The 221,325-nt window shown below is 67.4% G+C and carries 213 protein-coding genes, 1 tRNA gene and 1 pseudogene (2 of these 215 running past the window's edge); 129 read left to right on the forward strand and 86 right to left on the reverse strand.

Annotation, left to right across the window (positions count from 1 at the left end; all coding sequences use genetic code 11):
• Positions 1–1,148: the 3' portion of a TRAP transporter large permease gene (locus tag NHL60_RS02665; protein ID WP_253448699.1), read on the forward strand. The gene continues 139 nt to the left of window position 1, outside the view; 1,148 of the gene's 1,287 nt are visible here — the last part of the coding sequence; the start codon falls outside the window, past its left edge; its stop codon occupies positions 1,146–1,148.
• Between the two features lie 76 nt (positions 1,149–1,224).
• Here NHL60_RS02665 and NHL60_RS02670 read toward each other — a convergent pair whose 3' ends face one another.
• Positions 1,225–2,148 carry a helix-turn-helix domain-containing protein gene (locus NHL60_RS02670; RefSeq protein WP_253448701.1) on the reverse strand — a complete coding sequence of 308 codons (924 nt, stop codon included), beginning with the start codon at positions 2,146–2,148 and terminating at the stop codon, positions 1,225–1,227.
• A gap of 159 nt (positions 2,149–2,307) precedes the next feature.
• Between NHL60_RS02670 and pobA the strand changes: the two genes are divergently transcribed.
• Positions 2,308–3,492, forward strand: coding sequence for a 4-hydroxybenzoate 3-monooxygenase (gene pobA / locus NHL60_RS02675; protein ID WP_253448703.1), 1,185 nt, complete (start codon positions 2,308–2,310; stop codon positions 3,490–3,492).
• A 111-nt stretch (positions 3,493–3,603) separates the two neighbouring features.
• Here the strand turns inward: pobA and NHL60_RS02680 are convergent, their stop codons facing one another.
• The gene (locus NHL60_RS02680) at positions 3,604–4,506 is read right to left on the reverse strand and encodes a LysR family transcriptional regulator (RefSeq protein WP_253448705.1); all 903 of its coding nucleotides are present in this window, start codon (positions 4,504–4,506) and stop codon (positions 3,604–3,606) included.
• Positions 4,507–4,610: 104 nt separating this feature from the next.
• On the opposite strand from NHL60_RS02680, the gene NHL60_RS02685 reads away from it, so the two are divergent.
• The 11 genes from NHL60_RS02685 (at position 4,611) to NHL60_RS02735 (ending at position 15,302) form a co-directional block, all read left to right on the forward strand.
• Positions 4,611–5,729, forward strand: coding sequence for a muconate/chloromuconate family cycloisomerase (locus NHL60_RS02685; RefSeq protein WP_253448707.1), 1,119 nt, complete (start codon positions 4,611–4,613; stop codon positions 5,727–5,729).
• Between the two features lie 30 nt (positions 5,730–5,759).
• A complete protein-coding gene (catC, locus tag NHL60_RS02690; protein WP_119023067.1) occupies positions 5,760–6,050 on the forward strand; it encodes a muconolactone Delta-isomerase in 291 nt (96 codons plus the stop codon).
• Positions 6,051–6,113: 63 nt separating this feature from the next.
• A complete protein-coding gene (gene catA, locus NHL60_RS02695; protein WP_253448709.1) occupies positions 6,114–7,088 on the forward strand; it encodes a catechol 1,2-dioxygenase in 975 nt (324 codons plus the stop codon).
• Between the two features lie 99 nt (positions 7,089–7,187).
• Entirely contained in the window at positions 7,188–8,555 is a 1,368-nt protein-coding gene (locus NHL60_RS02700; RefSeq protein WP_253448712.1) for a Rieske 2Fe-2S domain-containing protein, read from the forward strand.
• Between the two features lie 14 nt (positions 8,556–8,569).
• Complete coding sequence (gene benB / locus NHL60_RS02705) at positions 8,570–9,058, forward strand: benzoate 1,2-dioxygenase small subunit (RefSeq protein WP_253448715.1); 489 nt, start codon at positions 8,570–8,572, stop codon at positions 9,056–9,058.
• A 23-nt stretch (positions 9,059–9,081) separates the two neighbouring features.
• A complete protein-coding gene (gene benC / locus NHL60_RS02710; RefSeq protein ID WP_301271087.1) occupies positions 9,082–10,107 on the forward strand; it encodes a benzoate 1,2-dioxygenase electron transfer component BenC in 1,026 nt (341 codons plus the stop codon).
• Complete coding sequence (benD, locus tag NHL60_RS02715; RefSeq protein WP_253448717.1) at positions 10,104–10,886, forward strand: benzoate diol dehydrogenase BenD; 783 nt, start codon at positions 10,104–10,106, stop codon at positions 10,884–10,886. The genes benC and benD overlap by 4 nt, the downstream gene beginning before the upstream one ends.
• 95 nt (positions 10,887–10,981) lie before the next feature.
• The gene (locus tag NHL60_RS02720; protein WP_253448719.1) at positions 10,982–12,232 is read left to right on the forward strand and encodes a benzoate/H(+) symporter BenE family transporter; all 1,251 of its coding nucleotides are present in this window, start codon (positions 10,982–10,984) and stop codon (positions 12,230–12,232) included.
• Positions 12,233–12,781: 549 nt separating this feature from the next.
• Positions 12,782–14,158: a group II intron reverse transcriptase/maturase gene (ltrA, locus tag NHL60_RS02725; RefSeq protein WP_253444207.1), complete on the forward strand. Its 1,377-nt coding sequence runs from the start codon at positions 12,782–12,784 to the stop codon at positions 14,156–14,158.
• Between the two features lie 254 nt (positions 14,159–14,412).
• Positions 14,413–14,862, forward strand: coding sequence for an Hsp20/alpha crystallin family protein (locus NHL60_RS02730; RefSeq protein WP_253448721.1), 450 nt, complete (start codon positions 14,413–14,415; stop codon positions 14,860–14,862).
• A 47-nt stretch (positions 14,863–14,909) separates the two neighbouring features.
• Complete coding sequence (locus NHL60_RS02735) at positions 14,910–15,302, forward strand: Hsp20/alpha crystallin family protein (RefSeq protein ID WP_253448723.1); 393 nt, start codon at positions 14,910–14,912, stop codon at positions 15,300–15,302.
• Positions 15,303–15,369: 67 nt separating this feature from the next.
• On the opposite strand, the gene NHL60_RS02740 is transcribed toward NHL60_RS02735, so the two are convergent.
• The 7 genes from NHL60_RS02740 to NHL60_RS02770 form a co-directional block, all read right to left on the reverse strand.
• The gene (locus tag NHL60_RS02740; protein ID WP_253451957.1) at positions 15,370–16,560 is read right to left on the reverse strand and encodes an ABC transporter substrate-binding protein; all 1,191 of its coding nucleotides are present in this window, start codon (positions 16,558–16,560) and stop codon (positions 15,370–15,372) included.
• A 130-nt stretch (positions 16,561–16,690) separates the two neighbouring features.
• Positions 16,691–17,188: a MarR family winged helix-turn-helix transcriptional regulator gene (locus NHL60_RS02745; protein WP_253448725.1), complete on the reverse strand. Its 498-nt coding sequence runs from the start codon at positions 17,186–17,188 to the stop codon at positions 16,691–16,693.
• A 71-nt stretch (positions 17,189–17,259) separates the two neighbouring features.
• A complete protein-coding gene (gene aliB, locus NHL60_RS02750) occupies positions 17,260–18,399 on the reverse strand; it encodes a cyclohexanecarboxyl-CoA dehydrogenase (protein ID WP_253448727.1) in 1,140 nt (379 codons plus the stop codon).
• Between the two features lie 132 nt (positions 18,400–18,531).
• A complete protein-coding gene (locus NHL60_RS02755; RefSeq protein WP_253448729.1) occupies positions 18,532–19,734 on the reverse strand; it encodes an ISL3 family transposase in 1,203 nt (400 codons plus the stop codon).
• 101 nt (positions 19,735–19,835) lie between these two features.
• A complete protein-coding gene (locus tag NHL60_RS02760) occupies positions 19,836–20,639 on the reverse strand; it encodes an enoyl-CoA hydratase-related protein (protein ID WP_253448730.1) in 804 nt (267 codons plus the stop codon).
• A gap of 45 nt (positions 20,640–20,684) precedes the next feature.
• Positions 20,685–21,452: an SDR family NAD(P)-dependent oxidoreductase gene (locus NHL60_RS02765; protein ID WP_253448732.1), complete on the reverse strand. Its 768-nt coding sequence runs from the start codon at positions 21,450–21,452 to the stop codon at positions 20,685–20,687.
• A 42-nt stretch (positions 21,453–21,494) separates the two neighbouring features.
• Complete coding sequence (locus tag NHL60_RS02770; RefSeq protein ID WP_253448735.1) at positions 21,495–23,138, reverse strand: AMP-binding protein; 1,644 nt, start codon at positions 23,136–23,138, stop codon at positions 21,495–21,497.
• Between the two features lie 240 nt (positions 23,139–23,378).
• On the opposite strand from NHL60_RS02770, the gene NHL60_RS02775 reads away from it, so the two are divergent.
• The 26 genes from NHL60_RS02775 to NHL60_RS02900 all read left to right on the forward strand — a co-directional run bounded on the left by NHL60_RS02775 (position 23,379) and on the right by NHL60_RS02900 (position 50,200).
• Positions 23,379–24,152 carry an enoyl-CoA hydratase gene (locus NHL60_RS02775; RefSeq protein ID WP_253448737.1) on the forward strand — a complete coding sequence of 258 codons (774 nt, stop codon included), beginning with the start codon at positions 23,379–23,381 and terminating at the stop codon, positions 24,150–24,152.
• Positions 24,153–24,196: 44 nt separating this feature from the next.
• Positions 24,197–25,087 (forward strand): enoyl-CoA hydratase/isomerase family protein, encoded by an 891-nt coding sequence (locus NHL60_RS02780; protein WP_253448739.1) that lies wholly within the window; start codon positions 24,197–24,199, stop codon positions 25,085–25,087.
• Positions 25,084–26,280, forward strand: a complete 1,197-nt coding sequence (locus NHL60_RS02785) for an acyl-CoA dehydrogenase family protein (protein ID WP_253448741.1) — start codon at positions 25,084–25,086, stop codon at positions 26,278–26,280. The genes NHL60_RS02780 and NHL60_RS02785 overlap by 4 nt, the downstream gene beginning before the upstream one ends.
• A 9-nt stretch (positions 26,281–26,289) precedes the next feature.
• Positions 26,290–27,432 carry an acyl-CoA dehydrogenase family protein gene (locus NHL60_RS02790; protein WP_253448743.1) on the forward strand — a complete coding sequence of 381 codons (1,143 nt, stop codon included), beginning with the start codon at positions 26,290–26,292 and terminating at the stop codon, positions 27,430–27,432.
• Positions 27,433–27,474: 42 nt separating this feature from the next.
• On the forward strand, positions 27,475–28,656 hold the full coding sequence (locus NHL60_RS02795) for an acyl-CoA dehydrogenase (RefSeq protein ID WP_253448745.1): 1,182 nt from the start codon (positions 27,475–27,477) through the stop codon (positions 28,654–28,656).
• 44 nt (positions 28,657–28,700) lie between these two features.
• On the forward strand, positions 28,701–29,450 hold the full coding sequence (locus NHL60_RS02800) for an electron transfer flavoprotein subunit beta/FixA family protein (RefSeq protein ID WP_253448746.1): 750 nt from the start codon (positions 28,701–28,703) through the stop codon (positions 29,448–29,450).
• 14 nt (positions 29,451–29,464) lie between these two features.
• A complete protein-coding gene (locus NHL60_RS02805; protein WP_253448748.1) occupies positions 29,465–30,427 on the forward strand; it encodes an electron transfer flavoprotein subunit alpha/FixB family protein in 963 nt (320 codons plus the stop codon).
• An 11-nt stretch (positions 30,428–30,438) separates the two neighbouring features.
• Positions 30,439–31,956, forward strand: coding sequence for a 3-hydroxyacyl-CoA dehydrogenase (locus tag NHL60_RS02810; protein WP_301271088.1), 1,518 nt, complete (start codon positions 30,439–30,441; stop codon positions 31,954–31,956).
• Positions 31,957–32,023: 67 nt separating this feature from the next.
• Complete coding sequence (locus NHL60_RS02815) at positions 32,024–32,797, forward strand: ABC transporter ATP-binding protein (protein ID WP_253448750.1); 774 nt, start codon at positions 32,024–32,026, stop codon at positions 32,795–32,797.
• 62 nt (positions 32,798–32,859) lie between these two features.
• A complete protein-coding gene (locus tag NHL60_RS02820) occupies positions 32,860–33,552 on the forward strand; it encodes an ABC transporter ATP-binding protein (RefSeq protein ID WP_253451963.1) in 693 nt (230 codons plus the stop codon).
• Positions 33,553–33,641: 89 nt separating this feature from the next.
• The gene (locus NHL60_RS02825) at positions 33,642–34,862 is read left to right on the forward strand and encodes an ABC transporter substrate-binding protein (RefSeq protein WP_253448752.1); all 1,221 of its coding nucleotides are present in this window, start codon (positions 33,642–33,644) and stop codon (positions 34,860–34,862) included.
• 57 nt (positions 34,863–34,919) lie between these two features.
• A complete protein-coding gene (locus NHL60_RS02830) occupies positions 34,920–35,807 on the forward strand; it encodes a branched-chain amino acid ABC transporter permease (RefSeq protein WP_253448753.1) in 888 nt (295 codons plus the stop codon).
• 2 nt (positions 35,808–35,809) lie between these two features.
• Positions 35,810–36,799, forward strand: a complete 990-nt coding sequence (locus NHL60_RS02835; RefSeq protein ID WP_253448755.1) for a branched-chain amino acid ABC transporter permease — start codon at positions 35,810–35,812, stop codon at positions 36,797–36,799.
• 27 nt (positions 36,800–36,826) lie between these two features.
• On the forward strand, positions 36,827–38,029 hold the full coding sequence (gene pcaF, locus NHL60_RS02840) for a 3-oxoadipyl-CoA thiolase (RefSeq protein ID WP_253448758.1): 1,203 nt from the start codon (positions 36,827–36,829) through the stop codon (positions 38,027–38,029).
• A gap of 2 nt (positions 38,030–38,031) precedes the next feature.
• Positions 38,032–39,084 carry a zinc-binding dehydrogenase gene (locus NHL60_RS02845; protein ID WP_253448761.1) on the forward strand — a complete coding sequence of 351 codons (1,053 nt, stop codon included), beginning with the start codon at positions 38,032–38,034 and terminating at the stop codon, positions 39,082–39,084.
• A gap of 534 nt (positions 39,085–39,618) precedes the next feature.
• A complete protein-coding gene (gene catA, locus NHL60_RS02850) occupies positions 39,619–40,593 on the forward strand; it encodes a catechol 1,2-dioxygenase (protein WP_253448764.1) in 975 nt (324 codons plus the stop codon).
• A gap of 99 nt (positions 40,594–40,692) precedes the next feature.
• Positions 40,693–42,060 carry a Rieske 2Fe-2S domain-containing protein gene (locus NHL60_RS02855; RefSeq protein ID WP_253448767.1) on the forward strand — a complete coding sequence of 456 codons (1,368 nt, stop codon included), beginning with the start codon at positions 40,693–40,695 and terminating at the stop codon, positions 42,058–42,060.
• Between the two features lie 32 nt (positions 42,061–42,092).
• Positions 42,093–42,581: a benzoate 1,2-dioxygenase small subunit gene (benB, locus tag NHL60_RS02860; RefSeq protein WP_253448770.1), complete on the forward strand. Its 489-nt coding sequence runs from the start codon at positions 42,093–42,095 to the stop codon at positions 42,579–42,581.
• Positions 42,582–42,701: 120 nt separating this feature from the next.
• A complete protein-coding gene (locus tag NHL60_RS02865) occupies positions 42,702–43,877 on the forward strand; it encodes an ABC transporter substrate-binding protein (RefSeq protein ID WP_253448773.1) in 1,176 nt (391 codons plus the stop codon).
• A gap of 66 nt (positions 43,878–43,943) precedes the next feature.
• Entirely contained in the window at positions 43,944–44,804 is an 861-nt protein-coding gene (locus NHL60_RS02870; protein WP_086511520.1) for a branched-chain amino acid ABC transporter permease, read from the forward strand.
• A gap of 12 nt (positions 44,805–44,816) precedes the next feature.
• Positions 44,817–45,896, forward strand: a complete 1,080-nt coding sequence (locus tag NHL60_RS02875) for a branched-chain amino acid ABC transporter permease (RefSeq protein WP_253448776.1) — start codon at positions 44,817–44,819, stop codon at positions 45,894–45,896.
• A 3-nt stretch (positions 45,897–45,899) separates the two neighbouring features.
• The gene (locus NHL60_RS02880) at positions 45,900–46,709 is read left to right on the forward strand and encodes an ABC transporter ATP-binding protein (RefSeq protein WP_253448779.1); all 810 of its coding nucleotides are present in this window, start codon (positions 45,900–45,902) and stop codon (positions 46,707–46,709) included.
• Entirely contained in the window at positions 46,706–47,467 is a 762-nt protein-coding gene (locus tag NHL60_RS02885) for an ABC transporter ATP-binding protein (protein ID WP_253448782.1), read from the forward strand. The genes NHL60_RS02880 and NHL60_RS02885 overlap by 4 nt, the downstream gene beginning before the upstream one ends.
• 178 nt (positions 47,468–47,645) lie before the next feature.
• Positions 47,646–48,857 carry a benzoate/H(+) symporter BenE family transporter gene (locus NHL60_RS02890; protein WP_253448785.1) on the forward strand — a complete coding sequence of 404 codons (1,212 nt, stop codon included), beginning with the start codon at positions 47,646–47,648 and terminating at the stop codon, positions 48,855–48,857.
• Positions 48,858–48,927: 70 nt separating this feature from the next.
• On the forward strand, positions 48,928–49,749 hold the full coding sequence (locus tag NHL60_RS02895; RefSeq protein WP_253448788.1) for a universal stress protein: 822 nt from the start codon (positions 48,928–48,930) through the stop codon (positions 49,747–49,749).
• Between the two features lie 70 nt (positions 49,750–49,819).
• Positions 49,820–50,200 carry a DUF6455 family protein gene (locus tag NHL60_RS02900; RefSeq protein WP_253448791.1) on the forward strand — a complete coding sequence of 127 codons (381 nt, stop codon included), beginning with the start codon at positions 49,820–49,822 and terminating at the stop codon, positions 50,198–50,200.
• 82 nt (positions 50,201–50,282) lie between these two features.
• Here NHL60_RS02900 and NHL60_RS02905 read toward each other — a convergent pair whose 3' ends face one another.
• Complete coding sequence (locus tag NHL60_RS02905) at positions 50,283–50,702, reverse strand: hypothetical protein (protein ID WP_253448794.1); 420 nt, start codon at positions 50,700–50,702, stop codon at positions 50,283–50,285.
• Between the two features lie 96 nt (positions 50,703–50,798).
• The gene (locus tag NHL60_RS02910) at positions 50,799–51,794 is read right to left on the reverse strand and encodes an LLM class flavin-dependent oxidoreductase (RefSeq protein WP_253448797.1); all 996 of its coding nucleotides are present in this window, start codon (positions 51,792–51,794) and stop codon (positions 50,799–50,801) included.
• A gap of 185 nt (positions 51,795–51,979) precedes the next feature.
• Between NHL60_RS02910 and NHL60_RS02915 the strand changes: the two genes are divergently transcribed.
• The 3 genes from NHL60_RS02915 to NHL60_RS02925 all read left to right on the forward strand — a co-directional run bounded on the left by NHL60_RS02915 (position 51,980) and on the right by NHL60_RS02925 (position 55,288).
• A complete protein-coding gene (locus NHL60_RS02915; RefSeq protein WP_253448800.1) occupies positions 51,980–53,614 on the forward strand; it encodes a BCCT family transporter in 1,635 nt (544 codons plus the stop codon).
• A 105-nt stretch (positions 53,615–53,719) separates the two neighbouring features.
• Positions 53,720–53,908 carry a hypothetical protein gene (locus tag NHL60_RS02920; protein ID WP_253448803.1) on the forward strand — a complete coding sequence of 63 codons (189 nt, stop codon included), beginning with the start codon at positions 53,720–53,722 and terminating at the stop codon, positions 53,906–53,908.
• 24 nt (positions 53,909–53,932) lie between these two features.
• Positions 53,933–55,288: an MFS transporter gene (locus NHL60_RS02925; RefSeq protein WP_253448806.1), complete on the forward strand. Its 1,356-nt coding sequence runs from the start codon at positions 53,933–53,935 to the stop codon at positions 55,286–55,288.
• Positions 55,289–55,333: 45 nt separating this feature from the next.
• On the opposite strand, the gene NHL60_RS02930 is transcribed toward NHL60_RS02925, so the two are convergent.
• Positions 55,334–56,593, reverse strand: a complete 1,260-nt coding sequence (locus tag NHL60_RS02930) for a homoserine O-acetyltransferase (RefSeq protein ID WP_253448809.1) — start codon at positions 56,591–56,593, stop codon at positions 55,334–55,336.
• A gap of 118 nt (positions 56,594–56,711) precedes the next feature.
• Here NHL60_RS02930 and NHL60_RS02935 point away from each other — a divergent pair, with 118 nt between their 5' ends.
• The 7 genes from NHL60_RS02935 to NHL60_RS02965 all read left to right on the forward strand — a co-directional run bounded on the left by NHL60_RS02935 (position 56,712) and on the right by NHL60_RS02965 (position 64,426).
• Positions 56,712–57,239: a TIGR02281 family clan AA aspartic protease gene (locus NHL60_RS02935; protein WP_253448812.1), complete on the forward strand. Its 528-nt coding sequence runs from the start codon at positions 56,712–56,714 to the stop codon at positions 57,237–57,239.
• A 7-nt stretch (positions 57,240–57,246) separates the two neighbouring features.
• Positions 57,247–58,263, forward strand: a complete 1,017-nt coding sequence (locus NHL60_RS02940; protein ID WP_253448815.1) for a YihY/virulence factor BrkB family protein — start codon at positions 57,247–57,249, stop codon at positions 58,261–58,263.
• On the forward strand, positions 58,260–59,297 hold the full coding sequence (locus tag NHL60_RS02945; RefSeq protein WP_253448818.1) for a nitronate monooxygenase family protein: 1,038 nt from the start codon (positions 58,260–58,262) through the stop codon (positions 59,295–59,297). Before NHL60_RS02940 ends, NHL60_RS02945 begins: the two co-directional genes overlap by 4 nt.
• 4 nt (positions 59,298–59,301) lie before the next feature.
• The gene (locus NHL60_RS02950; RefSeq protein WP_253448821.1) at positions 59,302–61,062 is read left to right on the forward strand and encodes a VRR-NUC domain-containing protein; all 1,761 of its coding nucleotides are present in this window, start codon (positions 59,302–59,304) and stop codon (positions 61,060–61,062) included.
• Complete coding sequence (locus NHL60_RS02955; protein ID WP_253448823.1) at positions 61,044–63,461, forward strand: ATP-dependent DNA helicase; 2,418 nt, start codon at positions 61,044–61,046, stop codon at positions 63,459–63,461. The genes NHL60_RS02950 and NHL60_RS02955 overlap by 19 nt, the downstream gene beginning before the upstream one ends.
• A gap of 10 nt (positions 63,462–63,471) precedes the next feature.
• On the forward strand, positions 63,472–64,137 hold the full coding sequence (locus tag NHL60_RS02960; RefSeq protein ID WP_253448826.1) for a cupin domain-containing protein: 666 nt from the start codon (positions 63,472–63,474) through the stop codon (positions 64,135–64,137).
• Between the two features lie 109 nt (positions 64,138–64,246).
• A complete protein-coding gene (locus tag NHL60_RS02965; RefSeq protein ID WP_253448828.1) occupies positions 64,247–64,426 on the forward strand; it encodes a PLDc N-terminal domain-containing protein in 180 nt (59 codons plus the stop codon).
• Positions 64,427–64,489: 63 nt separating this feature from the next.
• On the opposite strand, the gene NHL60_RS02970 is transcribed toward NHL60_RS02965, so the two are convergent.
• Complete coding sequence (locus NHL60_RS02970; RefSeq protein ID WP_253448831.1) at positions 64,490–65,731, reverse strand: ribonucleotide-diphosphate reductase subunit beta; 1,242 nt, start codon at positions 65,729–65,731, stop codon at positions 64,490–64,492.
• A 155-nt stretch (positions 65,732–65,886) separates the two neighbouring features.
• Positions 65,887–68,775 carry a ribonucleoside-diphosphate reductase subunit alpha gene (locus tag NHL60_RS02975; RefSeq protein ID WP_253448834.1) on the reverse strand — a complete coding sequence of 963 codons (2,889 nt, stop codon included), beginning with the start codon at positions 68,773–68,775 and terminating at the stop codon, positions 65,887–65,889.
• Positions 68,776–69,083: 308 nt separating this feature from the next.
• On the opposite strand from NHL60_RS02975, the gene NHL60_RS02980 reads away from it, so the two are divergent.
• Positions 69,084–69,797, forward strand: coding sequence for a winged helix-turn-helix domain-containing protein (locus NHL60_RS02980; RefSeq protein WP_253448837.1), 714 nt, complete (start codon positions 69,084–69,086; stop codon positions 69,795–69,797).
• A gap of 3 nt (positions 69,798–69,800) precedes the next feature.
• Complete coding sequence (locus tag NHL60_RS02985) at positions 69,801–71,435, forward strand: ATP-binding protein (RefSeq protein ID WP_253448839.1); 1,635 nt, start codon at positions 69,801–69,803, stop codon at positions 71,433–71,435.
• A gap of 9 nt (positions 71,436–71,444) precedes the next feature.
• On the opposite strand, the gene NHL60_RS02990 is transcribed toward NHL60_RS02985, so the two are convergent.
• On the reverse strand, positions 71,445–72,359 hold the full coding sequence (locus tag NHL60_RS02990) for a LysR family transcriptional regulator (RefSeq protein WP_253451965.1): 915 nt from the start codon (positions 72,357–72,359) through the stop codon (positions 71,445–71,447).
• Between the two features lie 102 nt (positions 72,360–72,461).
• Between NHL60_RS02990 and metE the strand changes: the two genes are divergently transcribed.
• The 3 genes from metE to NHL60_RS03005 all read left to right on the forward strand — a co-directional run bounded on the left by metE (position 72,462) and on the right by NHL60_RS03005 (position 76,388).
• Positions 72,462–74,762, forward strand: coding sequence for a 5-methyltetrahydropteroyltriglutamate--homocysteine S-methyltransferase (gene metE / locus NHL60_RS02995; protein ID WP_253448841.1), 2,301 nt, complete (start codon positions 72,462–72,464; stop codon positions 74,760–74,762).
• Between the two features lie 133 nt (positions 74,763–74,895).
• On the forward strand, positions 74,896–75,606 hold the full coding sequence (locus tag NHL60_RS03000) for a COG3650 family protein (protein WP_253448843.1): 711 nt from the start codon (positions 74,896–74,898) through the stop codon (positions 75,604–75,606).
• A gap of 173 nt (positions 75,607–75,779) precedes the next feature.
• Positions 75,780–76,388, forward strand: a complete 609-nt coding sequence (locus NHL60_RS03005; protein ID WP_253448845.1) for an FMN-dependent NADH-azoreductase — start codon at positions 75,780–75,782, stop codon at positions 76,386–76,388.
• Positions 76,389–76,484: 96 nt separating this feature from the next.
• Here the strand turns inward: NHL60_RS03005 and NHL60_RS03010 are convergent, their stop codons facing one another.
• Positions 76,485–77,552: a metal-dependent hydrolase gene (locus tag NHL60_RS03010; protein WP_253448847.1), complete on the reverse strand. Its 1,068-nt coding sequence runs from the start codon at positions 77,550–77,552 to the stop codon at positions 76,485–76,487.
• A 61-nt stretch (positions 77,553–77,613) separates the two neighbouring features.
• Entirely contained in the window at positions 77,614–78,150 is a 537-nt protein-coding gene (locus NHL60_RS03015; RefSeq protein WP_253448849.1) for a DNA-3-methyladenine glycosylase I, read from the reverse strand.
• A 101-nt stretch (positions 78,151–78,251) separates the two neighbouring features.
• On the opposite strand from NHL60_RS03015, the gene NHL60_RS03020 reads away from it, so the two are divergent.
• From NHL60_RS03020 to NHL60_RS03030, 3 genes are all read left to right on the forward strand, one after another.
• A complete protein-coding gene (locus tag NHL60_RS03020) occupies positions 78,252–78,701 on the forward strand; it encodes a DUF411 domain-containing protein (RefSeq protein WP_253448851.1) in 450 nt (149 codons plus the stop codon).
• A 180-nt stretch (positions 78,702–78,881) separates the two neighbouring features.
• A complete protein-coding gene (gloA, locus tag NHL60_RS03025; RefSeq protein WP_253448853.1) occupies positions 78,882–79,322 on the forward strand; it encodes a lactoylglutathione lyase in 441 nt (146 codons plus the stop codon).
• Between the two features lie 35 nt (positions 79,323–79,357).
• Positions 79,358–79,804 carry an META domain-containing protein gene (locus NHL60_RS03030; RefSeq protein ID WP_253448856.1) on the forward strand — a complete coding sequence of 149 codons (447 nt, stop codon included), beginning with the start codon at positions 79,358–79,360 and terminating at the stop codon, positions 79,802–79,804.
• 156 nt (positions 79,805–79,960) lie between these two features.
• Here NHL60_RS03030 and NHL60_RS03035 read toward each other — a convergent pair whose 3' ends face one another.
• From NHL60_RS03035 to NHL60_RS03055, 5 genes are all read right to left on the reverse strand, one after another.
• Positions 79,961–80,695 carry a phosphatase PAP2 family protein gene (locus NHL60_RS03035; RefSeq protein ID WP_110070196.1) on the reverse strand — a complete coding sequence of 245 codons (735 nt, stop codon included), beginning with the start codon at positions 80,693–80,695 and terminating at the stop codon, positions 79,961–79,963.
• Between the two features lie 179 nt (positions 80,696–80,874).
• Entirely contained in the window at positions 80,875–83,859 is a 2,985-nt protein-coding gene (locus NHL60_RS03040; protein ID WP_253448859.1) for a valine--tRNA ligase, read from the reverse strand.
• Between the two features lie 102 nt (positions 83,860–83,961).
• Positions 83,962–84,429, reverse strand: coding sequence for a DNA polymerase III subunit chi (locus tag NHL60_RS03045; RefSeq protein ID WP_253448862.1), 468 nt, complete (start codon positions 84,427–84,429; stop codon positions 83,962–83,964).
• Positions 84,430–84,432: 3 nt separating this feature from the next.
• A complete protein-coding gene (locus tag NHL60_RS03050; protein WP_253448865.1) occupies positions 84,433–85,533 on the reverse strand; it encodes a branched-chain amino acid aminotransferase in 1,101 nt (366 codons plus the stop codon).
• 144 nt (positions 85,534–85,677) lie between these two features.
• Positions 85,678–87,210, reverse strand: coding sequence for a leucyl aminopeptidase (locus tag NHL60_RS03055; RefSeq protein WP_253448868.1), 1,533 nt, complete (start codon positions 87,208–87,210; stop codon positions 85,678–85,680).
• A gap of 150 nt (positions 87,211–87,360) precedes the next feature.
• On the opposite strand from NHL60_RS03055, the gene lptF reads away from it, so the two are divergent.
• From lptF to bfr, 5 genes are all read left to right on the forward strand, one after another.
• Entirely contained in the window at positions 87,361–88,443 is a 1,083-nt protein-coding gene (gene lptF / locus NHL60_RS03060; protein WP_253448872.1) for an LPS export ABC transporter permease LptF, read from the forward strand.
• Positions 88,440–89,504: an LPS export ABC transporter permease LptG gene (gene lptG, locus NHL60_RS03065; RefSeq protein WP_253448875.1), complete on the forward strand. Its 1,065-nt coding sequence runs from the start codon at positions 88,440–88,442 to the stop codon at positions 89,502–89,504. Before lptF ends, lptG begins: the two co-directional genes overlap by 4 nt.
• A gap of 14 nt (positions 89,505–89,518) precedes the next feature.
• Positions 89,519–89,995, forward strand: coding sequence for an RDD family protein (locus NHL60_RS03070; protein ID WP_253448878.1), 477 nt, complete (start codon positions 89,519–89,521; stop codon positions 89,993–89,995).
• 136 nt (positions 89,996–90,131) lie between these two features.
• Complete coding sequence (locus NHL60_RS03075) at positions 90,132–90,338, forward strand: (2Fe-2S)-binding protein (protein WP_253448881.1); 207 nt, start codon at positions 90,132–90,134, stop codon at positions 90,336–90,338.
• Between the two features lie 151 nt (positions 90,339–90,489).
• Positions 90,490–90,972 (forward strand): bacterioferritin, encoded by a 483-nt coding sequence (gene bfr, locus NHL60_RS03080; RefSeq protein ID WP_253448884.1) that lies wholly within the window; start codon positions 90,490–90,492, stop codon positions 90,970–90,972.
• A 76-nt stretch (positions 90,973–91,048) separates the two neighbouring features.
• Here bfr and NHL60_RS03085 read toward each other — a convergent pair whose 3' ends face one another.
• The 4 genes from NHL60_RS03085 to NHL60_RS03100 form a co-directional block, all read right to left on the reverse strand.
• Positions 91,049–91,276 carry a DUF1653 domain-containing protein gene (locus NHL60_RS03085; RefSeq protein ID WP_253448887.1) on the reverse strand — a complete coding sequence of 76 codons (228 nt, stop codon included), beginning with the start codon at positions 91,274–91,276 and terminating at the stop codon, positions 91,049–91,051.
• Between the two features lie 25 nt (positions 91,277–91,301).
• Entirely contained in the window at positions 91,302–92,120 is an 819-nt protein-coding gene (gene tcdA, locus NHL60_RS03090) for a tRNA cyclic N6-threonylcarbamoyladenosine(37) synthase TcdA (protein WP_253448890.1), read from the reverse strand.
• Positions 92,121–92,132: 12 nt separating this feature from the next.
• Positions 92,133–92,906, reverse strand: a complete 774-nt coding sequence (locus NHL60_RS03095; protein WP_253448893.1) for a pseudouridine synthase — start codon at positions 92,904–92,906, stop codon at positions 92,133–92,135.
• Positions 92,907–92,984: 78 nt separating this feature from the next.
• Positions 92,985–94,139, reverse strand: coding sequence for a cation diffusion facilitator family transporter (locus NHL60_RS03100; RefSeq protein ID WP_253448896.1), 1,155 nt, complete (start codon positions 94,137–94,139; stop codon positions 92,985–92,987).
• A 158-nt stretch (positions 94,140–94,297) separates the two neighbouring features.
• Between NHL60_RS03100 and NHL60_RS03105 the strand changes: the two genes are divergently transcribed.
• The 4 genes from NHL60_RS03105 (at position 94,298) to NHL60_RS03120 (ending at position 97,666) form a co-directional block, all read left to right on the forward strand.
• On the forward strand, positions 94,298–94,972 hold the full coding sequence (locus tag NHL60_RS03105; RefSeq protein WP_253448899.1) for an SDR family oxidoreductase: 675 nt from the start codon (positions 94,298–94,300) through the stop codon (positions 94,970–94,972).
• A gap of 207 nt (positions 94,973–95,179) precedes the next feature.
• Entirely contained in the window at positions 95,180–96,778 is a 1,599-nt protein-coding gene (locus tag NHL60_RS03110) for a flavin monoamine oxidase family protein (protein WP_110070179.1), read from the forward strand.
• Positions 96,775–97,191, forward strand: a complete 417-nt coding sequence (locus NHL60_RS03115; RefSeq protein ID WP_110070178.1) for a cytochrome c — start codon at positions 96,775–96,777, stop codon at positions 97,189–97,191. The genes NHL60_RS03110 and NHL60_RS03115 overlap by 4 nt, the downstream gene beginning before the upstream one ends.
• Position 97,192: 1 nt before the next feature.
• The gene (locus tag NHL60_RS03120) at positions 97,193–97,666 is read left to right on the forward strand and encodes a Rid family hydrolase (RefSeq protein ID WP_110070177.1); all 474 of its coding nucleotides are present in this window, start codon (positions 97,193–97,195) and stop codon (positions 97,664–97,666) included.
• 42 nt (positions 97,667–97,708) lie between these two features.
• Here the strand turns inward: NHL60_RS03120 and NHL60_RS03125 are convergent, their stop codons facing one another.
• Positions 97,709–99,028 (reverse strand): glycosyltransferase, encoded by a 1,320-nt coding sequence (locus tag NHL60_RS03125; RefSeq protein WP_253448902.1) that lies wholly within the window; start codon positions 99,026–99,028, stop codon positions 97,709–97,711.
• 185 nt (positions 99,029–99,213) lie between these two features.
• Here NHL60_RS03125 and NHL60_RS03130 point away from each other — a divergent pair, with 185 nt between their 5' ends.
• The 3 genes from NHL60_RS03130 to NHL60_RS03140 all read left to right on the forward strand — a co-directional run bounded on the left by NHL60_RS03130 (position 99,214) and on the right by NHL60_RS03140 (position 102,283).
• Positions 99,214–100,545 carry an RNA-guided endonuclease TnpB family protein gene (locus NHL60_RS03130; protein WP_253448905.1) on the forward strand — a complete coding sequence of 444 codons (1,332 nt, stop codon included), beginning with the start codon at positions 99,214–99,216 and terminating at the stop codon, positions 100,543–100,545.
• A 130-nt stretch (positions 100,546–100,675) separates the two neighbouring features.
• Positions 100,676–101,095 carry an STAS/SEC14 domain-containing protein gene (locus NHL60_RS03135; protein ID WP_253448908.1) on the forward strand — a complete coding sequence of 140 codons (420 nt, stop codon included), beginning with the start codon at positions 100,676–100,678 and terminating at the stop codon, positions 101,093–101,095.
• A gap of 180 nt (positions 101,096–101,275) precedes the next feature.
• Positions 101,276–102,283 (forward strand): OmpA family protein, encoded by a 1,008-nt coding sequence (locus NHL60_RS03140; protein WP_110070863.1) that lies wholly within the window; start codon positions 101,276–101,278, stop codon positions 102,281–102,283.
• A gap of 269 nt (positions 102,284–102,552) precedes the next feature.
• On the opposite strand, the gene NHL60_RS03145 is transcribed toward NHL60_RS03140, so the two are convergent.
• The 5 genes from NHL60_RS03145 to ugpB form a co-directional block, all read right to left on the reverse strand.
• Entirely contained in the window at positions 102,553–103,353 is an 801-nt protein-coding gene (locus tag NHL60_RS03145; protein ID WP_253448912.1) for an inositol monophosphatase family protein, read from the reverse strand.
• Positions 103,350–104,444, reverse strand: coding sequence for a sn-glycerol-3-phosphate import ATP-binding protein UgpC (locus NHL60_RS03150; protein WP_253451968.1), 1,095 nt, complete (start codon positions 104,442–104,444; stop codon positions 103,350–103,352). Before NHL60_RS03150 ends, NHL60_RS03145 begins: the two co-directional genes overlap by 4 nt.
• A gap of 2 nt (positions 104,445–104,446) precedes the next feature.
• Complete coding sequence (gene ugpE, locus NHL60_RS03155) at positions 104,447–105,295, reverse strand: sn-glycerol-3-phosphate ABC transporter permease UgpE (RefSeq protein WP_253448915.1); 849 nt, start codon at positions 105,293–105,295, stop codon at positions 104,447–104,449.
• Positions 105,296–105,310: 15 nt separating this feature from the next.
• Entirely contained in the window at positions 105,311–106,195 is an 885-nt protein-coding gene (gene ugpA / locus NHL60_RS03160; RefSeq protein WP_253448918.1) for a sn-glycerol-3-phosphate ABC transporter permease UgpA, read from the reverse strand.
• Positions 106,196–106,258: 63 nt separating this feature from the next.
• Complete coding sequence (ugpB, locus tag NHL60_RS03165; RefSeq protein ID WP_253448921.1) at positions 106,259–107,578, reverse strand: sn-glycerol-3-phosphate ABC transporter substrate-binding protein UgpB; 1,320 nt, start codon at positions 107,576–107,578, stop codon at positions 106,259–106,261.
• A 238-nt stretch (positions 107,579–107,816) separates the two neighbouring features.
• Here ugpB and NHL60_RS03170 point away from each other — a divergent pair, with 238 nt between their 5' ends.
• The 18 genes from NHL60_RS03170 (at position 107,817) to NHL60_RS03255 (ending at position 123,277) form a co-directional block, all read left to right on the forward strand.
• Positions 107,817–108,521: an HAD family phosphatase gene (locus tag NHL60_RS03170; protein WP_253448924.1), complete on the forward strand. Its 705-nt coding sequence runs from the start codon at positions 107,817–107,819 to the stop codon at positions 108,519–108,521.
• 58 nt (positions 108,522–108,579) lie between these two features.
• Complete coding sequence (gene phnX, locus NHL60_RS03175; RefSeq protein WP_110070857.1) at positions 108,580–109,398, forward strand: phosphonoacetaldehyde hydrolase; 819 nt, start codon at positions 108,580–108,582, stop codon at positions 109,396–109,398.
• 387 nt (positions 109,399–109,785) lie between these two features.
• Positions 109,786–110,601, forward strand: a complete 816-nt coding sequence (gene phnC, locus NHL60_RS03180) for a phosphonate ABC transporter ATP-binding protein (protein WP_253448927.1) — start codon at positions 109,786–109,788, stop codon at positions 110,599–110,601.
• A gap of 124 nt (positions 110,602–110,725) precedes the next feature.
• Positions 110,726–111,640 (forward strand): phosphonate ABC transporter substrate-binding protein, encoded by a 915-nt coding sequence (gene phnD / locus NHL60_RS03185; RefSeq protein ID WP_253448930.1) that lies wholly within the window; start codon positions 110,726–110,728, stop codon positions 111,638–111,640.
• A gap of 67 nt (positions 111,641–111,707) precedes the next feature.
• On the forward strand, positions 111,708–112,592 hold the full coding sequence (phnE, locus tag NHL60_RS03190; RefSeq protein WP_219983322.1) for a phosphonate ABC transporter, permease protein PhnE: 885 nt from the start codon (positions 111,708–111,710) through the stop codon (positions 112,590–112,592).
• On the forward strand, positions 112,589–113,437 hold the full coding sequence (phnE, locus tag NHL60_RS03195) for a phosphonate ABC transporter, permease protein PhnE (protein WP_253448933.1): 849 nt from the start codon (positions 112,589–112,591) through the stop codon (positions 113,435–113,437). Before phnE (NHL60_RS03190) ends, phnE (NHL60_RS03195) begins: the two co-directional genes overlap by 4 nt.
• Positions 113,438–113,508: 71 nt before the next feature.
• On the forward strand, positions 113,509–114,258 hold the full coding sequence (phnF, locus tag NHL60_RS03200) for a phosphonate metabolism transcriptional regulator PhnF (RefSeq protein WP_253448936.1): 750 nt from the start codon (positions 113,509–113,511) through the stop codon (positions 114,256–114,258).
• Positions 114,255–114,704, forward strand: coding sequence for a phosphonate C-P lyase system protein PhnG (phnG, locus tag NHL60_RS03205; protein ID WP_253448939.1), 450 nt, complete (start codon positions 114,255–114,257; stop codon positions 114,702–114,704). The genes phnF and phnG overlap by 4 nt, the downstream gene beginning before the upstream one ends.
• Before the next feature lie 2 nt (positions 114,705–114,706).
• Entirely contained in the window at positions 114,707–115,336 is a 630-nt protein-coding gene (gene phnH, locus NHL60_RS03210) for a phosphonate C-P lyase system protein PhnH (protein ID WP_253448942.1), read from the forward strand.
• Complete coding sequence (locus tag NHL60_RS03215) at positions 115,321–116,499, forward strand: carbon-phosphorus lyase complex subunit PhnI (RefSeq protein ID WP_253448945.1); 1,179 nt, start codon at positions 115,321–115,323, stop codon at positions 116,497–116,499. Before phnH ends, NHL60_RS03215 begins: the two co-directional genes overlap by 16 nt.
• On the forward strand, positions 116,496–117,350 hold the full coding sequence (locus tag NHL60_RS03220; protein ID WP_253448948.1) for an alpha-D-ribose 1-methylphosphonate 5-phosphate C-P-lyase PhnJ: 855 nt from the start codon (positions 116,496–116,498) through the stop codon (positions 117,348–117,350). The genes NHL60_RS03215 and NHL60_RS03220 overlap by 4 nt, the downstream gene beginning before the upstream one ends.
• Complete coding sequence (gene phnK / locus NHL60_RS03225; RefSeq protein ID WP_253448950.1) at positions 117,347–118,165, forward strand: phosphonate C-P lyase system protein PhnK; 819 nt, start codon at positions 117,347–117,349, stop codon at positions 118,163–118,165. Before NHL60_RS03220 ends, phnK begins: the two co-directional genes overlap by 4 nt.
• Positions 118,166–118,176: 11 nt before the next feature.
• Positions 118,177–118,920: a phosphonate C-P lyase system protein PhnL gene (phnL, locus tag NHL60_RS03230; RefSeq protein WP_253448955.1), complete on the forward strand. Its 744-nt coding sequence runs from the start codon at positions 118,177–118,179 to the stop codon at positions 118,918–118,920.
• A gap of 11 nt (positions 118,921–118,931) precedes the next feature.
• The gene (locus NHL60_RS03235) at positions 118,932–119,573 is read left to right on the forward strand and encodes a DapH/DapD/GlmU-related protein (protein WP_253451970.1); all 642 of its coding nucleotides are present in this window, start codon (positions 118,932–118,934) and stop codon (positions 119,571–119,573) included.
• On the forward strand, positions 119,573–120,721 hold the full coding sequence (locus tag NHL60_RS03240; RefSeq protein ID WP_253448958.1) for an alpha-D-ribose 1-methylphosphonate 5-triphosphate diphosphatase: 1,149 nt from the start codon (positions 119,573–119,575) through the stop codon (positions 120,719–120,721). Before NHL60_RS03235 ends, NHL60_RS03240 begins: the two co-directional genes overlap by 1 nt.
• Positions 120,721–121,263, forward strand: coding sequence for a ribose 1,5-bisphosphokinase (phnN, locus tag NHL60_RS03245; protein ID WP_253448961.1), 543 nt, complete (start codon positions 120,721–120,723; stop codon positions 121,261–121,263). Before NHL60_RS03240 ends, phnN begins: the two co-directional genes overlap by 1 nt.
• Positions 121,260–122,096, forward strand: a complete 837-nt coding sequence (gene phnP / locus NHL60_RS03250) for a phosphonate metabolism protein PhnP (RefSeq protein WP_253448963.1) — start codon at positions 121,260–121,262, stop codon at positions 122,094–122,096. Before phnN ends, phnP begins: the two co-directional genes overlap by 4 nt.
• Positions 122,096–123,277 carry an MFS transporter gene (locus NHL60_RS03255; protein WP_253448967.1) on the forward strand — a complete coding sequence of 394 codons (1,182 nt, stop codon included), beginning with the start codon at positions 122,096–122,098 and terminating at the stop codon, positions 123,275–123,277. Before phnP ends, NHL60_RS03255 begins: the two co-directional genes overlap by 1 nt.
• A gap of 89 nt (positions 123,278–123,366) precedes the next feature.
• On the opposite strand, the gene NHL60_RS03260 is transcribed toward NHL60_RS03255, so the two are convergent.
• Both NHL60_RS03260 and NHL60_RS03265 read right to left on the reverse strand, forming a co-directional pair.
• A complete protein-coding gene (locus NHL60_RS03260) occupies positions 123,367–124,860 on the reverse strand; it encodes a PEP/pyruvate-binding domain-containing protein (protein ID WP_253448970.1) in 1,494 nt (497 codons plus the stop codon).
• Complete coding sequence (locus tag NHL60_RS03265) at positions 124,857–126,797, reverse strand: hypothetical protein (RefSeq protein WP_253448973.1); 1,941 nt, start codon at positions 126,795–126,797, stop codon at positions 124,857–124,859. Before NHL60_RS03265 ends, NHL60_RS03260 begins: the two co-directional genes overlap by 4 nt.
• A 226-nt stretch (positions 126,798–127,023) precedes the next feature.
• Here NHL60_RS03265 and NHL60_RS03270 point away from each other — a divergent pair, with 226 nt between their 5' ends.
• The 3 genes from NHL60_RS03270 (at position 127,024) to NHL60_RS03280 (ending at position 132,414) form a co-directional block, all read left to right on the forward strand.
• The gene (locus NHL60_RS03270; RefSeq protein WP_301271106.1) at positions 127,024–128,439 is read left to right on the forward strand and encodes a CHAD domain-containing protein; all 1,416 of its coding nucleotides are present in this window, start codon (positions 127,024–127,026) and stop codon (positions 128,437–128,439) included.
• Positions 128,440–129,179: 740 nt separating this feature from the next.
• Complete coding sequence (ltrA, locus tag NHL60_RS03275) at positions 129,180–130,469, forward strand: group II intron reverse transcriptase/maturase (RefSeq protein ID WP_253445189.1); 1,290 nt, start codon at positions 129,180–129,182, stop codon at positions 130,467–130,469.
• 202 nt (positions 130,470–130,671) lie between these two features.
• Positions 130,672–132,414 carry a GGDEF domain-containing protein gene (locus NHL60_RS03280; protein WP_253448979.1) on the forward strand — a complete coding sequence of 581 codons (1,743 nt, stop codon included), beginning with the start codon at positions 130,672–130,674 and terminating at the stop codon, positions 132,412–132,414.
• A gap of 12 nt (positions 132,415–132,426) precedes the next feature.
• Here the strand turns inward: NHL60_RS03280 and NHL60_RS03285 are convergent, their stop codons facing one another.
• From NHL60_RS03285 to NHL60_RS03300, 4 genes are all read right to left on the reverse strand, one after another.
• Positions 132,427–134,124 (reverse strand): iron ABC transporter permease, encoded by a 1,698-nt coding sequence (locus tag NHL60_RS03285; RefSeq protein WP_253448982.1) that lies wholly within the window; start codon positions 134,122–134,124, stop codon positions 132,427–132,429.
• Positions 134,124–135,089 carry an ABC transporter substrate-binding protein gene (locus tag NHL60_RS03290; protein ID WP_253448985.1) on the reverse strand — a complete coding sequence of 322 codons (966 nt, stop codon included), beginning with the start codon at positions 135,087–135,089 and terminating at the stop codon, positions 134,124–134,126. The genes NHL60_RS03285 and NHL60_RS03290 overlap by 1 nt, the downstream gene beginning before the upstream one ends.
• A gap of 40 nt (positions 135,090–135,129) precedes the next feature.
• Positions 135,130–136,230, reverse strand: coding sequence for an ABC transporter ATP-binding protein (locus tag NHL60_RS03295; RefSeq protein ID WP_253448988.1), 1,101 nt, complete (start codon positions 136,228–136,230; stop codon positions 135,130–135,132).
• A 126-nt stretch (positions 136,231–136,356) separates the two neighbouring features.
• Positions 136,357–137,823: an OprO/OprP family phosphate-selective porin gene (locus NHL60_RS03300; RefSeq protein ID WP_253448991.1), complete on the reverse strand. Its 1,467-nt coding sequence runs from the start codon at positions 137,821–137,823 to the stop codon at positions 136,357–136,359.
• A gap of 432 nt (positions 137,824–138,255) precedes the next feature.
• Between NHL60_RS03300 and NHL60_RS03305 the strand changes: the two genes are divergently transcribed.
• Together NHL60_RS03305 and NHL60_RS03310 are read left to right on the forward strand one after the other, a co-directional pair.
• Positions 138,256–138,819 (forward strand): porin, encoded by a 564-nt coding sequence (locus tag NHL60_RS03305; protein WP_253448993.1) that lies wholly within the window; start codon positions 138,256–138,258, stop codon positions 138,817–138,819.
• Positions 138,816–139,334 carry a porin gene (locus NHL60_RS03310; RefSeq protein WP_253448995.1) on the forward strand — a complete coding sequence of 173 codons (519 nt, stop codon included), beginning with the start codon at positions 138,816–138,818 and terminating at the stop codon, positions 139,332–139,334. The genes NHL60_RS03305 and NHL60_RS03310 overlap by 4 nt, the downstream gene beginning before the upstream one ends.
• Before the next feature lie 258 nt (positions 139,335–139,592).
• On the opposite strand, the gene phnE (NHL60_RS03315) is transcribed toward NHL60_RS03310, so the two are convergent.
• Genes phnE (NHL60_RS03315) through NHL60_RS03325 form a run of 3 tightly spaced genes read right to left on the reverse strand, consistent with a single transcriptional unit; the run spans position 139,593 to position 142,052 of the window.
• Positions 139,593–140,297: a phosphonate ABC transporter, permease protein PhnE gene (phnE, locus tag NHL60_RS03315; protein WP_253451973.1), complete on the reverse strand. Its 705-nt coding sequence runs from the start codon at positions 140,295–140,297 to the stop codon at positions 139,593–139,595.
• The gene (gene phnC, locus NHL60_RS03320; RefSeq protein ID WP_253448997.1) at positions 140,183–141,148 is read right to left on the reverse strand and encodes a phosphonate ABC transporter ATP-binding protein; all 966 of its coding nucleotides are present in this window, start codon (positions 141,146–141,148) and stop codon (positions 140,183–140,185) included. The genes phnE (NHL60_RS03315) and phnC (NHL60_RS03320) overlap by 115 nt, the downstream gene beginning before the upstream one ends.
• Positions 141,149–141,158: 10 nt before the next feature.
• Complete coding sequence (locus tag NHL60_RS03325) at positions 141,159–142,052, reverse strand: phosphate/phosphite/phosphonate ABC transporter substrate-binding protein (RefSeq protein ID WP_367399340.1); 894 nt, start codon at positions 142,050–142,052, stop codon at positions 141,159–141,161.
• On the opposite strand from NHL60_RS03325, the gene NHL60_RS03330 reads away from it, so the two are divergent.
• From NHL60_RS03330 to NHL60_RS03345, 4 genes are all read left to right on the forward strand, one after another.
• Positions 141,945–142,682, forward strand: a complete 738-nt coding sequence (locus NHL60_RS03330; RefSeq protein ID WP_253449000.1) for an NAD-dependent deacylase — start codon at positions 141,945–141,947, stop codon at positions 142,680–142,682. The two genes, NHL60_RS03325 and NHL60_RS03330, sit on opposite strands and share 108 nt — an antisense overlap.
• Positions 142,683–142,736: 54 nt before the next feature.
• Positions 142,737–143,549, forward strand: coding sequence for a tRNA-uridine aminocarboxypropyltransferase (locus NHL60_RS03335; protein WP_253449002.1), 813 nt, complete (start codon positions 142,737–142,739; stop codon positions 143,547–143,549).
• A gap of 97 nt (positions 143,550–143,646) precedes the next feature.
• On the forward strand, positions 143,647–144,903 hold the full coding sequence (locus NHL60_RS03340) for a hypothetical protein (protein ID WP_253449004.1): 1,257 nt from the start codon (positions 143,647–143,649) through the stop codon (positions 144,901–144,903).
• A gap of 29 nt (positions 144,904–144,932) precedes the next feature.
• Positions 144,933–145,391 carry an HD domain-containing phosphohydrolase gene (locus NHL60_RS03345; RefSeq protein ID WP_253449006.1) on the forward strand — a complete coding sequence of 153 codons (459 nt, stop codon included), beginning with the start codon at positions 144,933–144,935 and terminating at the stop codon, positions 145,389–145,391.
• Positions 145,392–145,393: 2 nt separating this feature from the next.
• Here NHL60_RS03345 and NHL60_RS03350 read toward each other — a convergent pair whose 3' ends face one another.
• From NHL60_RS03350 to def, 7 genes are all read right to left on the reverse strand, one after another.
• Positions 145,394–146,641, reverse strand: a complete 1,248-nt coding sequence (locus NHL60_RS03350) for a TraB/GumN family protein (RefSeq protein ID WP_253449009.1) — start codon at positions 146,639–146,641, stop codon at positions 145,394–145,396.
• A gap of 65 nt (positions 146,642–146,706) precedes the next feature.
• Positions 146,707–148,155 (reverse strand): TrkH family potassium uptake protein, encoded by a 1,449-nt coding sequence (locus NHL60_RS03355; RefSeq protein WP_253449012.1) that lies wholly within the window; start codon positions 148,153–148,155, stop codon positions 146,707–146,709.
• Between the two features lie 40 nt (positions 148,156–148,195).
• Positions 148,196–149,569 carry a Trk system potassium transporter TrkA gene (gene trkA, locus NHL60_RS03360; protein ID WP_253449015.1) on the reverse strand — a complete coding sequence of 458 codons (1,374 nt, stop codon included), beginning with the start codon at positions 149,567–149,569 and terminating at the stop codon, positions 148,196–148,198.
• A 100-nt stretch (positions 149,570–149,669) separates the two neighbouring features.
• Positions 149,670–149,876, reverse strand: a complete 207-nt coding sequence (locus tag NHL60_RS03365) for a dodecin (protein WP_253449018.1) — start codon at positions 149,874–149,876, stop codon at positions 149,670–149,672.
• Positions 149,877–149,905: 29 nt separating this feature from the next.
• The gene (gene rsmB / locus NHL60_RS03370) at positions 149,906–151,264 is read right to left on the reverse strand and encodes a 16S rRNA (cytosine(967)-C(5))-methyltransferase RsmB (RefSeq protein WP_253449021.1); all 1,359 of its coding nucleotides are present in this window, start codon (positions 151,262–151,264) and stop codon (positions 149,906–149,908) included.
• Positions 151,261–152,265: a methionyl-tRNA formyltransferase gene (gene fmt, locus NHL60_RS03375; RefSeq protein ID WP_253449024.1), complete on the reverse strand. Its 1,005-nt coding sequence runs from the start codon at positions 152,263–152,265 to the stop codon at positions 151,261–151,263. Before fmt ends, rsmB begins: the two co-directional genes overlap by 4 nt.
• 110 nt (positions 152,266–152,375) lie before the next feature.
• Positions 152,376–152,888, reverse strand: coding sequence for a peptide deformylase (gene def / locus NHL60_RS03380; protein ID WP_253449027.1), 513 nt, complete (start codon positions 152,886–152,888; stop codon positions 152,376–152,378).
• Positions 152,889–153,080: 192 nt separating this feature from the next.
• Between def and NHL60_RS03385 the strand changes: the two genes are divergently transcribed.
• Positions 153,081–154,190 (forward strand): LysM peptidoglycan-binding domain-containing protein, encoded by a 1,110-nt coding sequence (locus NHL60_RS03385; protein WP_253449030.1) that lies wholly within the window; start codon positions 153,081–153,083, stop codon positions 154,188–154,190.
• A gap of 7 nt (positions 154,191–154,197) precedes the next feature.
• Positions 154,198–154,362 (forward strand): hypothetical protein, encoded by a 165-nt coding sequence (locus NHL60_RS03390; protein WP_253449032.1) that lies wholly within the window; start codon positions 154,198–154,200, stop codon positions 154,360–154,362.
• On the opposite strand, the gene NHL60_RS03395 is transcribed toward NHL60_RS03390, so the two are convergent.
• A complete protein-coding gene (locus NHL60_RS03395) occupies positions 154,350–155,441 on the reverse strand; it encodes an ISAs1 family transposase (protein WP_253443097.1) in 1,092 nt (363 codons plus the stop codon). The two genes, NHL60_RS03390 and NHL60_RS03395, sit on opposite strands and share 13 nt — an antisense overlap.
• A 100-nt stretch (positions 155,442–155,541) precedes the next feature.
• On the opposite strand from NHL60_RS03395, the pseudogene dprA reads away from it, so the two are divergent.
• From dprA to aroE, 4 genes and pseudogenes are all read left to right on the forward strand, one after another.
• Positions 155,542–156,513: pseudogene (dprA, locus tag NHL60_RS03400) on the forward strand (DNA-processing protein DprA); the annotation flags it as partial.
• Positions 156,514–156,558: 45 nt separating this feature from the next.
• The gene (locus NHL60_RS03405; protein WP_253449034.1) at positions 156,559–157,116 is read left to right on the forward strand and encodes an L-threonylcarbamoyladenylate synthase; all 558 of its coding nucleotides are present in this window, start codon (positions 156,559–156,561) and stop codon (positions 157,114–157,116) included.
• A gap of 29 nt (positions 157,117–157,145) precedes the next feature.
• A complete protein-coding gene (gene hemF / locus NHL60_RS03410; protein ID WP_253449036.1) occupies positions 157,146–158,075 on the forward strand; it encodes an oxygen-dependent coproporphyrinogen oxidase in 930 nt (309 codons plus the stop codon).
• Between the two features lie 13 nt (positions 158,076–158,088).
• Positions 158,089–158,901 carry a shikimate dehydrogenase gene (gene aroE, locus NHL60_RS03415; protein WP_253451976.1) on the forward strand — a complete coding sequence of 271 codons (813 nt, stop codon included), beginning with the start codon at positions 158,089–158,091 and terminating at the stop codon, positions 158,899–158,901.
• Positions 158,902–158,915: 14 nt separating this feature from the next.
• On the opposite strand, the gene NHL60_RS03420 is transcribed toward aroE, so the two are convergent.
• Entirely contained in the window at positions 158,916–159,173 is a 258-nt protein-coding gene (locus tag NHL60_RS03420) for a hypothetical protein (protein ID WP_253449038.1), read from the reverse strand.
• Positions 159,174–159,209: 36 nt separating this feature from the next.
• Positions 159,210–160,013 (reverse strand): M48 family metallopeptidase, encoded by an 804-nt coding sequence (locus tag NHL60_RS03425; protein ID WP_253449041.1) that lies wholly within the window; start codon positions 160,011–160,013, stop codon positions 159,210–159,212.
• A 128-nt stretch (positions 160,014–160,141) separates the two neighbouring features.
• On the opposite strand from NHL60_RS03425, the gene NHL60_RS03430 reads away from it, so the two are divergent.
• A complete protein-coding gene (locus NHL60_RS03430; protein ID WP_253449044.1) occupies positions 160,142–161,008 on the forward strand; it encodes an ATP-binding protein in 867 nt (288 codons plus the stop codon).
• 111 nt (positions 161,009–161,119) lie between these two features.
• Here the strand turns inward: NHL60_RS03430 and urtE are convergent, their stop codons facing one another.
• The 5 genes from urtE to urtA form a co-directional block, all read right to left on the reverse strand.
• Positions 161,120–161,812, reverse strand: a complete 693-nt coding sequence (gene urtE, locus NHL60_RS03435) for an urea ABC transporter ATP-binding subunit UrtE (RefSeq protein ID WP_253449047.1) — start codon at positions 161,810–161,812, stop codon at positions 161,120–161,122.
• Between the two features lie 42 nt (positions 161,813–161,854).
• Positions 161,855–162,601, reverse strand: coding sequence for an urea ABC transporter ATP-binding protein UrtD (urtD, locus tag NHL60_RS03440; RefSeq protein WP_253449050.1), 747 nt, complete (start codon positions 162,599–162,601; stop codon positions 161,855–161,857).
• Positions 162,602–162,650: 49 nt separating this feature from the next.
• Entirely contained in the window at positions 162,651–163,727 is a 1,077-nt protein-coding gene (gene urtC, locus NHL60_RS03445) for an urea ABC transporter permease subunit UrtC (RefSeq protein WP_367399341.1), read from the reverse strand.
• A gap of 26 nt (positions 163,728–163,753) precedes the next feature.
• On the reverse strand, positions 163,754–164,677 hold the full coding sequence (gene urtB / locus NHL60_RS03450) for an urea ABC transporter permease subunit UrtB (RefSeq protein ID WP_253449053.1): 924 nt from the start codon (positions 164,675–164,677) through the stop codon (positions 163,754–163,756).
• Between the two features lie 112 nt (positions 164,678–164,789).
• Positions 164,790–166,082: an urea ABC transporter substrate-binding protein gene (gene urtA, locus NHL60_RS03455; protein ID WP_253449056.1), complete on the reverse strand. Its 1,293-nt coding sequence runs from the start codon at positions 166,080–166,082 to the stop codon at positions 164,790–164,792.
• A 317-nt stretch (positions 166,083–166,399) separates the two neighbouring features.
• On the opposite strand from urtA, the gene NHL60_RS03460 reads away from it, so the two are divergent.
• The 6 genes from NHL60_RS03460 to NHL60_RS03485 all read left to right on the forward strand — a co-directional run bounded on the left by NHL60_RS03460 (position 166,400) and on the right by NHL60_RS03485 (position 174,821).
• Positions 166,400–169,948: an ATP-binding protein gene (locus tag NHL60_RS03460; protein WP_253449059.1), complete on the forward strand. Its 3,549-nt coding sequence runs from the start codon at positions 166,400–166,402 to the stop codon at positions 169,946–169,948.
• Positions 169,941–170,861 carry a DNA-binding response regulator gene (locus NHL60_RS03465; RefSeq protein ID WP_253449062.1) on the forward strand — a complete coding sequence of 307 codons (921 nt, stop codon included), beginning with the start codon at positions 169,941–169,943 and terminating at the stop codon, positions 170,859–170,861. Before NHL60_RS03460 ends, NHL60_RS03465 begins: the two co-directional genes overlap by 8 nt.
• 158 nt (positions 170,862–171,019) lie before the next feature.
• Positions 171,020–172,066, forward strand: coding sequence for an aliphatic amidase (locus NHL60_RS03470; protein WP_253449064.1), 1,047 nt, complete (start codon positions 171,020–171,022; stop codon positions 172,064–172,066).
• 6 nt (positions 172,067–172,072) lie between these two features.
• A complete protein-coding gene (locus tag NHL60_RS03475) occupies positions 172,073–173,116 on the forward strand; it encodes an AAA family ATPase (RefSeq protein WP_253449067.1) in 1,044 nt (347 codons plus the stop codon).
• Positions 173,117–173,215: 99 nt separating this feature from the next.
• Positions 173,216–174,448, forward strand: a complete 1,233-nt coding sequence (gene fmdA, locus NHL60_RS03480; RefSeq protein WP_253449070.1) for a formamidase — start codon at positions 173,216–173,218, stop codon at positions 174,446–174,448.
• A 4-nt stretch (positions 174,449–174,452) separates the two neighbouring features.
• The gene (locus tag NHL60_RS03485; RefSeq protein WP_253449073.1) at positions 174,453–174,821 is read left to right on the forward strand and encodes a zinc ribbon domain-containing protein; all 369 of its coding nucleotides are present in this window, start codon (positions 174,453–174,455) and stop codon (positions 174,819–174,821) included.
• Between the two features lie 151 nt (positions 174,822–174,972).
• Here NHL60_RS03485 and NHL60_RS03490 read toward each other — a convergent pair whose 3' ends face one another.
• From NHL60_RS03490 to trmJ, 15 genes are all read right to left on the reverse strand, one after another.
• The gene (locus NHL60_RS03490) at positions 174,973–175,599 is read right to left on the reverse strand and encodes a hypothetical protein (protein WP_253449076.1); all 627 of its coding nucleotides are present in this window, start codon (positions 175,597–175,599) and stop codon (positions 174,973–174,975) included.
• 218 nt (positions 175,600–175,817) lie between these two features.
• Positions 175,818–177,224: a ribosome biogenesis GTPase Der gene (gene der, locus NHL60_RS03495; RefSeq protein ID WP_253449079.1), complete on the reverse strand. Its 1,407-nt coding sequence runs from the start codon at positions 177,222–177,224 to the stop codon at positions 175,818–175,820.
• Positions 177,221–178,372 carry an outer membrane protein assembly factor BamB gene (gene bamB / locus NHL60_RS03500; protein WP_253449082.1) on the reverse strand — a complete coding sequence of 384 codons (1,152 nt, stop codon included), beginning with the start codon at positions 178,370–178,372 and terminating at the stop codon, positions 177,221–177,223. The genes der and bamB overlap by 4 nt, the downstream gene beginning before the upstream one ends.
• Positions 178,369–179,025 carry a tetratricopeptide repeat protein gene (locus NHL60_RS03505; RefSeq protein WP_253449085.1) on the reverse strand — a complete coding sequence of 219 codons (657 nt, stop codon included), beginning with the start codon at positions 179,023–179,025 and terminating at the stop codon, positions 178,369–178,371. The genes bamB and NHL60_RS03505 overlap by 4 nt, the downstream gene beginning before the upstream one ends.
• 57 nt (positions 179,026–179,082) lie before the next feature.
• Entirely contained in the window at positions 179,083–180,393 is a 1,311-nt protein-coding gene (hisS, locus tag NHL60_RS03510) for a histidine--tRNA ligase (protein WP_301271090.1), read from the reverse strand.
• A gap of 44 nt (positions 180,394–180,437) precedes the next feature.
• Positions 180,438–181,550, reverse strand: coding sequence for a flavodoxin-dependent (E)-4-hydroxy-3-methylbut-2-enyl-diphosphate synthase (ispG, locus tag NHL60_RS03515; protein ID WP_253449088.1), 1,113 nt, complete (start codon positions 181,548–181,550; stop codon positions 180,438–180,440).
• Between the two features lie 9 nt (positions 181,551–181,559).
• Positions 181,560–182,525, reverse strand: a complete 966-nt coding sequence (locus NHL60_RS03520) for a RodZ domain-containing protein (protein WP_253449091.1) — start codon at positions 182,523–182,525, stop codon at positions 181,560–181,562.
• Positions 182,526–182,555: 30 nt separating this feature from the next.
• Positions 182,556–183,308, reverse strand: a complete 753-nt coding sequence (gene pilW, locus NHL60_RS03525) for a type IV pilus biogenesis/stability protein PilW (protein WP_253449094.1) — start codon at positions 183,306–183,308, stop codon at positions 182,556–182,558.
• 124 nt (positions 183,309–183,432) lie between these two features.
• Entirely contained in the window at positions 183,433–184,560 is a 1,128-nt protein-coding gene (gene rlmN / locus NHL60_RS03530) for a 23S rRNA (adenine(2503)-C(2))-methyltransferase RlmN (RefSeq protein WP_253449097.1), read from the reverse strand.
• Positions 184,561–184,629: 69 nt separating this feature from the next.
• Positions 184,630–185,055, reverse strand: a complete 426-nt coding sequence (ndk, locus tag NHL60_RS03535) for a nucleoside-diphosphate kinase (RefSeq protein WP_253449099.1) — start codon at positions 185,053–185,055, stop codon at positions 184,630–184,632.
• 185 nt (positions 185,056–185,240) lie between these two features.
• A complete protein-coding gene (locus NHL60_RS03540; protein WP_253449102.1) occupies positions 185,241–185,567 on the reverse strand; it encodes an iron-sulfur cluster assembly accessory protein in 327 nt (108 codons plus the stop codon).
• 46 nt (positions 185,568–185,613) lie between these two features.
• Positions 185,614–186,783: an IscS subfamily cysteine desulfurase gene (locus NHL60_RS03545; protein ID WP_253449105.1), complete on the reverse strand. Its 1,170-nt coding sequence runs from the start codon at positions 186,781–186,783 to the stop codon at positions 185,614–185,616.
• Between the two features lie 44 nt (positions 186,784–186,827).
• Complete coding sequence (gene iscR, locus NHL60_RS03550) at positions 186,828–187,301, reverse strand: Fe-S cluster assembly transcriptional regulator IscR (protein ID WP_253449108.1); 474 nt, start codon at positions 187,299–187,301, stop codon at positions 186,828–186,830.
• A 97-nt stretch (positions 187,302–187,398) separates the two neighbouring features.
• Positions 187,399–188,259, reverse strand: coding sequence for a serine O-acetyltransferase (gene cysE, locus NHL60_RS03555; protein WP_253449111.1), 861 nt, complete (start codon positions 188,257–188,259; stop codon positions 187,399–187,401).
• Between the two features lie 121 nt (positions 188,260–188,380).
• Positions 188,381–189,124: a tRNA (cytosine(32)/uridine(32)-2'-O)-methyltransferase TrmJ gene (trmJ, locus tag NHL60_RS03560; RefSeq protein WP_253449114.1), complete on the reverse strand. Its 744-nt coding sequence runs from the start codon at positions 189,122–189,124 to the stop codon at positions 188,381–188,383.
• Between the two features lie 209 nt (positions 189,125–189,333).
• On the opposite strand from trmJ, the gene NHL60_RS03565 reads away from it, so the two are divergent.
• Complete coding sequence (locus tag NHL60_RS03565; RefSeq protein ID WP_253449117.1) at positions 189,334–190,128, forward strand: inositol monophosphatase family protein; 795 nt, start codon at positions 189,334–189,336, stop codon at positions 190,126–190,128.
• A gap of 97 nt (positions 190,129–190,225) precedes the next feature.
• On the opposite strand, the gene secF is transcribed toward NHL60_RS03565, so the two are convergent.
• The 5 genes from secF to queA all read right to left on the reverse strand — a co-directional run bounded on the left by secF (position 190,226) and on the right by queA (position 195,774).
• On the reverse strand, positions 190,226–191,152 hold the full coding sequence (gene secF / locus NHL60_RS03570) for a protein translocase subunit SecF (protein ID WP_253449120.1): 927 nt from the start codon (positions 191,150–191,152) through the stop codon (positions 190,226–190,228).
• 9 nt (positions 191,153–191,161) lie between these two features.
• Complete coding sequence (gene secD, locus NHL60_RS03575) at positions 191,162–193,012, reverse strand: protein translocase subunit SecD (RefSeq protein ID WP_253449123.1); 1,851 nt, start codon at positions 193,010–193,012, stop codon at positions 191,162–191,164.
• Positions 193,013–193,131: 119 nt separating this feature from the next.
• Positions 193,132–193,464 (reverse strand): preprotein translocase subunit YajC, encoded by a 333-nt coding sequence (gene yajC / locus NHL60_RS03580; protein WP_253449126.1) that lies wholly within the window; start codon positions 193,462–193,464, stop codon positions 193,132–193,134.
• A gap of 120 nt (positions 193,465–193,584) precedes the next feature.
• The gene (gene tgt, locus NHL60_RS03585) at positions 193,585–194,703 is read right to left on the reverse strand and encodes a tRNA guanosine(34) transglycosylase Tgt (protein WP_253451982.1); all 1,119 of its coding nucleotides are present in this window, start codon (positions 194,701–194,703) and stop codon (positions 193,585–193,587) included.
• Between the two features lie 30 nt (positions 194,704–194,733).
• Entirely contained in the window at positions 194,734–195,774 is a 1,041-nt protein-coding gene (queA, locus tag NHL60_RS03590; protein WP_253449128.1) for a tRNA preQ1(34) S-adenosylmethionine ribosyltransferase-isomerase QueA, read from the reverse strand.
• 114 nt (positions 195,775–195,888) lie between these two features.
• Here queA and NHL60_RS03595 point away from each other — a divergent pair.
• The 3 genes from NHL60_RS03595 to NHL60_RS03605 all read left to right on the forward strand — a co-directional run bounded on the left by NHL60_RS03595 (position 195,889) and on the right by NHL60_RS03605 (position 197,763).
• A tRNA-Leu gene (locus NHL60_RS03595) sits at positions 195,889–195,975 on the forward strand.
• A gap of 142 nt (positions 195,976–196,117) precedes the next feature.
• Positions 196,118–196,990 (forward strand): glutathione-dependent disulfide-bond oxidoreductase, encoded by an 873-nt coding sequence (yghU, locus tag NHL60_RS03600; protein ID WP_253449131.1) that lies wholly within the window; start codon positions 196,118–196,120, stop codon positions 196,988–196,990.
• A gap of 128 nt (positions 196,991–197,118) precedes the next feature.
• Positions 197,119–197,763 (forward strand): alternative oxidase, encoded by a 645-nt coding sequence (locus tag NHL60_RS03605; RefSeq protein WP_110068414.1) that lies wholly within the window; start codon positions 197,119–197,121, stop codon positions 197,761–197,763.
• A gap of 22 nt (positions 197,764–197,785) precedes the next feature.
• Here the strand turns inward: NHL60_RS03605 and NHL60_RS03610 are convergent, their stop codons facing one another.
• The 3 genes from NHL60_RS03610 to NHL60_RS03620 form a co-directional block, all read right to left on the reverse strand.
• Complete coding sequence (locus NHL60_RS03610; protein ID WP_253449134.1) at positions 197,786–198,169, reverse strand: septal ring lytic transglycosylase RlpA family protein; 384 nt, start codon at positions 198,167–198,169, stop codon at positions 197,786–197,788.
• A gap of 200 nt (positions 198,170–198,369) precedes the next feature.
• The gene (locus NHL60_RS03615; protein WP_110068416.1) at positions 198,370–199,257 is read right to left on the reverse strand and encodes an LD-carboxypeptidase; all 888 of its coding nucleotides are present in this window, start codon (positions 199,255–199,257) and stop codon (positions 198,370–198,372) included.
• Between the two features lie 125 nt (positions 199,258–199,382).
• Positions 199,383–199,700 (reverse strand): hypothetical protein, encoded by a 318-nt coding sequence (locus NHL60_RS03620; RefSeq protein WP_110068417.1) that lies wholly within the window; start codon positions 199,698–199,700, stop codon positions 199,383–199,385.
• Between the two features lie 144 nt (positions 199,701–199,844).
• On the opposite strand from NHL60_RS03620, the gene NHL60_RS03625 reads away from it, so the two are divergent.
• Both NHL60_RS03625 and NHL60_RS03630 read left to right on the forward strand, forming a co-directional pair.
• Positions 199,845–200,240 (forward strand): HIT family protein, encoded by a 396-nt coding sequence (locus NHL60_RS03625; protein ID WP_110068418.1) that lies wholly within the window; start codon positions 199,845–199,847, stop codon positions 200,238–200,240.
• 22 nt (positions 200,241–200,262) lie between these two features.
• Complete coding sequence (locus NHL60_RS03630; RefSeq protein WP_253451985.1) at positions 200,263–200,886, forward strand: lysozyme-like domain containing protein; 624 nt, start codon at positions 200,263–200,265, stop codon at positions 200,884–200,886.
• Positions 200,887–200,898: 12 nt separating this feature from the next.
• Here the strand turns inward: NHL60_RS03630 and NHL60_RS03635 are convergent, their stop codons facing one another.
• A complete protein-coding gene (locus tag NHL60_RS03635) occupies positions 200,899–201,231 on the reverse strand; it encodes a hypothetical protein (RefSeq protein WP_253449137.1) in 333 nt (110 codons plus the stop codon).
• Positions 201,232–201,305: 74 nt separating this feature from the next.
• Positions 201,306–202,250 carry a patatin-like phospholipase family protein gene (locus NHL60_RS03640; protein WP_253449140.1) on the reverse strand — a complete coding sequence of 315 codons (945 nt, stop codon included), beginning with the start codon at positions 202,248–202,250 and terminating at the stop codon, positions 201,306–201,308.
• 160 nt (positions 202,251–202,410) lie between these two features.
• Here NHL60_RS03640 and ftsH point away from each other — a divergent pair, with 160 nt between their 5' ends.
• Complete coding sequence (gene ftsH / locus NHL60_RS03645; RefSeq protein WP_253449143.1) at positions 202,411–204,387, forward strand: ATP-dependent zinc metalloprotease FtsH; 1,977 nt, start codon at positions 202,411–202,413, stop codon at positions 204,385–204,387.
• Positions 204,388–204,462: 75 nt separating this feature from the next.
• On the opposite strand, the gene NHL60_RS03650 is transcribed toward ftsH, so the two are convergent.
• Both NHL60_RS03650 and NHL60_RS03655 read right to left on the reverse strand, forming a co-directional pair.
• Positions 204,463–205,929, reverse strand: coding sequence for a dihydrolipoyl dehydrogenase (locus NHL60_RS03650; RefSeq protein ID WP_253449146.1), 1,467 nt, complete (start codon positions 205,927–205,929; stop codon positions 204,463–204,465).
• 107 nt (positions 205,930–206,036) lie between these two features.
• Complete coding sequence (locus NHL60_RS03655; RefSeq protein ID WP_253449150.1) at positions 206,037–207,191, reverse strand: diguanylate cyclase; 1,155 nt, start codon at positions 207,189–207,191, stop codon at positions 206,037–206,039.
• Between the two features lie 339 nt (positions 207,192–207,530).
• On the opposite strand from NHL60_RS03655, the gene dbpA reads away from it, so the two are divergent.
• From dbpA to NHL60_RS03685, 6 genes are all read left to right on the forward strand, one after another.
• Positions 207,531–208,934, forward strand: coding sequence for an ATP-dependent RNA helicase DbpA (gene dbpA, locus NHL60_RS03660; protein WP_253449153.1), 1,404 nt, complete (start codon positions 207,531–207,533; stop codon positions 208,932–208,934).
• A gap of 28 nt (positions 208,935–208,962) precedes the next feature.
• Positions 208,963–209,865 (forward strand): PA4780 family RIO1-like protein kinase, encoded by a 903-nt coding sequence (locus NHL60_RS03665; RefSeq protein ID WP_253449156.1) that lies wholly within the window; start codon positions 208,963–208,965, stop codon positions 209,863–209,865.
• A 63-nt stretch (positions 209,866–209,928) separates the two neighbouring features.
• Positions 209,929–210,675: a creatininase family protein gene (locus NHL60_RS03670; protein ID WP_253449159.1), complete on the forward strand. Its 747-nt coding sequence runs from the start codon at positions 209,929–209,931 to the stop codon at positions 210,673–210,675.
• Between the two features lie 87 nt (positions 210,676–210,762).
• Positions 210,763–210,954 carry a 4-oxalocrotonate tautomerase family protein gene (locus NHL60_RS03675; RefSeq protein ID WP_253449162.1) on the forward strand — a complete coding sequence of 64 codons (192 nt, stop codon included), beginning with the start codon at positions 210,763–210,765 and terminating at the stop codon, positions 210,952–210,954.
• 49 nt (positions 210,955–211,003) lie between these two features.
• Entirely contained in the window at positions 211,004–211,243 is a 240-nt protein-coding gene (locus tag NHL60_RS03680; RefSeq protein ID WP_253449165.1) for a hypothetical protein, read from the forward strand.
• Between the two features lie 117 nt (positions 211,244–211,360).
• A complete protein-coding gene (locus NHL60_RS03685; RefSeq protein WP_253449167.1) occupies positions 211,361–211,801 on the forward strand; it encodes a DUF4399 domain-containing protein in 441 nt (146 codons plus the stop codon).
• A gap of 12 nt (positions 211,802–211,813) precedes the next feature.
• Here the strand turns inward: NHL60_RS03685 and NHL60_RS03690 are convergent, their stop codons facing one another.
• Entirely contained in the window at positions 211,814–213,061 is a 1,248-nt protein-coding gene (locus NHL60_RS03690; RefSeq protein ID WP_253449169.1) for a hypothetical protein, read from the reverse strand.
• A gap of 86 nt (positions 213,062–213,147) precedes the next feature.
• Here NHL60_RS03690 and NHL60_RS03695 point away from each other — a divergent pair, with 86 nt between their 5' ends.
• Together NHL60_RS03695 and NHL60_RS03700 are read left to right on the forward strand one after the other, a co-directional pair.
• Entirely contained in the window at positions 213,148–213,996 is an 849-nt protein-coding gene (locus NHL60_RS03695; protein ID WP_253449171.1) for an alpha/beta hydrolase, read from the forward strand.
• 11 nt (positions 213,997–214,007) lie between these two features.
• Positions 214,008–214,856 (forward strand): DUF2279 domain-containing protein, encoded by an 849-nt coding sequence (locus NHL60_RS03700; protein WP_253449173.1) that lies wholly within the window; start codon positions 214,008–214,010, stop codon positions 214,854–214,856.
• Positions 214,857–214,877: 21 nt separating this feature from the next.
• On the opposite strand, the gene NHL60_RS03705 is transcribed toward NHL60_RS03700, so the two are convergent.
• On the reverse strand, positions 214,878–215,600 hold the full coding sequence (locus NHL60_RS03705; protein ID WP_253449175.1) for a YebC/PmpR family DNA-binding transcriptional regulator: 723 nt from the start codon (positions 215,598–215,600) through the stop codon (positions 214,878–214,880).
• Positions 215,601–215,778: 178 nt separating this feature from the next.
• On the opposite strand from NHL60_RS03705, the gene NHL60_RS03710 reads away from it, so the two are divergent.
• The 3 genes from NHL60_RS03710 to NHL60_RS03720 all read left to right on the forward strand — a co-directional run bounded on the left by NHL60_RS03710 (position 215,779) and on the right by NHL60_RS03720 (position 219,242).
• Positions 215,779–216,969 (forward strand): Xaa-Pro peptidase family protein, encoded by a 1,191-nt coding sequence (locus NHL60_RS03710; RefSeq protein WP_253449178.1) that lies wholly within the window; start codon positions 215,779–215,781, stop codon positions 216,967–216,969.
• Positions 216,970–217,085: 116 nt separating this feature from the next.
• The gene (locus NHL60_RS03715; protein WP_253449181.1) at positions 217,086–218,483 is read left to right on the forward strand and encodes a uracil-xanthine permease family protein; all 1,398 of its coding nucleotides are present in this window, start codon (positions 217,086–217,088) and stop codon (positions 218,481–218,483) included.
• Positions 218,484–218,621: 138 nt separating this feature from the next.
• Complete coding sequence (locus NHL60_RS03720) at positions 218,622–219,242, forward strand: rhomboid family intramembrane serine protease (protein WP_253449184.1); 621 nt, start codon at positions 218,622–218,624, stop codon at positions 219,240–219,242.
• On the opposite strand, the gene NHL60_RS03725 is transcribed toward NHL60_RS03720, so the two are convergent.
• On the reverse strand, positions 219,239–220,612 hold the full coding sequence (locus NHL60_RS03725) for a PhoPQ-activated pathogenicity-related family protein (protein WP_253449186.1): 1,374 nt from the start codon (positions 220,610–220,612) through the stop codon (positions 219,239–219,241). The genes NHL60_RS03720 and NHL60_RS03725 overlap by 4 nt on opposite strands.
• A gap of 265 nt (positions 220,613–220,877) precedes the next feature.
• On the opposite strand from NHL60_RS03725, the gene NHL60_RS03730 reads away from it, so the two are divergent.
• Both NHL60_RS03730 and NHL60_RS03735 read left to right on the forward strand, forming a co-directional pair.
• Positions 220,878–221,096 (forward strand): hypothetical protein, encoded by a 219-nt coding sequence (locus NHL60_RS03730; RefSeq protein WP_253449188.1) that lies wholly within the window; start codon positions 220,878–220,880, stop codon positions 221,094–221,096.
• A gap of 196 nt (positions 221,097–221,292) precedes the next feature.
• On the forward strand, positions 221,293–221,325 hold the 5' end (the start) of the coding sequence (locus NHL60_RS03735) for an EAL domain-containing protein (RefSeq protein WP_253449190.1). 3,048 nt of this gene lie beyond the right edge of the window; 33 of the gene's 3,081 nt are visible here — the first part of the coding sequence; it begins with the start codon at positions 221,293–221,295; the stop codon falls past the right edge of the window.

Genomic DNA, 221,325 nt, shown 5'->3' on the forward strand with positions numbered 1-221,325 from the left:
CCATGGTCAAGTCGGTGCCGGTGGACGTGCTCTCCAGCTACAGCTTCAGTGCCATTCCCATGTTCATCTTCATAGGGGTGCTGGCGGCCCACTCCGGGATGGCCGGCATGCTGTTCAACTCCACTCGCACCATCTGTGGCGGCTGGAAGGGGGGCATGGCCATCGCCACCGTGGGCTCCTGCGGCGTCTTCTCGGCGATCTCCGGCTCGTCGCTGGCCACCGCCAGCACCATGACCCGGGTGGCACTGCCCGAGATGGAGAAGCACGGCTACAAGCGCTCCCTGGCCACCGGCACCCTGGCCGCCGGCGGCACCCTGGGGATCATGATCCCGCCCAGCATCGCCCTGCTGATCTATGCGGTGATCACCGAGCAGTCGGTGGGTGACATGTTCGCGGCGGGGATCATTCCCGGCCTGATGGGGCTGCTCTTCTATGCCCTGACGGTAAGCGTGGTGATGCGGATCTGGCCCGACATGGCGGTGCCGGGGGAGCCCACTTCTCTGGGCGAGAAGCTGCGCTCCCTGTCGGGGCTGCTGCCCTTCTTCACGGTCTTCGTGATCATCATCGCCGGGATCTACCAGGGGATGTTTACCCCCACCGAGGGGGCCAGCGTAGGGGCCTTTGCCACCCTGCTCTATGCCCTCTACAAGGGCATGCGCCTGAAGGGGCTGTGGCAGAGCGTCCAGGAGACCCTGGCGCTCTCGGCGGTGGTCTTCTTCATGCTGGTGGGGGCCGAGACCCTGGGCTACTTCATCTCGGTGTCCCGGATCTCCTTCACCATCAGTGCCTTCCTGGGCGGCCTGGATGTGCCGACCATGGTGATCCTGCTGCTGATCCTGCTGATGTACTTCGTGCTCGGCATGTTCATGGACTCCATCGCCATGCTGGTGATCACGGTGCCGGTGGTCTTTCCCATCATCACCATGCTGGGCATCGATCCGATCTGGTTCGGCATCCTCACCGTGCTGACCGTGGAGCTGGGGCTGGTGACGCCACCGGTGGGGATGAACGTCTTCGTGATCAAGGCCATGGCGCCCCACGTGACGCTGGGCGAGATCTACCGGGGGGTGACGCCCTTCATCGTCGCCGACCTGCTGAGGCTGGTGCTGCTGATCGCCTTCCCCGTCCTGACCCTCTGGATGCTCTAGCCGCCCAGTGGGTTGCGCTACAAGCAGAAGGCCCTGCCAGGTGCAGGGCCTTCTGCCATCCTGGAGACGCCCCCGGTCAGCCCGTCTGGCCGGGGGCGTCCTGTTTGTGGGGCTCCCCCGACTGCTGGCGCAGCCGAAATTCCCGCGGCGAGAGCCCGGTATGGCGCTTGAAGAAGCGGGTGAAGTAGGCGGGCTCCGAGAAACCCAGGGAGTCGGAGACCTGGCTGACGGTCATGTTGGTATAGGTGAGCTGGCGCTTGGCCTCCAGCAGCAGGCGTTCGTGCAGCAGCTGCAGGGCGCTGCGATCGGCCAGGCGGCGGCACAGGGTGTTGAGGTGGGCGCTGCTCATGCCCAGCTGGGCGGCAAACTGTTCGACGCTGGGCTGGCGGCGAAACTGGGCCTCGATCAGCGCCTGGTAGTTGACCAGGTGCTGATGCCCTCGCTCCTGAGGGCGGTGGCTGCCTCGGGCGCCACGCCCGGCGCTCTCCTGGAGGCGTGACAGTGCTACCACCAGCGCCTGGATCAGCGCCTCCAGCATCCGCGCCCGCCCGGGAGCCGGATGGCGATACTCCTCATCGATCTGTGCCACCAGGGTGGCGATGCGCCGCGCGCTGTCGGGCTGCGTCAGCCGGTGGGAGGCGGCCTGCTGCAGCAGGCCGCCCGAGGAGGCCTGGGCCAGGTGCTCAACCAGGGGCAGCGCCAGGGTGATGATGTGCCCCTCTACGGTCGGCGAGAAGCGGAAGCCGTGGATACTCATGCTCGGCACCACGATGACCAGAGGGCCCTGCAGCGGCTGATGGCTCCCCTCCAGCTCGAGCTCCACCTGGCCTCGGGCAATGTGCAGCAGGTGGACCAGGTCGGCATGGCGATGGGGGCGGATGTGCCAGTCGTGCAGCGCGCTGCGCTCCGGGATCGACTCGCAGTGGAGCAGGTCGGGAGTGGGCCAGTGGTGAGTTTCACCGTAGAGCTTGAAGACCGGAATGGTGGGTGCCGTGCTCATGGATCCTCCCTTGCGCTACGACCAAGGTCGAACGGTAATGTGTCAAAAGTCCAGGTGATGGATCGAATCATGCCTTATTTTGCCGGATGATTCAGTGAAAAATACAATTCACATAGCGAACACTTGTACACCTGGCTGGATAACAACGGAGTATTCCCCATGAAGACACAGGTCGCCATCATCGGCGCAGGCCCCTCCGGCCTGCTGCTCGGTCAGCTGCTGAGCCGCCAGGGCATCGATAACGTCATCCTCGAACGCAAGAGCGGCGAGTACGTGCTGAGCCGCATTCGGGCCGGCGTGCTGGAGCAGGGCATGGTCGACCTGCTGCGCGAGGCCGGCGTCGATGCGCGCATGAACGAGGAGGGCCTGCCCCATGACGGCTTCGAGCTGGCCTTCGACAATCGCCGGGTGCGCGTGGACCTGGCGGCGCTGACCGGCGGCAGCAAGGTGATGGTCTACGGCCAGACCGAGGTCACCCGCGACCTGATGGAGGCTCGCGAGGCCACGGGCGGCACCACCATCTACGAGGCGGACAACGTCCAGCTTCACGACCTGGAGAGCGAAGCGCCCTGGGTCACCTTCGAGAAGGACGGCGAGACGCACCGCCTCGACTGCGACTACGTGGCCGGCTGTGACGGCTTCCACGGCGTCTCGCGCAAGTCGATTCCCGAAGGCCGTATCAAGGAGTTCGAGAAGGTCTATCCCTTCGGCTGGCTGGGGATCCTCTCCGACACCCCGCCGGTCTCCGACGAGCTGATCTATGCCAGCCACGAGCGCGGCTTCAGCCTCTGCAGCATGCGCTCCGAGACCCGCAGCCGCTACTACATCCAGGTGGCCCTGGACGAGAAGGTGGAAGACTGGTCCGACGAGCGCTTCTGGGAAGAGCTCAAGCGCCGCCTGCCCGATGACGTGGCCGAGAAGCTGGTCACCGGCCCCTCTATCGAGAAGAGCATCGCGCCGCTGCGCAGCTTCGTGGTCGAGCCGATGCAGTACGGTCGTCTCTTCCTGGTGGGCGACTCCGCCCATATCGTGCCGCCCACCGGCGCCAAGGGGCTCAACCTCGCCGCCAGCGACGTCAACACCCTCTACCGCCTGATGGTGAAGGTCTATCAGGAGGGGCGTACCGACCTGATCCCCAACTACTCTGCGACCTGCCTCAAGCGGATCTGGAAGGCCGAGCGCTTCTCCTGGTGGATGACCTCCATGCTGCACAAGTTCTCCGAGGAGGAGGACTTCAATACCCGCATGCAGCAGGCCGAGCTGGACTACGCGACCAGCTCCGAGGCGGGGCTGACCACCATCGCCGAGAACTACGTGGGCCTGCCCTACGAGTCCCTCGAGTAGGTTTCGCCTGCCTCGATCTCGATAGCCCGGGCCCGCCGACAGGCGGGCCCGGGTTTCGGCGTGTCCGGCGTTGCGCCAGTCAGCCGCCGTGGCGCTGTGATGGCACCGGCGTCAGGGGTAGCGTCCGCTGCGGCGGTTCTCCACCAGCACCTCGAGGATGGCGTTGGCCTCCTGCATGATCGGGGAGGGCTTCTCGCCGCGGCGGCGGCTGCAGATCACCGGGGAGGTGAGCGAGCGGTCCGCCAGGTAGATGTAGCTGATGCCGTCGCGGCGCAGCCGGCGCACCTGCTCGGGTACCAGGGTGATGCCGATCTCCGAGGCCACCAGGCTCAGCGCCGTCTGCAGCTCGTTGGCCTCCTGCACCACCTCCACCTTTAGCCCCTGGCGGCGGAACATGCCCAGCATGATATCGGCCATGCTGGGGCGCGGCTTGGCGGGAAAGAGGATCAGCGGATAGCGGGCCAGCTCGGCCAGGGTCGGCGTGGTGCCCTCCAGGGGGTGGCCCGCGGGCACCGCGGCCATGATCGGCTCGTCGAACAGCACCTCCTGCTCCACCTCCGGGTCGTCGATTCTCAGCCGCCCGAAGCCCATGTCGATGCGCCCCGCCTTGAGGGCCTGCACCTGCTGCACCGTGGTCAGCTCGGCCAGGGCCAGCTCGACATTATCCTTTTGTCGTAAATCGCGCACCAGCAGCGGCAGCTGCCCGTAGAACACCGATGCCACGAAGCCGATGCCGAACATGACGCGCTTGCTGCGGGCCATGCGGCGGGTGGACTCCAGGGTGGCATCCACCTTCTCCAGGATCTGCAGGGCATGCTGCTGGAAGAACTTGCCGGTGGCCGTCAGCCGCAGGCCGCGCGGTCCCCGCGCGAACAGCTCGGCCCCCACTTCCTGTTCCAACTGCTTGATCTGCCTGGATAAAGGCGGCTGAGACATGTGCAGCCGCTCGGCCGCACTGGTGAAGTTGAGCTCCTCCGCGACCACACAGAAGTACCTCAGATGGCGCAGTTCCATGATACCTCCTGGGTATGGAAGGGCACCCAAACAATATTGGTTCCGCCTTCCCGCTGCAATCAGACTGCCATGCAATCACCACACTGCCCGCATCGGGAGCCCCCATGAGCGCCACTATCCAGTCCATCGAGACGCTGCTGGTCGACCTGCCGACCATCCGTCCCCACAAGCTCTCCATGACCACCATGGCCTGCCAGACCCTGGTGATCGTGCGGATGCGCCACAGCGATGGCATCGAGGGCCTGGGGGAGGGCACCACCATCGGTGGATTGGCCTACGGCCCCGAGAGCCCCGAGAGCATCAAGTGCAACATCGACGCCTACCTGGCGCCGCTGCTGATCGGCCAGCCCTCCGGCAACGTCAACGCCCTGCGCGCCCTGCTCAACCGCCACGCCCGCGGCAACATGATCGCCAAGTCGGCGCTGGAGACCGCGCTGCTCGACGCCCAGGGCAAGCGCCTGGGCCTCTCCGTGGCCGAGCTTTTGGGCGGCGCCCGCCAGGCCCACCTGCCGGTGCTCTGGACCCTGGCCAGCGGCGATACCGCCAAGGATATCGAGGAGGCGCGGCTGCGCCTCGAGCAGCGCCGCCACTGCGACTTCAAGCTGAAGATCGGCGCCAACCCGGTGAAACAGGACGTGCGCCACGTGGCCGCCATCAAGGAGGCCCTGGGCGATCGCGCCAGCGTGCGCGTCGACGTCAACCAGGCCTGGGACGAGTCCACCGCCGTCTACGGCATCCAGGCCCTGCAGGACGCCGGCATCGAGCTGATCGAGCAGGCGGTTCCGGCCCGCGAGCACGCCGGCCTGATCCGCCTGGCCGACCGCTTCAACGTGCCGATGCTGGCCGACGAAGCGGTGCAGGACGCCCGCGACGGCCTCGACCTGGTCCGTGGCGGCTTCAGCGGCGCCTTCGCCCTCAAGATCGCCAAGTCCGGCGGCCTGCAGGGGGTGCTGGAGCTGGCCCACGTGGCCCAGGCCGCGGGCATCGGCCTCTACGGCGGCACCTTGCTGGAGGGCACCATCGGCACCGCCGCCTCCCTGCACGCCTGGGCGACCCTGCCCGAGATGGCCTGGGGCACCGAGATGTTCGGCCCGCTGCTGCTCAAGGACGACATCGTCGTCGAGCCGCTGCGCTACCGCGAGTTCGGCGTGGACCTGCCGGCCGGCCCGGGTCTCGGCATCACCCTCGACGAAGACAAGCTGGCGCACTACGCGCGCAAGTAAGAAACGACACGACAACCGGAGGATCGAGCCATGCTGTTTCAGGTGGAAATGACCGTCAAGCTGCCCCCGTCCATGCCGGCCGAGCAGGCCGCCGAGATCAAGGCCACCGAGAAGGCCTACGCCCAGGAGCTGCAGCGCTCCGGCAAGTGGCGCCACCTGTGGCGCGTGGCCGGCAGCTACGCCAACGTCAGCATCTTCGACGTCGAGGACAACGCCGAGCTGCAGGAGATCATCTCCAACCTGCCCCTCTTCCCCTACATGGAGATCAGCGTCAAGCCGCTGTGTCGCCACCCGTCCTCCATCCGCGAGGACGACTCCTGAGTCACGGATGAATCACGCCAGCCCCGCCCCGGCGGGAGCAAAGATAACGCAGAGGATATTCCCATGACCGTGAAGATTTTCGATACCCCCGAAGTTCAGGACTTCCTGAAGACCATCGCCGGCTTCGACCAGGAGGGCGGCAACGACCGCGCCAAGCAGATCGTCCATCGCCTGATCTCCGACCTCTTCAAGCTGATCGACGACTTCGACGTCACCGAGGAGGAGTACTGGTCCGCGGTCAACCTGCTCAACGCCCTGGGCAGCCAGACCCAGTTCGGCCTGCTCTCGCCGGGCCTGGGCTTCGACCACTACCTGGACATGCGCCGGGACGCCATCGACGCCGAGGCCAAGCGCACCGGTGGCACCCCGCGCACCATCGAGGGTCCGCTGTATGTCGCCGGCGCCCCGGAGGCCGAAGGCTTCGCGCGCATGGATGACGGCAGCGACCCGGATGCCGAGGTGATGTGGCTGACCGGCCAGGTGCGCGACGTGGACGGCAACCCGATCCCCGGCGCCAAGGTCGAGATCTGGCACTGCAACTCCAAGGGCGGCTACTCCTTCTTCGACAAGACCCAGAGCGAGTACAACATGCGCCGCACCATCTACGCGGACAGTGAAGGCCGCTACACCGCGCGCAGCATCATCCCGTCCGGCTACGGCGTGCCGGAAGGCGCCCCCACCGACGTGGTGCTGAAGTCCCTGGGCCGTCACGGCGAGCGTCCGGCGCATATCCACTACTTCATCTCCGCGCCGGGCCACCAGCACCTGACCACCCAGATCAACCTGGCGGGCGACCCCTACACCTTCGACGACTTCGCCTTCGCCACCCGCGAGGAGCTGGTGGTGCCGGCCAGCCGCATCGAGGACGCGGGCGAGATCGCCAAGCGCGAGCTGGACGGCCCCTTCTCCGAGGTGGTGTTCGACATCGAGCTGGCCAAGACCGACGTGGCCGAGCTGCAGACCCGCCACGCCCGCCCCCGCGCCAAGGAAGACGAGCAGGACCAGGCCAGCCAGCTGGCCGGCACCGCCAAGGTCTGAGGCTGCTCCCTGCCCCTATCCCCTGACGCCGGCGGGCTCTCCACGAGAGCCCGCTGGGCCGAAACGACAGCTTACGATAAGACATCGAGGACCTGGACCATGACCAGCAAACTTGACCAGCTCGAGGAGCGCGTCCGCGGCGCCGTCGTCGACGACGCCGAGCAGGGCATCTTCCGCTGCCACCGCAGCATGTTCACCGACCCGGCCTTCTTCGAGCTCGAGATGAAGCACGTCTTCGAAGGCAACTGGCTGTTCCTGGCCCACGAGAGCCAGATCAGTGAACCGGGCGACTACATGACCGTGACCATGGGCCGTCAGCCGGTGGTGATCACCCGCGACAAGGCCGGTGAGCTGCACGCCCTGATCAACGCCTGTGCCCACCGCGGCGCCACCCTGTGCCGTCGCAAGCGCGGCAACAAGGGCACCTTCACCTGCCCCTTCCACGGCTGGACCTTCAAGAACGACGGCAAGCTGCTCAAGGCCAAGAATGAGAAGGTGGGCGCCTACCCGGACGGCTTCAAGCAGGAGGGCTCTCACGACCTCAAGCGCGTGCCGCGCTTCGAGAGCTACAAGGGCTTCCTGTTCGGCAGCCTGAGCGAGGACGTCAAGCCGCTGGACGAGTACCTGGGCGAGACCACCAAGATCATCGACAATATCGTCGACCAGGCGCCGGAAGGCCTGGAAGTGCTGCGCGGCACCTCCTCCTACACCTTCAAGGGCAACTGGAAGCTGCAGGCCGAGAACGGCGCCGACGGCTACCACGTCAGCACCGTGCACTGGAACTACGCCTCCACCATGGATCGCCGCAACTACGACGCCGGCGGCACCAAGGCGGTGGACGCCGACGGCTGGTCCAAGAGCCAGGGCGGCTTCTACTCCTATGAAAACGGCCACATGCTGCTGTGGACCCGCCTGCTCAACCCCGAGGTGCGCCCGGTCTACCAGCAGAAGGAGTGGATCCAGGAGCAGTTCGGCGAGGCGCGTGCCGACTCCATCGTCAACCAGACCCGCAACCTCTGCCTCTACCCCAACGTCTACCTGATGGACCAGTTCTCCACGCAGATCCGCGTACTGCGCCCGATCAGCGTCGACGAGACCGAGGTGACCATCTACTGCTTCGCGCCCAAGGGCGAGTCCGCCGAGAACCGTCGCGTGCGCATCCGCCAGTATGAGGACTTCTTCAACGTCTCCGGCATGGGCACCCCGGACGACCTCGAGGAGTTCCGCGGCTGTCAGGACGGCTATCACGGCGCCCTGGCCGAGTGGAACGACCTCTCCCGCGGGGCCAAGCAGTGGATCGAAGGCGCCGACGACAACGCCAAGGCAATCGACATGCAGCCGCTGCTCAGCGGCGCCTCGCCGGAAGATGAAGGCCTCTACGTGCTGCACCACAAGCACTGGGTCGAGGAGATGCTGCGCGCCATCGAGAAGGAACGCAGCCAGTTTATCGCCACCGCATCGGCCTGAAGGGGAGAAGAGAGATGAGCCTTAGCTACCAAGAGATCCAGGCCTTCCTGTACCGCGAGGCGCGCCTGCTCGACGACCGTGAGTGGGACGAGTGGCTGACCTGCTACAGCAAGGACGTCGAGTTCTGGATGCCGGCGTGGGACGACGACGACCAGCTGACCCGGGACCCGCACAGCGAGATCTCGCTGATCTACTACCCGAGCCGCGAGGGTCTCGAGGACCGGGTCTACCGGATCAAGACCGAGCGCTCGGGGGCGAGCACGCCGGAGCCGCGCACCACCCACCAGATCACCAATATCGAGGTGCTCAAGGAGGAGGGGGACACGCTTTCACTGCGCTTCAACTGGCAGACCCTGAACCACCGCTACAAGGAGACCCAGACCTTCTTCGGGGCCTCCTTCTACACCCTGGACGTGTCGGGCGAGTCACCGCTGATCACCCGCAAGGTAGTGCAACTCAATAACGACTATATCCACCAGGTCATCGATATCTATCACATCTGATCTGGTGTCGGAGGAGAACGATCATGAGCTACACCATTGCCCTCAACTTCGAGGATGGCGTCACCCGCTTCATCGGCTGCAAGGAAGGTGAAACGGTTCTCGATGCCGCCTACCGCCAGAAGGTCAACCTGCCGATGGACTGCTCCGACGGCGTCTGTGGCACCTGCAAGGGACACTGCGAGCAGGGCGAGTTCGACATGGGCGACGAGTACATCGAAGAGGCGCTCTCCGACGAGGAGGCCGCCGAGGGCATGGTGCTGACCTGCCAGATGGTGCCCTCTTCCGACTGCGTCATCCAGGTCCCCGTGGCCTCCAGCCTGTGCAAGACCGAGGTGGGCAAGGTCGAGGGCACGGTCGCCGCGGTCGAGCAGCTCTCCGAAGACAGCATCGAGCTGGTAGTGGATCTGGACGAAGGCGCCGAGATCGCCTTCCTGCCCGGCCAGTACGTGCATATCGACGTGCCGGGCACCGAGGTGCATCGCTCCTACTCGTTCAGTTCCCTGCCGGGCGAGCAGCGCGCCACCTTCCTGATCCGCAATATCCCCAACGGGGTGATGAGCGGCTATCTCGGTGAGCGGGCCGCGGCGGGCGATCGCCTGACCCTGACCGGCCCGCTGGGTAGCTTCTACCTCCGCGAGGTGACTCGCCCGGTGCTGATGCTGGCCGGCGGCACTGGCCTCGCGCCCTTCCTCTCCATGCTCTCCCAGCTGGTGGAGAAGGGCTGCGAGGCGCCGATCCACCTGATCTACGGCGTCAACAAGGATGATCATCTGGTCAAGGTGGACGCTCTGGACGAGTTCGCCGCCAAGCTGCCCAGCTTCACCTACGCCACCGTGGTGGTGGACGAGGCCAGCGAGCATCCGCGCAAGGGCTACGTGACCCATCATATGGACGCCGAGGTGATGCACGACGGCGACGTCGACGTCTACCTGTGCGGGCCGCCTCCCATGGTCGACGCCGTGCTCAAGCACTTCGACGCCCAGGGCATCGTGCCGCAGAGCTTCCACTACGAGAAGTTCACCCCCAACGAGGCGGGGAGCAAGTCATGAGCCTGCGCTTCAAGGACAAGGTGATGGTCATCACCGGGGCCGCCCAGGGCATCGGCAAGCGGGTCGCCGAGCGGGCCGGCGCCGAGGGCGCCCGCCTGGCCCTGGTGGACCGCGCCGACCTGATCCATGAGGTGGTCGCCGAGCTGACCGAGCAGGGCGTCGAGGCGGTCGCGCTGCAGGCCGACCTGGAGACCTGGGCAGGCGCCGCCGAGGTGATGGCGAAGAGCGTGGAGCGCTTCGGCCGCATCGACATCCTGGTCAACAACGTGGGCGGGGCGATCAACTTCAAGCCGTTCACCGAGTTCAGCGAGAGCGAGATCGCCGCCGAGGTGACCCGCTCGTTGATGCCGACCCTGTGGTGCTGTCGCGCCGTGCTGCCCACCATGGTGGAGCAGGGCGGTGGCGTCATCGTCAACGTCTCCTCGGTGGCGACTCGCGGCATCCACCGGATCCCCTACTCGGCGGCCAAGGGCGGCGTCAATGCGCTGACCGAGTCCCTGGCCTTCGAGTATGCTGAGCACGGCATCCGCGTGGCGGCCGCCGGGATCGGGGGCACCGAGGCGCCGCCGCGGAAGATCTCCCGCGGCACTCCGGAGCCCCGCAACGAGACCGAGAAGGCCTGGTTCCAGGCGCACATCGACCAGACCAAGCAGAGCTGTCTGATGAAGCGCTACGGCACCCTGGATGAGATGGCGGCTCCGATCCTGTTCCTTGCCTCGGACGAGGCCAGCTACATCACCGGCAGCGTGCTGCCGGTGGGTGGCGGCGATCAGGGCTAGCCAGCATCGCGCCGATTCGGGAATATCCGGATCGGCGCGTTTCGTTCCATGCCTCTAGCCATACCAACGATAACAACCCTCCCCTGGAGCTCACCGTGAAGCATATCGAGAAGGGCGTGAGCCTGCGGCACGCGCCAAAAGACTTCCTCCGCGACCTCAACGTCGACAACGCCAGCACCGGCCTGGTCGCGGGTATTCTGGGGCTCAGCGTCGGTGTCGTGCACATCAGTGCCGGCACCGCCGCCGGGCTCGACTCCTCCTTCATCATGATCTGGGTCATCAGCTACCTGATGATCAACGGCCTCTTCGGCATCCTGATGCCGGCCTACTACCGGCTGCCGATGCCCATGGCCAACTCCATTCCCGGGGCGCTGATGTTCGCCGCGGTGATTCCCGTGGTGGGCCTGGAGGCCGCGCTTGGGGCGACCCTGATCGCCGGAGCCATCTCCCTGGTGGCGGGCCTCTCCGGCGTCATGGGCATCGTCATGCGCCTGATGCCCATGCCCATCGTCATGGGCATGGTAGCCGGCATGCTGCTCAGCTTCGGTCTCAACATGGTGCGTCCGCTGGAGAGTGCCATCGTGCCGGCGAGCATCATGATCCTGGCCTTCTTCCTCTCGGCGCGTCTGCTGCGCAAGGTGCCGCCGCTGATCGTCTCCATGCTGGCGGGGATCGCCTACCTGATGGCCACCGGCGTTGACCTCTCGGGCGTCCAGGCGACCATCCGCTTCCCCGAGTTCATCATGCCGGAGTTCACCCTGAACGCCTTCCTGGCCTACGGCCTGCCGCTGGCGATCATCCTGGTGGGCATGGAGACGCCGGCCGGCGTCGGCCTGATCAAGGGCATGGGGTACAAGGAGGTGCCGGCCAACGGCATCACCGCCGTGGGGGGCGTGGGCACCATGGTCTCGGCCTTCTTCAACCTGCACAGCACCTGTATCGCCGCCCCCATGACCGGCATCTGCTCCTCGCCGGAGGCGGGCACCCATGAGAAGCGCTGGGTCGCCGCGGTGGTTGCCGGTGCCATCTTCGTGGTGGCCGCCCCCTTCTACGGCTATGTGGTGAGCCTGCTGGAGGCCACGCCGCGCTACTTCATCGCCATCATCGCGGGCCTGGCGCTGATGCGCGTCATCACCTCGGCCATGGCGATCGCCTTCTCCGGCAGGAAGCACGAGATGGGGGCGCTGTTCGCCTTCCTGATCGCCGCCTCGGGCATTCAGATCCTGGATATCGGTGCCACCTTCTGGGCCCTGGTACTGGGCGTGGTGGTGTCGCTGATCTTCGAGACCAAGGACTTCGAGTTCGCCAGCAACGCCCATCCCCTGAAGAAGCAGCCGACCGACTGAGCCGGCCCGGCGCCGGTGACCCCACCGGCGCCCGACACCCTATCCTCCTTGGCCCGTATCCGCTTCGGCGATACGGGCCCTTTTTCGGTGCGCCAGGCATGGCGCGCAGCGCCTGACTGGCGCTGTTTCCGAGGTTGGTGCCTTGGAATGACTTGGGGGTGAAAGTCCCCTGCACGCCCGGCAAGGGGAAGTGCTAGCCGACGGCAAGGGTGTCTCCCGCGAGGGGGAATCTGAAGGAAGCCCGAGGCAAAACGCTGGCCTGACGAACAGGAAGCGGATACGAGGCGTTATGGCGGGGTGAGATGGCCGAAATCATCAAAGCCCGGTACTTGCACGGAACGCCATGGCGTAGATCCGACAGGCATAAGCAGGAAAGTCGCGCGTCTTACCCTGGGAGGTCTGGTGGTCTGCCACGTGCTACCGGCGTCGAGAGGCGGCGGGATGGGCCACCAGACGTCAGCAGAGGCCATAGTAAGTGTCGACTCACCCCGACACCAAGGGCCGAACATGAAGAACCGCGAGTAGGCGATGATGTCTCGAGGATCGATCATGAAGGCAGAAAGTGGCGCTGATACCGCCACCCACCCAGAGGGGCAGGGGCAGTACCCCGGGTCCCGGCCGGTGGGCGTCGAGACGGTCCCGGCGTCGTCATCGTGGACGAAAGCGGAGCCCGCCCCGCTCATGGAAGCCGTGGTAGAGAAGGCCAACATGGCGCGGGCTTACCGAAGGGTGGTCGCCAACAAGGGGGCGCCGGGTGCCGATGGCATGACGGTCCACCAGTTGGCCGACCACCTGAAGGAATGCTGGCCAACGCTGTGCGAACGGCTACTGGCCGGTGAGTACCACCCCAGCCCGATCCGAGCCGTCGAGATCCCCAAGCCCAAGGGCGGAACGCGACAGCTCGGCATCCCCACGGTTACCGACCGGCTGATTCAGCAGGCTCTGCTTCAGGTGCTGACGCCGATCTTCGATCCGGAATTCTCCGCATCGAGTTACGGCTATCGCCCTGGGCGCAGTGCCCAGCAGGCCGTCTCGGCGATGAAGTCCCATGTCACTGCCGGCCACCGCTGGGTGGTCGACCTCGACCTGGAAGCCTTCTTCGACCGGGTGAACCACGACCTGCTGATGGCGCGGGTCGCGCGCCGCATCCGCGACAAGCGAGCATTGCGCCTGATCCGACGCTATCTGGAAGCCGGGATGTTCCAGGACGGCCTGGCCGCGCCACGCCGGCAGGGCACGCCCCAGGGCGGGCCACTCAGCCCGCTGCTGGCCAATATCCTGCTGGATGACGTGGATAAGGAGCTGGAACGCCGCGGTCACCGCTTCTGCCGCTACGCCGATGACATGCAGGTGTATGTCAGGAGTCGGCGAGCGGGCGAGCGCGTCATGGCCAGTCTGAGTGATTTTCTCGAGAGCTCGCTCAGGCTGACGGTCAATGGCGACAAGAGTGCGGTGGACCGACCCTGGAACCGGGGGTACCTGGGTTACACGCTGACCCGGCACAAGTTGCCGAAGCTGACGCTGGCCAAGGCCAGCCTGCAGCGCCTGATGCAGCGTGTCCGCGAGATCCTCAAGCGCGGCAGGGGGCGCAACATACGGCGAGTCATTGAGGAGCTGGCCCCCGTCCTGCGGGGCTGGGCCAATTACTTCCGCCTTGTCGATGTAAGGCACCCCCTGGAAGTGCTGGATCAATGGATACGCCGTCGACTGCGCTGCGTGATCTGGCGGCAGTGGAAGCGCCCATGGACCCGGCGGCGCAAGCTACTGGCGCTGGGCCTGGGCGACAAGCGTGCCTGGAAATCAGCGGGGAATGGGCGAGGTCCCTGGTGGAATGCCGGCGCCTCGCACATGAATCAAGCCCTGCCGCGGAAGTGGTTCGACCGGCTGGGCTTGATCTCGGTACTTGGTACGGTCAAGAGGGCTTAATCGTTCTTCGTGAACCGCCGTATACGGAACCGTACGTACGGTGGTGTGGGAGGGCGCCGGGGGCAACCCCGGCCCCTACCCGATCCGTCTGGCAAGGGGGCTCGCATCACCGTCTGGCGGGCCACAAGAAATCGCTTTTGACGCCTTGAAACCGGATCGACCGCACCTATCTTGCAGATCATGGGGCCCTGTCGGCCTCGCGTCGCTCGGCCCCGTTCCGTCATCTGGCTGTTGAAGCGAAGGAGGTGTTCGATATGTTCGGAGATCTCAGGGGCCTGGATCCGGCCCGCGCCCAGGGCATGGAGTGGGTTCGCCAGCTGTTCGACGAGATGTTCCCCGGCGGCGGAGCGGCCGATATCCGCTCGGTGCCGTCCGGCAGCTTCCCGCCGATCAACGTCGGGCGTACCGACGATACTGTACGCGTCTACGTCTTCGCGCCGGGGCTCGGCGCCGAGGATCTGGAGGTGAGCCTGCAGGACAACGTGCTCACCGTGGCCGGTCGCCGTGAGGCGCCCGCGGGCGATGAAGCGCGCACGCGCTTCCGCCAGGAGCGCTTCCATGGCGACTTTCGGCGAGCGGTGGCGCTGCCCGAGGGGCTCGACATCGATCGGGCTGAGGCGCGTTTCCGGGACGGTGTGTGTGAGATCGTGCTGCCCAAGCGCGATGAGCTCAAGCCGCGGCGCATCGAGGTGCAGGCGGCCTGAGGCCACCGCACGAGACTCGCATTTCGAGACCGAAGGAGGTGAGAGAGATGAACGAGATCACCCGTCGCGACGCCGACGCCCCCCGCCCCGCTGGGGAGGAGCGCCGGCAGGATACGCTGCTGCCGGCGGTGGATATCCACGAGGAGAATGACGCCGTGCATATCATCGCCGACATGCCCGGCGTGACCCGCGACTCGCTGGTCATCGAGGTAGATAATGGCGTGCTCAGCCTGGAGGGGGAGGTGGCGATCCCGATGCCCGAGGGGCTGAGCCCGCTCTACGCCGAGGTGCGCGCCCAGCGCTACGCAAGGCGCTTCACCCTCAGCCACGAGATCGACAGCGAGGCGATCAGCGCACGGATCGACAGCGGCGTCGTCCACCTGACGCTGCCGCGGCGCGACACGCACCGCCGGCGGCGCATCGAGGTCCAGGCGGCCTGAGCAGTGCTCGGGCCACAGCGCAGGGGGCGCGGCCGGCTGGCCGCGCCCCCTGTGTTGCCTGCTTGCCTCAGGGGTTGATCAGCGGGCAGCGGCTCTTCTCCAGGGACTGGAAGGCCAGCTCCCCGGGAATGGTGCGCAGCATGCGGTAGAGGTCCCACTCGCCCTCGGATTCCTCGAGCGACTTCACCTCCACCAGGTACATGTCATGGACCATGCGGCCATCCTCGCGGATCACGCCGTTGGTGGTGAAGATGTCGTTGACCGGATTGTCGCCCATCCAGGCACGCACGGTGCCGGCGTCATCGCTGCCGGTGGCCTCGATGGCGTTCAGGTAGTGCAGGGTGCTGGAGTAGACGCCGGCCTGCACCATGGTGGGCATGCTGCCCATGCGCTCGTAGTAGCGCTGGGCCCACTCCCGCGCCTCGTCGTTCATGTCCCAGTACCAGCCGGTGGTCAGCTGCATGCCCTGGGTGGTCTCGAGCCCCAGGGCATGGATGTCGTTGAGGAACACCATCAGTCCGGCCAGCGTCTGGCCGGACTCCACCAGCCCGAACTGGCCCGCGGTGCTGATGGCATTGACGGTGTCCGCGCCGGCGTTGGCCAGGCCGACGATCTGCGCCCCCGAGCCCTGGGCCTGCAGGATGAACGAGGAGAAGTCGTTGCTGTTGAGCGGGTGGCGCACCGTGCCGACGACCTCGCCGCCCATCTCGGTGACCACATGGGAGACTTCCTCCTCCAGGGAGTGGCCGAAGGCGTAGTCCGCGGAAATGATGAACCAGCGCTCGCCGCCCTCCTCGACGATGGCCCGCGCCGTGCCGTTGGACATGGCGTGGGTGTCATAGACCCACTGGATATGGTTGGGGCTGCAGTGCTCGTTGGTGATGCCGAGCGCGGCGGCGCCAGAGACCATGGCGATGCGGTCATGGTCGGCGAGCAGGCGGGTGGCGGCGATGGTCACTGAGGAGGCCACCAGGCCGCCGACCATGTCGACGTCGCGCTGGTCGATCCACTCGCGCACCGTGTTGGCGCCCACGTCGGCGCTGTTGCGGTCGTCGGCGCTGAACACCTCGATGGGGGCGCCGTGGATCGCACCGCCGTGCTCCTCTATGGCCATGCGCATGGCCTCGAGGCCGCCGGGGCCGGCCAGGTCGCGATAGGGGCCCGACATGTCGGCCAGATAGCCGAGGCGAATGGCGCCGTCGGAGATCTCGGCATGGGCACTGCCGGCGCCGGCCAGCAGGGCGGCGCCGAGGGTCAGGGCGGTGGTCTTGAGCAGAGGGTGATGTTATCTGGACATGAGTTCTCCCTTGCCTCACCGGAAGCGGCGAGGCCGTTGTTGTTGTGACTCGGGCTGTTGGGGAAGTGGCCGGCAAGCGCCGGCGGAGCGTTCAGGTGTCGATGGTGCCCTCGGTTGAGGGGATTTCCTCCTGGGTTGTGATGGCTTGGATGGCTTCCAGGTCCTTCTGGAGCTTGTTGAGGTAGTGCAGCAGGCTGACCGTCTCGTCGAAGCCCAGGCTCTTGAGGCCCTGGGCATAGAAGTCATGGATCTGCGGCTGCAGGCTCTCCCAGTAGGCGCGCCCCTGGTCGGTGAGCAGGATCAGCCGGGCGCGGCCGTCGTCGGGGTGGGGGATGCGCCGCACGTGACCTTCCCGCTCGAGCCGCTTGAGCACGCCGTCCAGGCTCTGGCGGCTGACGATCAGGTACTCGGTGAGGTCGTTGAAGGCGATGCCCCCCTCGTAGCCGCGGCGGGAGAGCGCCCCAAGCACCGCCCACTGCACCGTGGTCAGTCCCACCGCGCTCACCGTCTGCTTCTGCAGGATGTTGCTGGCCTGGAAGAGGCGGAAGAACAGGCGGTTGGCGACGCTTCTGTCGTCCTGGGCAGCCATGGGTAGCACTCCTTTGTCGGAAAACGGCGGCGCCGGGTGGTGGTCGGAGCCCTGGGCCCCGACGATGGCGTTCACCGGGGTACCGACTGGCGCGCGATGATGTTCTTCATGATCTGGGCGGTGCCGTCGCCGATCTGCAGCCCCAGCACGTCGCGCATGCGCTGCGAGAAGGGCAGGTCCTCGCCCCAGCCGGTGTGGCCGTGGGCCAGCATGCACTGCTTGATCACGTCGAAGGCGAGCTTGGGGCCCCACCACTTGTTCATGGCCGCCTCGGCCGTGTGGGGCAGGTCGTTGTCCTTCAGCCACAGGGCGTAGTAGCACTGCAGGCGGGCGGCCTGGACGTAGGTCTGGTATTCGGCCAGCGGGTGGGTCAGCCCCTGGAAGGCCGCAAGCGGCTGGCCGAAGGCCTCGCGCTCGGTCAGCCACTGCCAGGTCTCGTCCAGCGACTGCTGGGCCACCGCCAGGCACTGCAGGCCGATCAGCGCGCGGCTGTAGTCGAAGCCCTGCATCACCTGCTTGAAGCCCTGGCCCTCTTCGCCAAGCATGTGATCGGCGGGCACGGCCACATTGTCGAAGAAAATCGAGCCGCGGCCAATGGCGCGCTGACCGGAATCCTCGAAACGGCTGGTAGTGATGCCGGGGAGGTCCATGGGCACCAGGAAGGCGCTGATGCCGCTGGCGCGCTGCTCCTGGGTGCCGGTGCGGGCGAAGACCACCGCCACATCGGCCTGGTCGGCCATGGAGATGGAGGTCTTCTCGCCATTGAGCACGAAGTGATCGCCCTCGCGGGTCGCCTTCAGCTTCAGGTTGGCGGCGTCACTGCCGCCGTGGGGCTCGGTCAGGGCGATGCAGCAGATCTTCTTGCCGGAGGTGATGCCGGCGAGCCACTCGCGGGCCAGCTCGGGGCGCGCATGCTGGGCGATGATCTGGCCGTTCAGCGAGGCGAGCAGCGGCAGATAGCCGACGTTGAAATCGCCCCGGGCGATCTCCTCGATGATCACGCCGCTGGTCACGCAGTCGAGGCCGCTGCCGCCGTACTCTTCGGGCAGCTCGCCGCCCAGGCAGCCCATCTCGCCGAGCATCTCGACGATCTCGCGCTCGATGATCGCCTCTTCCTCACGCTGGCGGTAGCGGGGGGCCAGCATGTCGGCGGACAGTTTGGCCACGCTCTCGCGAATGGCATCCTGTTGTTCGGTAAAGGCAAAGTTCATGGCCGTCTCCATCCTTCTCGGGTGGCCGCCGGCCCGCTGGGGCGGCGGCGACTTGTCGTCAGTGCACTGGGTCAGCGGCTTGGGGCATCAGGCGTTGTAGTACTTGCGGAGCTAGAATTTTCGAAAATTGGTTCATCGCACTTTGCCGGGAAACGCGGCACGGATCTTCAGGAAGAAATATTCCGTGTCGCGGTACCCATAGGCCATCCGTTTGATGACCTTGATTCGGTTGTTCATACCTTCCAGCACGCTGGTGTTCAGGTGGTGGCGAGCACTGGACACGATGCCATCCAGGTAGGGCTCCAGCTTCTTGGTGAAGCGCATCAAGGCGTCGATGCCGCTGCCCAACGCCATACCGGCCCACTCTTGCCAACCGCTGCGTGCCGTCGCCTCGTCCTCGGCAAACCACAGTGTCTTGAGCTGGTCCTTGAGTAGATAGACCTTGGTCAGTGAGGCATTGGCAGCCAGCAGCTCTTCCAGCTTCACCGCCTGCTCAGGCTTGAGGTTGTCCTGGTTGCGCAGCAGCAGCCAGCGGCTGCCCTTGATCACCTTGCGGGCCGCCTTGTCGTCGCGTAGCTGATTGGCCTGATCGACGCGCACCCGGTCCATCACCTCACGCCCGTACTTGGCCACCACATGGAAGCGGTCGTAGACCACCTCGGCGTTGGGACACTGAGCCTTCACTTCGAGATCGAATGACGCGTTCATGTCCATGGCGACGGCCTCGATCTGCTGTCGCGCATCACCCAACCATTCGAAGAACGGGCGGATCGCCTCACGGGAGCGGCCCTCGCCGACCCACACCACCTGCTGGGTGTCGGCACAAGCAATCACCGTGGCGTAGCGGTGTCCCTTGTGGAGGGCGAACTCGTCCATCATCAGGCGGCGCAGCCGCGTCGGATCCGGCGCCGGCAAGTCACGCTGAAGGCGCTGCTTGTCGATGGTCTTGACGGTATGCCAGTGCAGGCCGACCAAGTCGGCGACATGCCGGATCGGCAGCAACGTGACCAACCGCTCCACCCACTGGCGCAATGTGGTGGTCACTGGTGAACGGCCCGGCAACCAGTCAATGCGCTCGCGTGTCGGGCCACAGACGGGGCAGCGCAGGCGACGTACCGGCACCTCCAGCTCCACCCGGTAGATCAGCAACGGCGCCTCTCGGACGCGACGCTGATGCACGTCATGGACGAGGAAGCAGGCGTGGTCACAGCCGCTGCAGACGGGAGGGACTCGGTCATCAGGCGCCAACTGGAGCCGTAGCGTTTGCTCATCCAGGAATTCGTGATGGGCGACGGTGAAACCTTTCCAGAACAGGCAGAGCGGGGTAGCATCCATGGCAACGGCGGTATCCGTGAGCAGACGTTTGTGGTGAACATCAGCTTACTCGGATTTACCGCCGTTTCTCTATCCCGCCTTCGCCTAAGAGTACTTCGTTTTCACGCCAGTCTGCGAAGAACCCGAAAATTCGGCTTGCGCTTCTCCTTGAAGGCCGCGACCCCCTCCTTCGACTCCTCGGTGTCGTAGTAGAGGCTCAGCGCCTGCATGCCCAGTGCGCCGATGCCGGCGATGTTCTCGCTGTCGGCATTGAACGAGCGCTTGGCAATGGAGAGGGCGGTGGGGCTCTTCTCGAGGATCTCGTCGCACCACTTGCGCACCTCCTCGTCGAGCTGTTCGGGCGGCACCACGGCGTTAACCAGGCCCCACTCCAGCGCCTGCTGGGCGCTGTACTTGCGGCACAGGTACCAGATCTCGCGGGCGCGCTTCTCGCCGATGACGCGGGAGAGGTAGGCGGTGCCGAAGCCCGGGTCCACGGAACCCACCTTGGGGCCCACCTGGCCGAAGATGGCGGTCTCGGAGGCGATGGAGAGGTCGCACAACACATGCAGCACATGGCCGCCGCCGATGGCGAAGCCGTTGACCCGGGCGATGACCGGCTTGGGCACCTGGCGGATCAGGGTCTGCAGCTCCTCCACCGGCAGGCCGATGATGCCGCGACCGTCGTACTGGCCTTCGTGGGCGCTCTGGTCGCCACCGGTGCAGAAGGCCTTGTCGCCGGCGCCGGTCAGCACGATCACGCCGATGGACTTGTCCCAGCCGGCGCGGTTGAAGGCGTCGAGCAGTTCCATGCAGGTCTGGCCGCGGAAGGCGTTGTAGCGATCGGCGCGGTTGATGGTGATGGTGGCCACCCCATCGGTGACGTCGTAGAGGATATCTTCGTAGTTTGTCGTTGAAAGTGTCATCGCTGAGCTCCTGGAATTCGATGCGGATAAGGGCGGTGGCGGCGGTCAGCCGGCCATGGTCAGGCCGCCGGACACGCTGATCACCTGGCCAGTGATGAAGCTGGCCTCGTCGCTGGCGAGCAGGGTGATGATGCCGGGGTAGTCCTCGGGCTGGCCGATGCGGCGCATTGGCACGGCGTTGCGGAAGGCCTCGAGGAGCTTCTCCGGGTCGCGGGCGGTGTCCGCCACGTCCTTGAGCAGGGCGGTATCGGTGGGGCCGGGGCAGACCACGTTGAGGGTGACGTTCTTGCTGGCCAGTTCGCGGGCCAGGGTCTTGCTCAGGCCGAGCATCCCGGCCTTGCAGGCGGCGTAGACCGCCTCGCCGGAGGAGCCCACCCGGGCCGCGTCGGAGGCGATGTTGATCACCCGGCCGCCACCTGCCTCGACCATCTTCGGCAGCACCACGTGGTGCATGTTGAGCGCGCCGGTCAGGTTGACGGCGATCAGCGACTCCCACATGGCCGGCTCGGTCTTGAGGAACGGCATGAAGCGGTCGAAGCCGGCGTTGTTGACCAGCACGGTGGGAGTGCCGAGATCCTGCTCGATGCTCGCCACGGTGGTGACGATGGCGGCGTAGTCGGTGATGTCGGCGGCGTAGGCCTGTGCCTTGCCGCCGGCCTCGGTGATCAGCTCGACGGTGGCCTTGGCGGCGGCTTCGTCGCGGTCGAGCACCGCCACCTTGGAGCCATGCTCGGCGAAGCGCTTGCACACGGCCTGGCCGATGCCGCCGCCGCCGCCTGTCACGATCACGGTTCTGTTCTCAAGTCCTTTCATGTCGTCTCTCCGCTCGAGTAGTGGGGAATAGGGATGGCTGCTTCAGGCGCCCTGGAGGGGCCTCTCGCGCAGCTTGAACTTCTGGATCTTGCCGGAGGGGGTGCGCGGCAGTTCGTCGAGCACCTCCAGGAATTCCGGCTGGTACTGGCGGGTCACCTTGCGTTCGGTCAGGAAGTCGCAGATCTCCTCGAGGGTCAGCGATTCCTCGCCCTCCTTGAGGGTCACGTAGGCGCACAGCCGCTCGCCGAGGCGCTCGTCGGGCTTGCCCACCAGGGCCAGGGTCTGGATCTTCGGGTGCTGGTAGAGGGTGTTCTCGATATCGACGATGGGAATGTTCTCGCCGCCGCGGATCACCACGTCCTTGGAGCGCCCGGTGATGCGCACATAGCCCTGCTCGTCGAGGCGCGCCAGGTCGCCGGTGGGGAACCAGCCCTCGTCATCCACCCCGTAGAGCTCCGGCTGCTTGAAGTAGCCGACGAAGAGGCTGGCGCCGCGCATATAGAGGGGGCCCTCCTGGCCGGCGGGCAGGGGGTTGCCCTCCATGTCGGTGACCTTGAGCTCGATATAGGGCAGCGGCACACCGTCGGTATGCACGGCACGCTCCGGGTCGTCCTCGGGCAGGGTGGTGGTCACCGCGCCGTTCTCGGTCATGCCCCAGGCGGAGAGGATGCGCGTCGGCAGGTTCTGGGCGGCCTTCTCCACCAGGGGGCTGGGGATCGGGGCGCCGACACACAGGAACAGCTTCAGCGACTGTAGCTCCGGGCCGTGGGCGATGGCCTGCTCGGCGATATCGGCCAGGAAAGGGGTCGAGCCGAGCATCAGGCTGGGCCGTTCGGCGCGGATGATGGCCACGGCCTCTTCCGACAGCCAGGTGTCCTGGAGCACCACGCTGGCCTTGAGATAGACGGGCAGCATCAGGCCGTAGAGGAAGCCCAGCTGGTGGGCCAGCGGGGAGGGCATGAAGACGGTGTCCGCCGCGCCGAGTGCCAGGCGCTCGGCGAAGGGGCGGATATTGCTGAACAGGGTGTTGGAGGTGTGCATCACCCCCTTGGGCTTCCCGGTGGTGCCGGAGGTATAGAGGATCTGCACCACGTCGTCTCCGGAGGGGCGGCGTTCCCGAAACAGGGCGGCGGTGTCGACCTCGTCTTCCCAGGCGCGCTCCAGCAGCACCCGTTCGAAGCTGTCTTCCGCCTCGCTGCCGATCACCAGCACATGCGCCAGCTTGGGTAGCGATCGCTTGAGCTCATGGGCCATGGCGCCGTGGTCGAACGTGCGGAAGGTCTGGGGGACCACCAGCACCTTGCTCTCGGCCATGCCGAGCATGAACGAGAGCTCATGCTCGCGGAAGATCGGCATCAGCGGGTTGAGCACGGCGCCGATGCGGACGCAGGCGAGATGCAGTGCGGTCATCTGCCACCAGTTGGGCAGCTGGCAGGAGACGATATCGCCCTTTCTTACCCCCAGCTCCGCCAGTCCCGCCGCAATGCGCGTGACGCGGTCGTTCAGCTCGCGGTAGCTCAGCTCGACGCGGCTGCCGTCGCTCATTCGGCAGGTGATGATGGCGGCCTTCTCTCCGGCGGAGGCCACCGCCTCGTCCAGATAGTCTGTAATGATCTTGTCGTTCCAGGCACCTAGCTCGACCATGGATTGCCTGCGCTCGAGCGTCAGATTCGTATGGATTGGCATGCAAGCTCCTGAAAGTGGCTTGTTTTTGGTCAAATGCTTGTTTGAGAACTGGCGCCGCCATCGCCGTGCGCCTTGGAGAAAGCTAGGCTACGATAAAAAATATGTCAATACATTGTCTTTTATTTTGGGGCTGGCTAGACTCGGCTGTAGATCGGGCCCGGTTCGGCCCGAGCGATGCGACAACACACTGTCATGAATCGGCCGGGGAGCCCTTCCGGCCACGGCACTCCGGAGGCATCCATGTACGAGAATCTGCGGGTCGAGCGCACGGGCGCCGTCGGTGTGATCACCCTTCACCGCCCCGAGGCCCACAACGCCCTGAGCGGGGCGCTGATGCGCGAGCTGGGCGGCGCACTGCACGCCTTCGAGCGGGACGACTCCATCGGCGCCATGGTCATCACCGGCGGTGAGCGGGTCTTCGCCGCCGGGGCCGACATCAAGGAGATCCAGTCGCTGACCTTCTCCGAGGCCTATCTCGGCGACTTCGTCACCGACGCCTGGGAAGAGGTGACCCGTTGCCGCAAGCCGGTGATCGCCGCGGTGGCCGGGATGGCCCTGGGCGGCGGCTGCGAGCTGGCCATGATGTGCGACCTGATCATCGCCGCCGACACGGCCCGCTTCGGCCAGCCCGAGATCAAGGTGGGCACCCTGCCCGGCGCCGGCGGCACCCAGCGGCTGACCCGCGCCGTCGGCAAGGCCAAGGCGATGGACCTGTGCCTGACCGGCCGCCTGATGGCGGCCGATGAGGCCGAGCGCAGCGGTCTGGTGAGCCGGGTGGTACCGGCGGAGAGGCTGATGGACGAGGCGATGACCGCGGCGGCCCAGATCGCCTCGATGTCGGCGGTGGCGGTGCGTCTCAACAAGGAGGCCGTCGAGCGGGCCCAGGAGACCACCCTGGCCGAGGGCGTGCGCTTCGAGCGCCGGCTGCTGCACGCCAGCTTCGCCACCGAGGACCATAAGGAGGGCATGCAGGCCTTCATCGAGAAACGCCCGCCGGTCTGGCGGCATCGTTGAGCCCCCTGGCTCGGCCGACAACAACAACCGGGAGAGAACGCGCCATGTGCAACCCCGTCACCCTGACCCGACATGAGAGCTGCGGCCTGGTCACGCTCTTCAGCCCGCCGGTGAATGCCCTGAGCCAGACCGTGCGCTCTGGCCTGGTGGAGGCCCTGGACGCCGCCCTGGAGGATGCCCGGGTGGAGTGGGTCCTGCTGCAGTCCGGCGGGCGCTGCTTCTCCGCCGGCGCCGATATCAAGGAGTTCGGCAAGCCGCCTCAGGCGCCGGTGCTGCCCGAGGTGATCGCTGCCATCGAAGACTCGCCCAAGCCGGTGGTGGCCTGGCTCCACGGCGTCGCCCTGGGCGGCGGCCTGGAGCTGGCCATGGCCTGCCACTATCGGCTCGCCGCGCCCGATGCGCGCTTCGGGCTGCCGGAGGTCAAGCTGGGGCTGATTCCCGGCGCCGGCGGCACCCAGCGGCTGCCGCGGCTCGTCGGGCTCGAGGCCGCCCTGGAACTGATCCTCTCCGGCGAGCCCATCGGCGCCGACAAGGCCCTCGAGCTGGGGCTGGTGGATGGCGTGGCCGACCAGGGGCATACCCCCGAGGAGGCGCGCATCGCCATGGCGGCGGAGCTGGCCCGGCAGGGCGTGCGCCCCACGCGGGAGCGTACGCTCGCCGCCGCCAGCGAGGCGCCGCTCGAGTGGCTGGCCGCCCAGCGCGAGTCGCTGGCGCTGCCCGCCTCGGGCGACCTGTCGCCCCTCAAGGCCGTCGAGGCCCTGGAGGCTGCCATGACCCATCCCTTCACCACGGCGCTCGCCCGCGAGCGGGAGCTCTTCCTGGAGTGCCTGGCCTCGCCCCAGCGCCAGGCCAAGGTCGAGGCCTTCCTGGCTCGCGGCCGCGACAGCCGCTCGCTCAACGCCGGCGGAGACAACACAAGAGGGACCACCCCATGAATATCCATTTCAGCGAACAGGAGCTGGCCTTCCGCGATGAGGTGCGGGCCTTCCTCGAGGCCGAGCTGCCCGCCGATATCGCCGCCAAGGTGCGGCTCGGCAAGAAGCTCGCCAAGGGGGATCACCAGCGCTGGCAGGCGATCCTCTTCCGCCGCGGCTGGTATGCCGCCAACTGGCCGGTGGAGCACGGCGGCACCGGCTGGAGCGTGGTGGAGAAGCACATCTTCGAGGAGGAGTGCGCGGCGGCGGGTGCACCGCGGCTGATCTCCTTCGGCGTCAACATGGTGGCGCCGGTGATCATCAAGTTCGGCACCCCCGAGCAGAAGGCCCACTACCTGCCGCGCATCCTCGACGGCACGGACTGGTGGTGCCAGGGCTACTCCGAGCCCGGCGCCGGCTCCGACCTGGCCGCGGTGAAGACCCGGGCGGTGCGCGAGGGCGACCACTACATCGTCAACGGACAGAAGACCTGGACCACCCTGGGCCAGCACGCCAACTGGATCTTCTGCCTGGTGCGCACCGACCCCGAGGCCAAGCCCCAGGCCGGCATCTCCTTCCTGCTGATCGACATGGAGAGCCCAGGCATCTCGGTGCGGCCGATCATCACCCTGGACGGCGCCCATGAGGTCAACGAGGTGTTCTTCGACAACGTCCGGGTACCGGTGGACAACCTGGTGGGCGAGGAGAACGACGGCTGGACCTGCGCCAAGTACCTGCTGACCCACGAGCGCACCGGCCAGGCCGGCATCGGCATCTCCAAGGCGGCCCTGGCCCACCTCAAGGAGATCGCCCGCCACGAGGTGATCGAGGGCCGTCCGGCGCTGGAGGACCCGCTGCTGCGGCAGCGCATCGCCGAGGTGGAGATGCGCCTGATGGCGGTGGAGATGAGCACCCTGCGCATCCTCGCTCGTGCCCAGGCCGGCGGGGTGCCGGGGGCGGAGAGCTCGATCCTCAAGATCACCGGCTCCGAGATTCGCCAGGCGATCAGCGACCTAGTCCGCCGGGTGCTGGGCCCCCACGCCCTGCCGGTCCTGGCCGAAGAGATGCAGCTCGAGCACGACGGCGAGCCGCTGCACGCTGACTACAGCGTGGCGCCGGCCGCCCAGTACTTGAACCTGCGCAAGCTGTCGATCTACGGCGGCTCCAACGAGATCCAGAAGAACATCCTGGCGAAGGCCCAACTGGGCTTATAGGAGGCCACCATGGACTTTTCCTTCAGTGACGAGCAGCAGATGCTGCAGGACATGCTGGCCCGACTGGTCAGGGAGCACTACGGTTTCGAACAGCGCGACCAGGTGCAGCGCAGCGCGCCGGGCTTCAGCGAGGCCTTCCAGGCCCAGCTGGCCGAACTCGGCGTGCTGGCGGTGCCCATCGACGAGGCCCATGGCGGCATGGGCGGCAGCGGGGTCGAGAACCTGGTGGTGATGCAGGAGCTCGGCCGCGGCCTCTGCCTGGAGCCCTACCTGGAGTCGCAGATCCTCGGCGGCGGCCTGGTGCAGGCGCTGGGCAGCGAGGCCCAGCGCGAGGCGCTGCTGCCGGCCCTGGCCGCGGGCGAGCTCTTGCTCGCGGTGGCCAGCGAGGAGCCGCGCACCCACTATCGGCCCGAGTGGACCGAGACCCGGGCCGAGCGCGCCGCCGACGGCTGGCGGCTGACCGGCCGCAAGTCGGTGGTGATCGGCGGTCAGGCCGCCCACCGGATCCTGGTGGTGGCGCGCACGGCGGGCGAGCCCGACGAGCGTGATGGCCTCTCGCTGTTCCTGGTCGACCCGGCTGCGGAGGGCGTGCAGCGCCGCGCCTATCCCACCATGGCGGGCCCCTGGGCCTGCGACCTCACCCTCGAGGGCGTGGCCCTGGCCGATGACGCCCTACTGGGCGGTGCCGGAGAGGCCTTCGCGGCCCTGGACCACCAGCTGGGGCGCGCCATGGCGGCCCAGTGCGCCGAGGCGGTGGGCAGCATGCAGCAGGCCTGCGAGCTGACCCTGGACTACCTCAAGACCCGCCAGCAGTTCGGCCACCCCATCGGCCGCTTCCAGGTGCTCCAGCACCGCATGGTGGACATGACCACCGAGCTGGAGCTGGCCACCTCCATGGCGATCCTCGCCGCCTGCGTGGCCGACGAGCCGGCAAGCCTCGAGCGCAGCCGCCAGCTGATTGCTGCCCAGCACGTGGTCAAGCGCGCGGCCCGTTTCATCGCCGAAGAGGCGATCCAGCTCCACGGCGGTATCGGCATGACCTGGGAGTACAGCCTCGCCCACCATGCCCGCCACCTGGTGATGCTTGGCCATCGCTTCGGCGATAACGATCGCCACCTCAAGGCCTATGCCGACCTTATCGAGGCCAGCTGACCTCCGTCAGTGCCCCCAACGACAACGACAGGAACCTTCGCCATGTCCCAGATGCCCGCCTTCCACTGGCAGGACCCGCTGCTCTTCGACCAGCAGCTCAGCGACGAAGAGCGCCTGGTGCAGCAGAGTGCCGCCCAGTTCGCCGCCGACAAGCTCGCTCCCCGCGTGCTGGAAGCCTTCCGCCACGAGCAGACCGACCCGGCCATCTTCCGCGAGATGGGCGAGACCGGCCTGCTCGGCGCCACCATCCCCGAGCAGTATGGCGGTAGCGGCCTCAACTACGTCTGCTACGGGCTGATCGCCCGGGAGATCGAGCGCGTCGACTCCGGCTACCGCTCCATGATGAGCGTGCAGTCCTCTCTGGTGATGGTGCCGATCAACGAGTTCGGCAACGAGGCCACCAAGCAGAAGTACCTGCCCAAGCTCGCCAGCGGCGAGTGGATCGGCTGCTTCGGCCTGACCGAACCCAACCACGGCTCCGACCCCGGTTCCATGGTGTCCCGCGCGCGCAAGGTCGAGGGTGGCTACCGCCTGACCGGTAACAAGACCTGGATCACCAATAGCCCCATCGCCGACGTCTTCGTGGTGTGGGCCAAGGATGACGAGGGCGATATTCGCGGCTTCGTGCTGGAGAAGGGTTGGGAGGGCCTCTCCGCCCCGGCGATCCACGGCAAGGTGGGCCTGCGCGCCTCGATCACCGGCGAGATCGTCATGGACAGCGTCTTCGTGCCCGAGGAGAACATGTTTCCCGAGGTGCGCGGCCTCAAGGGTCCCTTCACTTGTCTCAACTCGGCCCGTTACGGCATCAGCTGGGGCGCGCTCGGCGCCGCCGAGGACTGCTGGCGCACCGCACGCCAGTACACCCTGGACCGCCAGCAGTTCGGTCGCCCGCTGGCCGCCAACCAGCTGATCCAGAAGAAGCTGGCCGACATGCAGACCGATATCTGCCTGGCCCTGCAGGGCTGCCTGCGGCTGGGGCGCATGAAGGACGAGGGCACCGCCGCGGTGGAGATCACCTCGATCATGAAGCGCAACAGCTGCGGCAAGGCGCTGGATATCGCCCGCCTGGCCCGCGACATGCTGGGGGGCAACGGGATCAGCGACGAGTTCGGGGTGGCGCGCCACCTGGTCAACCTCGAGGTGGTGAATACCTACGAGGGCACCCACGACGTTCACGCGCTGATTCTGGGTCGGGCGCAGACCGGCCTCCAGGCCTTCTGCTGAGCCCCGGCTCGGCGCACCCAACAACAAGCTACGGGAGATACGCCATGAAAGTCCTCGTCGCGGTCAAACGCGTCATCGACTACAACGTCAAGATCCGGGTCAAGCCGGACAATTCCGACGTCGACCTCACCAACGTCAAGATGGCCATGAATCCCTTCTGCGAGATCGCCGTGGAAGAGGCGGTGCGCCTGAAGGAGCGCGGGGTGGCCACCGAGATCGTCGCCGTGACGGTGGGCCCCAAGGCCGCCCAGGAGCAGCTGCGCACCGCCCTGGCGCTGGGTGCCGACCGCGCCATCCACGTCGAGACCGACGAGCGCGTCGAGTCGCTGGGCGCCGCCAAGGCGCTGGCCAAGCTGGTGGAAGAGGAGCAGCCGGGCCTGGTGATCCTCGGCAAGCAGGCCATCGACACCGACAACAACCAGACCGGCCAGATGCTGGCGGCCCTGACCGGCCTGCCCCAGGGCACCTTCGCCTCCGAGGTGGCCGTGGACGGTGAGAAGGTGCAGGTGACCCGCGAGATAGACGGCGGCCTGCAGACCATCGAGCTGACCCTGCCCGCCATCGTCACCACCGACCTGCGCCTCAACGAGCCGCGCTACGCCAAGCTGCCGGACATCATGAAGGCCAAGAAGAAGCCGCTGGACGTCAAGAGCCCGGCGGATCTCGGCGTCGAGGTGGCCTCGAAGGTCAAGCTGCTCAAGGTCGAGCCGCCGGCCGAGCGCCAGGGCGGCGTCAAGGTGGGCTCCGTGGATGAGCTGGTCGACAAACTGAAGAACGAAGCCAAAGTGCTTTGAAAGGAGCGGATCTCATGAGCATTCTGGTACTCGCTGAACATCACGACGGCGCCCTGGCCGGCGCCATCGCCCATGTGGTCGCCGCTGCCAAGCAGATTGTCAAAGAGAGTGGTGGCGATATCGATGTGCTGGTGGCCGGCGAAGGCGTCGCCGCCATCGCCGAGGCCGCCGCCAAGCTCGACGGCGTCTCCCGCGTTCGCGTGGCCGACCACGCCGCCTACGCCCACCTGCTGGCCGAGCCCACCGCGGCGCTGATCGCGGAGCTTGCCGCGGACTACAGCCACGTGCTGGCCTGTGCCTCCACCACCGGCAAGAACGTGCTGCCCCGGGTCGCCGCACTCAAGGACGTGGCGCAGATCTCCGAGATCATCGCGGTGGCGTCCCCGGACACCTTCAAGCGCCCGATCTACGCCGGCAACGCCATCGCCACCGTGCAGAGCGAGGACGCCCTCAAGGTGATCACCGTGCGCACCACCGGCTTCGATGCCTGCCCTGATAGAGGGACCGAGGGTGGCAGCGCCGCCGTCGAGGCGGTGGACCTGTCCTTCACGAAAGGGGCCGACAACGCCCAGTCCACCTTCCTCAAGGAGGAGCTGGCCCAGTCCGACCGCCCCGAGCTGGGGGCGGCCAAGGTGGTGATCTCCGGCGGCCGTGGCATGGGCAACGGCGAGAACTTCATGCTGCTCGACGGCATCGCCGACAAGCTGGGGGCGGCTATCGGTGCCTCGCGCGCCGCGGTGGACGCGGGCTTCGTGCCCAACGACATGCAGGTGGGCCAGACCGGCAAGATCGTCGCCCCGGACCTCTACATCGCCGTGGGCATCTCGGGTGCCATCCAGCACCTGGCCGGCATGAAGGACTCCAAGGTGATCGTCGCCATCAACAAGGACGAGGAGGCGCCGATCTTCCAGGTCGCGGACTATGGATTAGTGGCCGATCTCTTCCAGGCGCTGCCGGAACTCGAGAGCAAGCTCTAAGGAGGTGAGGCGTGTCGCAGTCAGCGAAAGAGAGGATCGGCGTCGTCGGCAGCGGCGTGATGGGGCGGGGTATCGTCCAGCTGTTCGCCGTGGCGGGCCACGAGGTGTGGCTGCATGACAGCCGTGAAGGGGCCATCGAGGAGGCACTGGGGTTCATCGGCGAGCTGCTGGAGCGCTCGGTGGCCAAGGGGCGCCTCTCGGCGGAAGAGCGTGAGGCGACGCTGGCCCGCATCCACCAAAGCGATGGCCTGGCCGGGCTTGCCGAGTGCGACCTGGTGATCGAGGCGATCGTCGAGAACCTGGAGGCCAAGCAGGCGCTGCTGCGTCAGCTGGAGGAGGTGGTCTCCCATGAGGCGATACTGGCCAGCAACACCTCGTCGCTGTCGGTGACGCGCCTCGCCAGCGCCTGCCGTCACCCCGAGCGGGTGGCAGGCTACCACTTCTTCAACCCCGTGCCGCTGATGAAGATCGTCGAGGTGGTGCGCGGCGAGCTGACCCGCCCCGAGGTGATCGCGCGGCTCGAGCGGCTGGCCCGGCAGGCCGGCCACTTCCCGGCGCTGACCCCGGACACCCCCGGGTTCCTGGTCAACCACGCCGGGCGCGCCTACGTCCCCGAGGCCCTGCGCCTGGTGGACGAGGGGATCGCCACGCCGGCGCAGATCGACCGGATCCTGACATTGAGCCTCGGCTTTCGCATGGGCCCCTTCGAGCTGCTGGACCTGATCGGCCTCGATGTGACCCATGCGGTGATGGAGTCGGTCTACCGCCAGTTCTATGACGACCCCTACTACACGCCCTCCTGGCAGGTGCCGCGTCGCATTGCCGCCGGCCTGCTGGGGCGCAAGAGCGGCGAGGGGTTCTACCGCTACGCGCAGGGCAAACGGCTCGAGCCGGACGTCGTGCCGCCGCCGGCGGTCCCCGTCACGCGCCCCTTCTGGCTGGATCGCCGGGAGCCCGAGTGGCGTGAGCGCATCGCCCGCCTGGCCGAGGCGGCCGGCTCGCGTCTGGAGGAGGGGGCGGGACCCTCGGAGGAGGCCATCTGCCTGGTGACACTCCAGGGGGAGACGGTCAGCGAGACCATCGCCGAGCGGGGCCTGCCGGCGGAGCGCACCCTGGCGCTTGAGACCCTGGCTGGCTTCGATGCCTGCCGGGTGCTGATGCGCCACCCCGCCATCGACGAGGCGGTGCTGGCCGAGGCGAGCGCGGCCCTCGGCGCCGATGGGGTGCCGGTGGAGGTGATTCACGACTCGCCGGGCTTCGTGGCCCAGCGCATCCTCGCCTTCATGGTCAATATCGGCAGCGAGATCGTGCGCCGCGGCGTGGCCGAGCCGGCCACCCTCGACCGTGCCGTCAAGCTGGCGCTGGGCTACCCGCAGGGTCCGCTGGCCTTCGGCGAGCGCTTCGGGCCCCAGACCTTCGCCCGGGTGCTCGGCTGCCTCCACGACCACTATGGCGAGCCACGCTATCGCGTCAGCCCCTGGCTGAAGCAGCGCATCGCGCTGGGACTTCCTTTATGCGAGTCACTATGACACCGGGTGCCCGGTGGCGCCCCTTTGCATCCGCTGCCTGATTATCAACAACGACAAGGGAATCAATATGGCAGATGAGTACATACTGGAAACTCGCGGGTTGACCAAGGAGTTTCGCGGCTTCACCGCCGTGGACGATGTCAACCTGCAGGTCCAGGAGGGGCATATCCATGCCCTGATCGGCCCCAACGGGGCGGGCAAGACCACGGTCTTCAACCTGCTCACCAAGTTCCTGCCGCCCACTCGCGGCGAGATCCTCTATCGCGGCAAGCCGATCACCGGCATGAAGGCCAACGAGATCGCCCGCCTGGGCCTCGTGCGCTCCTTCCAGATCTCCGCGGTGTTCGGCCACATGACCGCCATGGAGAACGTGCGCGTGGCGCTGCAGCGTCCCATGGGCACCTCCTTCCACTTCTGGAAGTCCGAACGCACCCTCGACCACCTCAACGACCGCGCCATCGAGCTGCTCGAGGAGGTGGGCCTGCGCGAGTACGCCGACGTGCTCACCGTGGAGATGCCCTACGGCCGCAAGCGCGCCCTGGAAGTGGCCACCACCCTGGCCATGGACCCGACCATGATGCTGCTCGACGAGCCGACCCAGGGCATGGGCGCCGAGGACGTCGATCGCATCGTCGAGCTGATCCGCCGCGTGGCCCGCGGGCGCACCGTGCTGATGGTGGAGCACAACCTCAGCGTGGTGAGCCGGCTGTGCGACCGCATCACCGTGCTGGCCCGCGGCGCGGTGCTGGCCGAGGGCGACTACGCCACCGTCTCCGCCGACCCGCGGGTCAAGGAGGCCTACATGGGCAGCGAAGCGGCGGAAGAGGAGGCCACGGCATGAATCAGGCAGCCCAAGCGGTGCAGGACCCGGCGCTCCAGTACCAGGACAACGATGGCGCCGAGATGCTCCGGGTCAGCGACCTGCACGCCTTCTACGGCGAGTCCCATATCCTCCACGGCGTCGATTTCAATGTGAAGCGTGGCGAGCTGGTGACCCTGCTCGGGCGCAACGGCGCCGGGCGCAGCACCACCCTCAAGTCGATCATGAACATGGTCGGCCGGCGCACCGGCTCGATCATGATCAACGGCAACGAGACCCTGGGCATGAAGGCCCACCGCATCCCGCGGTTGGGCATTGGCTACTGCCCCGAGGAGCGCGGCATCTTCGCCAGCCTCGACGTCGAGGAGAACCTGCTGCTGCCGCCCACGGTGCGCTCCGGCGGAATGTCGATCGACGAGATCTACGAGATGTTCCCCAACCTCTACGAGCGGCGGCGCAGTCAGGGCACCCGGCTCTCCGGGGGCGAGCAGCAGATGCTGGCCATGGCGCGGATCCTGCGCACCGGGGCGCGGCTGCTGCTGCTCGACGAGATCACCGAGGGGCTGGCGCCGGTCATCGTCCAGAAGCTGGGCGAGGTGCTGGTCAAGCTCAAGGAGCGCGGCATGACCATCGTGCTGGTGGAGCAGAACTTCCGCTTTGCCGCCCCCTTGGCCGACCGCCACTTCGTGATGGATCACGGGATGATCGTCGAGGAGATCTCGGCGGCGGAGCTGCCGAGCCGGCGCGAGCACCTGCATACCCTGCTGGGCGTATGAGCCGCCGCTGCTCCTCGCCGCGGCAACAACGAATGCAACAACTGTCGTAACAACAACAAGAGCCCCGCCTCGGGGCAGAGGAGAATCACATGACCTTCATCAAGAAGAGCCTTACCGCCGCCGTCGCCCTGGCCGCCACCGCCGCCATGGCCACCACCGCCCAGGCCGAGATCAGTGACGGCGAGGTGCGCATCGGCTACCTGGCCGACATGTCCGGCACCTACCGCGATCTGGCCGGCCCCGGCGGCCTCGAGGCGCTGCGCATGGCCGTCGAGGACTTCGGTGGCAACGTCAACGGCGCACCGATCCAGGTGTTCAGCGCCGACGACCGCAACAGCGCCGACGTGGGCGCCAGCACCGTGCGCGAATGGATCGACACTCGCAATGTCGACATGGTGGCGGGCCTGGTGGCCTCCTCGGTGACCATCGCCGTGACCCGCGTGCTGGAGGAGAACAACAGCTTCGGCATCGTCTCCGCCTCCGCCGCCTCGAGCATCACCAACGAGCACTGCACCCCGAATCATATCCACTGGGTCTATGACACCTACCCGCTGGCCAACGGCACTGCTCGCGCGGTGGTGGAGCAGGGCGGTGACAGCTGGTTCATGCTTACCGCCGACTACGCCTTCGGCCACGCCCTGGAGGGCGATGTGACCCGCGTGGTCGAGGAAGCCGGCGGCGAGATCATTGGGGGCGTGCGCCATCCCTTCCCCACCGACGACTTCTCCTCCTACATCCTCCAGGCCCAGGGCTCCGGCGCCAAGATCATCGGCCTGGCCAACGCCGGCTCCGATACCGTCAACTCCATCATGACCGCCAGCCAGTTCGGCGTGGTCCAGGCTGGCCAGCAGCTCGCCGGTCTGCTGGTCTTCCTCAACGACGTCTACGCCATGGGCCTCGAGGATACCCAGGGGCTGCTGTTGACCACCGGCTGGTACTGGAACATGGACGACGAGTCCCGGGAGTGGTCCGAGCGCTACTACGAGCGCGTGGGTCGCATGCCGACCATGGTCCAGGCCGGCATCTACTCCAGCACCATGCACTACCTGCAGGCCGTCGAGGCCACCGGCAGCGATGACCCGGCCACCGTGCGCGAGTACATGATGGGGCAGGAGATCAACGACTTCTTCGCCCGTAACGGTCGCCTGCGCGAGGACGGCCGCATGGTCCATGACATGTACCTGGCCCAGGTGAAGTCGCCGGCCGAGTCCGAGCACGAGTGGGACCTCTACGAGATCCTCTCCACCATCCCCGCCGAGGAGGCGTACCGTCCGCTCTCCGAGAGCCAGTGCAAGCTGGTGCAGAACTGAAGCGAGCAGACCGGCGGCGGCGCGAGCCGCCGCCCCCTCTGACGGGAGATTCCTGACATGACGATGATATTCGGGGTGCCGCTGGCGGTGTTCCTCGGCCAGCTCCTGCTCGGCCTGATCAACGGTGCCTTCTACGCCCTGCTCAGCCTGGGCCTCGCGGTGATCTTCGGCCTGCTGAAGATCGTCAACTTCGCCCACGGCGCCATGTACATGCTGGGGGCCTTCGCCACCCTGCTGGGCATGCGCTACCTGGGCATCAACTACTGGACGGCGTTGCTGCTGGCGCCGCTGATCGTCGGCCTGTTCGGCATGCTGCTCGAGCGCACCATGCTGCGCCGCATCGCCCATCTGGACCACCTCTACGGCCTGCTGCTGACCTTCGGCCTGGCGCTGATCTTCGAGGGGACCCTGGTCAACTTCTTCGGCGTCTCGGGCGCTCGCTACCCGACCCCCGAGCTGCTGCAGGGCGGTTTCCAGACCGGCTTCATGTTCCTGCCCAAGTACCGCGCCTTCGTGCTGGTGGCGGCCATCGCGGTCTGCCTCTTCACCTGGTACATGATCGAGCGCACGCGCCTCGGCGCCTATCTGCGCGCCGGCACCGAGAACCCGGCGCTGATGCAGGCCTTCGGCGTCAACGTGCCGCTCCTGATCACCCTCACCTATGGCTTCGGCGTGGCCCTGGCCGCCTTCGCCGGGGTGCTGGCCGCACCGCTCTACCCGGTGTCGCCCACCATGGGCTCGAACCTCTTGATCGTGGTCTTCGCGGTAGTGGTGATCGGCGGCATGGGCTCGATCCTCGGCGCCGTGCTCACTGGCCTCGGCATGGGGCTGATCGAGGGCCTGACCAAGGTGTACTACCCCGAGGCGGCCAACACCGTGATCTTCCTGGTGATGATCCTGGTGCTGCTGCTGCGACCCGCCGGCCTGTTCGGCAAGGAGGCATGACCATGTCCGCGACCCAGACTCAGACGCTGACCCCCTCCATGAAGCGCCAGCGGCGCGCCGATATGCGCCGCAACGTTTTCTACCTGGTGCTGATCGGCATCGGCCTGGTGGCGCCCTTCGTCGCCTACCCGGTGTTCCTGATGAAGGTGCTCTGCTTCGCGCTCTTCGCCTGCGCCTTCAACCTGCTGCTCGGCTATGCGGGGCTGCTCTCCTTCGGGCATGCCGCCTTCCTGGCCACCGGCGGCTATATCACCGGCTACCTGCTGGCCAGCTATCCCGGCTTGACCCCGGAGCTTGGCATCATCGCAGGCACCCTGGTCGCCGTGGCCCTGGGGGCGGTGTTCGGTGCCCTGTCGATCCGTCGCCAGGGCATCTACTTCGCCATGGTGACCCTGGCGCTGGCCCAGCTGGTGTTCTTCGTCTACGTCCAGTCGCCCTTCACCGGCGGTGAGGACGGCCTGCACGGGGTACCGCGGGGCGAGCTGTTCGGCATCATCAGCCTGCGCAGCAACCTGGCGATGTACTACTTCGTGTTCGCCATCTTCCTGTTCGGCTTCGCTCTGATCCAGCGTGCGGTGCACTCGCCCTATGGCCAGGTGCTCAAGGCGATTCGCGAGAACGAGCCGCGGGCGATCTCGCTGGGCTACAACGTCGACGCCTACAAGCTGGTGGCCTTCGTCCTCTCCGCGGGCCTCGCCGGCCTGGCCGGCTCCACCAAGACGGTGGTCTTCCAGCTCGCTTCCCTGACCGATGCCCACTGGCACATGTCCGGCGAGGTGATCCTGATGACCCTGCTCGGCGGGGTGGGTACCCTGTTCGGCCCGGTGGTCGGCGCCGGCATCGTGGTCAGCCTGCAGCACATGCTGGCCCAGTCGCCCCTGGGCAACTGGGTGGGACCGATCCTCGGGGTGATCTTCGTGATCTGCGTGCTGAGCTTCCGCAGCGGCATCGTCGGCGAGATCCTCAAGTCCTACCGCAAGAACTTTAAATAAATCGCCGTGAATCACTTGGTGCTAGTTATGAATAGTGTCTACCTCTGTCACCCACGCCGCAGCGCCGTGGGGCGTTTCGGCGGCACCCTTTCCAGCGTGCGCCCCGACGACCTGGCGGCCGCCATCTTCAAGGCGGTGCTGGCCGAGACGCCGGATCTCGACCCTGCCGCCATCGAAGAGGTCTTCATGGGCTGCGCCAACCAGGCCGGCGAGGACAACCGCAATGTGGCGCGCATGGCGTCGCTGCTGGCGGGCCTGCCGGTATCCATCCCCGGCACCACCCTGAACCGCCTATGCGGCTCCGGCATGGACGCGGTGGGCACCGCCTTTCGCGCCATCAAGGCCGGCGAGATGGACCTGGCGCTGGCCGGCGGCGTGGAGTCGATGTCCCGGGCCCCCTACGTGATGGGCAAGGCCGACAGCGCCTTCTCCCGGGGCCAGCAGATCGAGGACACCACCATCGGCTGGCGCTTCATCAACCCGCTGATGCAGAAGGCCTACGGCGTCGACTCGATGCCGGAGACCGCCGAGAACGTCGCCGAGCAGTTCAAGATCTCCCGCGAGGACCAGGACGCCTTCGCCCTGCGCTCCCAGCAGAAGGCCGCCGCCGCCCAGGCCGCCGGCCGCTTCGCGCTGGAGATCACTGCCATCGAGATTCCGCGTCGCAAGCAGGAACCGCTGCGCTTCGACCAGGACGAGCACCTGCGCGCGACGACGCTCGAGAAGCTCGCCGCCCTGCCCGCCCCCTTCCGCGAGGGCGGCAGCGTCACCGCCGGCAACGCCTCCGGGGTCAACGACGGCGCCGCCGCCATGCTGGTGGCAAGCGCCGCCGCGGTGGAGAAGCACGGCCTCACCCCCATGGCGAAGATCCTCGGCATGGCCACTGCCGGCGTCGAGCCGCGCATCATGGGCATCGGCCCGGTGCCCGCGGTGCAGAAGCTACTCGCGCGCACCGGCGTGTCGCTGGACGAGATCGACGTGATCGAGCTCAACGAGGCCTTCGCCGCCCAGGCGCTCGCCTGCATGCGCGAGCTGGGGATCGCCGACGACGACCCCCGGGTCAACCCCAACGGCGGCGCCATTGCGCTGGGTCACCCGCTGGGCATGTCCGGCGCCCGCTTGCTGCTGACCGCGGCCCATGAGCTGCAGAAGAGCGGCAAGCGCTACGCCCTGTGCACCATGTGCGTAGGCGTGGGGCAGGGTATCGCCACGCTGCTGGAGAGGACCTGACCATGACCAACATCATGCAGAGCGTCGTGATCACCGGCCACGGCGGCAACGAGGTGGTCGAGGTCAGGCAGGGGGAGCGGCCTCGGCGACGGCCGGGCGAGGCGCTGGTGCGCCTCGAGGCGGGCACCCTCAATCAGGTCGATCTCTACATGCGCAACAGCGGTGCGGGCATCACCCACGAGCTGCCGCTGGTGATGGGGCTGGACGGCGCCGGCATGGTGGAGGCCATCGAGGAGGGCGAGACGCGCCTGACGGTGGGCCAGCAGGTGGTGGTCTTTCCCAACCTGACCTGCGGGCGGTGCGAGTTCTGCCAGCGGGGCGACGACGTGCTCTGCACCCGCATGAAGCTCATGGGCGAGCATGTGGACGGCACCTTCGCCCAGTGGCTCAGCGTGCCGGTGGAGAACCTCTTCCCCATGCCCGCGCACCTGGACTTCGTGCAGGCCGCGGCCCTGGGGGTCAACTACCTCACCGCCTGGCGGATGCTCTTCACCCGGGCGCAGCTGAAGCCCTGGGAGACCGTGCTGGTGTTCGGCGTCGGCGGCGGCGTGTCGCTCGCCGCCATGCAGCTCGCCGCCAGCATCGGCGCCCGGGTGATCGTCACTTCCCGGGAGGATGACAAGCTCCAGCGGGCCCTGGCGCTGGGCGCACACGAGGCGATCAACGGCAGGACCGAGGAGGTGGCCCGGCGCGTGATGGCGCTGACCGATGGCCGCGGCGTGGATGTGGTGGTCGAGAACGTCGGCGAGGCCGTCTGGGCCTCGGCCATGAAGTCGCTGGTGCGCGGTGGGCGCCTGGTGACCTGCGGGGCAACTTCGGGGGACCAGCCGCCGGCGGACCTTAAGCGGATCTTTATCCGCCAGCTGCAGATCATCGGCTCCACCAGCGGCAACGCCGCGGAGTTCCGGGAGCTGCTCGCCTACGTGGAGCGCCACGGGATCACCCCCGTCATCGACAGCGTCTATCCGCTGGCGGCCATTCACGAGGCGCTGGATCGCCTCGTGTCGGGGAGCCGAATGGGCAAGGTGGGGCTGGCCCTGCAGCCGAGTGGCTAAGAGGGAGCATCAGGCTCCTGACAAGGCGTGAAGTGTTTTCTCTCGGCCGGGGACGACCGGCGGCTTGGCGACGGACAACCCCGTCGCCTTTTTTGTCGGCGTCATCGCCCATTATGCTTTTGTCGCAGGCTTGGCGCCCCGCAGGGTTGACGGAGCGTGACTTCGCCCCAGGCCGGTGCTGCCGGAGCGCCGCCAATCCCGCTATTTGATGCCGTCTCGCCACCGGGCGTGCCCGCCTCGTTGTCGTGCGGCGGCGTCCCGGCGCCGTCGAGCCTGCGGCTCCCCTGGATAATTCACTGGGAAATCATGGATTTTTCCTCGTCGGCCCGGGCGGGGAGGAGGGGAGTGTGGCAGGGCAGGTCGATACCTCAGGGGTATGGCGGGGTACCCATTCGATATTGGTTGGGACTTGCGGCGAGCGCCAGAATCTCCTCGACACCCAGCAAAGCGGACATCAGAGCCGCTCGATTGATGGCCTTGCACTCCCCCTGACGCAGCGCAGGGCACAACGACAATGACGAGGAGATGACCACCATGACCGTAAAGATTTTCGACACCCCCGAAGTTCAGGACTTCCTGAAGACCATCGCCGGCTTCGACCAGGAGGGCGGCAACGACCGCGCCAAGCAGATCGTCCATCGCCTGATCTCCGACCTCTTCAAGCTGATCGACGACTTCGACGTCACCGAGGAGGAGTACTGGTCCGCGGTCAACCTGCTCAACGCCCTGGGCAGCCAGACCCAGTTCGGCCTGCTCTCGCCGGGCCTGGGCTTCGACCACTACCTGGACATGCGCCGGGACGCCATCGACGCCGAGGCCAAGCGCACCGGTGGCACCCCGCGCACCATCGAGGGTCCGCTGTATGTCGCCGGCGCCCCGGAGGCCGAAGGCTTCGCGCGCATGGATGACGGCAGCGACCCGGATGCCGAGGTGATGTGGCTGACCGGCCAGGTGCGCGACGTGGACGGCAACCCGATCCCCGGCGCCAAGGTCGAGATCTGGCACTGCAACTCCAAGGGCGGCTACTCCTTCTTCGACAAGACCCAGAGCGAGTACAACATGCGCCGCACCATCTACGCGGACAGTGAAGGCCGCTACACCGCGCGCAGCATCATCCCGTCCGGCTACGGCGTGCCGGAAGGCGCCCCCACCGACGTGGTGCTGAAGTCCCTGGGCCGTCACGGCGAGCGTCCGGCGCATATCCACTACTTCATCTCCGCGCCGGGCCACCAGCACCTGACCACCCAGATCAACCTGGCGGGCGACCCCTACACCTTCGACGACTTCGCCTTCGCCACCCGCGAGGAGCTGGTGGTGCCGGCCAGCCGCATCGAGGACGCGGGCGAGATCGCCAAGCGCGAGCTGGACGGTCCCTTCTCCGAGGTGGTGTTCGACATCGAGCTGGCCAAGACCGACAAGCCCGAGCTGCAGACCCGTCACGCCCGTCCCCGCGCCAAGGAAGACGAGCAGGACCAGGCCAGCCAGCTGGCCGGCACCGCCAAGGTCTGAGGCTGCTCCCTGCCCCTATCCCCTGACGCCAGCGGGCTCTCCACGAGAGCCCGCTGGGCCGAAACGACAGCTTACGATAAGACATCGAGGACCTGGATCATGACCAGCAAGCTTGATCAACTCGAAGCGCGCGTCCGCGGCGCCGTCGTCGACGACGCCGAGCAGGGCATCTTCCGCTGCCACCGCAGCATGTTCACCGACCCGGCCTTCTTCGAGCTCGAGATGAAGCACGTCTTCGAAGGCAACTGGCTGTTTCTGGCCCACGAGAGCCAGATCAGTGAGCCGGGCGACTACATGACCGTGACCATGGGCCGTCAGCCGGTGGTCATCACCCGCGACAAGGCAGGCGAGCTGCACGCCCTGATCAACGCCTGTGCCCACCGCGGCGCCACCCTGTGCCGCCGCAAGCGCGGCAACAAGGGCACCTTCACCTGCCCCTTCCACGGCTGGACCTTCAAGAACGACGGCAAGCTGCTCAAGGCCAAGAATGAGAAGGTGGGCGCCTACCCGGACGGCTTCAAGCAGGAGGGCTCTCACGACCTCAAGCGCGTGCCGCGCTTCGAGAGCTACAAGGGCTTCCTGTTCGGCAGCCTGAGCGAGGACGTCAAGCCGCTGGACGACTATCTCGGGGAAACGAAGAAGATCATCGACAATATCGTCGACCAGGCGCCGGAAGGGCTGGAAGTGCTGCGCGGCACCTCCTCCTACACCTACAAGGGCAACTGGAAGCTGCAGGCCGAGAACGGCGCCGACGGCTACCACGTCAGCACCGTGCACTGGAACTACGCCTCCACCATGGATCGCCGCAACTACGACGCCGGCGGCACCAAGGCGGTGGACGCCGACGGCTGGTCCAAGAGCCTGGGCGGCTTCTACTCCTATGAAAACGGCCACATGCTGCTGTGGACCCGCCTGCTCAACCCCGAGGTGCGCCCGGTCTACCAGCAGAAGGAGTGGATCCAGGAGCAGTTCGGCGAGGCGCGTGCCGACTCCATCGTCAACCAGACCCGCAATCTCTGCCTCTACCCCAACGTCTACCTGATGGACCAGTTCTCCACGCAGATCCGCGTGCTGCGCCCGATCAGCGTCGACGAGACCGAGGTGACCATCTACTGCTTCGCGCCCAAGGGCGAGTCCGCCGAGAACCGTCGCGTGCGCATCCGCCAGTATGAGGACTTCTTCAACGTCTCCGGCATGGGCACCCCGGACGACCTCGAGGAGTTCCGCGGCTGTCAGGACGGCTACCACGGCGCCCTGGCCGAGTGGAACGACCTCTCCCGCGGGGCCAAGCAGTGGATCGAAGGCGCCGACGACAATGCCAAGGCAATCGGCATGCAGCCGCTGCTCAGCGGCGCCTCGCCGGAAGATGAAGGCCTCTACGTGCTGCACCACAAGCACTGGGTCGAGGAGATGCTGCGCGCCATCGAGAAAGAGCGCAGCCAGTTTATCGCCACCCAGACCGCCTGAGTCCGGCCCGTACCGAGAAGGGGAGAAGAGAGATGAGCCTTAGCTACCAAGAGATCCAGGCCTTCCTGTACCGCGAGGCGCGCCTGCTCGACGACCGCCAGTGGGACGAGTGGCTGACCTGCTACAGCAAGGACGTCGAGTTCTGGATGCCGGCGTGGGACGACGACGACCAGCTGACCCGGGACCCGCACAGCGAGATCTCGCTGATCTACTACCCGAGCCGTGAGGGTCTCGAGGACCGGGTCTACCGGATCAAGACCGAGCGCTCGGGGGCGAGTACGCCGGAGCCGCGCACCACCCACCAGATCACCAACATCGAGGTGCTCAAGGAGGAGGGGGACACGCTTTCACTGCGCTTCAACTGGCAGACCCTGAACCACCGCTACAAGGAGACCCAGACCTTCTTCGGGGCCTCCTTCTACATCCTGGACGTGTCGGGCGAGTCGCCGCTGATCACCCGCAAGGTAGTGCAACTCAATAACGACTATATCCACCAGGTCATCGATATCTATCACATCTGAGATATCTACCACGTCTGAGAGGGACGATGGCTGTGCGGCACGGACGCCGCCTCAATAACAAGCGACTCAATAACAAGCAAAGGCTCCAAGCCTTCACCTCTGATCATCCGGAAAACCACAATGAAAACCACCTTCAAGAAGTGCGCCCTGACCTCCCTGATCGCCGCCGGCATGGCCGTGGGCAGCGCCGCCTACGCCAGCGACAACGGCGCCGTCAAGCTCGGCCTTATGCTGCCCTATACCGGTACCTACACCGCCCTGGGCGAGGCGATCACCAACGGCCTGGAGCTGGCCATCGCCCAGCATGGCGACCAGCTCGGCGGCCGCGATGTCCAGTACATCAAGCTCGACTCCGAGGCCAACCCCTCGCGGGCACCCCAGAACATGAGCCGCCTGGTGCGCGGCGACAACGTCGACTTCGTGATCGGCCCGGTGCACTCCGGCGTGGCCATGGGCATGCTGCGGGTGGCCCAGCAGACCGGCGCCATCACCATCATTCCCAATGCCGGGCTCGGCGCCGCCACCAACGAACTGTGCATGCCCAACGTCTTCCGCACCTCCTTCAGCATGTGGCAGGACAGCTACCCCATGGGCAAGGTGGCCTACGAGTTGGGCCATCGCCGCGTCGTGACCATCACCTGGGACTACGCCGGCGGCAAGGAGGACCTGGCGGGCTTCGAGGAGGCCTTCACCGAGGCCGGCGGCGAGATCGTGCGCCAGATCCTGGTGCCCTTCCCCAACACCGAATTCCAGAGCTACCTGGCCCAGATCGCAAGCGACAGGCCCGATGCGGTCTACACCTTCTTCGCCGGGGGCGGCGGCGTGAGCTTCGTGCGCGACTACGCCGCGGCGGGCCTCAAGGACTCCATTCCGCTGCTCGGCTCGGGCTTTCTCACCGACGGCAACCTGGCCGCCATCGGCGAGGCGGGCGAGGGGGTGATGACCACCCTGCACTACGCCGAGACCCTGGATACCCCCCAGAACCGCGCCTTCGTCGAGGCCTATCAGGAGGCCTACGGCCAGATGCCCGACACCTATGCGGTGCAGGGCTACGACACCGGCATGATGCTGGTCCAGGCCATGGCGGCCGTGGAGGGTGACACCTCCGACCGCGAGCGCCTGATCGAGGCGCTCGCCAGCGTCCAGCTGGACAGCCCGCGGGGGCCGCTGAGCTTCTCCGCTTCCCACCACCCCATCCAGAACGTCTACCTGCGCGAGATTCGCAACGGCAAGCACGAGGTCGTCGGCATCGCCCACGAGAACCTCGAGGTGCCGGACGAAGCCTGCCGCATGTAACGGCTGCCTCTTGGATAACGGGGCGGGCGTCGCTCGCCCCTTCATCGCGACTCTTGGAGGGGTCTCATGGATCTCGCATTCTTCGGCGTGCAGCTGCTCAACGGGCTTCAGTACGGCCTGCTGCTGTTCCTGATCGCCAGCGGTCTCACGCTCATCTTCGGCATCATGGGCATCATCAACCTGGCCCATGGCGCCATGTACATGATCGGCGCCTACCTGGTCTACGACCTGACCTTTCGCCTCGGCAACTTCTGGCTGGCGATCCTGGTGGCGATCCCCATCGCCATCGCGCTCGGCCTGATCATCGAGCGGCTCTTTCTCGATACGCTCTACAAGCGTGACCACCTCTACCAGGTGCTGCTGACCTTCGGCCTGATCCTGGTGCTCAACGAGATGCAGCGCATCATCTGGGGGGGCGACGTGCACAGCGTGCCGATCCCGGAGCTCTTCAGCGGGCGCATCCAGCTCACCGACAACCTGCAGTACTCCCACTACCGGCTGTTCGTGATGGGCGTCTGCCTGGCGCTGGCCGGGGTGATCTACTGGGTCATCCGCCATACCCGGCTCGGCATCATCATCCGCGCCGGCGCGGTCAATCGCGACATGGTGGAGGGGCTCGGCATCAATGTGCGCACCCTCTTCACCCTGATCTTCAGCGTAGGGGTGGCGCTTACCGCCTTCGCCGGGATGATCGCCGCGCCGCTCACCTCCATCGCCCCGGGCATGGGGGACAGCATCCTGATCACCTGCTTCGTGGTCGTCGTCATCGGGGGCATCGGCTCGATCAAGGGCGCCTTCTGGGGCGCGATCCTGATCGGCATGGCCGAGACCTTCGGCTCGGTCCTGATTCCCAGTCTGGCCAGCATGGTCATCTACCTGATCATGGCCGCCGTGCTGCTGGTCAAGCCACGCGGGCTGTTTGCCTGAGGGAGAATTGACATGTTGCATCGCTATCCCAAGCGCGTCGTCATCATCATGCTGGTGCTGACCGCCTTCGTTGCCATCTTTCCGCTGTGGGGGCCGCTCGTGTTCGGCGCCCAGAGCGACTTCATGATGGAAAAGATGACCCTGATGCTGATCCTGGCGCTGTTCGCCATGAGCCTGGATCTGCTGGTGGGGATCGTCGGCCTGGTCAGCCTCGGCCACGCCCTCTTCTTCGGCCTCGGTGCCTACACCCTGGCGCTGGCCAGTCCCGCCTTCAGCCCTGCCGCCATCTGGTGGATGATGCCGCTGGTGATGCTGATCTCGGCCCTGGCCGCGCTGGTGGTGGGCTTCCTGGTCATCCGCACCAAGGGCATCTTCTTCATCATGACCACCCTGGCCTTCGGCCAGATGCTCTACTACTTCGTCAACACCTCGCGACATACCGGGGGCACCGACGGAGTCTTCATCATGTTCCGGCCCAGCGTGGAGATCGGCGGCACCGTGCTGCTCGACCTCGACAACCCGCTGACCTTCTTCTACGTCTGCCTGGCCATGGTGGTGGTGGGCTACCTCTTCCTGCGCTGGCTGACGCGCTCCTTCTATGGCCAGGTGCTCGACGGCATCCATGACAACGAGCACCGCATGGAGGCGCTGGGCTATGCCACCAGCCACTACAAGCTGGTCGCCTTCGTGATCTCCGGGGTGATGGCCTCGCTCGCCGGCATGCTGGCGGCCATGCAGTACGGCTTCGCTAACCCGGCCCAGCTCGGCTGGCACACCTCCGGCGAGGTGCTGATGATGCTGATCCTGGGCGGCATGGGCACCATCTTCGGCCCCATCCTCGGCGCCTTCGCCTACGAGATCCTGCAGCACACCTTCGAGCACATGACCACCCACTGGCCGATTCTGATGGGCATCACCATCATCCTCGCCGTGCTGGTGCTGCCCCGCGGCATCGCCGGGCTGATCATCGACCCGCCGAATCGCGAGTCGCTGGCCAAGTCGCCGCTGCTGAAGTGGCTGAAGCGTGAGCCGACCGCCACGCCACCCGAGGCGGCCAAGCCTGCCGTATCTACCACCAGCAAGGAGGGCTGAGCCATGAGTGCCACGACACATCACGACGTCCTGCTCGAGACCCCTTTGCTTGCAACCCCTCTGCTTGAAACCAAAGGCCTGACCCGCCGCTTCGGCGGCCTGGTGGCGGTCAACGACGTCGACTTCACGCTCCGCCAGGGCGAGATCCACGCCATTCTCGGCCCCAACGGGGCGGGCAAGAGCACCCTGATCAACCTGCTCTCAGGGGAGTTCCCGCCCTCCGAAGGCGAGATCCTCTTCCAGGGGCAGCCGATCCAGGGCAGGAAGGCGCGCCAGATCGCCCGGATGGGCATCGGCCGCAGCCACCAGAAGACCAACATCTTCCCGCGCCTCACCTGCCTGCAGAACTGCCAGCTGGCGGCGCGCATCCACCTGGGCGGCGTCTTCGGCAGCTGGCGTTCGCGCCACCGGGCCCTCGAGGTGGACCAGCGCGCCCTGGAGGTGTTGGAGACCTGCCAACTGGTGCATCGCGCCCATACCCCGGCCTCGGCGATGAGCTACGGCGAGCAGCGCCAGCTGCAGATCGCCATGGTGCTAGCCACCGCGCCCAAGCTGATGCTGCTCGACGAGCCCATGGCCGGCATGGGCCGCGAGGAGACCGCCCAGGTCACCGAGCTGCTCAAGGGGCTCTCGGACCGCTATCCGCTGGTGCTGATCGAGCACGACATGGACTCGGTGTTCCGCCTGGCCGATCGCATCACCGTGATGGTCGACGGCTGCGTGCTGGAGACCGGTCCCACCGCCCAGATCCGGGCAAGCGAACGGGTTCGGGATGTCTACCTTGGCCGTCACCATGAGGAGTCCGCCGCATGAGCGCTCTATCCATAACCAATCCGCGGGCTTCCGCCTCGGGGGCTTCGGCCCCGCTGATCGATGCGCGGGGCCTGCACACCTACTACGGCGAGAGCCATGTCCTGCATGGCGTCGACCTGCGCCTGATGCCCGGCGAGACCCTGAGCCTGATGGGGCGCAACGGCATGGGCAAGACCACCACCCTGAAGTCGATCCTCGGCTTCGTGCCGCCGCGGGAGGGCGAGGTCAGCATCAAGGGCAAGCCCACCGCCAGGCGGCGCCCGTGGCAGCTGATCCGCCAGGGCATCGGCTACGTGCCCGAGGGGCGCGGCATCTTCCCCGGCATCAGCGTGCGCGAGCACCTGATCATGGCGGCGCGCCCCAACGAGCGCGGCGAATCGCCCTGGACCCTCGAGCGGGTGCTGGACACCTTCCCGCGGCTCGGCCAGCGCATCAATCACGACGGCTCCTTCCTCTCCGGGGGCGAGCAGCAGATGCTCTCCATCGGCCGGGCGCTGACCACCAACCCCGACATGGTCATCCTGGACGAGGCCACCGAGGGCCTGGCACCGCTGATCCGCGACGAGATCTGGAAGATCATCCGCGAGATCAAGGCCTCGGGCATCGCCAGCATCATCGTCGACAAGAACATCGACAACCTGCTGGAGGTGGCCGACAAGCACCTGCTGCTGGTCAAGGGCGAGGTGGTCTACAGCGGTGACTCCAAGGGGCTCAGGGAGGACCCCTCGATACTCGACACTCACCTGGGCGTCGCCTGACGCCGCAATTTTCAACCCAAGGGAAGCGCTGATTTATGTCGCGAGCGAAGAGAGGCTGACCGCCGCCGGAACGGAAAAACCGGAGTTTACACGGCAGTAAATGAGGATTTTGAGTACCGCCGGCGGGCAGGATATCGAGCGCAGCATTAAATCAGTGTTTTCCAAGACGGAGCCAATGATGCAACTACACAAGGACTGGTCGATCCCCGCCGTCACGGCGGGCTTCGTGGCGGTGCTGATCTCCTACGCGGGGCCCCTGGCGATCTTCTTCCAGGCCGCCCAGAGCGCGGAGATCTCGACCGCCATGATGACCTCCTGGGTCTGGGCGATCTCCATCGGCGCCGCCGCCTCCGGCATCCTGCTCAGCCTGTGGCTGAAGGTGCCGGTGGTGACGGCCTGGTCGGCACCGGGGACGGCGCTGCTGGTTACCCTGTTCCCGGGCCTGTCGCTCAATGAGGCGGTGGGGGCCTACCTCACCGCCGCGGCGATTATCTTTGTGGTGGGCATCACCGGCTCCTTCGACCGCATCGTTCAGGCGATCCCGCCGGGCATCGCCAGCGCCATGATGGCGGGCATCCTGTTCCAGTTCGGCGTGGGTGTCTTCGTCTCTCTGGAGTCGGTACCGGCGCTCGCCGTCGGCATGGTGATCGCCTACCTGGCCTTCAAGCGGCTCACACCGCGCTACAGCCTGATCCTGCTGCTGATCGTCGGCGTGGTGCTGGCCGTGGTGCTGGAGGGGGCAAGCCTGCAGGGCGTGTCGGTGAGGATGGCCGAGCCGCAGTTCATCCGCCCCGAGTGGACCTGGAACGCCACCCTGAGCCTGGCGATCCCGCTGGTGCTGGTCAGCCTCACCGGGCAGTTCCTGCCGGGCATGGCGATCCTGCGCACCTCGGGCTACAGCACGCCGGCCAAGCCCATCGTCACCGTGACCAGCCTGACCTCCTTCGCGACGGCCTTCTTCGGCGGCATCACCACGGTGGTGGCGGCCATCACCGCGGCGATCTGCACCAGCAAGGAGGCCCACGAGGATCCCGACAAGCGCTACGTGGCCGGGGTGGCCAACGGGCTCTTCTACCTGATTGGCGGCACCTTCGCCGGCACCATCGTGCTGCTCTTTACTTCTCTGCCCGGCGAGTTCGTGGCGATCCTGGCGGGGCTGGCGCTGATCGGCGCCATCACCAGCAACGTCAGCGCCTTCGCCGCCCACAAGGACCACCTGGAGGCCTCGGTGATCACCTTTATCGCTACCGCCTCCGGGATCAGCTTCCTGGGCCTGGGCTCCGCCTTCTGGGGCGTGGTGGTGGGGGCTCTGGCCTACCAGCTGCTGCACCGACCCTTCACGCTGTCGCGGCGGGATGCCAGTGCGGCGGCTTCCGAGAAACAACAATAGGCGCCAGGCGCCGATCACAGACGTGCCGGGTCATTCCGACAACTCGCCCGGCGCTTCGAGGAGAACCTTCATGCAGACGATCCATGTGGCTCTGGACGAGACCGACCACTCCCTGCGCGGCCTGGCGCTGGGCCGGAACCTGGCCGCCCAGCTCGGGGCCTCCCTGAGCGTGGTGTCGGTGGTTGCCGACCCGGCCCAGTCCGAGGGGCGACGAGAGGCCCTCAGGGCTCGCCTGGCCGAGGAGAAGACCCCAGGCCTTGCGGCGATACCCGTCGAGGTGATGGTGAACGACAGTGCCAAGGAGGCCCTGGCGAGCCTGGCAGATCAGGAGGGCGTGGGGCTGTGCCTGGGCGCCCATGGCCGCCGCCCGGTCCCCGAGATGCTGATCGGCAGCGTCACCGCGGGCGTGGTGCGCCGCGCCAGCCGCCCGGTACTGCTGTGCGGGCCGCGCTACGCGCCCGAGCGCCATGGCCGGGTGGAGGTGGTCATGGCCTGCGTGGATGGCTCCTCGCTCTCCGAGGCGATGCTGCCCCACGTGGTGGCGCTGGCCGAGCGCTTCGGGGCCCGCCTGCAGCTGCTGCAGGTGATCGACGCCAGCGCCATGGAGGCGGCCGCGGGGGAGGGCGCCCCGGGCGACGTGATGGAGTCCGGCTATGTGCATGGGCTGGCGCGGCGGCTGGAGCGGGAGTACCGCATCGAGGTGGACTGGGAGGTGCTGCACGGCACCCCGGCCGATGCCATCGTCAGCTACCTGGACGACAGCCGCGACGTGATGCTGGCCATGACCACCCACGGGCGCAGCGGCCTCTCCCAGGTGGTGGCCGGCAGCGTCAGCCACGAGGTGCTCCACGAGGCGTGCTGCCCGGTGGCGGTGCTCAGGCCAAAGGGCTGATGCGGATCAATTTCTGGCCTTCTGAGGTGGGCTAGGCTGGGGGAGTCGAATCACCAACGAGGGGTTCCCCATGCTCGCTATTACCTCTGCCATGCGCCGCATGGCCCACGCCTGGCGTTGCCGCCAGCAGCGCCAGGCCTGGAATGCCCTGGACGCTGACCAGCAGGAGCTGCGGCTGCGCGACCTGGGGCTGGCACGCCTCGACGAATCGCTCTTCTGGTCCGGGGAGCGCTCGCCCCTGGAGCAGCTGCCGCGCATGATGGACGTGTACGGCGTCGAGCATGCCGACACCATCCTGGCCGGCCCCGGCGTGCGCCGCGACCTGGAGCGGGTCTGTTCGCGCTGCCCGGAGAAGGCCCGCTGCAAGCGGGTGCTGGCCAGCGAGCCGGCCGCCGAGGCGTGCGGCTTCTGCCCCAACGCGGCGACGCTGGAGGCGCTGCGGCGTCACTGAGTCGTCGACGCTCCCTTGCCATCATCACGAACGAAGTGACCCGCCGAGGCGGGTCATCTTCGTTCTGGCGTCGGCGGAGCCGCTAGCGGGGGGCGTCCCGCTCGCTTCCGGGACGCTCGTCTTCTCTTACCTCGTAGTCCCCCTCCAGCACCTGCTGTTCGCGGTAGCTGCCGTCTGCGCCCTGGGTCTCGCGATAGCGAGTCTCACGGTAGTGGAAGCCGCCGCCCGCATCCTCGGCCTGGTCGGCGCGCATCTGCTCCATGCGCTTCTTTAGCCGGTAGCGCAGCAGAGGCATCAGCGCCCACCCCAGCAGCAGGAAGAAGAGCCCCAGCACCAGGGCGACGATCATCATGGCGCCGAACAGCAGCCAGGCCAGCAGCATCTTGAGGCTGTCGAGCAGGCCGCCGCCCCGGCTCTGGCGGGCGCGCTGCTGCCACTGCTGGGCGGTGCGCCAGGCGATATTGTGGCGCGGATCCTGGTGGGGCCCCTGGGAGTCACTCATCAACGTCTCCGGTAGAGCGGCGTCTGGCGCCGCGTAAGTGGCTGCCTCTTGGAGAAGCCGTGCCCCGTTTTGTTCCCGGCCGGCGGGATGGCCGCGTCATCCCCGCCACACCTCGGCGACGATCTCGTAGCTTCTCAGGCGATCCTCCAGGGTATAGACGTCGGTATTGAGCATCAGCTCGTCGGCGCCGGTCTGCTCCAGGAAGGCCTCCAGGCCATCGTGCACCGTCTCGGGGCCGCCGACGATGGCGGCGCCCAGGAACTGCTGCAGCTGGTTCTCCTCCATGGGCGTCATCTCCAGGTGCTCCACCGGCGGCTTCGCACAGGTACGCTGGCCGCGAATCATGCCCAGGAACTTCTGGCGGGCGGTGGTCGCCAGATACTCGGCGTGGGCGTCGTTCTCGGCGGCGATCACCGGCAGGCCGACCATGGCGTGGGGCCGCTCCAGCACCTCGGAGGGGCGGAAGTTGTCCCGATAGAGGCGCAGCGCCTCGAACAGGTAGCCCGGAGCGAACTGGGCGGCGAAGGCGAAGGGCAGGCCCAGGCGAGCGGCCAGCTGGGCGCTGTAGCCGCTGGAGCCGAGCAGCCAGATCGGCACCTTGGTGCCCTGGCCGGGAACGGCCCGCACCCGCTGGCCGGGCTGCTCGTCGCCGAGAAAGCCCTGCAGCTCCTCCAGGCGCTGGGGGAAGTCCTCCACGCCGGCGTAGGGGTCCCGGCGCATGGCGGCCATGGTGGCGCCGTCGGAGCCCGGGGCGCGGCCCAGGCCCAGATCGATGCGTCCGGGGTAGAGGGTCTCCAGGGTGCCGAACTGTTCGGCGATCACCAGCGGGGGGTGGTTGGGCAGCATGATGCCGCCGCTGCCCACCCGGATGCGCTGGGTGGCGCCGGCTACATGGCCGATCAGCACGGCGGTGGCGGCGCTGGCGATGCCTTCGATGCTGTGGTGCTCGGCGAGCCAGAAGCGGGTGTAGCCCAGCTGCTCGGTGAGCCGGGCCAGGGCGACGCTCTCCCGGAAGCTGTCGGCTGCGCTGCCGCCCTCGCGGATCGGTGCCAGGTCGAGAACGGAGAGGGGCGTATCGGCGAGGCGGGGCATGGTTCCTCCAGAAAGTTGGCCTGCTTACGATCGTCAGGATGGGGGCGGCAGGCGCATCATGCAATCCTGACGGGGGAATATGCCGTAGCGCTCGCAGCGGCAGATAAACGGTTGGCTCGTCATGGCAATGCCGAGACGAGCTGATACCATGATCTTGTACAACACCTTCACAAAGGGATTCTTGCATGGCAGACCATGGAGGAAAGACGGTCTTTACCGTCTCCGCACTCATCATCCTGGCGCTGGTCGCGGTAGGTGCCGCCTTCCCGGAGGGCTTCGGCAACACGGCCAGTGCCGCCCTGGGGGCGGTCACCCAGCTGTTCGGCTGGTTCTACCTCTTCTCGGTGTTCGGGTTCGTGATCTTCCTGCTGGGCCTGGCCTTCAGCAAGTACGGCAAGATCCGTCTGGGCCCACAGGACAGCACCCCGAGCTTCAGCTTCTTTTCCTGGATCAGCATGCTGCTGGCCGCCGGCTTCGGCGTCGGCCTGGTGTTCTACGGCATGGCGGAGCCGATGTTCCACTATATCGAGCCGCCCTACGGCGACATGCCGGCCGAGACCACCGAGTCCGCCCGCTATGCCATCCAGTACGCCTACTTCAACTGGGGCATCCACCAGTGGGCGGCCTTCTCGGTGGTGGGGCTGATCATCGCCTACTTCCAGTTCCGCAAGGGCCAGGCGGGCCTGGTCTCCTCGGTGCTCTCCTCGGTGACCGCCAAGCATCCCGGTGCGCGTCGCTATGCGCCGGCGCTGGATATCTTCGCCGTGGTGGCCACGGTGATGGGGGTGGCGACCTCCCTGGGCCTCGGCGTGCTGCAGATGAACGGTGGCCTCAATGCCGTGTTCGGCCTGCCGGAGTCGGTGCTCTGGCAGTTCCTGATCCTGCTGGTGATGTTTCTCGCCTACATGGCCTCCACCTGGTCGGGTCTGGACAAGGGGATCAAGCGCCTCTCCAACCTCAACATGGTCCTGTGCATCGGCTTGATGCTCTACGTGCTGATCACCGGCCCCACGGTGGCGATCCTCGAGACCATCACCCTGGGGCTTGGCGACTACCTGCAGAACTTCATCGGCATGAGCCTGCGCATCTCGCCCTACAGCGACAACACCTGGGCGAGCAGCTGGACCATCTTCTACTGGGCCTGGGTCATCGCCTGGTCGCCCTTCGTTGGCACCTTCGTGGCGCGGGTCTCCCGGGGGCGCACCATCAAGGAGTATGTGTTCGGCGTGCTGGTGGTGCCGCCGCTGCTGGCCTGCCTGTGGATCGGCGTGTTCGGCGGTGCGGCGCTGAACATGGAGCTCAACGGCGACGTGGGGCTGGCCGCGGCCACCCAGGCCAACATCACCGTGGCGCTGTTCGAGATGTTCGCCCTGATGCCCTTCAGCGGCCTGCTCTCGGTGGTGGCCATGATGCTGATCTTCATCTTCCTGGTCACCTCGGCCGACTCCGCCTCCTACATCGTGGCCCAGATGACCGACAACGGCTCCATCAACCCGCCCCTCTACAAGCGGGTGATCTGGGGCGTGCTGATCGCCGCCATCTGCCTGACGCTGATCGCCGCCGGCGGCCTGACCGGCCTGCAGTCGGCCTCGGTACTCGCGGCGCTGCCCTTCACCTTTATCCTCTACGGCATGGTGATCGTGCTGGTGCGCGAGCTGCGCGCCGACCGCAAGGCGATGCTGACCCAGCTCTATCGCCGCCACGGCGAGACCCCGGTGGGGGCAGACGCCTTCGAGGCCGAGCAGCTCGGGGAGGAGGAGCGTCTGCGTCGGGCCCCCAACGTGGTCAACCGCCGCATCAACCGTCGCGAAGGCATCTAGCCGCTCGCGAAGGCTGACGTAGCGCCATCGACCTGGGCCGTCGCCACTGGCCTGGCGGCGGCCCAGGCCGTAAGCTCAGGGAAATGGTGAAAACGGATTTCGACCATGTCGATGATGCCCACTGCCCGCGGCCCCCGCCGCGGGGCTACTCGGCGCCGCCAGCCGCGGCGTGGCCCAGGCCTGCCCGGCGGGGCCGGATTTGATCGCTGGCTCGACCGTCTGGTGGATATCGCCGTGATCGTGGCGCTCCTGGTGGGCGGCATGGCCCTGCTCATGACCCTGCTGGCACGCTGAGCCTCTCCCTGCAAGGAACCCCCGATGAGTACCCTGACCAGCGCCGCCCCGCCGCGGACCCGCGCCTCGCGCAAGGAGATCCTCGGCTGGGCGATGTTCGACTTTGCCAACCAGGCCTACACCCTGCTGATCATCACCGTGGTGTTCGGCGAGCTCTTCACCACGGTGATCGTCGGCGACCGCGGCGACGGCTACCGGCTGGCCAACTTCCTGTGGAGCCTGGCGCTGGCGACAAGCTACCTGCTGGTGGTGATCACCGGCCCCCTGTGCGGGGCGGTGATGGACTACCAGGCCTCCAAGAAGCGTTTCCTGTTCGCCAGCTACCTGGCTACCGTGGCGACCACCGCCATGCTCTACTTCGTGGCGCCGGGCTACGTGGTGCTGGGGCTGCTGCTGATCGTGGTCTCCAACTACGCCTACTCCATGGGGGAGTCCTTCATCGCCGCCTTCCTGCCCGACCTGGGGCCGCCGCAGGATCTCGGCAAGATCTCCGGCTTCGGCTGGGCCCTGGGCTACGTGGGCGGGCTCTTCGCCGCGGGCTTCACCCTGGTGGCCCTGGGCGAGGCCACCGCCGAGAACTTCGAGCGCATCCGCTGGGTGGGGCCCTTCGCGGCGGCCTTCTTCCTGGTCACCGCCATCCCCACCTTTCTGTGGGTGAAGGAGCGCGGCACCCCTCAGCCGCCGGGCAAGCCCTACCGGGAGATCGCCTGGGAGCGGGTCTCCACCACCCTGCATGAGCTCCGGCGCTTTCGGGACCTGGGTATCTTCCTGGTCTCGCTGCTCTTCTCCATGGCCGGGGTCTACATCATCATCGCCTTCGCCTTCATCTACGGCGCCCAGGTGATCGGCTGGGACGAGTCGATTCGCAACCTGATGTTCATCATCGTGCAGATCACCGCGGCGGCAGGGGCCCTGGGCTTCGGCTTCATCCAGGACCGCATCGGCACCAAGGTCACCTACCTCTTCACCCTGGGACTCTGGGTCGCGGCCATCTTCGCCATCTGGGCGACCCCTGAGGTTACCGCCTTCCTCAATGCGCGCTTCGAGCTCGGCTGGGAGGCCCAGCACCTCTTTCTGTTCGTCGGCTGCCTGGCGGGGCTCTCGCTGGGCTCCAGCCAGTCGGCCAGCCGCGCCCTGGTGGGGCTCTTCTCACCGACCCGCAAGGCCGCCGAGTTCTTCGGCTTCTGGGGCCTGGCCAACAAGCTGGCCGGGGTCTTCGGCATCGTGGCCCTCGGCCTGCTGCAGTCGGTGGTGGGGCTGCAGGCCTCGATCCTGCTCTGCGCCGCGCTCTTCCTCGTCGCCATCCTGATCTGCCTGTTCGTCGACCAGGCCCGGGGCCAGCGGGCGGCGGCGGAGTGGGAGGCGCGCAATGGCCGCTGAGGCGGCCACTGCGCGCCGGTTCGGCGCTTTCGGGGTGTGGTGAGGTCAGTGCGCCAGGAAGGCGCGCAGGCGATCCCCGGCCTGGTCGATGGCCACCACGCCATCCAGGTGGCCGCGGGTGCCCGTGAGGGGAATCAGCTCCACCGGGGTGCCGTCGGCGGCGATCAGCTCGGCGGTGCGCCGCACGCTCTGGGGGGCGAAGACCAGGTCATCCTCGCTGTAGAGCATCAGGGTCGGCGCCTCGATGGCGGCCAGGCCAGCCTCCAGGCTCTCGCCGTAGCCGGCCATGAAGGTCTGGTTGGCGCGCACCAGGTAGAGGAGGTGATTGGCGTCGGCCACCTCGGCGCGAGCCGCGGCGATATCGTCCAGGGTCTGCTCGATGGCGTAGCGGGCGTCGAGGTCCCGGGCGGGATCGGCCTCCTCGTCGGCCCAGCTGCGGTCGAAGGTCTCGTTGGCCCACTGCCAGTGGTTGGCGTTGAGGGTGACCAGCTTGAGCGCCTCGCGCAGGCCGTCCAGGGGCGGTTCGCCGTCGTAGTAGTCCCCGCCGTTCCAGTTGGCATCCACGCGGATCGGCGCGGCCCAGGCGGCGAGGGTGGCCAGCAGCCAGGGGTCGGCCTCGCCGGCGCCGATCACCGGAATCAGCCGCTCGACCCGCTCCGGGTAGGTGCTGGCCCACTCGTAGGCCTGCAGCGCCCCCATGGAAGCGCCCATCACGGCGTGCAGCCGCTCGATGCCCTGGCTCTCCAGCAGCGCCTTCTGGACGTCGACGAAGTCGCCGATGGTCACCACCGGGAAGTCCAGGCCCCAGGGCTCGCCGGTCTCGGGGTGGGTCGAGGCCGGACCGGTGGTGGTTACCTTGGGGTCATGGGCGTTGAGGTTGACCAGGGTGTCCGAGGCGATGATGTAGTACTCGTCGGTATCCAGCGGCTTGCCGGGGCCGATGATGCTGTCCCAGTAGCCGGCGGGCCCCTCCTCCTCGTAGCGGCCGGCGGCGTGGCTGGTGCCCGAGAAGAAGTGGGTAATCAGGATGGCGTTGTCCCGGGCCTCGTTGAGGGTGCCGTAGGCCTCCCAGCCCACCGCCAGGTCCGCGATGGTCTCGCCGCTGCGGGTGGTGTATTCCTCCATCTCGAAGACCTGCTTCTCGACGATGCCATCCCAGGCGTGGGCCGCGCCCGCCATCAGCAGTGCCGCTCCCAGGCAGAGGCCCAAGGCCAAGGCCTTAAGGGGGAAGGGAGAGGGGTGGTGAGAGGAAGAGTGGGAATGATGGTGGCTGGCGAGAGTCGAAAGCTGAGTGCTGTCCGGCATGGGGCGTTATCCTTGTGATTGAACGGGTGTCCGGCTGGACGGCATTCAGTACAGTCAGGGGGGAGTGAGGTGTCAACGCGGGCGTGTCAAAGGCCACCAACGCCCTGGGAGGCGTGCCATGAGCGATGACAATAGAGCAGTGCGGCGCACCGGGCTCGGCATGATGCTGCTGTTCTGGATGCTGTTTATCGGCGCCGGAACCTGGTGGTTTCACGGCTACCTGGAGGAGCAGCGCAACCCTAACGCCCACCTGGTCAATGCGGTGACCGGCGACGGCGAGCCGCTGGTGCTGGAGCGCAACCGCGGCGGCCACTTCGTGGCGACCGGGCGCATCAACGGCGAGCCGGTGGAGTTTCTGCTCGATACCGGGGCCACCTATGTGGCCGTCTCCTCGGGGCTGGCCGAGCGCCTGGGCCTGGAGGCCACCGGCAGCGCCTGGTTCAACACCGCCAACGGCCGGGTGCGGGGCGATCTGACTACCCTTGACGAGGTGAGCCTCGGCGGCTTTTCGGCTCGGGAGGTGCGCGGCTCCATCAGCCCCGGCATGGAGGGCGAGGTGGCCCTGCTCGGCATGAGCTTCCTCAATCGTTTCGATATCCAGATCCGCGATGCGCGGATGGTGCTGCACCCCGCCGGCTCGAACTGAGGTGTCCATGGCTTCACCCCATCGCGGACGTCGCGCCATTCGCCCCGTGCAGATTCCCGGCGGCGGCTGGCTCGATATCCTGTGGCGCGTCAAGGAGCAGCTGACCGATGATCGGGTCAATCTCCTGGCCGCCGGCATCGCCTTCCATGCGCTGCTCTCGGTGTTTCCCGCCATCGCGGCGGTCATCTCCCTGTGGGCCCTGGTGTTCGATCCCCAGGACATGGCGCGCCAGATCAGCGAGCTGGCGCGCTACCTGCCTCCCGAGGCGGCGGGCCTGATCGAGCACCAGGCCCGGGAGATCGGCGACAATACCCCCACCGGCCTCAGCCTCACCGCCCTGGGTAGCCTGGCGGTGGCCCTGTTCGTGGCCTCCAAGGGGGTGCGCGGCCTGATCATCGCCCTCAATCTGGTCTATGGCGAGGAGGAGCGGCGCGGCCTGCTGGGGCGCCTGCTGGTGGTCACCGCCCTGACCCTGGGGCTGATCGTGCTGACCCTGGTGACCGTTGTCGTGGTGGCGCTCTTTCCCCTGGCCAGCGGTGCGCTTGGCCTGGCGGGCACGCCGGCCCTGCTGGTGGGGCTGGCGCGCTGGTCGGCGCTGCTGCTGTTGATGATGCTGGTGATCGCGGTGCTCTACCGTTTCGCCCCCTACCGACGCTCGCCGCGCTGGGAGTGGGTCAGCGTCGGTACCGTCACCGCCACCCTGCTGTGGCTGGCCGGCTCCGCCGGGCTCTCCTTCTACGTCGGGCGCATGGCCACCCTGAGCGAGCTCTACGGGTCGCTCGGCGCCGTGGTGGTGCTGATGCTCTGGTTCTGGCTATCGGCCTTCGTCGTCTTGCTGGGGGCCGAGATCAACGGTGAAATGGAGCGCCAGACCCGTCGCGATACCACCGTCGGCGAGCCGCGTCCCCGCGGGGAGCGTGGCGCCTTCGTGGCCGATACCCTGGGGCCCCGACGGCCCTGGCGTCGTGACGCAGAGCCCGACGTTCCACACGACGTTCCACAAGATCCGGGAGAACCCCGATGAGCCTGATCCAGACCCTCGGCATCGCGCTGCCCATCCTCCAGGCCCCCATGGCGGGCGCCCAGGGCAGTGCGCTCGCCATCGCCGTGGCCAGAGCCGGCGGCCTCGGTGCGCTGCCCTGCGCCATGCTCTCGCCCGAGGCCATGGCCGAGGAGCTGGCCGCCTTTCGCGCCGCCACCGACGCCCCCGTCAACGTCAACTTCTTCTGCCATGCACCGCCCATACCGGACGCCTCTGCCCAGGCGCGTTGGCACGAGGCGCTCACCCCCTACTACGCCGAGTTCGGCCTTGATATCGGCGCGGTGCCGGCAGGGCCGGGGCGGCGCCCCTTCGATGCGGCGGCCTGCGATGCCATCGCGCCCTTCCGCCCCGAGGTGGTGAGCTTTCACTTCGGGCTGCCCGAGGCCGCGCTGCTCGCGCGGGTCAAGGCCTGGGGCGCCAGGGTGCTCGCTTCGGCCACCACGGTGGCGGAGGCCGAGTGGCTCGCGGCCCACGGTGCCGATGCCATCATCGTCCAGGGGCTGGAGGCGGGCGGCCACCGCGGCATGTTCCTGGCCGAGGAGCTCACCACCCAGGTGGGCACCTTCGCCCTGCTGCCCCAGGTGCGCGAGGCCGTGGACCTGCCGCTGATCGCCGCCGGCGGCATCGCCGATGCCCGCGGCGTGGCGGCGGCCCGGGCCCTGGGGGCCGAGGCGGTGCAGGTGGGCACCGCCTTCCTGTGCTGCCCCGAGTCGACCATCTCGGCGCTCCACCGTCGGGCGCTGATGAGCGACGCCGCCCGCCACACGGCGCTGACCAACCTCTACAGCGGCCGCCCGGCCCGGGGCATCGTCACCCGGCTGATGCGCGAGCTGGGGCCGATGAGCGATGCCGCTCCGGCCTTCCCCCTGGCCACCGCCGCCATCGCCCCGCTGCGCGCCGCCGCTGAGGCCCGGGGCAGCGGCGACTTCTCCCCGCTCTGGGCCGGCCAGAACGCCAGCCGCTGCCGCGAGGTGCCCGCCGCCGAGGTGATCGCCAGGCTCGCCGAGGGGCTCTAGCCGGGTGAGCGTCGCGGCCACTCTCGAGGATCCCTTCTACTACCTGACGAACTTCGAGTTCGTGCTGGGCTGGGTGACCGAGCGCCATGGCGACCTCTTGAGCGACGAGGAGCTGGCCTTCCTGGCCGAGTTCGCGGCGCTGCCCCGGGCCTCCCGGGCGCTGCTGGTGCGCATGGTGATGCGCCGCGGCGAGCACTTTCGCACCTCGAAGCTCGTCTATCCCGAGATCAGCGCCGAGGTCAGCGCCGACCGCGAGGACAGAGCCCAGGCCGGCGACAGCGCCGCGAGCGACCCTGGCGAGGCGGCCCTGGCGCCGCTGGTGGCCGCCGGCCTGGTCGAGTCGGCCCCCGTTCTCTCTCTGGAGGTCCTCTTCGCCCAGCTGCGCCTGCCCGAGCTGCGCGCCGCCCTGGCCGAGGAGGTTTGCGCCGCTGGCCTGCCGGCCAGGCTCGGCAAGGGGGCGCTCTTCGATGCCCTGGCCCCGCGGCGCCTCGAGGCGCGACCGTTGAGTACCTGGTGGCCCGCGGCGCCGGATCGGGTGGTGCGTCTCACCGTGATGGCCACCTGCGACCGCCTTCGGCTGATGTTCTTCGGCAACCTGCGCCAGGACTGGTCCGACTTCGTGCTCGCCGAGCTCGGGGTGCAGCGCTTCGAGCGGGTGCCCTTCGGCGCCGAGTCCCGGGCCTTCCAGCGCCGTGAGGAGGTGGACGCCTACCTGGCCCTGCATCGGCTGCGCGAGCGGCTCGACGCCGGCGAGCCCGCGTCGATGCTGGCGGCCGAACTGCCTCCGGTGCCGGCGGACAACCCCTGGCTTGCGGCGCGGCGTCGGCGCCTGGAGCTGGCCCTGGGCCGTCAGGCGGAGCGGGACGGGGAGGGCGAGCGGGCCCTTGGGCTCTACCGCCTGGCGGGCTGGCCGGCGGAGACCGGCAGCGTCGAGGCGCGCATCCGCCACCTGCGCCTGCTGGAGCGTCGGGGCGAGCACGCCGAAGCCCATGCCCTGGCCGAGGCCCTCGTCGGCGGGTCACCGGGGGAGGCGGAGGCCCAGGCCCTCTCGCGGCTTCGCCCCCGCCTGCGGCGCCGGCTGGGGCTCGCACCGCTGCCCCGGGAGACGGCGCCTGACCCAGAGCGCCTCGAGCTCTGCCTGCCGCGCTCTTCGAGCGTCGAGCGCGCGGTGGGCGATCATCTGGCCCGCAACGACGCTCCGGTGGCCTATGTGGAGAATACCCTGCTCACCGGGCTCTTCGGCCTGCTCTGCTGGGAAGCACTCTTCGCGCCCCTGCCCGGCGCCTTCTTCCACCCCTTCCACAGCGGCCCGGCGGACCTCTACCGGGAGGGGTTCGTGGCCCGCCGCCGCGAGCGCTTCGACGCCTGCCTGGCCCGCCTCGACGACGGCCGACACCGCCAGGCGATCCTCGCCACCTGGCGGGAGAAGCAGGGGCTCGCCAATCCGTTCGTGCACTGGGGGGCGCTGGACGAGGCGCTGCTGTCGCTTTCGCTCGACTGCCTGCCCGCCGAGCACCTGCGCGCCTGCTTCGAGCGGCTGCTCGGTGACCTCAAGGCCAACCGCGCCGGCCTGCCGGACCTGATCCAGCTCTTCCCGGATGCCGCGGCGGGCGAGCCCCGCTACCGGCTGATCGAGGTGAAGGGGCCCGGCGACCGCCTCCAGGACAACCAGCGCCGCTGGCTCGCCTTCTTCCGGGAGCAGGGCATCCCCGTCGCGGTCTGCCAGGTGCGCTGGGCGGACCCCGCATGGGCGGACCCCGCATGAGCGAGGCGCGACGCCTGCGGGTGGCGGTGCGCACCCTGTGCGACTTCACCGCCCGGGAGGGAGATCTCGACCACCGCTTCACCCCGGCGCCCAGCGCCGAGGAGGGCATCGCCGGCCACGCCGAGATCGCCCGCCGCCGCGGTGAGGCCTACCAGCGCGAGGTGGCGCTCTCAGGCGTGGTCGAGGGGCTCGAGGTGCGCGGGCGGGCCGACGGCTATGACCCGGCCGCCCGCTGCCTGGAGGAGGTGAAGACCCACCGCGGCGACCTCTCGCGCATGGCGGAAAACCAGCGCGCCCTGCACTGGGCCCAGGCGAAGGCCTATGGGGCGCTGCTCTGCGCCGAGCGGGGCCTGGCCGAGACCACCCTGGCGCTGATCTACCTGGAGGTGGGCAGCGGCCGGGAGACCCGCCTCGAGCAGCGCTTTGATGCCGCCGAGCTTACCGCCTTTCTCGCCGCGCTGTGCCGGCGCTACCGCGCCTGGGCCGAGCAGGAGGCGGCGCATCGCGCGCGGCGGGATGCCGCCCTGCAGAGGCTCGCCTTTCCCCATGCCGACTTCCGCCCCGGGCAGCGGGCGCTGGCCGAGGGCGCCTACAAGGCCGCGGCCACCGGCCGCTGCCTGCTGGCCCAGGCCCCCACCGGCATCGGCAAGACCCTCGGCACCCTCTTTCCCCTGCTCAAGGCGATGCCTCGCCACGACCTCGACCGAGTGCTGTTTCTGACCATGAAGACCCCGGGGCGGGCCCTGGCACTATCGGCGCTTCGCCAGCTGGGGGCCAGGCCTGCGACCGGTGCGGAGGGCGAGCCGGGCGGCGGACCCTCGGAAGCGGTGTCCGAGCGACTGCTGCTGCGGGTGCTGGAGCTCACCGCCCGGGAGAAGGCCTGCGAATATCCCGGCCGAGCCTGCCACGGCGAGGCCTGTCCCCTGGCGGCGGGCTTCTACGACCGCCTGCCGGCGGCGCGCCAGGCGGCAGTGGAGCGTGGCTGGCTGGATCGCGAGGCGCTGCGCGAGGTGGCCCGCCAGCACGGCGTCTGCCCCTACTACCTGGGCCAGGAGCTGGCGCGCTGGTGCGATGTGGTGGTGGGGGACGTCAACCACTGGTTCGACGCCAACGCGCAGCTCCACGGCCTGGCGGTGGCCCACCGCTGGCGGGTGGGGCTGCTGGTAGACGAGGCCCACAACCTGGTGGAGCGGGCCCGGGGCATGTACAGCGCCGAGCTCGACCAGCGCCGGCTCGCCCGCCTGCGCCGCAGTGCGCCGGCGGCGCTCTCCCTGCCACTGGCGCGCCTGGCCCGCCGGTGGCAGGGCCTGGTGAAGGAGGCGGGGCTCGCCGAGGCCGGCGAGACGGGGCGGCCGGCCTACCGGGTGCTCGATGCCCTGCCGTCTGCCATGGTGGGCGCCCTGCAGGGGGCGGCCAGCGCCATCACCGACTACCTGGGCGAGCACCCCGAGGGGGCGAGCCTCGAGCTTCAGGAGCTGCTCTTCGAGGCGCTGGCCTTCACCCGCCTGGCGGAGGCCTTCGGCGACCACTCGCTCTGCGACCTGGCCCGCCACGGCCGCGGCCGGGCCGTGCTGGGCCTGCGCAACCTGGTGCCGGCGGACTTCCTCGCCCCGCGCTTCGCGGCGGCCCACGCTGCGGTGCTCTTCTCGGCGACCCTGGCCCCGCCCGGCTACCACCGCGACCTGCTGGGCCTGCCGGCGGGAACGGTCTGGCAGTCGGTGGCCTCGCCCTTCGCCGCCGACCAGCTGGAGGTACGCATCCGCGCCGATATCTCCACCCGGCTGCGGGATCGCGAGGCCTCGGTGGCGCCCATCGTCGCCGAGCTGGCCGGCCAGTACCGCCGTCGCCCCGGCAACTACCTGGCCTTCTTCAGCAGCTTCGCCTACCTGGAGCAGGCGCGGGCGGCCTTCGCCGAAGCGCATCCGACGATTCCCATCTGGACCCAGGTGCGAGGGATGGGGGAGCCCGAGCGCGACGCCTTCCTGGCCCGCTTCACGCCGGCGGGGCAGGGCATCGGCTTCGCGGTGCTGGGCGGCGCCTTCGCCGAGGGGGTCGACCTGCCGGGAGAGCGGCTGATCGGCGCCTTCGTCGCCACCCTCGGCCTGCCCCCCTTCGACGACTTCAACGAGGCCCTGAAGGCACGGCTTCAGGCGCGCTTCGGCCGCGGCGACGACTACGCCTACCGGGTGCCGGGGCTGATCAAGGTGGTGCAGGCCGCCGGCCGGGTGATCCGCGGCCTCGAGGACAGAGGCGTGGTGGTGCTGATGGACGACCGCTTCGCTCGGCCCGAGGTGCGCGCCCGGCTGCCGGCGTGGTGGCGGCTGCCGGGAACGCCGGGCGATGCCGGCGGTCCGACCCACACGGCGGGGCCCTCGTCCGGCCCTGCAAGCCAACACTGAGGAGAGTGCCATGCGACTCAATGCCGACTTCGACCAGCGGGTGGTGGTCACCCCCGAGGCCTACCGCTGGGTCGACTCGCCCATGGCGGGGGTCGAGCGGATGATGCTCGATCGCATCGGCGAGGAGGTGGCCCGGGCCACCTCCCTGGTGCGCTATGCGCCCAACAGCACCTTCCCGTCCCATGAGCATGGCGGCGGCGAGGAGATCCTGGTGCTGGAGGGGGAGTTCGCCGACGAGCACGGCCGCTACCCGGCGGGCAGCTACCTGCGCAACCCCATCGGCACCGCCCACGCCCCCCGGGTGGGGGAGCAGGGCGCGACGATCTTCGTCAAGCTGCACCAGTTCTCCCCCGAGGATACCGAGCAGAAGGTGATCGATACCCGCTCGGCCGGATGGCGCCCGGGGCTGGTGGAGGGGCTCGAGGTGATGCCCCTGCACGACTTCGAGGGCGAGCACGTGGCGCTGGTGCGCTGGGCGCCCAACACTCGCTTCCAGACCCACGCCCACTGGGGCGGCGAGGAGATCCTGGTGCTGGAGGGCGTCTTCCACGACGAGCACGGGGCCTACCCGGCCGGCAGCTGGCTGCGCAGCCCCCATGGCAGCCAGCACACGCCCTTCACGGGCGAGGAGGGCGCGCTGATCTATGTGAAGGTGGGCCACCTGCCGCCCGACTGAGCGCGCGAACACCCCGTCACATTTCGCTACCCGGCTTCCTTTGTCTCCCGATAGTGCGCTGTGCTACCCATGGAAGGGGCAATCCGCCTAATGGACAAGGAGAGGTCGAATGGGTATCGAGGTAGGAGGCCTGCTGGGCCTGATCTGGCTGATCATCGTCATCTGGGCCATCGTCAAGGTGGCCAAGAGTTCCGCAGGGCCCGTGGCCAAGCTGCTGTGGATCCTGATCCTGCTGTTCTTCCCGCTGCTGGGACTGATCATCTGGCTGCTGCTGGGGCCCAAGGGGTAGCGGGCCTGTCGGCTGTCAGCATGGAGCCGGGCCGCCCTCGGGCGGCCCGGCGTGGCTGGCGGGTCAGTCCCAGCTCAGCGCGCCGCCCACCTGGTACTCGGTGACCCGGGTCTCGAAGAAGTTCTTCTCCTTGCGCAGGTCGATGATCTCGCTCATCCAGGGGAAGGGGTTCCGGGCGCCGGGGAACTGCTCCTTGAGGCCGATCTGGGCCAGGCGGCGGTTGCAGATGAAGTGCAGGTACTCCTCCATGATCGCCGCGTTCATGCCCAGCACGCCGCGGGGCATGGTGTCCCGGGCGTAGGCGATCTCGAGCTCGGTGCCCTCGAGGATCATCTGGGTCACCTCGTCCTGGAACTCCGGGGTCCAGAGGTGGGGGTTCTCGATCTTGATCTGGTTGATCATGTCCACGCCGAAGTTCAGGTGCATGGACTCGTCGCGCAGGATGTACTGGAACTGCTCGGCCACGCCGGTCATCTTGTTGCGGCGCCCCATGGAGAGGATCTGGCTGAAACCGCAGTAGAAGAAGATCCCCTCGGTCACGCAGTAGAAGGCCACCAGGTTGCGCAGCAGCTCCTGGTCGGTCTCCGGCGTGCCGGTCTGGAAGTCGGGGCGCGCCAGGGACTGGGTGTGCTTGAGGCTCCAGGCGGACTTGGCGGCCACCGAAGGCACCTCCCGGTACATGTTGAAGACCTCGCCCTCGTCCATGCCCAGCGACTCCACGCAGTACTGGTAGGCGTGGGTATGGATCGCCTCCTCGAAGGCCTGGCGCAGCAGGTACTGGCGGCACTCGGGGTTGGTGATCAGCCGGTAGAGGGCCAGCACCAGGTTGTTGGCGACCAGCGAATCGGCGGTGGAGAAATAGCCCAGGCTGCGCTCCACGATGCGCCGCTCGTCCGCGGTCAGGCCGTCCTGGCTCTTCCACAGGGCGATGTCGGCGGTCATGTTCACTTCCTGGGGCATCCAGTGGTTGGCGCTGCCGTCCAGGTACTTCTGCCAGGCCCACTCGTACTTGAAGGGCACCAGCTGGTTGAGGTCGGCGCGGGCGTTGATCATCTGCTTGTCGTCGACCTGAATACGCGCCGCGCCCATCTCCAGCTCCTCGAGGCCGGCGGCCACGTCGAGCTGCTCCAGGGACTTGCGGGCCCGCGCCAGGCGCTCTGCCTCGGCCACCCGGTAGCTGCCACGACTCTCTGCCACGGCGTCGGCCACGGCCGGCTGCGGTTTGGCGGCGGGGGCCGGTGCCGCCTTGGCGGCTGGCTCGGTAACGCTCTGTTCGTCTTCGTGAAATTCGTCCCAGTTCAGCATCTTTGTCTCTCCCGGTATGTGGTCCGGATGCCTGTAGGAGCCCGGCTTGCCGGGCGATGGCCGGGCCGCTGGCCACAGCGTCCCCGGGGCGCCTGTCGGCGCCAATCGCGCAGTGAACTGCGCTCCTACAGACTTACAGTTTCCGGCTTAACGCTTTATTGGCAGGCTTCGCAGCCCAGCTCGTCGAGGTCGCCCGCGCTCGGCGCCCGGGAGCCGCTTCCCGCCTTGCCGGTCAGGAAGTCCTCCACGCCCCTTGGTTCACTGGCCGGCGGCTGGGGGGCCGGGGCGTCGGCGCTCGACGCCTGGTTGCTGACCGCGTTGAGGGTGCCGCGCTCCACGGTGGACTTCTCCACCGAGGTGGCGCCCAGGGCGCGCAGGTAGTAGGTGGTCTTGAGGCCGCGCAGCCAGGCCATGCGGTAGGTCACGTCGAGCTTCTTGCCGGAGACCCCCTTGATGTAGAGGTTCAGGGACTGGGCCTGGTCGAGCCACTTCTGGCGCCGCGCCGCGGCCTCCACCAGCCACTTCGGTTCCACCTCGAAGGCGGTGGCGTATTTGGTCTTGAGCTCGTCGGGGATGCGCTCGATGGGCTGTACCGAACCGTCGTAGTACTTGAGGTCGTTGATCATCACCTCGTCCCACAGGCCGCGGGCCTTGAGGTCGTGGACCAGGTGGGCGTTGACTACGGTGAACTCGCCGGAGAGGTTCGACTTCACGTAGAGGTTCTGGTAGGTCGGCTCGATGGACTGGGAGACGCCGCAGATATTGGAGATGGTCGCCGTGGGGGCGATGGCCATCACGTTGGAGTTGCGCATGCCCTGGTCGGCGATCTTGTCGCGCAGCGCGGCCCAGTCCAGTGTCGCGGAGGTGTCCACGTCGAGGTAGCTCTCGCCCCGCTCCAGGCGCAGCTTCTCCAGGGAGTCGATGGGCAGGATGCCCTGGCTCCACAGCGAGCCGTCGAAGCTCTCGTAGCGGCCGCGCTCGGCGGCGAGGTCCGAGGAGGCTTCGATGGCGTGATAGCTGACCTGCTCCATGGAGCGGTCGGCGAAGGCGACGGCGGCATCACTGGCGTAGGCGATATCCTGAGCGTAGAGAGCGTCCTGGAAGCCCATGATGCCGAGCCCCACCGGGCGATGCCGGAAGTTGGCGCGCCTGGCCTGGGGCACCGCGTAGTAGTTGATGTCGATGACGTTGTCGAGCATGCGTACCGCGGTGCGCACGGTGCGCTTGAGCTTGGCGTCGTCGAGCTCGCCGTCGATGATATGGGCGGCCAGGTTGATCGAGCCCAGGTTGCATACCGCCACCTCGTCGGCGCTGGTGTTCAGCGTGATCTCGGTGCAGAGGTTGGAGGAGTGCACCACGCCGGCATGCTGCTGGGGGCTGCGCAGGTTGCAGGGGTCCTTGAAGGTGATCCAGGGGTGGCCGGTCTCGAACAGCATGGAGAGCATCCGGCGCCACAGGTCCTTGGCGGGCATCCGCTTGAAGAGGGTGATCTCTCCGGTGCGGGTCATCGCCTCGTACTCCTCGTAGCGCCTCTCGAAGGCGGCGCCGTAGAGGTCGTGAAGGTCCGGGCAGGTGGAGGGGGAGAAGAGCGTCCACTCGGCGTCCTCGAAGACGCGTTTCATGAAGAGGTCGGGCACCCAGTTGGCGGTGTTCATGTCGTGGGTGCGCCGCCGGTCGTCGCCGGTGTTCTTGCGCAGCTCCAGGAACTCCTCGATATCCAAGTGCCAGGTCTCCAGGTAGGCGCACACGGCGCCCTTGCGCTTGCCGCCCTGGTTGACCGCCACGGCGGTATCGTTGACCACCTTGAGGAAGGGGACCACGCCCTGGCTCCTGCCGTTGGTGCCCTTGATCCAGGCACCCAGGGCGCGCACCGGGGTCCAATCGTTACCGAGCCCGCCGGCCCACTTGGAGAGCAGGGCATTGTCGCGGATGGCGCTGTAGATGCCGTCGAGGTCGTCCGGGACCGTGGTCAGGTAGCAGCTGGAGAGCTGGCTTCTGACGGTGCCCGCATTGAATAGGGTCGGGGTGGAGGCCATGTAGTCGAAGCGTGAGAGCAGGTCGTAGAATTCGATGGCCCGCGCCTCGCGGTCGTCCTCGTTCAGCGCCAGGCCCATGGCCACGCGCATGAACATCACCTGGGGCAGCTCGAAGCGCACCTCGTCCCGGTGTAGGAAGTAGCGGTCGTAGAGGGTCTGCAGCCCCAGGTAGGTGAAGGCGCTGTCCCGGGTATGGTCCAGGGCGGCGCCCAGCCGCTCCAGGTCGAACTCGGCAAGGGCGGGGTCGAGCTGCTCGAAGGCGATGCCGCGTTCGATATAGGCCAGGAAAGCGGGCCGGTAGAGCTCGGCCATCTCCTGGTAGGTAGCCTCCTCGGCGATTCCCAGGAAGGAGAGAGCCTCGCGACGCAGGTTGTCCTGCAGCAGGCGGGCGGTGACATAGGTATAGTTGGGCTCCTTCTCCACCAGGGTGCGGGCGGTCATCATCAGCGCCTGGGAGACGCCGTCGACGGTCACGCCGTCGTAGAGGTTCTTCAACGACTCCTCGACGATGCGCTGCGGATCGACGTTCTCCAGGCCCGCGCAGGCATCCTGGACCAGGGTGTCGATGCGGCCCAGATCCAGGGGACGGGTGGAGCCGTCGGCCAGGGTCACGTTGAGGCTCGGATGGGGCCTGGCGATGTCGCCGGCCTCGGCGCGGGCCCGGGCATGGGCCTCCCGGTAGAGCACGTAGGCGCGGGCGACCTTCTGCTCGCCGGCGCGCATCAGCGCCAGCTCTACCTGGTCCTGGATATCCTCGATATGCACGGTGCCGCCGTCGGGCAGGCGACGCAGGAAGGCCTGCTCGATAGCGGCGGAGGCCTGCTCGGCTAAGTCGCGCACCCGGGAGGAGGCGTCGGCGTTATCGCCCTCGACGGCCAGGAAGGCCTTGCGCATGGCCACGGCGATCTTGCCGGCATCGAAGGGCACCAGATCGCCGGTGCGCTTGATGACGCGGAGGGTCTGCGGGGCGGTGACGGTAACGGAGGGGCGGTCTGGAGTGGCATCCATGACGTGAAATTCCTGTTGATGGCGCTTTGCTTGGTCCATTCGGGTCGTTCGGCGGCGGCCTTCATGGGATACAATATATGGTGATGTTTTTTATTTTCGGCACAATATAGTGTGTCTTTGGGCGGGCTTCAAGGGAGAGGCGTCGCTCCCCGGATGGATGCGCTTCCGGCAAGAGAGGTATCGCAGGAATAGCCGCAGCCTATCAACAGCGGCTAGTATGGCGTTGCATCAATAATCCATGGGAAGCCAGATATCAGGGACCGAAGTATTCTTGCGTCAGGACGGAAGATTGAGGATGGATATTAAAAATGGATGACAGTTTTGACCCTCGGTGGCAGGAGCATGTGCTGATCATTGAGGATGATGAGCGACTGGCCGACCTCACCCGCGATTATCTGGAAGCCAACGGGTTTCGCGTCAGCCTGGTGCGAGACGGTACCCATGCCGTCGAGCGCATCCTGGCGCTGCAGCCGGACCTGGTGATCCTGGACCTGATGCTGCCCGGCGAGGACGGCCTCTCGATCTGCCGCCGAGTACGCGGTGACTACCCCGGCCCTATCCTGATGCTGACCGCTCGTACCGACGATATGGATCAGGTGCTGGGGCTGGAGATGGGCGCCGACGACTACGTGCCCAAGCCGGTGCAGCCTCGGGTGCTGCTGGCGCGCATGCGTGCCTTGCTGAGGCGCACCGAGAGCTTCGAGCCCGCCGGCAGCCAGCGTCTGACCTTCGGCAAGATGGAGATCGACAGCGCGGTTCGCGAAGCCTGGGTGGGTGGGGAACGCATCGACCTGACCAGCGCCGAGTTCGACCTGCTGTGGCTGCTGGCCAGCCATGCTGGCCGCGTTCTGACCCGGGAAGAGATCTTTTCCCAGCTGCGCGGCATCAAGTATGACGGCCAGGATCGCTCCATCGACGTGCGGGTATCTCGCATTCGCTCCAAGATCGGCGATGACCCCAACCAGCCGCAGCGTATCAAGACGGTGCGCAGCAAGGGGTATCTGTTCGTCAAGGACACCTGATTCATGCACCGGGCCCTGGCGACCAGCACCTTTCTGCGCGTCTATGTGCTGCTGGCACTGGCCTTGATACTCACTTTTGGTCTGGCTCTGCTGGGCGTGACCATGGTGGATCAGGTGCGCCGCGAGCACCATCGCGAGCAGCTCGCCGAGCTGCCCATGCGCCTGCTCGCCCAGCACCTGGAGTCCCTGCCTCCCGGCGCCCATGATGACTGGCTCAGCGCCCAGGCTCGTCGCCTTGACCTGACGCCCAGGGTCCTGCCTCTTGACAGCCTTTTTCTGGGCTATTTTTCGCGCCTGCGCCTGGAGCGTGGCAAGGTACTGGTTCAGGAGCTGGACGGGCAGGGCTGGCGTCTTCAGCGGCTGCTCTCCGGCGGCCAGCACCTGCTGCAGGTAGAGCTGGTGAGTCTCAGCGAGCAGCAGCTACGCGGACTGACCATGCTGCTCGGCGAGTGGCTGGCCGAGGCGCCGCCGGCAGAGCGCCGGTCGCGGCTGGCCCGGGTCGCCGGCGATGCCGGCGTGCCGCTCTCCTTGGAAGATGCCCCGCCTGAGGGGCTGGACGCCTACCAGCTGCGGCGCCTGGCTGACGGCGAAGTGGTCATGCGTCTCTTTCCTGGCCGCTGGTCCATGGCCATGTACCTGGCGCTACCCGGCGGGGGCGAGGCGAGCTGGCTGAGCATCGGCCCGGTCGAGGCCTTCGATCCGGTGCCCGGCTCCCTGCAGCTGCTGGTGGCGCTGATCCTGCTGGCGGTGCTGGGGGCGACCATCTACCTGCTGATCCGCGGAATCGAGGCGCGCATGGCGCGCCTGGAGCTTGCCGCCACGCGTATCGCCGCCGGCCGGCTCGATACCCGGGTCAAGGTGGAGAGCGGCGACTTTCTGGGGCGCCTGGGCATGGCCTTCAACGGCATGGCGGCCCAGGTGCAGTCGCTGCTGGGTGCCCAGCAGGACATGATCCGTGCAGTCTCCCACGAGCTGCGCACCCCGGTGGCGCGGATACGCTTCGCCGTGCAGATGGTGGAGGACATGACCGATGACCCCTTCATACGTCGCCAGCTGGAGGGGATCGATGGAGACATCGGCGAGCTGGACGGCCTGGTCGACGAGATCCTCACCTATGCCCGGCTGGGAAACGACGCGGTCAACGGCCGTGAGATGGAGGCCAGCCTGGTGGACTGTCGTGCCATGGCCGAGCGGGTGATCGCCGCCCTGGCTCCCCTCCACGGCCAGCTCGCCATCGAGCTTGCCGACGGGCCCGAGGTCGAAGCTCTGGCCGAGCCGCGCTATCTGCAGCGGGCGCTGCAGAACCTGGTCGCCAACGCCTGCCGTCATGCCCGCACCCGAGTGGTGATTCGCCTGCGCGGCGAACCTCGTCTGGTGCGTATCGACGTGGAGGATGACGGGCCCGGGGTGCCGGCCGGAGAGCGCCAGAAGGTCTTCAAGCCTTTCGCCCGGCTCGATGACAGCCGCACGCGCAGCTCCGGCGGTTACGGGCTGGGGCTCTCCATCGTCCAGAAGGTGATGAGCTCCCACGGCGGCAGCACCAGCGTGGACGAAAGCCCCGAGCTTGGCGGCGCACGCTTCACCCTGCTGCTGCCCCAGCGCCCCGAGCCGCCCGCGCTGGCTGCCAGGCGTGCCTGATAGCGGCATCTAGGCGGGCTTGATTCCCTCCAGCACCGCAAAGGAGGTTTCCCGGGCGGTGCGCAGGAAGTCTTCCATCCAGGGAGCCTGGCGTGTCTCCTCGCGAATCGCCGCAAAGAGCGTGCTCCAGACTCCCTTCTCACCCAGGGCGACCGCCTTGACGTAGTCCCGCTCCAGGTACTCGGTCAGCGCCCAGTTGGGCAGCGCACAGACGCCGCGGCCGCTGGCCACCAGCTGCATCATCATGATGGTCAGTTCGGCGGTGCGTACCTCTCTGGGGCGTACCCCGGCGGGCTCCAGGAACTGGGTGAAGACGTCCAGGCGCGAGTGCTCTACCGGGTAGGTGATCAGGGTCTCCTCGGCCAGGGCCTCGGGGGTGACGAAGGCCTTGCCGGCCAGCCGGTGCTGGCGTGCCACCGCCAGCAGCCCCTCGTAGCGGAACAGCGGCTCGTAGTGGATGCCGGGCAGCGGCTGGGGGTCGGCGGTGATCACCAGGTCGAGCTGCTCTCGGGCCAGGGCCGGCAGCGGATCGAAGTGATGCCCCCCCGGGATATCGATCTCCACCTCGGGCCAGTGGTCGCGAAAGTGGTCGATGGTGGGCATCAGCCACTGGAAGCAGCTGTGGCATTCGATGGCCATGTGCAGGCGACCCTGCTCGTTGCCGGCCAGGCGCGCCAGGTCCCGCTCTGCCATGCGCACCAGCGGCAGCACCTGCTCGGCCAGGGTCAGCAGCCGCTGGCCGGCGCGGGTGAACTCCACCGGCCGGGTCTTGCGCACGAACAGCGGGTTGCCCAGGCGCTCCTCCAGGTCCTTGATCTGGTGGGAGAGGGCAGACTGGGTGAGGTGAACCCGCTCGGCGGCCTCGACGAGGGAGCCGGCATCGCGCAGGGCGATCAGGGTGCGTAGGTGGCGAAGTTCCAGCATCATTGTGAGCCGCTTTCATTTTAAAGATTAGAAAGTTTAGTTTGATTCACTCCTTGTGGCCAGCCAGACTCTGTTGAATTATTCATGCCAAAGGAGTTTTTCATGACTTTCTCTCATGTTTTGGGCTATCCGCGTATCGGCGCCGACCGCGAGCTCAAGCGGGCCGTCGAGGCCTACTGGCAGGGGAGCCTCGACCGTGACGGGCTGGAAAGCGCCGGCCGTGAGCTGCGTGCCCGCCACTGGGCGGCCCAGCGCGAGGCGGGGCTGGACCTGGTCACCGTGGGGGACTTCGCCTTCTACGATCAGGTGCTGGACCTCTCCGTGACCCTGGGGGCCGTCCCGGCGCGCTTCGGGGCCGAGGAGGAGATCGCCGCCGGCGAAGTGGGGCTGGATACCGCCTTTCGCATGGCTCGGGGCCGGGCGCCCAGCGGTGAGCCCACCGCCGCCTGCGAGATGACCAAGTATTTCGATACCAACTACCACTACCTGGTGCCCGAGCTGCACGCCGGGCAGCGCTTCCGCCTGGCCTCCTCGCGCCTCTTCGACCAGGTGGCCGAGGCCCAGGCCCTGGGGCATCCGGTGAAGGTGAGCCTACTCGGGCCGCTCACCTGGCTCTGGCTGGGCAAGGAGAAGGGCGAGCAGTCATTCGATCGCCTGGCGCTGCTCGAGGAGCTGCTGCCGGTCTACGGCGAGCTGTTGGCCCGCCTCGGCGAACAGGGCGTGGAGTGGGTCCAGCTCGACGAGCCGGCGCTGGTGCAGGAGCTGCCGACGGCCTGGCAGCAGGCCTATGAGGCCGCCTACAGCGTGCTCGGCCGCGCCCCGGTCAAGCTGCTGCTGGCCAGCTACTTCGGCGGCCTGGGAGACAACCTGAATCTGGCGGTGGGCCTGCCGGTGGACGGTCTGCATATCGATGCGGTGCGGGCGCCGGAGCAGCTCGACGCCGTGCTCGATCGCCTGCCCGGCTACAAGGTGCTCTCGGTAGGCGCCATCGACGGGCGCAACGTCTGGCGGGCCGACCTGGCCCTGCTGCGCGAGCGCCTCGCCTCGGCGCGCATGCGCCTGGGCAGGCGCCTCTGGATCGCGCCCTCCTGCTCGCTGCTTCACGTGCCGGTGGACCTCACGCGCGAGCGCGACCTCGACCCGGAGCTCGCAAGCTGGCTCGCCTTTGCCCGCCAGAAGCTCGACGAGACGGTGACCCTGGCCCGCCTGCTCGATGGTCGCGCCACCGAGGTCGATCGTCGGCGCCTGGAGGCCGCCACCGAGGCGCTGCAGGCGCGGCGCGACTCGCCGCGAATTCACCGCCCCGAGGTGGCCGACCGCCTGGCAGGCGTCGAGCCGGCGGACCATGAGCGTCGCAGCCCCTATGGGGTGCGCGCCGAGGCCCAGCGTCGGGCTCTCAAGCTGCCGCTCCTTCCCACCACCACCATTGGCTCCTTTCCCCAGACCGATGCCATCCGCGCCGCCCGCCGAGCCCTCAAGGCCGGTGAGCTCTCCCGGGACGAGTACGAGGCGCGCATGGAGGAGGAGATCGCCTACGCCGTGGCGCGCCAGGAGGCGCTCGGCATCGACATGCCGGTGCACGGTGAACCGGAGCGCAACGACATGGTGGAGTACTTCGGCGAGCAGCTCGACGGCTACGCCTTCACCCGCTTCGGCTGGGTGCAGAGCTACGGGTCACGCTGCGTCAAGCCGCCGGTGATCTATGGTGACGTCAGCCGTCCCGGGCCCATGACGGTGCGCTGGAGCCGGTACGCTCAGTCGCTGACCGACAGGCCCATGAAGGGCATGCTGACCGGCCCCGTGACCATGCTGCAGTGGGCCTTCGTGCGCGATGATCAGCCCCGGGAGACCACCTGCCGCCAGATCGCCCTGGCCCTGCGCGACGAGGTGTGCGATCTGGAAGCGGCGGGCATTCGTGCCATCCAGATCGACGAGCCGGCGCTTCGCGAGGGGCTGCCGCTGCGCCAGGGGGAGTGGCCGGCCTACCTGGCCTGGGCGGTGGAGTGTTTCCGGCTCAGCGCCGCCGGCGTGGGCGACGAGACCCAGATCCATACCCACATGTGCTACTCGGAGTTCAACGACATCATCGAGTCCATCGCCGCCCTGGATGCCGATGTGATCACCATCGAGACTTCCCGCTCGGACATGGAACTGCTCGATGCCTTCCGGGAGTTCGCCTACCCCAACGAGATCGGCCCCGGGGTCTATGACATCCACTCGCCCAATGTGCCGGACGTGGCGTGGATGGTGGCGCTGATGGAGAAGGCCGCCGAGCGCATCCCGGTGAAGCGACTCTGGGTCAACCCGGACTGCGGCCTCAAGACCCGTCGCTGGGAGGAGGTGGAACCGGCCCTGGCCAATATGGTGGAAGCGGCACGGCAGCTGCGTCGGCGCTTCGGCTGATTCGGAACGAGGCGCCGCTGTGGGTCGGCCCGAGTGCCCGGGGCGCAGCGTTGAGCCAGCGAGAGCCGCCGCCGATAGCGGCGGCTGCTATACTCGGCGGGTCAAGGAATCGCGACCCTCGCAAGGAGATGCCATGTCCCGCCTTATCGCTCCCGCCATCCTCGGGGCGGCCCTGCTGCTGGGTGGCTGCGCCACAGCCACTTCTCCCGTGCCGATCACCTCGGGCGACCATGCGCCGCTGCTTCCCTCGGTGCTCTTCCCCGGCGGTGCCGAGAGCTTTACCGCCTGGCGCTGCACCCCGGATCAGGCGCTGGTCACGGCCGACCCCCAGGGGCCGGACGGTGAGCTCCGGCTCTGGTCGTCCCACGGCGCCTGGCGGCTTGCGCCCGCCGTGGTGGCCAGTGGCGCCCGCTATGAGCAGGGTGAGGTCAGCTTCTGGAACAAGGGCTCCGAGGCCATGGTGGAGACGCCGCGGGGCCGGCTGGAGTGTCAGGCCTATGTGCGGCGCCAGGCCCTGACCCGGCAGCAGAATCCCGGCGTGATGTTCCAGGGGCGCGGTAATGAGCCGGGCTGGATGGTGCACCTGGCTCACGACCGTCCCGAAGCGACCCTTAGCCTGGACTACGGCACCCGGGAGCAGACCCTGCCCTACCGGGTGACCACCATGGACAACGCGGCGGGGCGGGTGATCCTGCAGAGCGGCCGGGGGGATACGCCCTTCGAGCTGCGCATCGAGGCCGGCGCCTGCCTGGACGACATGAGCGGTGAGCCCTTCCCGGCGCGGGTCACCCTGACCGTGGACGGGGAGCAGTATCGGGGCTGCGGCCAGGGCATCGCCCCCTGACCGGGGCTGGCGAAAACTGTCTGCGCTCGACGCCTTTTCGCCAAGCCCCGGCGATTCGATCTTGGTTTCATCGATTTTATCGAACGTGGGGTGCGGATTTTTGCGCTTTTTATGGCAAAAAATGCATCTATCATGGTGACCATCATCCTGATGCCTGACTTCTGGAGGTCACCATGACCACTCGTACCCTTGTGATTACCGCTTCCATCCTCGGCGAGAACGGCCAGTCCAAGGCCCTGGCCGAGCGCTTCATCGCCCAGGCCGAGAGCCGCGACGGCGTCGAGGTGACCCACCGCGACCTGGTGGCCAGTGAACTGCCCCACCTCGGACTGGCCGAGCTCGGCAGCTGGCAGGTGAGTGAGGAGGAGCGCACGCCTGAGCAGCGCGAGCTGGCTGCCCGCTCCGACGCTCTCATCAAGGAGCTGCATGACCATGACGTGGTGGTGCTGGCGGTGCCGATGTACAACTTCGGCATCCCGAGCCAGCTCAAGGCCTGGTTCGACCGCGTGATGCGTGCCGGGGTGACCTTCCGCTACACCGAGAACGGCCCCCAGGGCCTGGTGGAGGGCAAGCGTGCCATCATCCTGGCGGCCCGCGGTGGCCAGTATGCCGGCACTGAGATGGATACCCAGACCCCGCACCTCAAGCTGATGCTGGGCATGATGGGCATCACCGAGGTGGACACCGTCTTCGCCGAGGGCCTCGCCATGGGCGATGACACGCGCAACGTCGCCCTCAAGGAGGCGCGTCAGGGTATCGATAGCCTGGTGGAGCGGCTGTAAGGCGGCACCCTCCGGGCTCGGCGCCTGAGAGCGCAAGCACCGAAACGCAGCGGGGCGGCCAGTTGGTCGCCCCGCTGCGTTCGAGGGTGTCGAGGGTCAGCAGCGCTCGGATCCCTCGCGGACCCAGCCGGCGGCGACGAACTCGCTGGTGCAGAGCGCGGACCGCGGGGAGAGGGCGCGTCCCGCCAGCCGGGAGAGCGCCTCGCGATTCCCCCGGGAGGTCGGCTCGAGCTGCTCCGAGACCGCCACCGGCTGCCAGTCGCCCCCCTCGCGGGTGGCCAGGGTGAAGGCGAAGGGGTGAAAGCCGGGGAAACCCAGACGCAGGTCGGTGGCCACCAGGGTCTCTTGGCCGTCGAGCTCCCGGGTCTCGTAGCGCAGGAAGGGGCCGGCGAACCAGTCGAGCCGTGCGCCGCGCTCGCTCGCCAGGGCCGCGGCCTCCAGCTCGGCGCCGCGCCGGTAGGTCTCCACCAGGGGCGGGGTATCCCCGTCCAGCACGCCCAGGAGCAGCTCGTGATGGTCGTCGCCGTCCACCACCGTGACCCGCCACAGCAGGGTGTTGAAGGGGGTAGGCTGGACCAGCCGCGGTGCGTCTGTGAGGCCCCGTTCGGCCAGCACCGGCTCCAGGCGATGCTCCACCAGCTGCTTGGCGCCGAAGGCAAACACCAGATAGGCGCTGGAGAGGGCGAGCCCCCAGGCCGGCCCGCGCCGGCCGTTGCCGGTGGCCAGGGCCACGCCGATGCCCACCAGCAGCGGCAGGGTATAGAGCGGGTCGATGATGAAGACGATGGGGTAGGCCGCGGGTCGCACGTCCATGGGCCACCAGAGCTGGGTGCCGTAGGTGGTCAGGGCGTCGAGCAGGGGATGAGTGGTCAGGCAGAGCACGTAGAAGAGCCACCAGTGCCCGAGGGGAATCTCCCTGGCGGATGTCAGGCGCGAGGTGAGCAGGGCCAGCAGGGTGCCGATCCCGGTGAGCACGAAGAGCGAGTGGGAGAAGCCGCGGTGCTCGGTGACGTTGGCCACGGCGTCGCCGTAGTCGATGACCACATCGAGGTCGGGGAGGGTGCCGAGCACGGCGCCGATCAGCACCGCCTTGCGGCCCAGCCGTCGGCCGAGCACGGCACCGCCCACGGCGGCGCCCAGGGCGGCCTGGGTAATCGAATCCATCGGGAGGCGTTCCTCGCAGAGAGTGCCCGGCTATGATGCCACGGGCGGGGGCCGGGTTCCCTTAGGTATCTACCCAGCGTGGCCCGGCGGCGAGGATGCGCGCCTGCACCGGGCAGTCGTCGTGGTGGGCGCCGGGCAGGTAGCCGGTGCTCATCAGGAACTCCCCGGTGATCTCCGGCCCGGTGAAGCGGAAGGTGCCCTTGAAGAGCCGGACCCACTCCGCATGGGAGAGCGGGTGGTGGTGGTCGAGCCAGGCGGCGAAGCTGCCGTGCTCATCGCGCAGGGCCTGGAGCACGCCGGCATTATGGATCACCGCCTCGACCTTGAGGCGGTTGCGGATGATGCCGGCGTTCGCCAGCAGCCGGGCCCGCTCGGCCTCGCCGTAGGCGGCCACCCGGTCGATGGCGAAGCCCTCGAAGGCCGCCCGGAAGGCGGCGCGCTTCTTCAGCACGGTGAGCCAGGAGAGCCCCGCCTGGTTGATCTCCAGGGCCAGGCGCTCGAAGAGGGCCTCGTCGTCGGCCACCGGGAAACCGTACTCGCGGTCGTGGTAGGGGCCGTGAAACGGATGGCCCGGGGCCAGGTCACAGTAGTGGCTCATGCTGAAGTTTCCCGTGGCGAGCAGACTTGATCCAGGCCCTTGGCAAGGGCCCCGCCGATGCCGACAATCGTCCCATCACCCTACACCGCGGAGATCCTGCGATGAAGAAGACCGTACGCCCCCTGGTTGCCGGCGCCCTGCTGGCGCTGCTGGCCGCGCCCGCCTGGGCCGAGCAGCCCGTGGTCGAGATGTACCAGGACCCCAACTGCGGCTGCTGCGGCGCCTGGGCCGACCACCTGGAGGCCGAGGGCTTCACGGTGGAGCGCCACAAGACCCGCGAGATGCGTGACATCAAGATCGAGCAGGGCCTCACGCCTGAGCTCGCCTCCTGCCACACCGCCATGGTGGACGGCTACGTGATCGAGGGCCACGTGCCGGCGGCGGACATCCGTCGCCTGCTGGAGGAGCGCCCCGACGTGGCGGGGCTCTCCGTGCCGGGCATGCCCCACGGCTCGCCGGGTATGGAGACCGGCCGCTACGACGACTACCAGGTGCTGGGCTGGCACCGCGATGATCGCACGCCGGAGATCTTCAGCGAGTACACTCACTGAGCCAGAACACCGTCAGCGACACCAATCAGGGGCGCTGGGGGCAAGCCTTGGAGGAGGTCCTACGCCATGGATGGCGTCGGTAGCGTACAGGGACGTATTCACAGCGCCTCCGGAAAGGCTTGTCGCCAGTAAAGCCCCGTGCTGCTGGGTGGTTTCGTTATCAATGACAAGGAGTTGGCTATGCAGTACCTGCACACCATGGTGCGCGTCAGCGACCTCGATGCTTCGCTGCACTTCTACTGCGACCTGCTGGGCCTCAAGGAGGTGCGCCGCAAGGAGAACGACAAGGGTCGCTTCACCCTGGTCTTCCTGGCCGCCCCCGAGGACGAGGCGCGCTCCGCCGAGCTCAAGGCGCCGGAGCTGGAGCTCACCTACAACTGGGACCCGGAGGAGTACAGCGGCGGGCGCAACTTCGGCCACCTGGCCTATCGAGTCGACGATATCTACGCCCTCTGCGAGAAGCTCCAGGCCAACGGCGTGACCATCAACCGCCCGCCCCGGGACGGCCATATGGCCTTCGTCAGAAGCCCCGACGGCATCTCGGTGGAGCTGCTGCAGAAGGGTGACGCCCTGCCCCCGCAGGAGCCCTGGGCCTCCATGGAAAACACCGGCAGCTGGTAGGCTGCCGGCCACGCGACAAGGAAGAAAGACGACCCATGAAAACGAGATCTGTGGCCCGCCTGGGCCTGGTGATGGCGGCCGCTGTCCTGCTGGCGGCCTGTGGCAGCCGCCCCGAGGCGCCGCCGGAGCGCGAGGTGGGCCTCTCGGGGCCGGTGGTGGAACAGCGCTGGAACCTGCTGCTGGTCGGCACCGACGAGCGGCTCTCGCTGCCCGAGCCCGCCTGGTTTCGCATCGCGGCGGACGGGAGTGTGACCGGCAGCGACGGCTGCAACCAGCTGATGGGGCGCGCCAATCTCGGCGAGAACCAGCGCATCGAGTTCTCGCAGCTGGCCACCACCCGGCGCGCCTGCCCTCAGGGCGAGGACGCGGCGCGGGTGAAGGGGATGCTGGAGACCGCCTACCGCTACCTGATCGACCACGACCGGCTGGTCTTCTTCGGCCCAGATCAGCGAGTGTTGGGCGGCTGGCGCAAGGCCAACTGATGAAAGCGCGGATTCGCTACTGCGCTCGATATCCTGGCCGCCGGCGGTACTCACAATCCTCATTGAGCAGCTAGTCAACTCCGGTTGCTCCGTTCCGGCGGCGGCCAGCCTATCTTCGCTCGTGACGCGACTACGCGCTTTCTTCGCGGAAGGCTGTTATCTCACCGGCAGCAGCGCCTGAATCCTGGCCATGCCCGCGGTGATGCCGCGGGCCATGGCCGGCCCCACCGGGGTGAGCAGGAACCAGGGGGCAATGATCAGGTTGATGGCGATGGCGCCAAAGTAGACGTCGCTGAACCAGTGGGCCCCGCTCAGGATGCGGGGTGCGCTGAGAATCACCGCGGCCACCAGGCTCACCAGCATCACCTTCAGCCCGGCGAAGCGCCACATGAAGGCGGCGAAGAGGAAGAGGTTGACCCCGTGGTCGCCGGGAAAGCTCGAGCCCGAGCTGTCCTTGGTGGAGAAGTCGACCATCTCGGTGATCAGGTTGACCTCCTGGTAGACCAGGGTGGGGCTGGGGTGAGAGTAGTCGATCACCATGCGCACGCCCTGGGCCATGAACACCGCCACCAGCAGCATGGTGACGCCGATACCGCCCCAGCGCAGCATGCGCTGCTCGCGCAGCGGGTCTCGGGAGATGGCCCACAGGTAGATCACCAGCAGGATCAGCAGGCTTACCACGTCGAAGAGGCGCGCGTTGGTGGCCGCTACCAGCCACACCCAGGCGTCGTTCTCCTCGGTAAGCCAGCCGTTGGTGGTAAAGAAGACGGCGTCGTCGATCTCCGTCCAGAACAGCAGGTCCGGCGAGAGCCAGGAGAAGATCAGCAGCGCACCCAGCAGGTTGAACAGCAGCAGGCGCCCGATGGCGAGGGAGGGGTGGGTCTGAGGCATGGCAGCGTCGCGAGTCGGTAAGTGTCCCGGCCCATTCTAGGCGATGAGGTTTTGGTAGAACAGTGTTCCTTAACAGGGGCGTCACACCGATAGGGCAGGGGTGCCCCTAGGTGCTGCCGCTGACCCTACGCAAGCGGCCCGCCGATGGCGGGCCGCTTGCGTGAGGTGACGCAGCCGATTCAGAGCGCGGCGATCTTGTCGCGCTGCTCCACCAGCAGGCGGTGAGCGGACTGGAACTCGGCTAGCTTGGCGCGCTCCTTCTCCACCACCGCTTCCGGGGCCTTGGCCACGAAGCTCTCGTTGGAGAGTTTCTTCTCGATGCCGCCGATCAGCTTCTCCTGCTTCTCGATCTCCTTGGCGAGGCGCGCGAGCTCCGCGTCCTTGTCGATCAGGTCGGCCATGGGCACCAGCACCTCCATCTCACCAACCAGCTGGGTGGCCGAGAGCGGTGCCGCGCTCGGGTCGTCGAGCCAGGCGATGCTCTCCAGCTTGGCCAGCTTGGCCAGGAAGCGACGGTTGGCCTCCAGGCGCTCGCGGTCGGCGTCGCTGCCCTTGGTGAGCAGCACCTCCAGTGGCTTGCCCGGGGCGATATTCATCTCGGCGCGGATATTGCGCACCGCCACGATTACCCCCTTGAGCCACTCGATGTCGCGGGTCGCCTGGTCATCGAGCAGCGCCTCGTCGGCGGCGGGCCAGGGCTGGGCCATGATGGAGTCGTCCTCGCCCTGGCGGGTGCCGGCGAGCGGCGCCACGCGCTGCCAGATCTCCTCGGAGATGTAGGGCATCATCGGATGGGCCAGGCGCAGGATCGACTCCAGCACCCGCAACAGGGTGCGACGGGTGCCGCGCTTGGCCGCAGGGCTGGCGTCCTCGTCCCACAGCACCGGCTTGGAGAGCTCCAGGTACCAGTCGCAGTACTCGTTCCAGACGAACTCGTAGAGCGCCTGGGAGGCGTGGTCGAAGCGGAACTCCTCCATCGCCTTCGTCACCTGGGCCGCGGTCTGCTGCAGCCGCGAGAGGATCCAGCGGTCGGCCAGGGAGAGCTCGACGTCGCCGCCCTGACCTTCAAGAGAGACGCCGCAGTCCTCGCCTTCAGCGTTCATCAGCACGTAGCGCGAGGCGTTCCACAGCTTGTTGCAGAAGTTGCGGTAGCCGTCCAGGCGGCCCATGTCGAACTTGATATCGCGCCCGGTGGTGGCCTGGGAGAGGAAGGTGAAACGCAGGGCATCGGTGCCGTGGGGCTCGATGCCCTCCGGGAACTCGCCGCGGGTGGCCTTCTCGATCGCCCTGGCCTTCTGGGGCTGCATCATGTTGCCGGTGCGCTTCTCGACCAGCGTATCCAGTTCGATCCCGTCGATCAGGTCGATGGGGTCGAGGACATTGCCCTTCGACTTGGACATCTTCTGGCCCTGGCCGTCGCGCACCAGGCCGTGCACGTAGACCTGCTTGAAGGGCACCTCGCCGGTGAACTTCAGGGTCAGCATGATCATCCGGGCGACCCAGAAGAAGATGATGTCGAAGCCGGTGACCAGGACGCTGGAGGGGTGGAAGGTGCGCAGCTCCGCTGTGCGCTCCGGCCAGCCCAGGGTGCCGAAGGTCCAGAGGCCCGAGCTGAACCAGGTGTCGAGCACGTCCTCGTCCTGGGTCAGGCGCGGCACGCCCAGCTTCTCCATGGTCTTGAGGGCGTCGGGGGTCAGTTCGGTGGTGCCACCCAGCAGCTGGTTGAAGCCGCGCAGGCGCATAGCGGTGTCGAAGTCGCCCTGCTCATGTTCGATGAAGCCGGCCAGCTCGACCAAGTAGTCGCGGGTCGCCTCCACCTCGTTGCGGGCCACGAAGACGTTGCCGTCCGCGTCGTACCAGGCAGGAATGCGGTGGCCCCACCACAGCTGGCGGGAGATGCACCAGTCCTGCAGGTCGCGCATCCAGGCGAAGTACATGTTCTCGTAGTTCTTCGGCACGAACTGGATATCGCCCTTCTCGACGGCCTCGATGGCGGGCTTGGCGAGGCTCTCCACGGCGACGAACCACTGGTCCGTGAGCAGCGGCTCGATGACGTCACCGGAGCGGTCGCCGTAGGGGAGGGTGTTGCTGACGGTCTCGATCTGCTCGAGGAGCCCCGCGGCCTCCATGTCGGCGACGATCCGCTTGCGCGCCTCGAAGCGGTCCAGGCCGGCGTAGGCCTCGGGCAGGCTCGGGTCGATATCGGGCAGCGGCCGGCCCTGGATATCGAAGGCCTCGGCCTCGGACAGGATGGCGGCGTCCTGGGTAAAGACATTGATCAGCGGCAGCCCCTGGCGCTTGCCCACCTCGTAGTCGTTGAAGTCGTGGGCCGGGGTGATCTTCACGCAGCCGGAGCCCTTCTCCATGTCGGCGTGCTCGTCGGCAACGATGGGGATGCGACGGCCGACCAGCGGAAGCGTAACGAACTTGCCCACCAGGGAGGCGTAGCGAGGATCCTCGGGGTTCACCGCCACGCCGGTATCGCCCAGCAGGGTCTCCGGACGGGTGGTGGCGACCACCAGGTGGTCGAGGCCCGCGTCGGTGGTAACGCCGTCGGCGAGCGGATAGCGGAAGTGCCAGAACTGGCCCTGCTGGTCGCGGTTCTCCACCTCGAGATCCGAGATGGCGGTGTGCAGGGTGGGGTCCCAGTTGACCAGACGCTTGCCGCGGTAGATCAGCCCCTCCTTATGGAGGCGCACGAAGACCTCCTGGACCGCCTTGTAGAAGCCGTCGTCCATGGTGAAGCGCTCGCGGGACCAGTCGACGCTGGCCCCCATGCGACGCAGCTGGCGGGTGATATGGCCGCCGGACTCCTGCTTCCACTCCCACACCTTGTCGATGAAGGCGTCGCGGCCGAGGTCGTGGCGGCTCTTGCCCTCCTCGGCGGCGACCTTGCGCTCCACCAGCATCTGCGTTGCGATGCCGGCGTGGTCGGTGCCCACCTGCCACAGGGTGTTGCGCCCCTGCATCCGCCGCCAGCGGATCAGGGTGTCCATGATGGTGTCCTGGAAGGCGTGGCCCATGTGCAGGCTGCCGGTGACGTTGGGCGGCGGGATCATGATGGAGTAGGGCTCGCCCTCACCGGAGGGGGCGAAGCGGCCATCGGCCTCCCAGCGCTCGTACCAGCGGGATTCGATCTGCTCGGGTTGGTAGGTCTTGTCCATGGGCGTTCCGGGTCCAGAAATGGGTACCGCCGACCCGGGGGTCGGACGGCAGGAGAGGGCGATGAAAATGGGGCCGATTATAGCCCGGCGAGGTGCCCGGCGTCAGCCGGACTGGCCGCGCAGCTGGTGGGCCTTGACCGGATAGCCGCGCCTTTTATAGGTCTGCCAGCAGGCGCGCTTGGCCACCAGCACCTCCTGGTGCTGGTTAATGATCTCGGCGACCCGTTCGAAGCGCGAGAACCACTCCGGGATGTCCGGTGCCAGGTTGAGCAGCGCCTGCACGGCCTGGTCGGGGGAGGGGGGCGCACCCCAGCCGATGGTGACCGGGATGCGCGGATCGGGGGCGGCCCCGGCCTCTCCTTCCCCCTCGCCCAGCAGGGCGTGGGGCACATAGGCGTCGGCACGGAAGGTCCAGAGCCGCTCGTCGAGCGCCCGGGCCATGGCCTCGTCCTCGGCGTGCAGGTGCAGCCGATAGCCCTTGCGCTGGATGGTCTCGGCCAGCCGGCAGGCGAAGTCGAGACGCGCCTCCAGGGTGGTATCGGGGAGGACGTAGAAATCGACCTGGGTCACTCTTTACACCAGGCGGGTAAGCCAGCCGTGAGTGTCTTCCGCGCGGCCATACTGCAGGTCGAGCAGCTTGGTGCGCAGGCGCTTGGCCACGGGGTTGCCGTTGTCCTCCTTCAGGCGAATGGCCCCCTCCTCGGTGACCAGCTCGCCTACCGGGGTGATCACCGCGGCGGTGCCACAGGCGAACACCTCGGTCAGCTCCCCGGAGGCGGCCGCCTCGCGCCACTCGTCGATACTGATCGGGCGCTCCTCGGGGGTGAAGCCCTCGTCCTTGGCCAGGGCCAGCACCGAGTCCCGGGTCACCCCCTCGAGGATGGTGTCGGTCAGGCGCGGGGTGGCGATGCGGCCATCCTTGAACACGAAGAAGAGGTTCATGCCGCCCAGCTCCTCGATCCACTTGTTCTCGGCGGCGTCCAGGAAGGCCACCTGGCCGCAGCCGTGGTCGCTGGCCTCCTTCTGGGCGGCCAGGGAGGCGGCATAGTTGCCGCCGCACTTGGCGAAGCCGGTGCCGCCAGGTGCGGCGCGCTTGTAGTGGCTGGAGAGCCAGATGGAGACCGGCTCGATGCCGCCCTTGAAGTAGGCCGCCGCCGGGGAGGCGATCACGTAGTAGTCCACCTCCCGGGCCGGGCGCACGCCGAGGAACTTCTCGCTGGCGATCATGAAGGGGCGCAGGTAGAGGCTGCACTCGTCGGCCTCGCTCTTCGGCGTCGGCACCCAGGCGTGGTCCTGGGCCAGCAGCGCCTTGAGGGAGCCGATGAAGTCCTCGTCGGAGAGCTCCGGCAGGGCCAGACGGCGGGCGCTGCGGCGGAAGCGCTCGGCGTTCTTCTCGGGGCGGAAGGTCCACACCGAGCCGTCGGCGTGGCGATAGGCCTTGATGCCCTCGAAGATCTCCTGGGCGTAGTGCAGCACGGCGGCGGCGGGATCCAGGGTCAGGGGCCCGTAGGGGCGTACCTCGTGGCCGTGCCAGCCGGCGTCCAGGGTCCAGCGTACGTGGGCCATATGGTCGGTGAAGTGCTGGCCGAAGCCGGGGCTGGCGAGGATGTCCTCACGGATCGAGTCGGCCGTGGGGGTGGAGTTGGGCAGGAGTTCGAAGCTGGCATTCGACACGGCAAGGGGTCTCCGCTACGCCCGGGGCGTGCCGGCCCCGGGGTGATACAGGAAGCTCGGGCAGGCGAGAGCCTGCCCGGGTCGTGGATTCATCGTCAGTCTCACATGAGAAAGGCGACGCGGGAAAAACGCAAGGGCGAGGCGTTATTCCGCCTCGGTTTCCGCGCCGGTTTCCACTACGGCATCGGCCTCGCGATCCAGCAGGTACTGGGTCAGCAGGCCGACGGGCCGGCCGCTGGCGCCCTTCTGCTTGCCGGAGGTCCAGGCGGTGCCGGCGATGTCCAGGTGCGCCCAGGGGAAGGTGTCGGCGAAGCGCGAGAGGAAGCAGGCGGCGGTGATGGTGCCCGCCGGGCGGCCGCCGATATTGGCCAGGTCGGCGAAGTTGGAGTCGAGCTGCTCCTGGTACTCGTCCCACAGCGGCAGGTGCCAGGCGCGGTCCCAGGCCGCCTCGCCGGCGTCGAGCAGGTCGAGGGCCAGGTCGTCGTCGTTGGCGAGCAGGCCGGTGGCGTGGTGGCCGAGAGCGATGATGCAGGCCCCGGTGAGGGTGGCGATGTCGACGACGCTGGCCGGCTCGAAGCGCTCGGCGTAGGTGAGGGCGTCGCACAGCACCAGGCGGCCCTCGGCGTCGGTGTTGAGCACCTCCACGGAGAGGCCCTTCAGGGTCCTGATGATGTCGCCGGGCTTGGTGGCGCGGCCGTCGGGCATGTTCTCGGCGGCGGCGACGATGGCTACCAGGTTGACCTTCGGGCGAATGGCGAGGATCGCCTCGACGGTGCCGAAGACGCTGGCCGCGCCGCACATGTCGAACTTCATCTCGTCCATGGCCTCGCCGGGCTTGAGCGAGATGCCGCCGGTATCGAAGGTGATGCCCTTGCCCACCAGCACGTGGGGCGCCTCCTCGGGATTCTCGGCGCCCTGGTATTGCATGACGATCAGCCGCGAGGGCTGCTCGCTGCCGCGGCCCACCGAGAGCAGGCTGTGGGCGCCCAGCGCCTCCAGGGCCTCCTCGTCGAGGATCTCCACTTGGAGTGCTCCGCCGGAGGCCTTGCCCAGGGCCTCGGCCCGCTCGGCCAGGTAGCTCGGTGTGCAGACGTTGCCCGGCAGGTTGCCCAGGGTGCGGGCGGCGTTGATGCCCTGGCCCACGGCGTCACCGATGCGCGCACCCTCCCGGGCGTCGGCGGCGTCGCCATCGTCGCTGACCAGCAGGGTCACCTGGGCGAGGCGCGGGGCGGGGGCCTTTTCGGACTTGAAGTCATTGAAGCGGTAGAGGGCGCGGTGGGTGGCCTCGGCGACCATGCGCGCCTTCCAGGCGGCGTCGCGCTCGTCCAGCGGCACATCGGTGAAGGCCACGGCGCAGTCGTCCAGCGGCAGGTCGGCCAGGGCCGTGAAGGCGGCGTCCAGGGCCTTGCGGAAGGCGGCTTCCTGGCACTTGTCGCGCTTGCCCAGGCCCACCAGCAGCAGCCGCTCGGCGCCGAGGCCCGGGGCGAAGGGCACCATCTGCACCTTGCCCAGCCTGGCGTCGAAGTCGCCGCGTTCGAGGAGCTGGCCGATCAGCCTCTCGCTGGCGTCGTCGAGGCGCGCGGCGGCGGGCAGCAGCTCGCCCTCCTGGTACACCGGGATGACGAGGCAGGCGGTCTCGACCTTGGCGGGGTTACCCGTCTTTACTGGGAATTCCATGGCGTCTCCACAGACAAGCGAAATGGGTGACTGTCGCTGGTTTTATCAGCGCCAGGGTTACAAGAGCAGGGGGATTCTGGATAATGCCGGCACGTCGCCGTGTCGCATCAGTGTACCCAAGGCATGGCCCCATTGCATGGCAGACGCCGCATGATCATCTTTCGCTACCTGACCCGTGAAATCCTGCTGACCATGGCCGCCGTTGCCGGCGTGCTGCTGCTGGTGATCATGGGCAGTCGCTTCATACGCTACTTCGCCGACGCCGCCGAAGGCGACATCCCGGCCAGTATCCTCGGCACCCTGATGCTCTTTCATCTGCCGGGGTTCCTCGAGCTGATCCTGCCGCTGGCCTTCTTCCTCGGCATCCTGCTCGCCTATGGCCAGCTCTACCTCAACAGCGAGATCACCGTCCTGGTCGCCTGCGGCACCAGTCCCAACCGGCTGCTCCAGGTGAGCCTGGTGCCGGCCACCCTGGTGGCCCTCCTGGTGGCGCTGTGCAGCCTCTGGCTGACCCCGGCCGGGGCCCTGCACAATGCCGTGATGCTCGAGGATCAGCGCAGCCGCATCGACTTCTCGGCCCTGGCGCCGGGGCGCTTCCAGGAGTTCGGCAGCGGCCGCACCGCCTATATGGAGGGTCTCAGCGACGACGGCAGCGAGATGCGCGGCGTCTTCATCAGCGAGCGCCAGCGACGCAGCGATGGCACCCCGGAGACCGCGGTAACCCGCGCCGAGGGGGGCTACCAGACCCTCGACCCCGACACCGGCAGCCGCTTCCTGGTGCTGGCCGACGGCGAGCGCTATAGCGTCGACCCGGGCCGTCACGAGGCCGAACGGCTGGAGTTCGATACCTATGCGGTGCGCCTCTCCCAGGCCGAGGAGCGCCGCGAGCTCGACTCGCCGGAGTATGCCACCACGGCGGCGCTGTTCGGCGACGGCTCGCCCCGCGCCCAGGCCCAGCTGCAGTGGCGGCTTGGCCTGCCGCTGATGGTCTTCATCCTGACCCTGCTGGCGATGCCGCTCTCCCGGGTCAACCCCCGGCAGGGGCGCTTCGCCAAGCTCTTGCCGGCGATCTTCCTGCATGTCTCCTACCTCAGCCTGCTGCTGGCCGCCCTGGACGCCATCGGGCGGGGAAGCCTGCCGGCGGTGATCGGCATGTGGCCGATCCACGGGGCCTTCCTGGCCCTCGGCCTCGTGATGATGGCGCGGGCCCAGCGCAAGGGGATGAGCGGATGATCGCCGATCGCTTCGACCGCTACCTGGCGCGCAACGTGCTGGGGACCATCATCGTGGTGCAGGTGGTGCTGCTGGGCCTTGACCTGGTGATCTCCTACATCAACGACCTGGACGACGTGGAGGGCGGCTACGGCGCCTTTCAGGTGCTGCTCTACCTGGGAATGCGCCTGCCCTGGCGCTTCTACCAGTATGCCCCGGTGGGGGTGCTGATCGGCGCGCTGATTGGCCTCGGCAGCATGGCGTCGAGCAATGAGCTCACCGTGATGCGTGCCGCCGGGCGCTCGCTGACGCGGATTCTCTGGGGGGCGATGAAACCGATCATCCTTGTCATCGTGGTGGTGCTGCTGGTGGCCGAGTACGTGGCGCCGCGCACCGAGCAGTTCGCCAATGCCTGGCGCCTGGAGCGCATCCAGGGCGCGGGGGCCGTGGTCACCGAGCGTGGCGGCTGGCAGCGCGAGGGGGATAGCTTCTACCGCTTCGGTGCCATCCGCGCCGATGACACCGTGCTCGACCTGACCCGCTACCGCTTCGAGGGGCAGCGCCTGGTGGAGGCCGCCAGCGCCGAGCGCGCCGCCTGGCGCGACGGCAGCTGGCGCCTGGAGGGCGTCGAGATCACCCGCTTCCATGACGAGCACACCGAAGCCGAGCGGCACGAGACCCAGCCCTGGGAGACCAGCCTGACGCCGGAGCAGCTCAATCGCCTGCTGCGCCCCATCAACAGCCAGGCCCCCAGCGAGCTCTGGGCCTATGCCCGCTACCTGCAGGAGCAGGGGCAGTCGGCCACCCAGCCGCTGCTGCACTTCTGGCAGAAGATGCTGATGCCCCTGACCATGGGGTCCCTGGTGCTGGTGGCCGCCTCCTTCGTCTTCGGCCCGCTGCGCACCGTGGCCGCCGGGACCCGAGTCTTCTATGGCGTGGTGACCGGTCTGGTCTTCAAGTACCTGCAGGACCTGCTGGCGCCGGCCTCGACGGTGTTCGGCTTCTCGCCCGCCTGGGCGGTGCTGGCGCCCACCCTGATCTGTGCCGCCGTGGGGCTCTACCTGCTGCGGCGAACCGCCTGAGCCAAGGAGCCCCCATGCAGCGACGCTTCAGCAACCTCGACGACGTCTGGCCGGCCGGCCTTGCCCGCCGGCTGGGTGCCATGATCTATGACGGCTTCCTGGTGGCGGCCATCTGGATACTCATCACCGGCCTGCACGTGACGCTGATGCGCCATGTGGTGGGGATTCCGGTGGAGGAGGTCGGCACCGGGCTGGTGCAGGTGCTTTCGCTGCGGTTTGCGCTGCTGCTGGGGGCCTTTCTCTTCTTTGCCTTCTTCTGGGTGCGCGGCGGCATGACCCTGGGCATGCAGGCCTGGCGGCTGCGGGTGCAGACCCTGGATGGCTGCTCCATCACCCTGCCTCAGGCGATGCTGCGCTTCGCAGTGGCCTGCCTCTCCTTTGCCGCCTTCGGCCTCGGCTACCTCTGGATCCTCTTCGACCGCGAGCGGCGCAGCTGGCCGGATATCGCCTCCGGCACCCGGGTGGTGGTGCTGCCCAAGCAGGCGAAATGAAATAGAGCGACAGGCAGGGAGCAAAGCAGGCGAGGGGGCAAAAGTGACCGGGATCAGACCTTGGTCGCTTTCTGCTTGCAAGAGTCTATGCGAATCATTTACATTTACTATCGCAGTCGTCAGCGAGGTGATGCCAATGTACGTATGTCTCTGCAAGGGGGTCTCCGACCACCGGATTCGTCAGACCGTCGAGGACGGGGCGCGCAGCTGGCGCGACGTCCAGCGCGAGACCGGCTGTGGCACCCAGTGCGGCAAGTGCGCCGTCCAGGGCAAGGGCATCACCCGGGAGGCGGTGAAGGCCGAGCTGATGGTGGGCGCCGAGGATCTGGCCTACGCCGTATAGGCGAATCGGGATTGTTCTCGATGCCTTTATCATGTAATTGATTTTGTTGGATATTTTCTGATTTGTCGCTAGACTGGTCGTCAGCGCTTGGCAGTGCCCATGCCTGCATGCCAAGCTGCATCCCTACCTGACGACATCCAGAGGTGAGTCCATGAAAGGCGACAGCAAGGTCATCGAGTATCTCAACAAGGCCCTGGGCAACGAGCTGGTGGCGATCAACCAGTACTTCCTGCACGCCAAGATGTACAAGGATTGGGGCCTGCAGAAGCTGGCCAAGTGGGAGTACGATGAGTCCATCGAGGAGATGCAGCACGCCGATAAGATCATCGATCGCATCCTCTTCCTCGAGGGCATGCCCAACCTGCAGGACCTGGGCAAGCTGCACATCGGCGAAAACGTTCGCGAGATGTTGGAGTGCGACCTCAAGATCGAGCACGACGGCCGCCGCGACTACATCGAGGCCATCGACTACTGCGAGCAGGTCAAGGACTACGTGACCCGGGACCTGCTGCGTGAGCTGCTGGCCGACGAGGAGAGCCATATCGATCATATCGAGACCGAGCTCGGCCTGATCGACAAGGTCGGCATCGAGAACTACATGCTCAAGCAGATGCAGGTGGCCGGCGAGGAGTAAGCTTTCCCTTCTGCCCCCTTGCTTCGCATCCAGACCGGCGCCCCAGTGGCGCCGGTCTGCGTTTCGGGGACGGCGGCTACTGGAACGCCTTTTCGAGCTCGAAGCGTGGCACCGGTTCGCCCTGGACCTCCACCGTTTCGGTGAACATCGCCAGGGGCCTCACCCAGAGGCCGTAGTCGCCATAGAGGGCGCGATAGACCACCAGGGGCTCCTCTGTCTCGCTGTGATGGGCAAGGCCCAGAACCTCGTAGCGGTTGCCCTTGTAGTGGGCATAGATGCCGGGGACGGGAAGCGGGCGTGACATGGCGAAGACTCCTGGAGGGGGTGGGTCAGGGAGAGGCCTGGGCGCTGCGGGCCAGGCGGGCGAGCACTCGGGAGGCGGCCACGAAGCCGAAGCTGCCGGTGACGAAGGTGGCGGCGCCGAAGCCCGAGGCGCAGTCGAGCCGGGTGGACTCACCGCTGCCCGGCTTCTGCAGGCACACCTCGCCGTCGGCGCTCGGGTAGACCAGCTGCTCGTCGGAGTAGACGCACTCCACCGAGAAGCGCCGCTTGGGGTTGCGCGAGAAGCCGAAGTCGCGGCGCAGGCGCGCGCGCACCTTGGCCAGCAGGGGGTCGTGCTCGGTACGGGCCAGATCCGCCACCCGGATGCGGGTGGGGTCGGTCTGGCCCCCGGCGGCGCCGGTCACGGTGATCGGCAGCTTGCGCCGCTTGCACCAGCTGATCAGCGCCGCCTTGGCCACCACGCTGTCGATGGCGTCCACCAGGTGGTCGGCATCCTCGGGAATCCGCTCGGCCAGGTTGGTGGGGGTGACGAAGGCGACCTCCTCCACCACCTCGATGCCGGGCTGGATGGCGCGGCAGCGCTCGGCCAGCACCTCCACCTTGGGGCGGCCCACGGTGCCGTCCAGGGCGTGGAGCTGGCGGTTGACGTTGGAGACGCAGACGTCGTCCAGGTCGATCAGGGTCAGCTTGCCGATGCCAGAGCGCGCCAGCGCTTCCACCGTCCAGCTGCCCACGCCGCCGACGCCCACCACCACCACGTGGGCGCTGCGGAAGCGCTCGACGGCGCGGCTGCCGTAGAGGCGACGGATGCCGCCGAAGCGCAGGTCGTGGTCGTCGGTCTGGAAAGCGATGGGCAGGTCGGTCATGGCGGGTGTCGGTCAGTCGATGGCAGCGGGGTGGGGATGCGGCTGGCTCTGGTCCACGGCGTCCACCGGCAGGTGGCCGGCCCAGCCGAAGCGTCGGAACAGCGCGCTCATGGTGGCATCCAGGGCGCCGCTCAGCCTGAGCGGCTGCCCGGTCGCCGGGTGTACGAGGGCGAGCTCGGTGGCGGCCAGCAGCAGGCGCGGGGCGTCGAGGTGCTCGGCGAAGAAGCGGTTGTGGTTGCCCTTGCCGTGCTTGGCGTCGCCGATGATCGGATAGCCCCGCTGCGACAGGTGGCGGCGGATCTGGTGGCGGCGTCCGGTCAAGGGCCGCGCCTCCATCAGCGAGTAGCGGCTGCTCGGGTAGCGGTCCACCTGCACCGGCAGCTCCACGCTGTCCAGGCGGCGGATGTCCGTGATCGCCTCCATGGCGGGCATCTCGGCCTTGGGGCGGCTGCCATCCTCCTCGCGCAGCGGATACTCCAGCCGCTCGGCCTCGGGGCCGATGCCGCGCACCACGGCCAGGTAGCGCTTGGCCACCCGGCGCTCGGCGAAGGCCTCGGTGAGCCGGGTGGCGACGCCTGGGGAGAGGGCCAGCACCATCACGCCGGAGGTGGGGCGGTCGAGGCGGTGTACCGGGTAGACCCGCTGGCCAAGCTGGTCGCGCAGCCGCTGCATCAGGAACTCTCGCTCGCCACGGGCCAGGGCGGTGCGATGGACCAGCAGGCCGGCCGGCTTGTGCACGGCCACCAGGTGCTCGTCTTGGTGCAGGATGCGCAGGGGATCACTCATGCCGATGGAGTCGCCGGAGGGGTCGCCGAAGGGGCGGCCATTGTCGCCGCCGGGGGCGAGGATGTCACCCTCGAGCGCTCACTGAGGAATAGGGGCCAGGCGACGGATCTCCACGTGGGAGAACCAGTCGAGGTCGGCGGCGGCCTCTGCCAGGCGTCGCGCGGTGCTCTGGCTCTCCAGGGGCGAGTCCTCGTCGATGCAGGCCACCACGGTCACGGCTCCCTCCAGGTAGTGGAGCTCCAGGTCGAGGAGCCAGTGCCACTCAGGCAGGCCGGCCCAGCGCTCGGCCAGCGCCGCTTCCACCTCGGGCCGCAGCGGCAGGCCGGGGAGCTGGCTGGGGTCGCCTTCGCCGGCATCATCTTCCGGGTCGACGTGGAAGGTGAGGTCGGTGAGTGCCGGGAAAGATTGTCGCAGGCGGCGGCTCACCTCGTTGCCGATCTCGTGGCCCTCGGAGACGCTGATGCGCGGCGAGACCACCACGTGGAGGTCGAGCATGGTGCGCCCGGCAGACTGGCGGGTGCGCAGGTCGTGGATGCCCTCCACCCCGGGCACGCCGAGCGCCACGTCCCGCATCGCCTCCTGCTGGGCCACCGGCAGAGCGGTGTCCACCAGCTCGCGGCCCGACTCCCACAGCAGGTCCCAGCCCACCTTGCCCACCAGCAGGCCGACGATCACGGCCGCCAGGGTGTCGATCCAGGTGGCGCCGAACTGGCTGCCGAGCAGCGCGATCAGCACCACGCCGGTGGAGAAGACGTCGCTGCGATGGTGCCAGGCGTTGGCCTCCAGCATCTTGGAGCCGATGCGCTGGGCTACGCGCCGGGTGAGATGGAACAGCCACTCCTTGGCCAGCAGCGCCAGGACGGTCAGCAGGATCGCCCAGTAGCCCGGTGGCGGGATATCGGCGGCAGAGATCAGACGCTCGGTGCTCGACCAGACAATGGCGCCGGCCACGAAGATCAGCACGCTGCCCAGGAACAGGGTAGCGAGGGTCTCGATACGGCCATGGCCATAGTGGTGGTCGTGGTCGGGCCCCTGGTGGCCATAGTGGGATGCCGCCAGCACGAAGCCGTCGGTGACCAGGTCGGAGAAGGAGTGCACGCCGTCTGCTACCAGGGCGGCCGACCCGACCAGCCAGCCCACGATGATCTTGGCGACCCCCAGGATGCAGTTCACCGCGACGGACAGAAGGGTGACTCGGCGGGTTGCCTGATGCTTCTCTGAATTGGTCTGCATGGCGATTCCTGTGCACTGCTCCTGCTGGGACATGCTGCACTGGCGAAACGACCTAAATAGTACCGAAAAGGTCCTCTTTGATGCAATGGGACCTCTTGCAGCCGCTGGCCGAGTGCGACAGTGTCTCTATCAGTAAACCGCAAAGGAGAGAGAGTGTCATGGCTACCACCGTATTGATCACCGGCGCCAACCGCGGCGTCGGCCTGGCCTTGGCCCGCCACTATCGGGAGGCTGGCTGGAGGGTCATCGGGGTCTGCCGCAGCAGCGGCGAGGAGACCGCCGAGCTGCACCAGGTGGCCGAGCGGGTCATCGAGGGCATCGACGTGACCCGGCCGGAAGACGTGGCGCGGCTTGCCGTGGAGCTGGAAGGGCAGCGCCTCGCGCTGCTGATCAATAATGCGGGGCTGCTCAAGGACGAGCGCCTGGGCGAGCTCGACTTCGATTCGATCCGCGAGCAGATGGAGATCAACGCCTATGCGCCGCTGCGGGTCACCGAGGCGCTGCTCGGCAACCTCGACGAGGGCAGCAAGGTGGCCAATATCACCAGCCGCATGGGCTCCATCGCCGACAACGACTCCGGCGGCCGCTATGGCTATCGCGCCTCCAAGGCGGCGCTCAACGCCTTCGGCAAGTCGCTGGCCATGGATCTCAAGCCCCGCGGCATCGCCGTGGTCCAGCTCCACCCCGGCTATGTGCAGACCCGCATGGTCAACTTCGGTGGGCTGATCTCCCCGGAGGAGGCCGCCGCCGGCATCGCCGAGCGCATCGAGGCGCTGACCCTCGCGACCACCGGCACCTTCTGGCACAGCAATGGCGAGCCGCTGCCCTGGTAGTCGATCAGCGTTGCACCGACCGGGCGCCTGGGCCGGGATGAGTCGGCCTGCGCTGCACCGTAGGCGGGCGTGATCCGATGCCGGCTGCCGCTGAGGCCTCGAGGCCATGGGTAGCTGGTGGGGCCAACTCTCTGGTTTATCTGGGAATAGTCTGAATTAGGCATGGTGAATGCAGTGTCTCTCCCGTCAACCACGGGAGAGACATTCATGGATGTGCACGATTCGGGTTCCTCGCTACCATTGACGCGGCGCCACTTCCTGCAGGCGCTAGGTGCAGTCGGAGGCGCTGGCATGATGATGTCGGGTCTTTCGGCATTCGGCATTGGTATCGCCTCTGCCCAGGATGTGCCGCCCACCTTGAGAGGAGAGGGCAATGGTAAAAGCGTGATCATTCTCGGCGCAGGGCTGGCCGGACTGGTCGCGGCCTATGAGCTGGGCAAGAAGGGGTATCGGTGTCAGGTTCTCGAGGCGAGAAGTCATGCTGGGGGACGGGTGCAGACTGCGCGTTCCGGGTTTGTGTTGCCGCAGCTGGGCCAGGAAGATGAGGTCTGTGACTTCGACGAGGGCGAATATTTCAACCATGGCCCTTGGCGCATCCCCTACCACCATCGCTCCACCCTGCACTACACCCGAGAGTTCGGGATTCCCCTGGAAATCTTCGTCAACCACAACGAGGCGGCGTTCGTCTATCGGGAGGCGGCCGGGCCGCTGAGCGGGAAGGCCGTGCGGCAGAAGGAGATCATTGCCGACATGCGCGGGCATGCGGCGGAAATCCTGGCCAAGCACGTCGACCAGGATGCCCTGGAACTGCCCCTGACCCAGGAGGAACGCGAGAAGTTTCTCGAGTTTCTCGTGGGGGAGGGGCAGTTGGAGCGCAGCAGCCTGGACTATCTTGGCACGGGGGGAAGGGGCTACCTTCGGGAGCCCGGCGCAGGGCTCAACCCCGGTGAGGCCTCCCTCCCTCATGGCCTGTCGGCACTCCTGCAGTCCGATCTTCATGGCATCGTAAGCTCCGTCAGTGGCTTCACCCAGCAGAAGACCATGTTCCAGCCCATTGGAGGGATGGACAGGATTCCCAAAGCCTTCGAGAAGGTGCTGGGGGAGGTCATCACCTATGGGGCCCAGGTCACCCGCCTGCAGCAGAACGAGGAGCGGGTTCTGGTCGACTACCGCAGCCGGACGACCGGTGAAAGCCACCAGGTGGAGGCCGACTACTGCCTCTGTACTATTCCGCTGTCGGTGCTGCGTGGCATCGAGAATGACTTTACGCCCGAGTTCAAGGGGGCCATGGAGGCTGTCAGCTACACACCGACCTGCAAGTTGGCACTGCAGATGAGAAGCCGCTTCTGGGAAGTCGAGGACCATGTCTTCGGCGGCCACTCCTTCACCCATAACAGCGAGACCGGCAACATTAGCTACCCCTCCACCGGATGGCAGGGGCAGAAGGGCATACTTCAGGGTGTCTACAACTTCGGCTCCAATGCCGCCCAGTTCAGCGCCCTCGATAAGGCACAGCGTATCGAGAAGGCCCTGAGCGTGGGTGAGAGGATCCATGCCGGCTATCGCCGGGACTTCGAGACCGCCTTCAGCACGGCCTGGCATCTAGTGCCGGAAAACCTGGGCGGCTGGGCCAGCTGGTCCAGCGAGGCGCGGGAGGAAAGCTATCCGCTCCTCAATCAGCCCCAGGGGCGCGTGCTGCTGGCCGGCGAGCATCTCAGCTACATGACGGGCTGGATGGCGGGCGCCATCGAATCTTCCTGGCTGCAGATCGAGAAGCTCCACGAGTTGGCGATGGAGGCCGCATGATTCGTGAATCTCTTGGCATCTGCCCGCGGGCAGCACTGAGAGCGGTGCTGCTCACCGCCGGACTCATGGCGGCCGGTACTGCCGCCACCGCCCTGGCCGATATCTCCGGGGAAGCCGGCTATCAGCAGAACTGTTCGGCTTGCCACATGGCCAACGGCCAGGGAATTCCCGGTGCTTTTCCCGCCTTGGCTGGTAACGGCCTTGTGGCAGGAGATGCCGCTGAGGTACTGCGAATCGTGGTCTATGGTCGGGCCGGCATGCCGGCCTTTGGCGACGAGCTATCTCCAGATGCCCTGGCTGCCATCGTTACCTACATACGCGAGCACTTCAACGCGACACCCACCCGGCTGACGGCCGATGACATTGCCGCCGTCAAGGTGGCATCTACCGCCAGAATGGCACGAGAGGACTGACATGAAAATTCGTTACCTTGCGGGCGCTGCCCTGATGATGACTGCGCTGAGTAGCATGGCTCACGACAGCAATATCGAGCGTCACCCAATTCCCGATTCTGACTTTCCCATCCTGCAGGCGGTTACCCTGGAAAATGTCGAGTTGACCTACTTCAGTGGGACTGTGCCGCGGGCCGGTGAGGATGGCGAGTTCGGCGATACCGAGGCCCAGACCGTTTCCGTGCTGGAGCGTATCAAGGCCACCGTGGAGAGCCGGGGACTTGACCTCGGTGACGTGGTCAAGATGACAGTCTTCCTGGTGCCGACCGAGGAGACGGGCCGCATCGATTTTTCGGGGTTCATGGATGGCTACACCCAGTATTTCGGCACGGATGAGCAGCCTAACTTGCCGACTCGCTCCGTGGTGGGGGTGGCCGACTTGGCCAACCCCGAATGGCTGGTCGAAATCGAAGTGGTAGCCGCCCGCGCTCGCTGAGGCCAGGGGCAGTGGGGCCTGGTAGGGAGCCGCCTTGCCCCGCTATTCCGGTACAGAAAGGCTCTGCCTCCGGTAGAGCATGACGAGTTCTGCCGCCTTAGCATCCTCGTGCCAGCCCGCCGCATGGACGCGGCCCCGCTCGGCCAGTCGGCGGCGCAGGGTGTCGTCGGCCAGCACCCGATTCACCTTGGCGGCGAAGTCGGGGTGGCTCTCCTCGGCGATCAGGCAGCCTTCGCCCTCGACGAGCACCTCCCGGGTGCCCATCACCGCGGTCGAGACCACCGGCGTGCCCAGGGCCATGGCCTCCAGCAGCACCAGCCCCTGGGTCTCGGTGCGCGAGGCGAAGACAAACAGGTCCGCGGCGCGGTAAGCCGCCTGGAGGGGGCCGTTGCGGCCCAGGTAGCCGAGGAAGATCACGGCATCGGCCAGTCCGGCCTCCCGGGCCTGGCGGGCCAGGGCCTCCCGTGCCGGGCCTTCGCCGGTAATGACCAGGCGAGCCTCCGGGTGTTTTTCCAGCACCTTGGGCAGCATCTCGATCAGAAAGCCGATGTTCTTCTCGAAGGCCGTACGGCCCACGTAGAGCAGCAGGCGAGCGTTGGCGGGCAGGTCGTAGCGGCTGCGAAAGTCGCATGCCTCCGCCGGTTGAGCGAAGGACTCCAGGGCCAGGCCGGTGGGGATGACCGTCATCGGCGCGGTGACGCCGTAGCGGAGAAGCGCCTCGCGCATGGCGTGGGACGGTGTCACCAGGGCATCGAGCTGGCGGCACTGGTGAACCGCCAGGCGCCGGGCGAGAAAGCGCAGCCAGCGCCGCGGCAGCCAGCGCACGTAGTGGTGCAGGTACTCCTCGAAGAGGGTGTGGTAGCTGGCCACTACCGGAATGCCCAGGCGCCGCCCCAGCCGAATGCCTGCCACATGAGCCACGAAGGGCGTTTGCACGTGAATGAGGTCGAATCCCGCCTCTTCCAGCTCCGGCCCCAGGGCGAGCAGCTCCCCGAGGCGCATCATGCGATCCTCGGGATCTCCCGGCACGCCCCGGGACGCGATCCGCAGCACGCCCGGCTCCTCCACCTGGCCGACCGGATAGTCCGGACAGAGCACCACCACCGCATGGCCCAGGCGCTCCAGGGCATCCCGAAAGCTGGCGACGGAGGTGGAGACACCGTTGACCCGAGGGAAGTAGACGTCCGATATCATCAGTATCTTCAGGGTGGCGTCGCCCGCTCGGTGGCAGGCCAGGTGGCGCGACGTGGGCGCCGCGGCACGCTCGGCACGGAGCTGACGGGCCATGGCGTTGCCGCGAGCCAGCAACATCAGCTGATCGATCTCCGCTTCGCTGAGCGGCTTGCGCGCTTTTCGAGGCATGCGGTGGGACTCTCCTGAGCATTTCACCCATGCTGGCGTGCCATTGTGACGATCCCGTGATGCCTTCCCCGCGTTGAACAAAAAACCGCCGCATTCTGCGATTCGATTCTCCGAATGAATCGGCAGTCGAGGCGGTGCAAGGCGGAAGCCTTGCCGGTTTAGCTGGATAAATATATAGTTAATTCATGGCCATTATTCGCTCCGATACGCTCACTCTCCAGGTTGCCAGCGCCGAGCAGCAAGCGGCGCTGGCCGACACGCTGGCGCTATATCGTCGGCTGGTGCGCGATCTGATGACGGTGGCCTATACCCATTGGCCGGCAGTCGGTGTCTGTGATGGCAATGAAGCGGTCAAGGTGCTGGAAGGCCTGATCCACCCTACCCGAAAGCGCCCATCGGTGCGGTATGCCTACTTCTCCCGCCGCTACTACAAGTTCCCCTCCTACCTGCGCCGGGTGGCGATCATGGATGCGGTCGGCCAGGTGCGTTCTTTCGTCACGCGCTTCGACGCCTGGCGGCGTGGCGAGCGGAAACACCCGCATGCTAAGCCACCGCGACTGACCGCCAGTACACGCACCTTCCCCAGCCTCTATGGTGGGCAGTGTGCCAAGGTCAATGCCGATGCCACCCATGCCTTCATCAAGGTGCGGCAGCGCAATGACTGGCTCTGGATGGGCTTTCGACTCAAGGGCCAATGCCGCTTCCGCGGCAAGGGTCAGGCGAAATCGCCCCTGCTGACCTTCAACGGGCGGCAGTGGAAGCTGTCACTGCCCGAGCAGTTCGACCCACCCAAGCCCGCCAAGGGCGCACCGGATCGGGTGCTGGCGGTGGATGTCGGCATCAACACAGCGGCAACCTGGGCGGTTGTCGATGCTCAAGGCACTGTCCATGCGCGTGGCTTTCTCTCGCGCACGGATAAAGACCGGGAACATCGACTCATGCAGCGCATCCGCCGCCAGGCGCGCCGCCAGACCCGCCACGGCAGCCGTCTGCCACTGGGCTTCTGTGGTCGGGATCACGACCGGCTGACGCGCCTGGCCGACAACGAGGCGCACCAGATCAGTCGGCGTTTGGTGAATCTGGCGCTGGAACACGACTGCCAGGCCGTGGTGGTCGAGAACCTGAAGGGCTGGCGTCCCAAGGGCGGACGCAAGCGCACGCCCATGAAGGCGCGCTTTCACCGCTGGTTTCATCGGCAGCTCGTGACGCGCCTCGACAGCAAGGCCGTCGAAGCTGGCCTGCGTTTCGTGGCGGTCTATGCCCGAGGCACGTCAAGCCAGGCCTTCGACGGTTCGGGGCCGGTGAAGCGCGACAGCAAGCACTACAGCCGTTGCACCTTTTCCAGCGGCAAGCGCTACCACGCGGATCTCAATGCCGCCTACAACATTGCCGCCCGCGGCCATGTGTACTACCAGGGGTGCCGTCGCAAGGCGGCACCCCGTGCCGGTGCGCAGAAGTCGACCGGCACACCGAGAACCCCGGTGACGCTCTCCACGCTCTGGCAACAGAGCGCGTGAGAGTGATCGGAATCCGCGATTCTATTCGCAGAATGAATCGTCGGAGGGTTCAAGCGTCGGCGGGAAGAGAGGCACGCTATGCTGAAGGCGAACGAGCCGTTGTGGCTCCACGGACCCAAGGAGAGTGCCCATGCTGGATCTGATGCCTCACTCGGCGGAGCACGTCGTGGCGATAAAGGTGGGGGGCGTGGTGACAGGCCCCGAACTGCAGCGCGCCATCGATGCCATCGAGGTCGCCAAACGCGACCATCCGGTGATCAGCCTGGTGGTCGAGATCGACAACCTGCGCTTCCTGACCCTGACAGCCCTGCTCAAGGACGTCGGCTACGGCCTGACCCAGCTAGGCGACCTCGAGCGCTACCACCGCGCTGCCGTGGTCACCGACCAGGCGTGGGTCGAGCATATTGCCCATCTCGAGGAGCGTCTCTTCAAGGCGGTGGAGATCCGCACCTTTCCTCTGCGCGACCACGCCGCCGCCATGGCCTGGGCCGCTGAGCTGCCCACCGGCGCCCACGAGAACCCCGAAGAGGATGGCTACCACGGCGCCTGACCCCTCTGCTGCCGACTAGTCCAGGCGCTGGCGGTTGCTGGGGCTTTATGAATGGCTAAGCCAACGCCAGTGACCTAGGGTGAAAGCATTGCCCCGGGTTGGCAGGGGCTCAGGTCTGCTTGTTACGCGATCCCTCCAAGCGCCTATCCCGTTGAGAGCCCGCCTGAAGGAGGCTTTGTCATGTCTGATGTTCTGTCTGGCGCTTCGGCCCGAATCCGTCTTGTCTCGCTGCTGTTCCTGACGATGCTGTTCTCACTAGCGGGGCAGGCGAACGAGGACATCGAAGGCGCTGGCGATCATCCGCTGGTCGAACGCATTGCCGGCTCCTTTATTACCGACAATTTTCGCGATGAGTTCAAACGCGTCGTGCTGCCTGCGGGTCCCTTCGATCGATCGGAGCGGGCGCATACCGAGCAGCTTGCCCTGGAGGGTGAGTGGCTCAAGATGATCTACCGCTTCGACGACCCCGATATCAGCGATCTTCGCGTTCACCGCACCTTTGTGCAGACTTTGCCAGAGGCCGGTTTCGAACTGATCTTCGAGGGAAGTGACCTGGATCTGATCGAGCAGAACACGGGCCGCTCGGCGGATTTCCTGACCAATACCAGTGAGTCCTACCTGCTGACTAACCGAGGGCCTCTCCTGAATCGTCAGCCAGTGCACTATCTGCTGGCGCGCTCGCAGGATGCGCCCGTGCACGTGGCGATCGCCACGTATCAGGCTCCCGGTCCCGGCGGCGGCACCCAGTATGCCATCACCGTGGTAACCGAAGAGGAGATGGAGGTTGCCACGGAGCACCGCCCGCTGTCGGCCAGTGAAATGGAGCAGGGCCTGATGGAATCGGGGCGTGTCGCCATTCAGGATATCCTGTTCGCCTTCGATTCCGATGAAATCCTGGCTGAGTCCAGCTCGTCACTGGCGACCATCGCTGAATTGATGCAGGAGCACCAGGAGCTGGGCCTGCTCGTGGTGGGTCATACCGACGATGTCGGCAACTACGACTACAACCTGCGCCTGTCCATGGAGCGGTCAACGGCAGTGGTTCGCTATCTTGAGCAGCGGCACGGGATTGCCGGGTCGCGGTTGAGATCGGCGGGTGCCGGCATGATGGCGCCGATTGCGTCCAACCGGACCGAGGCCGGGCGGGCACAGAATCGCCGGGTGGAGCTGGTCGAGATGCGCGACTGAGCAGCCGCATCGTTCGGCGCTCGCTCCTTGCTTGCACCCTCCTGTCATGCAGCTTGCGAAACCACTCGTTGCGCTTCTGGGAGAGGGAGCCGTCGCGGTAGTGGTCGCCAGGGCATGACAGAGATGCTGGGGGCCATCGTTGGCGATGTCATCGGCTCTATGCGTCGCGACCCCGGCTGCCCGATGACCTGTGCCGCGTGGTGGCGGCCTTTGAGGCGTGCTTTGCCGCGGCCTAGTCGCCTGTCATCTTGCCTGGCGGCTTGGCTCGCTCAGCGTGCCGTCAGGATCTCCCTGAGCTCGGCGTGGCGCTCCGGGTGGGCCACCAGCAGGTTCTTCCACTCGGCTGGGTCCGGGTCGCCGGCAAGGTCGGTCACTATGCAGCCCGCCTCCCGAGCGATGACGATGCCGGCGGCGACGTCCCAGAGGTCGAGCCGGGCGCCCTGGGACCAGAAGGCGTCGAAGCGGCCGAGGCCCGCATGGGCGACCTCGAGCGCCGCCGAGCCGGGCACGCGAATGCCGGCCACGCGAGACATCAGCCGGGTGAGCTGGTCCAGGCTGGTCGCGCAGTCGCCCTTGGCGTGATAGGGCAGGCAGGTGGCGATCAGCATCTCGTGCAGGGCTCTGGCTGGGGAGGCGGTGATGCGGCCGGCGTTGCGGTGGGCGCCCTGGCCTCGCACCGCCCACAGCATCTCGTCCAGCAGCGGCTGGTAGACCACCCCGTGGGTGAGGGTGTCGCCTTCGCGTGCGGCGATGGAGACCGAGAAGTGAGGCACCCGGTGCAGGAAGTTGTTGGTGCCATCTAGAGGGTCGATGATCACCGTGAGTCTCCCGCCCTCGGCGGGAGTTTCGCCCGTCTCCTCGCCAATGAAACCCGCCTCGGGATGGGCCCGCCGCACCGTCTCGATGATGGCGTGCTCTGCCGCCCTGTCGTAGTGGGTCACGAAGTCCGAGGCACCCTTGGCCTCGAAGTCGATGGCGCCGGCGGCGTGGTAGCCCTCGCGCAGCAGCTGGCCGGCGGTGCGGGCGGCCTGCTGGAGGGTCTCGATCAGCGTGGTGGTGGGAGGTGTCATGCGGCTTGCTCCTTGGTCTTGAGCGTATCGTCGAGGCGCCGGCCTGTCTCCCGATGAAAGGGGTGCAGGGCGTCTCGGGTGATATGGAAATGCAGGCGCTGGCCCTCCGCCACCGCCGGCTGGCCGGCGGTGCGGATCACCAGGGGCTGACCGCTGCCGGCCAGGCGCACATGGAGGTGGCTCTCGGCGCCGGCGGCCTCGAAGAGCTCCAGGGTGGCTGAGAGGGTCAGGTGGGGCCCGTGAGGCGCCTCGAGGCGCAGCGCGTCGGGGCGGATGCCCAGGATGCCGGTGCCCGGCGGCAGATCTCCCAGCAGGGCGCCATGGGACGCCGCGCCCGGGCCGCTCAGCAGAGCGCCCAGGGGCAGCAGGTTCATGGCCGGCGACCCGATGAAGGTGGCCACGAAGAGCGAAGCGGGCCGGGCATAGATCTCCATGGGCGTGCCCACCTGCTCGATGCGCCCGCCGTTGAGCACCACCAGGCGGTCGCCCAGGGTCATCGCCTCGAGCTGGTCGTGGGTGACATAGAGGCTGGTGGTCTTCAGGCGGCGCTGCAGCCGCTTGATCTCCACCCGCATCTGCACCCGCAGCTTGGCGTCCAGGTTGGAGAGCGGCTCGTCGAAGAGAAAGACCGCGGGCTCGCGCACCAGGGCCCGGCCCATGGCCACCCGCTGGCGCTGGCCGCCGGAAAGCTGGCGCGGCTTGCGGGGCAGGAAGGCCTCGATCTCCAGCATCCTGGCGGCCTCCTCCACTCGGCGACGGATCTCGTCGCGCTTGAAGCCGCGGTTTTTCAAGCCGTAGGCCAGGTTGTCGAACACCGTCATATGCGGGTAGAGCGCATAGTTCTGGAACACCATGGCGATATCGCGCTGGGCGGGCTCCAGCTCATTGACCCGGCGCTTGCCGATATAAAGCGCTCCGGCGCTGATGGTCTCGAGCCCTGCCACCATGCGCAGCAGGGTCGACTTGCCGCAGCCCGAGGGGCCCACCAGCACCACGAATTCGCCGTCGGCCACCTCCAGGTCGACGCCCTTCACCGCCTGCACGCCGCCGGGATAGGTCTTCTCGAGACCCTCGAGCTTGATACTTGCCATCATTACTTCTCCGTCTCGGTCAGGCCCTTTACGAACAGGCGCTGCATGAACAGAATCACCAGCACCGGGGGCAGGGCGGCCATCACCACCGCGGCCATCACCAGGTGCCATTGGGGGTCGCCGTCGGCGGCGGTGGTCATGCGCTGGATGCCCATCACCACGGTGTAGTAGTCGCTGTCGGTGGTGATCAGCAGGGGCCAGAGGTACTGGTTCCAGCCGTAGATGAACAGGATCACGAAGAGGGCCGCGATATTGGTGACCGAGAGCGGCAGCAGGATATCCTTGAAGAACCGGAGGGGGCCGGCGCCATCCACGCGGGCGGCCTCCAGCAGCTCTTCCGGCACCGTCATGAAGAACTGGCGAAAGAGGAAGGTGGCGGTGGCCGAGGCGATCAGCGGGATGGAGAGCCCGGCGAAGCTGTTGAGCATGCCGAGGTCGGCCACCACCTGGAAAGTGGGGATGATGCGCACCTCCACCGGCAGCATCAGGGTGACGAAGATCAGCCAGAAGAAGAACAGCCGGAAGGGGAAACGGAAGTAGACGATGGCGAAGGCCGAGAGCAGCGAGATGACAAGCTTCCCCACGGTGATCGCCAGCGCCATCACCAGGCTGTTGAAGAGCATCTGGCCCACGGGCGGGGCCCCGGCCCTCGAGAGGCCGCTCTCCCACATGGCGCGGTAGTTCTCCAGGGCGTGGCCGCCGGGCACCAGCGGCAGGGTGCCGCGCAGGAACTCTCCCGGCGCCTGGGTGGAGGCGACGATGGCGATATAGACGGGAAAGAGCACCAGGGCCACGCCGGCGATCAGAATCAGGTGCGCGGCCAGCTGGCTCAGGGGGCGGTGTTCGACCATGGGGGCTCCTCCGGGTCAGTAGTTGACGCGCCGTTCGATGAAGCGGAACTGCACCACGGTGAGGAGCACCACGATGGCCATCAGGATCACCGACTGGGCGGCTGAGCTGCCCAGGTTGAGCCCCACGAAGCCGTCGGCGTAGACCTTGTAGACCAGGGTATTCGTCGCCTGGGAGGGGCCGCCCTGGGTGGTGGCGTGAATCACACCGAAGGTGTCGAACATGGCGTAGACCACGTTGACCACCATCAGGAAGAAGGTGGTGGGTGAGAGGAGTGGAAAGACGATGGTCCAGAAACGCTTCACGGGGCCGGCGCCATCGATGGCCGCCGCCTCGATCAGCGACTGGGGGATCGACTGCAGCCCGGCCAGGAAGAAGAGGAAGTTGTAGGCGATCTGCTTCCAGGCGGCGGCGATGATCACCAGCATCATGGCATCGTTCCCTGAGGTGCGGTGGTTCCAGCGGTAGCCCAGCATCTCGAGCGCATAGGGCACGATGCCGATCGAGGGGTTGAAGATGAACCACCAGAGCACTCCGGCAATGGCCGGGGCGATGGCATAGGGCCACACCAGCAGGGTGGTGTAGGCGTTGCGCGAGCGCAGCATGCGGTTGACGGTAGCCGCCAGCAGCAGGGCGGCGGACATCGACAGCAGTGTGGTGCCGATGGCGAACATCGCGGTCACCGAGAGCGAGTCGAGATAGGTGTCGTCGGCGAAGAGCCGTGCGAAGTTGGCCAGGCCCACGAAGGTGCTGTTGAGGCCGAAGGCGTCCTCGCGCAGCAGCGACATGTATAGCGCCTGCAGCGAGGGCCAGATGAAGAAGATCAGGGTCACGATCACCTGGGGGGCCAGCAGGGCATAGGGCAGCCAGCGCCCGGGAAAGGTCATGCGTTTGGTCTGCATCGGAAGGCTCGAAGCGACGATAAACAGGCGCCCCCTCCGCGGGAGGGAGCGCAAAGGCAGGGCTCAGCGGTTGGCGGCCTCGAAGTCGCGCAGCAGGGCGTTGCCGCGGCGGGCGGCGTCGGCGCTGGCCTGCTCGCCGTTCTTCTGGCCGCTCATCACCGCCTCCATCTCCTCGGAGATGATGTCGCGGATCTGCACGAAGTTGCCGAAGCGTAGCCCCTTGGAGTTTTCCGTGGGCGGGTTGAGGTTCATCTGGCGAATGGAGATGTCGGCGCCCGGGTTCTCGGCGTAGAAGCCCTGCGTCTCGCTCAGCTCCCAGGCGGCCTGGGTGATCGGCAGGTAGCCGGTGCGCTGGTGCCAGTCGGCCTGCACCTCGGGCCGGGAGAGGTACTCGAAGAAGGCGGCCACGGCCTCGTACTCCTCGTCGCTGTGGCCCTGCAGCGCCCAGAGGGTGGCGCCGCCGATGATGGAGTTCTGGGGTGCGCCCTCCACCTCCGCGTAGTAGGGCTGCATGGCGAAGCCCACTTCAAAATCGGCGTTGGCCAGCACCCCGGCCCGTGAGGCGGAGGAGCCGAAGAACATGGCGCACTCTCCCGAGTAGAACATCGGCGCGGCATCATCCCCCGGCCCCGGGCCGCCCCAGCGGAAGACCCCTTCGTCCTGCCACGCCTTGAGGTTGTCCCAGTGACTCGCCACCAGGTCATTGTCGAAGACGAACTCCGTATCCAGGCCGCCAAAACCGTTCTCCCGGGTGCCCAGGGGCGAGTTGTGCATGGCGGAGAAGTTCTCCAGCATCACCCAGCTCGGCCAGGAGGTGGTGAAGCCGCAGCGGGCCGCGCCGCTCTCGCGCAGCCGGCGGGAGGCCTTGACGATCTCCTCCCAGGTCTCGGGCGTGCCGCTCAGGCCCGCGGCCTCGAAGGCGTCGCGGTTGAGATAGAGGATCGGCGTGGAGGAGTTGAAGGGGAAGGAGAGCATGTTGCCGCGAGTATCGGTGTAGTAGCCCACCACCGCCGGCAGGAAGGCCTCGCGCTCGAAGGCGCGACCGTGGTCTTCCATCAGCTCGTGGATGGGGTAGATGGCCCCCTCGGCGGCCATCATGGTGCCGGTGCCCACCTCGAAGACCTGCAGGATATGCGGCTGCTGGCGGGCACGGAAGGCGGCGATGGCGCCGGTCATGGTCTCGGTGTAGTTGCCGCGGTAGCTGGGGTTCACCCGGTAGTCGTCCTGGGAGGCGTTGAACTCCTCGGTGATGCCTTCAAGGATCTCGCCGAGCTCACCTCCCATGGCGTGCCACCACTGGACCTCCACGGCGGCGTGAGCGGACAGCGATAGGGTAGCGGCGGCGATGCCGGCGGCCAGGCCTTTCAGTGTGGGTACGAACATGGGGCTCTCCTTGCGGTGTGATTCACGGCGATGACGTGGGCGGCGGTAAGCCGTTCTGCTCCGTCGCCCGACGTTATCCGCACAAGGTGACGACGGCATGGCGGGGTGGTGTCAGTCGGTTGGCGACGGCGTGACGGCGAGATGGCAGTGCCGTGACAGGTCGTGCCGGTCATGCCTTTGTCACCGGTCTGGCCCAGGCTATGGGCCTTCCTGAACCACCGGGTAACTGGAGACCGTCATGCGCCTTGCCCTCTTCGACCTCGACGACACCTTGCTGGATGGCGACTGCAGCGCGCTGTGGAACGACTGGATGGTGGAGTGCGGTTGGATCGACGCCCCCGGCGAGTATCTCGCCCGTACCCAGGCGATGAACGCGGCCTACCACGCCGGCCGGCTCAAGCTGGAGCAGTACCTGGCCGTGACGCTGTCGCCGCTGACGGGGCGCCACGAGGAGGAGGTCGCCGCCGAGGTCGAGGCCTTCGTGGCCGAGCGGATCGCGCCGCGCTTCTTTCCCCAGGGGCGGGCGCTGATCGCGCGCCACCGGGAGCAGGGTGATCTGCCGCTGCTGATCTCCGCTTCCTCGCGACATCTGGTGGGGCCGGTGGCCAAGCGGCTGGGCATCAGGCAGGTGATCGCCGTGGAGCCGGAGCTTGCCGCCGGCCACTTTACCGGCGCTACCACCGGGGTGCTCTCCTATCGGGGCGGCAAGGTCGCCCGGTTGGAGTCTTGGCTGGCCGAGCGTCACGCCGTCGCTACCCACCTCTGCTTCTACTCCGACTCTCAGAACGACCTGCCGCTGCTCAACCGGGTGGATCGCCCTGTGGCGGTCAATCCCGATCCGGTGCTGGCCGAGGTGGCGCGCGTCGAGGGGTGGGAGCGGCTGGAGTGGAAGCGTGAGCTGCGACGCCATGATGTGCCAAGTGCGGAAAGCGCGAATGAGTGACGCCTATTCCGGGCGTGGACGGCTGCCGCCCCGCCGCCCGGCTCACCGGAGAGATCCGATGCACTACCACTCCCCCGAGCGTCTTAAGTGCGCCATCCTCGACTGGGCCGGTACCGTGGTGGACTTCGGCTCCTTCGCTCCCACCCAGATCTTCGTCGAGGCCTTCGCCGAACTGGGCGTCGACATCAGCCTGGAAGAGGCCCGCGGGCCCATGGGCATGGGCAAGTGGGAACACATTCGCACCCTCTGCAACGTCCCGGCCATTGCGGCGCGCTTCGAGACGGCGGTGGGGCATGCCCCCAGTGACGCCGATGTCGATGCGCTGTATGAGCGCTTCATGCCCCTGCAGATCGCCAAGATCGGCGAGCACTCGTCGCCGATTCCCGGGGCGCTCGATGCTATTGCTGCGCTGCGCGAGCGGGGCCTGAAGATCGGCTCCTGCTCCGGCTACCCCGCCGTGGTGATGGAGCAGGTGGTGGCACGGGCCCGGGCCAACGGCTACGTGGCCGATCACGTCGTCGCCACCGACGAGGTGCCCAACGGCCGTCCGCATCCGGCCCAGGCGTTGGCGAATGTCATCGCGCTGGGCATCGATGACGTGGCCGCCTGCGTCAAGGTGGACGACACCGCGCCGGGCATTATCGAGGGGCGCAGTGCCGGCATGTGGACGGTGGCGCTGACCTGCTCCGGCAACGCCCTGGGGCTCGATTACGCTGAGTACCGCAAGATGGGGGAGGCCGAACTGGCGGAGAGACGAGCGTGCATCGAAGCGCAGTTCGCACCCGCAAGGCCGCACTTCATGATCGACACTATTGCCGAGCTGCCGGCGTTGGTCGCCGAGATCGATGCGCGTCTGGCTCGCGGCGAGCGGCCGTGAGCTCCGCCCCCCCCCTGGCGCTGATGCTGCCGGCGCCGGCCAAGCGGGCCGGCACCAGCATCATGCTGGAAGGGTTCTGCCTAGCGGCCCCACAGCAGCTGCGCACATTCCTCTGCTTGCCCTCCCTTCCTTGCACGTCAGGCCAGGCACATCAGCCCCGGTTATGACGCATTGTTTGCGATTATGTTTCGATTTAGCTTGCTGGACGGGTAAGTGACTGTTTTGCCACTGATGGCGCGTGACGCTGGTCGAATTTCGGGAGGGTTTTCGCCAGATTAATTCACAACAGTGAAATCGTCTAGACAAGTTGTCTTCATCTCGCGGGCCTATCATGTCCTATATAAAGCCTTCGCATGGTGCCACTTGATGTGGCAGGAGATCAGGCCAATGCTACGTCTGGATAGTGTCAGCAAGAGCTACGGGAAGTCCCGCGTTATCAGAAATATCAGCTTCGACATCCCGGAGGGGGAGGTGGTCGGTGTGATTGGCCGCTCCGGTGCAGGGAAGTCGACGCTTCTGCGCATGGTGAATCGTCTTACCGATGTGTCGGAGGGGCGGATTGAATTTTCGGGAGAGCCCGTCAGTCGACTCAAGGGAAGGGCTCTCAGGCAGTGGCGAGGACAGACTGCCATGATCTTTCAGCAGTTCAATCTCATCCCGCGCCTGGATGTTATCACCAATGTGCTGATGGGAAGAATTGCCCATCACGGAACCCTGGCTTCGATGTTCAAGATCTTCAGCCGTGAAGAAAAGGCCCAGGCTATCCATGCCCTTGAACAGCTGGACCTGGCCGATAAGGCCCTTCAGCGCGCGGGCAATCTTTCCGGTGGCCAGCAGCAGAGGGTCGCCATCGCCAGGGCCATGATGCAGTCGCCTCGTATCATGCTTGCCGACGAACCCATCGCTTCCCTTGATCCACGTAGCGCCGCCATGGTGATGGATGCCATCAAGGAGATCAATCACACCAAGGGAATTACGGTGATGTGCAATCTCCATTCGCTGGAGACGGCGCGCCAGTACTGCGATCGCGTCATCGGCATGCTGCACGGTGAGGTGGTGTTCGATGGCCATCCTGAGCAGCTCGATCACAACACCATTCAGCGCATTTATGGCGTCGAAGATGGTGAGAAGGCGATCAATGAGAGTGTGACTTCCGGAGAGGTTTGGTCCGGCGGTGCTCCCCCAGAATCAGCCTTTGCATAAAGATTTTCAGGTCACTCATGTGGGCCATTAGCATGTGGGCTATGAGAGTGATGGCATGACCCGGTCGCCACCCGGTGTGTGACCATCCAGCAATGCAGTTTAGCCACCCGAAACGAGAGAGATCATGATGCGTCATACCCTCAAGTACCTTGTTGCTTCTGTCCTCATCTCACCGCTTGCCATCACGGCGGCTCAGGCCGACTGGCGCGATGACTACCCGGTCGTTACCCTTGGCGCCACCACGGTCGAGAACCAGGCCGCCACCATCGATCGTTTCCAGCCGCTGGCCGACTACTTCGAAGAGCAACTGGGCGTCGAGATGCAGATTCAGCAGGCCAGCGACTACGCTGCCGTGGTGCAGGCGCTGACCGCGGGGCACGTACACCTGGCGCGACTCGGTGGCTCTTCCTATGCGGCGGGCTGGATCGACAGCGACGGTGGCGTCGAGCCTCTGGTCGTGCCGGCTGAGCTTGACGGTGAGCTGGGCTACCACTCCGTACTGATCGTGCGCGCCGACAGCGAGTTCGAAAGCGTCGATGACCTTCAGGGCAGGTCGCTTGCTTGGGCAGACCCCAACTCCACTTCCGGCTATCTGGTGCCCCTGGTTAGCCTGAGAGAGGACGGTATCGAGCCCAATAACTTCTTCGGCAATACCGTCTTCTCGGGTGGCCATGAACAGAGCGTGATCGGTGTATTGAACGGCTCTCTGGATTCGGCCTTTACCTGGACGTCTCGCGGTGACAATACCGGCCAGCTGCGCATGATGATGGATCGCGGCATGCTTGACCGTGATGATATCCGCGTGATCTGGGAGTCTCCGCTCATCCCCAACCCTCCCTATGTGGTGAACGGTGAACTGCCCGAGGAGATGAAGCAGGAGATCGCCGACTTTTTCATGACCCTCCACGAAACGCGTCCGGACCTGGCAGAGGCCGCGGCGTCGGGCCGCACCTCCGGCTTCGTGCCGGCCACCCACGAGATGTACGAGCCAATCCTGGGTGCCGTACAGGAGCTGCGCGACTCTCGCCGTCAGCGCTGAAGACACCGCCCCCTGATCCAGTGGGTAGCCCGGTCGCCTACCAGCGACCGGGCAGAGGAAATAGATGATGTCATCACCATACGATCATTCAGGCTCCAACGCCTGGCAGGGTTTCTGCGCCCAGCAGCAGCGGTTGAGGTTAGAAAAATATCGGGTCTGGCTGCTGGGTGGCGGCGTGTTTCTTGCGCTGTTTATGACCTCGGCCCACCTGAGCCACTTCAGCCCAGGGCGCATTGCCGAGGGGCTGCCCAAGGTTCATGAATATGTCGTCAAGATTCTTCCCGAGATGGGCGTCACGACCTTTCGTGACGACATGGCCTACTGGTTCTACGCCTTTCCCGACTGGATGAAGCTGCTTGGCGAAACACTGCTGATGGCCTATGTGGCCACGCTACTCGGTACGCTGGGTGCACTCGTTCTTGGCTTCGTGGCTGCGCGCAACGTCGGGCCCAACCGCTGGCTGACGGCGCTCTCTCGGCGCGTTCTGGAAGTGGCACGTACCGTACCGGATCTGGTCTATGCCCTGATCTTCGTTTTCGCCTTCGGCCTCGGCCCCCTGGCCGGCATCCTGGCCATTGCCGTCCACTCGATGGGAGCGTCGGGCAAGCTGTTTTCCGAAGCGATCGAGAATATTGACCTGAAGCCGCTGGATGGGCTCAAGGCGGCAGGAGGCAACTGGGTGCAGGGCATGCGTTTCGCCATTTTCCCGCTGGTTCTTCCTTCCCTTGTGTCCTACTCCCTGTGGCGATTCGAGATCAATGTGCGCACCGCGACGGTTATGGGCATCGTGGGCGCCGGTGGCATCGGTCAGGAGCTGATTACCGCCATTCGCATGCTCTATTACGAAGACGTCAGCGCATTGATCCTGTTGATCGTGATCACCGTGTCGTTGACGGACATGCTGTGCGAGCGCATTCGCCATGGATTCATCGGCAAGGAGAACCTGTCATGACGTCACTGTTGCGAGGTGAGTTTTCCATGACGGATATTGAGCATCGTCATCCCGAAGTCTTTGCCGTGAGCTGGCGCCGCCACTGGCTTCAGGGAGTGGCCTGGGTAACGGCGCTGGCTGTGCTGATCTATGGCCTGGTGCTTTTCGACTTCTCGCCCGTGCGCGTCTGGAATGGCCTCGGCCAGCTCGGAATGCTGCTGCGCTTCATGGTGCCGCCGGCCACGGATCCTGCTGTGGTCTGGGAGTTTCTGAAGGCGATCTTCGAAACCCTGGCCATGGCCTTTGTCGGTACGCTGTTTGCAGCCCTGCTGGCGATACCCTTCGCCTTCCTGTCGGCCCGCAATGTCTTTCGCTTTCGGCTCGGGCGTTTTGGGGTGCGTCGAGGTATGGACTTTCTGCGCGGTGTCGACCAGCTGGTCTGGGCGTTGGTCTTTGTGCGTGCGGTAGGGCTCGGGCCCCTGGCGGGGGTGCTGGCCATCATCATTTCCGATATCGGAACCCTGGCCAAGCTGTTTTCTGAAGCGGTGGAAGGGTGCGATCGCAAGCCAGGAGAGGGGGTGGCCGCCAGTGGTGGCAGTGCCCTTCAGTGTACCCGCTTCGGCATTATTCCCCAGGTATTGCCGATGTTCATTTCGTCGACGCTGTATATCTTCGAATCCAATGTTCGCAGCGCAACAATCCTCGGCATCGTGGGTGCCGGCGGTATCGGCTATCAGCTGTCGGAGCGTATTCGCGGCCACCACTGGGAAGAGGTTGCCACCATCCTGATTCTGATTCTGGTCACGGTTTATCTCATCGACTGGGTGTCCGGAAAGATCCGGGGGCGCCTGATCGAGGGGGAGTGAGCTCCCCCCGTCTTTCCCATGTGAGATGTCCCATCGTCGAGCCGTTAATTGCCAAGGAGGCGTCATTCAACATGTCTAGACAAAAAGAACCCCCCGTCTATCGCCAGCTGGCGGACACGCTGACAGACCGGGTGCGGAGTGATTACACCGCTGGAGATTTGCTGCCCTCGGAAAGCGAGCTTGCCGAGCACTTCGGCGTCAATCGTCACACCGTGCGTCGGGCGCTGGACGAGCTGGTGGCGGCTGGGCTGGTGACTCGGCACCAGGGGCGTGGCACTCAGGTGGTGGACCGGCGCCTCGACTATCGGCTCAGCGCCGGTAGCAAGGTGACTCACAATCTTGCCGAGCTGGGTATGGCCAGCGAGACACGCTGCCTGTCCCAGGAGCTGGAAGTCCCCCCTGGCACAGTGGCGCAACGCTTCGCCCTGCAGGGACAGGCGCGCCTGCTGCATGTGAAGACGCTGCGCTACGTCGATGGGTCGCCGCTGGTCATGATCAGCCACTGGTTCGATCCCCGCCGCGTACCCGCCTGGGTCGAGCGCTACCGGGGAGGATCCACTCGCGCCTTTCTGGACCAGCACTATGGGCTCCGCCTCAGGCGTCGTCAGGCGCGTATCGAGGCGCTTGCCGCCTGTGCCGATGATGCGCGCTGGCTGCTGTGTGCCCTGCATGCGCCGCTGCTGCAGGTTACCAGTGACAACATCGATTCGACCGGTGCGCTGGTCGAGGTGTCGATGAGCCGCGCTCGCGCCGACCGGCTGTCGTACCACATCGATTTTCCAAACAGTGACTTTCCCAATGCAGGCGAGGATTTTTCATGATGGAGCCGCAACGTCGGCAGCGCATTCTGGCGCTGACTCCCAGGGAGCGACTGATCGAACACTGGCAGCGCCTGGATATTCGCCCCGACTATCGCTGCGTGAGGGGCCCCGAGGTAGGCATGGCCATGGTGCGTGGGCGCATGGGCGGTACCGGCAGCGCCTTCAACCTGGGGGAAATGACCCTGACCCGCGCCAGCGTGCAGCTGACCGATGAGGCCGCCGCCGAGGCGCCCCTGGGGCACGGCTGGGTGAAGGGGCGCGATCCTCGCCACGCCGAACTGATGGCCCTGGTCGACGCCTGTGCTCAGCGCCGCTGCTGGCAGGCCGCCATCGAGGAAGGGCTCGTGGCCCCGCTGGCGCGTGCGCTCGACGCTGAACGCGCCGAGGCGGCGCGGCGCGCCGCGGCGACCCGGGTCGATTTTTTCACCATGGTCAGGGGAGAGTAACCATGCGCTGGAATGCCTTCGATACCCCCGTGCACGACAGCCAGCGGGTCTATCGTCAGCTGCTCTCGGCGATGGCCGAGCCCGGTACCTTCGCCGAGGTCGATGGGGCGCCGGTGCCACCGTCCGATGCGGCGATCGGGACGGCCTGTTGGGCCACGCTGCTCACCCTGTGCGACCTCGACACGCGGGTCTGGCTGGCCCCCGAGCTCGATGCCGCCGGCCTTGGCGAGGCCCTCGCCTTCCACACCGGTGCCCTGCGGGCGCAGTGCCCCGCTGACGCCGACTTCGCGCTGGTGACGCCCGCCACCCTGGAAGGGAGTGCCGAGCGGGAGGCGCCGGGCTTCTGCGAGGGCAGCGATACCTACCCCGACCGCAGCACCACCCTGGTGGTGGTGCTCGATCGCCTGAACAGCGACGGCCCATGGGCCCTGAGCGGCCCCGGTATTCCCGGCGTGCGACGCCTGGACCCGGGGGAGGGCGGTGAGGCGCTGATGACGAGGCTCGCCGCCAATCGAAGCCGCTTTCCCCTCGGGCTTGACGCCATCCTGACCTGCGACGGCCGGCTGGCCGCCGTGCCGCGCAGCACCCGTATCACCCGTGTCGAGGAGGTTGACGCATGTATGTCGCCGTAAAAGGAGGCGAGCAGGCCATCGCCAACGCCCACCGCTGGCTTGCCGACCGGCGGCGAGGCGAGCGCGAGACGCCCGAGCTCGGCGTGGCCCAGGTGGAGCAGCAGCTGCGCCTGGCGGTTTCCCGCGTAATGGCCGAGGCCTCGCTCTATGACCCCGAGCTTGCGGCGCTCGCCATCAAGCAGGCCAGCGGCGACATGGTCGAGGCGGTCTTCCTGCTTCGCGCCTATCGCACCACGCTGCCGCGCCTGGCCGAGACGCTGCCGCTTGACACCTCCGCGATGCGCATCGAGCGGCGCATCAGCGCCACCTACAAGGATATTCCGGGTGGCCAGGTGCTGGGGCCGACCTACGACTATACCCACCGTCTGCTCGACTTCCTGCAGCTGGCCAACGCCGAGGTGGAAGCGCCGGCCGCGGCCGAGGAGCCCCTGGCTGACTGCCCCCAGGTGCTGGAGCTGCTCGATGCCGAAGGGGTAATCGAGCGCGAGGAGGACGACGGTGCCGAGCCATACGATATCACCCGTGACCCTCCCGACTTCCCGGTGGATCGCGCCACCCGCCTGCAGATGCTGGCTCGGGGCGACGAGGGCTACCTGCTGGCGCTCGGCTACTCCACCCAGCGCGGCTATGGCCGCAACCACCCCTTCGCCGGGGAGATCCGACTGGGCACCGTGGAGGTGGAGATTGCCGTGGACGAGCACGAGTCGCCGATCTGCATCGGCGAGATCGAGATCAGCGAGTGCCAGATGATCAATCAGTTCGGCGGTTCACGGGAGACGGCGCCCCAGTTCACCCGCGGCTATGGCCTGGCCTTTGGCCACAACGAGCGCAAGACCATGGCCATGGCGCTGGTGGACCGAGCCTTGCGCGCCGAGGAGCTGGGCGAGACGGCTTCTGGTCCTGCCCAGCAGGCGGAGTTCGTGCTCGCTCACGCCGACAGCGTGGAAGCAGCGGGCTTCGTCTCTCACCTCAAGCTGCCGCACTACGTCGATTTCCAGTCCGAGCTCGAGCTGCTGCGACGGCTACGCCGCGAGCACGCACAACGCGCCGAGGCGGCCGGCCCCAAGACGCGAAGCGATGACAGCTCTGTCCCCGTGACAGGCGCCGACACCGACGCCTGCCATACCACCCCCAGCGATCCGGTCAAGGAGCAGCAAGCATGACGGCAAGCGAGCCCACCGCCAGCGGCTACAACTTTGCCTACCTGGACGAACAGACCAAACGCATGATTCGTCGCGGCCTGCTCAAGGCGGTGGCCATTCCCGGCTACCAGGTGCCCTTCGGCGGACGCGAGATGCCGATGCCTTACGGCTGGGGCACCGGCGGCATGCAGCTGACCGCCAGCGTGCTGGGCCAGGACGACGTGCTCAAGGTGATCGACCAGGGGGCCGACGACACCACCAACGCGGTGAGTATTCGCGCCTTCTTCGAGCGTGTTGCCGGTGTCACCACCACGACCGCCACCGGTGAAGCCGACGTGATCCAGACCCGCCACCGCATCCCCGAGCAGCCACTGCGTCAGGGCCAGATCCTGGTCTTCCAGGTGCCGATCCCCGAACCGCTGCGCTTCATCGAGCCCAGCGAAGAGGAGACCCGGCTGATGCATGCCCTGGAGGAGTACGGGGTCATGCACGTCAAGCTCTACGAGGACATCGCCCGCCACGGCCATATCGCCACCACCTACGCCTATCCGGTCAAGGTGGACGGACGCTACGTCACCGATCCCTCGCCGATTCCCAAGTTCGACAACCCCAAGCTTCACATGAGTGAAGCGCTGATGCTGTTCGGGGCCGGGCGCGAGAAGCGTCTCTATGCCATCCCGCCGTACACCCGGGTGGAGAGTCTGGACTTCGAGGACCACCCCTTCGAGGTGCAGGAGTGGGATGCGCCCTGCGCGCTGTGCGGTGCCCGTGACACCTTCCTCGACGAGGTGATCACCGACGACCGGGGCGGGCGTATGTTCGTCTGCTCCGATACCGACTACTGCCAATCACGCACCGAGGAGGTGGCATGAGGCGTCCCGATCTTGAACGCGCCACGCTGCTCGAAGCGCGCGGCGTCACACGGCTCTACGGCCCCGGCAAAGGGTGCGAGGCCATCGATATTCGCCTGCACCGCGGGGAAGTGCTCGGGATTGTCGGCGAGTCCGGATCCGGCAAGTCAACGCTGCTGCGGCTGCTCGCCGGGATGGTGCGCCCCGATGCCGGTCAGGTGATCTATCACTCATCCGCCGCCCAGGGCTGCGACGGTTCGGGCCACGAGGGCGAGCTCGACCTCTACGCCATCGGCGAGGCCCGTCGCCGGGCGCTGCTGCGCATGGAGTGGGGCCTGGTGCACCAGAATCCCCGCGACGGCCTGCGCCTGGGCGTCTCCGCCGGGGCCAATATCGGCGAGCGCCTGATGGCTCTGGGCGAGCGCCACTACGGCCAGCTGCGCGCCGCCGGCCAGGACTGGATGGGGCGGGTGGAACTCGATCCGGGGCGCATCGACGATGCCCCGCGCACCTTCTCGGGAGGCATGCAGCAGCGCCTGCAGATCGCCCGCACCCTGGTCACCCGTCCCAATCTGGTGTTCATGGACGAGCCGACCGGTGGCCTGGATGTCTCCGTGCAGGCGCGGCTGCTCGATATGCTGCGCACCCTGGTCCGTGAGCTTGGCCTCTCGGTGATCCTGGTGACCCATGACCTGGCCGTAGCCCGCCTGCTGGCTCATCGCCTGATGGTCATGCGCCGTGGCCAGGTGGTGGAGGCTGGCCTGACCGACCAAATCCTCGATGACCCCCAGCATGCCTATACGCAGCTGCTGGTGTCGTCGGTCCTGACCCCGTGAGGAGGCCCGCCATGACATCCCTGACGCACCCCTTTCTCAGCGTCGACGCCCTGCACAAGGCTTTCGTGCTCCACGGCCAGGGCGGCATGACGCTCGAGGTGATGCGCGACCTGTCGCTGACCCTGTCCCCTGGGGAGTGCCTGGTGCTGGCCGGGCCCAGCGGCATCGGCAAGAGCACGCTGCTCAAGATGCTTCACGGCAGCTACCGCGTCACCGGCGGCACCCTGCGTCTGCACTTCGAGGAGGGTGACCTGTCGCTGGAGACCCTGCCCGCCCACGCCTGGCACAACCTGCGTCGCGACGTGATCGGCTACGTCAGCCAGTTCCTGCGCGTGGTGCCCCGGGTGCCCGCGGTGGAGGTGGTGATGGAGCCGCTGCTGGCCCGCGGCGCGGGTGAGGCCGAGGCACGCGTGCGTGCCGAATCGATGCTGGCCCGCCTCAACCTGCCCGAGCGTCTGTGGCACCTGGCCCCGGGGACCTTTTCCGGCGGCGAGCAGCAGCGGGTCAATATCGCCCGCGGCTTCATTGCCGAGCATCCGCTGCTGCTGCTGGATGAACCGACGGCCTCCCTGGATGCCGCCAACCGTGAGGTGGTGGTCGAGCTGATCCAGGAAGCCAAGGCGCGTGGTGCCGCCCTGCTGGGCATCTTCCATGACGAGGACGTGCGCGAGCGGGTGGCCGATCGCCTGCTGCCGTTGACGCCCTATATGGGAATGCCATCAACGCCCATCCATGAAGAGGAAAAGCCGTCATGAACCAGCCGCGAATGACGCCTCTTGCGCCCGAGCCCAGGGTGCACCCCTCAGCGCGCTTGAACGCAACGCAGCTAGGCTGCTGGACAGAAGTTGGGGAGCGCTGCGTGCTCAACCATGTCGAGCTGGGCGACTACAGCTATATCGAGCGTGATGGTGACCTGATGTTTGCCCAGGTGGGCCGTTTCACCTCCATCGCGTCCAGCGTGCGAGTTAACCCCAGTAACCATCCATGGTGGCGCCCCACGCTGCACCACTTTACCTATCGGCCGGGCAAGTTCGGGTTCACGTCGGACAGTCAGTCTGTCGATCAGGAGGTCTTCGCTTGGCGTGAAAAGGAGCGTGTGGTCGTGGGGCACGATGTCTGGATTGGCCATGGTGCGATCATCCTGCCGGGCGTGCATATCGGCAATGGTGCCATCGTGGGCGCCGGGAGCGTGGTCACGCGGGATGTACCGCCCTACATGATCGTGGTGGGCAACCCCGCAAGGGTCTTGAGGCCGCGCTTCGAGAATCCCGAGATTCCGGGTCGTCTTGAAGCCGTCGGCTGGTGGCACTGGCCACATGAACGGCTACAGACCCATCTCAAGGACTTTCAAGGAGATGCTCTGGCATTCCTTGAAGTGGCCGAAACCGTGACCGAGGAGCCTCGCTGATGTCTGCCGATGAGCAGGTGCTGACCAATGTACGCCTGATACTGGATGACGAAGTGCGCCAGGGTTCGCTGCTGATCCATGAAGGACGCATCGCCGCCCTGGATACTGCCCCGAGCCGTCTGGCCTCGGCCGTGGACTGCGATGGCGACTATCTGATGCCGGGGATGGTGGAGCTGCATACCGACAACATGGAGAAATATTTCCAGCCGCGGCCCAAGGTGGCATGGCCCTCGCGGCAGGCGGCGCTGGCCCACGACGCTCAAATGGCTGCCAGCGGCATTACCACGGTGTTCGACTCGCTCGCGATTGGCAGCGTGGAGACCAACAGCATGCGCGCCAGGGCGCTGAGCGGGATGCATGACGCTCTGCTGGACATGCAGCAGCGTGGCCTGGCGCGGGTTGACCACCGTCTCCACCTGCGCTGCGAGGTGAGTCATCCCGGCACGCTGGCCACGTTCGAGGCCATGGAAGCATCACCATTGCTGGGTCTGGTATCGCTGATGGACCACGCGCCGGGACAGCGCCAGTTCGTCAGTCTGGAAGCCTATCGCACCTACTATCAGGGCAAGTTCCGCCTTTCCGACGCCGAGATGGCGGCCTTTATCGAGCAGCAAAAGGCCAACAGCCTGCGCTACAGCGGCGAGCAGCGACGCGAGATTGCGGCACGCTGCCGAGCGCGCGGCCTGGCCCTGGCCAGCCATGACGATGCCACCGTCGAGCACGTGGCGGAAAGCCGCGAATATGGCATTGGCGTGGCGGAATTCCCGACTACCCTGGAGGCGGCGGAAGCGTCCCACCGCGCGGGTATGGCGGTGCTGATGGGGGCACCCAACGTGGTGCGGGGCGGCTCCCACTCGGGCAATATCGCGGCTGCCGAGCTGGTCCGACGTGGCGTGCTCGACGTGCTGTCTTCCGACTATTATCCGGCGTCACTGCTGGATGCGGTGTTCCGGATTGCCGAGATGGCGGAGGGCTACAGCCTGCCCCAGGCGGTTGCCACAGCCACGCGCCATCCCGCCGATGCGGTGGGGTTGCACGACCGCGGGCGCCTGGCGGCCGGGCAGCGTGCCGACCTCATTCGTATCCGGGTCTGCGACGGGCATCCGCTGGTGCAGCGTGTCTGGTGCGCCGGCAGGCAGGTGCACTGATGGCCCGGCTCGTGTATCTGATGGGGGCCAGCGGGGTCGGCAAGGACACGCTGCTGGCCGCGGCACGCAGCCGGCACCCCGAGTGGCTGGTGGCGCACCGCTACGTGACCCGGGAGAGCGGCGCCAGCGAAAACAGCGTTGCCCTGAGCGACGAAGAGTTTGCGGTCCGCCGCCGGGCGGGGCTTTTCTGCCTCAGCTGGGAAGCCCACGGTCTCTGTTACGGCCTGGGCATCGAGCTGGAGGCCTGGCTGGGGCGCGACGCTATCGTGCTGGTCAACGGCAGCCGTCGGGCGCTGTCCGACGCCCGCTGCCGCTTCGGCGAGCGGCTGCTGCCGGTTCTGGTCACGGCACCGGAAGCGCTGCTGCGTCAGCGCCTGCTGACGCGCGGCAGAGAGGGGCCGGAGGCGATCGAGGCGCGCCTGGCGCGCCATCGCCAGCTGACGGCTTCCCTGCCGGAGGTGGTGCGTATCGATAATGCCGGCACCCCGGAGGCGAGCCTGGCGGCGCTGGCCCGGCTGCTGGCGGCGAGGTGCGTGCCATGAGGTTTCGCTTTGTGGGCACGGGAGACAGCGCCCAGATCCCCTGCTTCGGCTGCGACTGTCTCGCCTGTGCCCAGGCCCGAGTGCTGACCAGCGCCCGGCGGGGGCCCTGCAGCGCGGAATTCTGGGCGGATGGGCGCCGCTACCTGCTGGATGCCGGCCGCATGGATCTGGCGGAGAGCTGTGAGCGGGAGCGCCCCGCGGCGATCCTGCTGACGCACTACCATGCCGACCACGTGCAGGGGCTGCTGCACCTGCGCTGGGGGAGGGGAGAGCCCATTCCGGTGTTTGGCCCCAAGGACGCCCGCGGCTGCGCAGACCTCTATCGCAACCCCGGCATTCTCGACTTTCGTCCCGGTCTCAAGCCCTTCAAACCTCTGCATCTCGACAGCATGACCGTTACCCCCTTGCCTCTGGTACACAGCAAGCCGACGCTCGGCTACTGCCTGGATGACGGCGGCAGCAAACTGGCTTATCTCACCGATACCTGTGGCCTGCCGCCTGAGACGGAGCGCTTCCTGCGCGAGTGGGTGCCCGACGTGGTGGTGCTTGACGCCACCTATCCGTCCTCTTGTACTGCGCCGCGCAACCATAACAGCCTGCCCATGGCGCTGCAGATCATCGAGAGGCTCGGCGCGCCACGTGCCTTTCTGACCCATATGAGTCATGAGCTGGTGGCAGAGCTTCTGGAGGCGCCGAGTCCCTTGCCATCCCATGTGCGGCTGGCGCATGACGCCGAGGAGGTACGCATGGGACCGGAAGTGGCGCGCTTGGCGCCAGGGGCTTGGGTGTCCGCTGCGCCACACACCGTCGCTCATGAGGGAACGGGGGGCTGATGGCCATCGCCGGTTCGTCGGTCCGACTGACCATGCTGCTGGGCGTGACCCAGACCCTGGCCTGGGCGTCGAGCTACTACCTGCCTGCTATCCTGGCCACGCCGATGGCCGCAGAGCTCGGCCTGAAGCGACACTGGGTGTTCGCGGCCTTTTCGCTGTCGCTGCTGATCACGGCTGCCTGCGGTCCCTGGGTGGGGCAGCGCATCGATCGCTTCGGGGGGCGCAAGATGCTGAGCCTCTCCAGCCTGACGCTGGCCGCTGGTCTGGTGCTGCTGGGACTGGCCCAGGGCGCCACCGGGCTGGTGCTGGGCTGGGCCATCATGGGCGCTGGCATGGCGATGGGGCTCTACGATGCCGCCTTCGCCACCCTGACGCGTGTCTTTGGTCGCGATGCGCGGCGGGCGATCACCGGTGTGACGCTGATGGCAGGATTTGCCAGCACGCTTGGCTGGCCGATGACCGCCTGGCTGAACGACGTTTTCGGCTGGCGAGAGGCCTGTCTGATATGGGCTGCCGTACAGCTGCTGGTCTGCCTGCCGCTGCACCGCTGTCTGCCGAATGAAGAGGAGCGTCAGGCGGTGTCGAGCGCTCCGCCTGAGGATGCCGAGGCGGGGGAGTCGGCAACTGCCAGGCGCTGGACGATGGCAGGGCTGGCCTATGTGTTCGCGGCCGGCTGGTTCGTCTCGACGGCGATGGCGGCCCATCTGCCAGGGCTGCTTCAGGAGACCGGGATTTCCCTGGCCACGGCCGTGGCGGCCGCCGCGCTGGTCGGCCCGGCTCAGGTCGGGGCACGCTTCGCGGAGTTCGCATTGATGCGTCAGGCCCATCCGCTGGTGGCGGCCAGGGTGGCCACCTGCCTGCACCCACTGGGGGCGGCGCTGCTGGTGGCCCTCGGTATGCCGGCGGCCGGCTTTGCGATCCTTCACGGTGCCGGCAACGGCTTGTTGACCATTGCGGCCGGCACCCTGCCGCTGACGCTCTTCGGTGCTCGGGGGTACGGGGCGCGCCAGGGCTGGCTCATTGCCCCGGCGCGGGTGGCCCAGGCGCTGTCACCCTGGCTGTTCGGCATGATGCTGTCGGCGTGGGGCGCGGGGGCACTGTGGCTGACTTCCGGGCTGCTGCTGGCTGCCCTGGCAACGCTGATGATGATTCGCACTCGCTCAGCGGCAGTTCGCCCTTAGCCTGTCGAGCCGTGCCATCAGCTCTGGTGGCACCCGCTCCTCGATGCGTATCTCGCCGAGGTAGATGAGGCCCTGATTGCCATCCAGGGTCAGAGTATCGCCCTCCTTGAGCCGGTGGTCGCCAAGGTGCGTGACGCCTCATCCAGGCTTAGCGTTTCACAGCCCACCAGGCAGACCTTGCCCAGCTGGCGCGCCACCACCGCGGCATGGGAGGTGCGGGCGCCGCGCTGGGTCAGCAGACCTGCCGCGAGCTCTATGGCCGCGATGTCGTGAGTTTCAGCGTCGCGCTTCACCAGGATCGTGGGAACCCCCGCCGCCTTGCGTGCTCTTGCCCGGGCTTCATCCATGACGATTTCGCCGCATGCCACGCCATTTGCAGCGCTCGCCGCATGCGCCAGGGGAGAGAGGCGGCGACCATCGGTGCTTGCCACGCTGCGCAGGGTCAGAGCCGAGGCGTTCAGGTGCTGGGTGCGTGCCAGGGCCGTGGCGGAGTCGATGATGCCTTGATCGAGCAGGTCCAGGGCAATGCGTGCCGCCGCCTGGGGGGTGCGCTTGCCGCTGCGGGTCTGGAGCAGATGAAGCCGGCCGCTCTCGATGGTGAACTCGAAGTCCTGCATGTCACCAAATGCCGATTCGAGCTGCGAACAGATCCGTTTGAGGGTTTCCCAGAGGTTCGGGATGACCAGGGCAAGTTCGTCATGGCCCCGGGCGCTCCGCCTGCCGCTGACAACGTCTTCGCCCTGGGCGTTGAACAGGAAGTCTACCCAGGGGCAGGGCTCACCGCTGCTGGGGTTGCGGGTAAAGCCCACGCCGGCCCCGGAAAGCCCGCCGGCATTGCCGAACACCATGCGTTGTACCGTGACGGCGGTACCGATGTCGTGCGGAATGCCGTGCAGTTCCCGGTAGGCGCGGGCCTTGGCGCTCTGCCAGGAGGCGAACACGGCGGCAATGGCCTCGCGGAGCTGCACATGAGCATCCTGGGGAAAGGGTTCGCCGGCTTCGCGAACATAGGTCGAGAGGTGGCGGTTGGCGACCTCGCGCAGCGCGGCGAAATCGAGTTCACGCTCGTCATCTCCCTGACGGATGCCATCCAGGTCGGCTTCGAAGTGGGCGGCCGGAATGCCGGCAACCACCTCGCCGTAGGCGGCAATCAGGCGCCGGTAGGCGTCCCAGGCCAGGCGTGGATGCCCGGTCAGCCTCACCATGCCGGGCAGCGTCGCCTCGGTCAGCCCGATATTGAGCAGCGACTCCATCATGCCCGGCATGGAGACCGCCGCGCCGGAGCGGACCGAGAGCAACAGCGGGCGGCGGTGATCGCCGAGGCTCAGCCCGGTCAATGCCTCGAGCCGCTGCAGGGCTGCTGGCCAATGGGTATGTACATCCTCTGGCTGCTGGCACCAACCGGTGCCGATCACGAAGGCCGGGGGAACCGGCAGGCCGAGGGCGGCCATCTTCGCCAGGTTCCAGGCCTTGGCGCCGAGCACGTCCAGCGAGGCATCGGCAGGCAGTGGCGTCCCGTCGCCGATGACTTGGATCTGCTGTCCGGCGGTGTACGAGATCTCTTCTACGCTGAGCCGATTCACAGGCCGCCTCCCAGCCGACTGAAGGCCAGCTTGCGCAGGCCGAAGCCGGTCGCCAGCAGGGCATCGGTGGAGCGTTCGAGTGCGAGCGCAAACTCTGTGCCCAGGCTATGCGTGACCGCATCGTTGGCGTGGCGCATCAGCGCTCGGCGGACGTCCCGCAGGAGCACGTCACAGCGTCGTTCGGCGCTGAGCACGCGCCACAGGGCGGCCACGAACTCCTCGTGATCCTCAGCCGTGCTCTGCTCGCCGAGCGTGCCGGCGATGGCCAGGGCCTTGACGTGATCCTGGGTGGCATTCAGCACTTCATCGGCAAGCCGCTGCATGGCCTGCTGCACGTCCTGCTCCCAGTCGCCGTGTCCTCCCTCGGCAATCAGGGAGAGCAGGAAGGTGGCCTCCTCCAGGTAGTCGGCCACATCGTCGGCGCGCTCGATCAGGCCGGTGAAAGGCCGCCAGCGGGGCTGGAGCTCGGCGCGGGAGCGGGAGCGCATCACCACCAGATCGGCCTGGTGCTCCCACTCCTTGGCGCGTCCGGCCAGCTTTTCGGCCGCCTTGCGCTTGAGGTGATGGCCGTGGGCGAGGGCGTCGCGCAGCCCTTCGGCCAGAGCGTGGCAGTAGGCGGCGTGTTCACTCAGCAGGTCGAATTCATCTCGACGCCGTTGCAGGTGGCGGACCAGCAGCAGGCGGGTCTCATCGGCGATCAGCGCAGCGCTGTGCCCCTGTTGCATCGACTGGCTGGCAAGGGTCAGGGCCTCGATCAGGAACTCCTGGGCCGGCACGGCGCCCAGCACCTGGTCGAGGCGGTCGCCAATATGGAAGTAGTCACTGCCCAGGGCCTGCATGGCGCCGAAGATCAGGCGTTCACCGCCGGCGACCAGCCAGGCCATGTGGCCCATTTCTCGGCGCGCGGTCTCGCTGAGGATGGCCACCGCTGAGGCCTTGCCGACGAACTGCACGAGACGCTTGCGGGCGCGGTTCCAGTCGATCAGGAAGACGATGCGAGCTCCGATGCCTGCCAGGGCGTCCTGCAGGCTCCCTTCGTCTTCGCAATCGAAGGTGGCGGTGCCGACGAAGAAGGCCTTGCCGTCATTCAGGCCGCTGGCGGTTCGCGCCTCGGGTGTCGACCACTGGGCGCCGATCTCGCCCAGCAGGTGCCGGAAGAAACCAAAGCGCTGGCGGTGCAGGTCGGAGTAGGTGAGGGCGATACGCAGCCCCTCGATCTGGATCACCAGGACATGGGCATCATTGGTGCCGATGTCGTTCTGCAGCAGAAGGCGATCGCCGTCGCGGGTGGCCGCGGTGTCCAGCCCCGGGTGGTCCAGCTTGAGGGGGCGAGTGCGATTTAGCCCTCCCATGAAGGCGGCCACCCGCGGGCGGTCCTGTTCCGCCAGTCCCCACACATGGGCCCCGTCGATGGTGTCATCCGACAGCTCGGCGGCCATGCGGTTGAGCGCCTTGTGCAGATCCATGACCAGGATGTGGAAGCTGTCTCCGTTGGCGCGTTTGCCGCTGGTCAACGCCTGCAGCTGATGGTCATCGAGGGTGTCGTCACCGAGTGACGCCAGCCAGTCGCTCCAGTGGACCGTTCTTGCGCTGAGCTCCACGTGGTTGGCTGATTCGATGAACGGGCGGGCCATGATGAGGAGATCCTCCCGCAGCAGGGCAGCGAGGCGGGGCAGCTCCGGGATATTCACCAGCCTTCCGGTGCGAAAGGCCGAAGCGGGCAGGTCCTTGAACCAGGGCGAACCGATGCGGATGGCGGCCAGCTCGCCCGACAGGTCAAGTGGCGGGGCGGTGGGGTCGTCGGCATGGGCCCGGGCCGCCTGCAGCAGCGAGAGATACACCTTCAGCCGATCATTGGCCCCCAGGGCGGCCGTGATCCAGGCAGGTCGAAGCAACTGTTCCTGTCCCAACGATGCCACTACATCGACTTTCTCCATTCCAGCCTCCATACGGACCTTGCGTGCCCGTCATGCGAAAACCCCGTGTCATCCGGCATTGTTTCTGCGGCATGTGACGCTTGGGTGACGTGCGCTGTGGCGATAGGTCGCAGACGGGATCTCGTCAGGGGGAATCGGGGCCGGATGGGGGAATTGCCGGTTCCCTTGGCCTACCATGGCAACAGGAATCCCGATTCGGAGGCTCTCCATGCGGCATCTCTTCTTGATGCGCCACGCCAAGTCAAAACAGGCGCGCGGCGACATGACCGATCACGAACGCCCGTTGAGCCAGCGAGGCAGGCGTGAGGCGGCCGCCATGGCAATTCCCCTGCGGCAGTGGCAGGCCCTGGAGGGTGAGGTCCACGTCAGCGGTGCCACGCGCGCGCAGGAGACGCTGGGCGAGGTTGCCGGGCAGCTGCCTGAACGCTCCCTGACCGATCGGGCCTTCGTCGACGAGACCCTCTACACCTTCGATGGTCAGACGCTGCTGACGTGGCTGAAGGCGCTGCCGGATGAGGCCGAGAGGGTGCTGGTGGTCGGTCACAATCCGGCGCTGCTGGAGCTGGCCCGGTGGCTCTGTGCCGAGGCGCCGGCTTCACTGCCCACCGCTGCGGCGCTGCATCTCACCCTGCCGGTGACAACGCCCTGGTCGGCAGTGCGCCAGCACGGGGCTGGTCTGGCCGCCAGCCTGATCCCGGAGGCGGCCAGCCACGCGCTTTTCCAGCGCCGAGCGCCCGAACCCCCTGACCCTGGCAAGGCCGATCTGGACGCGCGCATCCTCGACCAGCTCGGCCACCAGTATCTTATGGTCAGGGCCCTGGAGCCGGGCGTAATGGCCGGCATCGATCCCGAGTTCCTGCACCAGTACCGCGTCAACCTGCGCCGCAGCCGGGCGATTGGCGAGTCGGTTCTGGCTACCGCGAGGCAGCCCACAGGCAAGCAAACATCCAAGGGCAACAAGAAGCGATCCAGCGGTAACAAGGGGCTCGGTCTCAATAAGAGGCTGAAGCGGCTCAAGCATCGCGCCCAGGTCACTAGCGACCTGCGCGATCTCGATGTCTTCCTGGACAGTCTGGAAAAGACCCCGCCGCCGCTTTCGCCGCCGACCCGCCGAGCTCTGCAGCGCTGGCTCCATGCCAGAAACCGTGAGCAGCACGAGGCGCTGTGCCAGCAGCTTCGCGACCCCGGCTATGCCGAAGAGATGCAATCCTGGCAGGGGTTTCTCGGCGGCAGGGCGTTTCGGAAGACCCTGGAGCAGCTCTCGTCGAAGCGTATCGAATCGGTGCTTTCCGAGCGCATCCTCGGCCACGATAGCGACCTGGCCGCCCTCACGCCTGAGGCCCCCGACGAGGTCTTCCACGACCTGCGCAAGGCGGTGAAGCGCATCCGCTACCTGGCCGATCTGGATCCGAAGCGCCACCGACGTTTTCTCAAGGGGCTGAAGCAGCGCCAGTCGCTGCTCGGCGAGTTTCAGGACCTCTGCACCCGCCAGGCCTGGATCGCGGCCTTCTTCGCCAGCGCCCCTTCTCTCTCCCGCGATGGGGCGCTGGAGCGCGAGAGCAATGCCTGGCGTGAGGTGATCGCCAGGGAGAAGCTGGCGCTGCGCGCGCAGATCATGGCGCTGTCGCCGCTGGCCGCGTGATGGGGAGCAACCCCACTTTCGCCCGGACCGTTTGGTAGAAAGTCGGCAGCGCGAATACGGGGAGACGCCAACTGACCCTAGGGGAAGGGGACGACAGCCAAGTTTCCCGAGCATGAACTTGAGGTGCGCCAGGGAAAGCCTGGTCATCCGGGAAGCAGTGTCAAACAGCTGAAAGGATGAAATGAAACCCAGTGGGTGCAAGTCCCACCCGGCCAAGGCTAGCCACCAGCCGGTAGCGAGTGTTGCGTGGTGTCGGGCAACCGCCGCTGCGAAGCGTACACAGCGAGTGAGCAGGCCGTGTGATAGAGCCCCGAAATTGTGAAACGTGGCTGCCGACATTGTCTTAAGAATGGAAGGCAAAACGTCTCCGCCTTATGGCTTGGCGGATGCGGGCCGCCGGGGTCGAAGAGCAGGGCATGTTCATATAGGGGTTTCCCAGGAACCTGGGAGGCCCGTCCTTCTCCTCCGAAAACCAGGACGACAGGCATGGGGCTGCCTGCCGAGAAAGCTCCCGGTCCGGTGCTGTCGTGCCTGACGGTACCGGAAGCAAACAGCAGGCACTCAGGGGGTACGGCCAGGCGACGACAAGGAGCCAGCCGGATGGAGGGGCGGGAGTCGGAGTCGCTCATAGTACCCGGGAAGGTGGGGAACCGACTCGACGGGACCCACTGGAGGGAAGGGGCGGCCAATCATCAGAACTGCACGAGGGCAACATGACAGGTGCACAGGAACCTGAGGTCATGTCCACGAAACAAGTGCGGATAGCAGCACTGGCAGAGTGCTTCCCGCAGCGTGCCTTCACGTCACTGGCGCATCATATCGATGCCCAGTGGCTGAAGACGGCCTACCTGATGACGCGCCGTGATGGCGCCGTCGGGATTGATGGCCAGACGGCGGACGACTTCGCGCGCGACTTCGAGGCCAATATCCAGCGGTTGCTGGAAGCGGCCAAGAGTGGTTGCTACCGGGCGCCGCCAGTGCGGCGTGTCCATATCCCCAAGGGAGATGGGCGCACCACACGGCCGATCGGCATCCCCACCTTCGAAGACAAGGTCCTGCAGCGTGCTGTAGTGGCCCTGCTGGAGCCGCTCTACGAGTACGACTTTCTGGACGGCTCGTACGGCTTCCGGCCGGGACGCTCGGCGCACCAGGCGATCGAGACGGTGAGGGAGAGCTTGATGTCGATGGGAGGTGGCTGGGTCATTGACCTGGACATCCAAGCCTTCTTCGACACGATCGACCATCGGCACCTGCGTGAGTTTCTGCAGCAACGAGTGAAGGACGGTGTCGTCCTCCGCCTGATCGGTAAGTGGCTCAAGGCCGGAGTCCTGGAGGCCGGGCAGTGGCAGAAAGGTGAGGTAGGAAGCCCGCAAGGGGGTGTGATATCCCCCTTACTGGCGAATATCTACCTGCACTATGTGCTGGACGAGTGGTTTGAGAAAGACGTCAAGCCACGCCTGCGTGGACGCGCGTTCGAGGTAAGGTTTGCCGACGACGCCGTGCTCGCCTTCAGCAACGAAGCCGAAGCCCGCAAGGTGCTGGAGGTACTGCCCAGGCGTTTTGCACGCTTCGGCCTTACCCTGCACCCCGCCAAGACCCGACTGGTACGGTTTCAGCCACACGGTGGACAGCGCGCCGAGACCTTCGACTTCCTGGGCTTCACCCACTACTGGGGGAAGTCCCGGCGCGGTTACTGGGTTATCAAGCAGAAGACGGCCAAGGATCGACTCAAGCGAGCCTTGAGGCACCTGTCGGTCTGGTGCCGGGCGAATCGGCACCAGCCCCTTCTGATCCAGCATCGCCACCTATGTCGGAAGGTCAAGGGGCACTTTGCCTACTATGGCATCACAGGCAATTATGAAGCGCTGAAAGCGCTTGTGGATCAGGCCCGACGGATCTGGGTCAAATGGCTGAGACGTCGCTCTCAACGGGGAGGCTTCTCGTGGGATAAAGCCAACCTGCTGCTCAAGCGCCTGCCGTTACCCAAGGCAAGGATTGTGCACCAACGAACCCTTCAGCGAAGCTGGTGATTGAAGAGCCGGATGCGTTAATCGCGCACGTCCGGCTCTGTGGGGGGCCGGGTCGAGTAATCGCCCGGTCTACCCGACCATGCTGCCCGGGCAGCCAGGCGGTGGCGGCTTGGAAGGGAACCGGCGGGGAGGCGGCTGTCACACGAGTGCCATCCAATCGTCGCATCATCGCCGTTTCGCAACGGTCGAGACGGACAGGATGGTGAACGAGCAGGTGCTGCTGGACGAGGTCATTACCGATGAGCAACTGACGCCTCTCTTCCAGCCCATCGTCGATGTCGCAAGGCGCGAGATTCACGGCTATGAGGCGCTGATAAGGGGCCCGTCCGGGACGCTGTTCCATGCCCCTCAGCGGCTCTTCGAGGTCGCGCTGCAGACCGGGCGGCTGGTGGAGCTGGATCTGCTCTGCCGGCGCATCGCCATCGAGCGCTTCATGGCGCTGAGGCTCGAGGGCAAGCTGTTCCTCAATGTTATGCCCGCGACGCTTCTGGAACGAGACTTTCGCGAAGGGCTGACGCTGGGGTTTCTCGAACGGGCCGGCCTGGCTCCCGAGCGCGTGGTCATCGAGCTGACCGAGCACGACCCCATCCTGGACTACCAGGCCATGCGCCAGGCCATGCGGCACTATCGCGATATGGGCTTTCGGGTGGCCCTGGATGACCTGGGCGCCGGCCACTCAAGCCTGCGTCATTGGGCCGAGCTACGCCCTGACATGGTCAAGCTGGATCGTCACTTTGTGTCCGGCATCGATATTCAGCCCGACAAGCGCGAGTTCCTGCGCTCCCTGCTGGACGTGGCGAGAAACCTGGGCTGCGAGCTGATCGTGGAAGGGGTCGAGACAGCGGCGGAGCAGCGCTGCCTTTGGGAGCTGGACCGCAGCCTGGCGCTGATGCAGGGGTATTATTTTGCTCGCCCGAGCGCCGAGCCGGCTCGAGAGGTGAGTGCCTTGCTGCCGCTACACGATCTTCCGGCCTCGGCGCCTCGGCAGACCGCCAGTGCCCTGCTGGCCGCCGTGCCGCCGGTAACACCAGAGCTGCCGGTGGCTGCGCTGGCGGAGCGTTTCCGTGCTGAGCCCGGGCTGCGCTGCGTGGCGGTGGTCGCTTCAAGCCGCCCCGTGGCGGTCGTGCGTCGCCAGGAGTTCCTGACGCTCTTCACCAACCCCTACAGTCATGCCCTGTATGCCCGCAAACGGGTCAGGGACGTCGCCGACCGCCGGGTACTCTGCGTGAGCCGGGATACCTCTCTGGATCTCCTGAGCCAGCGGATTACCGACGTGAGCGGCCTGCAGCAGGAGGACTTCGTGATCGTCGATGCCGAGGGGGGGTACCTGGGCATGGGCAATATCATTGATCTGCTGCGGGAGATCACGGCCATCCAGGTGCGGCAGGCGCGCAATGCCAACCCGCTCACCGGCCTGCCTGGCAATATCCTGATCCAGGAGAGCCTGGCCGAGCGGCTCATGCAGGGGCGGGGGTTCGTGGCCGTCTATGCCGATCTCGACAACTTCAAGGCCTTCAACGACTGCTACGGCTATGCCGAGGGAGACCGGCTGATCCAGGCGCTCTCGAGGCTGCTGCTGTCGCACCTGAGCGAGGCCGAGGACTTCCTTGGCCATATCGGCGGCGACGACTTCATGCTGCTGCTCGGCGGCCCACGCTGGCGCGCCAGCTGTGAGCAGGTGCTTGCTGACTTTGCGGCGCTGGTCCCGGACTTCTATCAGCCAGAACACTGCGCGGCGGGTGGGCTTACGTGCGAGAACCGCCGCGGCGAGACGGTCTTTTACCCGTTGGTCAGCCTATCGCTGGCGGCCCGTCCGGTTCATGCCGGGGAGGGGCTCAGGCCCGTCCAGCTGGCGGCCGAGCTTTCCGAGCTGAAGGCCCAGGCCAAGCGCCGGGCGGGTAATACGCTGTTTATCGATCGCCGCCGCCACGCCTGCCAGGCGTGACGGCGGCGAGGGTCACCCCGCTATCGGCAGTCGCTTGCGGCTGAACACCGTCAGCGCCACCAGCAGCGCCGTGGTGGTGAAGATCGCCACGGCGCTCATCGCCATGCCGACGCCGGGGGAGCCCTGCTCGAACTGGCCGAAGACGAAGGTCGAGACCGTGCGCATGCCGGCGGGCGCCACCATCAGCGAGGCGACGAGCTCCCGGGAGGCGATGGCGAAGACCAGCAGCATGGAGACGATCAGGCTGGGCGCCAGGGCCGGGAGCAGGATGCGCCGGAAGGCGGTGAAGAAGCCGGCCCCGCACACCCGGGCCGCGGCTTCCAGGCTCTCGCCCATCTGGCGGAAGGCCGCCGAGGCGTAGCGCACCGGATAGGGCAGCAGCAGGCAGGCGTAGGCGAGCAGCAGCATGGCGCCGGTGTTGTAGACCTGGATCGGCCACCAGCTCTGGTTCCAGGCCAGGATCAGCCCCACCGCCACCACGATGCCGGGCATGGTATTGGGCAGCAGCGAGAGCAGGTCGAGCAGCCCCTTGCCGCGTAGGTGAGCCCGCACCACCAGGTAGCCCACCAGGGCCCCCAGCACCCCGGTGAGCAGCGCCGCACCGATGGCGAGCCCCAGACTGGTGGAGAGCGCCTGCAGGGCGCCGCCGCGGTTGGCGAACAGCGCCTCGAAGTGGCGCAGTGAGAGGTTTTCCGGGGTCAGGCCGCCGGAGAGAGTGCCGGTGAAGGCGGTGGCCAGTACGGCCAGAATCGGTACGCCCACCGAGATCGCCCCCACCAGGCCGAACAGCGCCAGCACCGGCCAGCGCCAGAGGCCGAGCTCGATGGGCTCTACCGCCGCGGGCTTACCGGTCTGGCTGACGAAGGAGCGCCGCGTCACCAGCCAGTGCTGCAGATAGAAGGCGGCCATGGCCAGCATCACCAGCAGCAGCGAGAGCACCGCCGCGCCGGGGATGTCGATGGGCCAGTCGGCGAAGCGCTCGTGGATACCGGTGACCAGCACCTTGTAGCCCGCCTGGGCGCCCAGGGTGGCCGGCGTGCCGAATTCCTCGATGGTGAGCGCGAAGACCAGCAGCAGGCTGGCGGCGATGCCGGGGGTGGAGAGCGGTAGAGTGATGCGCCAGAAGGCGCGCCAGGCCCCGGCGCCGCTGACCCGTGCGGCCGAGGCGTAGCGCCCGCCGACGCTCATCATGGTGCGCGACACCGCGAAATAGACCACCGGGAAGACGTTGAGCACCATCACGAAGACGATACCCGAAAAGGAGAACAGGAAGCCGCTAGCCGAGAACCCGGTGAGCTGCTCGGCGTAGCCCCGCGGCTGCAGCGTCAGCATCCAGGAGAGGGCCGCGATGTAGGGCGGGATCATGAAGGGGATCAGGAAGATCAGGTCCCAGGCGCCGCCGCCGGGCACCCGTGCCAGGGCGCGCAGCGCGCCCAGCGGGATGGCCAGCAGGGCGCATACTGCCACCACGGCGACGCCCAGGCGCAGGGTGTTGCCGAGAAGGCCCAGCAGCGCCGGATCGGAGAGCAGCGGCACGAAGAGGCCGAAGGCGCCGGCGAGCTCCCCTCGGGACCAGCCGGGGAAGATCGCCTGCAGCACCACGTAGAGCAGCGGCAGCCCCACCAGCATCAGCAGGGCCGCCGCCGTCAGCAGCATGACGACGCCTGCCCCGGTGATCCGGGGCAGACGAGACGCGATGGCGGCCAGCATCAGCTACCCGTGGCCTCGCGGAAGCGGGTGAGGATCTCCTCGCGCTGGGCGTTCATCGCCTCGCTGTCCACCTCGATCAGGGTCAGCTCCTCGAGGGTCGGGCGCAGCGCCTCGATGTCGGTGCGGGCCGGCATCAGGTAGCGTTCGGCGACCCTCGCCTGGCCCTGCTCGGAGAGCACGAAATCGATGAACCGCTCGGCCTCCTCGGGCATGGAGGTGGAGGCAAGGATCATCATCGGCCGCGGCGCGATCACGGTGCCGCTCTCGGGGAAGATCACCTCGATGGCCTCGCCCTCAGCCTGCTGGCCCAGGGAGATATAGTCCACCGCGCCGAAGACCACGGATTTCGCCCCCTGCAGTACCGGGTTCAGGGCGCGGGCGTTGGGACCGGGCACGATCATGTCGTTGTCGGCGAGCGCCTCCATCAGCGACCAGGTAGCGTCTTCACCCTTGGCGGTGAGCAGGCCGCTGATCAGCTCGAAGGCGGCGCCTGACTGGGCCGGGTCGGGCATGGTCACCTGGTCGCGGTAGGCGGCATCGGTGAGGTCGCTCCAGTCGGCCGGCTGAGGCACGCTGCTGTCCTGGTTCCACACCAGGGCCAGGGCCGAGACACCCTGGGCCACGTAGTGGTCGCTCTTGAGGAAGTCGGGAACGGTGTCGGCATTGGGAGAAAGGTACTCGTGCAGAAGGCCCTCCTGATGCAGAGACTCGGCGCTGTCCCAGGAGGCGGAGATCACGACATCGGCCAGCGGATTGGCCTGCTCGGATTCCAGGCGCGCCATCACCTGGCCGGTGGTGCTCTGGAAGACGTTGACCTCGATGCCGGTCTGGTCGGTGAAGTCGGCGGCGAGGTTCTCGATCAGGGCGCCGGGGCCGGCGGAGTAGACGGTCAGGGCGCCGGCGGCGGCAAGGCCCGGCAGGGCGAGCAGGCCGGCGCCGAAGGCGAGAGCTTTCAAGGGGAACATATGGGTCTCCTGAATCACGGTGTGAGTGGATAGGCCGGGGTCAGCCGGTGGCGATGGCCGCCACGTCGGCGTAGGGCATCAGGTCGAGCAGGCGCGCATCGGTGTCCCAGGCGCGCAGGGCGCCGACATCGATGTTGACCCCCACCTGGCAGCCGCGCTCCGGCGCATGGGGGGCGTGCAGCTTGAGGGAGCGGCCGTCGGCGAGGCCAAGCTGCAGTGACAGATGCTCGCCCTGGAAGAGGCGGCCGGTGATGCGCGCCCGCAGCAGGCCGTCGTCGGGGGCGCAGAGGCGCAGGGCCCGGCGCGGCAGCAGCAGGCGGACCTCGCCTCGATAGCCGCAGGCCGCGGTCATCGGCAGCCGGGTGTCGGCGATGGCCAGGCCGTGAGCATCGAGCCGACCGTCGAGCAGGGTGCCGGCGTCCACGAAATCGGCGATGGCCGGCGTAGCCGGGGTGTGGAAGAGCGCCTCCGGCGAATCGACCTGCTGCAGGCGGCCCTGCTGCAGCACGGCGACCCGGTCGGCCAGGGCGAAGGCCTCGTGCTGGTCGTGGGTGACGAACACCGCCGTCAGGCTGAGCTCCTCGATCAGGCCGCGGATCTCCAGTGCCAGGCTTTCCCGCAGGCCCTTGTCGAGGTTCGAGAGGGGCTCGTCCATCAGCAGCAGGCGCGGCTTGGCGACGATGGCCCGAGCCAGCGCCACCCGCTGCTGCTGGCCACCGGAGAGCTCACCCGGGGCGCGCTCGGCGTAGTCGGCAAGCCCCACCAGCGAAAGCGCCCACTCCACCTGGGGGCGTCGGGCGTTGGCCTTCACCCCCTGCATCTCCAGCGGGAAGGCCACGTTGTGATAGACGCTCATATGGGGCCAGAGGGCATAGTCCTGGAAGACCATGCCCAGGCGGCGGTCGTCGGGGCTCAGGTGGCGGCCCGGCGCGGCGACGCACTGGCCGTCGAGGTGAATCTCGCCGTCATCGGCGTCGGCCAGGCCGGCGATGCAGCGCAGCAGGGTGGTCTTGCCGCAGCCGGAGGGACCCAGCAGGGCCAGTACCTGGCCCCGGGGCAGGGCGAGGTCGATGCCGTCCAGGGCCAGGGTGTCGCCGAAGCGCTTGTGGAGTCCTGCGATCTTGAGCGCATGAGTGGACATGACGCGGCGCCTCTCTTGCATAAAGAAACCAGGCTAAAGGTGGGAAATGTCAGCGACATGACAGGGAGGCTTGCTGATGAGAGCGGACACCTCCCTGTCCCGGTCGTCAGTGGAGCCAGGAGGGGGTCAGAATTCGTACTGCAGGCGCGCGCCCAGCACCCAGCTGTCCCACTCCTTGACGCCATCATCCAGGCTGGCGTCGCCGGCCTCGGCATCGATGTACATGACGTTGAACTTGGCGATGATCTCGGGCTGCAGGTACCAGTTCAGGCCCAGCGTCCAGTGGTCCACCTGCTGCCTGCCGCGGGGCGCATGATGCTCGGTATGATCCGCTGTGGCGTAGCGGCCGAGCAGCTCGAAGGCGCCCCAGTGCCCCTGTGAGGGGTTGAAGGGGCGGTTGGGGGTGACTCGCCCGAAGTCGCCGCTGAAGGCGCGGTAGTTGCGCGATTCGCCGGTCAGGAAGACGCTGGCCTGGGCGTACCAGCCGTCCATCGTCATGCTGTCGACCTCGCCCTCGGAAAAGTTGGGGTCGTTGACGTCGCGGTTGAGGTCCTGGCGGATGTATTCCGCCTGTACCGAGAAGGGGCCGTGGCCGGCGGCGAACTCCAGATTGGAGGTGGTGAAGTCGCTGACCGCCTCCATGTCGCGGCGCCCGATGATGCGCCCGTCGACGGCGCGGGTGCCGAGACGGCTGCGCATACGCACGTCTTCGTAGGCTCCGTCATCCTCGTTGCGGGCATTCTTGCGGTAGTTGCCGGAGACGCCGAGGTGTACGAAGGCATTCTCCTCGTTGATCGGAGCGATGCTGGCGCGGCCGGAAACGGCATAGCCTTCCGAGACCTCTCGGTCGCGGCCCACTCCGTCGCCGCCGAAAGCGCCGATGGCCCCGTACCAGTCCTGCTGCAGGGTCTCGTACATCACGCCGAGGTTGCGGCTGGGGCGATAGGCATCGATGGGCGTGGCCCGCTCGAGAAAGGAAATGCGGCGGGAGCTGGTGGAGCTCTCCAGGCTGAAGGGCTCCTTGAAATGGCCGAAGGCCAGGCGGCCATTGTCCATCAGGTAGGCGATATAGGCATTGGCGAAACGCACCTCCTCATCGCGGAAATCCACCTCCAGCTGCCACTCCCAGTTGTCATGGAAGAGCCCCAGGGCGCCCAGTCGTGCACGACGGATGATGGTGCCGAAGTCACCCAAGTTGCCTTCGCCGATGCGGTGGTCGTCGGTGGTGTCCTCGTTGTCATCGACGTAGGCGGCATCGAGCATCAGGCGGCCGCGAATCCGGAAGCGATCGCTGCCGTCTGCGGTCTCTACCCCGAAGCGGCGTACCTGAACGTTGACGTCATCCTGCTGCAGCCCCTCTTGAGGCTCGTATTGGAGGCCGTCATCACGGGTCGGCTGCTGGCTGGCGGCTTGGGTGGCCCGGTTCTCCGCACGCAGTTCATCCACATCCTGCTGGGTCAGCACGCCGCGCTCCAGGAGTCGTTGGAGCAGGGCGTCTTCGCTGGCGACGGCCATCTGGGCGGCGGAAGCGCCCGCAAGAGCGGCCATCACGGCCACGGCGCGAGTCAGGGGCATCTTCTTCAACATGTTCATGAGCTTTGCCTGTCGTTATGGGATTCGACTCACCGGTCCGTGGCGAGCTGGAGGTCTCAACGTCAAGTCGTCCGATTCGACAGGCGCAAGGCTAGGGGGGGATTATGAAAAATAAACTTATATTCAATTACAGAGGATCTTGAATAATTTCTTGTTATTCAGGCAGGGTGCTGTGGTGGGTAGTGCCAGATTTTCTGCTTCCTTTCTTCTGAGGATAGGTCGGGGAGGCGCAAGCCCACCATGGCTCTCGGAGAGCTGAATGCGATCAAGATGCGTGAATAAAAGCGTCACCTTCCTGACATGATCCCGGGATTTCGTTCATCGCCATACAACAAGAAGCCACGAATGGCCCGCCCCTCTTGGCTGGAAGGTCCGGTCGAAAATGGGGGCATCCCTTTGCATATCCCAAGAGATCATTCAAGGAAGCCTCTCATGTTCAAGAAGTCACTCATCGCCACCGCCGTGGTTGGCGCGCTGTCCGCTTCTGCCGTCACCCAGGCGGCCACTGTCTACGATCAGGACGGCACCAAGGTCGATATCTACGGCCGCATCAACTATATGATCACCTCGGGCGGTACCCAGGACCTGACGCCGGGTGCGGACAAGACCAGCGGCAGCGAATTCCAGAACAACGGCTCGCGCTTCGGCTTCCGTGCCAACCATGAGCTCAGCAGCGACCTGAGCGCCTTCGCCCGCATGGAGTTTCGCTTCAGGGCCGATGCGGTGAATCGTGATCCCATGCAGGTGCGCAACAGCTTCCTGGGGCTGCGCAGCCAGCAGCTTGGCACGATCACCATCGGCAACTTCGACAGCGTCTACAAGGAGGCCGTGACAGGGCTCTTCGACAACTACGAGAACGACGGCTTCATCAGCCTGGATACAGGGTCCATCGGCTCCCGCGGCGACACCCTGGCCTATGCTTCACCGATCTTCAGCGGCCTGCAGGGCCACGTCCAGGTCAAGCACTTGAGCGCCAATGGTGCAGATGTCGGTTGAGCGCCAATGGTGCAGATGTCGGTGCCCAGAACAATAGCTCTACCACCTCCGCCGCGGCGGCGGTGACCTATACTTGGGAAGGCCTTTACCTGGCGGCGGGCTATAACCAGTCGAAGGATGTCTCCGACCGGGGCGCCCGCTACGACGGTGGCAGCAACAACGCCGCCGGCGAGGATATCTGGGGCGTCTCCGCCCAGTACCAGTTCCTGCCCAATGTCTCCGCTCGTGTCATGTATGAAGAGCTGGGGTCGGTCAACGACGGTGCTTCTGCATCCGCCATCAAGGAGATCTTCGGCCTGGGTGCCACCTTCAACTACGGCCAGGGCAACCTCTATGCCGACGTCTATGACGTCAGCTACGTGGGCGATGTCAGCAGCAGCAACCCCTGGGCCATCGGCGTCGACTACCGCTTCAGCCCGATGCGCGTCTATGCCGAGATCTTCGACGAAGATATCAGCGGCGAGAACATCGACGACAGCCTGCTCTACACTGTAGGTATCCGCTATGACTTTTAAGCGAGCCCTTCACTTTTGACTCTGCATGACCCTGCCGATATTCGCCGCCATCAGGCGGTGAGGGTCGGCAGGAGAGTCGCTGAAGATTCTCTTTCATCACCGTATGTCTCGCACTGATTCGATGCTTGCCGGCCGGGATATCCCGCCGGCCTTTTTGGTTGCCTGCATCGAGTAACCAGGCCGGAAGGTCCGGGTGATCGGCCATGAAAAAGATCGCCCGAAGGCGGCCAAGGGACGAGAACGGGAAGTGGCTTGCGATCACATCACCCGCTTGCGGATCCAGGCGCTGACCTGCTCTACGCCGATCACCACCACCAGGATGGCCAGTATCACGGTGAGGGCCTGGTCGTAGCGGAAGAGGTTCATGGCGGCGGAGAGCTCCACGCCGATGCCGCCGGCGCCGACCAGGCCCAGCACCACGGCGCTGCGCACCGCCTTCTCCACCGAGAAGAGGCTGGTGGCCACGAAGGAGGGCGTGCACTCGGGGATGATGGCGCCGCAGACCACGCCGCTGCGCGAGGCGCCGGTGGCGGCCAGGGCCTGGCCGGGGCCGGGATCCACCTCCTCGATGCGCTCCGAGAAGAAGCGCGCGCAGAAGCCGATGGTGTCCATGACGATGGCCAGGATGCCGGCCAGCGGGCCCAGCCCCACGGCGACCACGAAGATCAGCGCCCACACCAGGTCCGGCACGGTGCGCAGGGTGGCGACGACATTGCGGGCGATCACCCGAACGATGGGATGGGGGCTGGTGTTGCGGGCGCAGAGCAGCGCCATGGGCAGGCTCAGGATCACCCCGAACACCACGCCGACGATGGCCATCTGGAAGGTCTCCAGCATGGCCGTGGCGATCACGTCCCAGCGGGCGAAGTCCGGCGGCAGGGCCTCGCCGAAGAAGGTGCCGAGGTTCGCAACCCCGCGCAGCAGGCGCTCCGAGTGGATGTTGGCGCTGGAGAAGCCGCTGATAAAGAAGGCGGCGAAGGCCAGCAGCAGGATGAAGGCGATGGGAGAGGGGCGCTCAAGCCTGGGCGGCGCGGCGCGGCGATGAATCGCTCATCGGTAGCGGCCTCCTGTGGTGTGACGGTCTGGTAGAGGGCCGTGATGTCGACGTCGCTGACCTCGGCGGTGGGGCGGTCGAAGGCGAGCTGGCCGCCGTGCAGGCCGATCAGCCGCTCGCCGTACTCCCGGGCGAGTTCGATCTGGTGCAGCACGCAGAGCACGGTCATCTTCCGTTCGCGCACCACCGACCAGAGCAGCTCCATCACCTCGCGGCCCGCGCGGGGGTCGAGGCTCGCTACCGGCTCGTCGGCCAGCACGATCTCGGCTTCCTGCATCAGCATGCGGGCGATGGCCACGCGCTGCTGCTGGCCGCCGGAGAGCGTATCGGTGCGGCGCGGAGCCAGGTGGGCGAGGCCGACCCGCTCCAGGGCCTCCATGGCCGCCTGGCGCGACTGCCGGCTGGCGGTCAGGGCGTGGCTGGCCAGGATGCCGCGCCGTCCCATCAGGCCGAACAGCACGTTCTGCAGCACCGAGAGGTTGCCGACCATGTTGAACTTCTGGAAGACGCAGCCGATGCGCTGGCGCAGGGGCCTGAGCTCGCGACGCGATGCCGAGGCGAGATCGAGGCCGGCCAGGCTGAGGCGCCCCGAGGTGGGGCGCTCCAGGCCGGTCAGGCACTTCATCAGCGTCGACTTGCCGCAGCCGTTGTGGCCGAGGATGACCACGCCTTCCCCGGGGCTGACGTCGAACGACAGCCCGTCGAGGGCGCGGGTCCCGTCAGGATAGACCTTGGTAATATTGTCGATGCTTAGCTGCATGGAAGCTCCATCAGTCGGAGAGGCCGAGCAGCGCGTAGGACTCGCGCACCATGTCGTACTCGCTGTCTTCCACCAGCACCATCTCGGCGCCGATGTACTTGTCGCGCTCGCCCGGGGCGAGGATCGCCTGCAGCAGGCCGTCCGGATCGTTCATGAAGGCCTCCTGCATCTCGCTGACGCACTCGGCGGAGATGTGCGGGCCGGCCACCATGGGGTCGCCCGGCATGTCCTGGCCGCGCTCGATGATGCGGTAGTTCTCCTCGCCGTGCTGGGCGACGAAGGGGGCAAAGTCGCGCACGCCGGTGCCCACGGCATCCACCTCGCCGGAGGCCAGGGCCTGCATGCGGGCACCGTCCAGCAGCGAGATCCGCAGGTCGCGGTCGATGTCCAGGCCGGCCTGGCTCAGCATGTAGCTCGGCATGATGTGGCCGGTGGTGGAGCCGTGGTCCTTCATGGCCACGTGCTTGCCCTTGAGGTCCTCCAGGGTCTCGATGTCGCTGTCGGTGGGAGCGATGAACACCGAGTAGTACTCGGGGCGTACGATGGCGGTGACCGCCTTGGTGCCCGGGACCCGCTCGGCCATCAGCACGTACTCGGAGGGGCCGGCCAGCACGATATCGACCTGCTCGAAGCGCAGGGCGTTGATGGCGGTGGTGCGGTTGCCCACCGGGAAGAACTCCACCGTCACGCCGAGCCGGGACTCGACCTCGTCGACGAAGCCCTCGTGTGGTCCTGAGCCGGCCGCAGGTGGTATTTTCAGCCCAGGTAGTTCAGATGCCCCGAGCGGAGAGAGTCGATGGCAGAACAGCGCGCGCCGCATCTGGTGGTGTTCACCGGAGCGGGGATCAGTGCCGAGAGCGGTATCCAGACCTTCCGCGCCGAGGATGGCCTCTGGGCGGATCATCCGGTGGAGGAGGTGGCCACGCCCGGCGCCTGGCGGCGGGACCCGGCCCGGGTGCTGGCGTTCTACAATGCGCGCCGCGACCAGGTGCGCCAGGCGCGCCCCAATGCTGCCCACAAGGCGCTGGCGGCGCTGGAGAAGCAGGGCTTTCGGGTCAGTATCATCACCCAGAATATCGACGACCTGCACGAGCGGGCCGGCTCCCGCCACGTGCTCCACCTGCACGGGGAGATCCTCAAGGCGCGCTCCAGCGTGGACCGGCGCATGCACTATCCGCTGCCTCGCGGGGGGATCGAACTGGGCGACATCTGCGACAAGGGCAGCCAGCTGCGGCCCGACGTGGTCTGGTTCGGCGAGGAGGTGCCCCATTTCGGGGAGGCCTGCGAGCTGGTCAGCGAGGCGGACCTGCTGCTGGTGGTGGGCACCTCGCTTGCCGTGATGCCGGCGGCCTCGCTGCTGCAGTACGCGCCCTTCGGCGCCCCCTGCGTGCTGGTGGACCCCGAGGCCGAGGCGCTGTCGCCGCCGGGCGTCAGCCGGCTCAGCCAGCCCGCCGGCAAGGGAGTGCCGGCGCTGGTGTGCCACTGGAAGCGCGAGGGGCGGCTCTGGGTGCCGGAGATCCTGCTGACCTCCTGAAGGGCGCCGGCGGAGGTGCTAGAATGCCGCGCCTTCTTCTTTGCGGTAGCCGCCATGCAGCACGACAGCCCTGACATCTGTGCCGAACGTCCTCTGGACGGGGCGCTTTCCCATGACCCCGCCACCGGCCATCCGCGGCCGCCGCGGCGTGAGTTCAAGGCCCGAGGCAGCTTCGTCGTGCGCTGCCCGGGCTGCCAACTGCCCGAGCTCAACTGCCTCTGCCCCTATGCGGTGAGGGCCGAGAGCGAGGCGCGGGTGTGGCTGCTCACCCATCCCATGGAGCACCACAAGCCCACCAACACCGGGCGGTTGATCCGCGACGTGCTGCCCGAGACGGAGGTCTTTACCTGGTATCGCACCGCGCCGGACGAGCGGCTGCTGGCGCTGCTGGACGACCTGCGCTACGCCCCCTTCGTGATCTTCCCCGACGACCAGCCGGACTACGCGGAGCGGGTGGTGGGGATCGACGCCGTGGCCGAGGCCAAGGCCGCCGGGCGCACGCCGGTCTATGTGCTGCTGGACGGCACCTGGCGCCAGGCCCGGCGCATCTTTCGCAAGAGCCCCTACCTCGACCGGCTGCCGGTACTGCCGCTGCACAGCGAGCGGCTGACCCGCTACCGGCTGCGCAAGCCGGCCTCGGCAGCCCATCTGTGCACCGCCGAGGTGGCCGCCGAGCTGCTGCGCCAGGGGGGCGACGGCTCGGCCGCCCAGGCCCTGGACGACTACTTCGACGCCTTCAACGAGAGCTACGCCGCCAGCCGGCGCTTCGAGAAGATCGAAGCGCCGACGGCGGCGATGCAAAGGTTACTTGAACGCCGCCATGGTCACCGAGAAGGCCCCAACTCGGCCATAAAGATTGCAAAATAACGCGCAGAGGATAAGAAACGACAAACTCCTCGCGTTGCCTGGTGCCTAGAATCACAGGAGGTGATATCCCAAGGACAGGCCAGGAAAATGCGACGCCATGTTTCGACCCCACTATCTCGATTCAACTCGGCATCCCGCGGGATGGCTCCTTGACTCCCTCCACGATCGCCGCGCCCAGCTGTCCATCCTTGCCGGTGGCATGCAGGCTCCACGGCTGGTCCAGCTGGTGCGTCAGGACCCGGCAAAGGGGACACTGGTACTGAGCGTGCCCGCCGCCTATGGTGAGGATCTCCTGCCCCACCTTGCCGGCGGCGTCATGGAGCTGGACCTGGAAAGTCAGGCGCCCCTGACCCGCCAGGGGCGCCAGGAGCGCTTGATGTTCACGGGGGTGTCGGTCAAGGCGATGGCGCTGCCCACCGGCGAGCTGCAGCTGGATTGTCGGCTGCCCGATCTGCTGGAGCAGGGGCGGCAGGAGGGCACCTATCTGGCGCCGCTCCCCTGCCTTTACGGCATGAAGGTGGCCGTCAGTCTGGACGTCTATCCCGGCGAGTTCAGCATTCCCGGACAGGTGCTGAATCTCTCGGCCGACGAAGTGGCGGTGCTGCTCTATCTCGATGACAGCCTCGCCCTCGGTGACGGACAGACGCTGCCTGCCGTGACGCTGCGTTTTCCCAACGGGGAGTGTTTTCAGCTGCGCACCCGCGTAGCGCGCCTGAGGCCCTTCGGCAACCAGGACCGCGCCGTCGTCTGGCTGCCCCTCGAGGCGCTGTCGAGTGACGAGCGCGACAAGTGGCTGACGCTCAGGCGGGAGACACAGCGAGAGCTGCTGCATCGCGCGGGCAGGAGTGCCACAGGGGCGGGACGCTCCGAGATCTTCGTGCCCCGGGTGGAGCCCCGCGACGGCGGTTCGACGGAAGGCGAGGCGCATCACCAAGGCCGGCAGCACGCCTCCCGGCGGCTGGGCGTTCGCGAGGTGGTGCAGCAGCTGCAGCGCATCGCCATGATCATGCAGCATCATCAGCACTTTCCCGAAGAGCTGCTCTACGACAGCGTGGATACCTTGATCTATCTGGCTCACCGTGACCGAGAGGGCCTGCTGTTCGGCCTCGGGCAGCTCTATCAGGAGGAGGGCTGGGTACGCCAGGCCGTGCAGGTGGCCGGTGAGCTGGCCGCCATCCTGGTGGCCCGGGATCCGGAGGCTCCCGGCCTGCGCGATGCGGTGGCCGGGGCGCTGCTGCACACCCTCGGCAAGCCGCTGCAGATCGGCGATGCGCTGCCGGCTCTGAGCGGCCACCTGACCCGCGCCCAGACCGAGCGGTTGCGCAGGTACTGCTGGAGCGGCTGGAAACGCTAGGCTGGGCTCCGGCGCGCATCTGCCGCGATGTGGTTGCCGGCATCAGCGAACGCCTGGACGGCACCGGCTACCCTCAGGGGTGTCCTGGCCGCCGGCTCTCGGCGGAGGTTCGGTTGGCGGCGGTGCTCAAGGCGCTTAACGTCATGACCCATGAGCGCAATGGCCGTGCGGCCCTGACGCCCCTGGAGGCCTATCGTGAGCTGAATGCCCGGCCGGAGGCCTACGATCGAGAGCAGCTGATGGAGGTGATCCGCCGGCGCGGCCCCTATCCCGTGGGATCTCTGGCCATGTATACCGGCGGCTTCCTTGCCTGGGTCATGGATATCGGCGCCAAGGGGGTGCCGACCCGGGTCAAGGTGGTCAAGAATCTGGCCTTCGCCGACGCCTTCCTCGACACCGAGCTGGCGGCGGGAGAGATCGACCAGATCGGCCGCCTCGATCACGTGGTCAGCCCCGCCCGCTACGGGCTACCGCGACTGCCGGTCTAGGGTCAGGCCGCGCCGCTGCCGAACAGGGCACCGGCGATGCGGAAGCCCGCGACCCAGGTGCCGGCGGCTGAGCCCAGGGTAGCCAGCATGAAGACCAGCAGGGTGCGCGAGACCCGGTTGCGCCACCAGCCCTTCAGTTCGGTGACGTCGTGGCGCAGGGTGGAGAAGTCGCCCACCTTGGGCTTGCGCAGCCAGAGCTCCACCCCGGCGGCCACGAAGCCGGCGCCGATGGTGGGGTTGAGCGAGGTGAGCGGGGCGGCGAAGAAGGTGGCCGCCACGGTCAGCGGATGCGCCAGGGCCACCAGGGTGGCCGCCGCCGAGAGCACGCCGTTGATCAGGAACCACTCGCCGACCAGCTGCCAGCCCAGCTCGGTGTTGCGCGAGAAGCCGATGGCGAAGCCGGTCAGCACCAGGACGGTGACCAGCCAGGGCAGCGCTCGCCACAGCTTCGAAGGCGGCGGGGTCTCCTCCAGCGCCTCGCGCTCCGCCGTGGGCGCCTCGGGCAGCGGGGTCTCGAACTCCTCGGCCATTCCCTTCAGATGCCCTGCGCCGATCACCACCAGGACATGGCGGTAGCGCCCCGGCGGGGCCTCTTCCGCCAGGCGCAGCACCATGTAGCGGTCGCGCTCGCTGATCAGCGGCGTGTAGAGGGTCTCGGACTCGGCGGCGAACTCGCTGAAGGTGGACTCCAGGACATCGCCCTCCTTGAGCCGCTCGATCTCCTCGGCGGAGACGTCCTGGCGCGACAGCACGCTGCCCAGCAGCCCCGAGAACAGCGAGAAGCGCTGCCACCAGGGGACGTTGTGGTAGATGCGCTTGAGAGTGACGCCCACGTCGCGGTCGATCAGCAGCAGCGGCAGTTCGGCCCGGCGGCTCTCCTCCAGGGCGGCGCGCATCTCGGCACCGGGTTCGATGCCCGACTGTTCGGCCACGCGCTGCTGGAAGGCGCCCAGCGCCAGGCTCGCCGCGACCATGCCTGCCTTGCCCTGGCGGAAGATCTCGAACAGGTCCTGGTTGTTCAGGGCGTCGGGGTTGTCGAGGCTGTGGTGGCGAGAGTCGCACAGCTCGATAGCCACGGCGTCGAATTCGCCGGAGCGGATCAGGGCGCGCACGTCATCGGCGCTCTCGGCGGAGACGTGGGCGGTGCCCAGCAGGGTGTAGCGGGTCTCGCCGAGCTGGATGACGCGGCGGGGCCCGCTGGTGGCGAGGTCCGCGCCGGGCTGGATCGCAGTGTCCTGAGGGTCGGTCATGGAGGCTCGATCTGAAAGGGTGAGGCAACGATTATCCATGATGCGCCCGGGCGGGCCAAATTCCCTCAGCGCCGCCAGAAGGCGGGGGTGAACAGCACCAGCACGGTGAAGATCTCCAGGCGGCCGAGCAGCATGGCCACCACCAGGATCCACTTGGCCAGGGTCGGCAGGTCGCCGTAGTGGCCGGAGGCCTCGCCGAGTGCCGGGCCCAGGTTGTTGAGGGCCGAGGCGACGGTGGACCAGGCGGTGACCTGGTCGACGCCGGTGGCCATCACCCCCACCAGCATCAGGAAGAAGAGCATCACGTAGACCGAGAAGAAGCCCCATACCGCCTGGGCGATGCCGTCCGGCACGCTCACCTTGCCCACCTTGACCGCGATCACCGCATTGGGGTGGATCAGACGCATCACCTCGCGCATGCCCTGCTTGAGGATCAGGATGATGCGGATCACCTTCATGCCGCCGCCGGTGGAGCCGGAGCAGCCGCCCACGAAGGCGGCCATGAACAGCAGGAAGGGCAGGGCGCCCGGCCAGAGTGAGAAGTCGGCCACGCCGAAGCCGGCGGTAGTCGCCACCGAGACCACCTGGAAGAGGCCGTGGCGCAGGCCACGCTCGGTGCCATAGGTCTCGGTGAGCCACAGGGAGACCACGGTGATCACCACCAGGCCCAGCAGGAAGAGCAGCAGGAAGCGCGCCTCGGGGTCCTGGAAGTAGTGGGTCACGCTGCGCTGGCGCCAGGCGACGAAGTGCAGGCTGAAGCTTACCGCGGAGACGATCAGGAAGAAGACGCAGATCATCTCGATCAGGGCGCTGTCGAAGTGGCCGATGCTGGCGTCATGGGGAGAGAAGCCGCCGAGGGCCACGGTGGAGAAGCTGTGGCCCAGGGCGTCGAACCAGTTCATGCCGGCGGCCATGTAGGCCAGCATGCAGGTGATGGTCAGGGCGGCGTAGATGTACCAGAGCGCCTTGGCGGTCTCGGTGATGCGGGGGGTGAGCTTGGAGTCCTTGAGCGGGCCCGGGATCTCGGTGCGGTAGAGGGCCATGCCGCCGACGCCGAGCGTCGGCAGGATGGCGACGGCGAGTACCACGATGCCCATACCGCCCAGCCACTGCAGCTGCTGGCGATAGTAGAGGATCGACTCCGGCAGGTGCTCGATGCCGGTGATCACCGTGGCGCCGGTGGTGGTGAGGCCCGAGAAGGACTCGAAGACGGCGTCGGTCAGGGAGAGCGGGGCCACGTCGGTGAGCATCAGCGGCAGCGAGCCGAACAGCGCCAGGACGCTCCAGAACAGCGCGGCGATCAGGAAGCCGTCCCGGGTGCGCAGCTCCTTGCGGGCGCGGCGGTTGGGCAGGAACATCGCCAGGCCGGTCAGGACGGTGATGCCGATGGCCGCCATGAAGGCGTGCCACTGGCCGTCGCCGAACAGCAGCGAGATCAGGATCGGCGGCATCATGGTCAGGCTGAACAGCATCAGCAGCAGCCCCAGGATGCGCAGGATCATGCGCAGGCTCATCGAGCGGTGCTCCCCGTCGTTGTGTGGTCCGGTTGTCCGGCTAGAAGAAGGTGAGGCCGACCTGGAACAGCCGCTCTACCTCGCGGATGCGGCGCTTGTCGATCACGAACAGGATCACATGGTCGCCGGACTCCACCACCACGTCGTCGTGGGCGATCAGCACCTCCTTGCCGCGCACGATGGCGCCGATGGTGGTGCCGCGGGGCAGGTCGATCTCGCCGATGGCGCGCCCCACCACTTTCGAGGACTGGGTATCGCCGTGGGCGATCGCCTCGATGGCCTCGGCGGCGCCGCGGCGCAGGGAGTGGACGTTGACGATATCGCCGCGCCGCACGTGGGTCAGCAGGCTGCCGATGGTGGCCTGCTGGGGCGAGATGGCGATATCGATCTCGCCGCCCTGCACCAGGTCCACGTAGGCGGCGTTGTTGATCAGCGTCAGCACCTTCTTGGCCCCCATGCGCTTGGCCAGCATCGACGACATGATGTTGACCTCGTCGTCGTTGGTCAGGGCGCAGAAGATGTCGCACTCCTCGATGTTCTCCTCCTCCAGCAGCCGCTTGCTGGTGGCGCTGCCGTGCAGCACCACGGTGCGGTCCAGCCGCTCGGAGAGCACCGTGCAGCGCTCAAGGCTGTGCTCGATAATCTTCACCTGGTGGCTGTGCTCCAGGTGCTCGGCCAGGCGCTCACCGATATTGCCGCCGCCGGCGATGATGATCCGGCGAAAGTCGCGGTCGAGGCGGCGCAGCTCGCTCATCACCGCCCGGATATCGCGGCGGGCGGCGATGAAGAAGACCTCGTCGTCGGCCTCGATGACGGTGTCGCCCCGGGGGATGATCGGCCGGTTGCGGCGATAGATGGCGGCGACGCGGGTGTCCACGCTGGGCATGTGGCGGCGCAGGAAGGCGAGATCCTGGCCCACCAGGGGGCCGCCATAGATCGCCTTGACGGCCACCAGCTGTACCAGGCCGCTGGCGAACTCCAGCACCTGCAGGGCACCGGGATGCTCGATCAGCCGGCGGATATGGTCGGTGACCACCTGCTCGGGGCTGATCAGCACGTCGATGGGCACCGCCTCGTGGGCGAAGAGCCCCTTGCGGGTCAGGTAGGCGGTGGCGCGCACCCGGGCGATCTTGGTGGGGGTGCGAAACAGGGTATGGGCGACCTGGCAGGCGATCATGTTGACCTCGTCCTGGCTGGTCACCGCGATCAGCATGTCGGCGTCCTCGCAGCCCGCCTGGCGCAGCACCATGGGGTAGGAGCCGGGCCCCACCACGGTGCGAATGTCGAGCTTGGTATGCAGTTCGCGCAGCTTGTCACCGTCGGTATCGATGACGGTGATGTCGTTCTCCTCCCGGGCCAGGTGTTCGGCCAGGGTGCCGCCGACCTGGCCGGCGCCGAGGATGATGATCTTCATGGAGTCTGAGGTCCGCTTCCAGCGAGTGCGGCGCACCTTGTGCGCCGCAACATGGTAGCGGCAAGCCTAAACCAGCCGCCGGGAGAAGAACAGCTCGCCATCAGTCGAGGGTGAAGCCCACCTTGATGGTGACCTGCCAGTGGGCCACGCGGCCGTGCTCGATATGGCCGCGGGTATCGATGACCTCGAACCAGCGCATGCCGTGCAGGCTCTCGCTTGCCTTGGCAAGGGCGCTCTCGATGGCCTGCTGGATGCCCTCCTCGGAGGAGCCGGTCAGCTCGATATGCTTGTAGATGTGGTTGCTCATCATGCCTCCTGGGTTCAGGTGACTCGGGTTCATGCCTTACGCTTTCTCAGTCTGGCATAGAAGAAGCCATCGTGGCCGTCGAGCTCGGGGAGCAGCTGGCGGCCGGCGCCGGCGGGCCGCCCCCAGGCCACGTCCTCGGGGGTGGTGGCCTCGGCGTCCGGGGTGCGCGCGAGGAAGGCGTCGACCTGCTCGCTGTTCTCCTCGGGGAACACCGAGCAGGTGGCGTAGAGCAGGGTGCCCCCTTCGCGCAGCAGCGGCCAGAGGTTATCGAGCATCTTCCCCTGCAGGACGGCCAGGGCCTTGATGTCCGAGGGACGGCGCAGCCGCTTGATATCGGGGTGGCGGCGGATGACCCCGCTGCCGGAGCAGGGCGCATCGAGGAGGATCGCCTCGAAGGGCTCGCCGTCCCACCAGTCGCGCCCGGTAGCGTCGCCATGGGTCAGGCGAGCCTGGAGGTGCAGGCGGGCCAGGGCATCCTCGACCCGGGCCAGGCGCTCGGCGTCGCTGTCCACCGCCTGCATGTCGATGTCGAAGAGCTCCAGCAGGTGGCTGGTCTTGCCCCCGGGGGCGCAGCAGGCGTCCAGTACCCGGGCGCCGGGGCGGGGTGCCAGGATGGGGCCGAGCAGCACGCTGGTGAGCTGAGCGGCCTCGTCCTGAACGCTGACGTGGCCCTCCTCGAAGCCCGGCAGCAGCTGGACATCACAGGGGGTTTTCAGGGTGATGCCGTCCGGGGCATGGAGGCAGAGGTGAGCCGTGATCCCGGCGGCGGCTAGGCGCTCCAGGTAGGCCTCGCGGTCGCCATGGCGGCGGTTGACCCGCAGCGTCATGGGGCCCGGTGCGTTGTTGGCCTGGGCGATGGCGCGCCAGTCGTCGGGCCAGGCCTGGCGCAGTGCCTTGAGCAGCCACTTCGGGTGCAGCAGTGCCACCGCCGGGTCGCGGTCCACCTCGGCCTGGAGCTCGGCGGCTTCCCGCTGCAGGCGGCGCAGGCAGCCGTTGAGCACCCGGGTGGCCCACTCCTTGCCGAGCAGCCGGGCGGCGCCGGCGGTCTCGCCCACCGCGGCGTGGGCCGGAATGCGCAGGTAGAGCAGCTGGTGGATGCCGAGCAGCAGCAGCGCCTGGACGTCGGCATCCCGGGCCTTGAAGGGCTTCACCAGCAGCCTTGCCGCCAGCGCCTCGAGGCGGGGCAGGGTACGGCAGGTGCCGTAGCAGAGCGCCTTGAACAGGCTGCGGTCCCGGGCCACGACCTGGTGGTCGTCGAGGCCGGTGAGCGACCCCTTGCCGGTGATCACCGGGACCAGGGCGCGGGCGGCGGCGGCGCGTACCGCCAGGCCGCCGTCGTTTTCCAGCCCCCGGGACGCCTGGGCGCGGCGCTTGTTTGGCTGGCTCATGAGGCGCTCTCCTCGGCGATGCGGCCCAGGCGCTGGCCGGGTGCGAAGCGTTCGGCCCGGGCGCGAAGCAGCTCACTCACCGGCAGCGCCTTGCCGCCGGGCAGCTGGGCTCGAGTGACCTGCAGCACTTCGCGACCCGCGGGGCCGCAGGCGATGCGCAGGGCCTCGCCGTCGTGGTCGAGCAGGGTGCCGGGAGCGGCGGGGGCGTTGCCCGCCCCGAGTTCGCCCGCCTTGGGCTCGCCGGCCTCGGCCATCAGCAGGCGCAGGCGGTCGCCGTCGAAGGCGCACCAGGCCACCGGCCAGGGGTTGAAGGCGCGCACTCGAGCGGCCAGGGTCGCGGCGGGCTCGCGGAAGTCCAGCTCCGCCTCGGCCTTGGAGAGCTTGGCGGCGTAGGTGACGCCGGCCTCCGGCTGGGGCGTGGCGGGAAGCCCCTCGCCCGCCAGGGCGTCCAGGGCCTCGACGATGGCCTCGCCGCCCAGGGCGGCCAGGGTGTCGTGGAGCTCTCCGCCGGTGGTGGTGGCGGTGATCGGAGTACGCCGGATCAGCAGCATATCGCCGGTATCGAGCCCTTCGTCCATCTGCATGATGGTTACGCCGCTCTCGGCATCCCCGGCCTCGATGGCGCGCTGGATGGGCGCGGCGCCGCGCCAGCGGGGCAGCAGCGAGGCGTGGACGTTGAGGCAGCCGAGCCGTGGAGTCTCCAGCACCGCCTTGGGCAGGATCAGGCCGTAGGCCACCACCACCATGAGGTCGGCGCCGAGCGCGGCCAGCTCCGCCTGGGCCTCCGGCGACTTGAGCGTTGCGGGCTGGAAGACCGGAAGGTCGTGCTCGAGGGCCAGTCGCTTGACCGGGCTCGGCGTCAGCTTGCGGCCACGGCCTGCGGGGCGGTCCGGCTGGGTATAGACGGCGATGACGCGGTGGCGGCTGGCGAGCAGCGCCTGGAGGCTCTCGGCGGCGAAATCGGGAGTGCCAGCGAAGATGATGCTGAGGGGTCGAGACATGAATCCGGGCCTTGCCAGTGGGCGATGCCTCCATGATAACGGAGCCGGACGCAAACGACGAAGGCCGGCGCATGGCGCCGGCCTTCCGGAGGAGGAGAGACGCAGCGGCGTCAGGCGCCCTGCATCAGCTTGTGGCGCTTCTGCATCTTCTTCATCACGCGGTCGCGCTTGAGCGGCGAGAGGTAGTCCACGAAGAGCACGCCCTCGAGGTGGTCATGCTCATGCTGGATGCAGTGGGCCAGGAGGCCCTCGGCCTCGAGCTCGAAGGGCTTGCCGTCGCGATCCAGGGCCTTGAGGTGAACCTTGAGGGCGCGCGGCACCTCGGCATAGTACTCGGGGATCGACAGGCAGCCCTCGGACAGGAGGTCGCGCTCCTCGCCGATAGGCGTATATTCCGGGTTGATCATCACCAGCGGCGCGTTCTGAGCATCGCTGACGTCCATCACGATCACCCGGCGATGCACGTCGACCTGGGTGGCTGCCAGCCCGATGCCGCGGGCGTCGTACATGGTCTCGAGCATATCGTCGACCAGCCGGCGCACCTCGTCGTCGACCGACTCGACCGGCGCTGCCGTGGTGCGCAGGCGCTCGTCAGGGAATTCGAGGATCGGTAATTTGGCCATGGCGTTGGTTTCACCGTTATGCTGTCATTTACGGAATGACACTATTCTAGAGGGGGGCGCTCGGGGCAGAAACCGCCGAATGCGCATCACGTCGATAACCTCAGACTATACCACGCCAGCCAGGTTCACCTAGAGCCACCAGGTTCAGCTGGAGCAACAGAGGGCCGGTGCCGAAACGCGGGGAGAGCAGGGATGAAGCAGAGCAGAGAGGGCAGGCAGCGGCGGCGTTGGCCGACCCGGGCCGCGGTGCTGCTGGGCGTGGCAGTGGCGCTGGGGGGGCTGGGTCTGGGCGCCCAGGCTCAGGGGCTCAGCTGGGACGATGGCCTGAGAGGCGACGCCCCGGAGCGCTACACGGTAGCGCGCGGCGATACCCTGTGGGATATCTCCGGCCGCTTCCTGCGCCACCCCTGGCAGTGGCCGGAGGTGTGGCGGGTCAACCCGCAGATCCGCAACCCGCACCTGATCTATCCCGGCGACGTCATCTACCTCTACGACTGCAACGGTCGCCCCTGCCTGGGACTCGAGCGCGGCCAGGGGCAGGTGCGGCTTTCACCGGAGATGCGCACCATTCCCCATCGCGAGGCGATAGAGCCAATGCCTATCGAGGCGGTGCGTCATTTCCTGCGCGACCACCGTATCATCGATGACCCGGAAAGCCTCGACGAGCTGGCCTATGTGGTGGGCGGGGACGACCGTCGCCTGATGAGTGGCGTGGGGGACCGTCTCTACGCCCGCGGTGAGGTTGAGGGGAGCGGCCGGGTCGGCTTCTATCGTGTGGGCGAGCGCTTCATGGATCCCGCCACTGGCGAACTGCTGGGGCTGGAACTCGAGAGCATCGGCCAGGCGCGCCGCGAGCGTCAGGAGGGCGATATCGTGGTGCTTGAGGTGACCTCGTCCCGCCAGGAAGTGCGCAACAACGATATCGTGCTGCCCCTGGAGGTTCGTGGCCTGGTGACCGAGTTCACTCCGCGCGCCCCGGAGCAGGAGGTGGAGGGCACCATCCTGGCGGTGCCGGGTGGCGTGCAGTTCATCGGTCGCCTGCAGGTGGTGGCCCTTGACCGCGGCCGCCGAGATGGCCTCGAGCCCGGCCACGTGCTGATGGTCGAGCAGCGCGGCGAGCGGGTCAGCGATCCTCGCACCGGTGAGTCCCTGCGCCTGCCCGGAGAGGATGCCGGCCTGGTGATGGTGTTCAAGCCCTACAAAAAGATGAGCTATGGCCTGGTGATGAAGGCCAGCCGGACCCTCTCCATCGGGGATCGCGTTCACACTCCGCAGCGCGGCCTGGACGCCGCCCTGCGCTGAGGGTGAGGTGAGCGCGGTGCGGCCCGGGGCCCGTGAGTGGCTGGTGCTGAGTCAGCTGCCGGGTATCGGCCCTGCACGGCTGGCCGAGGTGGCCTCATGTGCCTCGGCCTGGCCGGACGGCTGGCTGGCGCTGCTGCCGAAGGAGGCTGCCACGCAGGGCTATCGCAGTTGAGCGAACTGACGAATGAGGCTCAGCAGGTAGTCGTCATTCCAGCCAGCTTGCTTGCGCTTGCCTTTCATGGACCCTTTGGAAGGCTCCAGCTTGGCCACGTTGAGCGCCAGTCGGCGCAGCAGGGCCAGGTTCTCAGGGCCATGGCCCCGGCGGTTGCGGCTCTGGTCTTCCTGCATGGTGACGTCCAGCACCCAGTGGAGGCGATTCTCGATGCCCCAATGCTGGCGGGTCACTTCCACAAGCCGCTCCGGGGACACTACGTCACTCAGGAGATAGTAAGCGACATCTTCACTGACCTTGTCAGCCAGTTCCCGACGGCGAGTGATGCGCCCCACGGCCTTCAGGCCCGGCCACTGATGGGCGCATTGCAGCCAGTCAATATCGGTGATCACCGTTGCCTGGCGTGACTCGACACGGCCATGGCCGCTGTCAACGTGGGTCTCGCCGGCGCCTGCTGTCTCCATCATGAACTGAACGTCATCGAACAACGCCCTCTGGTTGTCTTTGACCGCCAGGGCATAGTGTCCGCCTTGCTCCGTAATCTGCTGGGACAGGGCCCGCTGGCAGTGCATGGCATCGGCGGTCACTGTGACGCCAGAGAGCGATAACAGCTTGAGCAGTTCTGGTACCGCTGTGATCTCGTTGGATTTTTCATCGACGGCGCGCTGACCCAGCACCAGGCGCTGGTCAGCCGCCCACAGGCTGACCAGGTGGAGAGGTGACTGGGAGGCGGCGCGGTCATAGGAGCGCCGCAGCGTCTTGCCGTCGACGGCCACGACCCCTTCCACCTGCTCGGCAAAACGAGACATGAAGGTAAGGAAATGATCGTGGAAGGCATCAGGGTCTAGGTGGCGGAAGATCCGGCTGAAGGTGTCATGGCTGGGGATGCCATGAGGCAGCGTCAGGAAGCGACGCAGGAAAGGTTCTTTGGACTGCCCGAACAGCGCCATATCTGAGCAGTCCTCAGCCCCACAGAGCACCGCGCATAGGGCGATGAACAGGACTTCATCCAGCTTGTGACGAGCGTTGGAGCCCCTGGGGTCGGGCAGATCAGAAAAGCAGCTGGTGACAGGTGCCATATCACTCCTTGGGCCGGCTCAGCAGAGATACCCGCCAGAATGCCTATGATGCTGGCGGCGTGTCTATGAACGACTGCTCATCTAACTGCGATAGCCCTGGGCTGCCACGGCGCTGCGGCTCTGGCTGGACCACCCTGCCCGGAGCCCCCTGGGCGGCGACATCGCCCGGGCCGAGGCGTGGCTCGCTGCCGCGCCCGCCCGCCACCTGCTCCATCCTGACCACCCCGCCTGGCCGCGCCTGCTCGATGAAATCGCCGACCCGCCGCCCGTGCTGTGGGCCTGGGGAGATCTCGGTGCGCTCTCGCCACCGCGGCTGGCCATGGTGGGTGCCCGCCGCGCGACCCGAGAGGGGCTGACCAATGCGGCGCGCTTCGCCCGGGACCTGGCGGGGCGCGGCTGGTGCGTGGTCAGCGGCATGGCGCTGGGCATCGATGCCGCGGCCCAGCAGGCGGCGCTGGCGGCCGGTGGAGCCAGCGTTGCCGTGCTGGGCTGCGGCGTCGACGTGGTCTACCCCGCACGCCACCATCGGCTGCATGAGCGGCTCCGTGAACCCGGTGGCCTGCTGCTCTCCGAGCATCCGCCCGGCACGCCGGCGCGGCCAGCCTATTTCCCGCGTCGCAATCGCATCGTCACCGGCCTCTCCTATGGGGTGCTGGTGGTGGAGGCCGCCGAGCGCAGCGGCTCCCTGGTCAGCGCCCGGCTGGCCGCCGAGCAGGGGCGCGAGGTGTTCGCGCTGCCGGGCTCCATCCACAACCCCCAGGCCAGGGGCTGCCTGCGGCTGATCCGTGACGGCGCGGCGCTGGTCTGCGAGGTGGACGATATCATCGCTGAGCTGAGCCAGTGGCAGCCCGTCCAGGCCGCCGCGCCCCTGGCGGAGGCGTCCGCGGCCGGCGACCCGCGGCTCGGCGACCCCCTGCTGCGCTGGCTGAGCGGCACGCCGACGCCGGTGGATGCACTGGTGGGGCTCTCCGGGCTTGGTGTCATCGAGTGTCAGCGTCGCCTGCTTGAGCTGGAGCTGGAGGGGCGGGTCGCCCATGCCGCCGGCGGCTGGGTGCGGCTCTCGGGAGCGTGATAGAATCCGCGCCCGTTCCCGCCTCTTTGCCGCCCAGGAGTCTCCATGAGCCAGGCCAGCCAGATCGCCCATGCCGTTGCCGCCCTGCGTCGGGGCGGTGTCATCGCCTACCCCACCGAGGCCGTGTGGGGGCTGGGCTGCGACCCGGATAACGACGAGGCGCTGGCGCACCTGCTGCGCCTCAAGCAGCGCGACCCCGCCAAGGGGGTGATCCTGGTGGCGGGGCGCATCGAGCAGTTCGCCGCCTGGCTCGAAGGGTTACCCCTCGAGCTTCACGCGCCTCTGGCGGCCAGCTGGCCGGGGCCCAATACCTGGCTGGTGCCCGACAACGGCCGCAGCCATGGCCTGGTGCGAGGCTGTCATGACAGGGTGGCGCTGCGGGTCAGCGCCCATCCCCTGGTCGCCCAGCTCTGCGAGGCCTTCGGAGGCCCCATCGTCTCCACCTCGGCCAATATCGCCAGCGAACCGCCGGCCATGAGCGCCAACGAGGTGCGCGCCATCTTCGCCGACGGCCTGGATGCCGTGGTCGAGGGCGAGCTGGGCGGTCTCGAGCGGCCCAGCACCATCCGCGACCTGGCCACCGGCCAGGTGCTGCGTTCCTGATTTCCCCTGCGCTTTCCGAGGAGACCCCCTTGACCCACGCCCAACTCGACCACGTCAAGACCTACCTGCTCGACCTCCAGGAGCGGCTCTGTGCAGCCCTGGCCGCCGAGGACGGCGGCCAGGGCTTTCGGGAGGACGCCTGGGAGCGCCCCGAAGGCGGCGGCGGGCGCTCCCGGGTGATCGAGGGCGGCCGGGTCTTCGAGAAGGGTGGGGTCAACTTCTCCCATGTCTTCGGCGAGCGCCTGCCCCCCTCGGCCACGGCGGCGCGCCCGGAGCTGGCCGGGCGCAGCTTCCACGCGGTGGGCGTCTCCTGGGTGCTGCATCCCGAGAACCCTCACGTGCCCACCAGCCACGGCAACGTGCGCTTCTTTATCGCCGAGAAGCCCGGCGAGGCGCCGGTGTGGTGGTTTGGCGGCGGCTTCGACCTCACCCCCTACTACCCGGTGCTCGAGGACGTGGTGCACTGGCACCGGGTGGCCCGGGACGCCTGTGCCCCCTTCGGCGAGGGGGTCTATCCGCGCTACAAGGCGTGGTGCGACGACTACTTTTATCTCAAGCACCGCGACGAGACCCGCGGCGTCGGCGGGCTCTTCTTCGACGACCTCAACGAAGGGGGCTTCGAGCCGTGCTTCGCCTTCCAGCGCGCCGTGGGGGACGCCTTCCTCGATGCCTATCTGCCCATCGTGCGACGTCGCCGCGAGACGCCCTGGAGCGAGCGCGAGCGCGACTTCCAGCTCTACCGCCGCGGCCGCTACGTGGAGTTCAATCTGGTCTGGGATCGCGGCACCCTGTTCGGGCTGCAGAGCGGCGGGCGCACCGAGTCGATCCTGATGTCGATGCCGCCCCTGGCACGCTGGGAGTACGCCTGGGAGCCCGAGCCCGGAAGCCCCGAGGCGGAGCTCTATGCGAACTACCTGCGTCCCCGGGACTGGCTGGGCGAGGAGAACCTCGATGAGTGATCAAGGAGTGACCATGACCGACCGCTACTGTGTCTTCGGCCATCCGGTGGCCCATTCCAAGTCGCCGGCCATCCATGCCGCCTTTGCCGCCCAGACCGGCGAGCCGATCGAGTACAGCGCCATCGAGGCGCCCCTGGACGACTTCGCCGGTGCCTGGCGGCGCTTCGTGGCCGAGGGCGGGCGCGGCGCCAACGTCACCGTGCCCTTCAAGGAGGAGGCCTTCCGCCTCTGCGACACCCTGAGCCAGCGCGCCCGGCGGGCCGGGGCGGTGAATACCCTGATCCTGGGCGGCAACGGGGCGACGTATGGCGATACCACCGACGGGGTGGGGCTGGTGCGCGACCTGAAGCGCGCCGGGGTGGACCTGGCCGGCGCCCGGCTCCTGGTGCTGGGAGCCGGCGGGGCGGTGCGCGGTGTGCTGGAGCCGCTGCTGGCCGAGGCGCCGGCGAACCTGGTCGTGGCCAACCGCACCGTCGAAAAGGCCGAGCGGCTAGCCGCCGACTTCCGGGACCTGGGAGAGGTCGCCGGTGGCGGCTTCGACGCCGCGGCCGGTCCCTTCGACCTGGTGATCAACGGTACCAGCGCGAGCCTCGCCGGCGACCTGCCGCCGCTGCCCGACGACCTCTTCTCGGAGGGTGCCACCGCCTACGACATGATGTATGGCGCCGAGCCCACGGTCTTCCTGCGCTGGGCCGCCGAGCGCGGTGCCCGCACCGTGGATGGCCTTGGCATGCTGGTGGAGCAGGCGGCGGAGTCCTTCTTCCAGTGGCGCGGCAAGCGCCCCGACACCGCCCCGGTGCTGGAGGCGCTCAGGGCGTCGCTATGATCTCGGCGCCGCTCTCAGCGTCTTTTGACATAGAGCCCGACCATGCAGAGCCCCACTCCGATCACCGACAGCAGCATGCCGCCGTTGACCAGCCAGGGGTAGCGCTGCAGCCAGGAGACGAAGGGCTGCGGGGTGTCACGGCACACCCTCTCCAGATAGTCCCAGTGGCCACCCGAGAGCGTGCACTCCCGTACGCTCGAGTATTCCCAGAAGTAGACCCCCATCAACAGCAGGATGGGGGCGATCAGCAGCAGTAGTCCGAGTCTCAGCATTCGCTTTCCAAAAATGAGTTGGGTCTCAGTGTTTTCCTAGGGGCGCAGGCAGTTGGGCGTCCGCCCCGCCTGGCGGGCGCGCTCGTAGCGGGCCACGGCGTCATCCATGTTGGCCTGGAGGCCGGCCATGCGCTGGCCCTGGCTCGGGTGGGTGGACATCCAGGCGGGCGGCCTCGCACCGCCGGCGGCCTCCATGTTCTGCCACAGCGTGACGCTGGCGCGGGGGTCGAAGCCGGCATCCGCCATCAGGCGCAGTCCGATCACGTCGGCCTCGCTCTCGTGGCGGCGCGAGAAGGGCAGCAGCACGCCATACTGGGCGCCCAGCCCCAGTGCCCCCATCATCTGCTCGCCGGCCGGCCCCTGCATGCCGGAGACCGAGGAGAGCACCGAGAGTCCGAGCTGGGTGGCGGTCTGGGTGGAGACCCGCTCGTTGGCGTGGCGGGCCAGCACGTGGCCCACCTCGTGGCCGATCACCGTGGCCAGCTGGTCCTGGGTTTCGGCGATGCGCAACAGACCGGTGTTGACCCCCATGTAGCCGCCGGGCAGGGCAAAGGCGTTGGCCTGATCCGACTCGAAGACGCGGATCTGCCAGTCCTGGGCGCGCTGCTGCTCCGGCGGCAGGGCGCCCACGATGGCATCGGCCACGCACTGCACATAGCGGTGGGTGGCGCCGCCCACGGTGGGCAGGTCCTGCTGGTACTGCTCGAAGGCCTGGGCGCCCATCTGATTGAGCTGGGCGTCGGACACCAGGGTCAGCTGCTGTCGCCCGGTGGGCGAGGTGGCGCAGGCGGTGAGAGTCAGGCAGAGGGCACCGATGGCGAGGGGCTTGATCCAGCGCATTGGGGGTCTCCTTGGCGGGCAAGCGGGAATCCAGACGCATGAGACGCTGGACGAGGCGTCGAAGTTCGCCACAAGATACCGGGAAGGATCTCAAGGTCAACCGCCTATCATACGGAGAAGGAGCCTTCATGGACGCCGAGCTGACGCGCCGCCTGATAAACCTGCTGGATCATGTGGAACACTGGCTGCCGCCGCCGCCCCAGGAGGTGGACTGGGCCCGTGATGTCGCGGCGCTCTGGCAGCGCCACAGCCTGGGCGGCCGGCTGCTGCCGGTGCCGCCGCGCGATGCCCTGAGCCTGGATGACCTGCTGGGCATCGAGCGCCAGAAGCTGGCGCTGGTGGACAACACCCGGGCCTTTCTCCAGGGCCTGCCGGCCAACCATGCGCTGCTGTGGGGCTCCCGGGGCAGCGGCAAGTCGTCGCTGATCCGGGCGCTGCTCAACTCCCTGGCCGATGAGGGGTTGAGGCTGGTGCAGGTGGATCGCCACGATCTCGCCGGCCTTCCCATGCTGGTCGCCCAGCTGCGCGACCAGCCGCACCGCTTCGTGGTCTACTGCGACGACCTCTCCTTCGAGGGGCACGACGACGCCTACAAGGCGCTGAAGAGCGTGCTGGACGGTGCCCTGACCGGCCCGCCCCCCAACGTGCTGCTCTACGCCACCTCCAACCGCCGCCACCTGCTGCCGGAATCCATGAGCGACAATGAGGGCTCACGGCTGGTGGGCGACGAGCTCCACCACGGCGACGCCGTGGAGGAGAAGATCTCGCTCTCCGATCGTTTCGGCCTGTGGCTGGGCTTCCACCCCTTCAATCAGGATGTCTACCTGGAGGCCTGCTGCCACTGGGTCACCCAGCTGGGCAGCCGCGAGGACTGGAGCGCCGAGGCCCGCGCCGAGGCCATTCGTTTCGCCACCCTGCGCGGCGGGCGCAGCGGCCGCGGCGCCTGGCAGTTCGCCACCCAGTGGGTGGGCCGCCGGCGCCTGCACGGGAAGTAGGTATTACTCCTTGAGGGATGGCTGTATTGACGATGGTGGCATTTCGTCTGTAGATGCCGCCCTAGGGCCAGGCTCAATTTTCCCTTGAGGATCTGACCCCGGTTGGGAGGCTCAAACGGAGAGGTAGGCGGTGATTTGCTCGGCGTTACAACCTTCCCGGGGGACATCGTGCACCATGTGGCCGGATTCGATGACCATCAGACGGTCGGCGACGTCCAGAGTGAAGCTCAGGATCTGTTCGGAGACCACGATGGTGATGTCGCGCATTTTCTGGATGTCGTTCAGGGTCTGGGCAATCTCCTTGATGATGGAGGGCTGAATGCCCTCGGTGGGCTCGTCGAGCAGCAGCACCTTGGGCTCGGAGACCAGCGCCCTGGCGATGGCGAGCTGCTGCTGCTGCCCGCCCGAGAGGTTGCCGCCCTTGCGGTGGCGCATCTCGTGCAGTACCGGAAACATCGAGAAGATCTCGTCCGGGATACGACTGCGCTGGGTGGCGGTCTCGAGCCCGGCCTGGATATTCTCCAGCACCGTGAGATGAGAAAATATCATTCGGCCCTGGGGCACATAGGCCAGGCCCGCCGCGACCCGGGCGTGGGAAGGCAGCCCGGTGAGCTCCTGGCCGTCGAGCACAATGCTGCCGGCCGTGTGCTTGAGAATGCCGATCAGGGTCTTGAACGTCGTGGTCTTGCCCATGCCGTTGCGACCCATGATCGCCAGCGTCTCGTTCTGGCGGGCGACGAAGTCGACGCCATGGATCACCTCGCTCTGTCCATAGCTGACCTTGAGACCTGAGACTTCCAGCATCGCTAACTCCTTGGGGGCCCTCGCCTTGGCGGGCGCCCCGGTTCAGTGGCCCAGATAGACGTCGATCACACGCCGGTCCGACTGCACGGTCTCCATATCGCCCTCGGCGAGAATGGTGCCCTGGTGCAATACCGTGACCTTGCGCCCGATCTGCTTGACGAAATTCATGTCGTGCTCGATAACGATGATGGAGTGCTTTCCGGCCAGGCGGTTGAGCAGTTCAGCCGTAAGCTCGCGCTCCCGGGCACTCATCCCGGCGATGGGCTCATCGAGCATCAAGAGCGCCGGGTCCTGCATCAGCAGCATGCCGATCTCCAGCCACTGCTTCTGGCCATGGCTGAGCAGTCCTGCCTCCGTCTCCAGCGCCTCGGCGAGCAGCACCACGCTGGCAATCTCGTGGGTCTTCTCCCGGAGCGCCTCATCGCGCTTGAAGGCCACGGCCCCCCAGACCCCTCGGCCCCGGGGATAGGAGACCTCCAGGTTCTCGCGCACCGTCAGGCTGTCGTAGATCGACGGCGTCTGGAACTTGCGGCCGACACCCTCCCAGACGATGCGATGCTCCGGCAGCTTGGTCAGCTCCTTGCCGCGAAACTTGATCGAGCCCTCGGTGGGCTTGGTCTTGCCGCAGATCAGATCCAGCAGCGTGGTCTTGCCCGCCCCATTGGGGCCGATCACTACCCTCAGCTCCTTCTCATCCATGTAGAAGTTGAGGCCGTTGATGGCCTTGAAGCCGTCGAAAGAGACGGTCAGGTCTTCCACCGCCAGAAGAAAATCCGTATTGCTGCTCATGAGCGTGCCTCCGAGGGCTGCGAAGATGGGGCATCGGGCGCGCGACGGGTCAGCAGGCGGCGCGCCCTAGGCGCATATTTCTCGTAGAGCCCGGCCAGGCCATGGGCAGGAAGAGCACCACCACGATAAACACCGTGCCCATCAGGAAGAGCCAGAGCTGGGGGTAGGCCTCGGCGAAGGCGATGCGCAGGAAGCCGATGGCCAGGGCGCCATACACGGCCCCGATCAGCGACAGCCGCCCCCCGACCGCCGCGAAGATGACGAACTCGATGGAGGGGATGATGCCGATCAGCGACGGCGACATGAAACCTTCCTGCAAGGTGAACATGGCGCCGCCGATCGCCGAGAAGGTGGCGGCGATGCAGAAGGCAAAGGCCTTGAAGTTGGCGACGTCGTAGCCCGAGAAGCGCACTCGATCCTCGCGGTCGCGCATGGCGATAAGGATGCGCCCGAACTTGGTGTGCAGCAGCCACTTGCCCAGCACAATCACCGCCAGCAGCAGCACCGCGGTGATGAAGTAGAGCGTCACCAAGGCCTCGTCGGTGTTGATGCTCCAGCCCTTGAGGGTGCGCAGGTCGGTGATGCCGTTGGCGCCGCCGGTAAAGCCCTGCTGCGCCACCAGCAGGATGGTGAGAATGACCACCAGGGCCTGGGTGATGATGGCAAAGTAGACACCGCTGACGCGGCGCTTGAACATCGCGATGCCCATCAGGTAGGCGAAGGCCGCCGGCAGCACCAGGATGGCCAGCAGGGTGAAGGTGAGGCTGTGGAAGGGGACCCAGAACCAGGGCAGCTCGGTCAGACGGTTCCAGTCCATGAAATCCGGGATGCCGGGAGTGGTCTGGATGGCGGTGGCCTCCGGGGTCGAGGCCTCCAGCTTCAGAAACATGGCCATGCAGTAGCCGCCGATGCCGAAGAAGATCCCCTGCCCCAGGCTCAGGATGCCGCCATAGCCCCAACACAGCACCAGACCCACGGCGACGAAGCTGAAACTCAGGAAGCGGCCGGTGAGGTTCAGCTGATCCACCCCCATGGCCAGCGGGAAGACGATCAGGATCAGGGCGGCCAGCACAAGCAGGCTGACCAGCCCATTCCTGCCATCGAGAAAATCCAGTTTCGCGTTCATGGTCAGATTCCTCCTGCCCGGCTCGCCTAACGGCGCACCTTGCTGGCAAAGAGCCCTTGCGGGCGGATCATGAGGATGGCGACGACGATCAGCAAGGTAATCACCTTGCCCATGGAGCCACCGATGAAGAAGTCGAGCACCGATTGCCCCTGGGCGATGGTGAAGGCCGAGGCGACCGTGCCGAGCAGGCTTCCCGCGCCGCCGAACACCACCACCAGGAAGGTATCGACGATATAGAGAGACCCGCTGGTGGGGCCGGTGGAGGAGATGGTGGTAAAGGCCGCACCGGCAATCCCGGCGATGCCGCAGCCGAGTGCAAACGTCAGGCGGTCGACGCCTCGGGTGTTGATACCTACGGCGCCGGCCATTTCACGGTTGGCGGTGGCGCAGCGCACGCGCAGCCCCCAGCGGGAGCGAAACAGGAGCCAGGCGATGCCTAGGGTGACCACTAGGGTGAGCCCCATGATCGCCAGGCCGTTGATCGGAATGTCGATCATCATCGTCGGTCGATAGGAGCCCTGCAGCCAGTCCGGCAGGCGGACGCTGACCTCACGGGCCCCGAAGCCGGAGCGAAAGGCCTGCTGCATGATCAGCGCCAGCCCCCAGGTGGCCAGCAGTGTATCCAGGGGACGGTGGTAGAGATGCCGAATCAGCACGAACTCGACCACCCAGCCGACGATAAAGGCGACCAGGAAGGCGAAGGGAATGGCCAGGATCAGGTAGTAGTCCATCATCCACGGCATCTGCGCCGAGACAAAGGTAGAGAAGAGATAGGTGGCGTAGGCGCCGATCACCATGAACTCGCCATGGGCCATATTGATCACGCGCATCTGCCCGTAAATGATCGCCAGGCCCAGCGCCATCAACAGCAGGACACTGAAGAAGCTCAGGCCGGCGAAGCCCTGCATGGCGAAGATCGCCATCAACTCCTGAGTCGTGAAATCACTCATTGGATGAGTCTCCGTAGGTCATGACGCCCGAGGTTCCGCGAAAAGCGCTTGAGTGGGACCATTGACGGCACCGGGGAGGCACCAGGCAGTGCCACCCCGGTATCGCTGGACCTTACTGATAGCCTTCGGGGAAGGGGTTGGGTTCGATCATTTCGGGGGACTCCCACACCACCTCGGCCTGGCCGTCGCCGTTCCACTTGCCGATGCGGGTATAGCTCCACAGGTGATGGTTGGGATGCACTTTCACATAGCCTTCCGGTGCGGTGGTGATCTCGATACCCGGCAGATGCTCGCGAATCTTGTCGATATCGAAGCTGCCGGCACGCTCGACCGCTTCCTTCCAGATCCAGGGGCCGAGATAGGCGGCCTGAGTCACATCGCCGATCACGCTATCCTCGCCCCAGCGCTCCTTGAAGGCCTGGACAAACGCCTGATTATTCTCGTTGTCGAGACTCTGGAAGTACTTCATGGCCGAGTAGAAACCTTCGACGTTCTCACCGCCGATCCCCAGCACTTCATCCTCGGTCACGGAGATGGCAAGCACATTCTGGCTCTCGCCATTGATGCCGGCCGCGTTGAGCTGGCGGTGCCAGGCAACGTTGGAGCCCCCTACCACGGCATGGAAGATCATGTCTGGCCGGCGCAGGCGGATGCGGTTGATGGCCGAGCCGAAGGAGGTGTGGCCCAGGGCGTAATAATCCTCGCCCACCACTTCTCCCCCCAGCACGTCCTCGATGTGAATGCGGGCGATCTTCATCGAGGTGCGCGGCCAGATGTAGTCGGAGCCGATCAGATAGAAGCTACGCGCGCCCTTCTCGTTCCAGGCCCAATCGATACCGGCAAGAATCTGCTGGGTGGCCTCCTGGCCGGTATAGACCACGTTGGGTGACTGTTCGAGCCCCTCATAGAAGGTCGGATAGAAGAGCATGCCGTTCTCACGCTCGAACACCGGTAGAATCGCCTTGCGTGACGCCGAGGTCCAGGCGCCGAAGACGGCAGCCACGTTATCCTGGCGGAGCAGCTTGCGGGAGCGGTCGGCGAAGGTCGGCCAGTCGCTGGCGCCATCTTCCAGGATAATTTCGATCTGGCGGCCCAGCACGCCGCCCATCTCATTGATCTGCTCGATGGCCAGGGTTTCCGCTTCGACGGAGCCGGTTTCACTGATGGCCATGGTGCCGGAAAGCGAGTGCAGAATGCCCACCTTCACGGTGTCATCGGTAACGGCCAGCCCGGTCGTATTGACCTCGGCAGTGGGCCATTCGGAGTTGGCCTGGGCGGTGGTGCTGAAACTGAGCGACAACGCCACTGGGGCGGCAATCAGACTGCTGACGAGGGTGCGACGCAGCCGTTTGAATAGTCGATCCTGCTCTGAAGAACGATAACGCTCTGAGGAACGAAGAGACATCCCGGACTCCTGGGGCTGCATGGTGACAGCCAGTTGCGGAAAGTTGCGGATAAGCAGTGGCCGAATACTGCTTCGACGCTAGGAAGCTTCGTCCCTTGCTGCGCTGCGGAACAATACGTCGATTAACGTATGGTGACGGCTAGGAGACGCAGGCAGAGTCTGCGAGTAGAAACCGAAGAACCGCCCACACGGTCGGCGCCGGCGATCAGGGCATGCTTATTGCATCTTGAGGTTGCTGGCCATTGTCTGCCGATGGCCTTTCGTCCAGGCCATCCCATATCAGCGATGACGCGGCTGTTCACCCCGGGAGCCCAAGCGTGACACGACCCTATTGCTCTGCCTCTTCTTCACCGCCGGATGACGACCCTGCGGCCCAGGCCCGCCAGTGGGAGGCCATTCCCTCGGCCCCCCTCCTTCCGGAAGAGGGGGCGCCAGGAGATGCGACGTTGGGCGATGGCCTGTCGAGGGCCCAGCGCGTGCCGCGGGTGCGGCGCACCTACAACCAGTGGGTAGCCAATCAGACTCTGGAGGACTATGCGCTGCGCTTTACCGCCAAGCGGGCACGGCGCTTCTCCTGTTTCCAGGTGGCCAATACCGCCCTGGGCGCCGTCTCCTTCCTGGCGCTCGAAGCGGTCGGTGGCGTGATTACCGTGCTCTACGGCTTTCACAACGCGGTCCTGGCGATCCTGGCGGTGTCGGCGCTGATTTTCCTGACCGGTCTGCCCATCGCCTATCATGCCGCCCGCTCTGGCCTGGATATCGACCTGCTCACCCGCGGCGCCGGCTTCGGCTATATCGGCTCCACGATCACGTCGCTGATCTATGCGTCCTTCACCTTCATCTTCTTTGCCATCGAAGCCGCCATCCTGGCCCTGCTCCTGGAGATGTGGTTCGGCCTGCCACTGTGGGCGGGTTATAGCCTGAGCGCCGTGGCCGTGATCCCTTTAGTGACTCACGGCATCACTCTGATCAGCCGCTTCCAGTCGCTGACCCAGCCGGTCTGGCTGGCGCTGCACCTGCTGCCCTTCCTGGCTCTGGGGGTGCATGGCCAGCTCGACCTGACGGGCTGGATGGGCGTTACAGGCAGCCATTCCGAGGCGGACGGCGGCTTCAATTTGCTGCTTTTTGGTGCAGCCTCGGCGGTGATCTTCGCCTTGGTGGCACAGATCGGCGAACAGGTGGACTACTTGCGCTTCCTGCCGCGGGATTCCGGCAAGGGGCGGCTGGGCTGGTGGCTGGCGCTGATCGCGGCGGGGCCCGGGTGGATCATCCCAGGGGCACTGAAGATGCTGCTGGGATCGTTCCTGGCCTATTTCGTGCTCAGCCTGGGGGGCACCGAGCAGCAGGCGACCGACCCCAACAGCATGTACCTGGCCGCCTTTCAGTTCGTGACCCTCAATGCCGAGCTGGCCATGCTGCTGACCGGTCTATTCGTGATCCTGTCGCAGATGAAGATCAACGTGACCAACGCCTATGCCGGCTCCATTGCCTGGTCGAACTTCTTCTCGCGGCTCACCCGCAGCCATCCCGGGCGGGTAGTCTGGCTGGTGTTCAACGTCGCCATTGCACTGTTGCTGATGCAGATCGGCATCTACAAGGCGCTGGAGCAGATCCTCAGCCTCTATTGCCTGGTGGCCGTGGCCTGGGTCGGGACCCTGGTCGCTGATCTGCTGATCAACAAGCCCCTGGGCCTGAGCCCCGCGCATCTCGAGTTCAAGCGCGCCCATCTGCACGACGTCAACCCGGTGGGAGTGGTCTCCATGCTACTGTCGCTGCTGCTGGGCGTGACAGCGTTCATCGGCCTGTTCGGCGAGACGGCTCGGGCCCTGGCGCCTTTCCTTGCGCTGGGGCTGCCGTTTCTCACCGCCCCGCTGATCGCTCTGATCACCGGCGGCCGCTACTACATCGCCCGCACACCCAAAGCAGACTGGGAGGCCAGAGATGTGATCCGCTGCTCGGTGTGTGAGCACGGCCTCGAGTCGGAGGACATGGCCGAATGCCCGGCCTACGGCGGGCCCATCTGCTCGCTGTGCTGTTCGCTGGATGCCCGCTGCAACGACCTCTGCAAGCCCGAGGCGCGCCTGTCGCTGCAGACCCTGGCGGTGCTCAATGTCCTGCTGCCGCCGCAGATGGTGGACCGCCTGCATTCACGCTTCGGCAAGTACCTCTTCCTGCTGCTGGTGATGGTGCTGGTGGTGGGGTCGTCGCTGGCGGTGATCTATGTGCAGGCGACCCTGGATGACCGGCTATATGCCGAGGTGGTGGCGGCGACACTCTGGCAGACCTTCTTCATCCTGTTCCTGATCGCTGGCGTCGTCGCCTGGCTGATCGTCCTGGCCCACGAGAGCCGGGTCGCTGCGGAGCAGGAGTCGCGCTATCAGAATGATCTGCTCATGGCGGAAATCGACGCCCATGAGCGCACCGATCTGGAGCTGCAGAAAGCCAAGGAGGTAGCCGAGGCGGCGAACATGGCCAAGAGCCGTTATATGGTGGGCATGAGCCATGAGCTGCGTACCCCACTGAACACGGTCCTGGGCTATGCCCAGCTGCTGGAGCGAGATACCGCGCTATCGCCTCTCCACCGCAACTCCGTCCAGGTACTGCGACATAGTGCCGAGCACCTCTCCGGACTGATCGACGGCGTTCTGGATATCTCGCGTATCGAGGCCGGGCGACTGGAGCTGCACCGCGAAGAGGTCAATATTCGCGAACTACTCGAGCAGCTGGTGCAGATCTTCCGGCGCCAGGCAGAGGAGAAGGGACTATCGCTGACCTTCCACTGCGCCGAGCGCCTCCCGGGCATGGTCTATACCGACGAACGCCGGCTGCGTCAGGTATTGATCAACCTGCTCTCCAATGCGGTGAAATTCACCGACGAGGGCGGCATTCGCTTCTACGTGGACTATGGCAGCCAGGTGGCGACCTTCCAGGTCTGCGATACCGGCTTGGGCATTCCGGCTTCACAGCTCGACAGCATCTTCAAGCCCTTCGAGCGAGTGGCACCCAGCCAGGGTGCCGCCCGCTCGGGCATGGGCATCGGCCTGACCATCACCAAGCTGCTGGCCGAGATCATGGGGGGCAGCATCGAGGCGAAGAGCGAGCTGGGGGTGGGCAGTGAGTTCCGGGTGCGGCTGATGCTCTCGGCGGTGCCTCAGGTGCTGCGACCTAATGCGCCGCCGCGCCGCATCGTCGGCTACCGGGGGACGCGGTGCAGCGTGCTGATCGCCGATGACGAGGCGCCACATCGCCACCTGCTGGCGGAATTTCTGGATGATCTGGGCTTCAGGGTGCACACCGCTCCCGACGGTGAGGCGTGCCTGGCGCAGGCACTGCAGTGCCCGCCGGACCTCTTTCTGCTCGACATTACCATGCCAGGCATGAGCGGCTGGGAGCTAGCCGAGCGCCTGCGCGCCGCTGGTCTACGGGGAGGGATCATGATGGTGTCGGCCGACGCCTCGGGGTTGCAGCGCTTCAGCCGTGGCGAGGGGCCCTGGAGCGACTACCTGACCAAGCCTGTGGACCTGAACCAGTTATTAGAGAAGGTGGGCAGGCTGCTGGGGCTGAATTGGGTGCATGAAGTGGCAGATGAGGACGTAGTGCCCCCCGCTCAAGCGGCCTCGGCTAACGACGCCTCGCGCCCCCTGGTGCTGCCCGCACCCGCTCTGCTGAACCCCCTGGAGCGGCTGGCGCGCATCGGGCACGTGGCCGGGGTGCGGGCGCAGCTGACACGCATCGCCGAGCAGGCGCCCGAGGCCACCGACTTCGTCGACCATGCTCGGCTGCTCACCCGGCAGTTCCGCTTTGGCGACCTTGTGGATCTGATCCAACAGCACCAGGCCAGCCGTCAGGAGGAAGATAATGCGTGATATCAACCAGCCGCAGCGACGGGATACCGTGCTGGTGGTCGACGATTCACCGGAGACCCTGAGCCTGATCACCGATGCCCTGGCCAGCGCTGGCGTCACGGTGCTGGTAGCCCTGGATGGCCGCAGTGCCCTGACGATGCTCGACGAGATCACCCCGGACATCGTGCTCATGGATGCCATGATGCCGGGGCTGGATGGCTTCGAGACCTGTCGGCTGCTGAAACAGCGCCACGACCTGCCGGTGATCTTCATGACGGGCCTATGCGAGACCGAGCACATCGTGCGGGGCATGGAAGTGGGCGGTGTGGATTACATCACCAAGCCGGTGACGCCCGATGAGCTGCTGGCGAGAATGCGGGTACACCTGACCAACGCGCGCCGGACGAGCAGCGCCCGCGCCGCGCTGGATGCCAGTGGTCGGCATATGCTGGCGGTCAATGCGGCAGGCGCCATGCTATGGAGTACCCCTCAGGCCAACCGCCTGCTGGAGGAGTGCCTGCAGGCTGAGCGCCTGACCGTCGAGGGCACAACGCTGACGCTTGCCGAGTGGCTGGTGCGCTGCCTCGGCGCCGAGAGCGGCCCGCCAGTCTCGGTGCCCGACGCCGAGGCGCGCATCGAGGCCCAGCTGATCGGCCAGCTGGCCGAGGATGAGTTTCTGCTGAGCCTGGCGCGCAAGCGTGATGTGCCGCCCGAGCAGCTGCTGGGTGAGCGCCTGGGACTGACCCAGCGTCAGGCCGAGGTGCTCTACTGGGTCGCCAACGGCAAGGCCAATCGCGATATCGCCCTGATCCTGAGCATGAGCCCCAGAACCGTAAACAAGCATCTTGAGCAGATCTTCCTGAAGCTGGGCGTCGAGAACCGCACCTCGGCGGCGGTCATCGGCCTGAATGCCCTGGAACCCTACGTTGATTGACGTATTTCCTCCCGGCAGCGCTGCCGCCAGACTCATCCTTGACATCCATCGCCGGCCCCCTGGCGCAGCGCTCGAATCGTCCATGTTATTTCTCCATGACGGCACGACTCTCGACCCTGGCGGCGATCCCCCTCTCGTCAGTCAAGGAGACTCGTACAATGCGACATGGTGATATTTCCAGCAGTGCCGATACCGTGGGTGTGGCGGTGGTGAACTACAAGATGCCGCGGCTGCATAGCCGCGCCGAGGTGCTGGAGAACGCCCAAAAGATTGCCGATATGGTGGTGGGCATGAAAAAAGGATTGCCAGGCATGGACCTGGTAATCTTTCCGGAGTACAGCACCCACGGCATCATGTACGACCATGACGAGATGATGGAGACCGCCTCCGTCATTCCCGGTGACGAGACGGCGATCTTCTCGCGCGCCTGCCGCGAGGCCAATACCTGGGGTGTGTTCTCCCTGACGGGCGAACGCCATGAGGAGCATCCGAAAAAACATCCCTACAATACCCTGGTGCTGATCGACAACGAGGGCGAGATCGTTCAGAAATATCGCAAGATCATTCCCTGGTGCCCCATCGAGGGCTGGTACCCTGGCGGCCAGACCTTCGTCAGCGAAGGCCCCAAGGGCATGAAGCTCAGCCTGATCATCTGCGACGACGGCAACTACCCCGAGATCTGGCGGGACTGTGTCATGAAGGGCGCCGAGCTGGTGGTGCGCTGTCAGGGCTATATGTACCCCGCCAAGGATCAGCAGGTGATGATGGCCAAGAGCATGGCCTGGGCCAACAACTGCTACGTGGCGGTAGCCAACGCCAGCGGCTTCGACGGCGTCTATAGCTACTTCGGACACTCGGCCATTATCGGCTTTGACGGCCGCACGCTCGGCGAGTGTGGTGAAGAGGATATGGGCGTGCAGTACGCGCAGCTCTCCCTGAGCCAGATTCGTGATGCGCGCGCCAACGACCAGTCCCAGAACCATCTCTTCAAGCTGCTGCACCGAGGCTACACCGGCGTGCATGGCTCCGGAGACGGCGACAAGGGCGTGGCCGACTGTCCCTTCGAGTTCTATCGCACCTGGGTGCTAGATGCCGAAAAGGCCCGCGAGCAGGTGGAAAGCTTCACGCGCAGCAGCGTGGGGGTCGCCCAGTGCCCGGTCGGCAGCCTGCCCGTGGAGGGCAAGGAAAAGGGCGCCGCGGGGTAGGCGGCCATGCCGTTTATCAATGACCGACTGGAGGGCCAGAACGCCGGCTCGGCGCCGGCGTCGCGGCTCACTCCGGGAGTGAGCCGCTTCACCTTCGACCCCGCTCGGGTGATGGCGCAGCTGCGCCAGGGAATCCTGGGGCAGCCACAGGCGCTGGCGGCCCTTGAGGATCTGCTCCATGTGGTTAAGGCAGAGCTCTCGCCGGAGCAGCGGCCTCTCGGGGTGGTGCTGCTGATGGGCCCCACCGGTGTCGGCAAGACCGAGACCGTTCGCCTGCTGGCCCGAGCGATTCAGGGTCGCGACGATGGGCTGTGCCGCATCGACATGAACACCTTGGGCCAGGAGCACTATGCGTCGGCGCTGGTGGGGGCGCCACCGGGCTATGTGGGCAGCAAGGAGGGCCACAGCCTCTTCGATGCGGAGCGCATTCGCGGCAGCTTCAGTACACCCGGCGTGGTGCTGTTCGACGAGCTTGAGAAGGCCAGTCCGGAGGTGATACGCACGCTGCTCAACGTGCTGGACAGCGGATGGCTGACGCTACCCGCGGGCAACCGTCAGGTCGATTTTTGCAACGCCCTGATCTTCATGACCAGCAACCTGGGCGCCGCCGAGCTGGCGCGCTACCAGGGACGCTTCCAGCGCGGCTGGCGGCGGCTGTTCGCGCCTGACCCTGCCAGGCAGAAACAGCTGCTGGAAGAGGCCCTGCACCGTCGCTTCGAACCCGAATTCATCAATCGCATCGACCGGATCCTGCACTACCAGCCGGTGGCCGGCGCACCGCTCGAGGCGCTGCTGGACCTCGAGCTCGCCAAGCTGAATGAACGCCTCTCCCGACAGGGGCGTACCTTGAGCCTCGGCCCGACGGCACGACGATGGCTTCAGGAGCAGCACGACTCCCGCTTCGGTGCTCGTGATCTCGCGCGTCGTCTACGCACTCAGCTGCTGCCGTTACTGGCGCGAGAGATGATGCATCACCCGGAGATCATGCACTGGCATGCCGATCTGCATAAAGGCGAATGGGTCATGCGGGGCGCACCCTACGTCAACTGACGTATGGCACGCCCAGTGACCTTGTCTGATAGTGAAATGGCGAGGCGTTGACTCCGCTGTCGTGATTTCCGATCAAGCAAAGCGCAAGGAGTAGTTGCCATGGCCGATACCCTTATCAAGATTGATCTCGACAAGTCGCCGTACGAAAACGACATGATTCACAACCGCTGGCACCCGGACATTCCGATGGTTGCCACCGTCAAACCTGGGGATGACTTTGTCGTCGAGTGCTATGACTGGACAGGCGGCCAGATTCACAACAATGACAGCGCCGACGATGTCCGCGATGTCGACCTGACTCAGGTCCATTTTCTTTCCGGCCCGGTCGGGGTCGAGGGGGCCGAGCCGGGCGACCTGCTCGAGGTGGATATCCTGGATATCGGCGCCTTCGAGTCCAGTCAGTGGGGCTTCAATGGCTTCTTTTCCAAGCAGAACGGCGGCGGGTTTTTGACCGAGCACTTCCCGGAGGCGCAGAAATCGATCTGGGGTTTCAATGGCATGTTTACCAAGTCCCGTCACATTCCCAACGTGGAATTCGCTGGCCTGATCCACCCCGGTCTGATCGGCTGCTTGCCATCCAGGGAGATGCTCGCCGAGTGGAACAAGCGAGAACAGGCCCTGGTGGACACGGACCCCGATCGTGTCCCTCCGCTGGCGGCCCTGCCCTTCGCCGATACCGCCCATATGGGGAGAATGTCCGCCGATCAGGCCAAGCTCGCCGGGGCAGAAGGCGCACGCACCGTGCCTCCGCGCGAGCACGGCGGCAACTGTGACATCAAGGACCTGTCGCGGGGCGCCAAGATCTACTTCCCCGTCTACGTGAAGGGCGGCGGTCTCTCGGTGGGTGACCTGCACTTCAGCCAGGGCGATGGCGAGATCACCTTCTGCGGCGCTATCGAGATGGCCGGCTGGATCCATCTGCGGGTCAACGTCATCAAGGGGGGCATGGCCAAGTACGGGATCAAGAACCCGATCTTCAAGCCAAGCCCGATCAAGCCTCGCTACGACGACTATGTGATCTTCGAAGGCATCTCGGTGGATGAGCAGGGCGAGCAGCACTATCTGGATGTGCACGTGGCCTATCGCCAGGCGTGTCTCAACGCCATCGAATACCTGACCAAGTTCGGCTATACCCCCGCTCAGGCCTACGCCATTCTCGGCTGCGCACCGGTCGAGGGCCATATCAGCGGCGTGGTGGATATTCCCAACGCCTGCGCCACCCTCTGGCTGCCCACGGGGATCTTCGATTTCGACATCAACCCCAGCGCCGCCGGCCCCGAGGTCAAGGTCAAGGGGGGGGTGGACGTGCCGCTGTCGCCGGACAAGGAGTGAGCCTATGCCCCTGTACGACTACAAGTGCCAGGAGCACGGCCTCTTCCAAGAGCTGGCCACCTTCGCGGAGAGCGCCCTGCCCAGGCCGTGTCCCCAGTGCGGCACTCTGGCGGCCCGGGTGATTCTGCTGCCGCCGGCGCTGCGCGCCCTGGACGCGGCGACCCGGGAGGCCATGCAGCGCAACGAGCGCAGCCGGCATGAGCCGCAGTTCTCGACGCCGGAACAGCGCACCGAAGCGCAGGCGCGTCATGAGCACCGCCATGGCAAGGGCTGCGGCTGCGCCCACCGCGACCTCGACAAGCCCCAGGTGTTCTACACCGCCGACGGCAAGAAGATGTTCCCTTCCGCGAGGCCCTGGATGATCAGCCACTAGGCTAAGCTGTCCGTATAACCGCCAGTCCGGTGTCAGACTCTTAAAGATCATTAAGGGTCTGGCGCCATTGATTCGAACTGCGGCACCCAAATACTGCAAAGTACATACCGCCTTCTGATGTGAAATGAGGAGTCGGAAGAGGTCTTGCGGTTTACCCCCGCGGAATCAGCCTGCCGTCCTCGCCCACGCCCAGGCGGATGGTGGGGGTGAGCAGGCCGGCGGGCAGGGTCATGCCCAGGCCGCGCAGGTCCCCGGGGGTGATGGCAAGCTCGCTGCCGGCGGGCAGCTCGCCCTGGCGTGCCAGCTGGCTGGCCAGCTCCACCATGGGGCCGAGCCCCTCGCGGCCGCCGGCCAGCAGGTCGAAGGCCACCGGCAGGCGCAGGTTGGCGTCGTCACCCGAGGTCAGGGTCACGTCCTGCTCATACTGGCCGCTGACCGGGTCGACGCCCGGCATGTCCAGGCTCCAGCGGAAGCCGGACATCTCCACCGGCGGCATGCCGGTGGGCAGCCCCAGGCCCATGGCCAGGGTCGCCTGCACCGGCAGGCTGCCGGCGCCCAGGCTCGAGAGCGCCAGGGACATGATATCGCTGGTGTCGAGGCGGGCATCCACGGCGTAGGGGCCGATGCGCACCTCCTCCACCCCCAGCGAGGTCACCGCCAGGCGGAAGGCGAAGAGCCCGGTCTGGGGCAGCGCCAGGCAGCCGGCGAGCAGGGCGGAGAGGCACAGCGGGGCAAGCAGCCGCCAGCGCCGGAAACGGGCAGGAACGAGACGAAACATGGGCGGAGATGCCTCCTGTCGGAATGGGGGGTAACGATGGGCGGGGCCCGCGGCGCACTATGCTGCGCTGCAAAATCGGCGCATTAGAGAGCCGGCAGCCCTCCCTGTCAAGAAGATTGCGGGAAGTGACCGAAAAGCGACAGCGCCCGACGGCTCCAGGCGTCGTTCCTGGGGTCGTCGGGCGCTTTTGGAGTGGACGCCGTTGACGTGGACTGGGCTCAGCGGCGGCGGCTGTTGCGCGCCTCCTTGGTGCGGCCCAGTTCGCGCTTCTTGGCCTTCTCGCGGTCGCTGGCATCGGCCATGGGGTCGAAGGGGTTCTTGCCCGAGCGGAATTCGAAACGCATCGGCGTGCCGCGGACCTTGAGCACCTTGCGGAAGGTGTTGGTCAGGTAGCGGCGGTAGGCCTCGGGCAGCGACTCGGTCTGGTTGCCGTGGACCACGATGATCGGCGGATTGGCGCCGCCCTGGTGGGCCATGCGCAGCTTGATCCGTCGGCCGTGCACCATGGGCGGCTGGTGGGACTCCACCGCGTCCTGGAGGATGGTGGTCAGGCGGTTGGTGGACCAGTGGGCGTTGGCCGAGGCGAAGGCGCGCTCGATGGAGGGGTAGAGGTCGCCCACCCCGGTGCCGTGCAGCGCCGAGATGTAGTGCAGGTCGGCGTAGTCGGCGAAGCCCAGGCGGCGCTTGATCTCGGCGCGCATCTTCTCCTTGGCCTCGCTCTCCAGGCCGTCCCACTTGTTGACCACCAGCACCAGGGCGCGGCCGCTGGTCAGCACATAGTCGAGCAGGTGCAGGTCCTGCTCCACCAGGCCGGTGCGGCCATCCAGCACCATGATGGCGACATGGCACTCCTTGATCGCATCCAGGGTCTTGATGATCGAGAACTTCTCGGCGATCTCATGGACGTTCTTGCGCCGCCGGACCCCGGCGGTATCCACCAGCACATAGGGCTTGCCGCGGCGTTCGAAGGGGATCTCGATGGCGTCGCGGGTGGTGCCCGCCTCGTCGAAGACCACCACCCGCTCCTCGCCGAGCAGTCGGTTGACCAGGGTCGACTTGCCCACGTTGGGGCGGCCGATCACGCCGATGCGGATGCCCTTGGTGCCGGTATCCACCGGGATGCTCTCGTCGCGCTCGGGGAAGGGAGCGAGCACCTCGTCGATCAGCGCGGTGACGTTGCGGCCGTGGGCGGCGGCGATGGGGCGTGGATCCCCCAGGCCCAGCTCCCAGAACTCGGCCGTGGCGGTGGCCTCGTCCAGGCCATCGGTCTTGTTGACCACCAGCCAGGTCTTCTTCTGATTGACCCTCAGGTGGTTGGCGATGGCCTGGTCGGCCACGTTGAGGCCGGCTCGGGCATCCACCAGGAAGAGCACGATGTCCGCCTCGTCGATGGCGACGAGAGACTGCTCGGCCATGGCGGCATCGATGCCCTCCTCGTCGCCGCTGATGCCGCCGGTATCGATCACCGTATAGGCCTTGCCGCCGAGCACGCCGTTACCGTACTTGCGGTCGCGGGTCAGGCCCGGAAAGTCGGCCACCAGGGCGTCCCGGGAGCGGGTCAGGCGGTTGAACAGGGTCGACTTGCCCACATTGGGGCGGCCGACCAGGGCGATCACTGGGGTCATTGGCGAATATCCAGGGCCTTGAGGGTGCCGTCATTGGCCAGCACGTGAATGCGGCGGCCGTCGGTGATGGGGCGCACGCTGATACCGGAGCGGTCGACCCGATCGCGGCCTACCAGCTCCCCGCTGCGGGCGTCGATCAGGTGCAGGTAGCCCTCGAAGTCGCCGAACACCAGGCGGCCGTCGGCGAAGGCCGGGGCGGTGATGCTGCGGCCCTCCAGGGCGGTGTTGCGCCAGATCTCCTCGCCGCTGTTGGCGTCCAGGGCGTGGACATGGCCCGCCTCGTCCACGACGAACAGGAAGTCGCCCACCAGGACCGGCGTATGGTAGCTGGAGAAGTCGATGGCCCACAGCGGCTCGCCGCGGGTGGCCTCCAGAGCGACCAGGCGGCCGTTGAAGCTGGTGACGAAGAGACGGCCGTCCGGGGTCAGCACCGGCTGGGCGGCCAGGTCCACCAGGCGCTCGATATCGCTGCGGCCCTGGGCCACGGCGATGCGGCGCTCCCACAGCGGCTGGCCGCTGCGGTTGTCCAGGGTCACCAGGCGGCCGTTGGCGAAGCCGGCGAAGGTCACGGGGTCGATCACCATGGGGGTGCCGGTGCCGCGCAGGGTGAGCGCCGGCCGGCTGGCGCTGTAGCGCCAGCGCTCCTCGCCGCTGGCGCGGTCCAGGGCGGTGACGCTGCCGTCGACGCTCTGCACCACCAGCAGCTGCTGGTTGGGCTGCGGGGCGGCCAGCACCTCGCTGGGGACCCGGGCGCGCCAGCGCACGCTGCCATCGCGCTGGCTCAGGGCCAGCACCTCGCCGTTGCGGGTGCCCAGATAGACGTCGCCGGCCACGGCAGTCAGGGCGCTGGAGACCGGCACCTCGAGGTCCACCTGCCACTGGCGGTCGCCGTCGTCGGCGGCAAAGGCCGAGAGCCGGCCGCGCTCATCGGCGGCGAAGAGGGTGTCGCCATCCCGGGAGGGGGCGATGGGGTAGCCGGCGCGGCCCAGGCCGCGGCCTGCCCGCTGGCTCCAGGCCGTGGAGAGGGTATCGCGCTCCTCGAAGCTTGAGAGCTCCTTGGGCGGATACTGAGGCTCCACCTGGTTGCCGGCGCAGCCGGCCAGCAGGGCGAGCCCGGCCAGGGCGGCGATCAGAAAGGTCGGTTTCATGAGTCGACTCCAAGACCCAGGTTGTCGAGCTTGAGCTGCACGCCGTAGAGCGGCTGGTCGCGGGCTTCGGCCAGGTCCAGCGCCTCGCGCCAGGCCTCGCCGGCATCGCCTTCGCGCCCCAGGGCGTGGTAGGCGTCGCCGCGCACCTCGGCGCGCTGTGCCGCCAGCGCCTCAGGCACGCCGGCGTCCAGGGTGGAGAGCGCCGCCTCGGCGTCGCCCTGGGCGACCTGCAGGCGCGCCAGGCGCAGGCGTGCCAGGCCCTTGACGTAGTCGCGGCCGCTGGCATCGATCACCGCCTCCAGGGCGGCGCGGGCGCCGGGGAGGTCCTCGTCGGCCACTGCCAGGCGGGCATCGATCAGCCGCGCCAGGTCGGCGTAGAGGGTCTTGCCGTGGTTGTCGGTGATCTCCACCACCAGCTCCCGGGCCTCGGCCAGGGTGGCGTCATCGAGCTGGCTGCCGGCGGTCAGGTTGATCAGGTACTGGTAGCGGGCCGAGGCGGCGCTGGCCTGGTTCTCCTGATAGCTCTGCCAGGCGTTCCAGCCGATCACGCCGGCGGCGGCGATGGCCACCCCGGCGATCAGCGATACGCCATTCTCCTTCCACCAGCGCTTGAGCGCTTCGAGCTGCTCTTCTTCGGTTCTCAGCTCCGCCACGGGCGGCCTCCTTGTAGGGTTCCGATGGGCGCAGGCGACAGGCCGGCGCCGGAATGATCAGGTGTTACGGGAGGTCAGCAGGTCGCTCAGCACCTCGGCCAGCGCTTCCTGGCGCAGGCTCTGCTGCTCGCGCTCCTCGCGCAGGAACTTGAGCGTGACGGTGCCCTGGGCCAGCTCGTCCTCGCCCAGCAGCAGCGCCAGTCGCGCGCCGCTCCTGTCGGCCTTCTTCATGCGGCTCTTGAAGCTGCCGCCGCCGCAGTGCAGCTGGACACGCAGCTCGGGAAGCTCGCCGCGCAGTCGCTCGCCCAGCAGCAGGGCAGGGCCGGTGGCCTCATCGCTCATGGGCAGCACATAGAGGTCGAGCTCGCCGAGGGCGGCCTCGGGGACCAGGTCGAGGGTTTCGAGCAGCAGGATCAGGCGCTCGATGCCCATGGCGAAGCCTACCGCCGGGGTCGGCTTGCCGCCGAGCTGCTCCACCAGGCCGTCGTAGCGCCCGCCGGCACACACCGTGCCCTGGCTGCCCAGCGCCGTGGTGGTCCACTCGAAGACGGTGCGGCCGTAGTAGTCCAGGCCGCGCACCAGCCGCGGATTGACCACATAGGCGATGCCGGCGGCGTCGAGCATGGCGCAGAGCGCCTCGAAGTGCGTCCGGGAGTCCTCGTCCAGGTGGTCGATCAGCTTGGGCGCGCCGGCCAGCATCTCGGCCATCTCCGGACTCTTGGAGTCCAGGATGCGCAGCGGGTTGCTTCCCAGGCGGCGGCGGGAGTCCTCGTCGAGCCGGTCATGATGCGCCTCGAAGTAGGCCACCAGGGTGTCGCGGTAGGCGGCACGCGCCTCGGAGGAGCCCAGGGAGTTGAGCTCCAGGGTGACGTGCTCCATCAGGCCCAGTTCGCGCCACAGGCGCGCCGAGAGCAGGATCACCTCGGCGTCGATGTCCGGCCCCTCCAGGCCGAAGGTCTCCACGCCCACCTGGTGGAACTGCCGGTAGCGGCCCTTCTGGGGGCGCTCGTGGCGGAACATCGGCCCCTGGTACCAGAGCCGCTGGGTCTGGTTGTGCAGCAGGCCGTGCTCCATGGCGGCGCGCACGCAGCTCGCCGTGCCCTCGGGGCGCAGGGTCAGGCTGTCACCGTTGCGGTCCTCGAAGGTGTACATCTCCTTCTCGACGATGTCGGTGACCTCGCCGATGGAGCGGGCGAACAGGGCGGTCTGCTCGACGATGGGGGTGCGGATCTCGGCATAGCCGTAGCGGGCCAGCAGCGCCCGTACCTTGCCCTCGAAGTACTGCCACAGCGGCGACTGCTCCGGCAGCAGGTCGTTCATGCCGCGGATGGCCTGGATCTTCTTCTTGCTACTGTCAGACTTGCTCAACGCTTGCTCCTTGATGGGTCGCCGCGGCGATCTGGTGCTGAGATTCAGCCGCGGGCGATCATGTCCTTCTCGGCCTGCTCCTTCTCGCGCACCTTGTCGCGGATCAGCCGCTCGAGGTCGTCGACCAGGTGGTCGTTGCGCAGCTTGGAGGCCGGCTTGCCATCGATATAGACGAGGTTGGCCGGCGAGCCGCCGGTGAGCCCGATATCGCTCTCCTTGGCCTCGCCGGGGCCGTTGACCACGCAGCCGATCACCGAGACATCCAGCGGGGTCATGATGTCCTCGAGGCGCTCCTCCAGGGCGTTCATGGTGCCGATGACGTCGAAGTTCTGGCGCGAGCAGCTGGGGCAGGCGATGAAGTTGATGCCCTTGGCGCGCAGGCGCAGGCTCTTGAGCATGTCGAAGCCGACCTTGATCTCCTCGACGGGGTCGGCGGCCAGGGAGACCCGGATGGTGTCGCCGATGCCGTCCATCAGCAGCAGCCCGAGTCCGATGGAGGACTTGACGGTGCCCGAGCGCAGCCCGCCCGCCTCGGTGATCCCGAGGTGCAGGGGCTGTTCGATCAGGCCGGCCAGCTTGCGGTAGGCGGCCACCGCCATGAACACATCGGAGGCCTTGACGCTGACCTTGTACTCCTGGAAGTCGAGGCGGTCGAGGTGGTCGATATGGCGCATGGCGGACTCGACCAGGGCGTCCGGGGTGGGCTCGCCGTACTTCTTCTGCAGGTCCTTCTCGAGCGAACCCGCGTTGACGCCGATGCGGATGGGGATGCCGTTGTCCCGGGCGGCGCTGACCACGGCGCGTACGCGATCCTCACGGCCGATATTGCCGGGATTGATGCGCAGGCAGTCGACGCCGAGCTCGGCGACGCGCAGGGCAATCTTGTAGTCGAAGTGGATGTCGGCCACCAGGGGGACCTCCACCTCACGCTTGATCTTGCCGAAGGCCTCGGCGGCATCCATGTCGGGAACGGAGACGCGCACGATGTCGGCGCCGGCCTCTTCGAGGCGGCGAATCTGCGCCACGGTGGCGGCCACGTCCAGGGTGTCGGTGTTGGTCATGCTCTGCACCGAGATGGGGGCATCGCCCCCGACCGGCACCTTGCCGACGTGGATCTGGCGGGACTTGCGGCGAACGATGGAGGATGGGGCGTGCATGGTGGCGGATCAATCTCCCAGAGTGAAGCGGGCGACATTGTTGGCGCCGGCGCGGGCGCCGAGGTCAACGGCCTCGCCGGCCCAGGTCAGTTCTACGCCGGTGGCGTTGCCCACGGTGAGGCGGAAAGGCGGCTCCCCTTCGACGCTGGCCGAGGTGCCGGGTTCCTGCAGGCCGACGAAGATGCGCTGGTTGTTGGCGTCGAAGATCTCGGTCCAGGACTGCTCGTTGAAGGTCAGCTCCAGCCGGCGTGGGTCGGCGGCGGCCTCCTCCACGACGGCTTCCTCGATGGCGGCCTCGTCGGCCATCTCGGGCTCGGCATCAGCCAGGGCCAGGGCGCCATCGGCGTCGACGCTCGCCGCTTCGGCCTCGTCGGCCATGGCATCAGGGTCTTCCACCAGGCCCAGCCCCTCGTCCTCTTCGGGAAGGGGGGGCAGGCTCTCGGCGGGGGGCACTTCGCTCACCGCCGGGGCTTCGGGTTCGCTGATGGTGGTGGTGGTGCCGTCAAGCCCATCCACGGCCACCGGGCCACTGTCGCTGATGCCGGGCGGCTCGTTCCCGCCGCGGCTCTGCCACCACATCAGGGTCAGCCCGATCAGGCCGGCGATCACCAGCAGGGTCACCAGCCGGAACAGCCAGGCACCGATTCGCGAGGGGGGGCGCGTCACCTGTACCGGGGTGACCTTGCGCTCGCTCTCCTCGCTGCCGAAGCGGCTGCGGTAGGCGTCGAGTACCGGCCTCTCCTCGATGCCCAGCAGGTGGGCATAGGCGCGCAGGTAGCCCCGCCGATAGGTGGGGATCGGCACCTCCTCGTAGTCGTCCTCCTCCAGGCCGCGGATCACCGCCGGGCGCAGGTTGAGGGCACCGGCCACCTCGCCGATCGAGAGGCCCTGAGACTCCCGCTCACGCCTGAGCTGCTCGCCCGGCGAAACCGAGATGGCGCTGTCGGCGGGGTCTGGTGTCTGAGTATCGCTCATGGCTGAGCATCCTTCGTCAAGAGTCGTGATTCAGGGCGTGCCGGAGAGGCCGTCCAGTTGTTCGCTGTAGAAGGCCGCGGTGGTCCGGTCGCCTCGGGCCTCGGCAACCTGCCGGGCCAGCCTCAGGGCGTCGGGGCTCGGGCCAGCCAGGCGGATGAAGGTCTCGATCTGTTCCTGTGCGCGCTCATGGTTACCGGTGTCCAGCTCCAGCTCGGCCAGGGTGAAGTAGCTTCTCGGGCTGCGGGGATCGATGTTCTGAGCGCGCTCCAGGCTCTGGCGGGCGGCGCCGATATCGCCCAGCTCGCGTTGGCACTGTCCCAGGTTGGCGAACAGCTGTGCTCGCTGGGGATACCGGGAGTCGCTGGAGGCCAGTTCGAGCTGCTCGCAGGCCTCGCGAATGCGGCCCTGCTCATAGAGGAAGGCCGCATAGTTGTTGCGCCCGCGGGTAAAGTGGCGGTTCGCCGAGAGGGCGCGGCGGAAGGTCTCATCGGCCAGCTGCCGCTCGCCCTGGCGCTGGTAGACCATGGCCATGGCCTGCAGCGCCTCGGGAGCGTCAGGATCAATGGCGAGCGCGCGCTCCAGGGCGCCCATGGCGCGCTGCAGGTTGTCACGCTCCAGGTAGGCGATGCCCAGCTGGGTATGGGCATCCGCGGGGCTGGCGTCCCGATCGCCGCTGCCGAGCCCCTGAGGTTGGGTGGCGCAGCCGCCAAGCCAGAGGCTACCCAGCAGCAGCGCCAGGGCGGGCAGGCGCGAGGCTCCCGATACACTGAGGCGGCGCGTCATGGCGTTCTCCCGACGGTCGACAGGTAACTCCCCGGGTCGAGCCGGTCGCGGCACCTCGCCGGGGGGATGAAAGGCCTGACCATCAAAGCGTCGCGCCCGGTTGAAGTCAAGGTGACCCATCCGCTCAGTCGGCGTCGATCTGGATCGACTGGATATAGCGCTCGTGGCGCTTGGTACGATCCTTGACCCTTCCCACCAGCTGTCCGCAGGCGGCGTCGATATCGTCGCCGCGGGTGGTGCGGATCGGTGCCGTGTAGCCCAGCTCATAGAGCCACTGCTGGAAGCGCACCACCTGGTTGCGGGACGGCTTCTCGTAGCCCGAGTGGGGGAAGGGGTTGAAGGGAATCAGGTTGATCTTGCAGGGCAGCTCGCGCAGCAGCTCGGCGAGCTCCCGGGCGTGCACCTGCTGGTCGTTGACGTCCTTGATCACCGTATACTCGATGGTGACCATGCGGGTGTCGTCGCACTTGGCCAGGTAGCGGTGGCAGGCGTCCAGCAGGGTGCGGATATTGTACTTGCGGTTGAGCGGCACCAGCTCGCTGCGCAGCTCGTCGTTGGCGGCATGCAGCGAGATGGCCAGGCTCACGTCGAGCTCGTCCCCGAGCCTGTCGAGCATCGGCACCACCCCCGAGGTGGAGAGGGTGACCCGGCGCTTGGAGAGGCCGTAGCCGTTGTCGTCGAGCATCAGCTTCATGGCCGGCACGACGTTGTCGTAATTGAGCAGCGGTTCGCCCATGCCCATCATCACCACGTTGGTGACCGGGCGATTGGCGGTGTCCTTGCGCGGGCCCACGCTGCGCTGGGCGACCCACACCTGGCCGATGATCTCGGCGGCGGTGAGGTTGCGCTGGAAGCCCTGCTTGCCGGTGGAGCAGAAGCTGCAGTCCAGGGAGCAGCCCACCTGGGAGGAGACGCAGAGGGTGCGGCGTTTGCCGTTGTCGGCGGGAATCAGCACCGTCTCCACGTAGCTGCCGTCCTCGACCTCCAGCACCCACTTGCGGGTGCCGTCGCTGGAGGTGCCCTCGTAGACCACGCCGGGGCCGCGGATCTCGGCCACGTCCGCGAGCTTGGCGCGCAGCGCCTTGGAGAGGTTGGTCATGGCCGCGAAGTCGTCACAGCCCTCGTGGTGGATCCACTTCATCACCTGGGCGGCACGGAACTTCTTCTCGCCGATGGAGAGGAAGAAGGCTTCCATCTCCTCGCGGGACATGCCGAGCAGGTTGGTCTTCTGGGGTGCGGTATCAGCGGTCATGGCGGTCAGCGGGTCGGGAAAGGGAGAAGCAGGGGAGGCGGGGGCAGGACCCCCGCCCGGGAGACGCGATCAGCGCGGGCAGATCTCGTCGGCGCCGAAGAAGTAGGCGATCTCGCGCTCGGCGGACTCGGGGGAGTCGGAGCCATGCACGGCGTTGGCGTCGATGGTCTCGGCGAAGTCGGCGCGGATGGTGCCCGGCGCGGCTTCCTTGGGGTTGGTGGCGCCCATCAGCTCACGGTTCTTGGCGATGGCGTCCTCGCCCTCGAGCACCTGGACCACCACCGGGCCGGAGGTCATGAAGCCGACCAGATCCTTGAAGAAGGGGCGCTCCTTGTGCTCGGCGTAGAAGCCGCCGGCCTTGTCGTCGTCCAGGTGCAGCATCTTGGCGGCGACGACCTGGAGGCCGGCCTTCTCGAAGCGAGCGATGATCTCGCCGATGGCGTTCTTGGCAACGGCGTCGGGCTTGATGATGGACAGGGTGCGCTGGGTAGCCATGGGCATGTCTCCAGTAGGGGGTGATGGACAGGGGTGTCGATGAATAGCGCCGCGCCGCCCCTGGGCTCTTGTGCTGGAGCCCGGGCGGCGCGGTGAAACTGATGAAGCTCGGCAGCGGACGCCGATTGGGCGCGGATTATACCGCCCCGGGGCGGGGTTGAACAATCGTCGCTACTGGGGGCGCGTCAGACCGTAAAGCTCTCGCCGCAGCCGCACTGGTCCTTGACGTTGGGGTTGTTGAAGCGGAAGAAGCGGTTGAGCCCTTCGTTGACGTAGTCCACTTCGCTGCCGTCAAGCATCTCCAACGCCTCCGGGGCGACGAAGACCTTGACGCCATGCTCCTCGAAACAGGTGTCGTCGCCCTCGGCCTCGTCAGCGAAGTCGAGTACGTAGCTGTAGCCGGAGCAGCCGCTGGGCTTGACCGAGACGCGCAGGCCGAGGCCCGCGCCGCGCTCCTCGAGCACCCGGCGAATCTGGTCGGCGGCGGCGGCGGTAATGGTCAAATGCGCCATGGGTCTCTCTCCTGAAGTCGATGGGTTGGCCCGAGGCCGATGGGTGTCACTGGGCGCTGCGGACGGCCTGGCGACGCAGCCCGGTCAGGGCGTGGCGCAGGGCGGCCAGCGCCATGTCGATGTCGGCCTCGGTGGTGAAGCGGCCGAAGCTGAAGCGCAGCGAAGCCAGCGCCAGGGCGCGGGGCAGGCCGATGCCCTTCAATACATAGGATGGCTCGACGCTGGCCGAGTTGCACGCCGAGCCGGTGGAGAGCGCCACGTCGCGCAGCGCCATCAGCAGCGACTCGCCGTCGACGCCCTCGAAGGCCAGGTTGAGGATATTGGGCACCGACACTTCCACCGCGGTATTGCTGTAGATGCCACCCAGGTCGGCCAGGCCGGCCAGCAGGCGGTCGCGAAGGGCGGTGATGCGGGCCTGGTCGGCCTCGCCCTCGGCCCCGGCCAGGGCGAAGGCCTCGCCCATCCCCACGATCTGGTGGGTGGGAAGGGTGCCGGAGCGCATGCCGCGCTCGTGGCCGCCGCCGTGGATCAGCGCCTCCAGGCGAATATCCGGGTCGCGCTTCACATAGAGTGCGCCGATGCCCTTGGGGCCGTAGGCCTTGTGGCCGGAGAGCGACATCAGGTCGATCCCCAGGCGCTTCACGTCCAGGTCCAAACGACCCACCGCCTGGGCGGCATCGGTATGGAAGAGGGCGCCCCCAGCGTGGGCCACCTCGGCCAGCGCCGCCAGGTCGTGGATGACGCCCAGTTCGTTGTTCACTGCCATCAGCGAGACCAGCACGGTGTCCTGGCGCATGGCGTCGCGCAGCTGCTCGGGCGTGATGCGGCCGTCGTGCCCCGGGGTCAGCCAGGTGACCTCGAAGCCCTCTGCCTCGAGGGCCAGGGCGGTGTCTACTACCGCCTTGTGCTCGACGGTGGAGGTCACCAGGTGGCGCCCCCGGGCGCGGTTGGCGCGCAGGTAGCCGGTCAGCGCCAGGTTATCCGCCTCGGTGGCGCCGCTGGTCCAGACGATCTCGCGGGGGTCGGCGTTGATCAGGTCGGCCACCTGGCGGCGGGCATTCTCCACCGCCTGCTCCGCCTGCCACCCCAGCATGTGGCTGCGCGAGGCGGGGTTGGCGAAGATGCCGTCGAGGGTCAGGTGGCGCGCCATCAGCTCGGCGACGCGGGGGTCGACGGGGGTGGTGGCGGCGTAGTCGAGATAGGCGGGTGTGGTCATGGCCTCGGAATCTGGTTGGGTGCGGTCCGGCGGTCCGTTTTGGCTCAGGGCGCCGAGGCGAGAATATCGCCGCTGTTGGCCTGGCGGTCGCGCTGGCGTCCGGCGATCTGCTGTACCTCCATGCGGGAGGCGAGCTGGCCCAGGGTGACGCCCTCCAGGAAGCCGTGGATGCGCTCGGAGAGCTCACACCACAGGTGGTGGGTCAGGCAGGTGTCGCCCTGTTGGCAGTCGGAGAGCCCGCCGCAGCGGGTGGCGTCCACCGACTCGTCCACGGCGTCGATCACCCGCGCCACCGAGATCGACTCGGGCGGCTGGGCCAGCAGGTAGCCACCGCCGGGGCCGCGTACGCTCTCCACCAGCTTCGCCCGGCGCAGCCGTGCGAAGAGCTGCTCCAGGTAGGAGAGCGATATCTCCTGGCGCCTGGAGATATCGGCCAGGCAGATGGGGCCCTGCTGGGCATTCATCGCCAGGTCGAGCATGGCGGTGACGGCGTAGCGTCCCTTGGTGGTCAGGCGCATGGCGTCCTCGGCGCCGAAGGAGTCGGCGGTCGGTGAGCGGGCACTCCCTGGGGGAGCACGATCGATCGTGCATTATGGTAAAGACCAAGCGCTTTGGTCAACCATTTGCCCCGCGGTCGCCGTCGCCCCCGGCGTCGGTGTGCCGGGCAGGCGACTTTTCCGGCATGGCGCAGGCGTCGGCATCGTCGAGCACGTCGGCGAAATCCTCGTCGCGCAGTTCCGGCAGGCGGCCATCACGATAGCTGGCGTCCACCTTGCGCAGGGTCTGGCACATGCGCTCGATGCGCTCGTCCACGGCGTGCATATGGTCGAGCATGGCCTGGATGGAGCGCGCTACCGGGTCCGGCATGTCTTCGCTGATGCCGTAGGCGTCGAAGCCGAACTTGCGACGCATCGCCTCGCGACGCTCCGGATCCACCTCGAGAATCTCGGCGGCATCGGGGTCGGCGCGCTTGACGATCTTGCCGGGAATGCCCACCACTGTGGCGCCGGCGGGCACCTCCTTGGTGACCACGGCGTTGGAGCCGATCTTGGCGCCGGCGCCCACGGTAAAGGGACCGAGGATCTTGGCCCCGGCGCCGACGATCACGCCGTTCTCCAGGGTGGGGTGACGCTTGCCCTTGTTCCAGCTGGTGCCGCCCAGGGTCACGCCGTGGTAGAGAGTCACGTCGTCATGGATCTCGGCGGTCTCGCCGATCACCACGCCCATGCCGTGGTCGATGAAGAAGCGTCGGCCGATCTTCGCCCCGGGGTGGATCTCGACGCCGGTGAGCCAGCGCGAGAAAGTTGAGAGGCTGCGCGCCAGCCACTTGAGGTTCTTCTTCCACAGCCAGTGGCTGAGGCGATGGATCAGCAGGGCGTGGAGGCCCGGATAGTTGGTCAGCACCTCGAAGGCGTTGCGGGCCGCCGGGTCGCGGTCGAAAACGCTGTTGATGTCCTCACGCAGGCGTTGAAACATGCGGCGGTCCTTGGGCTGGAAGGGGGCAGGGCGGCATCTGCCGCAGAGGATGATATTTTCAGTGTGGGGGCGCGGTAGGCCCCCTTCAAGGCACGGCCTCGGGCGCCGCTCCAGAATAGCCTCAGGCGTCGTCCCGGGGCGGGGCCAGCTTCTCGGTGTCCGAGAGGATGCCGCGCAGGATGTTGAGCTCCATGCGCTCCGGGCGGGCCCGGAGAGTGAAGCGGCGCAGGCGAGCCATCAGCTGGCGCGGCATGGCCGGGTCGTGGAAGCCGATGGCGATGAGAGTGCGCTCCAGATGAGCGAAGTAGTGCTCAAGCTCCTCGTGGGTGGCCAGCGCCTGGGCGGGCTCCTCGGTGGGCGCTGGCTCCTCTTCCAGCCAGGCCAGGCGGCACTCGTAGGCGAGCACCTGCACCGCGGCGGCCAGGTTCAGGGAGCTGAAGTCGGGGTTGGTGGGGATATGCACATGGGCATGGCAGCGCTGCAGTTCGGCGTTGGTCAGGCCGCTGTCCTCCCGGCCGAAGACCAGGGCGACCCGGGCGCCGTCGCCGGCCAGCTCCTGGGGCAGGCGCGCGCCCAGCGCCCGGGGGGCGATCATCGGCCAGGGCAGGGTGCGCGAGCGGGCGCTGGCCCCTACCACCAGGGTGCAGTCGGCCACCGCCTGCTCCAGGGTCTCTACCACTCGGGCGCCATGCACCAGGTGGTCGGCGCCGGAGGCCCGCGATACGCTGTCGGCGGTGACCGGCTCGCAGCGGGGTGCCACCAGGGCCAGGTCGGCGAGGCCCATGTTGTGCATGGCGCGGGCGACGCCGCCGATGTTGCCGGGGTGGCTGGTGCCGATCAGGACGATACGGATGCGGTCGAGCATGGTGGGCTTCCCTGGGATGACATGAATCGGGGCGATACCTCGGGGCGGCAGAGTCTAGCATGTTGTGCGGGCCGAGCGCCGCGGGGGCCATCGCCGATGGTCGTGGCGCAACGGGCCGGGGTCTGCTAGGATTCGCGCCGTCCGTTCCAACCGAACGCTTCCACGAACACCCCCGTTCTTTAACACCACCGACTCCCCAAGGCCCGATCATGCATCCGATGGTCCAATATGCGCTGCGTGCGGCACGCAGCGCCGGCGAACAGTTCCTGCGTATCCGTGAGCGTATCGAGAACGCCCACGAAGAGAGCAACCTCGATCGCCTGCTGGAAGACGCCGCCCGCAACGCCGAGGCGCTGATCGTCCGTCAGCTCTCCCGCGGTTACCCCCAGCACGGCGTCGTCGGCCGCTTTACCCCCCACCGCTCCGGTGAGGGTGAAGGTGCCGACACCCTGTGGAAGATCGAACCCTTCCACGGCTACTCCAACCTCGGCGTGGCCGCCTCCGGCTTCGCGCTGTCGGTGGTCTGCATGGTCAAGGGCCGCCCGGAGCATGCGGTGGTGATCTGTCCCTTCAGCGATGACGAGTACCTGGTCAGCCGTGGCCGCGGTGCCCAGCATAACGGCAAGCGCATTCGCGTGCCCAAGACCCACGCCGTGGGCGGTGCCCGCATCGCCATGGGTCTGCCCGAGACCTGGCTGCGTCCCCGCAACCTGCCCGCCTACCTGACCCTGGTCCAGCAGCTGGGCCCGGTCATCGAGGTGCAGCGCGCCTCCGGCAGCGGCCTGCTGGACCTGGCCGAGCTGGCCGCCGGCCGTGCCGACGCCGCCTTCGTGCTGGGCCTGGAGGAGCAGGACATGCAGGTCGGCACCCTGCTGCTCAAGGAGACCGGTGCCCTGATGGGGACCCCGGACGGCCAGCCGAAGGTCGAGGTGGAGGGCCAGCTGATGGCCGCGGGCCCGCGCCTCTACAAAGCCCTGGTGCAGCAGCTCAAGCCGCACTTCTAAGCTGAAGGCGCGAAGCCTGAAGCTGGAAGAAAAACCGCCCCCGCAGCGAAGCTGCGGGGGCGGTTTCGTTTGCAGGCTGCTCTCCAGCTTCCCGCTGTCAGGGCAGCTCCTCCTCGGCCTCGGCGTCCTCCTTCCTGGCGGGGATAAGGTCCTCGCGCTGGAGGTGCACGGCGAGAAGCAGGGCCGCGGCCACGTAGATGGAGGAGAAGGTCCCCACCACCACGCCGATGATCAGGGCGATCGAGAAGTGGTGGATCATGTCGCCGCCCAGCATCAGCAGCGCCATCAGCACCAGCAGGGTGGTACCGGACGTCGCCAGGGTGCGCGACAGGGTCATGTTGATCGCTTCGTTGAAGATCGCCGGCATGTCGTCGATGCGTGACTTGCGGATCGTCTCGCGGATGCGGTCATAGACCACGATGGTGTCGTTGAGCGAATAGCCGATCACCGCCAGCAGCGCCGCCAGCACGGTGAGGTCGAAGTCGAGCTGGAACAGCGAGAAGATGCCGACCACGATGATCACGTCGTGCATCAGCGCCAGAAGGGCGCCGATGGCGAACTTGTACTGGAAGCGGAAGGCCACGTAGATCATCACGATGCCCAGCGCCACCAGCAGGCCGAGGCCCGACTGGTCGCGCAGCTGCTCGCCCACCTGGGCGCCGACGAACTCGGCGCGCACCAGCTCCACGCTGTCGCCGCCGGAGCGCAGCAGCTGCACCACGCGGTCGCCCACCTCGGGGTCGAAGGCCTGCTGCAGGCGGATCAGCACCTCGGTGGAGGCGCCGAAGGTCTGCACCGAGACGTCGCGGAACTCGGCGGCCTCCAGGGTCTGGCGCACGGCCTCCAGCGAAGGCGCCACGGCGTAGCGCACCTCCACCAGGGTGCCGCCGGTGAAGTCCAGCCCCAGGTTGAGCTGCTGGAAGAGCAGCGAAATGATCGACGCCAGGATCAGGGCGGCCGAGATCGCGAAGGCGACCTTGCGCTTGCCCATGAAGTCGAACTGTCGATTGATCAGGGTTTTCATGAGCACCTCTTAAATCCAGAGCTTCTTGACCGGCTTGCCGCCGTAGACGAGGTTCACCATGGCGCGGGTCACCAGCAGGGCGGTGAACAGCGAGGTGATGATCCCCAGCGACAGGGTCACGGCGAAGCCCTTGACCGGGCCGGTGCCGATCGAGAACAGGATCACCGCCACCAGCAGGGTGGTGATATTGGCATCGACGATGGAGGTGAAGGCGCGCTCATAGCCGGCGTGGATCGCCTGCTGTATCGAGAGCCCGCCGCGCAGCTCCTCACGTATGCGTTCGAAGATCAGCACGTTGGCGTCCACCGCCATCCCCAGGGTCAGCACGATGCCGGCGATGCCGGGCAGGGTGAGGGTGGCGCCGAGCAGCGACATGGCCGCCATCAGCAGGGTCAGGTTCAGCGCCAGCGCGACGTTGGCGATGATGCCGAACACCTTGTAGCGGATCAGCATGAAGAGCACCACCAGCAGCAGGCCGATCTGCACCGACATCACGCCGCGCTTGATGTTCTCGGCCCCCAGGCTCGGGCCGATGGTGCGCTCCTGCACGAAGTAGATCGGTGCGGCCAGCGAGCCGGAGCGCAGCAGCAGGGCGAGCTCGGCGGCCTCGGTGGGCGAATCGAGCCCGGTGATGCGGAAGCTGTTGCCCAGGGCGCTCTGGATGGTGGCCAGGCTGATGATGCCGCGCTCGGTGTAGGGCTCGCGGACGATCACCTCCTCGCCGTCGACCACCTCGACGCTGTCGCGGGTCTTGTGCTCGATGAAGATCACCGCCATGTTGCGACCGATATTGGTGCGGGTGGCGCGGTTCATCAGGGTGCCGCCGGTGCCGTCCAGGTTGATGTTGACCTGGGGGCGGCCGTTCTCGTCGAAGCTGCGGCTGGCGCTGGAGACGCTGTCGCCGGTGATGATGACGTCGCGCATCAGCTCGGCGGTGCGCGACTCGTCGTTGCGAAAGCCCAGGCGCTCGGTCTCGTTGTCCGGCGTATCCGGACGCGCCTCGAGGCGGAACTCCAGGTTGGCGGTGGCGCCCACTACCCGCTTGGCAGCCACGGTGTCCTGGACCCCGGGCAGCTCCACCACGATGCGGTCGGGGCCCTGGCGCTGCACCATGGGCTCGGCCACGCCCAGCTCGTCCACCCGGTTGCGCAGGGTGGTGAGGTTCTGGTTGACCGCGTAGTCCTGGATCTCGTTGACCGCCTGGTCGGTAAGCGTCATGGCCAGCGCCGCGCCGCGGCCGTCGCCCACGTTCTGGTAGTCGAAGTCGCGGAACTCGCGGCTGATCAGACGGCGGGCCGCATCGCGGTCCTCCTCGGTGGTGAAGGTCAGCGTCAGGGTGCGCCCCTCGATCTCGGTGCCGCGGTAGCGGATGCGCTCGCTGCGCAGCTGCTCGCGCATGGCGCTGGCATTGACCTCGAGGCGCTGGGTCACCGCGGCGTCCATGTCCACCTCCAGCAGGAAGTGCACGCCGCCGCGCAGGTCGAGGCCGAGCGTCATGGGCGAGGCGGAGAGCGCCTGCAGCCAGGCCGGAGTGGATTCGGCCAGGTTCAGGGCCACCACGAAGTCGTCGCCGAGCATGGCGGCGATGCGGTCGCGGGCCTGGAGCTGTTCATCGGCGTCGTCGAGGCGGATCAGCACGCTGCTCTCGTCGCGTTCGACGGCCTTGATGGTGATACCGGCGTCGCGCAGGGCGCTCTGGATGCGCTCCAGTTCGCCTTCGTCGACGGTGGCGTCGCCGCTGGCGCTGCTGATCTGCACCGCCGGATCTTCGGGGTAGAGGTTGGGCAGCGAATAGACCAGGCCGGCGGCGAGGATGACCAGTATCAGCAGATACTTCCACAGTGGGTAACGGTTGAGCATGGGAGCCCTGCCCTCAGGTTGCGGACATCAGGGTGGTGACGTGAAGACGTCACGATCGCCGCAGGGTTCCTGCGACGATCGAAAGCGGCCCCGCAGGGGCGGGGCCGGAAGGACACGACTCAGATGGACTTGATGGTGCCCTTGGGCAGCACCGCCGCGACGGCGTTCTTCTGCACGTTGATCTGGGTGCCTTCGGCGACTTCCATGGTCAGGAATTCGCTTTCGTCGCTCACCTTGGTGATGCGGCCCAGCACGCCGCCGCCGATGACGATCTCGTCACCCTTGGCGAGGCTGCCGATCAGCTGCTTGTGCTGCTTGGCCCGCTTGGCCTGGGGGCGCCACAGCAGGAAGTAGAAGATCAGCACGAAGCCGAGCAGCATGACGATCTGGGCCATGCCGCTGCCGGCGGCGGCGTCCTGGGCATAGGCCGGAGCGATGAGGAAATCCAGCATGGGTGGGTGTCTCCTGGTTGGTATGAAAAGTTGGTATGAAAGGTCGAGATGGGTAAGGGGTGCTGCCCGCCTGGGCGGGCCAGCGCTCCCCGGCGCGCCCGTCAGGGGCGCCGGGGGCGATCAATTCGGAGCGGGAGGCACCGGCAGGCCGCGCCGTGCATAGAAGCCTTCCACGAAGTTCGCCAATGTACCCGCTTCGATGGCACCGCGCAAACCGGCCATCAGGCGCTGATAGTGGCGCAGATTGTGGATGGTGTTGAGCATGGAGCCAAGCATCTCGCCGCAGCGATCCAGGTGGTGCAGATAGGCTCGGGAGAAGTGCTGGCAGGTGTAGCAGTCGCAGTCGTCTTCCAGCGGGCGGGTATCATGGCGGTGCTTGGCGTTGCGGATCTTGACCGTGCCCTCGGCGGTGAAGAGGTGGCCGTTCCGGGCATTGCGAGTCGGCATCACGCAGTCGAACATGTCGACCCCGCGGCGCACCCCCTCCACCAGATCCTCGGGCTTGCCCACGCCCATCAGGTAGCGGGGTTTCTCCTCGGGCATCCAGGCGGGCAGGTAGTCCAGGGTCCGGATCATCTCCTCCTTGGGCTCGCCCACCGAGAGGCCGCCGATGGCCAGGCCGTCGAAGCCGATGTCGAGCAGCCCCTTGAGCGACTGCTCGCGCAGCTCGGGGTACATGCCGCCCTGGATGATGCCGAAGAGCGCCGAGGGCGACTCGCCGTGGGCCTCCCGGGAGCGCTTGGCCCAGCGCAGGGAGCGCTCCATGGAGAGCGCGGCCTCCTTCTCGGTGGCCGGGTAGGGGGTGCACTCATCGAAGATCATCACCACGTCGGAGCCCAGCGAGCGCTGCACCGCCATGGACTCCTCGGGGCCCATGAACACCTTGGCGCCGTCCACCGGCGAGCGGAAGTGCACGCCCTGCTCGGTGATCTTGCGCATGGCGCCGAGCGAGAAGACCTGGAAACCGCCGGAGTCGGTGAGGATCGGCTTGTGCCACTGGGCGAAGTCGTGCAGGTCGCCGTGGCCCTCGATCACCTCCATGCCCGGGCGCAGCCAGAGGTGGAAGGTGTTGCCGAGGATGATCTCGGCGCCGATCTCCTCCACGGAGGCCGGGGTCATTCCCTTGACGGTGCCGTAGGTGCCCACCGGCATGAAGGCCGGCGTTTCGACCGTTCCCCGGGGAAAGGTCAGTCTGCCGCGGCGGGCCCGGCCGTCGGTGGCCAGGCGCTCGAAGGACATGAAGCATTCGTTACGCATGAGGGTCTCGGATCAGGAAGGCTGGCGGGTCAGGAACATCGCATCGCCATAGCTGAAGAAGGCGTAGCGCTGGGCCACCGCCTCGGCGTAGGCCGCCATGGTGGTGTCGTAGCCGGCGAAGGAGGAGACCAGCATCAGCAGGGTGGACTCCGGCAGGTGGAAGTTGGTGATCAGGGCGTCCACGCAGCGCCACTCGTAGCCGGGGTAGATGAAGATATCGGTCTCGCCGCGATAGGGGGCGATCTCGCCGCTGCCGCTCTTCAGGCAGGCGCTCTCCAGGCAGCGCACGCTGGTGGTGCCCACGGCGATCACCCGGCGGCCGGCGGCGCGGGCGGTGCGCACCTTGGCGCAGACCTCCTCGTCCACCTCCAGCCACTCGCTATGCATGGCGTGCTCGCGGATATCGTCCACGCGCACCGGCTGGAAGGTGCCGGCACCCACGTGCAGGGTGACGAAGGCGTGCTCCACCCCCTTTGCGGCAAGCGCCTCGAGCAGCGGCTCGTCGAAGTGCAGCCCTGCGGTGGGCGCGGCCACCGCGCCGGCGCGGCGGGCATAGACGGTCTGGTAGCGCTCGCGGTCGGTACTCTCGTCCTCGCGGTCGATATAGGGCGGCAGCGGCATATGGCCGTGCGCCTCGAGCAGCGCGATCAGCGGCGTCTCACCCAGGAAGCGCAGTTCGAACAGGGCGTCCCGGCGCCCCTCCACCACGGCGCGGATGCCGCCCTCGAACTCAAGCTCGGTGCCCGGTTTCGGCGACTTGCTCGAGCGCAGGTGGGCCAGGCCGCGGTGGGCGTCCAGGGGGCGCTCCAGCAGCATCTCCACCTTGCCACCGCTGGCCTTGTGGCCGTGCAGGCGGGCGGGGATCACCCGGGTATCGTTGAAGACCAGCAGATCGCCGGGCTCGAGCAGCTCGAGGAGGTCCGGGAAGCGGCGGTGGGCCAGCTCGCCGCTGGCGCCGTCGACGCACAGCAGCCGGCAGTCGCTGCGCTGCTCGGAGGGATAGCGGGCGATCAGCTCGTCGGGGAGCTCGAAATGGAAGTCGGCGCGCTGCATGGGCGGTATCGGAATCCGGTGTCTTGGCAAGCCGCCTAGGATACCGGCTCGATCGGGGGAAGTCAGGACCCAGATTGACCCGCCGCCGGGCCCACGTATAATGCCTCTCGCGTTGCCGGCGTGGCGAAATTGGTAGACGCAGGAGATTCAAAATCTCCCGGGGGCAACCTCTTGTCGGTTCGAGTCCGACCGCCGGTACCAGTGTTTTGCAGACCCTCTTCCAGAACGGCCGCCCCAGGGCGGTCGTTCGCGTTTGTGCAACGCTCTGGTGTTTGGCTCGCCGCGCCGGGCGCTGCGGGGTATCGTGGTTGCCGAACATCATGTCCCTGCTAATGGAGTCAGCATGAGCGATCACGTCTACGTTCCGCCCCGGGTCTGGAAGTGGGAGCAGCCCAGCGGCGGCACCTTCGCCAGCATCAATCGGCCCGTGGCCGGCCCCACCCATGACAAGGCACTGCCGGTGGGCAAGCACCCGCTGCAGCTCTACTCCCTGGCCACGCCCAACGGGGTCAAGGTCACGGTGATGCTGGAGGAGCTGCTGGCGCTGGGGCATGCCGGCGCCGAGTATGACGCCTGGCTGATCCGCATCGGCGATGGCGACCAGTTCGGCAGCGGCTTCGTCGAGGTGAACCCCAACTCCAAGATCCCGGCGCTGATGGACCGCTCCGCCAGCCCGCCCCAGCGGGTCTTCGAGTCCGGCGCCATCCTGCTCTATCTGGCCGAAAAATTCGGCGAGTTCCTGCCCGACGGTCACGCCGAGCGCACCGAGACCCTCAGCTGGCTCTTCTGGCAGATGGGCAGCGCCCCCTACCTGGGCGGCGGCTTCGGCCACTTCTACGCCTATGCGCCTGAGAAGCTCGAGTACCCCATCAACCGCTTCGCCATGGAGGCCAAGCGCCAGCTCGACGTGCTGGACCGCCGCCTGGCGGAGTCGCGCTACCTGGGGGGCGATATCTACACCATCGCCGATATCGCCAACTGGCCCTGGTACGGTCAGCTGGTGCTGGGGCGGCTCTATGACGCGGGGGAGTTCCTGCAGGTGCAGGAGTACCGGCACGTGCTGCGCTGGGCGCAGGAGATCGATAGCCGGCCGGCGGTGCAGCGCGGGCGCATGGTCAACCGCACCTTCGGCGAGCCCGAGATGCAGCTGCACGAGCGGCACGACGCCGGCGACTTCGAGACCCGTACCCAGGACCGGCTCGGCTCCGAGGGCTGAGGAGCACCACTGCCGGGGCGAGGCGCGACTCGTCCCGGCCTGGGGAACCCCCCGGCGGCCCGCAAGTCTCTGAAGTGGGTACGTTCCATCACTGGAGCGTTCAGCTACCGAGACAAGGAGAGTGTTGCATGAGCTCCCAAGAAGCGTCTTCGCCTTCCGACCCGCCCCTTCGCCGCCACCACCGCCCCAGCGGATTCTCCGACTGGTTTGCCTACCGGCTGGTGCGCTTCATGCGCTTCTTCGCCGACCTGTTCTTCGCCGGGCGCTACGGCCACCGCGCCGTGGTGCTGGAGACGGTGGCCGCCGTGCCGGGCATGGTGGGTGGAACGCTGCAGCACTTGCGCTCCCTGCGGCGCCTGAAGGGCGACGATGGCTGGATTCGTACCCTGCTCGACGAGGCCGAAAACGAACGCATGCACCTGATGACCTTCATCGAGGTGGCGCGGCCCACCCGGTTGGAGCGGGCTCTGATCGTGCTGGCCCAGGGGGCGTTCTACAACCTCTTTTTTCTGCTCTATCTCTGTTCGAGCAGGACGGCCCACCGGGTGGTGGGCTATCTCGAGGAGGAGGCGGTGATCAGCTATACCGAGTATCTCGAGGGCATCGACAGCGGGAAGTACGAGAACATTCCGGCGCCGCAGATCGCCATCGACTACTGGAAGCTTCCCGCCGATGCGCGCCTGCGCGAGGTGGTCGAGGCGGTGAGGGCCGACGAGGCCGACCATCGCGACGTCAACCACGATTTTGCCGACCAGATCGCCGGCGGCCGCTGAGCGCCGGGCGATGGCGCTCGCCTCAGTTGATGGCGGTGATGATCACCGGAGCCACGCCGCGGTTGAGCATGCCGAGCTCCCGGGCGGCGCGCTTGGAGAGGTCGATGATGCGTCCTTTCACGAAGGGGCCGCGGTCGTTGATCACCACGGTGACCTCGCGGCCGGTGTCCGGTCGGGTCACGACGACTTCGGTGCCGAAGGGCAGGTCGGGGTGGGCGGCGGTCAGCTGGTTCTGGTCGAATCGCTCACCGCTGGCGGTGGCTCGGCCGTGGAACTTGTCGTGATAGAAGGAGGCGTAGCCTTCCTGAATCTCCGCCTCGGCCTCATGGGCCAGGGCCGCCTGGGTACCGAGGGTCAACGCGCCTGTCAGGCAGCAGGCGAGGAACAGTCTCGATCGGGTTCCCATCTGGGTTTCCTCAGGGTCTCTCGTAGTGCGGGTCGCGTATGCTGCGATGCAGCGAGTTGCCAAAGGGCGAGTCGATAGTAGCCGCCTTTCCCGGAGGCCACAACCCTTTCTCGGAGATCGGCGAAGATGGCCGCAGAATAGCGACAATCTCCTAATGCAGTGTTCGCTATGAGCCGGGCCCATGACGGCAGGGGCCGCGCCTACCCGGCCATGATCAGCTCCCCCCCTTCGATAAGACCCGGTGCGCCCACCCGCCAGGGGCGATTGTCCAGGCCGTGGCCGACGGGCAGCCCGTGGTAGAGCGGCACGTCCAGCGGGGCCAGGGTCTCGGCGATGATGGCCTCCAGCGGGGTCGCGTCGAAGGCGCTGCACCCCTCGAAGGTGCCCAGGCAGATCGCGCCGGCGGCGTCGAGGGCGCCGCCGTGAACCAGCTGCCAGAGGGCCCGCTCCAGGCGGTAGTAGGGCTCGCCCACGTCCTCGAGCACCACCAGGGCCCCGGCAGGCGCATGAAAGGCCGCCGGTGTCCCCGCCAGGCTCGCCAGGGTGATGAGGTTGCCGCCCACCACCGGGCCCGCCAGGCGTGCGGGGGCCTCGCCCCAGGGGCGGAGGGGCAGGCGCTGTTCGGCAGGCCCGCCTATCAGCGTCAGGGTCTCCTCGAACTGTCGGCGGACAAGGGCGCGGGCCTGCGCGTCGTCCTCCAGGAGTCTGCCCGCCGCCTTGACCACCGGGCCGTGGATGGCCGGCAGCTCCTGGCGGCGCCAGTGATCGAGCAGCACGGTGACGTCGGAGAAGCCCACCAGCGGCTTGGGGTGCGCCTTGAGGTGCGCCCAGTCGATGCCGTCCAGCAGCTGGGCGGCGCCATAGCCGCCGCGGATGGCCCAGACCGCCCGGGTATCGGGGTCGGCGTAGGCGGCATGCAGCTGATCCAGGCGCCACTGGCGCTCGCCCGCCAGGTAGCGGGTCGGACGCTGCAGCGGTTCGGGGCAGTGCACCCGGACGTCCAGGGACTCGAGCCCGCGAATGCCGGCCGCCACGGCGGCGGCATCGGTGACCGAGGAGAGGGCGACGAGGCTGATGGCAAGCGGCATGGTCGGGTTCCGGCAGTGGCGAGGGCTCCAAGGATGGCATGGCCAGGCGCCGCCTGCATCCGGCCTCGGAAACGAAAACGCCCCATCCGAAGATGGGGCGTGGGAGCTGTCGACGAGGGCGTGCGTCAGTGTCGCGGCGCCGTCTCCTCCTCGAACAGCTCTGCCTTGGCCTCGCGCATCACGTCCTCGCAGGCGGCCTGGTGGGCCAGCTGGGTGAGCAGGCTCTGGGTCACGGCAAAGCCCTTGCCCAGGCAGGTGTCGATCTCGTCCCGACTCACCGTCGGGGTCACGTCGCAGTCGATCTTCAGGGTTCTGCTGCCGCCGTCCAGCCGGTCGGCAAAGTCACGCAGCTGCCAGGCGATTCGTTCCTTCCAGCTAGCTGATTCATCCGCGCTCTCGTTTACGCTAAACGTGCACCGCCATTCAGGTTTGTAGACCTTCATGTGAACCTCCGTGCTGGCTTGGAATGAATGATCGATCGTGTATTCTGCTCCGTACAGGGATGTTGCACCCTCCAGCATACCGATTTCGCACCGCTGTTGCAGGCATCAATGCAGCGGCACGACCAATGAGTCAGGAGAGCACCGATGGCGAGCGTCTTTACCCGTATCATCCAGGGAGAGATCCCGGGGCATTTCGTCCACGAGGACGACCAGTGCGTGGTCATCATGACCATCCAGCCGATGAAGCCCGGCCATGTGCTGGTGATCCCCCGGGAGGAGGTGGACCACTGGGATGATCTCTCTGAGCCCCTCTACCAGCACCTGATGAGCGTCTCGCGGCGCCTGGCCAAGGCGATCAAGCGGGCCTTTCCCTGCAAGCGGGTCGGCATGCTGGTGGTGGGACTGGAGGTGCCCCACGTGCATATTCATCTCACCCCCCTGGACGAGATGAGCGATATCCAGGTGGTGGATCTGCCCATGGCCGACCAGGCGGATCTGGCGGCCGCTGCCGAGAAGCTGCGTGCGGCCCTGGCGGCGTAGCGGTAGCGGCCGCCTCTTCGGCCTGCGTGCCGGGCTGCTGGCCGCCGGCCTGGCCCTGCTCTCCGGCTGCGCAGCCCTGGCGCCGTCGCCACCGCAGGATCAGAGCAACCTCTGTGAGATCTTCCGCGAGCAGCCCCGCTGGTACGACTATGCGCGGGCGTCCGAGGAGCGCTGGGGCACGCCCATCGCCACCCAGATGGCCTTTATCCAGCAGGAGTCATCCTTCCAGAGCCATGTGCGCCCGCCCCGCAAGCGCTACCTGGGGTTCATTCCCGGCCCCAGGCCCTCCTCGGCCCGGGGCTATGCCCAGGCCCTGGACCCGGTGTGGGGCGAGTATCGCGAGGCGCAGGGTGGCACCCTGGCCCGGCGCAGCCACATGAAGCACGCCACCGACTTCATCGGCTGGTACAACGCGCGCAGCCAGCGGCAGGCCGGCATCTCGCTGCGCAACCCCGAGCACCTCTACCTGGCCTACCACGAGGGGGCGGGGGGCTATCAGCGCGGCACCTGGCGTGGCAAGCCCGCCGTGCAGCGCGCCGCCCGCCAGGTCTCGGCGCGCGCCGGCCGCTATCAGGCGCAGCTGGCGAGCTGCGAGGCGGAGTTCCAGTGCCGGCGCTTCTATCAGGTCGGACCCTTCTGCCGCTGAGCCCGTGGTGGTTCAGGCGAGCGCCTGCCACCCCTCGTGGGCGCAGCTGCCGCAGCGGTAGAAGGCTTCGAAGCCGCCATACTCGCTCTCGCGAATGGTGCCCCGCTGGAAGCGGTAGCTGCGCAGGCTGCACACCGGGCAGCGCTCCACCTCGTCGCGGGGCGCCCTGGGAGGCGGCACGGTCGACGTCGGCGCCGCGGGGGGCTCCTCGCCCAGGCGCTCAAGCTCCTCAGCCAGCGAGCCTGCCAGGGAGCTGGCTCGCTCGCGGTGCTCGCTGGCAGCCAGGCTGGCCAGTTCATCAATCCTGGCCTTGAGGTCGGCCATCCGTGCGGTGATATCGGCCATCGCGCGTCTCCTGCGGGGGCGGTGGGGGCTCTCCTGAGCATAACCTCCCGGCGTCGGTCGGGCACGGGGATCCGTCAGGGTCGGGCCGCATCGGCCTGGATGGCGAGCCAGATGGTGAGCTGGTCACGCAGCTCATCGGCCACCGCCTCGCTCTGGGCCAGGATCTCGTGGATGCGATTGAAGTGCAGCAGGCGCACGCCGGCGGCTTCGGGCTTCAGGTAGAGGTGCGGCGGCTGGCGCTCCAGGGCCTGCCGGATCAGCGACTGCTGCATGATGCTGAAGGTCTTGAACAGCAGGTCGGTGATGCCGGGCTGGGGCTCGCTGTCCGGGTCGCGGCTGCCGGAGACGTCCACGGCGATCACCAGGTCCATCTCCTCCATCAGCAGGTCGTAGGGCAGCGGGTTGGAGGTGCCGCCGTCGATCAGCAGCTGGTCGCCGCGGTGCACCGGCTTGAACAGCCCCGGCACCGCCATGCTCGCCTCGATGGCGGCGAACAGCGGCCCCTCCTCGATGACCACGCTCTCGCCGCTCCAGTAGTCGGTGGCCACCACCGCGAGCGGAATGCGCAGATCGTCGAAGCGCCGCGCCTCGGTGTGACCGGCCAGAAAACGGAGAAAACCGCCGGAGTCGAAGAGGCCGCCGTCGCTGAGGCCCAGCTGCAGCAGGTCCATCAGGTCCAGCTCCGAGCCCGCCAGGCCCGAGAGAGCGTCCAGGGGGGAGCCCGCCACATCGTCGAAGATGTCGAGGAGCTCCTCGGCGGAAAGCCCCGCCGCATAGAGCCCGCCGATCACCGCGCCGATGCTGGTGCCGGTGATGCGGTCGGGAAGGATCTCCAGCTCGTCGAGCACCTGCAGCACGGCGATATGGGCCAGCCCGTTGGCGCCCCCGGAGCCCAGCGCCAGGCCCAGGGTGGGGCGCTCCGAGGCGCCGGCCTGGCCGCAGAGCAGCCCCAGGGTCAGGGCAGCGGCCAGCAGATGGCGGACGGGGCGGGGCAGGGGACGAGTGGTCGATTGTCGCACGCTGGGCTCCAGGCGATGTCGGCGGGAAGCGCCCCGAGGGGCCTTGCGCCACTATGCCACAGCCGGGCTCGGCGGGCGTGGTGGGAGGTGAGGTTCGAACGGGTTGCCAGGCGGGAGGCAAAGGGCCATGTTGAAGGCTGTGAGTGCGACGGAGAGTGACATGGCCGAGCCCAGGGGCCCCGCCCCTCGCCCCGCCCCTCGCCCCGACCCTTCCGACCCCAGGCCACCCGCTCCCGATGGCGGCGGTGGCGATGACCGTCAGGATGGCGGCCCCCCTGGCGGGAACGGGCTGCCGCGCCAGCAGTGGCTGCTGTTCGTCTGGATGGCGGTGGCGATCCTGCTGATGTTTCACTACCTGGAGGGTGCCGACCGCCAGGCCCGGGTGGAGCTGACCTATTCCGACTTCCTCGAGGCGGTGGACGCCGGCCACGTGGGGGAGGTAACGCTGCGCGGCCAGGCCCTGGAGGGCGTCTTCAGCGACTCCGGCCGCCTCGATCTGGACCTGGGCGAGACCCGCGCCTTTACCACCACCCGCCCGGACGTGGAGAGCGAGCGCCTGCTGGAGCGCCTCGAGGCACAGCAGGTACGCATCGCCGCGCGCCCGGCGGAGCCCGCGGGGTGGCAGCGCCTGCTGATGGGGGTGGTGCCCTGGCTGCTGATGCTGGCGCTGCTGTTCTGGTTCTGGAATCGCATGCAGGAGCGCATGACCGGCGGCAGCGGCACCTTCGGCATGGGCAGGTCCCGGGCGCGCCTGGTGGAGCCCCAGCAGAGCAAGGTGACGCTGGAGGACGTGGCGGGCTCCGAGAACGCCAAGCGCGATATCTTCGAGGTGATCGAGTTCCTCCGGGAGCCCGAGCGCTTCAAGGCGCTGGGCGCGCGGATGCCTCGAGGTATCCTGATGATGGGGCCGCCCGGCACCGGCAAGACGTTGATGGCCAAGGCGGTAGCGGGCGAGGCCGGGGTGCCCTTCTTCAGCATCAGCGGTTCGGAGTTCATCGAGATGTTCGTTGGGGTGGGGGCCTCCCGGGTCCGCGACCTCTTCCGCCAGGCCAAGGAGAAGGCCCCCTCCGTGGTCTTTATCGACGAGATCGACTCCATCGGCCGCACCCGGGGGACCGGGGTGGGCGGCGGCCATGATGAACGCGAGCAGACCCTCAACCAGATCCTGGCCGAGCTGGACGGCTTCGAGGGCCACGAGGCGGTGGTGGTGCTGGCCGCCACCAACCGCCCCGATGTGCTGGACCCGGCGCTGCTGCGCCCCGGTCGCTTCGACCGCAAGGTGACCCTGGAGAACCCCCATCGCGAGGCCCGGGAGGCGATTCTCGGGGTCCACACCCGGCGCATGCCGCTGGCGGGTGACGTGGACCTGGCGCGGCTGGCCGAGATCACCATCGGCTTCTCGGGGGCGGATCTTGCCAACCTGGCCAACGAAGCCGCCCTGCTGGCCGGGCGGCGCGGCTGCAGCGAGGTGGACTGGGCCTGCTTCCTGGATGCTCGGGACCGGCTGATGCTGGGAGAGGAGCGCGAGATGGGGCTCTCCGAGGCCCAGCGCCGCCTGGTGGCCTACCACGAGGCGGGCCATGCGCTGCTCGCCCATCTGCTGCCCCACGCCGACCGCCTGGAGAAAGTCACGGTGCTGCCCCGGGGGCGCACCCTGGGCGTTACCGCTCAGGTGCCCGACGAGGAGCGAGTCAACTACGGCGAGTCCTGGCTGCGCGACCGCATCACGGTGCTCTTCGGTGGGCGCCTGGCCGAGTCCATCGTCTATGGCGAGGTGAGCAGCGGCGCGGAGAACGACCTGGAGCAGGCGACCCGCCTGGCGCGGCGCATGGTGGCGCGCTGGGGCATGAGCGAGCGGGTGGGGCCCATGGCCCTTTCCCAGGGGCAGGAGCACGTCTTCCTGGGGCGCGAGATGACCCAGCTGCGCGAGCATAGCGAGGCCTCGGCGGGCCTGCTGGACGACGAGATCCGCCGGCTGCTGACGGAGCTGGAGGTGCGAGGACGTCGGCTGCTGGAGCAGCACCGCGGCGAGCTGGATCGCCTGGCCGAGGCCCTGGCGGCTCGGGAGACCCTGGAGGGCGAGGAGATCCGCGAGGTGCTGGAAGGGGGCGCCTCGCGGCTGCCGGTGCGGGCCTGACCACGGTAGCGCCCGGGGGGCCGTTCAGGCACCCCGGGCGCTGCTTCCCTGGTGGGACCTGCCCGGCGGAGTGGCTCAGTCGCCCGGGCCGCACTCCATGCAGCGTTCGGTGATCGCCGGCCCCAGCTTGAGGTTGGCGTTGAGGTCGCGCAGGGCGCCGCGCAGCCCCTCCTCGACCACCGGGTGATACCAGGGCATGGCCAGCATCTGGCCGACGCTGAGCTTCTGCTCCAGGGCCCAGGCCAGCAGGTGTGCCATATGCTCCACCCGGGGACCTAAGAGCTCGGCGCCGAGGAACTGCCCGGAGCCCTGCTCGGCATAGACGCGCATCAGGCCCCGGTTCTCCCGCATCACCAGGGCGCGCCCCTGGTCCTCGAAGGAGGCCTCGCCCACGGCCAGGCAGTCGCAGCCGCCCAGGCGCTTCTCCAGCGTTGCGTAGCCCTCGCCCACGGTGGCCATCTGAGGCTCGGTGAAGACGATGGCGAGCGGCACGTTGCGTCGGCCGGCGCGCAGCTCGGGGAAGCGCCCGGCGTTGTCGCCGGCGATGCGCCCCTCGCTGTTGGCCTCATGGAGCAGCGGCAGCTCCTGGTTGGCGTCGCCGGCGATAAAGAGATGGCTGGGGCTCTCGTCGGCGTTCAGGCACTGCAGGGTGAAGCGGTTGAAGCGCGGCACGCCGCGCTCGTCCAGGGCCAGGCCGGCCTTCTCCAGGTCCAGCCGGTCGACGTTGGGGCGCCGCCCGGTGGCAGCCAGCAGGTAGTCGAAGCGTTCGGTGAGGGTCTCGCCGCTGTCGCGCTCGACGAAGGTGATCACCACGGCGTCGCCGTCGCGCTCGATCTTCTCGACCCGGGCGTCGGGGTCGACGTAGAACTCCTCGTTGAAGGCGGCCTCGGCGCTGGCACGCACCTTCTCGTCCCGGAAGGGGCCCAGGGCGCGGCCCACGCCGAACACCCGCAGTCGCACCCCCAGGCGGTGCAGCGCCTGGCCCAGCTCCAGGCCGATCACCCCCGGCCCGAACACCGCCACGGACTCCGGCAGGTCGTCCCATGCGAAGACGTCATCGTTGATGATCAGCCGGTCGCCGGCGGCGTCGAACATCCCGGGCCAGGTGGGGCGCGAGCCGGTGGCGATGATGATGTTGCGGGCGGTCACCCGAGTGTGGTCACCGACGCTCAGGGTGTGGGGATCCACGAAGCGGGCATGGCCCTCCAGGCGGTCCTGGTCGGGGATGCGCCGCATCGACTTGAAGACCCGCCCTACGAAGCCGTCGCGCTCCTGCTTGACCCTAGTCATGACGGCGGTGCCATCCACCTCGACCCCGCTCACCCGGATGCCGAAGCCCCCGGCATCCCGGGCCCGATGGGCGGCCTCGGCGGCGGCGATCAGCAGCTTCGACGGCATGCAGCCCACCCGAGCGCAGGTGGTGCCGAAGGCACCCCCCTCGATCAGTACCACGCTGTCGCTGTGCCGGCGGGCGGCGTGCCAGGCGCTCAGGCCGGCGCTGCCGGCGCCGATGATGGCGATATCGACCTCACGTTGCTGCATCGGGCTCTCCTTCCCTCGAGAATCGTTCATCCACTATGGCACAGAGGAGTCTCGCGGGGCCGGCATGCCGGGGCGGCGTCTTGACGCAGGAGCCGCGAGGCCTGTGTTCAGGTCGCCGCCATGACCCGGTTGCGACCCGCTTCCTTGGCGCCATAGAGGGCGGCGTCGGCCCGCTCCAGGGCCTGCTCCGGCGCTTCGTCTCCTTGCAGGCTGGCCACGCCGATGCTGGCGGTGACGGGCACCCGCAGGTGGTTGTGGTCCGGAAAGTGGTGCGTTTCCACGGCCCGGCGAATGCGTTCGGCCACCTCGGCCGCCCTGTCGCCAGGGGTGTTGAGCAGCAGGATGACGAACTCCTCGCCGCCGTAGCGGGCCACGCAGTCGTCGTTGCGCGTCTGGGCCAGCAGCACCCGGGCGAACTCTGCCAGGATCAGGTCGCCGACGGAGTGGCCGTGGGTATCGTTGATCTTCTTGAAGTGGTCGATATCCATCATCAGCACCGCGCAGGGGGTCAGGCTGCCGCTGGACTGCTCCTCGCGGCGCCAGGCCTGGAGCTTCTCCAGATGCAGCGACAGGGCGCCGCGGTTGAGCAGGCCGGTGAGGGGGTCATGGGTGGCCTGGCGGTAGACCCGCATCAGCAGGCTGAGCTGGAAGTGGTTGGCGGCCAGGGATACCACCAGCAGGCTGGTCAGCAGCCAGAGCCCCTCGAATCCCGCCGGCGTCAGCCAGCTGCCGTCGACCATCTGGGCGAAGGCCAGCAGCCAGAGCAGGGCGAGTCCCGCGGCCAGGGACTCCAGGATGGTAAAGGGGAAGACGCTCAGGGCGGCGACCAGCAGGAAGGGGATAAAGGCATAGCCCGCCAGCCGGGAGGCATCCCCATTGGGCAGTAGTATCAGCACCAGGGCATAGAAGGCCGCCGGCAGCGCGAGCAGGAAGCCGGCGCTGAGGCGAATGCGTCCGATATGCTCGCGGCTGGCCCTGGCCAGCAGCAGAACACCGAGCAGGCCTGCCAGCAGGAGGCCGCGGCCGATCAGGGTGGTGCCCCACAGCTCGCGAGGCAGCATCATGGCGTCCACCAGCGCCCATAGCGGGGTGAGCAGCAGGAAGATGCCCCCGACGGCCAGTACCCGATTGCGCAGGTAGTGGGCGTGGGAGTAGGCGAAGTCCAGCGAGTGGTGGCGGTTGCTGAAGGTGTCCCGAATCGACGTCAGGCTGGCTCTCAGCTCACCGCTGCTGCGCGGTGACCCGAAGGGAGGGCCTGGCACATGGCGCCTGCGCTGCTCGGGCCTCGGGGGGCTCCCTCTTTCGATTGGGCTCGACATGGGTAGGCAGCTCGTCTTGACCCCACCTTTCTCGGGGTGTGATGAAGTAGGAATGCAGGCCATCATAGCAGAGAGCCCGGACCGGCTTCGCGGTGAACGGTTTCAGCAGCGAACCGGGTGCCATTCTGCTATCCTGCAGGCCTTCAATTCTCTCGCTTCCCCGGGCTTGCCCGGTCAGCGCCGCTCGGCCTTCGCCGCTTCATAGACTGTCGACTCCGGCCGCTACCGGCCCCGGTCGGCTTGCTGTCGCTGGCGCTCCCTATTTGTCTGCAGGATCTTCCCTTGTCTGATGCCTCCCCCGATACCGCTTTCGCCACGCTGCCGCTGGCCCCGGCGCTGATCGATAATCTCGCCTCCCTGGGCTTTGCCGCCATGACGCCGATCCAGGCCGAGGGCCTGCCGCCGATCCTGGCCGGTCGCGACGTGATCGCCCGCGCCAAGACCGGCTCCGGCAAGACCGCGGCCTTTGGCCTGGGGCTGCTGTCGCGGCTCGACCCGGCGAGCTTCCGGGTGCAGGGGCTGATCCTCTGCCCGACCCGTGAGCTCGCCGACCAGGTGGCCGGCGAGCTGCGCCGGCTGGCGCGCACCCTGCCCAACGTCAAGGTGCTGACCCTGTGCGGCGGCGCCCCCTTCGGCCCCCAGCTCGCCTCCCTGGCCCACGGCGCCCACCTGGTGGTGGGCACCCCGGGCCGCATCGAGGAGCACCTGCGCAAGGGCTCGCTGGTCCTCGACGGGCTGGCGACCCTGGTCCTGGACGAGGCGGATCGCATGCTCGACATGGGCTTCCAGGCGAGCCTCGAGGCGATCGTCGCCGAGACCCCGGCGTCGCGCCAGACGCTGCTGTTCAGCGCCACCTTCTCCGACGCCGTGCGCCCCGTGGCCGCGGCGCTGATGCGCGACCCGGTGACGGTGGAGGTGGCCGAGACCCACGACGCCGGCAGCATCCATGAGCGGGTCTACCGGGTCGCCGACGGCGACAAGGCGCGCCTGGAGGCGCTCTGCCGGCTGCTGCTGCACTTCCGCCCGGGTAGCAGCGTGGTGTTCTGCAACACCAAGCGCGAGACCGACGAGGTGGCCCAGGCGCTCGGGGCGGCGGGCTTCAGCGCTCTGGCGCTGCACGGCGACCTGGAGCAGGCCGACCGCGACCGGCTGCTGGTGCTCTTCGCCAATCGCAGCGCCTCCATCCTGGTGGCCACCGACGTGGCGGCCCGGGGGCTCGACATCGCCGAGCTGGATGCGGTGTTCAACTACCGGATCGCTCGGGAGCTCGAGGTGCACGTGCACCGGGTCGGGCGTACCGGCCGGGCCGGCAGCGCCGGCATCGCCTGCACCCTGGTCGGCGAGGGCGAGGCCTACCGGCTGGCGCGCCTCAACGACTTCCTCGGCGAGCCACTGGAGGAAGCCCCGCTGCCGCCCCGCGCGGTGCTCGCCCGGGAGCCGCTGGTACCGCCCATGGCGACCCTGCAGCTGGGGTCCGGCAAGAAACAGAAGGTGCGCCCCGGCGATATCCTCGGCGCCCTGACCGGCGAGGCGGGGCTGGCCGGCGACCAGGTGGGCAAGATCAAGGTGCTGGCCAACAGCGCCTATGTGGCCGTGCGGCGCGAGGTGGCCGACGCGGCCCTGGCGCGGCTGCTCGACGGTAGAATCAAGGGGCGCAGCGTGCGCGCCCGGCGGGTCGGCCGGTGAGGCGCCTCGGCGAATTTCGGGAGATGAGATGAAGATACCCAAGCGACTGCAGCCGCTGGTGGACGACGGCCTGATCGAGGCGGTCGAGAGCCAGCTGATGAGCGGCAAGGAGGCCCAGGTCTACGTGGTGCGCTCCCACGGCGAGCGGCGCTGCGCCAAGGTCTTCAAGGAGGCCAAGCAGCGCAGCTTCAAGCAGGCCGTGCAGTACCAGGAGGGGCGCCGCGAGCGTAACAGCCGCCGCTCCCGGGCCATGGCCAAGAAGACCCGCTACGGCCAGAAGGAGCAGGAGCAGGCCTGGCTCAACGCCGAGGTCGACGCCCTCTATCGCCTGGCCGCGGCGGACGTGCGGGTGCCCAAGCCCTATGGCTTCATCGATGGCGTGCTGCTGATGGAGATGATCTCCGACGCCGAGGGCTTCACCGCCCCGCGCCTGGACGACGTCACCCTGAGCGCCGAGCAGGCCCGCGAGTCCTACGCCAAGATCATCCGTGACGTGGTGAAGATGCTGTGTGCCGGCCTGGTGCACGGGGATCTCTCCGAGTTCAACGTGCTGATGGCCGCCGACGGCCCGGTGATCATCGACCTGCCCCAGGCGGTGGACGCCGCCGGCAACAACAGCGCCGAGATGATGTTCGAGCGCGACGTGGACAACATGCGCCGCTACTTCGGCCGCTTCGCTCCGGAGCTTCTGGCCACCGACTACGGCAAGGAGATCTGGGCGCTCTATGAGGCGGGCGAGCTGCATCCGGAGAGCGAACTCACCGGCTGTTTCGTCCACGACACCGCGCCGGTGGATGTGGGCGACCTGATGACGGTGATCGAGGACGTGCGCGACGAGGAGGCCTATCGCCGAGCGGCCCTCAACCGCGGCGACGAGCCCGGGGTGGAGGAGGCCGCCGAGGAGTGGCAGGCGGCCCAGAAGGAGCGCTGAGGCAGCGGTGGTGCCGTGTATCTGCCATCATGGTCCCATCGACCACGGCATGGGAGCGCAGCGATGCGACTGCAGCACGCCACCTGGCAGGAGGTGGAAGCCTATCTGGAGCGCGCCAGGGGCATCATCCTGCCCATCGGCTCCACCGAGCAGCACGGCCCCAACGGCCCGATGGGCACCGACGCCCTCTGCCCCGAGACGATCGCCTGGACCCTGGGCGAGCGTCACGGGGTGCTGGTCGGCCCGACCCAGGCGATCGGCGTGGCGCAGCACCACCTGGCCTTTCCCGGCAGCCTGACCCTGCGGCCGAGCACCCTGGTCGCGGTGCTGCGCGACACCATCGAGTCGCTGGCGCACCACGGCTTTACCCACGTCTTCTTCCTTAACGGCCATGGCGGCAACGTGGCCACCGTGAACGCGGCCTTCGCCGAGGTGCTCGGCGAGCGCAGCCTGCGGCGCGAAGTGGCCGGCGAGCTGCAGCTGCAGCTGTTCAACTGGTTCGCCGGTCGCCGCGGCCGCGAGCTGGCCGAGTCGCTCTACGGTGATGCCGAGGGCAGCCACGCCACCGCCTCCGAGGTGTCGCTGGCCTGGCATGCCGCCCCGGCGACGCTGCGCGACGTGGCCATGTCGCCGCGCCGTGCGCCCGCCGGCAGCGCCCAGTGCGACGCCCACACCTTCCGCCGGCGCTTCCCCGATGGCCGCATGGGCTCCGACCCCTCCCTGGCCAGCGCCGAGCACGGTGCGCGCTTCCTCGAGGCGGGGGTCGAGGACGCCTGGGAGGCCTATCGGGCCTTCGTGGAGGACGCCTGAGGGCGCGCGTGCCGGACGCTTTATGAAACCCGCCGCTGGCGGGTTTCTGCTATCGTGACCTGCCCATTTTCCGTTGCAGGAGGCGTCATGCCCATCGTCACCGTTCAGCAGTTTCCCCGCGACCTGGAGCAGAAGCGCGAGCTGGCGCGGCGCATCACCGAGGCCTTCGAGGAGGTCTACGGCGCCCGGGCCGACTCCGTGCAGGTGTTCTTCCAGGAGGTAGACGGCGAGCACTGGGCCCGGGGCGGCGTGATGGGCTGCGATGCCGAGCCGGGCTGAGCGCCTGCTGACTACACGACCCTGCTGAGACACCACAAGGAGTGACACCATGAAGCCGAGCCACAAGGCCTGGATCCAGGGACACCTGGAAGAGATCTTCACCGCCGTCCTGACCGCCTTCTTTACCGCCCTGATGTTCCGGGTGGGGCAGGGCATGCTCTTCTCCATCGTCAGCGGCCTGGCGCTCGCCTACCTGGTGCGCCTGGTGGCGGTGCCCAGAGCGGTGCGTGCCATCAAGCGTCGCCTGCCCTGGTTCGATGATGCCCGGAGCGACGAGGCCTCTCGCTGACAGGCCATCGCGCTACCCCGCCGGGGCGCCCTCCTGGCGCATTTCGTCTAGGCTTGTTCAGGCGGCGCAGGCCGTCTGCCTGCCGCTGCGGGATGTCAAACCAAGGAGGCGATAACAATGTACAAGTGGAACTGTTCCCTGGCAGTGGGGCTGTTTGCCGGCGCCCTGCTCGCAGCGCCGGCGATGGCGGACCTGGAGCGGGTCTCGGCCCCTGAAGGCGCCGAGGTCTACTTCATCTCGCCCGAGGACGGGGCGACCCTCTCGGGCCCGGTGACCGTGCGCATGGGGCTCAAGGGGATGGGGGTGGCCCCGGCGGGCGCCGACTTCCCCGACACCGGCCATCACCACCTGCTGGTGAACATGCCGCTGGAAGATGTGGACCTGGACGCGCCGCTGCCCTTCACCGACCATACTCGCCACTTCGGCGGTGGCCAGACCGAGGGCAGCCTGGAGCTCGAACCGGGCGAGTACCGCCTGCAGCTGCTGTTCATGGACTACCGCCATGTCAGCTTCGATCCGCCGCTGGTCTCCGACGTCATCACCGTGACCGTGGAGTAATGCGGCCTGCCGTCAGGCGCCGCCGAGGCGACTGACGGCCATTATCCCCAGGGCGCCGGCCAGGGCGAGCCCGATTACCGCCAGCGAGCCGGTCAGGCTCTCCATCAGCTCCGGCGCCACCAGCATGACGCCGCCCAGCGCCAGCATCACCATCCCCCCGATCAGCTTCAGGGTGCGGCCGTGGGTCTCCTGCATGCGGCCGATGCTGAGCGTCGCAATGGCGACCGCCAGGATGGCGATCTCGATCGCCAGGTAGACCAGCAGATAGACGGCCAGCAGCCCGGCGAAGGCGATCCCCTCGACCCCGGCCTCGGCCAGCAGCGAGGTCCAGACCACCGGAAAGCCGGCGGTGCAGGGCAGCTCCACCAGGGCCACGCCGCCGGCCAGCACCACGGTGACCAGCAGGGTCACGGGAAGCGGGCGCTCCCGGCGCACCTCGCGGCTGCCGCGATAGATATGGGGCTTGAAGCGTTCGGGAATGCTGAAGGAAAAGCCCTGCCTGAAGGCAAAGTAGTCCTTGACGTTGACCGCGCCGAACACCAGGGCGAACAGCGCCACCACCAGCTGGATACCGGCCAGGTGACGGGCCACGGAGAGGGCGGCGAAGAGCCCGGCGATGAAGAGGCCGTAGAGGCTGGCGGTGACCAGCAGAAAGGTGCCGCCCACCGCGGCGGTGCGGGCCCGGGAGCCGCTGCCCAGGATCATCGCCAGCAGCACGCTGAGGACCCAGATCGAGCAGGGATTGAAGCCGTCCACGAAGGCGATCAGCAGGGTGGCGAAGAGCATCGACTCCCCGGCCAGATCGATGCGCCCCAGGGGGCCCAGGTCGAGCCGCCAGCGGGAGGCGTCGGCCGCCGCTGGCTCCGAGGAGAGCCGCGCCTCCAGCCCCTCCACGATGGCCGGCGAGAAGCCCACCCACACCTGGTCGCCCAGGATGAAGGTGGGCACGGCATTGGGCGTCCTGCCGAGCTCGGCCATCATGGCGAGAAAGCGGGCGCGCCCGTCCGGGTCCTGCACCACCTCGATGCGCCGCACCTCGAGGTCGGGCCGCTCCGTTTCCAGACGATCCAGCCAGGCGGCGGCCTCCTGGCAGAAGGGGCAGTGGTCGCGCCAGAAGTACCAGAGCACCTCGGCCTCGCCGCGCGCCTCCACCGGGGGCGTTGCCGCCTGGGCCTGGGGCGCCAGCGCCAGGAGCAGGGCCAGCAGGGTGCCGAGCAGCAGCCGGGATAGCGTGGTCTGGGGGAGGGCGGGAGTGATCATCCGGTTTCCTTGCGGGACGCGTCGAGACTCGACAGAGTATGCCGCAGGGAGTCCCCGCAGACGATTGGCAGAGAGGGAGGGTCAGGATGCTGCTGCGCTGGCTTGTCGGGATCGCACTGGTCTATCTGCTGGTGTTGGCGCTGGCCTGGGCCTTCCAGGAGCGGCTGCTCTACCTGCCGCATATGGGCCGCGAGCCCATCGGCACTCCGGCGGATCGCGGCCTGGCCTGGGAGCCGGTGCTCCTCGAGACCGAGGATGGCCTGGCCCTGGACGCCTGGTGGCTGCCCCACGAGCGGCCTCGGGCCAGCCTGCTCTTCCTGCACGGCAATGCCGGCAATATCTCCCACCGCCTCGACTCCCTGGTGCAGTTCCACCGCCTGGGGTTCGCGGTGCTGATCCTCGACTACCGCGGCTATGGCCGCAGCGAGGGGCGTCCCTCCGAGGCGGGGCTGGCGCTGGACGCCATGGCCGGCTGGCGCTGGCTGCGGGAGGAGGCCGGCCAGGCCCCGGAGGAGGTCGTGCTGTTCGGGCGCTCCCTGGGGGCCGCCGTGGCCGCCGAGCTGGCCGAGGAGCGGGAGGCGCAGGGCGAACGGCCGGCGGCGGTGATCCTGGAGTCGCCCTTCCGCTCGGTTCCCGAGCTGGCCCAGCGCGTCTACCCCTTCCTGCCGGCGCGCTGGCTGGCGCGCTTTTCCCACGATACCGAGAGCCACGTCGGGGGCATCACGGCGCCGCTGTTGGTGATCCATAGCCGCGACGACGAGATCATCCCCTTCGCCGAGGGCGAGGCCGTCTACCGGGCGGCGCGTGACCCGAAGCGCCTGCTCGAGATCCGCGGCGGCCACAACACCGGCTTCCTGGAGAGCGAGCCGGACTACTCTGAAGGGATCGACGGCTTCCTGGTCGAGGTCGGCGGGCTCGACCGGCCCGGCGAGTGAGGAGGTGATCCATGGGGGCATGGCAAGCGTGCCGGCGTGGCGGATCGGCCCTGGCGGCGGCACTGCTGCTGGCGCTGCCTGCGGGCGGCTGGGCCGGCGATGACGCGGACGGCTGGAGCCGCGAGCGCAAGGCCTTCTGGCTCAATGGGGCCATCGTCGGCGGCGTCACCGCCTACGGCTTCGGCGTCTGGAACTGGGGGGAGTCGAGCTTTCGCACCGAGAGCGAGGGCTGGTTCGGCCGCGACACCGCCTCGGGGGGCGCCGACAAGCTGGGCCACGCCTATGCCGGCGCGGTCTCCACGGCGATCGCCGCGAGCCTCTACCGGCGCTGGGGCTATGCGGAGCGTGAGGCCGCGCGGCTGGGGGCCTTCAGCGGCCTGCTGTTGACCACCACGGTGGAGGTGGGCGATGGCTTCTCGCCGGACCATGGCTTCAGCTGGGAGGACCAGGTGGCCAATATGGCCGGGGTGGGGCTCGAGTACCTGCGCCTGCGCTACCCCGAATGGGGGGAGCGGGTGCAGTTCCGCTGGGAGTACTTCCCCTCGCCGGCCATGCGCGACGGCCGTGAGTATGACATCACCACCGACTATTCGGGCTCTCGCTGGCTGCTGGCCTTCCCGCTGCAGGCCTGGGGCGCCGGGGAGACGCCGCTGCGCTGGGTGGAGCTGCAGGCCGGCTACGGCACCCGCGGCTACTCCTCCACCGATCGCGACTATTTCGATGCGCCCTCACGGCACCCCTTCATCGGCGTGGGGATCCATGTGCCGCTGGTGCTGGGGCGCATGGGCGCCCCGGCAGGGGTGCAGCGCGTCTTCGAGTACGTGCAGGTGCCGGGTACCGCCTGGCCGCTGCCGCCCTGAGCGGGCGGCAGCAAGAGAGCGTTACTCGGGCAGCTCGGCGTTGTGGAAGACGTTCTGGACGTCGTCCAGCTCGTTGAGCATATCGAGGAATTTCTCGAACATCGCCACGTCGTCGCCTTCGATGGGGGTGGTGGTCTGGGGCACGAACTGGATCTCGTCCACCTCGAAGTCGAGCTCGCCGAAGGCGTCGAGCAGCGCCTGCTTGGCCTTGGCATATTCGGTATGCGGGGCGAAGACGGTGATCTGGCCCGCCTCGTTCTCGATGTCGGTGACGTCGACATCGGCCTCCATCAGCGCCTCCAGGGTGGCCTCCTCGTCGTCGCCCTTGAAGGCGAGGATGGCGCAGTGGTCGAACATGTGGCTGACGGTGCCCGGGGTGCCGATCTTGCTCTTGGTCTTGGTGAAGCAGGCGCGCACGTCGCCGAAGGTGCGGTTGGGGTTGTCGGTCAGGCAGTCGACGATGACCATCACATTGCCCGGCGCGAAACCCTCATAGCGGGCCGGGGAGAAGTCCTCGCCGCCCACGCCGCTGGCCTTGTCCAGGGCCTTCTCGATGACGTGGCTGGGTACCTGGTCCTTCTTGGCGCGCTCGATCAGCCCGCGCAGGCTGAGGTTGCCGGCGGGATCGGTGCCGCCCTGCTTGGCGACCACATAGATCTCGCGGCCGTACTTGCTGTAGACCTTGGTCTTGGCAGCGGCCGTCTTGGCCATGGATTCCTTGCGGTTCTGAAAGGCCCGTCCCATATCGTTGTCCTGTAGCGTTCAACACGAGGCTGGATTCTACGAAACCGGGCCGGAGGCGAACAGGGATATTTTCGCTTCCTTCCGCTGGTCTGCGTCGGGTCCGGGGCTACACTGCCGATAGCCCGAGCGCCCCGCTCAGGCTGGCGCTCAAGCGCCCCGCCTTCGCCGGAGAGCCTTCATGGATCACCACGCCTATCGCCACGCCCTGGCCGTTCACCTTGCCGGTGCCGAGCTGCCCTTCGCTCCCGCCGAGTTCGCGGCCCGCCTGGCCCGGGTTCGCGCCGCCATGGGCAGGGCGGGCCTGGAGGCGCTGCTGCTCACCGACCCCGCCGATATCTTCTACCTGACCGGCTATCACACCTTCGAGGTCTCGGTGCACACCGCCCTGGTGGTCTCGGCCGACCGGCGGGTGCTGCAGGTGCCCTCCATCGAGACCGGCCCGGCGGTGGTCACCGCCGAGGTGGACGAGATCCTCGGCTACCGCTGGGAGGGGATCGAGGAGGTGATCGCCCCGCTGGCCGAGACGCTCTCGCCCTTCCGGCGCATCGGGCTGGATGCCTTCGGGGCCGGGCTGCGCTTCGGGGTGATCCGCGAGCTGCAGGCGCGGCTCGGTGCCGAGCGCTTCTCCGACGACGGCGGGGCCCTGCTCGATGCCATCCGCCTGGTCAAGACGCCGGCGGAGCTCGACTGCCTGCGCGAGAGCGCGGGGATCACCGCCGCCGGCCTCGCCGCCGCCGAGGCGGTGATCGCTCCGGGCGTCACCGACAACGAGGTGGCCGCCGAGGGCGCCCGGGCCATGCTGGCGGCCGGCGGGGAGTTCATGAGCCTGCAGCCCATCGTCACCAGCGGGCGGCGCATCAGCGTGATCCACGTCAACCACAAGCGCACCGTCATCGAGGCGGGGGATCCGGTGTTCCTGGAGTTCGGCTCGGCCTTCCAGCGCTACACGGCTCCCATGATGCGCACCGCCGTGGCGGGCCGGGCGACCCCCGAGATGCAGGCGGTCCGCGACCTCTGTCGGACGCTGTTCGAAACGCTCACTGCCGAGATGCGCCCCGGCAACACCTTCGATGCGACGGCCCGGGCCGCCGAGGCGGTGCTCGCCCCCCACGCTGAGCGGCTCTTCTTCTCGGGGGTGTTCGGCTATGCGGTGGGCGCCCAGTTTCCGCCCAGCTGGGTAGAGGGCACCGGCTACATCGCTCGCGGCCAGCCGCGCGAGTTCGCCGAGGACATGGTCTTCCACCTGCCGCTCTGCCTGCGCCTGCCAGGGCAGTGGGGGGTCGGCCTGAGCGATACCGTCAGGGTCACCTTCCGCGGCGCAGTCCCCATTACCGACAATGACTGGCGGCTGGCAGAGGCCTTCGGCTGAGACATTGGTCTACATTGGCGTATTTTTAGTATACAAAAGTTGTGTACACCCTGGCTCTTGGCTAGGCTCAGTCATCGCGACCCCAACCAACGACAAGAATCGCGATGAGCCCCCCGATGAGCACACCACATCCTAGCCAGTCCGTCTTCGACTTCCATGGCCGGCCGCCCCTGGCCAGGGCCCTGCCGCTCTCCTTCCAGCACATCCTGGCGATGATCATGGGCACGGTGACCGTGCCGATCATCGTGGTCGGTGCCGCCGGCGGCAGCCTGGCCGAGCAGATGCTGCTGATCCAGATCTCGCTGATCGCCTCGGCGCTGGCTACCCTGATCCAGCTCTACGGCGTGGGGCGCTTCGGCGCCCGGCTGCCGACCATCTTCGGCGTGGGCTTCGCCTATGTGCCCACCCTGGTCGCCGTGGGTGCCCAGTACGGCATCGGCGGGATCCTCGGTGCCCAGGTGGTGGGCGGCCTGGCGATGATTCTGGTGGGGCTCTTCATTACCCGCATCCGCCACCTCTTTCCCCCCATCGTGGCGGGGGTGGTGGTGCTGGTGATCGGCCTCTCGCTGTATGACATCGCCATCCACTACATGTCCGGCGGGGTGGGCGCCAGCGACTATGGCGACCCGCAGAACTGGCTGGTTGCCCTGGTGACCCTGGGGGTGGTGCTGGGGGTCTCCCAGTTCGCCCGGGGCTTCATGAAGCTGGCGGCGATCATCTGCGGCATCGGGGTGGGCTATGCGCTGTCCCTGGCGCTGGGCATGGTGGACTTCACTCCGGTGCGCGAGGCGGGCTGGTTCAGCGCCCCGCGGCTGATGCCCTTTGAGCTCGAGTTTCACGCCGCCGCCATCCTCTCGGTGGTGATCATCTGCGTGGTCAACTCGGTGCAGACCATCGGCGACCTCTCCGCCACCTCGGTGGGGGGCATGAACCGCGAGCCCACCACCCGGGAGCTGTTCGGCGGGCTGCTGGGCAACGGCGCCACCACCGCGGTCGGCTCCTTCTTCGGCGCCATGCCCACCTCCTCCTACAGCCAGAACGTGGGCATCGTGGCGATGACCAAGGTGGTCAGCCGCTTCGTGCTGGCGCTGGCCGCGCTCTTCCTGCTGGTGGCGGGGCTGGTGCCCAAGTTCGGTGCCGTGATGACCACCATTCCCTACCCGGTGCTGGGCGGGGCCACCATCACGGTGTTCGGCATGATCACCATGACCGGTATCCAGCTGATCACCCGGGACGAGCTGTCGGCGCGCAACATGACCATCGCCAGTCTCGCCCTGGCGCTGAGCATGGGGGTCTATGCGGTACCCGAGGCGATCGGCCAGCTCCCGGCGATGCTGCAGCTGGTGGTGGGCGGCTCGCCCATCGTGGTCGCCGCCCTGGTGGCCTTCACCCTCAACCTGGTGCTGCCGAAGCGCAGCCTGGCCGACGAGGCCGCCGAGCGTGAGGCCCTGGCCAGGGCGATGGCCGAGGAGGAAACGGCCGCTCGGCCGGCACGCCGCGCCGAGGCCTCCTGAGGGTGTGCCCCGGGTTGGTCCGGGGCACCAATGGCGGCTCGCCGCGGTCTGAGCCGAGAACCCTGACGATGCTGCCGAGCCTGGCTCGCCGGCTTTCCGCGCCGGCAAGGCAGCGCGTCCTTCTCGGGAGGTCCGTGCATGAGCATGACGCTGCTGCTGGTTCTCGTGACCACGGCGGTGACCCTGGCGGCCTGGGTCTGGCCCCGGCTGCACGCGGCGCTGGTCTACTGGCCGCCCGGCGTGGCACGGGGGCAGTGGTGGCGGCTGCTGGGCCACGGCTTCATCCACGCCGACGGCACCCATCTGCTGTTCAACATGATCACCCTCTACTTCTTCGGCACGGTGATGGAGCTGGTGCTGACGCCGCGCATCGGGCCCTTTGGCTTTCTGCTCTTCTACCTGTCGGGGCTGCTGGTGGCGATCCTGCCCACCCATCTGCGCCACCGTCACGATATGCGTTTTCTCAGCCTGGGCGCCTCCGGAGCCGTGGCGGCGCTGCTGTTTGCCTATATCCTGCTGCGGCCCTGGTCGCTGCTCTTCGTGCTCTTCGTGCCGGTGCCGGCGATCCTCTTCGCGGCGGCCTATGTGGTCTACTCCCTGCGTGCCCAGCGGCGCGGAGGCGATCGCATCAACCACAGTGCGCACCTGTGGGGCGGCGTCTGGGGCGTTGCCTTCATGCTTGCCCTGGAGCCGGCGCTGGCCCTGCGCTTTCTCGATGCGGTCACGTCGCCTGCCAGCGGCAGCCTCTGGCAGGGTTAGCTGCCCCGAGGTTCGGGGCAGCGGTCACTATCGGAGGCGCCCGCCTCATGGCCGATTACCTGCACGGTGGTGGAGAGGGTCAGCCGCTCCCCGGGCGTCTCGGTGAACAGCAGTTCGCCGAACAGCGCCAGGTAGCCGCTCTCGGGGTAGGGCAGTGCGAGGGCTAGCTCCCCGTCGCCGGCCTCAAGGGGGTGGGGGTCCCAGCGGGCCTCGCGGAAGTCGCGCGTCGGCGCCTGTGCCACCCAGGCCCGGGCCTCGTCGACGGGTTCGGAGGCGCGCACCCGCAGCGCCACCCGCTCCTCCTCGCAGTGGTACGTCCAGGCCAGCGCCGGCAGCGGCTCGCCACGGCTCACGCGGCGGTGGAAAGCCACCAGGCTCGGCAGCAGGCGGGCATAGTCGCGCAGCCGGTGGCCCTGGTTGGGCAGGTAGAGCAGATGGCGGGGCTCGGGCAGGGCATCCCAGTAGAGGTTGAGGGCGTCCACCGGCCAGTAGGCGTCGTTGCTGGCCAGCACCAGCAGCTTGGGCTGGGTCAGGCGCTCCCGGTAGCGGTAGGGGTCGACCATGGCCTGCAAGGCGCGGCCCGCCTCGCTGTCGAGCCGGGCATCGATACCGCGCTGGGTATAGTCGGCGATCTGCGGTGAAGGAGCCCCCCACACTCGGCGCTGGTGGGCCAGCTGCGGCTCCATGTCGAGGATATCGAACACCATGGGGGCCTGGGCCGCCACCCGCGGGTCCACCGCGGTGGTGAGCCAGGTGGTCCAGCCGCGCTTGGAGGCGCCGGTCAGGGTGAAGGTCTCGAGAGGGGCCTCCCAGTCGGCGGTCAGCGCCTGCAGGGCATCCATGGCGCGCACCGCGCTGTTGACCATGGGCAGCAGCAACGGCCAGTCGGCCTCTTCGGGGGCGTCGAGAAAGCGCAGGAAGGTCTCGGCGATCAGGGAGTCCTCGGTCAGCCCGCCCAGCAGCGGCTGGAAGGGCACCTGGCGCAGCACCGCCACCGGCGTCTCCAACGCCCGGGCCAGGGCCACGAAGCGTGCGGCGTCCCGCGGCGGCTCCCGGGAGGGCTCGCCCACGGTCGGCCAGGTGCCGCTGCCGATGAACAGCAGGGCGTGGCGGTCGCCCTGCCCCTCGGTGGGGTCGATCAGCCAAAGCTGATGGTGCCAGAGGGTGTCGCGCCAGCGCTGGGAAGTCAGTTCGATCAGCCGGGTCTCGGTGCCGAGGAGGCGGTGTCGAGCGACCTCCTCCCAGTGAAAGGCCGCATCCGGCCTTGCCACATAGGCCTCGAGTGCCGTGTCCGGTGAGCGGGCGGGCGTGTCGTCCGCTTCAGCGGCGAGGGGCAGCAGGCAGGCGAGGAGCAGGATCGCGAGTCGCATGGGCGAGGGCTTCCGCAGGGAGTCTCCTGCAGCATAGCGAATCCCGCCGGGCCTCGCGGTATCGTGGCGAGGACTATTGCTTTTACCGGTGCGGTGTCGGCGAAAGGAGGAGAAGCAGCCCGGGGTGATGTCGCCATCTGCGACACCCCTGGCCCGCACTCGGCGAGCCGCTATGACTACACTGTGGCCAGGGAGTGACTCCCTGCCCCGACCCCGGTGCCTGACGGTGCCGGTGCTTCTTAATGTCCATCCAGGAGGGTGTCTCATGACACAGACAGTAACGGCGGCCTATGGCAGCGCCAACAAGGCGGTCAATGCCTATGACGAGCTGGTCTCCGAGGGCTATCCCCGGGAGAAACTCTACTTCGACAGAGACAGCAATGAGGTCAAGGTGATCGTGCCCGATGCATCAAGGCCCGAGATCGAGGAGATCCTCGCCCGCCATGAGCCTGACGAGATCCGGGCGCGCCCCTACGAAGACTGAGAGAGGCGCGGGGAGGGGAGCGCGGAAGCCTTTCGGACAGCCGAGTGCCGGGCTGTACAACGGCCTCTCGGCCGCAGGCTGGTGTCTCCCGGCAGCTTAAGCGGTACCCTCCCGTCTGCCGAAGCGGCACAATTCCACCGTGGACGTTACACTGCCGAGGAGTCCACCCCCCACGACACGCAAGGATCGCTGAGCGATGACCGCCGCTTTGGATGACGACCCGGTCGAG

Source organism: Halomonas sp. Y3, from assembly GCF_024137965.1.
GTDB lineage: Bacteria > Pseudomonadota > Gammaproteobacteria > Pseudomonadales > Halomonadaceae > Halomonas > Halomonas mongoliensis.

Excerpts from the sequence above, each read along its gene's own strand:
- queA (WP_253449128.1), bottom strand. The coding sequence starts at position 195,774 with ATGCAGCGCGCCGACTTCCATTTCGAGCTCCCCGACGAGCTGATCGCC.
- ftsH (WP_253449143.1), top strand. The coding sequence starts at position 202,411 with ATGGCCGAGCCCAGGGGCCCCGCCCCTCGCCCCGCCCCTCGCCCCGAC.
- NHL60_RS02800 (WP_253448746.1), top strand. The coding sequence starts at position 28,701 with ATGAAAGTCCTCGTCGCGGTCAAACGCGTCATCGACTACAACGTCAAG.
- NHL60_RS03705 (WP_253449175.1), bottom strand. The coding sequence starts at position 215,600 with ATGGGACGGGCCTTTCAGAACCGCAAGGAATCCATGGCCAAGACGGCC.
- der (WP_253449079.1), bottom strand. The coding sequence starts at position 177,224 with ATGACCCCAGTGATCGCCCTGGTCGGCCGCCCCAATGTGGGCAAGTCG.
- benC (WP_301271087.1), top strand. The coding sequence starts at position 9,082 with ATGAGCTACACCATTGCCCTCAACTTCGAGGATGGCGTCACCCGCTTC.
- NHL60_RS03295 (WP_253448988.1), bottom strand. The coding sequence starts at position 136,230 with ATGTCCACTCATGCGCTCAAGATCGCAGGACTCCACAAGCGCTTCGGC.
- NHL60_RS02760 (WP_253448730.1), bottom strand. The coding sequence starts at position 20,639 with ATGACACTTTCAACGACAAACTACGAAGATATCCTCTACGACGTCACC.
- NHL60_RS03610 (WP_253449134.1), bottom strand. The coding sequence starts at position 198,169 with ATGGGAACCCGATCGAGACTGTTCCTCGCCTGCTGCCTGACAGGCGCG.
- benB (WP_253448770.1), top strand. The coding sequence starts at position 42,093 with ATGAGCCTTAGCTACCAAGAGATCCAGGCCTTCCTGTACCGCGAGGCG.
- NHL60_RS03615 (WP_110068416.1), bottom strand. The coding sequence starts at position 199,257 with ATGCCGCTTGCCATCAGCCTCGTCGCCCTCTCCTCGGTCACCGATGCC.
- NHL60_RS03055 (WP_253448868.1), bottom strand. The coding sequence starts at position 87,210 with ATGGAATTCCCAGTAAAGACGGGTAACCCCGCCAAGGTCGAGACCGCC.
- NHL60_RS03285 (WP_253448982.1), bottom strand. The coding sequence starts at position 134,124 with ATGCTGGCCGCCATCGCGTCTCGTCTGCCCCGGATCACCGGGGCAGGC.
- NHL60_RS03030 (WP_253448856.1), top strand. The coding sequence starts at position 79,358 with ATGAAAACGAGATCTGTGGCCCGCCTGGGCCTGGTGATGGCGGCCGCT.
- NHL60_RS03015 (WP_253448849.1), bottom strand. The coding sequence starts at position 78,150 with ATGAGCCACTACTGTGACCTGGCCCCGGGCCATCCGTTTCACGGCCCC.
- NHL60_RS03035 (WP_110070196.1), bottom strand. The coding sequence starts at position 80,695 with ATGCCTCAGACCCACCCCTCCCTCGCCATCGGGCGCCTGCTGCTGTTC.
- NHL60_RS03565 (WP_253449117.1), top strand. The coding sequence starts at position 189,334 with ATGCATCCGATGGTCCAATATGCGCTGCGTGCGGCACGCAGCGCCGGC.
- NHL60_RS02745 (WP_253448725.1), bottom strand. The coding sequence starts at position 17,188 with ATGGCTGCCCAGGACGACAGAAGCGTCGCCAACCGCCTGTTCTTCCGC.
- NHL60_RS02765 (WP_253448732.1), bottom strand. The coding sequence starts at position 21,452 with ATGAAAGGACTTGAGAACAGAACCGTGATCGTGACAGGCGGCGGCGGC.
- NHL60_RS03680 (WP_253449165.1), top strand. The coding sequence starts at position 211,004 with ATGAAGCCGAGCCACAAGGCCTGGATCCAGGGACACCTGGAAGAGATC.
- NHL60_RS02970 (WP_253448831.1), bottom strand. The coding sequence starts at position 65,731 with ATGCTGAACTGGGACGAATTTCACGAAGACGAACAGAGCGTTACCGAG.
- catA (WP_253448764.1), top strand. The coding sequence starts at position 39,619 with ATGACCGTAAAGATTTTCGACACCCCCGAAGTTCAGGACTTCCTGAAG.
- ispG (WP_253449088.1), bottom strand. The coding sequence starts at position 181,550 with ATGCACGCCCCATCCTCCATCGTTCGCCGCAAGTCCCGCCAGATCCAC.
- urtE (WP_253449047.1), bottom strand. The coding sequence starts at position 161,812 with ATGCTGGAAGTCTCAGGTCTCAAGGTCAGCTATGGACAGAGCGAGGTG.
- ugpE (WP_253448915.1), bottom strand. The coding sequence starts at position 105,295 with ATGGTCGAACACCGCCCCCTGAGCCAGCTGGCCGCGCACCTGATTCTG.
- NHL60_RS03300 (WP_253448991.1), bottom strand. The coding sequence starts at position 137,823 with ATGAACATGTTGAAGAAGATGCCCCTGACTCGCGCCGTGGCCGTGATG.
- ltrA (WP_253445189.1), top strand. The coding sequence starts at position 129,180 with ATGTCCACGAAACAAGTGCGGATAGCAGCACTGGCAGAGTGCTTCCCG.
- NHL60_RS02775 (WP_253448737.1), top strand. The coding sequence starts at position 23,379 with ATGTACGAGAATCTGCGGGTCGAGCGCACGGGCGCCGTCGGTGTGATC.
- NHL60_RS03650 (WP_253449146.1), bottom strand. The coding sequence starts at position 205,929 with ATGCAGCAACGTGAGGTCGATATCGCCATCATCGGCGCCGGCAGCGCC.
- NHL60_RS02890 (WP_253448785.1), top strand. The coding sequence starts at position 47,646 with ATGCAACTACACAAGGACTGGTCGATCCCCGCCGTCACGGCGGGCTTC.
- NHL60_RS02830 (WP_253448753.1), top strand. The coding sequence starts at position 34,920 with ATGACGATGATATTCGGGGTGCCGCTGGCGGTGTTCCTCGGCCAGCTC.
- NHL60_RS03330 (WP_253449000.1), top strand. The coding sequence starts at position 141,945 with ATGGCAGAACAGCGCGCGCCGCATCTGGTGGTGTTCACCGGAGCGGGG.
- NHL60_RS03520 (WP_253449091.1), bottom strand. The coding sequence starts at position 182,525 with ATGAGCGATACTCAGACACCAGACCCCGCCGACAGCGCCATCTCGGTT.
- NHL60_RS02855 (WP_253448767.1), top strand. The coding sequence starts at position 40,693 with ATGACCAGCAAGCTTGATCAACTCGAAGCGCGCGTCCGCGGCGCCGTC.
- NHL60_RS02755 (WP_253448729.1), bottom strand. The coding sequence starts at position 19,734 with ATGGATGCTACCCCGCTCTGCCTGTTCTGGAAAGGTTTCACCGTCGCC.
- NHL60_RS02670 (WP_253448701.1), bottom strand. The coding sequence starts at position 2,148 with ATGAGCACGGCACCCACCATTCCGGTCTTCAAGCTCTACGGTGAAACT.
- NHL60_RS03095 (WP_253448893.1), bottom strand. The coding sequence starts at position 92,906 with ATGAGTGATCCCCTGCGCATCCTGCACCAAGACGAGCACCTGGTGGCC.
- def (WP_253449027.1), bottom strand. The coding sequence starts at position 152,888 with ATGGCCAAATTACCGATCCTCGAATTCCCTGACGAGCGCCTGCGCACC.
- NHL60_RS03470 (WP_253449064.1), top strand. The coding sequence starts at position 171,020 with ATGCGACATGGTGATATTTCCAGCAGTGCCGATACCGTGGGTGTGGCG.
- NHL60_RS03270 (WP_301271106.1), top strand. The coding sequence starts at position 127,024 with ATGCGCCACGCCAAGTCAAAACAGGCGCGCGGCGACATGACCGATCAC.
- phnF (WP_253448936.1), top strand. The coding sequence starts at position 113,509 with ATGTCTAGACAAAAAGAACCCCCCGTCTATCGCCAGCTGGCGGACACG.
- NHL60_RS03685 (WP_253449167.1), top strand. The coding sequence starts at position 211,361 with ATGTACAAGTGGAACTGTTCCCTGGCAGTGGGGCTGTTTGCCGGCGCC.
- NHL60_RS02935 (WP_253448812.1), top strand. The coding sequence starts at position 56,712 with ATGAGCGATGACAATAGAGCAGTGCGGCGCACCGGGCTCGGCATGATG.
- phnN (WP_253448961.1), top strand. The coding sequence starts at position 120,721 with ATGGCCCGGCTCGTGTATCTGATGGGGGCCAGCGGGGTCGGCAAGGAC.
- yajC (WP_253449126.1), bottom strand. The coding sequence starts at position 193,464 with ATGCTGGATTTCCTCATCGCTCCGGCCTATGCCCAGGACGCCGCCGCC.
- NHL60_RS03110 (WP_110070179.1), top strand. The coding sequence starts at position 95,180 with ATGGATGTGCACGATTCGGGTTCCTCGCTACCATTGACGCGGCGCCAC.
- gloA (WP_253448853.1), top strand. The coding sequence starts at position 78,882 with ATGCAGTACCTGCACACCATGGTGCGCGTCAGCGACCTCGATGCTTCG.
- NHL60_RS03150 (WP_253451968.1), bottom strand. The coding sequence starts at position 104,444 with ATGGCAAGTATCAAGCTCGAGGGTCTCGAGAAGACCTATCCCGGCGGC.
- lptG (WP_253448875.1), top strand. The coding sequence starts at position 88,440 with ATGATCGCCGATCGCTTCGACCGCTACCTGGCGCGCAACGTGCTGGGG.
- NHL60_RS03430 (WP_253449044.1), top strand. The coding sequence starts at position 160,142 with ATGGACGCCGAGCTGACGCGCCGCCTGATAAACCTGCTGGATCATGTG.
- catC (WP_119023067.1), top strand. The coding sequence starts at position 5,760 with ATGCTGTTTCAGGTGGAAATGACCGTCAAGCTGCCCCCGTCCATGCCG.
- tgt (WP_253451982.1), bottom strand. The coding sequence starts at position 194,703 with ATGTCCTTCGAGCGCCTGGCCACCGACGGCCGGGCCCGCCGCGGCAGA.
- NHL60_RS02805 (WP_253448748.1), top strand. The coding sequence starts at position 29,465 with ATGAGCATTCTGGTACTCGCTGAACATCACGACGGCGCCCTGGCCGGC.
- NHL60_RS03215 (WP_253448945.1), top strand. The coding sequence starts at position 115,321 with ATGTATGTCGCCGTAAAAGGAGGCGAGCAGGCCATCGCCAACGCCCAC.
- NHL60_RS02730 (WP_253448721.1), top strand. The coding sequence starts at position 14,413 with ATGTTCGGAGATCTCAGGGGCCTGGATCCGGCCCGCGCCCAGGGCATG.
- NHL60_RS03485 (WP_253449073.1), top strand. The coding sequence starts at position 174,453 with ATGCCCCTGTACGACTACAAGTGCCAGGAGCACGGCCTCTTCCAAGAG.
- NHL60_RS03125 (WP_253448902.1), bottom strand. The coding sequence starts at position 99,028 with ATGCCTCGAAAAGCGCGCAAGCCGCTCAGCGAAGCGGAGATCGATCAG.
- phnG (WP_253448939.1), top strand. The coding sequence starts at position 114,255 with ATGATGGAGCCGCAACGTCGGCAGCGCATTCTGGCGCTGACTCCCAGG.
- pobA (WP_253448703.1), top strand. The coding sequence starts at position 2,308 with ATGAAGACACAGGTCGCCATCATCGGCGCAGGCCCCTCCGGCCTGCTG.
- urtD (WP_253449050.1), bottom strand. The coding sequence starts at position 162,601 with ATGAGCAGCAATACGGATTTTCTTCTGGCGGTGGAAGACCTGACCGTC.
- NHL60_RS03475 (WP_253449067.1), top strand. The coding sequence starts at position 172,073 with ATGCCGTTTATCAATGACCGACTGGAGGGCCAGAACGCCGGCTCGGCG.
- NHL60_RS02770 (WP_253448735.1), bottom strand. The coding sequence starts at position 23,138 with ATGCCAATCCATACGAATCTGACGCTCGAGCGCAGGCAATCCATGGTC.
- iscR (WP_253449108.1), bottom strand. The coding sequence starts at position 187,301 with ATGCGCCTGACCACCAAGGGACGCTACGCCGTCACCGCCATGCTCGAC.
- NHL60_RS03115 (WP_110070178.1), top strand. The coding sequence starts at position 96,775 with ATGATTCGTGAATCTCTTGGCATCTGCCCGCGGGCAGCACTGAGAGCG.
- NHL60_RS03465 (WP_253449062.1), top strand. The coding sequence starts at position 169,941 with ATGCGTGATATCAACCAGCCGCAGCGACGGGATACCGTGCTGGTGGTC.
- NHL60_RS02815 (WP_253448750.1), top strand. The coding sequence starts at position 32,024 with ATGGCAGATGAGTACATACTGGAAACTCGCGGGTTGACCAAGGAGTTT.
- NHL60_RS03725 (WP_253449186.1), bottom strand. The coding sequence starts at position 220,612 with ATGCGACTCGCGATCCTGCTCCTCGCCTGCCTGCTGCCCCTCGCCGCT.
- bfr (WP_253448884.1), top strand. The coding sequence starts at position 90,490 with ATGAAAGGCGACAGCAAGGTCATCGAGTATCTCAACAAGGCCCTGGGC.
- NHL60_RS03220 (WP_253448948.1), top strand. The coding sequence starts at position 116,496 with ATGACGGCAAGCGAGCCCACCGCCAGCGGCTACAACTTTGCCTACCTG.
- NHL60_RS02685 (WP_253448707.1), top strand. The coding sequence starts at position 4,611 with ATGAGCGCCACTATCCAGTCCATCGAGACGCTGCTGGTCGACCTGCCG.
- NHL60_RS03265 (WP_253448973.1), bottom strand. The coding sequence starts at position 126,797 with ATGGAGAAAGTCGATGTAGTGGCATCGTTGGGACAGGAACAGTTGCTT.
- phnE (WP_253448933.1), top strand. The coding sequence starts at position 112,589 with ATGACGTCACTGTTGCGAGGTGAGTTTTCCATGACGGATATTGAGCAT.
- NHL60_RS03710 (WP_253449178.1), top strand. The coding sequence starts at position 215,779 with ATGGATCACCACGCCTATCGCCACGCCCTGGCCGTTCACCTTGCCGGT.
- phnH (WP_253448942.1), top strand. The coding sequence starts at position 114,707 with ATGCGCTGGAATGCCTTCGATACCCCCGTGCACGACAGCCAGCGGGTC.
- NHL60_RS03665 (WP_253449156.1), top strand. The coding sequence starts at position 208,963 with ATGAAGATACCCAAGCGACTGCAGCCGCTGGTGGACGACGGCCTGATC.
- NHL60_RS03700 (WP_253449173.1), top strand. The coding sequence starts at position 214,008 with ATGGGGGCATGGCAAGCGTGCCGGCGTGGCGGATCGGCCCTGGCGGCG.
- NHL60_RS02930 (WP_253448809.1), bottom strand. The coding sequence starts at position 56,593 with ATGCCGGACAGCACTCAGCTTTCGACTCTCGCCAGCCACCATCATTCC.
- NHL60_RS03365 (WP_253449018.1), bottom strand. The coding sequence starts at position 149,876 with ATGAGCAACCACATCTACAAGCATATCGAGCTGACCGGCTCCTCCGAG.
- NHL60_RS03385 (WP_253449030.1), top strand. The coding sequence starts at position 153,081 with ATGAAGCAGAGCAGAGAGGGCAGGCAGCGGCGGCGTTGGCCGACCCGG.
- NHL60_RS03695 (WP_253449171.1), top strand. The coding sequence starts at position 213,148 with ATGCTGCTGCGCTGGCTTGTCGGGATCGCACTGGTCTATCTGCTGGTG.
- NHL60_RS02790 (WP_253448743.1), top strand. The coding sequence starts at position 26,290 with ATGGACTTTTCCTTCAGTGACGAGCAGCAGATGCTGCAGGACATGCTG.
- pilW (WP_253449094.1), bottom strand. The coding sequence starts at position 183,308 with ATGACGCGCCGCCTCAGTGTATCGGGAGCCTCGCGCCTGCCCGCCCTG.
- NHL60_RS02880 (WP_253448779.1), top strand. The coding sequence starts at position 45,900 with ATGAGTGCCACGACACATCACGACGTCCTGCTCGAGACCCCTTTGCTT.
- NHL60_RS03350 (WP_253449009.1), bottom strand. The coding sequence starts at position 146,641 with ATGACCGACCCTCAGGACACTGCGATCCAGCCCGGCGCGGACCTCGCC.
- NHL60_RS03085 (WP_253448887.1), bottom strand. The coding sequence starts at position 91,276 with ATGTCACGCCCGCTTCCCGTCCCCGGCATCTATGCCCACTACAAGGGC.
- fmdA (WP_253449070.1), top strand. The coding sequence starts at position 173,216 with ATGGCCGATACCCTTATCAAGATTGATCTCGACAAGTCGCCGTACGAA.
- NHL60_RS03355 (WP_253449012.1), bottom strand. The coding sequence starts at position 148,155 with ATGAGCCTGCGCATGATCCTGCGCATCCTGGGGCTGCTGCTGATGCTG.
- NHL60_RS02975 (WP_253448834.1), bottom strand. The coding sequence starts at position 68,775 with ATGGATGCCACTCCAGACCGCCCCTCCGTTACCGTCACCGCCCCGCAG.
- NHL60_RS03135 (WP_253448908.1), top strand. The coding sequence starts at position 100,676 with ATGCTGGATCTGATGCCTCACTCGGCGGAGCACGTCGTGGCGATAAAG.
- NHL60_RS03145 (WP_253448912.1), bottom strand. The coding sequence starts at position 103,353 with ATGACACCTCCCACCACCACGCTGATCGAGACCCTCCAGCAGGCCGCC.
- aroE (WP_253451976.1), top strand. The coding sequence starts at position 158,089 with ATGACCGACCGCTACTGTGTCTTCGGCCATCCGGTGGCCCATTCCAAG.
- NHL60_RS03020 (WP_253448851.1), top strand. The coding sequence starts at position 78,252 with ATGAAGAAGACCGTACGCCCCCTGGTTGCCGGCGCCCTGCTGGCGCTG.
- phnC (WP_253448997.1), bottom strand. The coding sequence starts at position 141,148 with ATGCAGCTAAGCATCGACAATATTACCAAGGTCTATCCTGACGGGACC.
- bamB (WP_253449082.1), bottom strand. The coding sequence starts at position 178,372 with ATGAAACCGACCTTTCTGATCGCCGCCCTGGCCGGGCTCGCCCTGCTG.
- NHL60_RS02915 (WP_253448800.1), top strand. The coding sequence starts at position 51,980 with ATGGCAGACCATGGAGGAAAGACGGTCTTTACCGTCTCCGCACTCATC.
- trkA (WP_253449015.1), bottom strand. The coding sequence starts at position 149,569 with ATGAAGATCATCATCCTCGGCGCCGGCCAGGTCGGCGGCACCCTGGCC.
- NHL60_RS02845 (WP_253448761.1), top strand. The coding sequence starts at position 38,032 with ATGACCAACATCATGCAGAGCGTCGTGATCACCGGCCACGGCGGCAAC.
- NHL60_RS02955 (WP_253448823.1), top strand. The coding sequence starts at position 61,044 with ATGGGCGGACCCCGCATGAGCGAGGCGCGACGCCTGCGGGTGGCGGTG.
- NHL60_RS02785 (WP_253448741.1), top strand. The coding sequence starts at position 25,084 with ATGAATATCCATTTCAGCGAACAGGAGCTGGCCTTCCGCGATGAGGTG.
- NHL60_RS03140 (WP_110070863.1), top strand. The coding sequence starts at position 101,276 with ATGTCTGATGTTCTGTCTGGCGCTTCGGCCCGAATCCGTCTTGTCTCG.
- NHL60_RS03070 (WP_253448878.1), top strand. The coding sequence starts at position 89,519 with ATGCAGCGACGCTTCAGCAACCTCGACGACGTCTGGCCGGCCGGCCTT.
- NHL60_RS03490 (WP_253449076.1), bottom strand. The coding sequence starts at position 175,599 with ATGTTTCGTCTCGTTCCTGCCCGTTTCCGGCGCTGGCGGCTGCTTGCC.
- urtC (WP_367399341.1), bottom strand. The coding sequence starts at position 163,727 with ATGAACGCGAAACTGGATTTTCTCGATGGCAGGAATGGGCTGGTCAGC.
- tcdA (WP_253448890.1), bottom strand. The coding sequence starts at position 92,120 with ATGACCGACCTGCCCATCGCTTTCCAGACCGACGACCACGACCTGCGC.
- NHL60_RS03335 (WP_253449002.1), top strand. The coding sequence starts at position 142,737 with ATGCAGCACGACAGCCCTGACATCTGTGCCGAACGTCCTCTGGACGGG.
- ndk (WP_253449099.1), bottom strand. The coding sequence starts at position 185,055 with ATGGCTACCCAGCGCACCCTGTCCATCATCAAGCCCGACGCCGTTGCC.
- NHL60_RS03340 (WP_253449004.1), top strand. The coding sequence starts at position 143,647 with ATGTTTCGACCCCACTATCTCGATTCAACTCGGCATCCCGCGGGATGG.
- catA (WP_253448709.1), top strand. The coding sequence starts at position 6,114 with ATGACCGTGAAGATTTTCGATACCCCCGAAGTTCAGGACTTCCTGAAG.
- trmJ (WP_253449114.1), bottom strand. The coding sequence starts at position 189,124 with ATGCTCGACCGCATCCGTATCGTCCTGATCGGCACCAGCCACCCCGGC.
- secF (WP_253449120.1), bottom strand. The coding sequence starts at position 191,152 with ATGAAAACCCTGATCAATCGACAGTTCGACTTCATGGGCAAGCGCAAG.
- NHL60_RS02700 (WP_253448712.1), top strand. The coding sequence starts at position 7,188 with ATGACCAGCAAACTTGACCAGCTCGAGGAGCGCGTCCGCGGCGCCGTC.
- NHL60_RS03040 (WP_253448859.1), bottom strand. The coding sequence starts at position 83,859 with ATGGACAAGACCTACCAACCCGAGCAGATCGAATCCCGCTGGTACGAG.
- rlmN (WP_253449097.1), bottom strand. The coding sequence starts at position 184,560 with ATGACCGCTGATACCGCACCCCAGAAGACCAACCTGCTCGGCATGTCC.
- NHL60_RS02945 (WP_253448818.1), top strand. The coding sequence starts at position 58,260 with ATGAGCCTGATCCAGACCCTCGGCATCGCGCTGCCCATCCTCCAGGCC.
- NHL60_RS03075 (WP_253448881.1), top strand. The coding sequence starts at position 90,132 with ATGTACGTATGTCTCTGCAAGGGGGTCTCCGACCACCGGATTCGTCAG.
- NHL60_RS03325 (WP_367399340.1), bottom strand. The coding sequence starts at position 142,052 with ATGATCCGCCCAGAGGCCATCCTCGGCGCGGAAGGTCTGGATACCGCT.
- NHL60_RS03305 (WP_253448993.1), top strand. The coding sequence starts at position 138,256 with ATGTTCAAGAAGTCACTCATCGCCACCGCCGTGGTTGGCGCGCTGTCC.
- urtA (WP_253449056.1), bottom strand. The coding sequence starts at position 166,082 with ATGTCTCTTCGTTCCTCAGAGCGTTATCGTTCTTCAGAGCAGGATCGA.
- phnE (WP_219983322.1), top strand. The coding sequence starts at position 111,708 with ATGTCATCACCATACGATCATTCAGGCTCCAACGCCTGGCAGGGTTTC.
- NHL60_RS03120 (WP_110070177.1), top strand. The coding sequence starts at position 97,193 with ATGAAAATTCGTTACCTTGCGGGCGCTGCCCTGATGATGACTGCGCTG.
- NHL60_RS03130 (WP_253448905.1), top strand. The coding sequence starts at position 99,214 with ATGGCCATTATTCGCTCCGATACGCTCACTCTCCAGGTTGCCAGCGCC.
- NHL60_RS03670 (WP_253449159.1), top strand. The coding sequence starts at position 209,929 with ATGCGACTGCAGCACGCCACCTGGCAGGAGGTGGAAGCCTATCTGGAG.
- NHL60_RS02900 (WP_253448791.1), top strand. The coding sequence starts at position 49,820 with ATGCTCGCTATTACCTCTGCCATGCGCCGCATGGCCCACGCCTGGCGT.
- NHL60_RS02825 (WP_253448752.1), top strand. The coding sequence starts at position 33,642 with ATGACCTTCATCAAGAAGAGCCTTACCGCCGCCGTCGCCCTGGCCGCC.
- phnL (WP_253448955.1), top strand. The coding sequence starts at position 118,177 with ATGACATCCCTGACGCACCCCTTTCTCAGCGTCGACGCCCTGCACAAG.
- NHL60_RS03620 (WP_110068417.1), bottom strand. The coding sequence starts at position 199,700 with ATGAAGGTCTACAAACCTGAATGGCGGTGCACGTTTAGCGTAAACGAG.
- secD (WP_253449123.1), bottom strand. The coding sequence starts at position 193,012 with ATGCTCAACCGTTACCCACTGTGGAAGTATCTGCTGATACTGGTCATC.
- NHL60_RS03170 (WP_253448924.1), top strand. The coding sequence starts at position 107,817 with ATGCGCCTTGCCCTCTTCGACCTCGACGACACCTTGCTGGATGGCGAC.
- NHL60_RS02780 (WP_253448739.1), top strand. The coding sequence starts at position 24,197 with ATGTGCAACCCCGTCACCCTGACCCGACATGAGAGCTGCGGCCTGGTC.
- NHL60_RS03100 (WP_253448896.1), bottom strand. The coding sequence starts at position 94,139 with ATGCAGACCAATTCAGAGAAGCATCAGGCAACCCGCCGAGTCACCCTT.
- NHL60_RS02875 (WP_253448776.1), top strand. The coding sequence starts at position 44,817 with ATGTTGCATCGCTATCCCAAGCGCGTCGTCATCATCATGCTGGTGCTG.
- NHL60_RS02920 (WP_253448803.1), top strand. The coding sequence starts at position 53,720 with ATGTCGATGATGCCCACTGCCCGCGGCCCCCGCCGCGGGGCTACTCGG.
- NHL60_RS03540 (WP_253449102.1), bottom strand. The coding sequence starts at position 185,567 with ATGGCGCATTTGACCATTACCGCCGCCGCCGCCGACCAGATTCGCCGG.
- phnK (WP_253448950.1), top strand. The coding sequence starts at position 117,347 with ATGAGGCGTCCCGATCTTGAACGCGCCACGCTGCTCGAAGCGCGCGGC.
- phnD (WP_253448930.1), top strand. The coding sequence starts at position 110,726 with ATGATGCGTCATACCCTCAAGTACCTTGTTGCTTCTGTCCTCATCTCA.
- phnP (WP_253448963.1), top strand. The coding sequence starts at position 121,260 with ATGAGGTTTCGCTTTGTGGGCACGGGAGACAGCGCCCAGATCCCCTGC.
- NHL60_RS02885 (WP_253448782.1), top strand. The coding sequence starts at position 46,706 with ATGAGCGCTCTATCCATAACCAATCCGCGGGCTTCCGCCTCGGGGGCT.
- NHL60_RS03635 (WP_253449137.1), bottom strand. The coding sequence starts at position 201,231 with ATGGCCGATATCACCGCACGGATGGCCGACCTCAAGGCCAGGATTGAT.
- NHL60_RS03720 (WP_253449184.1), top strand. The coding sequence starts at position 218,622 with ATGAGCATGACGCTGCTGCTGGTTCTCGTGACCACGGCGGTGACCCTG.
- NHL60_RS02985 (WP_253448839.1), top strand. The coding sequence starts at position 69,801 with ATGCACCGGGCCCTGGCGACCAGCACCTTTCTGCGCGTCTATGTGCTG.
- NHL60_RS03605 (WP_110068414.1), top strand. The coding sequence starts at position 197,119 with ATGAGCTCCCAAGAAGCGTCTTCGCCTTCCGACCCGCCCCTTCGCCGC.
- phnX (WP_110070857.1), top strand. The coding sequence starts at position 108,580 with ATGCACTACCACTCCCCCGAGCGTCTTAAGTGCGCCATCCTCGACTGG.
- NHL60_RS03675 (WP_253449162.1), top strand. The coding sequence starts at position 210,763 with ATGCCCATCGTCACCGTTCAGCAGTTTCCCCGCGACCTGGAGCAGAAG.
- NHL60_RS03715 (WP_253449181.1), top strand. The coding sequence starts at position 217,086 with ATGAGCACACCACATCCTAGCCAGTCCGTCTTCGACTTCCATGGCCGG.
- lptF (WP_253448872.1), top strand. The coding sequence starts at position 87,361 with ATGATCATCTTTCGCTACCTGACCCGTGAAATCCTGCTGACCATGGCC.
- NHL60_RS03690 (WP_253449169.1), bottom strand. The coding sequence starts at position 213,061 with ATGATCACTCCCGCCCTCCCCCAGACCACGCTATCCCGGCTGCTGCTC.
- NHL60_RS02680 (WP_253448705.1), bottom strand. The coding sequence starts at position 4,506 with ATGGAACTGCGCCATCTGAGGTACTTCTGTGTGGTCGCGGAGGAGCTC.
- NHL60_RS02835 (WP_253448755.1), top strand. The coding sequence starts at position 35,810 with ATGTCCGCGACCCAGACTCAGACGCTGACCCCCTCCATGAAGCGCCAG.
- NHL60_RS03395 (WP_253443097.1), bottom strand. The coding sequence starts at position 155,441 with ATGGCACCTGTCACCAGCTGCTTTTCTGATCTGCCCGACCCCAGGGGC.
- aliB (WP_253448727.1), bottom strand. The coding sequence starts at position 18,399 with ATGAACTTTGCCTTTACCGAACAACAGGATGCCATTCGCGAGAGCGTG.
- NHL60_RS03420 (WP_253449038.1), bottom strand. The coding sequence starts at position 159,173 with ATGCTGAGACTCGGACTACTGCTGCTGATCGCCCCCATCCTGCTGTTG.
- NHL60_RS02795 (WP_253448745.1), top strand. The coding sequence starts at position 27,475 with ATGTCCCAGATGCCCGCCTTCCACTGGCAGGACCCGCTGCTCTTCGAC.
- NHL60_RS03730 (WP_253449188.1), top strand. The coding sequence starts at position 220,878 with ATGACACAGACAGTAACGGCGGCCTATGGCAGCGCCAACAAGGCGGTC.
- fmt (WP_253449024.1), bottom strand. The coding sequence starts at position 152,265 with ATGTCTCGACCCCTCAGCATCATCTTCGCTGGCACTCCCGATTTCGCC.
- NHL60_RS03235 (WP_253451970.1), top strand. The coding sequence starts at position 118,932 with ATGACGCCTCTTGCGCCCGAGCCCAGGGTGCACCCCTCAGCGCGCTTG.
- yghU (WP_253449131.1), top strand. The coding sequence starts at position 196,118 with ATGAGCGATCACGTCTACGTTCCGCCCCGGGTCTGGAAGTGGGAGCAG.
- NHL60_RS02735 (WP_253448723.1), top strand. The coding sequence starts at position 14,910 with ATGAACGAGATCACCCGTCGCGACGCCGACGCCCCCCGCCCCGCTGGG.
- phnC (WP_253448927.1), top strand. The coding sequence starts at position 109,786 with ATGCTACGTCTGGATAGTGTCAGCAAGAGCTACGGGAAGTCCCGCGTT.
- NHL60_RS02895 (WP_253448788.1), top strand. The coding sequence starts at position 48,928 with ATGCAGACGATCCATGTGGCTCTGGACGAGACCGACCACTCCCTGCGC.
- NHL60_RS03290 (WP_253448985.1), bottom strand. The coding sequence starts at position 135,089 with ATGTTCCCCTTGAAAGCTCTCGCCTTCGGCGCCGGCCTGCTCGCCCTG.
- NHL60_RS03000 (WP_253448843.1), top strand. The coding sequence starts at position 74,896 with ATGTCCCGCCTTATCGCTCCCGCCATCCTCGGGGCGGCCCTGCTGCTG.
- NHL60_RS02870 (WP_086511520.1), top strand. The coding sequence starts at position 43,944 with ATGGATCTCGCATTCTTCGGCGTGCAGCTGCTCAACGGGCTTCAGTAC.
- urtB (WP_253449053.1), bottom strand. The coding sequence starts at position 164,677 with ATGAGTGATTTCACGACTCAGGAGTTGATGGCGATCTTCGCCATGCAG.
- NHL60_RS03425 (WP_253449041.1), bottom strand. The coding sequence starts at position 160,013 with ATGCGCTGGATCAAGCCCCTCGCCATCGGTGCCCTCTGCCTGACTCTC.
- NHL60_RS02925 (WP_253448806.1), top strand. The coding sequence starts at position 53,933 with ATGAGTACCCTGACCAGCGCCGCCCCGCCGCGGACCCGCGCCTCGCGC.
- NHL60_RS02865 (WP_253448773.1), top strand. The coding sequence starts at position 42,702 with ATGAAAACCACCTTCAAGAAGTGCGCCCTGACCTCCCTGATCGCCGCC.
- rsmB (WP_253449021.1), bottom strand. The coding sequence starts at position 151,264 with ATGAGCCAGCCAAACAAGCGCCGCGCCCAGGCGTCCCGGGGGCTGGAA.
- benB (WP_253448715.1), top strand. The coding sequence starts at position 8,570 with ATGAGCCTTAGCTACCAAGAGATCCAGGCCTTCCTGTACCGCGAGGCG.
- NHL60_RS02820 (WP_253451963.1), top strand. The coding sequence starts at position 32,860 with ATGCTCCGGGTCAGCGACCTGCACGCCTTCTACGGCGAGTCCCATATC.
- ugpB (WP_253448921.1), bottom strand. The coding sequence starts at position 107,578 with ATGTTCGTACCCACACTGAAAGGCCTGGCCGCCGGCATCGCCGCCGCT.
- pcaF (WP_253448758.1), top strand. The coding sequence starts at position 36,827 with ATGAATAGTGTCTACCTCTGTCACCCACGCCGCAGCGCCGTGGGGCGT.
- NHL60_RS03005 (WP_253448845.1), top strand. The coding sequence starts at position 75,780 with ATGACCACTCGTACCCTTGTGATTACCGCTTCCATCCTCGGCGAGAAC.
- NHL60_RS03105 (WP_253448899.1), top strand. The coding sequence starts at position 94,298 with ATGGCTACCACCGTATTGATCACCGGCGCCAACCGCGGCGTCGGCCTG.
- NHL60_RS02965 (WP_253448828.1), top strand. The coding sequence starts at position 64,247 with ATGGGTATCGAGGTAGGAGGCCTGCTGGGCCTGATCTGGCTGATCATC.
- ltrA (WP_253444207.1), top strand. The coding sequence starts at position 12,782 with ATGAAGGCAGAAAGTGGCGCTGATACCGCCACCCACCCAGAGGGGCAG.
- NHL60_RS03010 (WP_253448847.1), bottom strand. The coding sequence starts at position 77,552 with ATGGATTCGATTACCCAGGCCGCCCTGGGCGCCGCCGTGGGCGGTGCC.
- NHL60_RS03545 (WP_253449105.1), bottom strand. The coding sequence starts at position 186,783 with ATGACCACACCCGCCTATCTCGACTACGCCGCCACCACCCCCGTCGAC.
- metE (WP_253448841.1), top strand. The coding sequence starts at position 72,462 with ATGACTTTCTCTCATGTTTTGGGCTATCCGCGTATCGGCGCCGACCGC.
- NHL60_RS02905 (WP_253448794.1), bottom strand. The coding sequence starts at position 50,702 with ATGAGTGACTCCCAGGGGCCCCACCAGGATCCGCGCCACAATATCGCC.
- NHL60_RS02990 (WP_253451965.1), bottom strand. The coding sequence starts at position 72,359 with ATGCTGGAACTTCGCCACCTACGCACCCTGATCGCCCTGCGCGATGCC.
- ugpA (WP_253448918.1), bottom strand. The coding sequence starts at position 106,195 with ATGCAGACCAAACGCATGACCTTTCCCGGGCGCTGGCTGCCCTATGCC.
- cysE (WP_253449111.1), bottom strand. The coding sequence starts at position 188,259 with ATGTTTCAACGCCTGCGTGAGGACATCAACAGCGTTTTCGACCGCGAC.
- NHL60_RS02910 (WP_253448797.1), bottom strand. The coding sequence starts at position 51,794 with ATGCCCCGCCTCGCCGATACGCCCCTCTCCGTTCTCGACCTGGCACCG.
- NHL60_RS03625 (WP_110068418.1), top strand. The coding sequence starts at position 199,845 with ATGGCGAGCGTCTTTACCCGTATCATCCAGGGAGAGATCCCGGGGCAT.
- benD (WP_253448717.1), top strand. The coding sequence starts at position 10,104 with ATGAGCCTGCGCTTCAAGGACAAGGTGATGGTCATCACCGGGGCCGCC.
- NHL60_RS02940 (WP_253448815.1), top strand. The coding sequence starts at position 57,247 with ATGGCTTCACCCCATCGCGGACGTCGCGCCATTCGCCCCGTGCAGATT.
- NHL60_RS02960 (WP_253448826.1), top strand. The coding sequence starts at position 63,472 with ATGCGACTCAATGCCGACTTCGACCAGCGGGTGGTGGTCACCCCCGAG.
- NHL60_RS03255 (WP_253448967.1), top strand. The coding sequence starts at position 122,096 with ATGGCCATCGCCGGTTCGTCGGTCCGACTGACCATGCTGCTGGGCGTG.
- NHL60_RS02980 (WP_253448837.1), top strand. The coding sequence starts at position 69,084 with ATGGATGACAGTTTTGACCCTCGGTGGCAGGAGCATGTGCTGATCATT.
- NHL60_RS03405 (WP_253449034.1), top strand. The coding sequence starts at position 156,559 with ATGAGCCAGGCCAGCCAGATCGCCCATGCCGTTGCCGCCCTGCGTCGG.
- NHL60_RS03240 (WP_253448958.1), top strand. The coding sequence starts at position 119,573 with ATGTCTGCCGATGAGCAGGTGCTGACCAATGTACGCCTGATACTGGAT.